A 230,686-nucleotide genomic window follows, 5' to 3' on the forward strand; every position below is an offset into this window, starting at 1 on the left:
GTTTTGAAATCCGCAATTCTATAACTTTCCACTTCAATAATCGTATCATTTTTAAGTTGTGTATACGAGATGTTATTGTTCTTCAAAAGCTCAATAATATTCCAATAACCACGCGGAATGATATAAGCAGACGGAATAACAACGTCTTTTAGTGATTTGAATTCTTTTATATAAGGCACATCTTTTTTATACGGTTTGCTTCGATCATAATACAAACGATCTCCCGTTGTAGCGTCACTTTTTTTGTATCCGGCCTCATAACCTAAAAACGAAAAAGTGGTCGCTTTTGTGCTGTCCAGTTCCCATTTTAAAGTGTATGGTTTTTTAGGTTGATATTGCTCGAGATTTTTTACTCGTAATTCTTTGATTTTTTGATAATTCGCATCGGTAAAATCCATAGTTGATTTCATATATTCATACGTCATTTTTACACGCTCCGCATATTTCTTTAGCATATGTGTTTCAACCACAAATCCAATAGTATTAAACAAAGAAGTGTAACCCGTTGTATATCTCGGACTGTCAACAAACTGCCCAAAACCTTTATCTGGCGTGTCCTTAAAAGAATCGACATAAGGTGTTGTTTCGATTTTCTTTTGCTGTAAATCTTTCACCAAAGCCGGCATCATTACATCATTCATATAATCACCCAAAACAGTTCCTAATTTATTATGTTGTGTCATAATATAAGTCAGTTTGTATTGGTAATCAGAACCATTACTCACATGATTATCGATAAAAACATCAGCATTTATTTTTTGGAAAATCTCCACAAAACTCTTGGTATTTCGGGTATCTGATTTCATTAAATCACGATTCAGATCATAGTTTCTGGCATTTCCTCTAAAACCATAAACTTCCGGGCCGTCCTGATTAGCACGTGTTGTAGAATTTCGGTTTAAAGCACCGCCAATATTATAAACCGGAATACAAACTAAAACCGTGTTTTTGGGCGCTTTCATTTTACCAATAGCTAAATCTCTGTAGAACTGCATAGTCGCATCGATTCCGTCAGGCTCTCCAGCGTGTATGCCATTATTAATGAAAAGTACTGCTTTATTTTTTTGTATTTTATCAAAATCAAATTCTTTATCAGGATTAAAAGTCACCATATGCAACGGTTCTCCCGAATCTGTAAGTCCCATTTCCTTTATTTGTATGGTCGGAAAATCATTCGCTAAAAGTTTAAAGTACTTAATAGTTTCCTCATAGGAGGCCGATTGATTTCCGTTTCCTTTCTCAAAAAAAGTATCGTATTTTTTATTGTTTTGAGCGAAAGCTGTTATTGTGAAAAGTGAAATGAAAATGGTAAAAAGTTTCATGAATTTGGTTTTTTAATAGAAATCAAATATAGGAATTTTGATTTGTTTAAAAGGTTTCAGGTTTCAAGTTTCAGGTTGAAATGAGGATAGATTCACTTTGGCATTTTACCGTAAAGAGCGCAACCCCGATAGCTATCGGGATACGCAAAGTTCACAAAGCTTTGCGAACTTTGTGTTTTTCAATACATTCTAAACACAATCTATTTTAAAACCTTTGTGAACTTTGTGGTAAAAACTATAGACAATGTTTGGAAAACCTGAAACCTGAAACAATAAAAACCTGACACGAGGCTTTTGCCGAATTGGCGTAGCAAACAACTTTTTTTACCTACTTTTGCAAAATGAATAAAAAACACCATTCCAACAACATACTTTCGAATTTAGGAATTGAGAGCCTAAACGAAATGCAAGAAGTTGCTCAAGACGCAATTTTAAACGATAACAATGTTTTACTGCTTTCTCCAACAGGATCAGGAAAAACATTGGCTTTTTTGCTTCCGGTTTTAGAATTATTACAGCCTGAAATTCTTTCAGTTCAATGTTTAATTTTAGTTCCTTCGCGTGAATTAGGTTTACAAATTGAGCAGGTTTGGAAAAAAATGGGAACGCAATACAAAGTAAATATTTGTTACGGAGGACATTCAATAGATACTGAAATTAAGAATTTAAGCAATCCTCCGGCAGTTTTAATTGGAACTCCAGGTAGAATAGCTGATCATATCGACAGAGATACTTTTCGCACAGATAAAATCCAGACTTTAATTTTAGATGAATTTGACAAATCATTGCAATTAGGTTTCCATGAGCAAATGTCCTATATCATTGGAAAATTGGCGAAACTGAACAAACGCGTTTTGGTTTCGGCAACTTCAGATATTGAGATTCCGAGATATACAAGAGTAGTTAATCCGACAGTTTTAGACTTTATTCCCGAAGAAGAAGAAAAAGCAAACCTTTCCATGAAGATGGTGGTTTCGCCAGCAAAAGATAAGTTAGAGAGTTTATTCAATTTGATTTGTTCGTTGAAATCACAATCGGCAATTATATTTTGTAATCACCGTGATGCTGCGGAACGTATTAGTGATACTCTAAACGAAAAGGGAATCTATGCTACCTATTATCACGGTGGAATGGATCAGGATGAACGTGAGCGCGCTTTGATTCAGTTTAGAAACGGAAGTATGAGTTATTTAATCACCACCGATTTAGCGGCACGTGGATTGGATATTCCTGAAATGAAACACGTAATTCATTATCATTTACCTTTAAAAGAAGACGAATTTACACATCGTAATGGTCGTACCGCACGTATGCAGGCTTCAGGAACGGCTTATATTATCATCCACGAAAGTGAAAAAAAATTAGATTATATCGACTACGGAATGGAAGTTTTAAAAGTCGAGAATACTACAACATTACCAAAACCTCCAGAATACCAAACCATCTACATTAGTGGTGGAAAGAAAACAAAACTGAATAAGATTGATATTGTTGGTTTCTTTTCTCAAAAAGGAAAATTGGAAAAAGGCGATTTAGGTTTGATTGAAGTAAAAGATTTCATTTCGTTTGCGGCGGTACGTTACAATAAAGTAAAAGACCTGTTGAAAAACATCAAAGATGAAAAAATGAAAGGCAAGAAATTTAAAATTGAGGTTGCCAGAAAAGTAGTGAAGAAGGAAGAGGAAAGGTAAGGTTTTTTGTTTCTGGTGTCTCGTTTCAGCTTTTTTTGAGGTTAAAGGGATATAAAATTGAAAACCTAGAGATGGATTTTTAGTCATTTTTGTAGTAAAATTTTTTCTTTTTTTAAGCTTTTTGAGGTATGTAAAATCGGGATTTTAAGTTGTTTTTTAGGTCCTTTTAGATGATTATAATCTGATTAATTTATTGATTTTCAATATTTTAATTTATTGTTTTCGCTAACGAAAATCCATTTTAAATAACAATCTTAATCTTTTGTTAATAAATTAACCGCTAACGCTTTATTTTATCATAATTTCTGCGTTTATTGTACTAGTAAATAATAAACCCCAAATTAATTATGAAAAGAATTATTACGATTGCCGTTTTATTGTTAAGTGTTGCCTCTTTCGCACAAATTAAAGTTCTTGAAACTGTTCCGGTTGAGAAGTTAGGAAAAGTAAATAACAACTATATTCAAAAAATCGGAGATGAATACACGGTATACTACACAAGTATTCAGAACGACGATGAAGAAGGTTCGTCTTTGAGAAAGTTCACGTTTAAAAACGTTAATAACGATTACGCAAGTCTTTACAATATTATCATGAATGGTTTTGGAGCAAGCCCATTATATGATATTAAATTAGAATTGCCAAACAATTATATTTGGTTGCATTACACAGGAAGTGTTACTCCTGAGAAAGCTACAGTTCAGTTTATGGTTTCAAGCAAAGAAGCTTCTTCAGCAACAAGTAACGTTTCTGAGCCATTCGTAAAAGATCAAATCAATAAATTATTCCAAAAATAATTTTTTTTAATTTCAGGTTTCAGGTTTTATTTGTTTCAAGTTAAACCTTTGTCATGAAATTTTAAATACAATAAAAAAAAGGCTATTCACATTTGAATAGCCTTTTTTATTTAGTTTCAGGTTTCAGGTTTTTTTAGTTTGCTTCGCCATTTCGACTAAAGTCTCGTGTCAAGTTTTAAACCTTTGAACCTTTGCACCTTTATAGATTATATTTTCTTCACATACTGCGTGATAATCACAATTTGCTGCCCATCAACTTTTCCCTCAATATACTCAGCATTTTCGTGATCTAAGCGAATGTTACGTACAGCCGTTCCTTGTTTGGCAACCATACTAGATCCTTTTACTTTTAAATCTTTGATTAAAACTACAGAATCTCCATGTTCTAAAATAACGCCGTTACTGTCACGGTGAACCAGTTTGTTTTCGTCATCTTCGCCTTCGCCAGTTGCTTGTGCCCAGGCCAAAGTATCTTCGTCTAAATACATCATGTCTAGCAATTCCTGAGGCCATCCTGCAGCGCGCATGCGGCTTAACATTCTCCATGCTACAACTTGTACGGCAAAATTTTCGTTCCACATGCTGTCATTCAAACATCTCCAATGATTTAAATCAACATTATCCGGATTTTCAATTTGGTCAATACAAGTAGTACAAGCTAATATACTTTCGTCAAGTCCGCCTTTTTTAGTTGGCAAAACCTGATATACTTTTAAATTTTCTTCGGCGCCACAAAGTTCACATTTAGATCCGCTTCGTTTGTTCAATTCTCTTTCGATGCTCATTATTTCTGTTTGTTTTAAAGATGCGAAATTACTTATAATTGCTTTCGCTTGCAAGTTTATGTTTTTTAGATTATAATAAAATTACAGTCTATTTAAGGTTTGTTATCCAGTTCACTATATCATTTACAGCCTTATTATCTATTTGATATAATGTATCAAATTCTTTTGTTTTTTTCCAGGCATCAGTATCAGCTTTCAGAAAGTGATTTAATCCGCTTAGAGTTTTGACTTCGATGTTTTTATTGTTTAAAGCATTTACTAGTGCTGCTGTTTTTTCGCAGTGAAAAAAACTATCATTTGTACCTGCGATAAAAAGCATTGGGATCTCTAAATTTTGAAAAAGCGTTTTAGTACTTACCTTAATTTCGGGATTAGTTTTTGAACTATATTGAGGTTGATTAAATTTATGGAATTTTTCTATTGGTGTTGCCATCAAGATTAAAAAATCTATTTTTAGTCCTTCCTGATAAGCATCTATGGTTGCAATTCCACCTAAACTATGACCTAAAACACCAATTTCTTTTTTAGATAAAGTATCATTTTTTTGAATATTATCTAAAGCATAATAAAGATCTTTTATAATTTGATCAACACTAAAATTAACTTCTCCGCTTGATTTCCCAACCCCTCTGTCATCAAAGCGATAAACTGCTATTCCATTTTTTAATAATTCTTCGGCTAAGATATAATGCGAATTGCGCGTATCATTTCCACTGCCGGGTACAATAACGACAATTTTTGAATATTTCGTTTTGGGGAATATTAAAGTTCCACTTAATTTAGTATTATCTTCTAAATCAATAAAGTTTATTTCTTCGAAATTATATTGGTCGGCATTTTGGATTTCTTTCCCAAAGTCATAACTCTTCTGAGCCATTAATCTTTTTACTGGGAGTAACATCAAACTTAAAAGTATAATCTTAGAAATGAAACAAATTTTGTTATCTGCCATTTTACTTTTTAACCCTAACCGCATCCGGTACCAACATTTCATACTCACCGCCATTTCGCAATACATCACGAACGATGCTTGAACTGATGTATGAAGTTCTTGCAGCAGTTAATAAAAATACTGTTTCGATTTTAGAAAGGCGTCTGTTAGTATGTGCAATTGCTTTTTCAAATTCGAAATCGGCTGGATTACGCAAACCTCTTAAAATGAAATGCGCTTTTTCTTTATGCGCTAAATCTATGGTCAATCCTTCATAAGTGATAACGGAGATTTTTGGCTCATCCTTGAAAGTTTCTTCAATAAATTGCTTTCTTTCTTCGAGTGAAAACATGTATTTTTTTTCGGCATTGACACCAATGGCAATTACGATTTCGTCAAAAAGAGAAATTCCTCTTTTGATGATGTCTTCATGACCGAGTGTAATGGGATCAAATGATCCTGGAAATATGGCTTTTCGCATTTTTTCTTTTTTTAAGGTTCAAAGCTGCAAAGGCACAAAGGCGCAAAGGCTTTTTTATTTTATTGGAATTTGGAATTTTTTATTATTGGAATTTACTTTACGTTATTCTAAGTGTTTTGATTGCCGGAACCCATTCGTCTTTGTGGCAAACTTTACATTTTGCTGTTCCTGTTTTTTGTTCTTCGGTATGGCCGCAAAAAGTACAGGCTTGCATTCCTTCTTTTGCAATAATTTTACTTTTTTCATTAAATAAACCTGGTAAAATAGGCAGGCCGTATTTTACCTCTTTATCCTCATAGAAAAACACGCTTATTTCTCCGCTAGTTTCTATAAATGCATGTTTTATTTGGCCTAAATGTTCGATAGATTTGATGCGTAATTCAGAGAAAAATTCATCTTGCGCCAGACTTTCTTTTTTAAAAGTTGTGATTGAAAATTTTCCATCCTGAATAAGGCATTCTGTTTTTCCTTCAATAAATTCTTCGAACTTTTTGCTTTTTCCTGTTAGCCAGGTTACGGAACGATATAGAATGATGATAACTAAAAATACAATTGCTGCTGGTACAATACCGACATCTTCATAAAACATTGGATCTCCGGCTGCAGAACCTAAGGCGATAATGATTACTGTTTCAAAAATCGATAATTGCTTTACACCTCGTTTTCCTGCTAATTTTAAAGTCAGCAATAAAATGATAAACATGACAGTAGAACGAAATACAACTTCTAAGGCAAAATTTGCCGGCAAATCATTGTAAAATAATCTATTCCATTCGAAGATTTCTTTCATTTCTTTTTGAGGTTCAAAGGTTCAGAGTAGCAAAGGTTCAAAGTTTTTTTTGGAAACCAGATAAATTGTTTTTAAATAAAAAAAGGTTCTGAGATCTTAGTAACTTAGAATCTCAGAACCTTAGTATCTTTAAGAGAGCGCTAGCTCGATTGCGTTTGTGAATAAATCTTCAAGAGAAATTCCGGCTGCTTTGGCTTGTTGTGGAATTAAACTTTCAGTTGTTAAACCTGGAATAGTGTTCATTTCAAGCATGTAAGGTTCGTTGTCTACGATGATGAATTCACTTCTTGAGAATCCTTTCATTTTTAAAACTTCGTAGGCACGTTTTGCAGTTTCACCTACTTTCTGTGTTAATTCGTCTGAAATTCTGGCTGGTGTGATTTCCTGTGATTTTCCTTCGTATTTAGCTTCATAATCGAAGAAATCATTGTCTGAAACAATTTCGGTAATTGGCAATACTTTAATTTCTCCTTTGTAATTGATTACGCCGACAGAAACTTCTGTTCCGTCAAGAAAACTTTCGATGATGATTTCATTGTCTTCTTTATAAGCCACTTCAATCGCAATTGGTAATTCAGCTTCTGATTTTACTTTTGAAATTCCGAAACTTGAACCTGCTTTGTTTGGTTTTACGAAACATGGCAGACCCACTTTTTTAACGATTTCTGCAGTATCAATTACATCACCTTTATTTAGATAATAAGAGATAGCGGTTTTGATTCCGTATGGCTTTAAAACCGATAATAAATCACGTTTATTGAAAGTTAATGCCGATTGATAATAATCGCAAGATGATTGTGGAATTCCTAATAATTCGAAATATGCCTGCATTAATCCGTCTTCTCCCGGAGTTCCGTGAATAGCATTGAAAACACAGTCAAAAGTGATTTTTTGATCGTTTACAGTTACAGAAAAATCATTTTTATCAATGGCAAATTCGGCGTTGTTTTCGTCTACATAAACCCATTTTTCTTTGAAAATATGAATGCGGAATCCGTTGTATTTTGTTTTGTCAAGATATTGATGAACGACGTTTCCTGAGATTAGAGAAATTTTATATTCGCTTGAATACCCGCCCATGATAATGGCAATATTTTTCATTATATATTTTTGTTTAAAGTTTTATTTTGTTTCACGTTTCAAGTTTTGCCACGACCCGAGCGATAGCGAACGGACGAAGCAATTGCAATTGCAATAATGTTCACTAATTCCTCCATTCTGTTTGTCATTTCGACGAAGGAGAAATCACACTAGAAGCTCCGTTTGCTGCGTCAATTCAGTGCGTTACTCTCTGGATGTGATTTCTCCTTCGTCGAAATGACAGAAGAGAAATCTTCTTTTGAAAAAGAGTGCCCTAGCCCCGATAGAGGCGGTATCCTTTTTTGAGGCGATTTTTCTTCGCCTTAAAAAAGATATAGCCGAAAGCGGGAAACAGCTCCTAAAAATTATCCTTCGACTTCGCTCAGGATGAGAATCACGCGACTTTCTTCCTTAAAACAAAATTATCATTTTTTTTGAAACGAAATAGCTTTATCTTTGCCACTAATAAAAATAAATTTATGAGTTTACGTCAGTATTTAACAAGCCGGGTTTTTTTCGTGCAAATTTTAATAGCATTAGCTATTATTGCTGTTTTAGGTTATTTGTTTATGCATTGGTTGACTTTTACCACTGATCACGGACATGAAATTGCGGTTCCGAATTTGTCTAAATTGACTGAAGAACAAGTCGAAGAGAAATTGGATGAATTAGACTTGGATTACGTGCTTTTGGATAGTGTTGATTATAGAAGTGAATTCCCAAAATACAGTGTTGTTGAGCAAGATCCATTGCCGGGAACGAAAGTAAAAGTGGGAAGAAAAATATATATTAAAATTAATTCTTCAGGATTTTCATCTGTTAAAATTCCTGATTTAATTGAGAAAACATATCGTGAAGCAGTTCCGACTTTGAAGGCTTTAGGTCTTGAAGCAGGGACGATTACTTATATTCCGAACCTTGGAAAAGATATGGTTTTGGAGATGCGTTATAAAGGAAGAAACTTAAAAGTAGGAGACCGCGTGCTGAAAGCTTCTAAAATCGACTTGGTTTTAGGAGATGGAAAAGCAACGTATGTAGATGATAGTCAGGCAACAGATAGTTTAGCAGTGCCTGAGACAGAAACCCCAAAAGATGAACAATAATATTGAAAATTTAGATCTGGAAGACGAATTATTCGAACATTTCAGATTTGAAGTACCTAAAGGTCAGGCGCTTTTGCGTATTGACAAATATTTAATGAATTTGATTCAGAATGCGACGCGAAATAAAATTCAGAACGCCGCAACTGAAGGAAACATTTTTGTAAATGATATTCCGGTAAAATCAAATTATAAAGTAAAACCATTTGATGTTGTAACGGTTATGTTATCGCATCCGCCATTTGAAAACCATATTCTGCCGGAAGATCTTCCTTTGAATATTGTTTATGAAGACGATGCTTTGTTGTTGATTAACAAAGAGCCGGGAATGGTTGTGCATCCAGGTCACGGAAATTATACCGGAACTTTGGTAAATGCATTGGCACATCATTTTGATAATTTGCCAATGAACAGCAGTGAACGTCCAGGATTGGTACACCGAATTGATAAGGATACTTCAGGACTTTTGGTTGTGGCTAAAACAGAAGCGGCCATGACGCATTTGGCCAAACAATTTGAAGCTAAAACGTCTGAACGTGAATATATTGCCCTGGTTTGGGGAAATGTTGCTGAAGAAGAAGGTACGATTGAAGGAAATCTTGCCAGACACTTAAAAGATCGCATGCAAATGGCTGTTTTTGCTGATCCTGAGATCGGGAAACCAGCGATTACACATTATAAAGTTTTGGAGCGTTTTGGTTATGTAACTTTGATTTCTTGTAAATTAGAAACAGGGAGAACACACCAGATTCGTGCACACATGAAACATATCGGGCATCCGTTATTTAATGACGAACGTTATGGTGGACATTTAATTTTGAAAGGAACTACGTTTACGAAATACAAACAGTTTATTGAGAACTGTTTTAAAGCATTGCCACGTCAGGCTTTACATGCTAAAACACTTGGTTTTGTGCATCCGAATACTGGAGAAATGATGCGTTTCGATACAGAACTGCCTCAGGATTTTCAGGATTGTATTGAGAAATGGCGCAATTATGGAAAGACGCATAGTATTGAAGACGAGGAAAATTAATTTGATAATTTGTCAATTAGAAAATTAGATAATTTCTTAAACACGAATTCCACTAATTTGCACTGATTAATTTCGTGTAAATTATTGGAATTTGTATTTAACTTCTATTTATTCAATCGTTTTAATTGTTAAGTCTATTATTTTGGCTTCGCCGTTGGTTAGGAAACCTAATTTTCCTTGTTGGCTCAGCTTGCTTTTTTCGATGGAACACTCTAAGAAGGTTTCATTATTCACTGAAAAGTACAATTGATTATTGGCAACTCTTATTTTAACCGAATACCATTTGTTGTTTTCTAACTTCAATGGCTTTTTGAATAAAGTTGGGCCGCCGCGTTTACCGTATTCATCGCTGTTTTTACTGTAAACCCCTTGTCCAATCACGATGTTTTGATCGATTTGATAAAGATACGTTCGAATATATTTTTCTTTATCAATGTTTAGCATTATCTCAAATAAAGATTCTTTGGTCATGTTGACCTTAAAATCGATTTCATAATTTTTAGGAAGCTGTTTTTTAGATTCTATAACTCCCCAGTGCATTGGACCTCCATTTCCGATTAAGGTATCTTTATGCAGCAACCATTCTTTTGCGTTAAAAACCCAATCTGATTTGAATCGGGAAACTTTGGTTATTTTGTATTCTTTATTTGCTGTTGAAATTGTTGTAGAACATGAGATTCCCACTAACACAACTGTGATTACAGCTATTGATTTGATTTTCATTTCTGGTTTTTAGTTCAATTCTGAATGGTATTTTATTTTTCCGATAGATCCCGTTGATGCTGGCAATAATTCAAAAACAGAAGTAGGAGCGAGGCCGTTTTCAATTCGATGTGAAACATATAAAATACTCACGTTGGTTTCTTGCTTTATTGTATTGATTAACTGAATAACCATATCTACATTTTCGTCGTCTAAACCTTCTACAGGTTCATCTAAAATTAACAATGGAGGATGTTTTAAAACAGCACGAACAATCAATCCAACTCTTTGCTGGCCTATTGAAAGATCGATGAAACGCTTTTTTCTTAAATGCGTCATTTCGATTACTTCAAGCCATTGCGAAACAATTTGTTTTTGATGCGTGGTTGGCTCGATATAAAGTCCAATGGAATCGAAAAATCCTGAAAGAATCATTTCTTCCAGCGTATGGCCCTTTTGAAATAAATCGGTCATAGAAGTAGTGAAGATTCCGATTTGCTTTTTGATGTCCCAAACGCTTTCTCCGGTTCCTTTTTTTCTTCCGAATAAATATAAATCCTGACCAAATCCTTTTGGATTATCTCCTGTAATCAAAGATAAAATGGTACTTTTTCCTGATCCGTTTGGACCGATTAATTGCCAGAATTCACCTTGTTTTATCGTCCATGAAATGTTGTCCAGAATTTTTCTTTCATCATAACTAACCGAAACATTTTCCATTTTGATTAATACACTTTCGTGGAAGGAATGCGGTTCAATTGCTTTTGGAATTGCGGCTGTATTTAAGGTTTTAAAATGATGATCTTCTGATTTTGAAATTGGATGCAATTCAAAGGAGTTGTCTTTAATCTGTGCCTTATTCGGAACAAAAGGAAGCACATCAACAACACGATTTACGATTTGAATAATAGCAATTATGTTAGCTAGGTCTTTTAAAGATTCGGCTAAAATTACTCTTGAAGCCTGATCTAAATGGTCAAACGGATTATCAAAAATGATAAAATCAGGTTTTTGATTGATGCAGTATTTTAAGAATTCTTTTTTGCGTTCGCCCGATGAAAAAGTTCTAAGTTGTCTGTGTGATTCCGGAGAAGCTTCTACCGAATCATATTGATATTCTTTTTCAATGAATTTTTCAATAGCGATGTCTGAAAACAGAATTCCTTTTTGGTTGTTAAAAACGGCTAATTCTCCTTTGGCTTCGCTGGAAAGCAATATGTCAATAAAGGCTTTTTTATTTACTAAGTTTGATAAAAGTATATCCCAATGCTGCATTTCTATATCTTAAAATAATTATTCTGTTTTCTGTGTAAACATTTCGCGATCGTTTCTCGACCATTCGCTCCAAGAGCCAATATATAATTTTGGAATTTCAATTCCGGCATAATCCATTGCTAATAAAGTATGGCAGGCTGTTACGCCTGAGCCGCAATGTACAATTACATTATCCGGTTTTGTATCGCTTAAAAGGGCGCTGTATTTTTTATTTAATTCTTCTGCGGATTTATAGAAGCCATCTTCATTTAAATTTTCGCTAAACGGAACGTTAATCGCTCCGGGAATATGTCCGGCAATCAAATCCAACGGTTCTGTGAGGCCATCAAAACGATTTTTGTCCCTAACATCAATTACAATATTTTCAGTGTTTTTTCGCGCTTTTTCGACTTCTTCGATATCGGCAACAGCCAATTTCCATTCAGACACTTTGTATTCAGTAGCATCAAAACGTTCGATTTCTGAACTTGTTTTAAAACCTAATTTTATTGCAGCTTGAATTCCTCCATTTAAAACCCGAACTTTTTCATGACCAATCGCTCTCAACATCCACCAAAATCTGGCTGCAGCGTTTGATCCGTTTTTATCATCATAAATAATAACGTGACTTTTTGGAGAAATTCCGATTTTAGAAAGTACTTCTGAAAATTTTTCTAAAGAGGGTAAAGGATGTCTTCCGCCATTTGCAGGGGCTTTTTCAACAGTTGCTAAATCCCGATTCAAATCAACATAACGCGCACCTTTTAAATGCTCGTTTTTATAGTTTTCTTCGGCATTGATTCCGGCTCGGGCATCAATTAAAACAATTTCTGCTGAATCTTTTAATTCGATTAACTCTTCAGGGTTTATTATTGGAGAAAATTTGTGTAACATTTTGAAATCATTTATTTTTTTGAATTTCCGAATAATTGTAAGGCATTCAGAACTATTTTGTTTTGATTCTCATTTTCAAAAGTATTTGAAAGCGTTTTATTCGTTCCGTGTTCGTAATCAATATCATTATGACCCATGTTTACGTAGAGCATTTTATATTTTTTATTCGTCCAAACGACAGGATAGTAGCCGCTATGCCAAATTTCATGCGCTTTTGGTCCTGTTCCGAGCGGAAAACTGCTTTCGTCAATGGCTAATAGAATTTTGATATCCGGATTTTTTGTCAAATCATTGCTCCATCGGTACCATTCATTCGGTTGCGATGAAAAAGTTTCAGGAAGCCCTTTCGTTATTGGGTCCTGATTTTCAACTCTTAAAACTGCCGATGTTGGTCGCCAGGTATTGCTTCCGTATTCGCCGGAACCTAAAAACGTATTATGGTACCAATCCCAGTTCTGCGTGTAAGACGAATCATTTAAGGCAAAGGCGGAAAAATGAAATCCAATAAATGCACCACCGTTTTCCATATATTTCTGAAATGCTTCTCTTTGGCTTGGCGTTTCTGGTCTTGTGTCTAAAAATAAAACAACTTTATATTGCGCTAAAAATTTGACATTCAGATTATCCCAATTGCTGGTTGAATCATATTCAAAATGATTTGCTTCAGCAACTTTTGGAAACCATTTATTGGCTTCGTGAACAAAACTGATATGCGCCTGATCGTTTTTTGCAGTATAAAAGGCAATGACTTTAAATTTTGGATTTGTTTTTTTTGATTGTGAAAATCCTAAAAAGCAAATCGAAAAAAGAGCAATCAGAATATATTTTTTAGACATAAAGATCCATTTTTATCAGACTAGCCTGGAATTTTTTCGATTAGTATTTCGTTACCGGCCAGATCAAAATAAATACAAGTCATTTCAATAATATCAACTCTCCATTTTGCTATTCCGCATTGCCCACATTGATTACAAAAAGTCATATAGTCACTCTGTCCGTCCTGATGTGCTACTAAAAACTCGATAAAGCGTTCTTTATTTACTGTTGACGAAATTGGTATTAAGTCATATTTTTCATCAGAGGCAACGGTATAATTGTTCACGCCATAATATTCAGTGTGTCCGTCATTTACAAACGTATCATAGCCTTTTACACCTAAAATGATTAAGTCTTGTATGTAATTTGGGAAATCTGCTCCGCTTTTTACTTTAGCATGTGCTTCTTTGATTTGTTCTATTGTAAACATATATTTTAGTTTTAGATTGTCAATTATTATTGTTTCAAAAATACAATTAATGGTTTTATAAATTGGTCGAAAGATTCAATGTGAGGTAAATGTCCTGTGTTTGGAACTTCAACTAATTTTGAATTCAGAATCGCTTTTTGTGTTTTTTTGCCTAATTCGGCATAATTTCCCATTGTTTTTCTGACTTCTTCAGAAACCAAATTTTTACCCAAAGCGGTTTTATCTCTTGTTCCAATAATTAAAAGTGTCGGACTTTTGATGTTTTTGAATTCATATACAACTGGCTGCGTAAAAATCATATCATACAAAAGAGCTGAATTCCATGCCACGCGATCATAGTCGGGAGCAGACGTCCAACCGGCACCAAGCTCAGCCCATTTTTGGAAATCGGCATTCCATTTTCCATCATAATAATTAGCCATTTGATACTTTTTGATGGCTTCGTAATTTTGTTTTAATTCTGATTCGTACCACCAATCGACTGGTTTGTAAGGAACGACTAATTTCCAGTCTTCTAAACCAATTGGGTTTTCGAGTACTAATTTTTCTGTAGTTTCCGGATACATTAAAGAGAATCTTGTCGCCAGCATTCCGCCCATCGAATGCCCCAGAATTGTTGTTTTTTCAATTCCCAAATGGTCTAAAAGTTTTTTAGTATTCTCAGCCAATTGCTGAAAGGTATATTGAAAATTATCTGGTTTGGTAGATTTTCCAAAACCAATCTGATCCGGAACAATGACGCGGAAACCTTCTTTAGTTAAAGCTTTAATAGTAGTTTCCCAATAGGCTCCATTGAAGTTTTTTCCGTGAAGCAATACAATGTTTTTGTTGTTGTAATTTTCAGGAATGATATCCATATAGGCCATTTTTAGAAGTTGACGCTGATTGCTCAATTCTATGAATTTTACTGGAAAAGGATATTCGTAATTGGTTAAGTTGATGTCTAATGGCTTAATACTTCCTTCTTGAGAAAAGCAAAAAATAGGAAAAAGCAGCAAAAGCAATTTTATAATTTTCATTTTCTAACAGGTTTAGGGTTAAGAACTATAAAATTAACGTTAACCATTTTGAAATGCAAAAAGTAAAGTCTTAAAGTTATCAGAAAATTAAAATAGAAAAGACTTTTTCTGCATGACATACTTATTTTTTTAAGTTTTAATTGGTTTTAAGTGCTTGATTATAAAAATATTGCATTTTAACGAGTAATGCGGTACTTCAAAGGACTTCTTTTATTAACAGGAAAATAGTCTTTAAATTAGAGTAAGAATATTGTCAGCTAAACTTAGTATTATGAAAAAAACAATACTTTTACTCTTACTCACAGTTCCCACATTTGCTCAGGAAATCAACACATTTGATTTCGCAGTAATAAACTCTACATTAATCTCTGCCAATATCGATCTCGATAAGGGACGGAGCGTTGTCGCGGCCAATGAAGATCAATATTCGGCCTATTTTCAGTATGCATTTAATATGTGTGACGACGATATTATTTTTGGTGCCGGAATAGATAAATCAGAAATTGACCGAACTTATATTGGTTATATCGGGAAAATTTGTGGCAAGTTTAGGGCTACAATTGGTCTGGGTTATCTGGAATCGAGAAGTGGTTATGACGGAACCTTTACCGGTTTTAGTGTATCGTGGCATTTTTCTGAAAACACTTATATTGGAGTAAATCTTGAAAACCTGCATTCAACAAGTGTTGATTACGAAACAGATGAAAGTTTTGATTACTATAAAAAACTGGTTCCCAAAGTTTTTGGAAGTTATGAAGTTATCCGCAACGTTATTGTTTTCGGGCAATTGAGCAGTAGGGTAAATGATATTGCTTTGAAATATCAGGTGCGTCGTTTTTCAGCCGGCGGATTTTATTCCGGACATGGAGTAGAAGGAATTTTTGGAACCGTTAATTTGGGCCGATTTGCAATTTCCTGCAGTACAACTTTTGATAAAGTGAATTTTGGATTGAAATTTCAGTAATGTATTAATCTATAGATTTTGCTATTTTGCAGATTCCTCTGTGTTTGTTTTATCTTTTTTTAATGTGACAACCCTCTGTGGATACGGAATATCTATGTTTGCTTCATCAAAACGTTTTTTAATGCTTTGCAGCAAATCACAGTACATTACAAAACCATCTGTCGAATTTTTTGCCCAGGCCCATGCTTTTAAAGTTACACTTGAATCGGCTAGTGCGACAACGCGCGCGACAACCAAAGGTGCTTTTTGTTTCCTGGTCTCAGCCGTTCTGGTGTCGATAAAAAGGGGATGTTTGGCAATTTCATCTTTAATGATTTCTAATGCTTTTTCGACATCAGAATCATAACCAATTCCAATTTCGATTATTTTACAGCATTTTGTGCCATGCATGTTGGTGTTGACAATAATCTGATTGCTAATGACCGCATTCGGAATAATGATGCGATTGTTTTCGGCATCTTTCAAAACTACTTGTCTTAAATTTATGTCTTCAACAGTACCGACAAAATTGCTGATCGTGATTTTGTCATTGATTCTGAAAGGCTTAAAAATGACCAGGAAAATTCCGCTGACAATATTGCTTAAGGCTTGTTGCGAAGCTAAACCAGCAACTAAAGAAATCATTCCTGCACCTGCTAAAACCGAGTGCCCAATAATTTTAAACTCCGGAATTTGTATTAAAGCAAAAGCAAACCCCAGAATATAAATTACCGTTATGATTAAATGTTTTAAAAACTTGAATCCGGTTGCATCATAATCTTTATTGGCCTGTTTGCGATACAGAAAATAACGAAGCACTTTATCAGTTATCGCACCGAGAATAATTGTTGTAATGGCTATAAAGGCGATAAAGAAACCTATTCTAAAGTCTTTTAAGTAATCAATCATAATTTTTGATTTAAGAAAAAAATCCAAAAAACACATTTAATAAATGTTTTTTGGATTTGATAAAGTTATGAAAAAGGATGTTTCTTTTTATAAACCAACGAAATCATCACTTTTTGGAAAAATGCTTAAAGCTTCAATAGCGATTTCCGGAGTAGGAGAAGCTAATTTACGAAGTTTTGTATCCATCCAGGCGCCATCAACGGTAATGGTAGCACAAAGAGTATCATCTTCTCTTCTAAATTCGTGAATGATTGACCAACGCGAAGCATCGGCTTTCATTTTTGATGTTTTGGTATGAATAAATATTTTGTCTGAAAGTTTTAGTTCTTTTCTAAAAACACATTCTTCTCTAAATAAGACCGGACCAAAGCCCTGCGTTTGCATCACTCTCAGCGTTAAACCCAATTCTTCAAGAATTTCGATACGATGTTGTGCGCCAAAATCGTAGTAAGCACTATGACGAACGTGAAAATTAGGGTCAAGATCTGACCAGCGAAAAGAAATTTCTTTAATAAATGAAGCCATTTTTATTGTATTTTAATTTTTATTACGACCGTTTTGCAAAGATTTGATTCTTTAATAAACAGTCCTTTTTAGAAAATCGAAATTACAAATTAAAAAGGAAATGTATGATATAAATTAAAATTATTATGCATGCATATAAAAAAAACTTACGTTTTTACTTCATTATAAAGTTTTCAAAAAAGAAGAGTTGCTTTTATTTGAATTACAAACTTTCAAGATTATCCCATTCATATTCAATTTTATTTATTTTGATGTAATAAGGAATAAGCAAAAGAATTTCTAACCTAATAGGGATGTGTCCATCGCCGGAAGTAAATGGTAAAACAAACATTGACGCAATACAAATTACAATTCCTACGATGGCATCAATTTTGGCGATTATTATGGCATTTGGCTTCTCAAACCATAATGAATACGCTGCAAAACCTTTGAGTGTCATAACTGCAATAATAAAAATACCAACTCCCGAATATGCTGTATTGCTTGAGAAACCATAAAGAGATAAACTAACATTGTCTGTAAAAGCATTTCCAATTAATGATGCCAGACCGCAGACCGCTAATAACATAAAAATCCAACAGAAAGTTTTAATCCACCATGGCAGGAGTTTTCTTCTAATAATTTCTGGTTTGTCAAATTCATCAAATTTGCTTTCTAGTTCCTGATTCATTTTTTTAAGTTTATGGTTTTGGTTGACGAATATAGATTAAATTTTAATATTATTTTATTGAATTAATGTTTTTGATTATTGTCGCCTTATCTGCTGGAGAAGTAGTTATTTGCAACGCTTTTTCAAAATTTTCTATGGCTTTTTTATTGTCAAAATCAGTATAAAGATTGCCTAATAACGAATAATAAAAAGGATTTTGAGTAAGATTTAATTTTTCGGCTTCAATAATAGCTTCCTTTTTTCCATTTGTTTTGGCTAAGGCAAAAGTTCTGTTAAGAGCTGCAATAGGCGAATATTCTAAAAAGAGTAAATGATTATAAAGCTGCAGGATATTTTGCCATTTTTCAGGAGTATCTTCTTTTTGTGTATGCCAATAGGCAATGCTGGCTTCAAGATGGTATTTTGAAAGTATATTTCCGGTTGATGCCTGTACCAGATAATATTGGCCTTTTTCGATTAATTCCTGATTCCACAATGATTCATCCTGATCCTGATACAAGATTGTTTCACCATTTTCATTTGTTCTGGCATCAAATCTTGAGCTATGAAAACACATTAAGGAAAGTAAAGCGTTTACAGCTGGTAAATTAGTTGTTGGATTTTCGATCAATAAAAAAGTCAATCTCATGGCTTCTGCACAAAGGTCTTTTCTGAGAATCGTGTTTTGCGAAGTCGAATAATAACCTTCAGAAAATAATAAATACAAGGTCGTTAAAACCGTTTCCAGACGATCATTGATTTCAGCAATGGTGGGTTGTTCAATTTTAATTTTGGCTTCTTTGAGTTTTTCTTTGGCGCGATTGATTCTTTTGTAAATGACTTCTTTATTGGTTAAAAAGCCATCTGATATTTCCTGAATTCCGAATCCGCATAATAAATTTAAAGCCAGTGCAATTTGTGCTTTGGCAGAATTTACCGGATTACAAACTGTAAATATCATAGCCAATTGGCTGTCATTGATGTTTTTGTTAGATAAATCAATTTCAATTTCTTCTGACTTATTTGCTGTGTGTTTTATTTCGATAGCAAGTTTTTGTTCGAAAATGGCATCTCGTTTTAAGTAATTTTTGGTTTTGTTTTTTGCCACTGTATAAAGCCAGGCCGTCGGGTTTTCAGGAATTCCTTTTATGCTCCATGTTTCGGTTGCGGTAAGGAAAGTATCGCTTGTAATGTCTTCGGCAATTTCGATATTATCGATTCCAAACAAATAACAGAGTACCGAAACTATTTTTCGATACTCTGTTCTGAATAAATGGGGTAAAAGCTGACTTTCTTCCATAATTTTAAAAATGCAATCAGGAAATAAAATTAATAGGTTCCTGTAACCGCCATGCGTATTTCAACATTGCCGCCTAAATCTAATATTGGGCATCCGTTTGCAATAGCAACAGCTTCGCCATAATCTGCTGCTTTTATCATAATTAATCCGCCAATTGACTCTTTGATTTCGACATAAGGTCCGTTTATTACGCTTTTATTTTTCGTTACAATTTTTCCTGTGCCATCCCAGCGTTGCAAAGGTTTTGCCAGTTTGTCCTGCGCTGCAATTCCGCCCAGCCAGTCTTGCCATAATTTTAATGAATCTTGCAATTCCTGTGGTGAAGGCTGGGTTTCTTTAGTGCTAAAATCTCTGCGAAATATTAATACAAATTCGTTCATACTATTATTTTTTTGATGTTATAAATCAGTTTCTTTTTAGGTTTAATTAACCAAATTGTCCTACTTTGTAAGTTCCAGGTTCATTAGGAAAAGCAAGATTAATACGGTTCCAGGTATTAATGTTTGTGATAGCTAAAGTTAAATCAATTAATTCTTGTTCTGAAAATTCTTTTGCCGTTTCGTTGTAAACTGAATCGGTTACCTCACATTTTGTTAAAGCTTCTGCCCAGGCAAATGCAGCTCTTTCACGGTTAGTGTAATATCTTGCTTCTCTCCATGCACTTAATCCGTATAATCTTTGTTCTGTTTCGCCTTTGTCACGGGCATCTTTGTAATGCATATCAAGACAATAAGCACATTGATTGATTTGAGAAACTCTAAAAAGAACTAATTCGATAAGGGATTGCTCTAGAGGAGATTTTTTCAAATACCCTCCAATTGGATAAAGTGTTTTTAATGCGTTTTGTCCTTTTTCGTGAATGTTAATTCGATTTTCCATTTTGTTTAAATTTTATATTTATAAATGTTGTTATAATGGAATAACAATCGAACTTTCAGAATTGGACAAATTATTTTATTTTTTTTAAAAAATTATTTTTCTTCCTCTTTAATATTTAATTTTTTGACAATCCACGGAAGCGAAAGTCCTTGTCCTACAATGGTTAAGAGTACAACCGCTACAGAAATAAATAATATTGCATTTCGTTCCGGAAACGCGCTTCCGTCCGGAAGATGTTTTGGTAAACCTAAAGCAATGGCAAGCGAAACGATGCCACGCATTCCGGACCAGGCAATAACTAAACTGTTTTTAGAATCAAGTAAGGCATGTTCGCTGACTTTTCGTTTTTTTCGATCATTTTTTTGAAAAGCTTTTTGCAGATTTATTTTCTGAAAAAAGATTCTTATCATTCTGGTTAATAATGCTACGACGGTTATAATGGCGGCGTAAGCAATATAAGGCAGAATCATATCGTTATCAATGTCTTTTAGAATATATCTAAAATTGAGTCCGATTAGGATAAAGATTAATCCGTTTAGAATGAAAATAATGACATCCCAAAGGTTTTTAGAATTGTTTTTTAAACTCTCCGGAAAGATTTTTTTACTGAAACGAGATATCGATAAACCTAAGCAAACAACAGCAATTACTCCTGAAACGTGCAGATGTTCCGCAACCAGATAGGTTACAAAAGGCATTAAAAGCATAAAACTAACGGTAACATTTATGTTTTTACGGACTTTAGTAAGAATGAACGCCAGAATTTTAGCCATTACAAAACCAACTAAAAATCCGCCTGCCAATAAAAGGACAAACTGAAATGTCGCTTTCCAGATGATAAAAGCAGAACCCATTGCGGTCGCCACAGCAAAACGATAAGCAACTAACGCAGATGCGTCATTAATTAAACTTTCACCTTCGAGTATGGTAATGGTTTTTTCAGGTATTCCGAGGCCTTTTGTTACGTTTACAGCAGCAACCGCATCAGTAGCTGATAATATAGCTCCAAGTACAAATGATAACGGCCAAGTCATTCCGGGAATCATATAATGGGAGACTACGGCAATCCAAAACGTTGTTAGAAAAACAAGAGGTATTGCTAAAGTACTTATGGTACTAAGATTTGTTCGGAAATGTTTGGGAGAGATATTAAACGAAGCATCATATAATAAAGGTGGAAGAAATATCAGGAAGATAATCTCCGGATTGATTTCGATTTCTGCCATTGTTGGTATGAAACCAATGGCAACCCCAACAATCACTAAAAGAATTGGATAAGGAATTTTTGATTTGTCAGCAAATGCAGAAAGACCAATAACAATGGCTAGAATAAAAATGATGATGGTGTAATTTTCCATTATGGATTAGTTTCATTCAATTGTTTTTCCAGATTTTCAATTTCAGATGGACCGCTAACACTTTTTTTAATGATATTTCCATTTTCATCAGTCAGGAAATGCCACGGAATACCCATCGATTGATTCCCGTATAGATTTCGTAAATTGGCATCTAATTTTTCATTGGCTCTAATATGATATCCTTCTAAATTGTAAAAATGAATCATATCCTTCCATTGGTTTTCACGGCTCTCTTTGTCTATAGAAATGTAAACCATAGTAATGTTCTTAGATTTTAATAATTGATATAGTTTGGTGTTGTTTTTAAATTCGGCTTTGCAGGGACCACACCAGGTTGCCCATATATCAATATAATATTGTTTTCCATTCAATCCTTTTAAAGCATCTTTAACGGAATTGATGCCTGCAGCATTATCAATAAACTTAGTTTTTTCGTTTAAAGGCTCTACCTGCTTTTTATGAAAGGTAATAATTGGAATTATAAGAGGTTCCAAAAAAGTTGTATAAGCACTTGAAGGATATTCTGTTTTGAACTGTTCAAAAAGTGCAATTAATTCCTTTTCATAATTCTTGTTGATTGCTTCGTAATAAATATAGGCTGCAAAATAGTATTCTAATTGCTGACCGGATAAGTATTTTTTTGCATTGTTAATGTTATGAGTGTGAATTAACCCTTGTTTATGCAACTCTGCGAGTGACGCAGTACTTGTTGCTTCTATGATTAATTCTTTGTAGCGTAAATAATTTTGGATATAATAAAAAAACCAGGGAGAGCTTAAAAGTTCAGGATTCGTTATTGGATTTGATACAAAAATCGAGGACCAGAGTTCAGTATATTGTTCTTTTGTTAATGCATTTTTATTTTGTGCAGTATTTAAATAATTTATAAAAGAAACGCTTCCGTGCATCCCTTTATAGAAGTAGTCTCTGTCAGTTTGTACAAGGGCATAAAAATCTTTAGAAATAATTTTGTTTTTTAATAATTTCTTAAATTCAGCTATTTCAATTTCTCGACGCTGTTCTGTTTTTTGTTTTATATCAGCTATAACAGAATCTTTAAGGTATGCTTGGGATTGAAGTTCAAAATGGCCTTCACCAACAATCATATTTCTATTAGGAATCTTATTATACAACTGCTGGCCTTTTTCATTTTTAGAAGTTACGATAAACTTATTTTCTTGATTTTCAGTGTTTATATAAACCTTGTAATTCATCTTCGGTTCTGTAATTAAGGTTCCGTAAGACTTATAATTGGTTGATAGTTCTATGAAGGAAGTTTTGTTTAAAGGAAGTTTTATTTGAAAATTACCTAATGAGTCTGGCTGAACCGAATTTGTAAATCCGAAATAATCGATTCCGTTTACAGGCAAAGTATATTCGATGGTTTCAGGAATTTTTCCGGTGATTTTTCCTGTGATTGTTGTTTCACTTTTTTTTTGCTGACATATTGCAAAGGCAGGAAGAAGTATTATCAAAAGGAGTTGAGATAGTTTCATGTTTTTGGTTTAAATATGAATCAATAAATCTGGTTTTGATTATTTCAAATATATAGTATTTATATGATAATTTGAAAAATGGGTTTTGAGAATATTGTTTTTAATCAGAATAACTTTCTTTTGAAAACTGATGCCCTAGCCCCGATAGAGGCGGTATCCTTTTTTGAGGCGATTTTTCTTTGCCTTAAAAAAGATATAGCCGAAAGCGGGAAACAGCTCCTTAAAATAGCAACAGAAATGTCTGATAATGACACGTAAAGTACTGATATGCCACGTCTGTCAGGTTTTAAAAATGTCATGTTGTCAGATGATTTTTATTGTGCCGACATGAAAACTGACAATTTACTTTGGTTTTTTATATTGGCACAAAGATTGACTTATGCCACCTGAGTTATAAAATGTATATCAAAATTAAATATATAAAAAATGGGTAAAATAATCGGAATTGACTTAGGTACGACGAACTCTTGTGTTTCTGTAATGGAAGGTAACGAAGCAGTTGTTATTCCTAACGCAGAAGGAAAAAGAACAACGCCATCTATCATCGCTTTTGTTGAAGGTGGAGAAATTAAAGTAGGTGATCCTGCAAAAAGACAAGCGGTAACGAATCCTACAAAAACGATTGCTTCTATTAAACGTTTTATGGGACACACTTTTGCTGAAACTCAGGATGAGGCAAAAAGAGTTCCTTACAGTGTTGTAAAAGGTGACAACAATACTCCACGTGTGGATATTGACGGTCGTTTATACACTGCTCAGGAATTGTCAGCAATGACACTTCAAAAAATGAAAAAAACTGCTGAAGACTATTTAGGTCAAACTGTAACTGAAGCGGTTATTACTGTTCCTGCTTACTTTAACGATGCACAACGTCAAGCTACAAAAGAAGCTGGAGAAATTGCTGGTCTTAAAGTTATGCGTATCATCAACGAGCCAACTGCTGCTGCACTTGCTTACGGATTAGATAAAAAAGGAACTGATCAAAAAATTGCTGTTTACGATTTAGGTGGAGGTACTTTTGATATCTCTGTTCTTGAATTAGGAGACGGTGTATTTGAAGTATTATCTACAAATGGTGATACTCACTTAGGTGGAGATGATTTTGACCAGGTTATTATTGACTGGTTAGCTGACGAATTCAAATCTGAAGAAGGTATTGATTTACGTTTAGATCCAATGTCATTGCAACGTTTGAAAGAAGCTGCTGAGAAAGCTAAGATTGAATTATCATCTTCTGCTGAAACAGAAATCAACTTACCTTACGTAACTGCTACTGCTTCTGGACCAAAACACTTAGTGAAAAAATTAACCAGAGCTAAATTTGAGCAATTATCTGATACTTTAGTAAAACGTTCTATGGAGCCAGTTGCTAAAGCATTAAAAGATGCAGGTTTATCTACATCTGATATCGACGAAGTAATCCTTGTTGGAGGTTCTACTCGTATGCCAAGAATCGCTGACGAAGTTGAAAAATTCTTTGGTAAAAAAGCATCTAAAGGAGTTAATCCTGATGAAGTTGTTGCTATTGGAGCAGCTATTCAAGGTGGAGTTTTATCTGGAGATGTAAAAGATGTATTGTTACTTGACGTTACTCCTTTATCTTTAGGTATCGAAACTATGGGTGGTGTAATGACTATCTTAATTGAGGCTAACACAACTATTCCAACTAAAAAATCTCAAGTATTCTCTACTGCTTCTGATTCTCAACCATCTGTTGAGCTTCACGTATTGCAAGGAGCTAGAGCAATGGCTGTTGATAACAAAACTATCGGTCGTTTCCACTTAGATGGTATTCCACCAGCACCAAGAGGAGTTCCTCAAATCGAAGTTGCTTTTGATATCGATGCTAATGGTATCATCAAAGTAACTGCTACTGACAAAGGAACAGGTAAATCTCACGATATTCGTATCGAAGCTTCTTCTGGATTAACTTCTGAAGAAATCGAAAAAATGAAGCAAGATGCTGAAGCTAATGCTGAATCTGACAAAATCGCAAGAGAAAGAGCTGAAAAATTGAACGAAGCTGACGGAATGATCTTCCAAACTGAGTCTCAATTGAAAGAGTTAGGAAGTAAATTAGCTGACGATCATAAAGTTGCTGTAGAGTACGCTTTAACTGAATTGAGAATGGCTCACCAGTCTCAAGACATTCCAGCTATTCAAACTGCTCTTGACAACATCAATGCAGCTTGGAAAACAGCTACAGAAGCTATGTATGCTCAAGGTGAACAAGGTCAACAAGCTGCTCCACAACAAGAGCAATCGCAAGGTGACAATGTTGAAGACGTTGAATTCGAAGAAGTAAAATAATTCTTCTTTCACAATAATAGAAAACCGGACTAGAAATAGGCCGGTTTTTTTATGCAAAATAATGAGCGTTCATCTATTAAAAAAAGGTTCTATATATTTATTTTTATGAATGAGGTTTCCCGTACGTTTTTTAAAATTTTTAGTGGTTATTTTGAAAAAAAATAAACCAAAACTTAACCTAAAAACTATGAAAAAAATTCTTGGAGGATTACTGTTATTATCTATTTTGTTTACAAGCTGTAGTAGTGATGAAAACGACGATAATAACAGCTCAATTTCGGCAACCATAAACGGAGTAGAATGGAAGCCAACTAAAATCAATAGTGTTACTTTAATTAAAATTTCCGGAAGTGGACAAAGATTTGATATAAATATTCAGGATGATTCGCAAATGCTTATGCTGGCTTGTGAAAGTGATTTTACAAGTAAAGATGCAATGCCCTTGAAAGAATATAACTTTTATGAAGATTTAGAAGATACTGATGGGGATGAATGGATTCCTAGCGATGCCTTGTTTGTAAATACTTATTTAATAGACGGAAACACTTATACGGAGCATATGCCAGTGGTTGGAAAAATGACAATTACTGCAATGGATCCTGAGAAAAAAACAGTATCAGGAACTTTTAGCTTTAAGGCGGAAAAAGGTGGTGCTCTTCAAACTAAAATTGTAACTCCTGATATTTTTGAGGTTAAAAATGGAGTTTTTAATAATTTATCTTATACTGTGCTGTCTCAATAAAACTTTGTAGTGTACATAATTATGAACCGGACTAGAAATAGTCCGGTTTTTTTTATGACTTAGTTTTTAAGATCAAGAAGTTAGCAATAGCAGGTTTTTACTATTTGTATATCTTCACAAAATGACAAATGTCATTTCCCGTTCAAAATCTTTTTTGTAATATTACTATATAAATCATTTTGAATGAGAAAGATAAAATACAAAAAAGGCCGTAAACTGCAACATACTAGTTTAGAGTATACTGGATCTCATAAAGATCATGAAACAGAAATGCAGCTTTTTGTATATAACGATGCTGACGTTATCGAATATGAAAAATTTACCGTTTTTGCCTTAAATACCTGCATAGATTACACTAAAAATAATTGGCTAAATATTCACGGATTAAATAATCTTGAATTAATTAAAACGATTGGTGCGCATTTTAAGCTGGATGATTTTTTATTAGCAGATATATTAAATACTACCAAAAGAACAAAATTAGAAGAGCAGCAAAATGTTTTATTTTTTAATATTAAATCGCTTTTACCTTCAGAATACTCTGATGGCTTGAAAGTAGAACAAATTAGTTTTATTCTTAAAGACGGAATTTTAATTTCATTTCAGGAAAAAAGAAGCGATTTCTTCACTCATATACGCGAACGTTTACGCACGCACGCCGGAATCGTAAGAACGAAAAAAGTAGACTATTTACTGTATTTATTGCTAGATGCCGTTATGGAAAATTTTTATATTACGATTGAAGATGAAGAAGATAGTATCGAAGAATTAATTGACCTGACTAAAAAAGGTGCTGATCCTATTATTCTGGAAAAGATTGAAAATCACCGCGATAATTTTAATTTTTTAAAGCGTTCTATCATACCACTTCGTGACTCTTTATATTATTTGAAGACAATTAAAGACGATGATACCAATGAATTGATTCAGAAAGAAACGTTCAATTTTTTCGTCAGATTGCATCAAAAAAGTTTAGAACTATTGGAACAAATTGATTCCGATATGAGTTCATTAGAAAGTGCTTCTAACTTTTATTTTTCGGAACAAAGCCGAAAAATGAATGAAATAATGAAAACACTGACGATCATTTCTGCCATCTTTATTCCGCTTACTTTTATTGTTGGAGTGTATGGAATGAATTTTGAGTATATGCCGGAGCTTAAAGAAAGAAACGGCTATTTTATGGTGATGGGAGGCATGTTTTTATTGGTAATAGCCCTCATTATCTATTTCAAAAAAAGACGTTGGTTTTAACGTTTATTAATTATTATTTCAAAAAATTAAATTATGAGCAAAGCAGTATATATAGCTACCAGCGACCATAATAGCGGAAAATCTATCATTACCTTAGGCTTGATGAGCATTTTAATTGGTAAAACGGCTAAGGTGGGTTATTTCAGACCTATAATAGAAGATTTTGTTGATGGAGAACAGGACAATCATATTGAAACAGTTTTGTCTTATTTTAATCTTGATATTAAGTTTGAAGAAGCTTATGCTATTACCAAAAGCAAACTGATCAAGAAAAAAAATAAAGGAAAAATAGGGGAGGTTCTTGATTTGATTATTGAGAAATATAAAAAACTGGAAGAACGTTTTGATTTTGTTTTGGTTGAAGGAACCAGTTTTACAGGAGAAGGAACGTCAATAGAATTAGATTTGAATGTTTTAATTGCTAAAAACCTCGGAATTCCAACCATGATTATTGGATCTGGAGTAGGGAAAACTTTAGAAGAATTAGTAGATAGCCTTTATTTGGTTTACGACTCCTTTAAAGTAAAAGAGGTTGAAGTTTTATCCGTTTTTGCCAATAAAGTACAGCCTGAAAATATTGAATTGGTAACCAAAGGCCTTCAAAAAAGTTTGCCGGCCAATGTTTTGATTAATACAATTCCGTTAATTTCAAGTTTGAATAATCCGACAATGCAGGAAATTGTTAATCAGCTTAACGCGAAAGTTTTGTTTGGAAGCGCTTATCTGAATAATGAAATTGGGCATTATAGCGTAGGAGCTATGCAATTGCACAATTATCTGGTTCATTTGCATGATAATGCATTGGTGATTACACCTGGTGACCGTTCTGATATTATTCTTGGTGCTTTGCAGGCTAATGAATCGGTAAATTATCCAACTATTTCAGGAATCATTTTAACGGGAAATATTATTCCGGAAGACAGCATCTTAAAACTTATTGAAGGACTTTCGGCAATTGTCCCAATTATTGCTGTAGATGGTGGTACTTATAATATAACCAATAAAATAGGCTCGATACGATCTGAGATCTATGCTAATAATACGCATAAAATCGAAACTTCAATTACTACTTTTGAAAAATATGTAGCAATTGAAGCTCTATCTGAAAGAGTGATCACTTTTGTGCCCGAAGGAATGACGCCGAAAATGTTTCAGTACAATATGGTCAAAAGAGCCAAACAATATCGTAAACATATTGTTTTGCCTGAAGGAAATGATGACAGAATCATTACTGCTGCGTCAAGATTGTTAGATATGGATGTGGTTGATATTTCGATTATTGGAGATAAAAAACAAATAGAAAATAAGGTCGCTGAACTCGGAATAACATTTGATTTTTCAAAAATAAAAATAATTAATCCAGCTGAGTCTGAGTTTTATGAAGATTATGCCAATACGTATTATGAGCTTCGAAAAGCCAAAAATGTGAGTATTACAATGGCAAGGGATTTAATGGAAGATGTCTCGTATTTCGGAACTATGATGGTGTATAAAGGCCACGCTGACGGAATGGTTTCGGGAGCTGCACATACTACACAGCATACTATTTTACCGGCATTACAATTCATAAAAACGAAACCGAATTCATCCGTAGTTTCTTCTGTGTTTTTTATGTGTTTAGAAGACAGGGTTTCGGTTTTTGGAGATTGTGCTATTAATCCAAATCCAACAGCAGAACAGTTGGCAGAAATCGCTATTTCATCAGCTGATTCAAGTGCGGCGTTCGGAATTGAACCTAAAATTGCTATGCTTTCGTATTCTTCCGGAACTTCAGGAAAAGGAGATGAAGTAGAGAAAGTAAGAACGGCAACGGAAATAGTAAAACAAAAACGACCGGATTTAAAAATAGAAGGACCAATTCAATACGATGCCGCAGTAGATCGCGCCGTAGGGAAAAGCAAAATGCCCGATTCTGAAGTAGCAGGGCAGGCAAGCGTATTAATTTTCCCGGATTTAAATACAGGAAATAATACCTATAAAGCCGTTCAAAGAGAAACAGGAGCATTAGCCATCGGACCAATGTTACAAGGTTTAAACAAGCCTGTAAACGATTTAAGCCGTGGTTGTACTGTAGATGATATTATAAATACGGTAGTAATCACAGCGATTCAGGCGCAGGGACTTTAATCAATTATTAATTATTAGTTATAAATTATTAATGATTGAGTTTTGCGCAGTACGGCAGTACGTAGAAAAAAGCCCTATATAAAATAAATCAAATATTGAAATGCTTTGAGCATTTGAAAAAAAACTCAGAACCTTAGTGTCTTAGTACCTTAGTAACTATAAAAAAAATGAAAATACTAATCATAAACTCAGGAAGTTCATCCATAAAATATCAATTAATGGTTATGCCAACAAACGAAGTAATTTGTTCGGGTATGATTGACAGAATTGGTTTAGAAACTTCAAATATTACTTTTAAATCGGTGTCTAATTCGATAGAAGAAACATTGGCTATTCCCAATCATAAAGTAGGTTTGCAAAAAGTGGCTAATATGCTTTTGGATGCTGAAAAAGGAGTTATTAAATCAACTTCAGAAATTGCAGCGGTTGGTCATCGTGTAGTGCATGGAGGAAGTGATTTTAGCGATACAGTAAAAATTGACGAAAAGGTAAAAGCAAAAATCAAACAGCTTTTTGAGCTGGCTCCTTTACATAATCCGGCTAACTTAGAAGGAATTAATGTTGCAGAAGAGATTTTTAGTTCAGCTGAGCAAATTGCCGTTTTTGATACTGCTTTTCATCAGTCTATGCCAGAAGTGGCTTATAAATATGCAATTCCAAATTACCTTTTAACAGAAAATAAAGTGCGTGTGTATGGTTTTCACGGAACGAGCCACAAATATGTTTCTGAAAAAGCAATTGGCTTTTTAGAGAACAATTCTAGAATCATTACTATTCATTTAGGCAATGGCTGTAGTATGGCTGCGGTTAAAAATGGAAAATGTATTGATACCACAATGGGATTTTCACCATCGAATGGGTTGATTATGGGAACACGTTCCGGTGATATTGATCAGTCGGTTGTTTTTTACATGATTAAAAATCTTGGATATACAGCGGATGAAGTAAATGCCGTTTTATTGAAACAAAGCGGTATGCTGGGACTTACTGGCTACAGTGATTTACGTGATATTGAAGGCGAAGCTGAAAAGGGTAATAAAGAATGTCAGTTGGCTTTGTTAATGAATGCTTATCGTATTAAAAAGTTTATTGGTGCCTATACTGCAGCATTAAATGGTTTAGATGCTATTGTTTTTACGGCTGGAATTGGCGAAAATTCTTCGTATATGCGTAAATTAGTTTGTACGGACATGGAATATTTTGGAATAGACATAGATGAAGAAAAAAATCAAATTCGCTCTAAAGCTGTTAGAGAAATCAACAAAGCAGACTCCAAAGCTAAAGTTTTGGTAGTTCCAACAGATGAGGAATATGAAATTGCAAATCAGGTTTATCATTTGCTACATAATTAGATTATATCCGGTTCAGAATAAAAAAAGCTTCTCATTTGAGAGGCTTTTTTACTTATTAAATATTTGTCAGTATCTTTGACATAAAACTGAATATTTTGAAATCGATACTTCTAAAATCACTTTTCTTCTTTTTCATCGCTTCACAAATTCAAGCACAAGAATTACTTCCTTTCGTTGAAAATTATAATAAATCAAACTATCAGGGCGACAACCAAATTTGGAACGTTGTCCAGGGTAAAGATAATGCCATGTATTTTGCTAATAACCATTATTTACTGCGATATGATGGTGTAAAATGGGAAAAATATTCATTACCTAATAAAACGATTATTCGTTCGATTTTAATTGAAGGAGATCGAATTTATTCTGGTTCTTATAAGGAATTTGGTTATTGGTATCGAAAAGAGGGTAAAATGCAATACATTTCAATTACCAAAAACCTGCGTTTGTTTGATGAGAAAGACAATGAAGAAATCTGGAAAATTTTCAGATTTAATGGCTCGTTATATTTCCAGTCCTTCAATGATGTTTTTATTTATAACGGAAAACACATTCAGAAAATTAAATTTCCGTTTTTAATTTCGTATTGTTTTGTAGTCGATCAAAACCTTTATGTTGCGTCAGTAGCGAAGGGAACTTTTAAAATGAACGGATCTAGAATTGCAAATCCAAAAGGGTGGAATGTTCTTAAAAACTGTGTTGTTCATGCTATCGAAAAATATCAAAACAAGACTTACATTTTTACGCAGAAAAAAGGAATTTTTACTGTAGAAAAAGAAGGTTTAAAGCCTTGGAATAATCCATTAAATGAAATTTTAAAAAGCTCCACAATTAACGTTGGTAAGTTTACTAAAAACAATAAACTTATTGTAGGTACCGGAAACCGAGGTGTTTTTATATATGATTTTAAATCTGGTACCTATAAAAATATTGATAGAAAAAATGTCTTAATGAATAACTCCATTTTGAGTATTGGTTTTGACAAAGAAAATGATTTATGGCTGGGTTTAGATAACGGAATCGCTCATGTTGAGATCAATTCGCCTATTTCAATCTTTTATGATAATTCAGGTATTTTAGGCTCTGTCTACTCAGTAGCTACAACAAACAAAGGTTATTTAATAGCGACAAACCATGGCGTTTTTGAATTTGATTCGGGGAAATTCAAAATGATGCCCAATACTCAGGGACAAGCGTGGAATATTACAGAAATTAATAATAAATATATTATAGGCCACAATGATGGTACATTTTCTTATGCTAATGGTTCGTTATCTAAAATAAATAATATTAGTGGAGGCTGGAATTTATCGAAAAGCAGTATAAATAATACTTATTTTCAATCAACTTATAGCGGTGTTATCGCATATGATGATCTTTCAGATTTAAGTCATAGGAAAGTGATTAAAGATCTTTCGAAACCAATAAAATATGTAGCCCAGAACAAAAAGAATGAAATTTGGGCTGCTGATAATTATCGCGGTCTTTATCGGGTTGTATATGATGATAATTTTAAAACTAAAAAGGTTGAAAATATCACACAACAAAGCAAGATTAAAAACGACTTTGGAGTTAAAATATTTGAGTTTAGAAATGAAATTCTATTTCTGATCAATAATTCGTGGTACACTTATAATTCGATAACGAACAAACTAGAGGAAAACGAATTATTTAATCAGAACTTTAAAAATGTTTCGGATATAATAAGCATAGATGAAGATCATTTTATGGTGCTTCAGGATGGAATTCTTTACCATATTAAAGCGACGGGAAATAAATTTTTATGGAATATTATTCAGGCAAAATATTACAAAGGAAAATTAATCAATGATAATTTAAGGATTTTTAAGCATGCCAATCACTATTTGCTAAATCTTGATGATGGTTTTATATCCTTACAGTTGAAATATGAGAATAAACAAAATTCAGCTGTTAAGATTGAATCTTTTAATGATGAAAATTTAGTTCCAAACGATTCAAAAATCAAATATAATACCGAACTGCAAATAAATGTTATCTCAGGAATTTATGGAGCCAGTAAACCTAATTTGTTTTATAAACTGGATAATAGTAAGGAATTTGTTCCGGTCTTAAACGGACTAATTGTTTTGAATAATTTAAGCAGTGGTGGTCATGTTGTTAAGGTTTATAAACACGATGGTGCGACTTATGATAATGTTGCCAATTTTGATTTTAGTGTAGCAAAACCTTGGTATTTTTCATTTTGGATGATTTTGTTATACTTATTAATAATAGGAGCGGTTCTGTTTTTCTACTATAAATGGAACAAGCTTCGTTATATGCAAAAATTAAGACTGCAGGCGGAAGAATTGAAACATCAGAGGGAAATTCTTGAAATGGAATTAAAAGCCGAGAATGAACTAAATATGCAGGAATATCAAAAGCATATTTTGGAACTTGAATTGCAAACTAAATCTTCTGAAGTTGCAGGGAAATCACTATCAATTGCCAAACAAAGTGAAATGATCGAAAACATTCAGAATATTCTTGATTCTGAAAAAGACTTTAATAAACTCAAGAGCGAAATAAAGAAAGCTATTAAAATTAATGAAGTTAATAAACACGAATGGGAAATTTTTGAAACCAATTTGAATCAGATTCACAACGAATTTATTATAAACCTTTCAAAGAAATATCCAATCCTTACTCCGAAGGATATCAAACTGTGTGTTTATCTTAAAATGAACCTTTCTTCAAAGGAAATTGCGCCTATGATGAATATATCATTTAGAGGAGTAGAATTGCATAGATATCGTCTTAGAAAGAAATTAAATCTCTTGCAGGACGAAAACCTGTCAAAGTTTTTATTAAGTGTGTAAGATTTACATGTAAATTTTACATTTTTTACATTTTTGAATATAATTTTTTATATAATTCCAATACATCATTACTACATCATAACGTTATGTTAATGAAATTAAATTAACATTTATAAGCTTGATAATCACTAGTGTATATTCAGGTTTTAACATAATGATGTAGCTATGTAGTAGTGGTGTTTGATGTACTACAACGTTGTAATTGTTTAATTTGGCTCTACTAACTTAAACGATTACGAACTGTATGAAAAATTTTATTTTTAGCTTTTTAGCGCTCTTATTGCTTCCGGCTTATATGTCTGGACAAGCAATTAAAGGAAAAGTAGTAGACAGTAGTGGAATGGGAATTCCAGGAGCAGTTATTAGCGCTCCCAATTCAAGAACTTCTACTGATGCTGATTTCGACGGAAATTTTACAATTAATGCTAAAGAGGGTGAGATGTTAAAAATCTCTATGCTTGGCTTTGACGCGGTTTCTATACCGGCAACTGTGGCTCCAATGACCATAACTTTAAAGGAAGCTGGTGATACTGCTTTAAAAGAAGTGGTAGTTATTGGATATGGTACTAGGAAAAAAATTGATAATACTACTGCAATTTCTTCTATAAAAGCAGAAGAAATTACAAAAACAAAAGTACTGAATGCCTCTCAGGCTATTCAGGGTAAGGCAGCTGGTGTCCAGGTTATTTCATCTGATTTACCGGGAAGTACTCCTTCTGTGGTGATTAGAGGTTTGGGAACTGCTTTAGGAGGGCGTAACCCGTTGTACATTGTCGACGGTATGCAAACTGAAAATATCAATAATATCAATACTAATGATATCACATCTTATGAAGTTTTAAAAGATGCATCTGCTTTAGCAATTTATGGTACAAGGGCGGCAAATGGAGTTATTATCATTACCACTAAAAAGGGAAAAGGTGATAATAAAGTTTCGGTTGAAATTGAAAGTTTTGCAGGTGTGAGAGAACCTTTGAAAAAAGTAAAAATGGCAGGTAGTAATAAGTTCGCTTATTATACAAACTCGGCTTTGCAAGCTACTACATTTTCTCAGGATCAACCTGTAAACACAGATTGGTTTGATGAAATTACAAGAACTGGTTCTTATACCCAAAATAACATATCTGTTTCTGGTGGTAGTGAAAATATAAAATACTTTTTCAGTTTAGGAAATTATGAAGAAAAAGCAATTTTAAATGGTTTAGACTATGGACGTACTACGTTTAGAAATAATAATGAGTACAAGATTTCTAAAAAGTTAACTTTAAACCAAACATTCAGTTTAACTTCAACAAATTCAAGTCCTAAGCCATTAAGTGCATTTACAAATGCTTACAAACAATCACCAATAGTACCGGTTCGTTTTGCGAATGGGCAGTATGGTGTATCCAGAGTTGGAGAAGATGGTTTTGCAAATACAACAGGAGCATCTTTCAATAACGTTGGAAATCCTGTAGCTCAATTAGATCTATATGATGAGGAGCAAAGAAGCGTTACTTTCCAGGGAGGATTAAAATTAGATTATGAAATTTTACCTTCTTTAAAATTTACTTCCCAATTTAATGGCGAATATTATACTTGGAAACAATATAATTTTGAAGACTCTGAGAATATTTGGTTAGCGGCTAATCCAGATAAAACAGCTGCAGATTATGACCAAAGAGTTGTTACTGAGAAAATTCCATATAACTTATTAACTAAAGGAAGAGAAGAATATTTTAACTGGAATTTATCAAACTATTTGACTTATAATAAAGTATTTGATGAAATTCATGATGTAGAAGTTACGGCTGGTATTGAAACATCTGTAAAGGGTGCCAGAGAAAAATTGACAATTATTAGAAAAAATGTAAATACAGATTCTAATTACTGGTCATTGAAAGATGTTGATTATGTTGCAAATGTGACAAGTTATAAAGATGAAGTTTTTAATCAAACAAAATTAGCCTCCTATTTTGGTCGTTTCCAGTACAAACTAATGGACAGATATTTAGTAACAGGAACTGTTAGACGTGATGGATCTTCAAACTTTGCTAAAGATTATCGTTGGGGAACTTTTCCTGCCTTTGGTTTAGGATGGGTGATCACCAAAGAAAATTTCATGGCTGATGTAAAAGGAATCAATTTATTAAAATTAAGAGGAGGATGGGGTAAACTAGGTAACCAAAATGTACCGCTTAACAGACAAGGGTATGCTTCAGGATTAACTTCTTATTTAGGTGGCTCAATTTTATATGAAGGAACTACAATTAACTCTCAAATTGATCCAAGCCTTTCTTGGGAAGTTACAGAAGAATCTTCTGTGGGATTAGATTTTGAATTGTTAGATAGTAGATTGAAAGGTACTTTTGACGTATACGATAAAAACACTGATAATGTGATTTTAAATGTAAAACCTTATATGGCTTCAGGTATCACGACTGCTTCGCCTGCACATGTCGGTGAGGTTTCAAATAAAGGATATGAAATTTCTTTGCGTTGGGATGATAAAATTAATGATAATTTTTCTTATTGGGTTGGAGGTAATTTTTCAAACAATAAAAACGAGCTTACAGGTTTAAAAGATGTTGTTTTGTCACCAATTGAAGGGGGAAGTTTAGGAAATGGAGAAACTACCAAATTTCTTGATAATTCATCTATTGGACAGCCTTTAGGAAGTTTTTACATGTACGAGTATGCTGGTTTTGATAGCTCAAATGGGAAGATGTTATACTATAAAGCAGATGGAACTACAGCTACTCAGGATGCATTAGGCGATGTAGATAAAAAATATGTAGGCTCTATTTTACCAAAATCTAATTATGGTGTTACTCTGGGATTAAACTATAAAAACTTTGATTTCTCTGTTGATGGTTATGGTACTTCTGGAGCGAAAGTTTATAATGGTAAAAAAGCACAACATTTTGGAGGAGAAAACATTGAAGATGCAACTGCAACGGATTTCTGGACTCCGAACAATACAACAGCTTCAAATCCCGGAGCTTTTAATTCAACTCCAGTAGCTTCTACGTATTTTCTGGAATCTGGAGATTTCTTTAGAATCAATAATATTACTTTAGGATATAAACTTCCTTTGACTGAAAAGAGCTTTATAAACTATTGCAGAATATATGTAAATGCAATCAACCCATTTATCACACAAAAATTCTCAGGTTTTTCACCGGAGTTAAATGGAGACGGGGATCCGTACAAACTTCAAGGTGTTGAGTTGGATGCATATCCAACTTTAAGATCATTTGTTGTTGGTGCTAATTTAAAATTTTAATATTATGAAAAAGATATATATATCAATGCTTGCATTAACTGCCTTGTTTTTTACAGGATGTGCAGATGATTATTTAGATGTTGACCAAACAGAGGCTATTTCTACAGGTGATATCGAATTGTTTAATAATGATGCGGGGGCAACAACCTTCGTTACTGCAATTTATAACAAATTCTTAGATTGGGACACAACATCTTTTGGATGGATAGGTTTAACTAGTATTACGACAGATGATGCAGATAAAGGATCATCTCCTGGTGACGTTGGTACAGATAAAGATGTATTGGATGCTTTAACCTATAATGCATCGAATCCTTCTTCTGAAGGTAATTTTAAAGCCTATTATGCTGGAATTAATCGTTGTAATCAGGCCTTAAATATTATACCTCAATTAGATCAAGCCAATGCTGGTTTACGAGCAAGATTAATAGGAGAAGCTAAATTTATGAGAGCTTTTATGTATTTTACTTTAGTGAAGTGTTATGGAGGTGTACCAATTGTAGATCATTTACCAAACCCATCATCTTTGGAAGATAAAAACATGCTGCTTACTCGTAAACCACTTGCAGACGTTTATGCTTTTATTGAAGCTGACTTAACTGATGCTATTGCAGCCTTACCTTTAAAATCAACTTATTCTGCTGATGAAAAAGCGAGGGTATCAAAAGGATCAGCTTATGCTTTGTTGGCTAAAGTTAACCTGTATCAAAAAAACTGGCAAAAAGTTGTAGACAACTGTAATCTGGTTACTGGGTACAGTCTTGTACCGGAGTATGCTGCAATGTTTAGACTGGCAGGTGAAAATGGACCTGAATCAATTTTTGAAATCAATGGTGTTGGATCCGTTCCAGCTAAAGGAATTAAGCAATATTCTCAAGTTCAGGGAGCTCGTGGTACTGGCGGATGGGGCTGGGGCTTCAATACACCTTCTCAGAGTTTAGTAGACGCTTACGAGCCTGGAGATGTTAGAAAAGCTGCCACAATTATCTTCAGAGGAACAACATTATATGACGGAAGAGTTGTTCCAAATACTGTTGATAATGAGAGATATAACTATAAAGCATATTCATCTAATTATTCTGGAGCTGATGATAGTGATGCGAATGTTATTTTTATCAGATATGCTGAAGTATTATTAATGAAAGCTGAGGCATTAAATGAACTAGGACAAACGAGTGAGGCTATTCCATTGTTAAACCAAATTAGAAACAGAGCGAAACTTGCCAATACGACTTTTACATCTCAGGATGATATTAGAAAAGCGATTTGGAGAGAAAGAAGAGTTGAACTAGCTTTTGAGTTTGACAGATTCTTTGACTTAGTGAGAACAGGTCAGGCAAAAACAGCTTTTGCTGCTGATGGAAAAACGTTTACTGAAGGAAAAAATGAATTGTTCCCAATTCCTGAATCTTTTTTGACAGAAGCAAAAGGTTTATCAAGTCAAAATCCTGGTTATTAATTCTAAAAGACATTAAAAATGAAAAAAAATAAATCCATTTTCTTGCTTTCTTTCGCTTTAACTTCAGCATTGTTTGTTAGCTGCGAGGATAGTATTGATAAAGTAAACACCCCAATTCCTTACGAGTCAATTGGTGGTTATGATAATTCTGATGATGTTGCAGCTACTCATTTAGTATCTAAATTTAGTTTTGATGGTAATATTGCTGATTCAAAAAACAGCATAACGGACGGATCAGGAAATAATATAACATATGGTACCGGTATAAAAGGGGAAGCGTATCAAGGATCTGCAAGTTCTTTTATAGCCTATAATACAGTTGCTAATTCGATAGTAAATTTAAAAAGCATTACTGTTTCCATGTGGATTAAAACAGATCCGCATACAGGTGGCGCACAATCGTTATTTATGCTTCCTAAAAAGACAGATTTTTGGGGTAACATCTTTACACTTATTGAAGGAACAGGGCCAGCAACAACAATGTTGTTAAAAAATCATATTCAGAAAGACGTTATGCCTAGCATTCCTTGGGCTGGGCAATTTATTGAACATGCGCAGGCCAATGTTTTGCCTAATATGTTTGGAGCATGGAAACACATAGTATGGACGTATAATGGTACTAGTTCTACTTATAGTCTTTATATTGATGGACAAAAAATAGTTTTGCCAGAATCTATTTCAAAGAGGTATACAAATGATCCTTTAACAGGAGGTCTTCCTTATGGGGAATTAGCAAGTTCTGAAGTTTCTAAATTTATTATTGGTGGTTACCAGCAACATTTAGGGGCTCCTTGGGGAAATGCAGATGGATGGATGCTTCATTATACTGGTTTAATGGATGAATTTAGAATCTATGACGCATCTCTTACAGATAATGAAGTTACTGCTCTATACAAATTAGAGAAAGACAAACGATAAATTTTCTTCAAAATACACCTGGAGTAAATTCCAGGTGTTTTTTTTAGTTATTAATATTACAAAATTTATAAAAATGAGAATTGGTTTATACATCATACTACTTTTGGGGGCTTTTAGTTCTTGTTCTTCTTCTTCACCAGATGAAGGGAAAAGCGGCGGTACTCCCTTACCAACAAATCCAACAAACCCAACAAAACCTCTAACAGATAATGAGGCAATGGATCAGGTTCAAAAAGATGCAATTAAATATTTTTGGGATTATGCTGATCCTAATTCAAAATTAGCAAGAGAAAGATATCTTACGGAAGATCCAAATTTTGAATCAAACATTATTACTACAGGAGGTTCAGGTTTTGGATTAATGACTATCGTTGTAGGCGTAGAAAGAGGTTTTTTGCCAAGAGCTGAAGCTGTTTCTAGACTTACTACAGCATTAACTTTTCTTGAGAAAGCAGACCGTTTTCACGGCGCATGGCCACACTGGATGGATAATAAAGATGGGAAAGTAATTCCGTTTGGTACAAAAGATAATGGAGGAGATTTAGTAGAAACTTCTTTTGTTTGCCAGGCTCTAATTACTATTAGAGAATATTTTAAAAATGGAAGTACAGCTGAAAAGGCATTGGCTGAAAAAGCTGACGTACTTTGGAAGGGTGTAGAATGGGATTGGTACACTCAGGGACAAGATGCCTTATATTGGCACTGGTCTCCAAATTATGGCTGGGAAATGAATTTTAAATTAGAAGGCTATAATGAATGTTTGATTACATATGTAATGGCAGCTTCTTCACCAACGCATCCTATTTCTGCAGAAGCGTATCATAAAGCATGGGCGAGAAGTGGAGCTATTGTAAATGGAGGTTCTCAATACGGAATTCCGGTTATTTTCAATTATAATGGAGCTACAGGAAATGTAGGGCCAATGTTCTGGTCACACTATTCTTATTTAGGTTTAGATCCAAATAATTTAAAAGATAAATATGCTGATTATTGGGCATTGACACAAAATCATGCTAAAATAATGGTTAAGTACAGTGTTGCTAATCCAAAAGGATTTAAAGATTATTCAGATAAATGCTGGGGACTGACAGCAAGTTACACCCGAAATCCTGACGGAACAACGGGATATACAGCACACCAACCTAATAACGATAATGGTGTTATTTCACCAACCGCTGCATTATCTTCTTTCCCATATACACCAGTAGAATCTATGAAGTTTTTACACTATTTGTATGATGATAATAAAGCAAAATATGTTGGAATCGCAGGGCCTTATGATGCTTTTTCTCCACAATACAATTGGGTAACAGCTCGTTATTTGGCAATTGATCAGGGAACAATTGCTCCCATGATTGAGAACTATAGAAGCGGTTTGTTATGGAAATTGTTTATGAATGCATCAGACACTAAACAAGGTTTAGTAAAACTTGGATTTAAATCTGGGAAGTACGGAATTTAACGCTGCGCTAAATCTGGAATATTAAAACAAATAAGAACAAATAATTATATATAATGAAAAACAAATTAGTCTTACTTTTTTTAGGATGTGCTGTTTTGGGTTATGCCCAAAAAAAGAACACTAAAAACACAGTAACAATTAAACCAAAATCAGAGTTTGTAGCTGAACTATTGTCAAAAATGACTTTAGACGAAAAATTGGGTCAGCTTAATTTACCAACTTCTGGAGATATTACGACAGGGCAAGCAAACAGTTCTGATGTGGCTAAAAAAATTGCTGAAGGTAAAGTAGGTGGTTTATTCAATATTAAATCTGTTCAAAAAATTAAAGAAGTACAAAAAATTGCTATTGAAAAAAGCCGTTTAAAAATTCCATTGATTTTTGGGATGGATGTTATCCACGGCTACGAAACGACATTCCCAATTCCGCTAGGATTATCTTGTACCTGGGATATGAATTTGATCGAAAGAAGTGCACAGATTGCAGCTCAGGAAGCAAGTGCTGATGGTATCAACTGGACATTTTCGCCAATGGTAGATATTTCCCGTGATCCTCGTTGGGGGAGAATTTCTGAAGGTTCAGGAGAAGATCCTTATTTAGGTAGCCAGATTGCAAAAGCAATGGTAAACGGATACCAACAACATGATCTTTCTAAAAATAATTCGATTATGGCGTGTGTAAAACACTTCGCTTTATACGGAGCACCAGAAGCAGGACGTGATTATAATACAGTCGATATGAGTCATATCAGAATGTTCAATGATTATTTTCCTCCTTACAAAGCAGCAGTTGATGCAGGTGTAGGTACCGTAATGGCCTCTTTTAACGAAGTTGACGGAATTCCTGCAACCGGAAACAAATGGTTAATGACCGATGTTTTAAGAAAACAATGGGGTTTTAAAGGTTTCGTCGTAACTGATTTTACAGGAATCAACGAAATGATCGAACACGGAATGGGAGATTTACAAGCTGTTTCAGCTTTATCTCTAAATGCTGGTGTTGAAATGGATATGGTTGGTGAAGGTTTCTTAACGACTTTGAAAAAATCCTTAGATGAGAAAAAAGTAACAATCGAGCAAATCGATAATGCTGTTAAACTTATTTTGGAAGCAAAATACGATTTAGGATTATTCCACGATCCATACAAATATTGTGATGAGAAAAGAGCTAAAACAGAAATTTTCACGTCTGCAAGCAGAAAAGAAGCACGTCAGATTGCAGCACAGTCTTTGGTTTTATTAAAAAATCAAAATCAGGTATTGCCTCTTAAAAAATCAGGTACAATTGCACTTATTGGACCATTGGCAGATGCAAAAGAAAACATGCCGGGAACCTGGAGTGTCGCTACTAAAATGGAAAATGCTATTTCATTATTAGCAGGAATTAAAGAAGTAGCAGGACCATCTACAAAAGTATTGTATGCAAAGGGGAGCAATTTAGATTATAATGAAACTTTCGAAACTAATGCAACAATGTTTGGGAAAACCTTACACCGCGATGGCCGTTCTAAAGAAGAATTATTGGCAGAAGCTTTAAAAGTAGCGAACCAATCTGATGTTATTGTTGCTGCATTGGGAGAATCTGCAGAAATGAGTGGAGAATCTAGCAGCCGTACAAATCTGGAAATTCCACAAGCTCAAAAAGATTTATTAAACGCTTTATTAAAAACAGGAAAACCAGTTGTTTTAGTTTTATTTGACGGACGCCCGTTAGTTTTAAAAGAAGAAAACGAGACTGTTCCTGCGATTTTAAATGCGTGGTTTGCCGGTACTGAAGCAGGTTATGCTATTGCTGATGTTTTATTTGGTGATGTAAATCCTTCTGGAAAATTAACTACAACTTTTCCAAGAAGTGTTGGACAGGTGCCAATTTACTACGCACACAAAAACACCGGAAGACCATTGGCAAATATAGAAGGTAAATTCGAAAAATTCAGATCAAATTATATTGACGAAAGAAATGAGCCGTTATTCCCATTTGGTTTTGGATTAAGCTATACCAACTTTGACTATTCAAACCTGAAAATTTCATCAGATAAGATGAATGAAAGCGGGAAATTGCAAGTAACTGTTGATGTTTCCAATACAGGAAATTATGACGGAAAAGAAACCGTTCAATTGTATATCAGAGATTTAGTAGGTTCAGTAACAAGACCCGTTAGAGAACTGAAAAATTTCCAAAAAATAACACTTAAAAAAGGGGAGAAACAAACTGTGAGCTTTGATATCGCGGTTGAAGATTTAAAATTTTATAATTCTGACTTACAATTTGTAGCAGAACCTGGACAGTTCGATGTTTTCGTTGGAGGAAACTCAGCTGCCGACAAGAAAGTTAGTTTTGAATTAACTAAATAGTTGGTTTGTTAGATTAGTAATTAGCCCTTCGTCTGGTTAGCGAAGGGCTTTTTCATAAAAAGAACTTTTTTAAACAATAATAAATTTTTGAAATAATGAAGATTTCTAATGTATTAAAAGTATTTAGTTTATTAATAATGATAATTATTTTTCATTCTTGCGGAGTGGAAAAAAATGCAATTGTTGCACATCGTGGGGCATGGAAAAAGAATAATCTTCCTGAAAATTCTATCGCCTCTTTGAGACAGGCAATAGATCTAAAACTTCCGGGTTCTGAATTTGACGTTTGGCGAACAGCTGACGATTCGCTCGTAATCAATCACGATGCGCATTGTAACAAATTCCTTATTGAAGAAACAAATTATGAAGATTTGCTAAAGTTTAAACTTTCAAATGGAGAGAAGTTACCAACGCTGTACGAGTATGTGACTGAAGGCAAAAGAAACAACAAACACACTCTTTTGGTCTGCGAAATAAAGCCATCAGAAATAAGTAAGGAAAGAGGAAAAAAGACAGCTTTAAAAACGGTTGAAACGATCAAAAAACTGCATGCTGATAAAATCACTTGTTATATCAGTTTTGATTACGAAATCTTAAAGCAAATTAGAGAAGTAGATCAGAAAACAGTTTTACAATATCTGGAAGGAAATAAATCTCCGAAAGAAGTAAAGGTAGATAAAATTTCAGGTGTTGATTATCATTTTTCTGTTTTTAAAAAACATCCCGAATGGATTAAGGAAGCGAAAGAAAATAATATTATCCTAAATGCCTGGACAGTTAACGAAGCTTCTGATATGGATTGGATTATTGATCATAAATTCGATTACATTACCACAAATGAACCTGAACTATTAAAAGAAAGAGTAAAGGAGAAAAAATAATCTTTTAAACTTTCCAAATAAAATGAAACTATGAAAAAAGCATATCAAATCACATTGCCAATTCTATTGTTTTTGATGATTTTCAACAACAATGTTTTCGCACAAAAAACGAATATTCCCGGAAAAACGGAATGGTTCGATCCGAATAAATCGGCAACGACTTATTGCAACCCAATTAATATTGGTTACAATTATACTACACTAAATCATAATGGAATTCCGGAATCACGCCGTTCAAGCGCGGATCCGGTTATAATTACTTTTCAAGGAGAATATTATTTATTTGCCACAAATCAGGCTGGATTCTTCTGGAGTAAAGACATGTCAGATTGGAAATTTGTTTACGGCAGTTTTCAAAGAAAGCCCGGAGATGATGATCAATGTGCGCCAGCTGCATGGGTTGTAAATGACACTTTGTTTTATGTGGGTTCAACCTGGAAAAGTGATCATCCCATCTGGAAAACAGCCGATCCAAAATCAGGACAATGGTTAAGACACGTCGATAAAGCAATGCTGCCAACCTGGGATCCTGCAATTTTTCAGGATGACGATAAAAAGGTCTATATGTACTACGGTTCAAGCGGAAAGTTACCTTTAGTTGGAGTTGAAGTGGATTATAATACCTGGCTTCCAAAAGGAAATCAGGCAGATTATGAAAGATTATACAAAGCGACAGAAGTAGAGGATATTCAGCGTCCCTACGGTCAGATAAAAGAAGTGGCTATTTTAGATCCGTCAAAGCATGGTTGGGAACGCTTCGGACCAAACAATGATATGGAGCCTGCACCCTGGGGGAATTTTATTGAAGGAGCCTGGATGACCAAACATAATGGTAAATATTATATGCAATATGGTGCGCCGGCAACTGAATTTAAAGGATATGCCAATGGCGTTCATGTGGGAGATAATCCTTTGGGGCCATTTACATATCAAAAACACAATCCGATGTCATACAAACCAGGCGGATTTGTAATTGGAGCCGGACACGGAAACACTTTTGCAGATAATTACGGAAATTACTGGAACACCGGAACCTGTAAAATCTCTATAAAAGACCGTTTTGAGCGTCGTATTGATATGTTTCCTGCGGGATTTGATAAAGATGATGTAATGTATTCCATTACGGCTTACGGTGATTTTCCGATCGTTCTGCCAACTTCTCAAAGAAATCAGGAAAAAGGAGCTACTTCAGGATGGATGCTGCTTTCATATAAAAAACCTGTCACCGTTTCTTCTGCCGAAGAATGTAATGAAGTAGAAACTCATAGAGTGGATAACGGCGGAAAAAAAGTATATGAGAAATTCTGTTATGGTGCTGAAAATTTAACCGATGAAAATATTCAAACCTATTGGTCAGCAAAAACAGATGCACCTGGTGAATGGATGCAGCTAGATTTAGGTAGGTCTATGGAAATCAATGCACTGCAAATTAATTATGCTGATCATAAAGCGACGCAGTACAACAAGGCTATGGATATTTATTATCAATATAAAATCTTCATGTCTGATGATGCCCAAAACTGGACATTAGTGGTTGATAAATCTCAAAATGCTAAAGACGTTCCGCATGATTATGTAGAGTTATCAAAATCAATTAAGGCACGTTACATCAAAATGGTAAACATTCATAATGCTTCAGGATTATTTGCAGTTTCAGACTTTAGAGTTTTCGGAAATGGATTAGCAGCAAAACCAAAAGCAGTTTCTAATTTTAAAGTTAACAGAAATGCAAAAGATTTCCGAAATGCAATGATTAGTTGGAAAAAACAACCAGATGCAGTGGGTTATAATATTTATTACGGAATCTCTTCAGACAAATTATACAACAGTATTATGGTGTATGATGAAGCTTCGTATGACTTTAGAGGTTTGGATAAAGGCACAAAATATTACTTTACTATAGAGGCTTTTAATGAAAACGGAATTGGCGTAAAAAACAAGTTAATAGAGGTAAAATAATTTAAGAAAAGTTGTACTGAATTCTGTGGCAGGTCTAAAGAATTTTGTTCCTTTGTGCAACAACCCAAAAACATAATTAAACCTATGAAAAAAACGATTCTTTTAACTGTTTTAGTTTTAAACGGATTGACATCTTTTGCACAGTCGAACGATGAGAAAAACATCAAATTATTCTATAAAAAGGCTTTAACCGAGTCAAAATGCTATACTTGGCTAGAGTATTTATCTAATGATATTGGAGCTCGTTTATCTGGCTCTGCAACTGCCGAAGAAGCCGTAAAATACACAAAATCACAATTAGAAACTTTAGGACTTGATAAAGTATACCTTCAGGAAGTTATGGTACCTCATTGGGTTCGTGGTGAAAAAGAAACGGCTTTTATTTTAGATAATAAAATTAAAACTGCAGTTCCAATTTGTGCTTTAGGAGGATCAATTGCAACACCAAAAACAGGACTTACTGCTGAAGTTGTTGAAGTACAGGGTATCGACGAATTAAAAGCTTTAGGAGATAAAGTAAAAGGTAAAATTGTGTTTTTTAACAGACCAATGAATCCTGAAAATATCGGAACTTTTGAAGCTTATTCAGGCGCCGGAGATCAAAGACGCAGTGGGGCACATGAAGCCGCTAAACTAGGAGCGGTTGGAACTATTGTGCGTTCTTTGAATTTACGTTTAGATGATTTTCCTCATGCAGGAGGGCAATCATATGGGGATTTGCCAAAAGCACAATATATTCCAGCAGCTGCAATTAGTACAAATGGAGCAGAATTGTTAAGCAAATTATTAAAAAATAATCCAAGTCTAAAATTTTATTTTAAACAATCTTGTGAAACTTTACCAGATGTATTATCTCATAACGTAATTGGAGAATTGACAGGTACTGTAACTCCGGAAAACATTATGGTAGTTGGCGGTCACTTAGATTCCTGGGATTTAGCTGATGGTTCTCACGACGATGGAGCAGGAGTCGTACAAAGTATGGAAGTAGTTCGTATTCTTAAAAATTTAAATTACAAACCAAAAAATACAATCCGTGTAGTATTGTTTATGAATGAAGAAAACGGTGGAAAAGGTGGCGCTAAATATGAAGAAGTTTCAAAACAAAAGAACGAAAATCATATTTTTGCTTTAGAAAGTGATTCTGGTGGATTTACACCAAGAGGATTTTCTATAGAAGCTGATGATGCAAATTTGAAAAAAATTCAAGGATTTGCACCTCTTTTTGAGCCATATTACATTCACAGTTTTATAAAGGGACATGCTGGATCAGATATTGATCATTTAACTTCTAAAACGATCGTGAAGGCAGGTTTACAACCAGATTCACAACGTTATTTTGATTATCACCACGCAGCAAATGATAAATTTGATGCTATTAACAAAAGAGAGTTAGAGCTTGGAGCAGCGACCATGACATCATTAATTTATTTAATAGACCAAACCGGAATTGTTCTTCCAACAACGAATTAATTAAAGGATTTTAATTTATAAAGAAAAAGCGATGATTACTCATCGCTTTTTTTATTTGAAAATATCTGTGTGAATCTGTTTTTATCAGCAAAACCCATGGCTAAAACATTTAGCTGTTTAATAGGTATCAATTACAGTTTTTAGTAAATTAGAATCAACAAGATCAGAAGGAGCAACTACTTTTTCTTCAAGCGGAATATCATTTCCATATCTTTCTTTAAGTATTTTCTGGACTCTTTCATCTGTCAAATTAAAATCTTTTAATTGCTTAGGTTTTGATAATTCTATTCCGGCGCCATTTTTATAAATCTTCCAGATTAATTCAGAGCAATAAATCCTGGTATCCGTCCATTCAAAATAGGCATCGTATTCCTTGCCCAGAAGTTGTTTGCCATACGTTTTCATTTTATCAAGAGTTCCCTCAGTTAAAATAGTTTCTGCATTCTTGAGTCTCTTAACAACATATTTATGATCTTTTCCATGTGAAATCCATTCCTCAAGAGGTGTTATTTTTACAGGCTGTACAGCTTCTAAAACAAATTGTCCGCCATTGACGAAAAAAATAATGCCGCAATGTGAGAATTTTGAATTGGTAGCAATTCTTACTGCTTCACATTGTTTTGATTCTGACGTTTGAAAAATAAGGTCTCCATCATGAATTTTATTCGATACAGCATTTTCCGGCTTTTTTCCAGAAAATGGATTGTTCGGAAAAACCTTCATCGCAACAAACAAAGCACAACCAAAGCTCAGTAAAAATGTAATGATGGGAAATAGATATTTTGATTTTGTCATCGTTTGACTTTTATGAATAAAGTATGTTGTGGCAAATTAAGAGCAAAAAAAATAGTTACCAAAATGATAACTATTTTTAAGTATACTTTGTGAAATATTAGATTCTAAAAATTCCTCCTACAGCAATAATTCTTTGAAAGAAGAAAAAGTCTTGCGAAGCTTTGTCTTCATTGCTAACAGTAGTTCTAATATCCTGCATGTTAATGTAACCTCCTTTTAACTCTCCTTGTAAGTAAAAATACTTGAAGAAAGTAAAATTAATTCCCGCCTTTGCAGATAAACCATATCCGGAAATGTGAAAGTCGTCATGACGTTCTTTTCCTAAAAGAGTTGCATTGGTTTTAGGATATAAAACTCCGGCACCCAAACCTTCAGTTAAGTTAATCTGAACTTTATCTGTATTTGGTAAACCAAACCATTTCGAAATATCGTCATGTCTGGAAACCTCAGTATTAATATAGTTCAAACCATCTGTATGCTCGTACATTAAAAATGCAGGAGGGTTTCCCTGAACAGTACCTTGATCAAAACCACCTTCCTGAGCTCCATATAGAGACATATCTACAGGTGTATTATTATAAACTCCGTTGTAAAAAGATCCAGCCTGATCAGCAGGTAAATTTATAGTACCAGTAACATTTGCTATTTGATTTTGTGTCATCACATATTTCATGTGATCCCAACCAATAGAAACGCTATAATGGTCGTTAAAGAAATATCCCATTCTAAAATTAGTTTGTGGGATAGTCATGTTTGCCGGATTCACATAATCAATATGGTATCCTTTTGGTTTATCATGAGCTTTCATATCAGCAACCGTAAAGTTGTAATCTTTTCCTCTGAAGTTTACATCAGATTCAGTATAACTGTCTCTGTTACCACCCCATGAAACGAAGAATTTCCCTTTATTATGTGATGTGTATCTTTCTACTGCGATTTCTTCCTGAGCAAAAGTGTTTAATGAAAAGCACACCAGGAAGAAAAATAAAATATTTGTTTTCAATGAACGTGTATTAAAAAATTAGAATGAGTTAACTGTTTTTCTAATGGCAACCAATTTGGTCATTAAACCTTCAAAATAGTCTAAATGAAGCATATTAGCACCATCACTTTTTGCGTTAGCAGGGTCAAAATGAGTTTCGATAAAAATACCGTCAACACCTACAGCAATACCCGCTTTGGCAACAGTTTCAATCATATCAGGTCTTCCGCCCGTAACACCGGCAGTTTGGTTAGGTTGTTGCAACGAGTGCGTTACATCAAGAACCGTAGAAGCATATTGCTGCATAGTAGGAATTCCTCTAAAATCAACAATCATGTCCTGATAACCAAACATAGTACCACGATCTGTAACCATAACATTCTCATTATGACAGTCTAATACTTTCTGAACAGCATGTTTCATACTTTCCGGACTCATAAATTGTCCTTTTTTCAAATTCACCACTTTTCCTGTGTTTGCCGCAGCAACAACAAGATCAGTCTGGCGTACTAAGAAAGCCGGAATTTGTAATACATCTACATATTGAGCAGCCATATCAGCGTCTTCATTAGTATGAATATCTGTTACGGTTGGAACATGAAATGTCTCTGACACTTTTCTTAAAATTTTTAATGCTTTTTCGTCACCAATTCCAGAAAAACTGTCGATTCTAGAACGGTTGGCTTTTTTAAATGATCCTTTAAATACATAAGGGATCTGAAGTTTGTCGGTAATACCAACTAATTTTTCAGCAATTCTAAGAGCCATTTCTTCTCCTTCAATAGCGCAAGGTCCCGCCAATAAAAAGAAATTCCCGCTATCAGTATGCTTAATTTGTGGAATATGTTGTATGTTCATAATATGATTTTTTGACAGTGCAAAGGTAGTTATGATTTATGAATAGCGGATGAGGATTTAAGATTATTTTAAGAAGCTAATCCTGCTATCTGTTGCAATCTTTTTCTCCAAAACCTTTTTTTATTGGTCTTTGCAGGAGCTTCCTCCGGTCGCTCTGCAAAAACCATAAAAAATAGGCTTTCTCAAAAAAGGATTTCCACTTCTATCAGGGCTAGAAGTTTGGTGGAATTATGAGTTTTTAAGAAGTTTTGAATTAGTAAGTATTAAGATTTTTCCAGTCTCAAATTAAATTCAGTTTCCAGGATAGTATTCAATTGACTATCCTCAAAAGAAAAAATTTCAGAGACCCCATTTGTCATTACTTTTAAGGAATTTTTAGATAATATTTTTTTGCCCAACGGATTTTGTAAAACCACAATTAATTTTTGTGTAAAAACCGAATCCTGATGCGAGTAATTGTAATAATTGGCAGGTTTAAAATCGATCCATCTTTGTGGTGTCAAATCAAACGAATATAAATTAGACCATTCTTGTCCGATCATAATTTGTAATAAAAATTCATTTTCTTTTGTCTTCACCAAAGTAAAAGTATCAAAATCATGCTGAATCTCAGTTCCAATTTTACTCAGTTTTAAAGGCTTTCTAATACTGTTTCCTCCAAAACCTAAATCAATCAGATAAACTTCATTTTCAATAGTAGCAATAATACCCAAATGCGTCTTAGCATTCTGTCCGGGATTCACCAAAGGACGCGCCGCAACATAATAATGCGGAACTCCAATTTCCTGCAAAACCAATGAAAACAAACCATTAATCTGATAGCAATATCCACCGCGATTTTTAGTTACAATTTGCTCTACAATATCATCGCCATTAAGCGATATTACTTTTTTAGACTGAACATCGATATTCTCAAATGGAACACTGAATAATTGACTGCGCATCAGTTTTGTAATACCTTCAATAGTTAATTCAATTTCCTCTGAAAATTTGATTCTGTCTAAGTATTGTTGCAAATTGAAGCTTGTTGCTTCAATTTTATATTGATTTTTTGATTGTTCCATTTTAATTTTTCTATACAATCAAAATTAAAGTATTTAAACAAGTAGAGGGAAGAGTTTAACTTATTTTTTGAGGATTTAGAAAAGCTTGAATCTTCATAAATTTGCCACTCCAATAATTTAAATATCTTATTTATTCTACTTTTAATTCAATAAAACTTTAATCATTCTCAATTTCTTTTCTTTTTAAAAGAGTTTTAATTACGCTATGTAAAACATTAGTATTCCAATCGTTCAAATAGCTATAACCACGATTTATGTTCACTGCATCATCTTTAGAATAAATAGCAAAATAAGTAGTATAACTTCTGGTTCTAACTTTCTTCCAAGGAATAAATTCATTTTTTGATTTCAAAGAGGCAGTGCTAAGAATAGTTAAGCCATCTTTAGTGAGAGTGACTTCACCAATTTGAATTTCTTCACCTAATTCATGTTTTTGAATATAGGTGCTAGCAATTTCTCCAAAATAAAGGTCCCATAAAGAGTCTAAAATTTCATTGCAAAGTTTATTATATTCATCTTTCTTTCTGCCAAAATAAGTTTTAAAATTGATCTTAATAATTTGATTATCATTACTACGAATCGATATAACATATTCTCTTCCGAAAACGAATTTATATCTCATGAATTTTACTCCAAAATTATATTCAGCTATTTCATCTTTTTGAAAAGTGATAAAGGAATCATTTTTTAAATCTTTACTATCAAATTTTATTTGGTTTTGCTCTAAGATTAGTTTTCGAGGATAGTTGTCTGTAATGCCTCTTCGGATGATAAACTCTTTTGGATTCATTTATTATTTATTTTTTTGCTTTGTCATTGTTATTGAAAGGCTCGTGTTCTCTTATATCTAACATAAAAAATCCAAAATAGAATTTGTCCGATAAAAAATAAAATATCCATAAAAATATGAAAATAGACGACGATATAAATCTGATTAATAAAGTGGTCCGGATCAACGGAATGGAAGTTAAGCAGGTCATAAAGATTTATTTTACCAAATAATACTCCAGGAAAAGTTAACGAAAAATGGATTAAGAATTTCTTATAACTAATCTCTTTAGTTAATTTTGAAAGCTTCCAATAGTGAAATGTTACAATACTTAAAATTATAAATTTGATCAAATTTATAATTATTTGACCTGGAATAATAGTAGTATGCCATCCCGGAATTATCGAATAGAAAAAATCAGAATTTATAGTTAGAATAGCAATGTAATAAGGAAATACTGCCAGTGATAAAAGGGTGAAAATTATAAAAGCTGATTTTGTTTTCATTACAATTTATGTGGGCTTAGCTTATTAGCTTTCGCTGTTTTATAAAATATTGTACGGCAATAGTCACTAATAACACAATAGTCAAAAATAGTAGAAGAAATATAAGACCCGCTATAGGAGTCAGACATCTGGCTTTGTCTGGATGCTCATCAAAATATTTTGAAAAATTATAATAAGCAACGCCAAAAATAGCACTTGAAAAAAGTATTTGCAAAATGAAACTTGTCAAAGACACTTTTCCAAACGTCATCGGCGTAGTTTTTCGAATGGCTTTTGTTCCATATACAAATTGAAACAATAAAGGTAGTATCATTAAGATTAGAGATAGTAGTCCTAACATAAATTAGTTTTTTATTACGGTTTCTAGCAATTTTTTCTCTTTAAGTTCAACTATTTTATCAAATGTCAATTCCTTAATTTTTAATTCCTTTTCACTTCTGAAAACTTCATATTTATTTTCTATCTGATTTATATAAACTAATTCATATAAATCTAAATTGTCATTTTCTTTTGTAATTACATCAGCCCTTTTCCAATTTTTTGTAATGACACCAAACTTTTGAGTTTGCCTGTTTACAATGATATCACCACTTTTTGAATCAAAATAAATCTGTTGCAAATCGCCGTAATGATCTTCAATTTCCATTGAATATAATCCAGAAACGATTACTACTAAAAGAGTCGATACTATTAATACTATACTTACAAGTATTTTTCTTTTCATTTAATCAGAATATGAATTGCATTGAGTTATAATTGGTTGCAAGGATATTTAAAGACTAGATTTCCTCCATTTATACAACATTGCCCTTTTTCGATTATCAATATCATTTATTCTAAAACCAGTAACATCTTCAATTTTATAAACTACCGGTCCCTCATCCTGGCCTAGTTTACCAACACAATTTAAAATAAAGTCGCTTTCTGAAACTTCAATAACAAATCCCGAAAAATAGTCAGAGTTATTAATTTCAATACTTGTAATAATATCCAAATTGCCTTCCATTTGTTTGATAATTTCATAATCCCAATTATCATTATCAGAAATAGCAATATTAATTTTTTCTTCTTTTTCTAACTCTTTCGAATAATCAATAACGACTTGCATAGCCTTTGCATAATCATCATTAAAATCAACATTTTGAATTGCTGAAATCTGAGCTATGATTTGTCCGTCAGGTTTTCCGAAACTTGTATAATGCTGAATTTTGATTAGAGTTTCATTAAAATCAATAACATAACCACACCAGAACTTATCATCGTCGCGATATTTCCAAACTCCTATTAATTCTTTATTTAATTTTGATCTTTCTAATATTTGATTGAAAATGCTCATTTTTATTTTTTGTCTTTTTAGTAATTTCTATTCCTTCTTCAAGCTCAATCCCATCGGAACCATCAAAATTCCTTTTTCATATACATTCAAATAAAGCTTAATAGGTTTCTTTTGTCCTGGCCAGGTCAATTCATATACATTTAAAAAGCCAGCTCCCATATCACTTCTTTTGGTTGGAAAAGGACAACAGGTTTCTAATCTTTTATATGTTATTTTTTCACCATTTGGACCGGCAAGAGCGTTTAGAAAACGAGTTTCGTTCAAAGCTTCATCTCGGGTATTTCGGTAAAAAATATTCACTGGATAATCAGGATCGTAACCATATTTTTTGTCTTTGCTGAAAAGTGTTATCGCAAAAGTATTGTCTTTCTTCAAAATTAAATCAGGAGCATTATCATCAACATTTTTTAAAGTGGATTTTGAACTCACGCAAGAGGTTGCAGTAATGAGTAAAATGATAAAAAAAGCTATTTTTTTCATGGTTTAAGAGTATTGGTCTTACAAATGTAAAGAGTAAAATAGTTTTTGCCATAGATTAAAGGATTAAAAGATTTAAAAAACCAGTGAAAACCTGTTCAATCCGTGTGCCATAATAAGCTATTCTGCCTTTTTGGGATTCAGTTTTAATATTCCAACTACAATCAGATATTGTGCCACAAGATAAGTCAGCATAATAAAAAAGGAACTTCTTTCGATTGGTGCATAGAATTTGTTAATTGCCAAAATACTATCTGAAATTACAAAGACAATTGCTCCCACAAAAATGTATTTATTTCCTGGTTTTTCCCAAACTAAAAATCCGTTAAAAGCGAATAAAAGCATGATGGAGATTACACTAGCGTAAATAATAACAGGTAGTTTTAAATCACCTAAAGAAGGTAATAGAACCAAAAGCATTCCGATCAGATAGAATGCGACAAGAAGACTTCCAATTCCGAAAGCAATTTTATTTTTATGAACTCGGGCTTTTATTTGCTTGTTAAACAGGACGCAATAAATAATATGCGCTGTTAGAAAAGAAACTAGGCCAAGTATAAAATAAATTTCAGCGATATCCGCAAAAAGTAAAATCACATCTCCAATCCATGAAAACAATAAAGCCGCCAGAAGTGCTTTTTTAGTTGGGAAACTGCGATAAAAGTAAGTTCCAAAAGCCAATAACGGAATTAAAATTGGTTTTAAAAAGAGATCTAAAGTTTCATATCCGGCAAGTAAAATAATTAGGTAGAGTACGCTAAAAGCAACGTACGTTTTAAAAATGGTGGAATTTCTCATAATTGGGGGTTATGAATTTATTAATTGGTTTTGAGTAGTTTTAAAATCTTTTGTAATGAAATAAGCGTAAGTCAGAAATGACAGGCTTAAGTAACCTAAAATAATATAATTGGAGAAAGGAAAAATCTGGTTTAAGCCAAACCAATCTCCGTAATACGTGATAATGGCAATAGCTATACTAAAACGCAATCCTTCCCAAAAAATGGCATATTTATTTTTATCCATCAATTCACAATAACTGTAAATAGTTATTAGAATAAAAAAGCCATAAATAAAGATATTAGGCAGTCCAATTTTGGCAATATTATCAAACAAATAAGTAACAAATAAAAGCGTTATTAAGACTTGAGCAACCGACCAGTAAATAAGCTTTTGAGAGTTTTGTGTCCCATATTTTTGAAAATCATAAACATTCTCAATTTTGTGTACAGGGTATTTTTCTTCAAAATTTGCAGGACGCCATCCGGTTGGTTTAAACCAGATAGTAAGCTTATCCTTCCAGTTGTCTGCACGCCACGCATCTTTAATTAATAAAGTGAGATGCTGAAAATTAATCTTAATCGGATTCCAGGTATGTGCTGGTCTCGTGATGCCAAAAACAGGTGGAACATCATCAAGTTCAGCTTGAAAAGTACCAAAAAGTTTATCCCAAAAAATAAAGATTTGCGAATGATTTTTATCCAGATATTCCGGATTTATGGCATGATGAACACGATGGTGAGAAGGAGTGACCAGAATATTTTCAAGAACCCCCATTTTTTTAATGTGCTTTGTATGATACCAAAATTGCAGAAATAAATGCAGTGGTAAAGTAATAGCAATTACAGAAGCGGGAACGCCTAATAATGCTGCCGGAATCAATAAAAAAGTAAATAAGTTTGCTAAACTTGAAATGGGCTGACGTAAGGCGCAGGCTAAATTAAACTCTTCACTGCTATGATGAATGGCATGTTTGTTCCAAAAGAAATTAATTTGATGTGCCCATCTATGGCTCCAATATCCATAAAAATCGATAACGAAAAAAGCAATGCAATAGGAGAGGACATTGGCTTCAAGATGATAAAAAGCAATATTAGAAACCAGCCATTCGTATGAAATAAAAGTAAGGCTTAAGCCTAAAACATCTTTCACCGAGTTGGTAATTCCAGAGCTGATACTCGATACGCTGTCTATCAATGGTGCAGTGTCTTCTTTTTTATAGATGCCGTAAATTTTTTCAATTATAATTAACACCAAGAAAATAGGTGTGGCGATAATTAATATTTTTCCGTATTCTTCCATAAAAAAACATTCTATTTTATTCCAAATATAGAATAAAATAGAATGTTTTTTAAATTATTTACAATTAAACAATTTCGGCGCTAAGTCCAGCTTCCAAAAGTTGTGTACATTGAGGTTTAAGTTTGTCTATTGGCCCTGTTTTTACAGTGCATTTTCCATTGTAATGTACAATTAAGGAACATTGTTCTGCTTGTTCAGCCGTGTGACTGCAAACACGCATTAAAGTGTCAATTACGTGATCAAAAGTGTTTACGTCGTCGTTATAAACAATGATTTCGTTATTGAAACCAACTGCTTCTTTTACCTGAACTCTTTCTCTTACTTTTTCTTTAGTACTCATGTTTTTAGGTTTTTGTACTGTTGTAATTACTAAAACTAATTTACGTATTTTAATGAAACCCAGTTGTTTCTTTGAAATTTTTTAACATATGTCAACCCTTTTTCAGTGCACGAAGCATCAATAAAAGGAATATCTTCTTCATAAAAACCACTAAATAAAATGATCCCATCTTTATTTAAACAGTCTACATAACTTTGCATATCATTCAACAAGATATTTCTGTTGATGTTAGCAATAATAAGATCATATTTTTTACCGGCCAATAAAGCTGCATCGCCTTCATAAACGGTGATGTGTTTGCAGTTATTGCGTTCGGCATTTTCTATAGAATTCAAATAACACCAATTGTCAATGTCAATGGCATCAATTGGCTGAGCGCCTTTCATTTCAGCTAGAATGGCTAAAATTGCAGTTCCGCAACCCATGTCTAAAGTTTTTAAACCTTTAACATCCATTTCTAATAAATGCTGAATCATCATGTGTGTAGTTTCGTGATGACCTGTTCCAAAACTCATTTTTGGTTCGATTACGATATCAAACTCGGCATCTGTTTTTGGATGAAAAGGAGCACGAACATGGCATTTTCCGTCTACATCAATCGCTTCAAAATTCTTTTCCCATTCTTCGTTCCAGTTTACCTGATCGATTTCTTCAACAGTATATTCAATTTTAAATTCTTCAGACTGTAAAATATAAATGTCATCCAGAATGTTTTCATCCCATAGATCTTTCTTCACATAAGCAGAAATTCCGTTCTCCGTTTCTGTAAAAGTTTCAAACGCTTTTTCGCCTAATTCAGCAATTAAAATTTCTGATCCCGGTTCTTTCGGCTCAATCGTAAAATGATATCCTAAATATATATTTGACATAAATAATTTTTTTGCAAAGGTAACAATAGAATGCAGAAGTTGCTTATAAATCTGGTAGAACATTTTTAATTTAAGAATAAATTAAAGCACAAAAAAAGCGTTCGCACAGCGAACGCTTTTTTATATAAGTAAGATTATAAAATCTAAAATCTAAAATCTAAAATTAGATTGCTGTAACAATTGCAAGGAAATCATCTGCTTTTAAAGCAGCTCCTCCAATTAAACCACCGTCTACGTCTGGTTTAGAGAAAATTTCTTTTGCGTTGTCTGGTTTTACAGAACCACCGTATAAAATAGAAACTTCGTCAGCGATATCAGCACCAAATGCTTTACGAACAACTTCTCTAATGAATTCGTGCATTTCCTGAGCTTGTTCTGGTGAAGCAGTTTCTCCAGTTCCAATTGCCCAAACCGGCTCATACGCTAAAACAACATTTGCCCAAGATTCTTTTGCAATGTGGAATAATCCGTCACGCAACTGATTCTCTACAATGTTGAAGTGATTTCCTGATTGACGATCTTTTAATTCTTCTCCAAAGCAGAAAATTACAGTCATATCATGTTTCAAAGCAGTATCCACTTTACTTGCGATTAATGCATCTGTTTCATGGAAAATTGCACGACGCTCAGAGTGACCAAGAATTACAGTGTTCACACCAATACTAGTTAACATATCAGCAGAAATTTCCCCTGTAAAAGCGCCGCCTTCAGCTTGGTGAACGTTTTGAGCAGAAACCCCAATTGTCGTATTTTTAACTTTAGCAACAGCTGCTTGTAAGTTTACAAAAGTTGGAGCTACAATAACCTGAGCAGTAGTTTGTGCTGGTATTTTTGTAATTAACTCACTTAATAATTCTTCAGTTTGTGCGGCATTTTTATGCATTTTCCAGTTTCCTGCAACAATCTTTTTTCTCATTTTGGTAGTTTTTATTATTCTTTTTATTTTTGTTTTTTTGTTGTAATTTGTGCAACTGATTAAGCTTGTTTTAAGCTTTTTAGTGTTTCGTTGATTTTATCAAAATCAGTTTCTATAGCACGGTATAAAACGATTTTTCCTGTTTTGTCGATGATAATATATCTCGGAATCCAGTCTAAGTCAATTGCTTTTCCAAAAACACCTTTCATTCCGTCGTTCATCATAAAATGATCGCCTTTTAATTCGTGTTTTTCAATTCCGATTTTCCATTTTTCAGCTGTTTTATCAGCAGAAAGGAATAAATAAGAAACGTCGGGATTGTTAGCTTGTAATTCTTTTACTTTTGGCATTGCTTTTACGCAATCGCTACACCATGAAGCCCAAACTTCAATAACCAAAGTTTTTCCTTTGTATTTTTTTAAAATGTTTTTGAAAGAAGTCTGACCTCCATCAACTGTTAATAATTTTTCAGATAAAGCTTCTTTAGAAAAACTTGTTTTCTGTGCTTGTGAACATGAAAAAGTAATCAATGCAATAACAACTAGAGCTATTTGTTTCATAATTATAATAATGGTTTAAAATATTATAAATTGTCTTTTCTGAACTGAATCTGCAAATTCAAATCAGAGCAATTTCATAAATTAAGGTTCTCAACAAAGTTAAACAAACAAATTGAATGCCAAATGGAGATTAACAAAATTTGAAGAGTCGTTTATTTTGTAACAAAACTGAAATTTTCGGTTAGAAAAAAGCGATTGAAATCGTAATAGTACGTCTGAAAAATGAAAAAAACGGGGAATCATTTTTTTAGGAACTAAAATTTGGAACTGTTTTTTTGTTTTAGGAAGGATTTAAAGAACTAAAAAACGTCAGATTTTAATAAAAAAATCGGTAAACTAAATTATTTATAGCATACCGATTTTTTATTTTTATTTCGCAGATTTCTACAATTTCAAATCTCCAATATCATTGTAATGAACTTTCTGAATTACCGTTCCGTTGTGTAAAACAACTATACTTGGATTTGCTCTTTCAATTGTTTTTAAAGCTGTTGCATCACAAAAATAAAAATCAACATTTAAGCCGTATTCTTTTTTCGCTTTTGCAATTTCATCAGCTCCTGAAGCTGTCATAGCAACAACTTTGTAACCTTTAGCTTTTGCTTCCTTGTTTAAAGCTTCTAACTTTTTCATTCCAGCCGGTTCCGATAAGGTCAAATCGTACGTAACGAAAAGCAATAATTTAGGCTCTTTTAAAAGTTCTGCTTTATAGTCAGAATCATCTTTTGTCATGGTGAAATCATGAATTGGCGGAACATAACCTTCCGTAATGACTTTGTCTTTTCTATCTACAAAAGTGGCGCCAGCAGGAATATTTGCTAAATCTTTTTCACCAAATTCCTTGTCAACACCATTTACTTTGTAGATGAAAATCATTTCAACTACAGACTTTGGAGCACCTTCCGGAATTTCCATTCCTTTCTCAATATTAGTTCCCACTTTATAAGGACGGAAATCTTTTATCGGATTGTGATTTAAAACCCAAACGGCCATAAAAGCACACAAAACAACGCTGACATACACTGCAAAATTGGTTTGTGGAGTTGAAAATAACGGTTTTATTAATTTTTGATTGAAGAATAAAATCAAGATAAAGAATAATAAAACAATATCTTTAGTGAATGATTGCCAAGGCGTTAAATGCAAAGCATCTCCAAAGCAACCACAATCTTTTACAACATCAAAATAAGCCGAGTAGAAGGTAAGGAAGGTAAAGAAAACAATTAAAAGTAATAAAGCCCATATTGTCGTTTTTGCTTTATAACCCACTAATAACATTACACCTAAAACTACTTCCAGAATTAATAAAAAGATAGCTAATCCTAAAGCGAATGGCTCTAAAAAAGGCATATTAAAAACCGGCTCGCTAAAATATTCAGCCAGTTTGTAAGAGAAACCAACCGGATCATTTAGTTTTATTAATCCTGAAATGATAAATAATACGCCGACGAATATTCGGGAGAATTGAGTAATGATGTTTTTCATAATATAGGTTTAATTTAAATTCCGCCCGATGGGTATCGGGACCAAATTTCAAAGATTAGGATTGGAATTTGTAATTTATTTTTTGGAATTTTATTTGTTTATAGGCTCAAGAATTAGTGCAAAAACAGCATAATTAATCATATCCTGATAATTAGCGTCAATGCCTTCAGAAACTAAAGTTTTACCTTTGTTATCTTCAATTTGTTTCACGCGAAGTATTTTTTGCAGAATCAAATCAGTTAAGGAACTCACACGCATATCACGCCATGCCTCGCCATAATCATGGTTTTTGGCTTCCATTAATTCTTTAGTCAGTTTAATTTTAGCGTCGTATAATTCTGTTGCTTTTTCTACATCAAGATCAGGTTGTTCAGCAACGCCCAATTCTAACTGAATCAAAGCCATGATAGAATAGTTGATGATTCCGATGAATTCTCCTTTTTCATCTTCATCTACTTTACGGATTTCATTTTCCTGTAAACTTCTGATTCTTTGTGCTTTTATGAATATCTGATCGGTTAGCGAAGGCAGTCTTAAAATTCTCCATGCACTGCCATAATCTTTCATTTTGTTGATATATAGTGTGCGGCAAACCGTAATTACATTATCAAATTCAAGGGAAGTATTCTTCATTTATTGCTGTATATTTGCTAAAATTTCTTCAAAAATAAGGAATTTTTCAAGAGATTCAAGTTTCATGTTTTCTTTGTTTCAAGTTTTTTCTAAACAAAGTGTTAATGGGATAATTTGAAACTAAAAAAATGATGTTTCAAGTTTCAGGTTTCAAGTTTCAAGTTCTGAAACTTACGCAATCTTTGAGAACTTGAAACTTGAAACAAATAAAACTTGAAACAAAATGTTAATTAACTGCAAAGGTCAACTTATTAATTTGTCAATTCCTAAAGTAATGGGGATTTTGAATGTGACGCCAAATTCCTTTTTCGATGGAGGAAAGTATAAAAATGAAGAGGAGATAATCTCGCAAGTAGATAAAATGCTTTCCGAAGGTGCAACATTTATAGATATTGGTGCTTATTCAAGCAAACCAAGTGCTGAATTTGTGACCGAAACCGAAGAAATAGAGCGCATTGTTCCCGTAATTGAATTGATTTTAAAACATTTTCCGGAAGCTTTATTATCGATAGATACTTTTAGAGCCGAAGTAGCGAAAGCAAGTATAGAAAGCGGTGCAGCGATTATAAATGACATTGCCGCCGGAGAATTAGATGCTAAAATGTTTGATGTAATTGCAGCATACAATGTTCCGTATATTATGATGCACATGCGTGGAAATCCACAAACCATGCAGACTTTGACGCAATATGACGATATTGTAAAAGAAATGCTTTTCTATTTTTCTGAAAAAGTTAAAAAGGCGCGTAGCCTCGGAATTAATGATTTGATTCTCGATCCAGGTTTCGGTTTTGCCAAAACAACAGATCAGAATTATGAAGTTTTGCAAAAAATGGAGCTTTTTAGTTTGTTGGATTTGCCTGTTTTGGCGGGAGTTTCAAGAAAATCAATGATTTATAAAACGCTTGGTAATTCAGCACAAGAAGCTTTAAATGGAACGACGGTTGTTAATACAATTGCATTGACAAAAGGCGCAAAAATTTTGCGTGTGCATGATGTAAAAGAAGCTGTGGAATGTGTTACTTTGTTTGGGAAAATGAATTTGTAAAAGCCTAGTTTAAAAATAAATAAAATATGAGATACTTGACATTTGTTATCGCTTTCCTTCTTTTTTCATGTGAAGAAAAAAAAGATGTCTTGCTCCCAAAAGCTAATGTTTCAATTGTAAAAGATATTCAGGATCATTCGCCAATTTACATCTTCTTCAAAACCGAAGGCAAAGACACTATTGCAGAAGTAAACAGAAAAAACAGCATTATATCCACCAATTGGATTTTCAATATTGACAAACGTTTGCCTTTAAAATTGGTAATTCCAGAAGTAATGAAACTGCAGGAAAAAAAGCGAGGAGACAGCGCTCATAAAAATGAAAAAGCTGAAAATTATTATTCCTTTGCAGATTCCATCGGAAAGAATTTAGCTTTTTTGCCTTTCACGAAAGTGTATTATAAAATGGAGTCTGTTAGCAAAAATACCAGTCAATTGTATTTCAGGAAAAATGGAATGATAGAATACAGAGGCAGAAAAACGTATGATTTTCCGAAAAATAATCTGGAACCTTTTTTGGATAGCCTGGTTATAAATCCGAAAGCTGAAATTATATTTTCATACGATAAAAAGATGCTTTATGGAGATTATATTCAATGTAAAATCCTGGTAAAAACTATAATTGACAAAAAGATCCCATTTGTTTTTATAAGTGAAGAAGAGGAGTATATCCACTAAAAACTTAAAACCTGAAACAAAAAAAAACTGAGACAAAAGTCTACTGATGATGATAAGGTTCATTTCGTAAAATCGTAAACCCGCGATACAATTGTTCGATAAAAAATAAACGAACCATTTGATGCGAAAACGTCATCAGCGAAAGCGAAATTTTTCCCTGCGCTTTGCTGTAAACCGTTTCTGAAAATCCGTATGGACCACCTATTACAAAGACCAGTGTTTTAATTCCGGAGTTCATCTTCTTTTGTAATTCTTCAGAAAAACCAACGCTAGAGAAATTTTTCCCATTTTCATCCAATAAAATCAATTGATCAGTAGGAGAAAGTTTTGATAAAATCAATTCGCCTTCTTTTTCCTTTTGCTGACTTTCAGATAAATTCTTCACGTTTTTGATATCCGGAATAATCTCCAAATCAAATTTGATATAAAACGACAAACGTTTAGTATAATCGTCGATTAAAGTCTGCAACGATTTATTGTCGGTTTTGCCTATGGCGATAAGTTTGATGTTCATTGTGTTGTTTTTTTGCTACTAATTGCACGAATTTAGACAAATTAAAAATCTGTGTGAATCTTTTCGATCCGTAAAATTTGTGGGCAATTTATCGGCTTCTAGAATCATAGTTTAATGTTGAGCAAACCTAACAGGTTTTTAAAACCTGTTAGGTTTCGTTAGTTTTTAGAAAATTTGTCTTCAAAAGTTTTAAATCTCGCATCCAAATCTTTCAATAATTGTTTTTTTACCGATGTATCCTGAATAAAACTATAATTGATACTGTTGTAAACGTATTGTTTTATAGTTGTGTACGAAACATCAGGATATCTTTTGGCTAGTAAAACATATTGTTCCGTCATATTGGTTCTTAAAATTCCTGCGTCGTCTGTACTGATTACAATTGGCACATTAAATTCTTTGTAAAGCGTAAACGGATGACGACCGCCTTTTACTTTTAAAATGAATTCGTTACTCGCCAAATTAATCTCAATCGGAATATTATTTTTCGCCATATAACGCAATAAATCATATGAGTTTTGTTCGTACGCAATGTCAACTCCGTGACCAATTCTGTTCGCGCCTGCAACGTGAATTGCATCATTAATATGCCATGTCAAATCTTCTGGCTGAACCAAACCTAAAGTCAGTTCGCCCGCATGCAGTGTGTATTTTACATCCGGAAATTTAGCGTGACAATATTTAAACATCAACATATGTAACCAATAATCTTTCATGGAATTTTCGCCATGCTCTGGAGAAACGATGTTTACGCCCGCAACTAATTTACTGTCATTTGCTGAGATAAAAGCAATTGTCAGATTTTTGAATAAATCAACCGGATCCATAAAACGAAGCACAAAGTTTTGATAGCGCATCGTAAATTTATCGTCATCAATTTTTAAGTCTTTGTGTAGTTTTGCTATGAAATTAGTATTGAAATCAGCCGCATATTTTTTAGCATCTTTCTGCTGAATCGCTTTGTACAATTCGTCTAAAAGTTTCATTACCGCTTTTTCATCTTTTTGAACAAAAGCCTGACGTAGTTTTGAATTGAAATCAGTTAAATCTGAAACATTCATATCACACGGAATCGTAGATAATTGTGTTTCGATGTAACTTACATTTTCTGAAAGAGCGCGTTTTTTTAATTCAAGCATTCCTTCTGCAAAATGCCCCTGGATAGTAGGCTCGAATTTTTGAAAAGAGTCAAAAAACAAATCGTCGGAAGGAACCGAAACGCCGTTATAATCCTTAGCCGACCAGGTTTGCATTACTTGTTGTTGATAGAAAGGTAATTTTCCTTCGTTTTTAAGAGAAGAGAAAGTTTGCCAATTGCCGTTTGAAGGTTTTGTTTTAGCGACTGCCATGGTTTCTAAATTCAAATAAAAATCTTCTGCAATAGCTCTTTCCAAAAGAGGTTCTGCATAAATTGATCCCGAAAAATGATGGTGTAAATCGCCTCCTTTAGGCATTTGTTGAAAAAAAGCTGTTAAGAGAGCTTCGTTGTTTCTGATTTTTTCTAAATAGTCGCCAGCCGTTTGAGAAAAGCCGATTTGCGCTATAAAAATACAGAAAAGTGTAATTATCCTCGTCATACTCTAAGTTTAAATTACATGCAAATGTAAGGCTTTTCGAGGAGATTTGAAAATTTTGTTTTTAAAGGTTCAAAGGTTCAGAGGAGCAAAGGGACAAAGTTTTAGAAAAAATCTTTCGATAATTAATTAAAAAAGACGCACAAAAGTACGTCTCTATAAAACCTTTGAACCTTGTTGCTTTGAGCCTCTGTACCTCAAGAAAAAAGTACATCACGAATTTCCTCCGTCTTATCAAAAACACTTTTTGCAAAAGGACAAAGCGGAATAATTTTCAGGTTATTATTTCTGGCATATTCTACGGCTTTCATTACCAGTTTTTTGCCAACACCTTTTCCGTTGAATCCTTCATTTACTTCGGTGTGATCAATAATGAATTTTGAATCTCCTGCCCAGGTATAGGTCATTTTCCCGGCTTCTTTTCCGTCTTCTATAGCTTCAAAATAGCCTTTTCTTATATCGTTGATTTGATTTATTTCCATGATAAGTTATATTAATGTGGTTTTAATTTCTATTGAATGGGTAAGTGTTTTATGAATTGGACAGCTGTTGGCAATGGTTTCTAATCTTTGTCTTTGTGTTTCGTCGACTTCTCCAATTACTTCTATTTTTCTTGTGAAAACGGATACACTTCGCTCAGAATCTCTTTCAAAATCAATTTTGACGTTTATTTCTGATACGTTCCATTGTTTGCGGTTGATATACATTCGCAAAGTAATTACGGTGCAGGAAGCCAATGATGCAGCCAGAAGTTCTGTCGGATTTAGACCTAAATTTTTACCGCCCAATTCTTGGGGTTCATCAGATATTAAAACATTATCACTCGCTGATTTTACTTCTGTTCGATACAAACGTGTATCTATTTTTGCTGAGATTGTATCCATAATGTTATTTGATTCTTGGTTCAGGTAAAGGCACAAATTCGGTTTCGCCCGGAACTTTCGGGAAAGTTTGTTCTGTCCAGTCTTTTTTTGCTTTTTCGAGTAATTCTTTATCCGAAGAAACAAAATTCCAAAAGATAAAATGTTCTTCAGGAAACGGTTGTCCACCAAAAATATAAACAGTACTGTTTTCTGCGATTTCAAACTCACATAAAGTACTGTCGTTGGTAATCAGAATCTGTTTGGGATCGTAAATATGTTCGCCACTTTTAATGCTACCTTCCAAAATATACAATCCACTTTCGCCGAACAAATCTTTTCCGATATTGATTTTCTGCGCCTCCGTACTTTTAATCTCAATAAAATAAAGCGGACTATAAACCGGAACTGGCGATTTTTTACCAAAAGCTTCTCCGGCAATTAGTTTATAAGAAACACCATCTTTTTCCCATTTCGGAATATCATCTGCTTCTACATGAGTAAAATTTGGATCCATTTGCTCCAATTCTTTCGGAAGCGCCACCCAAATTTGTAAACCGTGCAGCATTTTGTCAGAATGTCTTAAATACTCGGGCGTTCTTTCAGAATGTACAATTCCTTTTCCGGCCGTCATCCAGTTTACGGCACCTGGTTTTATTTCTAATTCGGTTCCCAAACTATCACGGTGCATGATGCTTCCTTCAAATAAAAAAGTTAAGGTTGAAAGGCCAATATGCGGATGAGGAGGAACATCCATATTTTCATGATCACTTAAATGAGCAGGCCCCATATGATCGATAAATACAAATGGTCCGACAGCTCGTTTTTCACGGAAAGGCAATAATCTGCCTACCATAAAATTGCCAATATTGGCAGCACGTTCTTCGATAATTAAACTGATATTTGACATGGTTATATTTAATTTGAAAACAAAATTACAGTGGTAACTGCGATCTGTAACTTAATTTAGATTAAGATTTCTTTTGTATTTATAAAAGTAGGGAAAATGGTTGAGTTTGTTTTTATGGTGTTGATTAAATTTTAATTTATCCACGAAAAGTCTCGGAGAGACGAAATGTTTATAGAAAATTTAGATACCAGATTGCAACAGCCCCAGCGGGCCGAAATAATTGTGATAAGATATCGCTCCGCTGGAGCTTTTTTTTTGCACGTTTTCTCTTCGCTATAAACATGATACTCCTATGGAGTAAGTATTACTAGCGCATTGAAATTATTTAACTAATTCAAACTCCAACGCCTCACTTTCTGTTCCATTAATAATAATCGACAATTGATGCATTCCCGTATGAAAAACACGAGTCGTAATCAGTTTAAAAGATTGATTTCTTTCGACTTTAGTCAATTGATGTGGCTGATAGATTTTTTCACTTATTTTAAAGACTTTTTTAGCCAAATGACCTTTTGATTTTTTGTAATGAACTGCGTATTCTAAACGAATGGTTTTAGCTTCGTCATTTTTATTGTTTAAATGAAATTGAAACTGTAAATAATCTCCAATTTTGACTTTTGACGTTTTGATTTCGAAATTTGAAAGTTCAATATTAGTGCTTTCCAAACCATAATGACTCAGAATTTCAGGATGACCTTGTTTTAATAAAGTACGACAGCCGTGTTTTATAATTGCATCTGTTTCCTTGCTGATGCCTTTCCATTTTTGAGCAATTTCAAGTACAATTTCCGGATTATCTTTTACAATATCATTTAAATTATTGGCGACACTTCGACGAACATATTCTGAGGGATCATTTTTTAGATTTTCTAAAATAGGTAAAATTGAAGTAGGATCTTTTTTTAAGAAGGGAATAGCAATTGCCCAGGGTAATCTTGGTCGGCTTCCTTCGCTGGCTAATCTGCGAACATGATGATCTTCATGCAACGACCATTTTGTCATTTCATCAATCATCTTTTCTTTGTATTTTAAAATGAAAGGACGAACAGCAAATTCACAACTAATAAATTGTGTTATAGAAACAAAGGCTTTCGCCGAAGTTTTAAAATCATCCAAACCATATTTTTCTATATAATCGGCAAAGAAAATGAAGGCCAGATTGCCATCTGTAAAACTGTTTTTCTTTAAGTTTTGAATGATTTTGTCAATTAAAAAAACAGCTTCAGTAAAATTCTCGGGCATAAATTGATGTAAGACAACAGTAGTGTGTTTCATACGGTCTTTCCATTCTTTTTGCGCAAAATCGCCTTCGTAAATGGCTTCAATAAATTTTTGTTTGTTGAAAGCTGGATGTACTTCGGCGACAGCCTGACCAAATTTTTCGTAAAAAGAAACCGAGTAAATATCTTTAATTAATCCCATGATTTTATTTGAATGAACTTCAAAGATATTTAATGTTCTTTATTAGTGGCGAACAAAAAATAAAAATATTTGAACATTAAGACATTAACTTTTATTAAAGAGAAAAGGGTAGTTTTTCTTAATATCTTCATGGTAAATAAAAAGAGATAATTAAGATACTAATTGACTTTTCGTGTTAAAGGGGCTTTCAAATCCCCAAAATAAGTCCTACTTTAGCATCTTATAAAATTTAAGAAAAATGATTAGCGAAGCACAATTTCAAACCGAATTACAATTATTGATCAGTAATGCAATTCGAGAAGATGTAGGCCCGGGAGATTATAGTTCATTGGCTTGTATTCCTGATACGGCACACGGACAAGCTAAATTATTGGTAAAAGATCAGGGAATTATTGCCGGTGTCGCATTGGCAAAAATGATTTTTGAATATGTAGATCCAAAATTAAAAATAAAGACTTTTATAGAAGACGGAACGCACGTAGAATATGGCGATGTCGTTTTTGAAGTTTCAGGAAGTTCTCAGTCTATTTTAAAGTCGGAAAGAGTGGTTTTGAATACCATGCAACGTATGTCTGCGATTGCTACCAAAACCAGTCAGTTAATGCAGCTTTTAGAAGGGACGGGCGCTAAAATATTAGATACGCGTAAAACAACTCCAAATTTTAGAGTAGCGGAGAAATGGGCAGTGAAAATAGGAGGAGGAGAAAATCATCGTTACGCTTTATATGATATGATTATGCTGAAAGACAATCATATTGATTTTGCTGGCGGAATTACACTTGCCATAAAGAAAACAAAAGAGTATTTGAAAGCTAATAATCTGGATTTAAAGATCATAGTTGAAGCAAGAAATTTAGATGAAATTCGCGAAATTCTGTTAAGTGATGGTGTTCATAGAATTTTGATCGATAACTTCAATTACGAAGATACTAAAAAAGCAGTGGCTTTAATTGGTAAAAAATGCCAAACAGAATCGTCTGGAAATATCAATGAAAAAACCATTCGTGAATACGGACTTTGTGGTGTAAATTATATTTCTTCTGGCGCATTGACACATTCAATTTATAATATGGATTTGAGCTTGAAAGCTTTTTAAATTAATTAGTAATTGTTAATGGTTAATTGTTTGACATGGCACAGAATGCTTTAATCTAAACAATCCAAAAATCTAAGAAGTCTACCAATCTAAGCAGTCTAAAAATCTAAAAATATATGTCTCAAGAAATTGAAGATCGGATTGAAAAAGTCCCGGTTGTGCGTTCTGTAGCTCGTCTTTTTAAGAGAATAAAATTCCCATGGCTGGAAGGATTCTCATTATACGATTTATTAGAAATGTATATACTTGGAATTCTTGAAGGAGCTTTTTCGTATCATGCGAGCGCGGTTTCTTTTAGTTTTTTTATGGCTTTGTTTCCTTTTGCGTTATTTATTTTGAACTTAATTCCGTTTATTCCAATTGAGGGGTTTCAGGATGATTTTCTTCAATTTGTGCAACAAGGAGTTCCTCCAAATACTTATGATGCTATTAGCAAAATCATCAGCGATATCTTAAATAATAGTCACTCCGGATTACTTTCTTCGGGATTTTTGCTTTCGATTTTTTTGATGGCAAATGGTATTAACGGTATCTTAAGTGGTTTTGAGTCTTCTAAACATGTTTTTGATAAACGCGGATGGTTTAGTCAGTATTTAGTAGCGTTGGCTATTTCGCTCATCATGACAATTATATTGTTTGTTACCGTAGCTACAATTGTCGTTTTTGAGGTATTTATTCAAAAAACAATCATTCAGGATGTGTTGAGTGATCGTATTCCGCTCATTATTTTAGGGAGATATTTGTTCGTTATTTTAATGATTCTTATAACATCTTCAATATTATTACGTTATGGTACAAAACAGTATAACAAAGTGCCTTTTATTAGCATAGGATCTGTTTTTACAACGATCTTAATTGTTATATCTTCGTTCTTTTTTGGGATTTGGGTTATAAAATTCTCAAAATATAACGAACTTTATGGTTCAATTGGGACATTATTAATTCTAATGTTTTACATTTGGATCAACTGTATGATTCTGCTTTTAGGGTTCGAATTGAATGCTTCTATCAGAAAATTAAAACAAAAAAAAAATAAATAATATGAAAAATTGGATGTTAGCAATTGGTGTTTTTTTCTTGACATTAAGTACAATGCAAGGTCAAAGCGTTATTGGAAAGTGGAAAACCATTGATGATGAAACTGGTGAAGCAAAATCAGTAGTAGAAGTTTACGAAAAATCAGGAAAAATATACGGTAAGGTCGTAGAAATACTTCGTGCTGATCACAAAAAAGATGTATGCACTAAATGTGAAGGTGCAGAAAAAAACAAACCAATTTTAGGTATGGTTATCATTAACGGACTTAAAAAAGATGGTTCTGAATACAATGGAGGGTCAATCTTAGATCCAACAAATGGTAAAAAATACAAATGTTATATTGAATTAGAATCTGCTGATAAATTAAAACTTCGTGGTTATGTTGGGATTTCTATCATGGGAAGAACACAATACTGGACGCGAGTGAAATAAAAAGAATATGCGAAAATTAGCTTCGATAATTTTATTCTTAGCGATACTATCCAATAGTTTTGGACAATCTAAGAATTCGCCATTACAAATAAGTCATCTTACAGGTGACTTTTATGTTTATAAGACATTTCATGATTACAAAGGAACTTTGATTTCTGCCAATGCATTATATCTTGTTACAGATAAAGGTGTTGTGTTGTTTGATGCTCCTTGGGATCAAACACAGTTCCAACCTTTATTAGATACAATTAAGGTACGTCATAATAAGGATGTTATTATGTGTTTTGCAACGCACTCTCATGATGATCGTGCAGGAGGTTTGGGCTTTTACAAACAAAAAGGAATTAAAACATATACTATAAAAGCAACGGACAAAATCCTTAAAGAGAAAGATCAAAATGGGGCTGAATTTGTAATACCAAATGATACTACATTTACAGTTGGGCAGCATACTTTTCAGGTTTATTATCCTGGAAAAGGGCATGCGCCAGACAATATTGTGGTTTGGTTTGATAAAGAAAAAGTGCTTTACGGAGGTTGTTTTATCAAAAGTGCTGAAGCAAAAGATTTGGGATATTTAGGAGATGCCGATGTGAAAGAGTGGGAAAAATCGATTGAAAAAGTGCAGTCTAAATTTATGAATCCTAAATTTATTATTACAGGTCACGATGATTGGAAAGACCTAACATCTTTAAAACATACTTTGAAATTGGTTCAGGAATATAATGCTGAAAAAATTTCGAATAAAAAGTAATTCTCTCAAACCAATAAAAAAATCGCATGTTTTTTGTCGAAGTTATTTTACCACTTTCCTTAGCTAAAACCTTTACTTATCGTGTTTCTGAGACTGAATTCCATTTTATTAAAAAAGGAATGCGGGTGGCAGTGCCTTTTGGTAAAAGTAAAATTTATACGGCTTTGGTAATTGATATGCATCAGAATGAACCAAGTTTGTATGATGCCAAAGAAATTCATCAGATATTAGACGAAAGACCAATTGCTACCGAAACTCAGATTAAACACTGGCTTTGGATTGCTAATTATTATATGTGTGGTATTGGAGATGTATATCGTGGTGCTTTTCCGAGTGGGTTGTTACTTGAAAGTGAAACGATTATTTCGCATAAAGTAGATGTTGTCGTGAATCAAAATGAGCTTTCGGATGAAGAATTTTTGGTTTATGAAGCCTTGCAGCAACAAAGTTCTCTAAAGGTTCAGGAGATTATTTCGATTTTAAACAAAAAAAATATTCTTCCAGTTCTTCAAAAATTAATGGAAAAGGATATCATTGTTTTAGAAGAAGAAATAAAAGAAAGTTACAAACCAAAACTGGTTCGATATGTAAAATTGCATTCAAAATACGAATCGGATAATGGGTTAAATGAATTATTAGAATTCCTAAAAAGATCCAATAAACAAAAGGAAATTGTTCTGGCTTATTTTCAAATTACTGCTTCAGAAAAGAAACCTATTACAGTTAAGAAATTGACTGAAGTTTCAAATTCAACTTCCACGATTGTAAAAACATTAATTGAAAAAGAAATTTTTGAAGAATATTATCTGCAACACGATAGGGTTTCTTTTGATGGAAAAGCTTCAGAAAAACAATTACAATTAAGTGATGCACAAGAAACGGCTTTCAATGAAATTAAAAAAAGTTTAGTAGAAAAAGAAGTTTGTCTGCTTCATGGAGTTACATCAAGCGGTAAAACGGAAATATACATTAAGTTAATTGAAGAATATTTAGAAACGGGAAAACAAGTTTTGTATTTATTGCCTGAAATTGCTTTGACAACTCAGTTAGTTTCTCGTCTTAGAAATCATTTTGGAGATAAGGTAGCTGTTTTTCATTCGAAATACAGTAACAATGAAAGAGTAGAAGTTTGGAAACAAACACTTGAAAATTCAGCTAAAGCTCAAATTGTAATAGGAGCAAGGTCGGCTTTATTTTTGCCTTTTAATGATCTGGGATTATTGATAGTTGATGAAGAGCACGAGCAGACTTTTAAACAAACAGATCCGGCGCCGAGATACCATGCCCGCGACTCAGCAATTGTTCTGGCTAATTTTCATAATGCAAAAGTACTTTTAGGATCAGCAACTCCAAGTATTGAAACCTATTTTAATACACAAATTGAAAAATTTGGTTTAGTTACGATTACGGAACGTTATAACAATGTTCGAATGCCTGAAGTTGTTTTGGTTGATTTAAAAGACAAGCATTTCAGAAAAAGGATGACGGGCCATTTTAGCGATCTTTTAATAGAAGAAATTGCAGAAGCTTTGTCTTTGGGCGAACAAGTGATTTTGTTTCAAAACAGAAGAGGTTATTCTCCTATAATAGAATGTATGACTTGCGGTCATGTTCCGCATTGTCAGCAATGTGATGTAAGTTTGACTTTTCATAAACATAAAAATCAATTGAGATGTCATTATTGTGGGTATTCAATTGCTAAACCAACGCATTGCCATAGTTGTTCAAGTATTGATTTAACCACAAAAGGTTTCGGCACAGAGCAAATCGAACAGGAATTAATTTCTCTTTTTCCGAAAGCTAAAACCGGAAGAATGGATCAGGATACAACAAGAGGTAAATTTGGTTTTGAGAAAATTATAGACACCTTTAAAAATAGAGAAATTGATATTTTAGTTGGTACACAGATGCTGGCTAAAGGCTTAGATTTTGATAATGTAAGTCTGGTTGGGATTATGAATGCCGATAATATGTTGCATCATCCTGATTTCAGAGCTTTCGAACGCAGTTTTCAGATGATGACACAGGTGGCAGGAAGAGCCGGAAGGTCAGAAAAGCAGGGTAAAGTTGTGATTCAAACTTACAATCCAAATCATAATACAATTCAGCAGGTTACAACACATAATTATATAGGTATGTATAAGGAGCAATTATATGACCGACAAATTTATAAATACCCGCCTTATTTCAGAATTATAAAGCTGACTTTAAAGCACAAAGATTTTGAAAAATTGAAAGAAGGATCAATGTGGTTGTATCAGGTTTTGAGTCAGAATTTAAATATGCCGGTTTTAGGTCCTGAAGAACCAGCAATTAGTAGAATCAGAAATGAATATATCAGAACGATTTTGATTAAAATTCCGCAAAACCTGAATTTAGGAGGCACAAAAAAAACTATTCAGAAAATGTTGAATAGTTTTGAAGCTGTTGCTCAGTATAGGGCTATAAAAGTAATTGCCAACGTCGATTTTTATTAATTACGACGAAGTTGACAATGCTTTAACTAAATCTTCTTTTTTGTTTCGGCTTAATGGAATTTTTGTGATTCCAATTTCAGCAAATTTACTGTTAAAGCGTTCTACTTTGTCTATATTAATAATATAGGACTTGTGAACACGAATAAATTTGTCTTTTGATAAATCATTTTCAAAAGATTTCATTGTCGAAAGAACTAAGTTGCTGTCGTCTTCTGTGACTACTCTTACGTAATCTCCAAAAGCTTCAATCCACTTAATTTTCGACGTGAAAATTTTAAGCTTTTTAAGATTACTTTTAATAAAGATATGTTCGCCTTCTTCCTCTTTTACTTCTTTTTTAAGCAGATGCATGTCGATTGCTCTTTTTACGGAAGCATTAAAACGGTCAACGGCAATGGGCTTCTGAAGATAATCAGTAGCATCATAGTCGAAAGCTTTTAAGGCATACTCGGCTTTAGAAGTAATAAATATAATCTGAGGCTTAGATTTTAGTCCGTCAAGGAAATCAAAACCATTGATAACAGGCATTTCAATATCTAGAAAAATCAGATCGATATTATTTAAAGAGATACAACTTTTTGCTTCTATTGCATTAGAAAAGTCCCCGATTAAGTGCAAACCTGGGTGATTATTAACTAATTTTGCAATAATTGTCCTCTGTATAGAACTATCATCTACAACAACACAGTTTAGTTTCATAACATTTAAATTTAGAATAAATTCAGGATAGCAGTAGTAAATGTATTATTTTTCTAGGAAAAAAACTAAACTTAGACCTTATTTTTTACATTACAACGAATAAAGTAAAAAAAGTGTTGTATATATAAAAAGAATGGTTACTTTTGCACCCAATTTTAACAAATAAATATTGTATTTATGAATCATTATGAAACTGTTTTCATTTTAAATCCCGTTTTATCTGAGGTTCAGGTGAAGGAAACAGTAACGAAATTTGAAGAATTTCTTACTAGTAGAGGAGCTGAAATGGTATCGAAAGAGGATTGGGGTCTGAAAAAAATGGCTTACGAAATCCAAAACAAAAAAAGTGGTTTTTACCATTTATTCGAATTCAAAGTAGCTGGAGAAGTTCTAATTGCTTTTGAAACTGAATTTAGACGTGACGAAAGAGTTATGCGTTTCTTAACTGTAAGTTTAGACAAGCATGCTATTTCATGGGCGGAGAGAAGAAGAGCTAAATTAAAATCTACTAAAGCGTAATTATTATGTCTACAATCGAACAATCTGCAAAAGGAAAAAAAGACGGAGATATCAGATATTTAACGCCTTTAAACATTGAAACTAACAAAACTAAAAAGTATTGTCGTTTCAAAAAATCAGGAATCAAGTATATTGATTATAAAGATGCTGATTTCTTATTGAAATTCGTTAATGAGCAAGGAAAAATTCTTCCTCGTCGTTTAACTGGAACTTCATTAAAATACCAAAGAAAAGTTTCTGTAGCTGTAAAAAGAGCTCGTCACTTAGCTTTAATGCCATACGTGGCCGATTTATTAAAATAATTAAAAACTCTAGTCGCTGGTTTCTGTTAAAGCAGAACCTAACTTCTAAAATATAAGGACAACAACATGGAACTTATTTTAAAACAAGACGTACAGAACTTAGGATTTAAAGATGATGTAGTATCTGTAAAACCTGGTTACGGTCGTAACTTTTTAATTCCTCAAGGTTTTGCTTCATTAGCAACTCCTTCTGCTAAAAAAGTTTTAGCTGAAAACCTAAAACAAAGAGCACATAAAGAAGCTAAAGTGGTTGCTGATGCTAAAGCATTAGCTGAAACTTTAAAAGCTCTAGAAATTAAACTTACTGCAAAAGCTGGTGGAGAGAAACTTTTTGGTTCTATCACAAACATCGACATTGCTGAAGCATTAGAGAAATCAGGTAACGCTATTGATAGAAAATTCATCACTAGTGGTATCGTAAAACGTACTGGAAAATATTCTGCTAGCATCCGTTTACACAGAGATGTTATCGTTGACTTACCATACGAGATTATCGCTGAAAAATAACATTTTGTTAACTTCTTGTTAATAAAATATAAAAACCACTCTTAGGAGTGGTTTTTTTTTGCCTAATTTTGAGAATAATAACTCACTCAAAATCAGGAAAATGAAAAAAATCTTTGCATTAGTGTTATGTTTGCTGGCCTTAACCGCGGCTACAGGGCAAACAACAACTTCGAGTATTAAGGGAATTGTAAAAAGCTCCACAAATGAACTATTGCCCGGCGCCAGTATTTTAGCAATCCATACTCCTACGGGAGGTAAGTATACTGCCGTTTCCAATGAAGATGGAAGGTTTAGTATTTTAAACATGAGAATTGGAGGTCCTTACAAAATTGTAGTAAGTTTTGTAGGTTTTCAAAATCAGGAATATGATGATATTTATCTTGATTTAGGTAAACCTTTTAATATTGATGTGGTCTTAGCAGATGCGAGTCAGGCATTGGAGGAAGTTAAAATTGTAACTAAGGACAAAGTTTTTAAAAGCGGAAAAACCGGTGCTGAAACTACAATTGGCAGAAGGGAATTAACTGCATTACCTACAATTTCACGATCTGCTGAAGACTTTACAAGATTAGAGCCAACAGCTAGCGGTGGTTCTTTTGGAGGAAGAAATGATCAGTATAATAATTACTCTTTAAATGGGGCTGTTTTTAATAATCCATTTGGATTAGATGCTGCAACTCCCGGTGGGCAAACTGGAGCTCAGCCAATTTCATTAGACGCAATTGAGCAAATTCAGGTAGCGACCGCACCTTACGATGTAACATTATCAGGATTTACCGGAGCTTCTGTTAATGCTGTTACAAAATCGGGATCAAATGAATTTCATGGTACGGCTTATGCATTTTACAGAAATCAGGATTTGACAGGAAGTAAAATTAAAGGTGAAAAAATATTTGTACCAACTTTGGAGCAAACTCAGGCTGGTGCTAGTTTAGGGCTACCTATTATTAAAGATAAATTATTCATTTTTGGAAACTTTGAAATCGACAAACGAAGTGATTTAGGATCAAATTTCGTTGCTAATAATAATGATGGTGTAACCGGTATTAATGAGTCAAGAGTTATGGAATCTGATTTGAAAGCGGTTTCAGAAGCTTTGGGAGCTTTGGGCTATGATACAGGTGCTTATCAGGGTTTTATACACGAATCGAACTCTAATAAAGGAATTATTAAAGTAGATTGGAATATTAATGACAATCATAAACTGGCTGTTATTTATAATTTCCTGGACGCTTCAAAAGATAAACCGGCTCACCCAACAGCCTTAGGTTTTAGGGGACCAAATGCTTCGATATTACAGTTTAGAAACTCAGGATATCAGATTAATAATAATTTAAGTTCGTTTTTAGCGGAGTTAAATTCAAAATTCAGTGAAAAAGTTTCAAATAAACTACAGGCTGGATATTCTCATTTTAATGATTATCGCGTGCCGTTTTCTGTTCCGGCTCCTGTAATTAATATTCAGGATGGCGCAGGTTCTAATTATATCATCGCAGGACATGAACCTTTTTCGATCAACAATACTTTAGATCAGAAGGTGTTTCAAATTACAGATAATCTGACGTATACAGTGGGAAAACATGTCTTTACTTTTGGAACTTCTTTTGAGAAATTTGGATTTAAAAATTCTTTTAATTTAGCTGGATATGACAACTTTGGGAATCCAAATGGTTATGCAGGAACTTTTTTTACTCCTTATTTTACTACTCAGGATTTCTTAAATGATGCCGCTCAGCCTTATGCAACGAGTATCATTGCGCAAAACCTTAAATATGCACAAGACACATTTAATACAAAAAGCCAATTTGAAGTTGGGGCAGATGGTGGTTGGAAACTGGCAGAACTGAACGTAGGACAATTGGCATTTTATGCGCAGGATGATATTAGCTTAAATGATGATTTTAAATTATCTGTTGGTTTAAGAATAGATAAACCATTGTACTTTAACACAGCTGATTTGATTCAGAAATATATAGATACAGATAATGGAGGTGCTGGCAGAGACAATAGTATTGATTATTATGATCCTCAAACTGGTGAGGCGGTTAAGTTAATATCAACAGACTTGCCAAGCGACAGAATTTTATGGTCACCGAGAATTGGTTTCAACTGGGATGTTAAAGGTGATGCTACTTCTCAGTTGCGTGGAGGATCTGGAATTTTTACAGGAAGAATTCCTTTTGTATGGTTAGGAAATCAGGTCAGTGGTGCCGATGACAGCTTTTTACAAATTATGGACCCTGATTATAAATGGCCTCAGGTTTGGAGAACAAGTTTAGGTTTTGATCATCGATTTGAAAGCAATTATATAGTAACCTTAGATTTGTCTTATAATAAAGATATCAATGCTGTACATGTTCAAAACTGGGGATTAAAACCTCCAACAGGAACTTTGGCCGGTGTAGATAACAGAGCAATTTATGTGGCGGCAGATCATGGAGCAAATAATGCTTATGTAATGACCAATTCAGATAAAGGAAGTGCTTTTAATGCAACGGTTAAATTGCAAAAAACATTTGAAAATGGTTTGTATGCAAGCGTTGCGTATAACTACTTAAAATCAAAAGATGTAAACTCTATTGAGGCTGAAATTACAGGAGATGCTTTTGCTTTTAATCCAGCGCTTGGAAATGTAAATAATGATGTATTGTCAAATTCTAAATATGGTGATAATCATCGCTTTATTGGTGTAGCTTCTAAAAAATGGAAGTATGGTCATGACAAATGGGCTACAACCGTTTCAACATTCTTAGAATATGCTCAAGGAGGACGTTTTAATTATACCTATGGAGGTGATATTAATGGAGATGGTTCAGCTGTAAATGATTTACTATATATCCCTACAACCGCAGAAATTGGTCAGATGACTTTTAGCGGAGCTGGTCAGGCTGAAGCCTTCGATAAATTTATAGCTCAGGACAAGTATATGAGAGACAGGAGAGGTCAGTATGCAGATCGTTATGGGGCAGTATCTCCATGGAGAGGAAGATGTGATTTAAAACTATTACAGGACTATAATTTTAAAGTTTCATCTGTTTCTGAAAAAAAGAATACAATTCAATTTAGCATTGATATTTTAAATTTTGGAAATTTGATAAATTCAGATTGGGGAGTGGTTCAGGTTCCAACAAGCGTTCAGCCAATTGGAGTGACCGTGGCAGGAAGCACGCCAACTTATACTTTCAATAATGCTCCAACCAAAACCTTTAGCTATGATGCCAGTTTAACATCAAGATGGCAAATGCAATTTGGTATCAGATACATTTTCTAGTAAAGGAAAAAAAGTTATAAATTTGCCCTCGCATTTGCGGGGGCTTTTTTTTGAATAATTACAGCAAAAAATGGAAGGCTCTTTTTAGAATGTTTAAAGAAAGAAAATAAATGAAATACGCAAGACTTACAAAAGAGCAATTTGATGAATTGCACGCAGAATTTGCCAGCTTTTTGGCTACGCAGGCTATTGATAAAGCAGAATGGGATTCTCTTAAAATAAACAAACCTGAGGTTGCTGAACAGGAATTAGATGTTTTCTCTGATTTGATCTGGGAAGGTGTTTTATCAAGAGCCGAATTTTTGGAGCATTTCTCGAAAAATCATATCTTTTTATTTCAGTGTTTTGAAACACACGTTCAATCAATAGTATTAAAATCACTGGTTCCGGAAACAGACTTTTTAACTAAGGATGGTTTACAATGGTTAAGTGATAATATGTTTACAGAAACGATTGAAATGAAAGTTGGAAAAAAAGTATTTACTGAAGACAGAAATGCGTCTATTTTTGAATTGATTCAGCAAGGTGCTTTTTTAAGTGACGGTCAATTGTTCAAACAAATTAATACTATTTTGGAATCTTAAGATTTTAGTAAGACAAAAATAAGTTGAGGAAAGGCAAACAATGAATGTTAAATTGTTTGCCTTTATTTATTTTTTTAACTTTTGTTTAAACTTTTATGTTTTTTTTGGCCCGTATTTCTACGCGTTTTTTCTTAATAATGAAAGGAATGGCCTTTTTACTTGATATTCAATGTTATATCGGTTAAAATGTATTTGTTTAAGTCAATTTTAATCGATTATCTTATTTTTTTGTAGGTTTAAACCTTCTTTTTTAATGATTTGTTGAAATAGATTTTTTTTTTTGTGATAAATATAACAGTTCTTTTTTGCTTAAAAGTGCCATTTTTCCTGCTGTTTAATACTTTTTTTTAACATATAGTTATTTTTTAAGTTTTAAAAAATAAGAATTTTATACTTGTTTTATATTTTCATTTTAATTAATTTTAGTGAAAGAAAGGTTAAACAAAATGTTTTTTGTAAAGACACTTTATAAGAATAATATTTCCTTTTCATTTTAGATGAAATAAAATATTAGTAAAGATTTTTTTATTGCATTAGAGTTTAAAAGTTTTTTTTAAAATAACTTAATTAATTTGCTTATGGAATTGACAATTACTCTACTTATCAAATTTGCATTAGGTCTTCAAATTATTTTAGCTTTATTTTTTATTCTTGCAGATAGAATTAAGCTTGTGCAAAAAAAAGCAAATTTCAGTTTAATTATAAACGTTTTTCAAAAGAGTCAATATTACGTCAATTTATTATTTGCAAACCCCAGATTGCGGCTTTGTAAATAAAAAAGTATTATCGTAACTTTAATTGATAATCCTTAGTATTAAATAATGTTTTAAATTTTAGAATTTTGTAAATCTTCTAAATAAGGATAGACTGTCTAATCAACATTTTATCGAATTGAAACATACTCTCAATATTTAATAGAATTCCCCAAATTCTGCTAATAGACATAAATTTTCATTTCTGAAAATTACCTACCTAACAAATCACTCTATTTTATTTGGAAATTGATTCATATCAGTATTCCACAAAAGTTCAAGATATTTTTTATTCAAATGAATAAGAAGTGGTCTTTGTATACTTCCGTATACGTGATTTTTTTAATGAAATGTGGTTTAAAATAGTAGACAACTGGTTTTTTAAATTTCATTTTAAGTAGCTGATTATTAACGTTTTTTAAAATTGCCTAAGTATACGTACTTATCGCAACAGGTATTTTATTGTCCATTTTCTAATCTTCCAAATTATGAAAAAAACTTTTACTTTTTATGATCTCATCGTAAAGAAGAGATTATTGTTTTTGGTGTTTTTATTGCTTTTAAGCAGTAAAAACTTTGCACAAACCTTTTGTAGACCAATATCAAATACAAATGATATTTCAGGTATTTGTATTGGTTCCGCTGTAACAAATCCAACAGCAGCCTACGATAATGATGCGGGCTTAACAACATTTACAACTCTGAGTACAGTCGTCGGGTTGTTTTGTTCTGCCCAGGAAACTTTGGTTCTTAATCAAACAGCAAAGGCTGGTGATGAAATTGTTTTATATATTGGTAGTGGTGCTGGTTTGCTTAATCTATCTTTATTATCTAGCGGTACAATTCAGCCGAAACTTAATGGTACAAATTCAGGATCAGCAGTTGCGATAAATAATCCTTTGCTTAATCTGGCATTATTACCTGGAAATACTATTGGAGTTCTACGATACACTTTGACTAGTGACACAAACCAGGTTCAAATACAATTAGGAGGCGCTGTAAGCGTGCTAACTGATTTAAGAATTTATGATGTTCGTTTAGAATTTGTTTCACCAACGGTGACAGGAGGTTTAAATCAAACAATTTGTTCAGGAAGTTCTACCACATTAACTGCAACTCCTGCAGCCGGAACAACTGTAGCTTGGTATAGTTCACCTACTTCAACTACAGCTTTAGCTACTACAACTTCGTATACAACTCCGGTTTTAACTGCAAGTACAACTTATTATATAGGTGTAACAAGAGTGCCCGGTTGTGAGGGAAATGAACGTGTGCCAGTTGTTATTAATGTATCAAATCCTGCAACACCTGTGATTAGTACAGTGGGTACAGCAATTTGTTCTTCAGGACCAACTCAGGCGACTACATTATCAGTTTCAAACCCGGTAGCCGGAACCACCTATTCCTGGTTTAGTGTAGCAGCTGGAGGTGTTGCTCTGGCAAGCGGAAACTCTTATTCTCCAATCGTACCAACCGGTGTTAGTAATTTTTATGTAGAAGCATCAATTGGTACATGTAAAGCAACAAGCCGAACTCCAGTTACTGTTACCTCTACACCAGTTCCGGCACTAGCATCGGTACTAACACAAAGTGTTTCAATCTTATCCGGACAAAATGTAACTTTAAATGCTTCAACAACTGAGGCAAATGTTGTTTTGGACTGGTACGATGTTCCTACTGGAGGAACGAGACTATTAGAAAATTCGAATACTTTTACAACTCCCGCTTTAACCGCAACTAAAACTTATTATGTAGAGTCACGCAATACTGTTGGCGGCTGCGTAAGTGCCACCAGAGTACCTGTTACAGTGACAGTTTTAGCAACTCCATTAGGAACTTGTTTAGAAGCCAATAGCCAGCAAACAACCCAAAACGGATTGTGTTTACTATGTTCTTCAACAACACCAAATAATTCTGTAGACGGGAATATTGCCACGGCAGCCAGACTTACTCTTCCGGTAGGTTTATTAAACGGATGGATTCAGCAAACCTTACAATTCAATAATCCTGGAAAAGCAGGAGATATTGTAGATGTTGAATTGGAATTACCGGGTGGTATTGCCGATGTTTCATTATTAGGAGCTGTTAGTTTGGCAACATATAACGGAGCAACATACAATAATGATAGAGTTTTTACAAATAACCCTTTGGTTACTTTGCAATTACTATCAGGAAATCGCTTTAAAGCTAGCATCGTTGCCGGAGCTAATTTTGATCGTGTTGAAATTAGACTAGGCGGTGTGGTTGCGGCTTTAACTAGTTTAGATATTTATCAGGCCACTTACAGATATAAAGTACCTGTAATTTCAGGTAATAAAACTATTTGTAGTGGAACAACAACTGCTTTGACAGCAACATTGGATGCAGGTGAAACAATCAGATGGTATGATGCTGCAACAGCCGGAACTTTATTATCTAGTACAGCTGCGTATACAACTCCTGTCTTAACAGCCAATACAACCTATTATGTTGAAATTACCCGTAATGGTTGTGTAAATAGTGAAAGAAATCCAGTTGTTATAACTATTACGGATCCTGTATTACCAACTATTAGTACTACTGGTACGACGATTTGTTCTACGGGTCCAACTCAGGCCACTACATTATCGGTTTCAAATCCGGTAGCCGGAACAACTTATTCCTGGTTTAGTACCTCAACAGGAGGGGTAGCATTAGCAAGTGGAACTACTTATACACCAACTGTACCAACGGGTGTTACTAATTTTTATGTAGAGGCATCAATTGGAGCATGTAATTCAGCAACCAGAACTACGGTTACTGTTACCTCTACACCAGTTCCTGCTCTTGCAACGGTACTGACACAAAGTGTGTCGATATTATCTGGACAAAATGCAACTTTAAATGCTTCAACAACTGAGGCAAATGTTGTTTTGGACTGGTACGATGTCCCTACTGGAGGAACAAGATTGTTAGGAAATTCTAATACTTTTACAACTCCCGCTTTAACTGCAACTAAAACTTATTATGTAGAGTCACGCAATACTGCTGGCGGCTGCGTAAGTGCCACCAGAGTACCTGTTACAGTGACAGTTTTAGCAACTCCATTAGGAACTTGTTTAGAAGCTAATAGTCAGCAAACAACTCAAAACGGATTGTGTTTACTTTGTTCTTCAACAACACCAAACAATTCTGTAGATGGGAATATTGCTACGGCAGCCAGACTTACTCTTCCGGTAGGTTTATTAAACGGATGGATTCAGCAAACTTTACAATTTAATAATCCTGGAAAAACAGGAGATATTGTAGATGTTGAATTGGCATTACCAGGAGGTATTGCCGATGTTTCATTATTAGGTGCTGTTAGTTTGGCAACTTATAATGGAGCAACGTACAATAACGATAGAATTTTTACTAATAACCCTTTGGTTACTTTGCAATTACTATCAGGAAATCGCTTTAAAGCCAGTATAGTTGCCGGAGCCAATTTTGATCGTGTCGAAATTAGACTTGGAGGCGTGGTAACGGCTTTAACAAGTTTAGATATTTATCAGGCTACTTACAGATATAAAGCACCTGTAATTTCAGGGAATAAAACTATTTGTACAGGAACTGCTACTACTTTGACCGCAACATTGGATGCAGGTGAAACAATTAGATGGTATGATGCTGCAACAGCAGGAACTTTATTAACCAGTACTGCTGCATATACAACACCTGCTTTAACTACAGACACAACCTACTATGTTGAAATTACTCGTAATGGCTGTGTAAATAGTGAAAGAAATCCTGTTCTTATAACAATTACCGATCCTGTATTACCAACTATTAGTACTACTGGTACGACGATTTGTTCTACGGGTCCAACTCAGACCACTACATTATCGGTTTCAAATCCGGTAGCCGGAACAACTTATTCCTGGTTTAGTACCGCAACAGGAGGGGTAGCATTAGCAAGTGGAACTACTTATACACCAACTGTACCAACGGGTGTTACTAATTTTTATGTAGAGGCATCAATTGGAGCATGTAATTCAGCAACCAGAACTACGGTTACTGTTACCTCTACACCAGTTCCTGCACTAGCAACGGTACTGACACAAAGTGTTTCAATCTTATCCGGACAAAATGCAACTTTAACTGCTTCAACAACTGAGGCAAATGTTGTTTTGGACTGGTACGATGTCCCTACGGGAGGAACAAAATTGTTAGGAGATTCTAATACTTTTACAACTCCTATTTTAACTGCAACTAAAACTTATTATGTAGAGTCACGCAATACTGCTGGCGGCTGCGTAAGTGCCACCAGAGTACCTGTTACAGTGACAGTTTTAGCAACTCCATTAGGAACTTGTTTAGAAGCTAATAGTCAGCAAACAACTCAAAACGGATTGTGTTTACTTTGTTCTTCAACAACACCAAACAATTCTGTAGATGGGAATATTGCTACGGCAGCCAGACTTACTCTTCCGGTAGGTTTATTAAACGGATGGATTCAGCAAACTTTACAATTTAATAATCCTGGAAAAACAGGAGATATTGTAGATGTTGAATTGGCATTACCAGGAGGTATTGCCGATGTTTCATTATTAGGTGCTGTTAGTTTGGCAACTTATAATGGAGCAACGTACAATAACGATAGAATTTTTACTAATAACCCTTTGGTTACTTTGCAATTACTATCAGGAAATCGCTTTAAAGCCAGTATAGTTGCCGGAGCCAATTTTGATCGTGTCGAAATTAGACTTGGAGGCGTGGTAACGGCTTTAACAAGTTTAGATATTTATCAGGCTACTTACAGATATAAAGCACCTGTAATTTCAGGGAATAAAACTATTTGTACAGGAACTGCTACTACTTTGACCGCAACATTGGATGCAGGTGAAACAATTAGATGGTATGATGCTGCAACAGCAGGAACTTTATTAACCAGTACTGCTGCATATACAACACCTGCTTTAACTACAGACACAACCTACTATGTTGAAATTACTCGTAATGGCTGTGTAAATAGTGAAAGAAATCCTGTTCTTATAACAATTACCGATCCTGTATTACCAACTATTAGTACTACTGGTACGACGATTTGTTCTACGGGTCCAACTCAGACCACTACATTATCGGTTTCAAATCCGGTAGCCGGAACAACTTATTCCTGGTTTAGTACCGCAACAGGAGGGGTAGCATTAGCAAGTGGAACTACTTATACACCAACTGTACCAACGGGTGTTACTAATTTTTATGTAGAGGCATCAATTGGAGCATGTAATTCAGCAACCAGAACTACGGTTACTGTTACCTCTACACCAGTTCCTGCACTAGCAACGGTACTGACACAAAGTGTTTCAATCTTATCCGGACAAAATGCAACTTTAACTGCTTCAACAACTGAGGCAAATGTTGTTTTGGACTGGTACGATGTCCCTACGGGAGGAACAAAATTGTTAGGAGATTCTAATACTTTTACAACTCCTATTTTAACTGCAACTAAAACTTATTATGTAGAGTCACGCAATACTGCTGGCGGCTGCGTAAGTGCCACCAGAGTACCTGTTACAGTGACAGTTTTAGCAACTCCATTAGGAACTTGTTTAGAAGCTAATAGTCAGCAAACAACTCAAAACGGATTGTGTTTACTTTGTTCTTCAACAACACCAAACAATTCTGTAGATGGGAATATTGCTACGGCAGCCAGACTTACTCTTCCGGTAGGTTTATTAAACGGATGGATTCAGCAAACTTTACAATTTAATAATCCTGGAAAAACAGGAGACATTGTCGATGTTGAACTGGCATTACCAGGAGGTATTGCCGATGTTTCATTATTAGGTGCTGTTAGTTTGGCAACTTATAATGGAAGTACATATAATGGTGACAGGGTTTTTATCAATAATTCCCTGGTTACTTTACAATTACTATCGGGAAATCGCTTTAAAGCCAGTATAGTTGCGGGAGCTAATTTTGATCGTGTCGAAATTAGACTAGGTGGCACGGTAGTGGCTTTAACTAGTTTAGATATTTATCAGGCTACTTACAGATATAAAACACCTGCAATTTCAGGAAATAAAATTATTTGTAGTGGAACAACCACTTTGACGGCCTCTCTAGATGCAGGTGAAACAATCAGATGGTATAATGCTGCAACAGCAGGAACTTTATTGTCTAGTACAGCTTCATATACAACTCCTGTCTTAACAGCTAACACAACTTATTATGTTGAACTTACTCGTAATGGTTGTGTGAATAGTGAAAGAAATCCGGTTACTATTACAGTAAGTAATCCTGTGGCACCAGCGACAGTTGTTGCTACTCCCTTAAACGTATGCAGTGGAGGAACGACAACAATAGCTGTACAATCGCCAGTTGTTGGTACCACTTATAATTGGTACGATGCTGCCAATGGTGGAAACTTGTTATTTACAGGTACATCTTATACAACACCAAGTCTAACAGCTTCTGCTACTTATTATGTTCAGGCAGCTATTGGAAGTTGCTTAAGCGCGACACGTACTCCTGTAAATGTAAATGTAAATCCAAGACCAGCTCCACCGGTTCCGGTTTCTTCGACTATAGTTATTCAGTCAGGACAGAGTGCCGTACTTTCGGTTCCAAGCAGTCCAGGGTTTTCATATTCATGGTATGATGTAGCTACAGGAGGAACTGCTTTGTCTTCAAACCCATATACTACTCCTTCTTTAACAGCAAATAAAACCTATTATGTTGAAACTACAGATTTATCATCGGGCTGTACAAGTAGTTCAAGGGCCGCTGTTAATGTTGTTGTAATTACTACTATTAATAGTTGTTTAAGACCAATTTCAGATGTAATGACTGTTTCAAGTTTGCCAACAGTATGTGCCTTATGTACTGGTAGTAACGGAAGTAGTTCTTATGATGGAGATATGAATACATTTGCCAGTCTGAACATCCCCGTAGGCGCACTTGGTGCATATGTTCAACAGGAATTAACTTTTACGAATCCTGGTCAGATTGGCGATATTATCGATGTTACATTAGAATTACCTGGAGGACTTGCTGATGTAGCACTTTTAGGATCCGTTACTTTAGGTACATATAACGGAGCACTTGATAACAATGATAGAATTCAGGTTAATAATAGTTTATTGAATTTACAAATATTATCAGGAAATAAATTTAAAGTTAGTTTTCTTGCATCAAAGGCATTTACTAAATTAGAAATTAGATTAGGAGCACTAGTCGGATTATTAACTAGTCTAAATATTTATGAAGTTTCATATAGATTCCCAAATGCCACAATAACGGGAGCTGCGACGCCAATTTGTGTTGGTGGAACCGCTACATTATCAGCATCTTCTACGGGAACAGAAACATTTGCCTGGTATAACGCTCCAACAGGCGGAAGTGTAGTAGCTGTAAGTCCGACTATTCCATTAACAACAACAACGACTTATTATTTACAAGCAACACGTTCAGGATGTGTTAATAGTTTCCGTCAACCTGTTACTATTACAGTACTGCCCGTTCCTGTAGCAGCTGATGTTACAATTGCAAGTCCTCAGACAGCTTCTTGTACCGGTGCTATTACATTGGCTCCAACATCTGCTTTGGCGGGAGCTAAATTTAAATATTATACTACTCAAAGTAAAACACAAGAAATTACTACAGGAACTATAGCCGGAGTAACTTATGCTAAAGATGTTACAACAGGTGCTTTAACGATTAGCGGACTTACTGCTGCAAATGCTCCATATACTTATTATGTTTCAGTAGTTAATGAAGGAAATTGTGAGAATGCAGCTGGAGCTTTAAAAGTAGTAGTAGTAAATTATCCTACTGGTTCAGCTTTAACGGTAACAAATCCTTATGCCGCTTGTGGTAAAGCAAATCTGAAAGATGCTATTTCAAATCTTGATACATCAGGAAACACAACTTACACTTTCTTTAATACAGATGGAACAACGATAATGACAGCGCAAGCTGCGGCAAACATTACTGCAGGTGGAACTTATTTTATTCAGGCTCAAACAAGTGGTTCTACTTGTCCATCTGTTAAATTGCCAGTTGTTGTAACAGTAAATCCGTTACCAACATTAACTGGAGTAACAAATTCAATTGCTGTTGCAAAAGGATCTCCGGTTACTTTAACGGCTTCATCAAACGGAACAGTTACCTGGTACAATCAACAAGGGAATGTTGTACCGGCAAATTTAGGAATTCTTAATACTGTTGGTATTTTTAACTACACGGTAATTGCAACTTTAGGAACTTGTACCACTAGTCAGACAGTAACGATTAGTGTTATTGATCCTGCAGCTTGTAGTTCTTTATTAGAAAGAGTTTATGCCAGTACTCAATTATCAGGATCAATTATCACAGGAGGTGTAACAAATGGACCGTTTGGTGCTGATGGTGATCCGAGTACTTACTCTACAATAACAACAGGCTTAGGCCTTTTGGGTATTGGAACTACCTGGCAAAATCTACAATGGCCAACAACTATTCCTAAAGGAACTCCGGTTACAGTAAAACTAGGTTTAGAAAACAGTGTACTTGCAGTAGGACAAAACATTTCTGTAATAGGTACTAAACGAAATGCATCTAATAATCCAATAGATATTGGAACATTACAATCTGTATCAGGATCATTAGTAAACTTATTACCAGGACAAAATTCATTTGAATATACATTTGTTCCATCTAATGGCTCCGGCCCTCAGGATTATGATGGTATTAGAGTACAACTTGGATCTGTTGTAAGCGTTGCTCAGAATGTAAATGTTTATGACGCTTATTATAAAAAACAAGTAACACAAATTGCTTGTGGACAAGGTGATATAGAAGATGTCTTCTCTGGTGTTAGAGATTTAGGAATTGGCGCATTAACATCTACCGTAGGTGTTTCTAATCCATTTAATGTAGCTGATGGAGACGTTGCTACTTATGCAACAATGTTTAAGGGAGTAGGAGTACTTGCCGCGGCTGAATTAACTGCAACTTTTAGAACACCTTCTATGGTGGGAGATAGTTTAAGAATCACAATTTCCAAACCAGGAACACTTTTAACAGTTGGTTTACTTGAAGGATTCACTATTCAGCTTTATTCAGGAAATATAGCCGTTGGCGCACCAATAGAAAGTGATGATAGTTTGTTAACATTGAAACTACTTTCTGGAAACACAATGGCAATGACAATTGTTGCACCACAAACACAACCTTATGACAAAGTTGTGATTAGTTTTGGAGGCGCTGTTTCTGTATTAGATCAGCTTAGAGTTCATACTATAGATCGTGTAACTAATACTAAAGTTATTGGTAGTGACAATGATAATAATATCACAGCCTGTCCCGGACAAGAGTTGAAGCTTTCAGTTGCACCAAAAGCTTGTGCTGATTATATCTGGTATGATTCTCCAACAGGAGGAAATCAGGTTGCTAGCGGTCAAACGTTTACACTTCCTGCTACATTAGCAGAGGGTACTTATAAATATTATATTCAGCCAATTCGTTACGGTTGTCCTGCTTTAGAAAGAGGAGAGGTTACAGTAGTAGTGAGAGCAACAACTCCATCAACTGCAATTGCAAATGTGACAATTAATGGAGGAAATAATACGATTATTTGTAGCGAAAGCGGTACAGTCACATTGGATGCAATCTTAAATGCAACACCTGTACTAACAAGTCCTGTTTATCATTGGTATAGTTTTGATGGTACAACTCAAACCGCGCTTAGCGAAGCAACAGCAAAATTAGTATTGACTGGATTAGCACCAGGAACTTATACCTATTATGTTGGTGTTAGTTCAACACAATATTGTGAAACTGCACCAGCAGACAGAAAACAGGTAACATTTACTATTTTGCCAACTTCTCTGGAAACTGATATTGTACTAGCTAATGCTTCTATTTGTCACGATACGGTTGCGACACTGACACCAACAAGCAGTTTAGCAAATCCTGTATTCTTCTGGTATTTAGATGCTAATAAAACTCAGCCAATCTCTAATGGAGTAATTGGCGGAGTAACGTATACAATTAGTGTTAGTGGAGTTTTAACAGCTACAGGATTAACCACTGCTATGAGTCCTATGGCCTATTATGTAGCGGTTAAAAGTGATAATACATGTCAAAATAAAAACGGTGAACTTAAAATAGTTACTGTAACTGTTAATGATCCGGAAACACCAACAACTACCGACACAACACAAGCTTTCTGTGTGGAAAGTAAACCAACAGTAGCAAATCTTCAGGTAAATGAAGCAAATGTAGTATGGTATAACGTATCAACAGGAGGAACCGCATTGGTAACAACAACAGCCTTGGCCAATGGTCCTTATTATGCAGGAATTTTAGATCCTGTTACGGGTTGCGAAAGTTCAGTTCGATTATTAGTTACTGTAACTATAACTGATCCGGGTACACCAGTAATAACAAAAACATCTCAGGATTTTTGTTTAGTAGATGCTCCAACTTTTGCAAATATCGATGTTAGCCCAGCGACAAATATTGTTTGGTACGATGCTATAACTGGTGGAAATTTAATTGCATCAACAACAGTATTAACAACAGGAACATATTATGCAGCAACAAAAGATCCGACAACTACTTGCGAAAGTAATGTTAGATTGGCTATTACAATTAATGTAACAGATCCTGGTACACCAGTTATTACAGATACCACTCAGGAATTCTGTTTGGTAAATGCGCCAACATTTGCAAGTATAAATGTTAGCCCGGCAACAAATATAGTTTGGTATACAGCTTTAACAGGTGGAAGTCTAATTCCGGCAACAACAGCATTAACATCAGGAACATATTACGCAGCTATAAAAGATCCAACAACTACTTGCGAGAGTAATGTTAGATTGGCTATTGCAATTAGTGTAACAGATCCTGGTACACCAGTTATTACAGATACCGCTCAGGAATTCTGTTTGGTAAATGCACCAACATTTGCAAGTATAAATGTAAGTCCGGCAGTTGTTGCCAATATTGTTTGGTATACAGCCTTGGTAGGAGGAACAGTAATTCCATCAACAACAGCACTAACCTCAGGAACATATTATGCAGCCATACAAGATCCAACGACAACTTGCGAAAGTAATGTTAGATTAGCTATTGCAATTAGCGTAACAGATCCTGGAACTCCAGTAATTAATAGAACAACTCAGGAATTCTGTTTAGTTAATGCGCCAACATTTGCAAGTATTGATGTTAGCCCGGCAACAAATATTGTTTGGTACACTGCACTTAATGGCGGCAGTTTAATTCCATCGACAACAGTATTGACAAGTGGAACATATTACGCAGCTATAAAAGATCCAACGACAACTTGTGAAAGTAGTGTTAGGTTAGCTATTAATATTAGTGTGACTGATCCAGGAACACCAGTAATTGTAGATACCGCTCAGGAATTCTGTTTATCAAGTGCTCCTACTTTTGCAAGTATAAATGTTAGTCCAGCGACAAATATAGTTTGGTATACTTCATTAACTGGTGGAACACTTATTCCATCAACTAATGCGCTAACAAGCGGAACTTATTTTGCAGCAATAAAAGATCCGATAACGACTTGTGAAAGTAATGTTAGATTGGCTATTACGATTAGTGTAACTGATCCTGGTACACCAACTTTAGTAACAGCAGGTACACAAAACTTCTGTTTGGCCGATGCACCAACGTTTGCAAGTGTTCAATTGAATGAGACCAATATAGTTTGGTATGATTCTTTAAGCGGAGGAACTTTAATTCCGGCAACAACGACATTGACAAGTGGGGTTTATTTTGCAGTAATCAAAGACCCAACAACAGGATGTGAAAGTGCGGTGAGATTATCGGTGACTATTAATGTTACAGATCCAGGTACACCAACTTTAGTAACTGCTGGAACTCAAAACTTCTGTTTGGCAGATACTCCGACATTTGCAAGTATTCAGTTGAATGAGGCAAATATAGTTTGGTATACAGCTTTAACAGGCGGAACAGTTATTCCATCAACTAATACGCTAACAAGCGGAACTTATTTTGCAGTAATCAAGGATCCGACAACTGGATGTGAAAGTGCTGTAAGATTATCAGTAACGATTAGTGTTACAGATCCAGGTACACCAACTTTGGTAACAGCCGGAACACAAAATTTCTGTTCTGTAGATGCTCCAACATTTGCAAGTATTCAGTTGAATGAGGCAAATATAGTTTGGTACACAGCTTTAACAGGCGGAACAGTTATTCCATCTACTAATACGCTAACAAGCGGAACTTATTTTGCGGTAATCAAAGATCCAACAACAGGATGTGAAAGTGCTGCAAGATTATCAGTAACTATTAGTGTTACTGATCCGGGCACACCAACTTTGGTAACTGCCGGAACACAAAATTTCTGTTCTGTAGATGCTCCAACATTTGCAAGTATTCAATTGAACGAAGCCAATATAGTTTGGTACACTGCTTTAACAGGCGGAACAGTTATTCCATCAACTAATACATTAACAAGCGGAACCTATTTTGCAGTAATCAAAGATCCAGTAACTGGATGTGAAAGTGCTGTGAGATTATCAGTGACTATTAATGTTACAGATCCTGGTACACCAACTTTAGTAACTGCTGGAACGCAAAACTTCTGTTCTGTAGATGCTCCAACATTTGCAAGTATTCAGTTGAATGAGGCAAACATCGTTTGGTATACAGCTTTAACAGGTGGAACAGTTATTCCATCAACTAATGCACTTACAAGTGGAACTTATTTTGCAGTGATCAAAGATCCAACAACTGGATGTGAAAGCGCTGCAAGATCATCAGTAACTATTAGTGTTACGGATCCGGGTACACCAACTTTGGTAACAGCTGGAACCCAGAACTTCTGTTTGATAGATGCAGCAACATTTGCAAGTGTTCAATTGAATGAGGCAAATATAGTTTGGTATACAGCTTTAACAGGCGGAATAGTTATTCCATCAACTAATACGCTAACAAGCGGAACTTATTTTGCAGTAATCAAAGATCCAACAACAGGATGTGAAAGCACTGCAAGATTATCAGTAACGATTAATGTTACGGATCCTGGCACACCAACTTTGGTAACCGCCGGAACACAAAACTTCTGTTTGGCAGATGCACCAACTTTCGCAAGTGTTCAGTTGAACGAAGCAAACATCGTTTGGTATACAGCTTTAACAGGTGGAACAGTTATTCCATCAACTAATACACTTACAAGTGGAACTTATTTTGCAGTAATCAAAGATCCAACAACAGGATGTGAAAGTGCTGCAAGATTATCAGTAACTATTAGTGTTACGGATCCTGGCACACCAACTTTGGTAACAGCAGGAACACAAAACTTCTGTTTGGCAGATGCTCCGACATTTGCAAGTGTTCAGTTGAACGAAGCAAACATCGTTTGGTACACAGCTTTAACAGGCGGAACAGTTATTCCATCAACTAATACACTTACAAGTGGAACTTATTTTGCAGTAATCAAAGATCCAACAACAGGATGTGAAAGTGCTGCAAGATTATCAGTAACGATTAGTGTTACTGATCCGGGCACACCAACAACAACAGCTCTTACTCAGGCTTTCTGTTCTGAAAATAATCCAACTGTTGCAGATATTCAGGTAAACGAAAGTAATGTCGTTTGGTACACAGCGTTAACTGGTGGAACAGCAATTGCTTCAACTACAGCTTTAGTAAATGGAGATTATTATGCAGCTATAAAAGACGCAACTACAGGTTGTGAAAGTAGTATAAGACTGAAAGTAACAGTTACTGTTGGAAGTTCAAATACTCCAACAACTGATAATGTAGCTCAAAGTTTTTGCATAAACAGTGCTCCAACGTTTGCTAATATTCAGGTAAACGAAAGTAATGTTGTTTGGTTCAGTAGTGCTATTGGCGGAACACCGATTCCGGCAACAACACCTTTAACATCTGGTATCTATTTTGGAGAAATTACAGATGCAATAACCGGATGTAAAAGTGCAACTCGTTTACAGGTAACCATAACTATTGTAAACCCTGCAGCTACGCCAACTACAAATTCTGCAACTCAAAACTTCTGTACATTAAATTCACCAACAGTTGCTGATATTCAGGTTAATGAAGCAAATGTAATTTGGTATAGTACAGCAACTGGAGGAACTGCGTTGCCAGGAACAACAGCTTTGGTTGACGGAACTTATTACGGAGTTGTATCAAGTACAGTAGGCTGTGAAAATCTAGTAAGATTAGCAGTTGTAGTAGATGTTAGTACCCCTGGTGTCGTAACTACACCAAGAACTACACAAACATTCTGTTTATCTAAATTGCCAACACTTGTTGATATATTAGTAAATGAAACAAATGTAGTTTGGTATTCTTCAGCAACGGGCGGTACACCTTTGGCAGCAAATACACAGCTTACGGCTGGAACATATTATGCTGCTGCTCTTAATAATACAACAAATGGTTGTGCTAGTGCCACAAGACTTGGAATAACAATTAATTTCGAAAATGATGCTTTGGTACAACTAGCGTCTACTGATGATACACCTTGTGTTTTCCAAGATGTTACATATTCAATTGCGAATGGAAAATCCAATTATGTATGGTCAGTAACAAACGGAACAATTACTTCAGGTGGAGGTAACGCTGATGGTTCAGCAACTATTTCATGGTCTGATGTAGGCCCTGGTACTGTAACAGTAACTTATACCAATAACTGTGATGAAACTACAACTAAATCTTTGAATGTTGTTGTAGCTACATGTTCTGATTTAACAATTACGAATACAGTTAATAATCCTAAACCTAATTTTGGCGAGCAGGTGACCTTTACTGTAACAGTGAACAACGTTGGTGAAGGCAATTTTATAAATACTGTTGTAAGCGATTTATTGCCTAGCGGTTATGATTTCGTAAGCGCAAATGCAAGCGCCGGTACCTATGATCAGACAACATGGACAATCCCAACACTAAATGCGGGTCAAAGTGTTACACTTACAATCGTTGCGGAAGTATTGTCAGGAGGTGATTACTTAAATGTTGCAACTATTGAAAATTCGACTCCTTTAGATGTTGATGCAACAAACAATACCGCTTCAGCTTTTGTAGAGCCTGTTTGTTTGACAGTTTATAACGAGTTTACTCCGAATAATGACGGAACAAATGATCTTTTCAGAATTGACTGTATTGAATCGTATCCAAACAATGAGCTAAAAGTTTATAATAGATATGGCGCATTAGTATACAGTAAACAACATTATGAAAATGATTGGAACGGAACTGCCAATGTATCTGGAGTTATAAATAGAGGAGATATGTTGCCTACAGGTACTTATTTTTATGTGATAGACATTGGAGACGGAACGGTTAAAAAAGGATGGTTATCTATAATGAGATAAGCAACTATATTAATCATCTAATTAATTAAACTAAATAAGTATCGTTATGAAACTATATATAAAATCATTAGAAACGTATTTCATCATAATATGTTCTTTTATCTCGGTTTGTGTCAGTGCACAGCAAGATCCGGAGTATACACAATATATGTACAACACTATGGCGGTAAATCCAGCTTATGCTGGATCTACCGGCACTTTAGAAGCAGCTCTTTTATATCGCTCACAATGGATTGGAATTGATGGAGCGCCAGAGACACAATCTTTTACTATTCAATCACCGCTTAGAAATGAGCAAATAGGTTTAGGATTAAGTATTGTTAATGACAAAATTGGCCCATCAAACGAATTATACATTGATGGAAATTTTGCCTATTCTATTCCTCTTGGTTATGAAAAAAGATTAGCATTTGGTCTTAAAGCAGGTATGAGAATGTTAAATGTCGATTGGTCAAAAGGGAGATATTACGATCCCAATGATGTTTTGTTAAATCAGAATATTGACAATCAGGCAAAATTAGCCGTTGGGGCTGGAGTTTATTATTATACTGATAGATGGTACTTAGGACTTTCGGTTCCGAGTTTTATTCAGAGTAATTATTACGATGATATTCAGGAATCGGTAAATTATGATCGTTTACATTATTACTTGATGGGAGGTTATGTTTTTGATTTAAATCCGAATTTAAAATTCAAACCTGCATTTTTGGTAAAGGCAGTAAGTGGAGCTCCGTTAACTGCTGATATTTCGGCGAATTTTATGATTGCTGAAAAATTTGTAATAGGAGGTTCTTATAGAACAGATGATTCGATAAGCATCCTTGCAGGTTTTCAAATATCTAAAAGTTTTTATATCGGATATGCTTTTGATTACACCGTTAGCGATCTGAATAAATACAATGATGGCTCGCATGAAATTATCTTGCGTTATCAGTTTAACAAAAACGAAAGTAAAATTAAATCTCCTCGATTCTTCTAAAAGTAAAACCTATGAAAAAATTATATATCCTAAGTTTAGTTTTGAGTTTTACGTTTAGTTTTGCTCAGACTAATTTAAAAAAGGCAGATGCACTGTTTAGAAACTACTCGTATGTGGATGCTTCAAAAGCTTACGAAGAAATTTTACAGAACATCAAGAATCCGACAGCACAAACATTAAAGAACGCCGCCGACTCGTATTATTTTATTTCGGATGCCAGAAATGCTTTAAAATGGTACAAAAAATTATACGAGGTGCAAGGCAATAATTTAACAGATATCTACTATCTGCGTTATATTCAGTCCTTGAAAGGAGTTATGGATTATGATGAAGCAGATAAAATGACAAAAGAGTATCTTTCTAAAAAAGGAGATCAGAATGAGATAAACAGATACGTTGCTCAAAAAAAGCAGATGGATAGTTTATCAAAAGCGAAATCTCTTTACACAATTAAAAATCTGGATATTAATACAAGTAAATCTGATTTTGGCGCTACTTTTTTTCAGGATCGGGTTGTATTTACTTCAGCCAGAGATACAACGAAGTTTAGCGAAAAATTGTATACCTGGAACAATCAGCCTTTTTTAAATTTGTATACTGCTGAAAGAAATCCTGCAGATGGAAGTTTGTTTAATGAAACAGTATTCCTTCCAAATGTAATGACCAAGTATCATGAAGCAACCGCCTCTTTTGATGCAACCGGAAAAACAATTTATTATTCGACGAACATTGTCAAAAAGAATAAATTGGTTATAGATGAAACCAAAACGAATAATTTTCAAATTATTAAAGGCGAAATTGTAAATAATAAATTAGAGAATCCTCAAAAAGTTTTCTTTGATAGCGATGATTATTCTGTTGGACATCCTTCTTTAAGTGAAGACGGACAATGGCTTTTCTTTGCATCAGATATGCCGGGAGGTATAGGGGAAACCGATTTGTATTACGTGAAAATTGCTGCCGACGGAACAATGAGTTCACCTGTTAACCTTGGATCAAAGATTAACACAATTGGTAATGATCTTTTTCCCTATTTCCGCAACGGAAAACTATATTTTTCTTCTGATGGGCATTACGGTTATGGCGATTTGGATGTTTACGAAAGTTCACTTTTAGCCGACGGTAGCTTTTCAACCCCTGTAAACTTAGGCCCTCCAATTAATAGTAACAAAGATGATTTTGCTTTCATAATTGACAGTCAGGAGAATTATGGCTATGTTTCTTCAAACAGGGCAGAAGGAAAGGGAGATGATGATATCTATTCTTTTACCAAAGGAAAACCTGTTTGCAACCAAAGTATCTCTGGTATGGCAATAGACCGCAAAACAAAATTACCACTTGTTGATGTTTCTATTATGGCTTATAATTCTTACAGTGATGTTCTTGCAGAAACCAAAACAAATTATGAAGGGAAGTATGCTATTGAAGTTCCATGTGGAAAATTAGTTAAGATGATCGCCGCAAAACCAAATTACAGCAGCGATGAGAAAACAGTAGAAACTACCAACGAAAACGGAGGGGAGATTAAGGACGTTAATTTCGAATTGAGCAACTATGATGATTTAGTTGTTAAGAAAAAAGGAGTTGAAAAAGTAGATGTTAACCCAATTTACTTTGATTATGATAAATATGACATCACGCCACTCGCTATTGAAGAGTTAACAAAAGTGGTTTTTATAATGAAAAAATTTCCAAACATCAGAATCAAGATTGAATCACATACTGATTCGCGCGGAAAAGATGCATATAACATGAAACTCTCTGATAACAGGGCTAAGTCGACAAGAGACTATATTGTTTCACAGGATATTGATCCGTCCAGAATTGAAAGCGCAATTGGCTATGGGGAAAGCCGATTGATTAATAAATGTAAAAATGGAGTAAAATGCACAGAAGAGGAACATTTGTTAAATAGACGTTCAGACTTTATCATTATCCAAAAATAGTTTTATATTTGCGCTCTAATTATTTGATAATCAGTGTTAAGATATGAAACGAAGAAACCATTTGGAAGTTGGTTTTGTTTAATTCTTTTTTAAGAATAGTGGACAAGAAGAAAATCAGGCTGCAATATTTTGTTGCCTGATTTTTGATTTTTTAAAACTTTTGTTTTTTGATGTTTTTCAACGAAAATAATTCTAATTTTGATATTCAGTTATTCAACATTACAATCCGCATCATTTTAATATTTTATGAGTATTCAAGAAACAATTCAGGCTTTACGAGAAGAACTTAATCAGCACAACTACAATTATTATGTGCTAGATAATGCCACAATTTCAGATTATGATTTTGATATTAAATTAAAGCAGCTTCAGGATCTGGAAGAAAAAAATCCTGAATTTTTTGATGAGCATTCGCCTACGCAACGTGTAGGTGGAGCAGTTACCAAGAATTTTAAAACTATTGCCCATCAATATCGTATGTATTCTTTGGATAATTCCTATTCAAAAGAAGATTTATTAGACTGGGAAAACCGAATTCAGAGAGTTTTAGGGAATGTTAAATTAGAGTACACCTGCGAATTAAAGTATGATGGTGCTTCTATTAGTATTACATATGAAAACGGAAAGTTAACTCAGGCATTAACCAGAGGAGATGGTTTTCAGGGAGATGAGGTTACAAATAACATTAAAACAATAAAATCGATTCCGTTACAACTAAAAGGAAATTATCCTGATAAATTCGATATCCGTGGTGAAATTATTTTGCCTTTAAAAGGTTTCGAAAAAATGAATCAGGAATTAATTGAAATTGGAGAAACGCCTTATTCAAATCCTAGAAATACAGCTTCAGGAAGTTTAAAATTACAAGACAGTGCTGAGGTTGCAAAACGCCCATTAGAATGTTTATTATATTCTGTAACGAGCAGTAACTTGCCATTTTCTTCTCAAATTGAAGGATTGGAATCTGCAAGAAAATGGGGATTTAAGGTTCCAAACGAAGCCAAGCTTGTTAATAATATGCAGGAAGTTTTTGACTTCATAGATTATTGGGATATTCATCGCCATAAATTGCCGTATGAAACTGATGGAGTGGTTATTAAAGTAAACAGCATTCAGCATCAGCAAGAACTAGGATATACTGCAAAATCACCACGTTGGGCTATTGCCTATAAATTTAAATCAGAACAGGTTTCGACTAAATTAAAATCAATTTCGTATCAGGTAGGACGTACGGGAGCAATTACTCCGGTTGCAAATTTAGAACCAGTACAATTGGCGGGAACGATAGTAAAAAGAGCTTCCTTGCACAATGCAGATCAAATTGAGAAATTAGATATAAGAATAAATGATACTGTTTTTGTTGAAAAAGGAGGAGAGATTATACCAAAAATTATTGCTGTTGATTTAGAACAGCGTCCTGAAAATTCAGTAAAAACAGAATATATAACCCATTGCCCAGAATGCCAGACAGAACTGATTCGTTCAGAAGGTGAAGCAAATCATTATTGTCCGAATTTCTACGGATGCCCTCCTCAGATTATTGGCCGAATTCAACATTATATTTCAAGAAAAGCAATGGATATTGAAGGGCTTGGTGGTGAGACGGTTGCATTATTATTCAATAACGGATTGGTTCATAATTATGCTGATTTATATGAGTTAAAGGTTGAAGATATCTTACCTTTAGAAAGGATGGCGCAAAAATCAGCTGAGAACCTGGTAAATGGAGTTGAGAAATCAAAAGAGATTCCTTTCGAAAGTGTTTTGTTTGCACTGGGAATTCGTTTTGTTGGTGAAACAGTTGCTAAAAAACTAGCGAAACATTATAAAAATATTGATGCACTAAGCAAAGCTTCCTTAATGGAACTAATTTTAGTTGATGAAATTGGAGAACGAATTGCAAAAAGTGTAATTGAGTTTTTTGAAAATGAAGAAAATCAAAAAATAATTGAACGCCTAAAAAGTTATGGAGTTCAGTTTGAAATAGTAGAAAAAATCAATCCCAATGCTACAGAAAAATTCATCGGAAAAACTTTTGTTGTTTCAGGAGTTTTTGCTCAGTTTTCGAGAGATGAATTAAAGAAAACAATCGAAGATAATGGAGGGAAAGTTGGAAGCTCCATTTCTGCAAAAACTGATTTTGTAGTCGCAGGAGATAATATGGGACCTGCTAAATTAGAAAAAGCGAATAAATTAAATATTCCGATATTATCTGAGGAAGATTTTATAACTAAACTGAATGAAAGCGAATAAACCGTCGTTGATTTTATATTTTCTGGCGTTGCTGCTGACGATCATTTTTGATTGGACAGGGCAGGATTTTCTGGCAATCTATGCAAAAGCAGTAGTGTTGCCAGCAATATTCTTTTACTTTTTTATAAGCAATGAGTCTAAAGTAGGAAAAACAGAAGCCGTTATATTTTTATTTTGCTTTGTAGGTCAGGTGTTTGATTTAATGGATGTTGAGGTCTCTGAAATTGGCGGAGTTTTAAGCTTTTTGGTAGTTTATCTACTTCTCTTAAAAATTTTCATAGCAGAGCGCGAGAAAGTCAAGTTAAGTAAGAAGGATATTTTACCTGTATCAATAGTGGTAATCTTTATAGTTTATTTGCTCGTTTCGGTTTTAAGTCTACAGTCAGATAATATGAAAAAGTATAACGCACTCTATACTTTTTATGGTATTGTTCTTAGTGTTATGAGTTATTTTTGTTTTGTACGTTATATTACAAAAGGGACACACATTGCCTTAATAATGTCCTTAATGGCAGTTTGCTATATATTTTCAGATATATTTTATATTTTCAATGAATACTTTTCGCACTCTGTTGTTCTGGTTTTGATTCGTGATGTAACACAAATTTTAGCCTACTATTTTATGGCCGAATATTTTCTCGAAAGAGCAAAAGGGCAAAGAAAAGTATTATACAATGATTGATTTTCCCTGATTGGTGTGAGCTTTATTTTTGTCAAAATAAAAATCGATACGGCCTAAGTTTATTCCATAACAACCAACCTGATTAACCAATACATTTTCGCCGGCTTTATTTTTTACAATAGTTGGTTTGTCCAAAAACGTATGCGTATGCCCACCAATAATTAAATCAATATCTTGTGTTAATTCAGCCAATTTCAAATCACAAATTTTAGTTTGGTCATCTCGATAATTGTAACCTAAGTGAGAAAGACAAACTACAAGATCGCATTTTTCTTCCTTTTTTAATAATTGTGTCATGTCCTGTGCAATTTCAACCGGATTATTATACACGGTTTCCTTGTACATTTTTTTATCAACCAAACCATCAAGTTCAATTCCTAATCCAAAAACACCAACTTTAATTCCGTTTTTATTGAAGATTTTGTAAGGTTTTACAAGGCCATTCATTACGGTATTTTTAAAATCATAATTTGAATTGATAAATTCAAAAGTTGCATGAGGCATTTGTGCATGCAAGCCATCAAGACCATTGTCAAAATCATGATTTCCTATAGTAGATGCATCGTATTTCATCATACTCATCAGCTTAAATTCAAGTTCACCACCGTAATAATTAAAATAGGGAGTTCCCTGAAAAATATCGCCTGCATCTAACAAAAGTACATTTGGATTCTCCTTACGGATAGTTTCAATAAGAGCCGCTCTTCGAGATACACCGCCTTTATTTGCATTACGAGGATCATCAGCCGGAAAAGGATCTATATGGCTGTGAACATCATTGGTATGTAAAATGGTTAAGTGTTTAATATCGTTAGTTTCAAAACTGCTTAATGATAAGCCTAAACTTAGTAGGGCAGTACTTGCGGCAGTTTTCTCGATAAATTCTCTTCTTTTCATTGTATATTTTTTTTGCGTAGGCGCAGTAATTTTAATTTTTATCTCGTAATGTCTTATTCGACTGTAATCCGAACATCGGTTTTAACCGGAATTGTATCAACTTCTTTAAAATAATCAATTAAGACATTTCTGATTTTGTAGTTCAGGTCAAATTTATCAGTAGCTTTTAAGAAGAAACTCATGTTATCACCGCCATTGGCCAGATAATCATTTGTAACCACATAATAGGTTTTACTAACATCAATAGGTTTTCCCTGAATCAGAATGTTTTTAGCTGTATTTTCTTTTGAAATCGTAAAAGTCATTCCGGCTAGAGGTTGAGGTTTTTTCTCCTTAATGATATAACTGGCAATTTCAAGAATTTGATTTCCGCTTAAAGCAACTACAATCAAACTGTTTTCAAAAGGCATAATTTCATAAGCTGTTCTCGTCGTTACATTTCCTTTTGGTAATATAGCACGGATTCCTCCATGATTCAATAAACATAAATCGATGTCTTTCTTCTCACGCGCCTTAAAAACTAAATTCCCCCTTTGCAAACAAACATCGGCCATTAAACTTCCAATGGTAGTTTGCCATTTTCCGGTGCTTTTATCCAAAGTTTCTGGACAATAAGCCAAAATACTGTCTAAATCCTTATTAATATGATCGCGATATGGTTTGATGAAGTTTTCAATTTCAGGAGTTTCATTTGCTTTTTCTGTTACCGGAAGCTGTTTTCCTTCTATCTTCGTTAGATTATAATTTTTCTGACTGCAGGAAAATATAAAAAAAAGTGTTAAGAATATAACAAAAAGTTTTAAAAATCCGTTATACTTTTTTAGTTTTACCATCTTAAATGCGACTTAAATAATTAATTTTGTAATTGGTAAAAATACTATGTTTTTAAATTATATAAAGGAATTTTTTGTAAAAAAATCATTAAAAAATAACCTGCATATTGTAAAAAACGAAGTGTTTTCTAGTAATGTGCAAACGATTGGTTTATTGGTAGATGAAAGTGAATTTCGTCATTCAAAGGAATTAGTAAAAGAGCTGGTTCTACAGGGCATTGCTTCTGAAAACATAAAAATTGTTGCATATAGAGGTAAATTAAAAAAGAAAAAAGCATATTCAAGACCTACTTTTGGTAAAAAACACATCAATTGGCGGGGAGAGTTTACTGAAGAATTTCTAAGTGAATTTACTGATACAGAATTTGACCTTTTGATTAGTTACTATGAAATCGAAAAGCCGATTTTAATGATGACAACAAGTAAATCAAAAGCGAAGTTTAAGGTGGGATTCTCTTCGGTTGATCAAACATTAAATAGATGGATGATTGATACCGAAATGGAAAATTATAAACTATTCGTTTCCGAATTGTTTAAGTATTTAAAAAGTATAAAATAAATTATAAATAGAATATGCAATCATTAATAGGAACTGGTGTTGCGCTTGTAACGCCATTTAAAAAAGACTTTTCAGTTGATATCGAAGCTTTGCAGCGCATTGTTAATTTTTCGATTGATGGAGGAGTTGAATATCTTGTTGTTATGGGAACAACAGCTGAAAACGCGACCTTGACACAAGCCGAAAAAGAATTAGTTATAAAAACAGTAATTGACACTAACAAAGGAAGATTGCCTTTGGTTCTTGGTGTTGGTGGTAATAATACAATGCAGATTGTTGAGGAATTAAAGACCGGAGATTTTTCTGCTTTTGAAGCCATTCTGTCTGTTTCTCCTTATTATAATAAGCCAACGCAGGAGGGAATTTACCAGCATTTTAAAGCTATTGCTGAAGCTTCGCCAATTCCGGTAATTTTATACAATGTTCCGGGAAGAACATCTAGTAATATGTTACCTGCAACGGTAATTCGTCTGGCAAATGATTTTAGTAATGTTGTAGCAATAAAAGAAGCAGCAGGTGATATGGCTCAGGCTTTGCAATTGCTAAAAAATGCACCAAAAGATTTTCTTGTGATTTCTGGTGATGATATGATTGCTTTACCAATTGTTTTAGCTGGTGGAGCTGGGGTAATTTCGGTTATTGGACAGGGATTTCCGAAAGAATTTTCAGAAATGATTCGTTTGGGCCTAAATAAAAAGGTAAATGAAGCTTTCAAAACACAATACTTTTTATCAGATTGTATTGATATGATTTTTGAGCAGGGAAACCCTGCCGGAATCAAACAAGTGTTTCAGGCCCTTGGTATTGCTGATAATACAGTGCGTTTGCCTTTGGTAGCTGTGGATGATTCATTGGCAGAAAGATTAAATAAATTTGTTAAAAGCAGTATTAAATTAGAGTAAGATTGCCGGTATTTTATTATACCAAAAAATATTTTGTAGTAGCTAAATTAATAACTAAATTTGCCACCGGAACTTCGGTGTGATTTTGCTTTGGCATAATTGTCTAAGAAATCATAATAAAAGTAAGAAAATGAAAAAAATAGTATCTCTATTAATTGTTGTTGTCCTTTTTTGTTCTTGTAGTGATTACCAAAAAGCTTTGAAAAATGAAGATGTTGCGGCAAAATTTGAAATGGCAACAAAAATGTATGACGCCGGAAAGTACAATAAAGCAATTCGTCTTTTTGAACAATTGGCACCATCATATAGAGGTAAGCCTCAGGCTGAAAAGCTTTTTTATATGTTTTCTCAATCATATTATAAAACAAAACAGTATTATTTAGCTGGTTATCAGTTTGAAAGTTTTGTTTCAGGTTATCCTCGTAGTGAAAAAGTACAGGAAGCTGCATTTTTAGGAGCTTACAGTTATTCAAAATTAGCGCCAGTTTATAGTTTAGATCAGACTGATACGGTAAAAGCTTTAGAGAAATTACAAGCGTTTATTGATAATTATCCAAATTCAGAATACATTGCTCAGGCTAACGAGGCAGTGAAAATTTTGAATGGTAAATTGGAGAAAAAAGCATACGAAAATGCTAAAGGATATAATACTATTTCAGATTACAAATCTGCATTAATAGCTTTTGATAATTTTATTGCTGATTTTCCAGGAACACCTTTAAAAGAAGATGCGTTGTTCTATAAATACGATTCGGCATATAAATTGGCAATAAATAGTATTCCGTCAAAAATGGAAGAACGTTTAAATGTTGCTAAAGTTGCTTATAATAACTTATTGAAGTTCAAAAGTGACACAAAATATAAAAAAGAGGCAGACGAAATGTATGCCAGAGTTGAAACAGATTTACAAAAATTTACTAAATAAATAAAGTCATGGATTTAAAAAAGACGAATGCTCCTGTAAATACAATAACATATAATAAAACTGTTATTGAAGAGCCAACAGGAAATGTGTATGAAGCAATTACCATTATGGCTAAAAGAGCAAATCAAATTAATTCTGAAATCAAAAAAGAATTAACTGAGAAATTAGAAGAGTTTGCTACTTATAATGACAGTCTTGAAGAAGTTTTTGAAAATAAAGAACAAATCGAAGTTTCTAAATTTTACGAAAAATTACCAAAACCACACGCTTTAGCTGTTCAGGAATGGTTAGACGGTAAAACTTACCACAGAGGTTCAAACAAATAATATAGTATAAATGTCAGTTTTAAACGGGAAGAAAATTTTACTGGGAGTTTCTGGTGGAATTGCAGCCTATAAAACAGCCTCATTAGTACGACTCTTTATAAAAGCAGGTGCGCATGTCCAAGTGATAATGACACCTGCTTCTAAGGATTTTGTAACTCCACTTACGTTATCTACATTATCAAAAAATCCTGTACACTCTACTTTTTTTAATCAGGATGATGAAGATGCAGTTTGGAATAATCATGTTGAATTAGGTCTTTGGGCAGATTTAATGTTAATTGCTCCGGCAACTGCTAATACCTTATCTAAGATGGCTACAGGAAACTGTGACAATCTTCTTATAGCAACTTATTTATCGGCTAAATGTCCTGTCTATTTTGCTCCGGCAATGGATTTAGATATGTACAAGCATCCTTCAACTTTATCTAGTTTCGCTGCCTTAAAACAGTTTGGAAACGTAATGATTCCAGCCGAAAGTGGTGAGCTTGCCAGCGGTTTGTCAGGTGAAGGAAGAATGGCTGAACCGGAAAATATTATTGCTTTTCTTGAAGCTGATTTAGAAAGTAAATTACCGCTTAAAGGAAAAAAAATACTTATTACTGCTGGACCAACATACGAAGCGATAGATCCTGTGCGTTTTATTGGAAACCATTCCTCTGGAAAAATGGGTTTTGATATAGCTAATGAAGCGGCAAAATTAGGTGCACAAGTAATTTTAGTTGCGGGTCCAACCCATTTTAAAGCAAAAAATAATTTAGTTGAAGTTGTAAATGTGGTTTCTGCCCAGGAAATGTACGACGCATGTCATTCTTGTTATAATCAGGTTGATGTTGCTATTGCAGCGGCAGCGGTTGCTGATTACAGACCTAAAGTTGTTGCTTCTCAGAAAATTAAAAAAGCGGCAGACGGATTCTCAATTGAGCTTGAAAAGACAAAAGATATTCTAGCATCGTTGGGAGCAATTAAAAAAGAGCAGTTTCTAATTGGATTTGCTTTGGAAACTGAAAATGAAATTGAAAATGCTAAGCTGAAAATTCAGAAAAAAAACTTAGATTTGATTGTTCTTAATTCATTACAGGATGAAGGGGCAGGTTTTAAAAAAGAAACCAATAAAGTTACTTTTATTGATAAGGATTTTAAAATTGAGCCAATGGAATTAAAATCAAAAGAATCAGTTGCAGTTGATATTTTAAATAAGGTGATTTCGCATTTTGCAAAATCATAATTGTTTTTAAGGTTTCAGAATAAATATCAGTATTTTTATATTTACGCCAAGTCAAATAGTATTTTTCTATGAAAAAAATAGTTACTCTTTTAGTATTTTTAATTTTTGGCTTTACAGAAGCGCAACAGCTAAATTGTACCGTAACTATTAATACTGAAAGGCTGCCAAATCCTAATCAACAGGTTTTTAAAACACTTCAGACATCTTTATCTGAATTTGTTAATAAAACAGATTGGACAGGATCGGTGCTAAAACAAAATGAACGAATCAATTGTTCAATGTATATCACCTTGTCATCAAATAATTCTGACCAGTTTTCCGGAACCATTCAGGTACAATCATCCAGATTAATTTTTAATTCAACTTATTCTTCACCTATATTCAATTTTAACGATAAAGATTTTAGTTTTCGTTACACGGAATACGAGCCATTGTTGTTCAATCCTACCACTTTTGAATCAAATTTAGTATCTGTAGTTTCTTTTTACAGCTATTTAATTTTAGGTATGGATGCAGATTCGTTTCAAATGGGAGCTGGAAATCAATATCTTGAAACGGCTCAAAACATTGCAAATGTTGCGCAGCAAGGAGGTTATAAAGGTTGGAGCCAGGCTGATGGAATTCAAAATCGTTATTATCTAATAACAGATATGATTTCGCCTATGTATAGTGATTTGCGTCAGGTTACTTTTTTGTATCATAGTGGTTTAGATAAAATGAGTGACGATTTAAAAGGTGCTAAAGAAAGAATTAAGTCTTCAATACTACTTATCGGAAAATTTAACTCGGTTAAACCAAATGCCTTTTTAACACGGGTGTTTTTTGATGCAAAATCAGATGAGATTGTTTCTATCTTTTCAGGAGGTCCAAGTATCACAGTGAGTGATTTGTCTGATGTCCTGAATAAAGTATCGCCTCTGAATTCTACCAAATGGTCGCAAATTAAATATTAATTGATTTTCGATTTTACTATTTCATAAACTTCTTTAATTTACATTTTTATCCTATGATTACTTCGCTGTCAATTAAAAACTATGCTCTGATTGAAAAATTATCAATAGATTTTTCAAAAGGCTTTTCTATAATTACAGGTGAAACCGGTGCCGGAAAATCTATTATTTTGGGTGCTTTAGGATTGGTTTTAGGAAAAAGAGCTGATTTAACTTCTTTAAAAAATAAAGAAGAGAAATGCATTATAGAGGCACAATTTGAAATTTCTAAATACAACTTAAAAGAGTTTTTTGAAGCAAATGATCTTGATTATGAAGACGACACTATTATAAGACGTGAAATTTTACCTTCAGGAAAATCTCGTGCTTTTATTAATGATAGTCCGGTAAACCTTCAGGAGTTGCAAGATTTAAGTTTGTTTTTGATTGATATTCACTCGCAACAGCAAACTCAGGAATTATCGGATGAAACGGTTCAATTTAAGATAATCGATGCTATTGCACATAATTTCGATGTGATTACATCCTACCAAAAGTTATTGAAAGGGTATAAATCAGATAAATCAAAATTGAACGCTTTGTTGAAAAAGCAAAGTGATTCAGGAAAAGAGGAGGAATACAATACTTTTTTATTGAACGAATTGATTGCTGCTAAATTAAAATCTGGCGAGCAAGAAGAACTTGAAGCTGAGTTTGAGAAACTAAATAATGTTGAAGTTATAAAAGAAGCAATAGACAAGTCTTTGGTTATTGCAAATGAAGAGCAGTTTGGAGTTTTTCATAACTTAAATGAAATAAAAGCATCACTTCAAAAAATTGCTCCATTTTCTGTAGAATATCAAAATTTATTTGAAAGAGTAACGAGTGTTGCAATCGAATTTGATGATGTTTCAAGAGAGTTGCAAAACGTTTCTGAAAAATTATTAAATGATCCTGAAAAACTAGAATTTACAAATCAGAAATTGCAATTGATTTATAATTTACAGAAGAAGCATCAGGTAATTTCTGTTGACGAATTGCTTCAAATTCAGACGAATTTAGAAAATGCTGTTATTGAATTAGGAAATATAGAAGAAGAGATCGCTTTGTTGACTAATTCAATAGCGCAAAAAGTGGAAGAATTAGATGCTTTTTCAGCTTTAATTCACCAAAATAGAGCGAATGCAATTCCGGTTTTGTCGAATAAATTAATTTCAATTTTAGAAACTTTGGGAATGCCAAATGTTCGTTTCAATATTGCGCTTTTGCCATCAGAAACGTATTTCCAAAACGGAAAAGATGAATTGCAGTTTTTATTCTCAGCAAATAAAGGAACTGATTTTGGATTACTGAAAAAAGTAGCTTCTGGAGGGGAGATGTCACGTATTATGTTGGCTGTGAAAGCAATTTTGGCACAATATTCAAAATTACCAACTTTAATTTTTGACGAAATTGACACAGGAGTTTCCGGAGAAATTGCTATAAGAATGGGTGAAATAATGAAAGAGATGAGTAAGAATATGCAAATTTTTGCCATTACACATCTACCTCAGATTGCAGCAAAAGGTGATTCACACTTCAAGGTATTCAAGTCAACCGTTGATGATGATACCCAATCAGAATTAAAGCTTCTGTCTCAGGACGAAAGAGTTATCGAAATTGCTCAGATGTTATCGGGAGCCGTTGTCTCAGATTCGGCTTTAAATCATGCCAAAGCCTTGTTGAACTAAAGAAATACTTTATATTTGTCATCTTAAAACTAATTCACTAAACGTAAATAAGCTAATCATTTACCTCACTTTAATGAGTAGCAAATGAACGAATAAACAATAAAAATATGATTATAGAACCTAGAATGAGAGGATTTATTTGCTTGACTGCCCACCCAAAGGGAGCTGAGCAAAATGTTAAAAATCAAATCGAATATATTAAATCAAAAGGAGCAATCGCGGGTGCAAAAAAAGTATTGGTAATTGGTGCATCTACTGGTTTTGGTTTAGCTTCAAGAATTACAAGTGCTTTTGGATCTGATGCTGCTACAATTGGAGTATTTTTTGAAAAACCACCAGTTGAAGGTAAAACGGCTTCTCCGGGATGGTATAATTCTGCAGCATTTGAAGCAGAAGCTCATAAAGCAGGTCTCTATGCAAAAAGTATCAATGGAGATGCATTCTCAAACGAAATAAAAAGACAAACTTTAGATTTAATCAAAGCTGATTTAGGTCAGGTAGATTTAGTTATTTACAGTTTGGCTTCACCAGTGCGTACGAACCCTAATACAGGAGTACTACATCGCTCCACTTTAAAGCCAATCGGACAAATTTTTACAAATAAGACCGTAGATTTTCACACAGGAAATGTAACTGAAGTTTCTATAGCTCCTGCAAATGAAGAAGATATTGAAAATACTGTAGCTGTAATGGGTGGTGAAGACTGGGCTATGTGGATGGATGCGTTAAAAGATGAAAATTTATTGGCTGAAGGTGCTACAACAGTTGCTTATTCTTATATCGGGCCGTCATTAACTGAAGCAGTTTACCGTAAAGGTACAATCGGACGTGCGAAAGACCATTTAGAGGCTACTGCTTTCTCTATTACTGATAGTTTGAAATCTATTGGAGGACAGGCTTATGTTTCTGTAAACAAAGCTTTGGTAACTCAGGCTAGTTCTGCAATTCCTGTAATTCCGTTATATATTTCTCTTTTGTATAAAATTATGAAAGAAGAAGGAATTCATGAAGGTTGTATTGAGCAAATTCAACGTTTGTTCCAGGACAGATTGTACACTGGATCACCAGTTCCTGTTGATGACAAAGGCAGAATCAGAATTGATGATTGGGAAATGCGTGATGATGTTCAGGCTAAAGTGGCTAAACTTTGGGAAGAAGCTACAACAGAAACATTGCCGGCTATTGGAGACTTAGCGGGTTATAGAAATGATTTCTTAAACTTATTTGGATTTGAATTTGCTGGAGTTGATTATAAAGCTGAAGCAAATGAAGTTGTAAATATTGAAAGTATAAAATAATAGCTTCTTATTATAAATGAAAACCATCAACCTAAAGTTGGTGGTTTTTTTATGAATATAACATATCTTTGTTAAAATTTTGAAATTAAAAAAATTGCCACTTTAATACCGCACATCCCATTATGATTTTTTCTTTAATTATACCCGTGTATAATCGTCCAGATGAAGTTGATGAGCTTTTAGAAAGTCTCTCAAAATCTGATTATAATGAACCTTTTGAAATTGTTCTTGTTGAAGATGGTTCGTCGATTCCATGTAAAGATGTTGTAATGACCTATCAGGGAAAATTGAATATATCTTATTATTTTAAAGAGAATTCAGGCCCTGGAGATTCGAGAAATTTTGGAATGCAAAAGGCGAGAGGAGATTATTTTATCATCTTTGATTCAGATTGTATTATTCCGCCTAATTATTTAACAGAGGTGCGTAAAGCGTTAAATGATGAATATGTAGATTGTTTTGGTGGACCTGATAAAGCATTAGATAGTTTTTCGGATATACAGAAAGCGATCAATTTTGCAATGACTTCATTTTTGACAACTGGCGGAATACGTGGTGGTTCAGAAAAAATTAATAAGTTTCAACCAAGAAGTTTCAATATGGGAATTTCTAAAAAGGCTTTTGAAGTATCAAAAGGATTTGGTAATATTCACCCGGGCGAAGATCCCGATTTGTCAATTCGTTTATGGAATTTAGGTTTTGAGACAAGATTGTTTTCTGAAGCATATGTTTATCATAAACGTAGAATTGATTGGGAGAAATTCTCTATTCAGGTGCATAAATTTGGAATCGCAAGACCAATATTAAATAGTTGGTATCCAGAACATAATAAGATTACTTTTTTCTTTCCGACCGTTTTTATACTAGGGTTATTATTAGCTTTTTTACTATTAATATTTAATATTGATATTTTATTACAATTATATTTCGTATATTTCGTTATAATTTTTCTTACAGCAAGTATTCAAAATAAAAGTATTAAAATAGGATACTTGTCGGTAATTGCAGTTTGGAAACAATTCTATGGCTACGGAACAGGGTTTTTAAAATCATTTATAAAAATCATTCTTCTAAAGAAAAAACCACAAGAAGCTTTTCCTCGTATGTTTTTTAAAATATAATATGACAAAGGTTATCGGTTTAACAGGAGGGATTGGTAGTGGAAAAACAACCATTGCCAATTATTTTGCAGAAATGGGAGTTCCTGTTTATATAGCTGATGATGGGGCAAGAGCAGTAATGCAATTGGATCATGTTATAAAAAAAGTAAAAAATGTATTTGGAGAAAGTGTTTTTGAAAATGACATTTTAAACAGAGCTAAACTTGCTGAAATTGTATTTAATGATAAAGAAAAGTTAGCTAAATTAAATGCAATAGTGCATCCGGCTGTAAAAAAAGATTTTGAGGTATGGTTATTGCGATATAAAAATTACGAGTACATAATTTATGAAGCCGCTATATTATTTGAAAGTGGGAGATATAAAGAATGTGATTATATTATAACAGTAACCGCACCAGAAAAAATTAGAATTGAAAGAGTCTTAAAACGCGATAATATCACCCCAGCGCAAGTTTTAAGCAGAATGCAAATGCAATGGAAGGATGAAGATCGAATTTCCAGAAGCAATTTTGTTATTAATAACGTAAATCTTAAAATTGCTAAGGAAGAAGTTGTTAAAATTCTTAAAATTTTAGATATTAAACAAAATCAGTCTTAAATGTTAATATTTGGTTAATGTATTATTTAGTATATTGTTAAAATATTAATTTTGTTTCGATGAATAAATTATTTTTTAGAATACTTGTTTTGCTTATGAGTTTGTCTCTTATTGGGATAATTCTGGTTCAGGTATTTTGGTTCAACTCTTCGTTCAAAAATAATGACGAACAATTTAAATACCACGTTACCCAGGTAATTGGTAATGTTGCTGATAAACTAGAGCAGCAGGAAGAATATAGTTTTTATGACAAATATAATCGTATAAAAGACAGTACTGGTAAAATCCCTAAGAAAGAAGATTTACTGGAAGTTCTTTATGTGCAAAGAAATACCAAAACAAATAAAACAATTGTTTATTCCAGTACGTTAACCTCTGAAGATTATGATATAAGTGGTTCACTTTTTAATAAAAAATTCAGTAGTGAAAGGTTTAAAAACTTTAGTTCAAAGCGTGTAACAGAGGTTTATAATAACAACAATGGTATCGATAATAATCCTTTGGGACAAAGTATTATACCGGATTTAAAAATCGAAAAATCAGGAAGCTTAGATATTTTAAATAAAGTACAGCAACAAATTCAATATAAAGATATTGCTTCATTAACGCCAATTGAAGGAAGAATAACAAAAGAAAAGCTTAATAAATTACTAAAAAAAGAACTTGAAGAATATGGTGTAAAAACTAAATTTGAATTCGGTGTTCTTAATAGTGGTTTGCCAACTAAAGTAAAATCGGATGGGTTTCATTTTGATAAAGATGCAAGTTATCATATTCCGATATATACTGATAATGAAGGAAATAGTAAGTATGAATTATATATAACGTTTCCTTATAAAAAGAAATTTTTATTATCAGAGTTATTAAGTATTACAATATTATCCATTGTATTTACGCTTATTATAATAATTGCTTATACAAGTGCATTAAATCAATTGTTGCGTCAAAAACATATCTCTGAAATTAAAACAGATTTTATAAATAATATGACGCATGAGTTTAAGACTCCAATTGCAACTATAAATTTGGCACTGGATGCAATTAGAAACCCTAAAATTATTGAAGATAAAGAGAAGGTATTCCGTTATCTGCAAATGATCAGGGATGAAAATAAAAGAATGCATGCTCAGGTTGAAAACGTTCTGCGTATTTCTAAATTAGAAAAAAGAGAATTAGATATTACAAAAGAACCAACTGCAATTCATGATATTATTGATGATGCAATTGAACATGTAAATTTAATCTTAGAAGATAGACACGGTACAGTTGTAAAGCATCTAAATGCTTCAAGAACTACTTGCTTAGTAAATGAAGTACATTTTACCAACGTTTTGGTAAATATTTTAGAAAATGCTATAAAATATTCTCCGGATGTTCCAGAAATTGAAATTTTTACAGAAAATATCAAAGATATGATTTTGATAAAAGTTAAAGATAATGGTCTCGGGATGAGTAAGATAGCTCAGAAAAGGGTTTTTGAGAAATTTTACAGAGAACATACTGGAGATTTGCATAATGTAAAAGGACATGGTTTAGGTCTGGCTTATGTAAAGCGAATAGTAGAGGATCACAATGGTCAAGTATATGTTGAAAGCGAAAAAGGAAAAGGTAGCACCTTTATAATAAAAATACCATTAATAAATTAAAATATGGAAAATAATAACAAAAGAATACTTTTAGTAGAAGATGACCTTAATTTTGGGGCAGTTCTTAAAGATTATCTAATGTTAAATGACTTTGAAGTTACTTTAGCTAAAAACGGTATGGAAGGTTTCGAAAAATTCAAGAAAGATGTATATGATTTATGCATTCTTGATGTAATGATGCCTTATAAAGATGGTTATACTTTAGCCAAAGAAATTAGAGAAAAGAATAGCGAAGTGCCTATTATCTTCTTAACTGCAAAATCTATGAAAGAGGATGTATTAAAAGGATATAAAGCAGGGGCTGACGATTATTTGAATAAACCTTTTGATTCAGAAGTTTTATTGATGAAAATCAAAGCTATTATTCAGAGAAAATCTGCTGATACAAAAGCAGAACAGGTTCAGTTTGAGTTTAATATTGGTAAATTCCACTTAAATTCTAAACTTAGATTTTTGACTTTCGAAAACGAAGAGCCAATAAAACTATCTCCAAAAGAGAATGAATTACTTAAAATGTTAATTCTTCACGAAAATGATTTAATGCCAAGAGAATTAGCATTGACAAAAATTTGGAGAGATGACAACTACTTTACTTCAAGAAGTATGGATGTTTACATTGCTAAACTTAGAAAATATCTAAAAGCTGACGAAGATGTTGAGATTCTTAACATTCACGGAGAAGGTTTCAGATTAGTTGTTAAAAGCAAAGTAACTGAATAACAAAATTCACCAAACAAAAAAAATAGTAAAGCTCTGAGAAATCAGGGCTTTTTTTTATGCCTTTATTTTTATAATTTAAATTACTCATTGTTAGTTGAATAGGCTCATTTTTGTTCATGAGTTTTGTTAATGAAAATATTTTTACATGAATTTTCTTAAAATAAATTTGGAAAATCAAAAAACAATTATGAATATTTGCAGACGAAAAAAATAATAACCCTAATAAAACGAAGAGAAATGTTTGTACTTACATCAACATCACAAAGCTTCACACCAAACGGATTTGGTGCAGCGCTTCTTCGTGGCTTATTTCAATCTTAGAAATTCATTTTTAGATATATAAAAAGCCCGAAGACATTTAGTTTCGGGCTTTTTTTATTCTAGACACTTCAAATTTTCCCGAATAATATTTTCATTATTTATCCGAAAGGATAAAAGAAGGTACGCTTATGTTTTGTTCGAACTTTTCAGTTTTGACTAGCATCGGTTTGCAAAAAAAAACAATAAGAATAATTAAAAATTTATGGGAAATAAATTATCCGGAAAAGACCTGATTAAATTGGGCTTTCCGAAAAACAATTCGATAAACATCGCCTTAGGGCAAATTAACAGATACAGAAAAAGAGAAAAAAAAGAATCCATTCTAACAGAGGCCAAAGAGGTTTTGCTTCGTCCCGAAAAGTTCGAAGGTCACGGAACCTGGGGGAAAGTCGCCGAAGGTTTGATAAATCCGGTTCAGGTCAGAATGCACCAGCTGAAAACAACTCGTGCTCCCTTTACCATTTTTGGTGAAAATGAAATTGATCAACAAGCTAAATTTCAGTTGTATGATTCTTTAAAATTACCAATTTCAGTGGCAGGAGCTTTAATGCCAGATGCACATTCAGGTTATGGATTGCCAATTGGCGGAGTTTTGGCTACGGACAATGCTGTAATTCCGTATGGCGTTGGAGTAGACATCGGGTGTCGAATGAGTCTTTCGATTTTTGATTTGCCAGCCTCGTATTTCAAGGGAAAAGAACATCAATTAGAAGCAATTTTAAAAGACAATACCAAGTTTGGAATGAATGAAGTTCATGCTTCAAGAGTAGATCATGAAGTGTTTTACAAAAGTGAATTTCAGGATATTCCGTTGTTAAAGAATCTTTTACCAAAAGCGTACAAACAATTAGGAAGTTCCGGCGGAGGAAACCATTTTGTAGAATTTGGAATTGCAAAAATTGATAATCCTGAAAATGAATGGAAGTTAGGTGTAGGAGAATATTTTGCTGTTCTGTCGCATAGCGGATCACGAGGTTTGGGTGCAAATATTGCGAAACATTATACCTATTTGGCAACAAAACAATGTCCCTTACCAAAAAATGTGCAGCATTTGGCATGGCTTGATTTGAACACACATGACGGTCAGGAATATTGGTTAGCAATGAATTTGGCTGGAGAATATGCAAAAGCCTGTCACGATGATATTCACAGGAGAATAGCCAAAGCGATTGGTAAAAGAGTAGTTGTAACGATTGAAAATCATCACAATTTTGCATGGAAAGAAATCGTCAATGGTCAGGAATGCATTGTACACAGAAAAGGAGCAACCCCTGCTGCAGAAGGTCAATTGGGGATTATTCCAGGTTCGATGACCGCTCCAGGTTACATTGTGAAAGGAAAAGGTAATGCTGAAAGTTTAAATTCGGCTTCGCATGGAGCAGGTCGTTTGTTTTCGAGAGCGAAATGTAAAAGCACTTTTACGCAAAGCGAAATCAAAAAGGTTTTGATAGCCAATGATGTAACCTTGATTGGAGGAAATATTGATGAAGCTCCCATGGCTTATAAAGACATTACAAAAGTGATGGGAAATCAAACAGATTTGGTTGAAGTTTTAGGAACTTTTACTCCAAAGATTGTTAGAATGGACCGATAAAAAGAGATTTAAAGTGGAAAAAATAATTCAGATAACAGCAGGTCGCGGACCTGCAGAATGCACTTGGGTTGTTGCCCAAGTACTTAAAAAAGTTCTAGAAGAATCACAGGAATGGCAGTTAGAAACTGTTTTATTGCAAAGAGAAGCGGGGCAGGAAAATGGGACTATTGAAACTGCTTCGCTTGCTGTAAAAGGAAAAAATGCAAGTCAATTTGTAAATTCCTGGATAGGGACGATTCAATGGATTGGACAAAGTCAGTTTAGAAAAATGCACAAACGCAAAAACTGGTTTATTGGAATTTTTGAAATTGAGCCACAGAAAGGTGTATTAGTTTCGGAAAATGATATTCAATACCAGGCAATGCGAAGTTCTGGCGCAGGCGGACAACATGTAAATAAAGTCAGTTCAGCAATAAGAGCAACTCATATTCCAACAGGGATCGCTGTAGTTTCGATGGACAGCCGATCACAGCACCAAAACAAAAAACTGGCAACAGAAAGATTATTAAAAAAATTAGAAGACGAAACTTTGCAACAACTTAAGAATCATGTTGGAAAACAATGGGAGAACCAACTTAATATTGAGCGAGGAAATCCTGTTAGAGTTTTTACCGGAAGCGATTTCAAAAAGAATAAAGAGCAGAAAAGTTACAAGGGAACTCGTCAGAAATTAAAACAAGATTTTAGAAATGAAAACAATTGATAAATACCTTTTTCAGGCCCTGGATAATTATCCGTATTGGCTTGAAGGAACGATTGAATCTTTAGATTATGCTTTTTCTTATAATGATAAAAACACAATGGTTTTGTGTTTATACGGAAGAATTCAGGCGGAGCAATTATGGAATTATGAAGAAGCAAAAAACTATTTTCAGGAAGCCTTAGCTATTAATATTCATGCCCTTGAAGTATATCCGCATTATTTGCAAACTTTAATTTTGAATGAAGATTATGAAGAAGCGCAAAAGCTGATTGATTTTGCTTTGACAATAAAAGGAATCAATAAATCTGATATTTTTGTTAAGAAAGCTATTCTTTATGAAGCACAACATCAATTTAAACACGCACTTGAGGAAATCAAAAATGCTAAACTTTGCAATTTGCAATTTGCTTTTGATTCTGATATTACTGAAGTAGAGAAAAGAATCAAAGGTAAAATGGAGTTGATGAAAAAGAAAAAGAAGCCTAATAAATCAAAAAAGGATTCAAAAAAGAAATCAAAATAATTTTAGTAGAAAAAAACGATGCCAGTCAAATTTGAATGGCATCGTTTTTTCTTTTTTCAACAGAAATTTTAATAACTCTCGAGAGTTAAAAATCAGTGACAATCTGTTTGATCCGTTTAATCAGTGGGCTATATAATTATTTCCAATGCAATTCTAAAGCAAAACACGTTTTTTCGTTTTTGGTTATACTGAATGTTGCAGTAGTAGTATCATCATCTTCACTTTCATGAATTACGACATTATCTTTTAATGAAAGCTCCTTCATGAAATTCATTTCGAAACTTTTAACTTCTTGTTTCATAATTCTTTTTGGATCAACGTGATCAAGACACCATTCTAAATATTTCACATTGTTAACGTGATTTACAATGTCTAAATCAGATAGATAAACTGTTTTTTCGAAAACTGCTTCTTTTTCATGATTGATATTGATTTTAGAAAAACCTTCAGAAGTAGCTCTGTTCTCAGGGAATAATTCAAAATGTTCATAGGGCAAAGCCAAAGCTTCAGGACGTCGTAATTGGGTGTTAAAAACGGCCCAGTATGTTTCGCAGCCAACAATTTTATTTCCGTTTACATACATTTCTAATGCACGTACAGAACGTGAGTTTTCCAGACTATTAATCCATGTTTTCACAGTTATAACATCCTGCCATTTTGGTAATTCTGAAATCTCAACTCTCATTCGGCTTAAAACCCAAGCCTGATGAAATTCCTGCATATCAAAGAAACTGATTCCTCCAACTTCAGAATGTGCAGCTGCGGTTAATTGTAAAATATTACACAAATCAGTGTATTTTAAATAACCGTTTGGCGTGCATTGTGTAAAATTGACTTCCCAGTCTTTGCTTAAAACTGATGTGAAATTGGGAGATATTGGCATTGTTTATTTTAGATTTTTATTTAGAATATAGAAAATAGAATAAAGAAAATAGATTTCTTACTTAACAAGATTTTCTATGTGCTTTATAATTTCATTTCTGTCTTTTGCATAATCAAACCATTTTGTATTTTCATTTCGTTTGAACCATGTTAGTTGTCTTTTAGAAAATCGTCTGGTATTTTTCTTGATTTCTTCGATGGCAAATGGCAATGAAAATTCTCCGTCAAAATAACTAAATAATTCTCTATAACCGACCGTTTGCAGCGCATTTAACGCTTTATTAGGATACAAAGCTTTTGCTTCTTCTAATAGGCCTTCATTCATCATAATATCAACGCGCTGGTTGATACGATCATAAATTACTTTTCTGTCTGCTTCTAAGCCAATTAAAATAGGGGTGAAATTTCGATTGTTTTTCTTTTGATTTAAAAAAGAAGAATATGGTTTTTGAGTTCCGATGCAAACTTCCACAAAACGCATCATCCTTTGTGGATTTTGAAGTGTTTGTGGATTTTCTAAAGTTATTTTTTGAAAATAGTCTGGATCTAAATTCTGTAATTGTTCTTGTAAGTAATTAATTCCAAGTTTTTCATAGTTTGAGTTCACTTCAGAACGAACTTCTGGATTAATTTCGGGGAATTCATCAAAACCTTTTAAAATAGCATCTACATATAATCCTGAACCACCAATTAAAATGGCAAAATCATCCTTCTGAAATAATTCTCCTAATTTTAAAAGTGCTTCTTTTTCGTAATCACCAACGGTGTAATTTTCGAAAATGGACTTGTTTTGAATGAAATGATGCTTAGCCGAATTTAACTCTTCCTGATTTGGAACTGCTGTTCCGATCGTCATTTCTTTAAAAAATTGTCGGCTGTCGCAGGATATTATTTCGCAATTGAAATGTTGTGCCAAAGCAATGCTTAAGGCTGTTTTGCCTATAGCTGTTGGTCCGACAATGGTAATTAAATATTTCATAGTTCTTTTAGCCCAGATGGGAGTGGAAACCCCGGACTTATATTTGTTAGTTTTTTTTGGGATAAAAGAGCGACCAGCGGAAGCTCCTTTTATGCCTTAAAAAAACAACAAAGATAAGGAGGAGTTGTAATGTACAGCTGGAAATAGCTCCTTAAATTAAATATTTGGTAATTCTGTTCCGCATTCGTAGCAATACTTTGCATTATCAAAATGGACTTGTGAATTACAATTTTTGCAAGTTTTCTTTCCGCTTACAGTATTGCTATTTTTCAGACTGTTTTTCGCGAACTCAGCAGTTACAATTCCAGTTGGGACTGCTATAATTCCATAACCCAAAATCATAACGAATGAGGCAACGAATTGGCCTAAAGGAGTTATAGGTGAAATATCTCCATAACCAACAGTTGTTAAGGTAACTATAGTCCAATAAATGCTAACTGGTATACTTGTAAAGCCACTTTCTTTACCTTCAATCATATACATAACAGAACCAATAATTACGGTACTGATCAATACGAAATAGATAAAAACAAGAATTTTTTCTTTACTTGCTTCAATTGCCTCTCGTAATTGTACAGACTGATGTGAAATTTGAGGAATGTGCAATATTTTGAATAATCGGAAAAAGCGTAAGGCTCTAATGACGGATAAAATACTTGCTCCTGGGAAAAATATGGAAAGATACATGGGTAATACAGCAAGTAAATCGATAATACCATAAAAACTAAAAATATATTTTACAGGTTTTTGAATAGAGATAATACGTAAAATATACTCGATTGTAAAAAATACGGTAATAATCCATTCACAGATAATAAGTTGAGAATGGTATTTTTGATTGATTCCCTGAACGGTTTCCATCATGACCAAAAGTACACTCAGTAAAATTAATCCGAGTAAAACTAAATCGAAAAGTCTTCCTAAAACGGTATCTGTTCCGTAAAGAACTACTTTTATTTTTTCTCTAAAGCTTTCGTATTGGGATTTCATTTTTGTCATATTGACTAAGGTAATGAAAATTAGGGTATTTTAAAAATGAAGAATTTTGAGTGACTTGCTTTTGCGCATGTAATTCTGAATTATATTTTTTACATCGCGATTGTTTTGCATCGGAATTAGAATGTTTTTTAGGATTTCGATGTTGGTAATTTGATAATTCAAATCGTAAAAGGCGTAACCTTTATAAACCCCATTTTCAATTAACACAGCGCTTCGTTCGTTTACATTTCGGCCTCTGTCTATAAGAATCATGCTTTTGTTTTCAAAACTGTGCTCGGTGATGAATTGTTGAACTCTTAGGTTATACGTTTCAGGTGATACTTCGCCAATACAGGCACCGTCACATTCTTTTATTTTATATTGAAAACACTCTTTCTTAGTTTGATATAAACCCGTTAATTTCTGGCACAAATGATAGTTAGTGGTGAATTTAAAAAGCATGTTTTTACCTTCCTGTAAAGAAGCAAATGAGGTGATTTCTTTTTTGCGACCATCAGCTTTTTGAAGTTTTAAATTCAAATAACCATTTGAATCTTTTTCTGCATATAAAGCAAATGGAAAAACGGTTTTTTTCTGTGAGCGATTGTGTCTTGGTCGATTAATTTTTACTTCTTCGCTTTCTTTTAAAAGTGCAATTAATTCGCTTCCGGTTTCGTCATAAGTTATGGTGAAAACTTCCGCTTGTATTTTTTTACTTTTTGTAGTGATTCCGGTGAAATGTTGGTTTACCCTTTTTCTGATATTTTGACTTTTTCCTATATAAATTAAGTTTCCGCCTTCGTTATGAATGTAATAAACACCAGTTTTAGTTGGCATTTGCCCGACCAGATCTAATAATTTTGGTGCAATACCTTTTTCAACTTCCAGTTTTATGAAGTCTTTTACAATTGTTTTTTCAAGGTCTTTTTCTAAAAGCATCTTAAACAATTTTGTCGTTGCCATGGCGTCGCCACTGGCACGATGACGATCTGCCATTGGAATTCCAAGTGCGCGAACCAATTTTCCTAAACTGTAAGAAGGCTGTTCCGGAATTAATTTTTTAGCCAATTCTACTGTACAAAGTGTCCTGGCTTCGAAATCATATCCTAAACGTCTGAATTCAGTACGTAAAATTCGGTAATCAAAAGAAGCGTTGTGTGCTACTATAATGCAATCTGATGTGATTTCGATGATTCGTTTTGCAACTTCAAAGAATTTAGGAGCAGAACGCAACATAGCATTATTTATTCCGGTTAATTTCACCACAAAAGGCTGAATCGGAATTTCAGGATTAACAAGACTAATGAATTGGTCAACTACCTCATGGCCGTCAAATTTATAAATGGCGATTTCGGTAATTCCTTCTTCATTAAACTGGCCTCCAGTGGTTTCTATGTCTAGTATTGCGTACAAATCAAGTATTCAGTGTTCAGTTTTTAGTAATCAGTTTAAAATTTACAATCTAAAATCAGATTATCTTCCTCCAAAGATACTACTTCCAATTCTAACCATTGTGCTTCCGCAATCAATGGCAAGCTGAAAGTCTCCTGACATTCCCATTGAAATTGTATTTAATTGTAAATTTTCATTTTCGATGGTTTGAATGGAATCAAAAATTGATTTCAAATGTGTAAATTCTTTTTTAATTTGGTTTTGGTCATCTGTAAAAGTTGCCATTCCCATTAACCCTAAGATACGAATGTTTTTCATCTCTTTGAATTCTGAAGATGATAATAGTTCATTTAGTTCGTTTTCGTCCAAACCAAATTTAGATTCTTCTTCGGCAATATATATTTGAAGCAGACAATCGATTATGCGATTGTTTTTTAAAGCTTGTTTGTTTATTTCCTGCAATAGTTTCAAACTATCAACTCCATGAATCAAACTCACAAATGGGGCCATAAATTTGACTTTATTCGACTGAACGTGACCAATCATATGCCATTGAATGTCTTTTGGCATTTCTTCCCATTTATCCGTCATTTCCTGGATTTTGTTTTCTCCAAAAATACGTTGGCCTGCTTCGTAGGCTTGCATTAAGTCAGAAACAGGTTTGGTTTTAGAAACTGCAACTAAGGTTACATGTTCTGGTAAACTTGCTTTAATACTATTTAAATTCGATTGAATTGACATGGTATTTCTTTTTTATGAAAGGATAAACTGCTTAGAAATTTTCTCTGCTTTTTTACTTTCACTATAATCATAAAAACCTTCTCCGGATTTTACTCCTAATTTTCCGGCTCTCACCATATTAACTAAAAGTGGGCAAGGAGCGTATTTTGGATTTTTAAAACCTTCGTACATTACGTTTAAAATAGCTAAACAAACATCAAGACCAATAAAATCAGCTAATTGAAGTGGTCCCATTGGGTGCCCCATTCCTAGTTTCATTACGGTATCAATTTCGTAAACACCGGCTACTTTATTGTATAACGTTTCGATTGCTTCATTTAGCATTGGCATTAAAATTCTATTTGCTACGAAACCTGGATAATCATTTACTTCAACTGGCGTTTTACCAAGTTTTACAGATAAGTCCATAATGATTTTAGTAACTTCATCGCTTGTATTGTATCCGCGAATGATTTCTACCAATTTCATAATTGGCACCGGATTCATAAAATGCATTCCGATAACACGCTCAGGATGTGCTACAACTGCTCCAATTTGTGTAATTGAAATAGAAGAGGTATTCGTTGCTAAAATGGTATTATGCGAACAAGCTTCGTTTAATTGTTTGAAGATATTCAATTTTAATTCAACATTTTCTGTTGCAGCTTCAACCACTAAATCAACGCCAACAACACCATCTTTAATATCTGTATAGGTAATAATATTGGTAATCGTTTTAGCAACATCTTCCTGAGTGATAGTTCCTTTAGAAAGCATTCTGTCTAAGTTGGCAGCGATCGTTGCCATTCCCTTGTCTAAAGATTTTTCAGAAACATCAATAAGTTTTACGGTAAAACCACTTTGCGCAAAAGTATGAGCAATTCCGTTACCCATTGTTCCAGCACCAATTACAGCTATAGTTTTCATTTAAATTTAGGTATTATATTTATGATTTTAGCCACGAATTCACCAATTAAATTCGGGAATTCGTGGCTAATTTATTTTTGAAATTATATTTTATTTATCGAAACAATCAATAATCTGATATGCCACACGCAAAGCATCTGTAGCTTGTTCTAAGGTTACAACTGGCGTAGTATCAGTGTTAATTGCATTTGCAAAAGATTCTAATTCATCTAAAATGGCATTGTTTTGCTCCACATCAGGATTTGTAAAATAAATTTGTTTTTTTACGCCTTCCGCATTTTGAAGGATCATATCAAAATCTCCAGGAACTTCCGGAGCATCTTTCATACGCACTACTTCACATTTTTTCTCCAGAAAATCCACTGAAATGTAAGCATCTCTTTGAAAAAAACGTGTTTTACGCATGTTTTTCATAGAAATTCTGCTGGCTGTTAAATTCGCTACACAACCATTTTCGAATTCAATTCTGGCATTGGCAATATCAGGAGTTTCACTAATAACAGAAACACCACTAGCATTGATGTTTTTTACTTTTGAATTTACAACGCTCAAAATGGCATCAATATCATGAATCATTAAATCCAAAACCACAGGAACATCGGTACCACGTGGATTGAATTCGGCTAAACGATGTGTTTCAATAAACATCGGATTTTCGATCATGTTTTTTGTTGCAATGAAAGCAGGATTAAAACGCTCTACATGACCAACTTGTCCTTTAACATTGTATTCTTTGGCTAAAGCAATTATTTCTTCAGCTTCTTCTACAGTGTTTGCAATAGGCTTTTCAATAAAGATGTGTTTTCCTGATTTTATGGCTACCTTGGCACATTTATAATGTGAAAGTGTTGGGGTTACAATATCGATTACATCCACAGCGTGGATTAATTTTGCAATAGTGTTGAAGTTTTTGTAGCCAAATTCTTTTGAAATTCTTTCGGCATTTTCCTGATTTTCGTCGTAAAATCCAACTAATTCGTATTTGTCAGATTGTTGTAATAAGCGTAAATGTATCTTACCTAAGTGACCAGCACCTAAAACTCCTACTTTTAACATGAGAATGTATTTTAAACAAAAATATAATTTATTTGTTGAAAGTAAAAGTTAATGCAATAAAGATTTAGCGATTTAATAATTAAAAATCAATATTTGATTTCTTTTTTACTTTCTTATTTTTGCCAAAATAAAACCTACCCATTTTGAAAGACACTGCCAAACATCAAGGACTTCGTAATCAATTAGTAAGCACTTTAGAACAAAAGGGAATTACTGATAAAGCGGTTTTGGATGCGATAAAAAAAATCCCAAGACATCTTTTTCTGAATTCAAGTTTTGAAGATTATGCATATCAGGATAAGGCATTTCCTATAGGAGCGGGACAAACTATTTCTCAGCCTTACACTGTTGCTTTTCAATCACAGTTGTTAGAGGTTAAAAAAGATCACAAAATTTTAGAAATTGGAACAGGTTCGGGTTATCAAACCGCTGTTTTGTTTATGCTTGGTGCTAAAGTCTATAGTATTGAAAGACAGAACGAGTTGTTTAAAGCAACTTCTAATTTATTTCCGAAATTAAACATTCGTCCAAAACATCTTTCTTTTGGAGATGGTTATAAAGGATTGCCAAATCATGCTCCGTTTGATAGTATAATTGTAACGGCGGGAGCCCCTTTTATTCCTCAACCCTTAATGGCTCAGTTAAAAATAGGAGGAAGACTGGTTATTCCGTTAGGTGAAGATGTTCAGATTATGACTTTGTTAATTCGTAAAAATGAAACGCAATTTGAAAAACATGAATTTGGAGAATTTCGATTTGTTCCTTTATTAGAAGATAAAAATTAGAGTAAAAGCCCAATTAATTGGGCTTTTTTATTGGGTAAGAATATTAATATATCTTTCTAGACTTTCTTTTTCTATCTGAGCAATAAATAGTAAAAATTCTTCTTTGTCTTTTTTTGTTTGCGCTTTTTCTAAGGATTGATAATATTGCATTCGGTTTTCGTGATCTCCTTTTATATTAGCAATTAAATAACCTTTTTGCATTAATATTAAATTCATGACTAAACGTGACGTTCTTCCATTTCCATCAATAAATGGATGAATTGTTGTTAGTCTTTCATGCATTTCTGCAGCAAGAATGATAGGATGTAATTTGTTTTTGTTTATTTCGTACCAAATGAAATATTCTTCCATCTCCTGAGCTACCATTGAAGGTTGAGGAGGCATATGGCTGCTTCCCTGAGTCATAACCTGAACTTTTCGATAACGTCCGGCATCTTCTGGAATAATGCCGCGGAGAATTAAATTATGAATTGATAAAAGATCACGTTCATTCAAAGCATTGTTTTTCTGCATTAAATCTTTGATAAAACCAATTGCTTCCTGATGATTTATAGCTTCCAGATGTTCGCGCATACTTTTTCCGGAAATAGTTAAGCCTTCATTAATAACCATATCGGTTTCACGAAGTGTCATCGTATTTCCTTCAATTCGATTGCTTTCAAAAGTATATTCTAATTCAAGAGCCTGCTTAATTTTATAACTATCGAATTTTCTGTAAGTATCTAGTTTATCTTTCAGAATATCAATCTCTTTTAAAATTTTTTCTAAAGAAGTTGATATTTTTAAATTTGATATTGCTTTATTATACTTTATCTCGTCTTCGGCAACTTTTAAAGCTTTCAAAGCAAATTCATCATCACCAATTTCATATAGGATTTTTTCCTTTAACCATGCAATCATTAAAGTTTCGAAGTCAATTTCTAAAAGTTGCGAAAGTTTAGAAATTTGCTCTCTAGTGGGCTTTCTTGAACCTGACTCAAATTTACTTATCAATGCCTGATCAATTCCGAGAAGTTGTGCTACTTCACGGGTTTTTAATCCTTTGTGTTCACGTGCATTTTTAAGTAATGTTTTCATTTTTAGATTAATGATTTAAATTGTCTTGACAAAATTAGTCATTTTTAAAATTATAAAAAAAAAGCAATATTTTGATTATTGCTTTTTGATGATTTTTTATTTTGGTAAAGATCCGTCTTTTTTCATTTCGCCAACAACTGCTTGCATAATGGCGTCAACAGTTTGTCCTAAATCAGTCACATAATCAGACTTCGTAGTTCCTGTCCAGATTAATTTGTTTTGTTTTAATGAAAAAATATTGGTTTCTACCATATAAGATGTAGTTTCCTGATAATAACCCGGATCGTAGAAATTTGGAGAATACATTCCGTACCAGTTTCCAAATCCATAACCATACATTCCGGTGTACATTCCGTCAAAACCTCCGTAGTACATTCCTGTATAAGTTCCTGGAACGTAGTTTGTTTCTTTTTCAGTACTTACTAAACGCATTGTAACAACGCCGTCAAAATTTTCGTCTTGTAGAATTTTTAATTTTTGTTCCTGGGTTAGTTGCTTTGTAGTTTCATTTAAAAATTGGTAAGAAGTTTTGAAAATCTGATTACTGGCTGCAATCCTATTTTCTGTAATTCTTCTGGAAGCTTCATCTTTAACTAAAGCAACAACTAAAACTTTTTTAAAGTGTTCCTGAGCAACTGTTACGTCAGGATCTCTCCAGCTATTTACAATTGATGTATTACTGCCACAACTTGAAAGTGCCAGTACGGCGATTAACAAAACTAAGTACTTTTTCATATTTTACAGTTAAATTGTTTCTATAAAAATAACGATAAAATCTTAATAAATAACTCTTTAGTGAAAAATTATAGCACTTTTAATTGTACGCTTTTTTAATTCGGTCTAAGTCACGTTTTGTGTCTTGCTCTTTCAAAGACTCACGTTTATCGTAGTTTTTCTTTCCTTTACAAAGACCTATTTGCAATTTTGCGAGACCTTTTTCATTAGTGAATAATTTTAACGGGACAATAGTAAGTCCTTTTGCCTGTACACTTTTATGAAGGCTTTTTAATTCTTTCTTATTCAAAAGTAGTTTTCGCTCGCTTCTTGACTTATGATTGAATTGATTTCCAAAAGAATATTCTTCAATATAAGTATTGATAGCAAAAAGTTCAAGATTGCTAAATTCGCAAAAGCTTTCGGTAATATTAGCTTTTCCCAAACGTATAGATTTGATCTCTGTTCCGGTTAAAACAACTCCGGCAGTATAGGTGTCGATTATCTCGTAATCGAAACGAGCTCTCTTATTAAGTATATTGACTGTTTTTAACATAGTTGCAAATGTAAAACAAAATTGAAAAACTTTAATGGAATCTAAGATAATTAAAGATTTTTTTTAATCAATGATTTTGATCATATTTAAAGAAAAAACTTACATATAAGTTTGTTTAATAATTTAAAACAAACTCAAACATGAAAAAAATTTTATCATTAGTTGGTGTTGTGCTAATCGGTTTAACTGCAAAAGCACAGGAGGCAAATCAAGGTTTAAAAGGAGCGTGGTTTGCTACTTCTCAATTTGGTTATCAGCAAACCAAAGCTTCAAATGAAAAATATACAAATTTGACAGTATTGCCGATTGTTGGTACATTTGTGACCCCATCGGTAGCTGTTGGAGCAGGACTTGGTTATATTAATATGAAGTCGGATTTAAATTCAAAAACAATAGCAAAGACAGATTTAATCGTAATTGAACCGTTAGCTAGAAAGTATTGGAATGTAGCTGGTTCCCTTTATTTCTTTGGACAGGCAGCATTGCCGGTTATTACAGGTAAGGAAAAAGAAAAAGATACTAAAATAAATCAGGTTGGTTTGTCTGTATCTGGGGGCTTTGATTATTTTGTAACTAAAAGTTTCTCAGTGGAGTTTTCTTATGATCTGGCAAATTTTACATCTACCACTATAGATCCAAAAGACGGTCCTAAAACTACAGTAAATAATTTTGGATTAGCACATATGGCAAATGTTGATTCAGCTTATTTAGCTGGAAGTTCAAGTTTAACAACGCCACTTTCAGTCGGATTTAAATTTATATTCTAATAGTAGTCGATTTGATTTAAATTTAATTTCAATTCGTTAATTTTGTAAAAAAGGAAAGACCGTACTTTTTTGGAGTACGGTCTTTTTACTATTATTTTAAAAAGATAAAATGCAAAATCAATCAAAAGATCCTTTACACGGAATTACGCTTCAATCCATATTAGAAAAGCTTGTAGCTTATTATGGTTTTGATACCTTATCAGAATTAATCCCGATAAAATGCTTTACTTCAAATCCAAGTATTAAATCCAGTTTGACATTTTTAAGAAAAACGGATTGGGCTCGTAAAAAGGTAGAAGATTTATACATTAAATCACTATCTAAATTCTAATTTAATTTATAAGAAAGCATTACGCCACCACGATAAGGCAGCCATTCGCCACTTTTATTCCAATTTTCTGCTTTTTCGTATCGGCCAGGTGTACCATCATTATAATAACCATGATAAAATCCTTGGTGCCAGCCACCGCCGGCAAAAATATCTAACAAGAATTTGTCATTGATTTTTATATTGTAACCAATTGTAACTCCCATACGATATCCAAATCCATGTTCATATTTGTTACTATTCCAATAATTCCATTTTTGAATTTCATAAATATCAGGTCCAATATGACCACCGACATAGAAACCATTATATTTCTCTTTAAAATGATATCTTACTTCGGGAGTTAAAGTGTAAAATTTCATTGGGTTATGTCCATTAAAAGATTCCCAAAAAGAAGCCATAACATCGATGCTAAATGTCGTTTTTTCTCCAATACTAGTTTCAATTCCAACATTTGGTATTGCTAACAGAGCGGTCGCAGCGTTAAATTTTAAATAAGTTTGACTTTGAGAATGGATTGAAAGTAAGAGAAAAAGGAGAATAACAGTTTTTTTCATAAGTAAGTTTTCGAAAATCAAAATAAGATTTAATTGCTTATTTCGCGTGCAAATATAACGTAATAGCAAACCTACTATTGTGAAAAAAGTATATTTAACGAGATTTATTTTTTTTAGAAATGAATATTGATTTTATTTCCCTAACAATGAGTAAATTACCTTGTCAAGAAAACGTCCTTCGTAAAATTCAGATTCTTTTAAATGCGCTTCTTTTACAAACCCGCATTTTTGCAGTACCTTTTCTGAGGCGAAATTCTCAGGATCAATTACTGCTTCAATCGAATGTAATTTTAAATCATCAAAACCATATCTGATTAATCTGTTTACAGCTTCAGGAATAATTCCTTTTCCATGAAATTCCGGTAACAGGATATAACCAATTTCGGCACGATAGTTTTCAGGCTGCATTCTGTAATACCCAATAATACCAAGTAGTTTTGGATTGTCTTTTAAGGTGATTCCCCAATTGATACCAATGTTTGTTACAATTTTATCTTCAATCATCGCAATATGTTCCAGAGCATCCTCGTTATTTTTTACTAAGGGTCTTGGAATATATTTCATGGTTTCTGGGTTAGAACGCAGTTCAAAAACTTCATTTACATCGTCATTGGTAATTCTTCTTAAAAGCAAACGATCTGTTTCTATAGTTGGAAATGGAGAAAAATTGAATTCTAACATTTTTTTAATTTTATAATATTTGTATACTGAATTTTGAAGTGAATGTCTGATCTGCATCCAAAATTAAAATTCCTTCTTTTTCGAATAAATCGCCAGAATTTTCGGGTGTGTCTGAATAACCAAACCAAGGTTCGATGCATATAAATGGAGCCTGTTCTTTTGTCCAAATACCTAAGCTTGGAAAATCTTCAAAATCAACTTTTAAATATGGTTTTGAATTTTCAAGAATAGTAAGTGAGTTCGACTCTAATGTTTTAAAAACCAAAGCATCGTTTTCGAATAATTTGTAATTCAAAGGAACTAAATTTTCAGTAGTTTTTAAAACTTGCGTTTTATTAGAAACCAAATCATTTTCTAAAAGTGAAAATTGTAAGACTTCTTGTTTTTCAAATTTTAAGCTATAATCTTCAAAATTGCCAGGCAAAGCAATTGCCGGATGTGCACCAATAGAAAAAGGCATTTTAGTTTTATTTTGATTTATTACTTTGTATTCAATGTCTAAAGTGCTTTCCTTAAGTGTATATATAAGTTGTAATTCAAATTTAAACGGATACTTTTTCAATGTTTCAGCATTTGACTGTAAGGAAAAAGTAGCGCTGTTTTCGGTTTTATTAGTCAGTAGAAACTCCATATCTCTTGCAAAACCATGCCTTGGCAATTGATATTCTTTCTCGTCCACAGTATAAATATTGTTTCTTAAAGTACCAACAATTGGAAAAAGAATAGGGGAATGCTTTCCCCAAAAATCAGGATTTCCTTCCCAGATAAATTCTTTATCCTGATTCTTTAACGAGAATAATTCAGCTCCTGCGTTTTTAATAGAAGCTTTAAATGTTGAATTTGAAATAGTTGTATTCAAAATGATATGATTGGAAAATAATTAGTTTTTATCTAGCTGTAAATATATTTTATAAATTTTAGTTTTTGAAAGAAATAGCTTAAATTATTTTTTTGATAAAATTTTGCTAAAGTTCAATTAAAGCTTAAGGTTTTCTCTGTAAATAGCTTTTTTTTTCATTAATTTGCTACATAAACAGCTAAAAAATATGAAAAAACAATCCTCTAAAGCCTTATTAACCATGGCTTTGTTTGTAGGGATTTCTTCTGTTTGGGCGCAACAAACCCCAGCTACAACAGCAGTAAATTCGGTAAACAATTACAATTATCATGATGCTTTTGCGCCACATTTTTACACAAAAAATGGCACATCAACCCGTTCTGCAAGTGGTCAGCCTGGTGTTGAGTATTGGCAAAACAGAGCTGATTATCAAATAACAGCAAAATTAGATGCGGTAAAAAATGAAATTACTGGTACTGATGAAATCACTTATACCAATAATAGTCCGGATAAATTATCATTTGTTTGGTTAAACTTAGATCAAAACTTATTTAAGGAAGATTCAAGAGGAAATGCAGTTGTGCCTTTAACAGGAAGCCGCAACGGAGCTCAGGGGCAGCTTTTTGATGGAGGTAATAAAATTAAATCAGTAAAAGTAATCTCTAACGGAAAAACTAAAGTTGAAACTGATGCAAAATTTATTGTTACAGATACCAGAATGCAAATTTTCCTTCCGGAAGAATTGGCTTCAAAGGGAGGGGCTGTAAAAATAAAAATTGAATTTTCATTCATTGCTCCTTTCGAAGGATCAGACAGAATGGGAGTTTTAGAAACAAAAAATGGAAAAATTTTTACTATTGCACAATGGTACCCACGTATGTGTGTGTATGATGATGTACGCGGCTGGAATACTGCACCTTATTTAGGAGCTTCTGAGTTCTATCTGGAATACGGAAATTTTGACGTGAAACTTACAGTTCCTGCGAATCATTATGTTGTAGGTTCAGGAGAATTGTTGAATGGCGCAGAAGTTTTGCCAGCAGAACAATTTAAACGTTATAAAGCTGCTTCACAAAGCGATAAAACTGTGATGATTCGTACAGCAGAAGAAGTTGCTGCAACTGCAACAGCCAATGCAACGGCACAGAAAACATGGCACTATCAAATAAAAAATGCTCGTGATTTCTCTTGGGCATCTTCTCCTGCTTTTATTTTGGACGGAGCAAAGATTAATTTGCCAAGTGGTAAAAAATCGTTGGCTTTATCAGCTTATCCGGTTGAAAGTGCTGGAAATGATGCTTGGGGGCGTTCTACAGAATATACAAAAGCGTCTATCGAGAATTATTCAAAAAGGTGGTTTGAATATCCTTACCCAGCTGCAACAAACGTTGCAGGAAATGAAGGCGGAATGGAATATCCAGGTATTGTTTTTTGTGGATGGAAATCTAAAGGAGATGATTTATGGGGAGTTACTGACCACGAATTTGGACATATTTGGTTTCCTATGATTGTAGGATCTAATGAACGTTTATTTGCATGGATGGATGAAGGTTTTAACACTTTTATTAATTCTGTAAGTTCTTTTGATTTCAATAATGGAGAGTACAAACAAAAACCTGCAGATCTTCATGAAGATGTAGAGTATTATACAAGTCCAAAATTAGAAACGATTATGAGTTCTCCTGACAATATGAAGGAAGCTAATATTGGCGTTTTATGTTATGCAAAACCAAGTGCAGGATTGACAATTTTGAGAGAGCAGGTTTTAGGACAAGAGCGTTTTGATAAAGCATTACGTACTTATGTTGAACGTTGGGCTTACAAGCATCCGACTCCTGATGATTTCTTTAGAACAATTGAAAACGTTGCCGGAGAAGATTTAAGTTGGTTCTGGAGAAGTTGGTTTGTAAATAACTGGAGATTTGACCAAGGGATTAATTCTATTAAATATGTTAAAAACGACCCATCTAAGGGTGTTGTAATTAATGTAGAGAATTTCGATAAAATGCCAATGCCGATTATTTTGGATGTAAAAACAAAAAGTGGAAAAGTAACGAGAGTGAAATTGCCTGTTGAAATTTGGCAACGTAATAATGACTGGACTTTTAAACACAACTCTACTGAAGAGATTGAAAGCATTACACTAGATCCTGATCACGCTTTCCCAGATTATAATGAAAGTAATAATGTTTGGACAGCAGGAAAAGGTAAAGTGGAGAAAGACATTATTTTAGATGGATATGTAGGGAATTACTCTGCTGCAAATGGTCCTCTAAAAATTGAATTTACAGAGAAAAACAGTGTTCTGAATGCAGAAATTACAAATTATCCTAAGTTTGCTGTTGAGCCTGTAGCAGGTGAAAAAGATACTTTTGAGTCTAAAAGAGCGGGACTAAAATTTAAATTTAATGAAGCTAAAACAGGTTTTGATATGGTTGTTTTAGGGAATGGAAAAGTTATTCCGTTTACTAAGAACTAAAAAATAAAATCTTAAAATATTTAAAACCCGATAGTTAAATACAACTATCGGGTTTTCTTTTTTATTTTATAATTTTTAAGTTGCAGGTTTAAAAAAAACACCTTAGTGCCTTTGAAAAAAAATAACATTACGCTAAAAAAATGTTAGAATTTATTTTTTTTGTTTTCTAAATAAAAAAATAGTGTACTTTTGCACTCGATGAATAAAATAAGTTTACATATAACTTCTTTGTCACGGACAAACTCTCCTGTAACTTCTCCCGAAGTACGGATACTATCTCTATAGTATTCACAGAGTTTTTCGCCGCGTATTTATTTATATTCATTTTTCATTTTGAAATCACACAATTTGTCCATTGGACAAACATATCCTAAAACTATATATTATTTTGTGAATTTTCTAAATCAATCTTTTGATTTTGAGAATGTTACTTCTATTTTGTCTAATTTTATTGGATTGATTTCTAGATTTCAAACTAAACAGTACGTTTTAATTTTTAACTCTAACTTCAACTATTGAAATGAAAATCTCTATTGTTGTAACTCAAGAAGAACACTTCAAATTCGCACAGGAAATTTGCGATACGATAGAATCATCTGCCTTATTAAGAGGTACGGGGATTGCTAAAAGAACTCCTGAGTACATTCAGAAAAAAATGGCGAACGGTGATGCAATGATTGCTCTGGCAGATGGAAAATTTGCAGGTTTTTGTTATATCGAAAGTTGGCAGCACGGAAAATTCGTGGCACATTCTGGTTTAATTGTACATCCGGATTACAGAAGTTTAGGTTTGGCTAAAAAGATCAAATCCAAAGTTTTTGATTATTCACTGCAAAGATATCCTGATGCTAAAATATTTGGAATCACTACTGGTTTAGCGGTAATGAAAATCAACTCTGATTTAGGATACAAACCAGTACCTTTTTCTGAATTAACTACTGATCCAAGTTTTTGGTCAGGCTGTAAAACCTGTACCAACTACGAAATTCTGAAAAGCAAGGAAAACAAAATGTGTCTTTGTACCGGAATGTTGTATGACCCAAAAGAAAAACAAAAAGATCCTCCAAGACATCCTTTTAACGAAGCTGTTTTGAACAGGTTGAAAAAAATAAAACAAGCTTTATTCTTAAATAAAATTATGTCTTTTATTTTTTTGTCATAAGAATACCAATAAAAAAGAAATCTCAAACTTGCTAAATACGAAAGTATTAGCCTAAATTATATAAAATGAAAAAAGTTGTATTAGCTTATAGTGGAGGATTAGATACCTCGTATTGTTTGAAATATTTAAAAAATGAAAAAGGATACGAAGTTCATACCGTACTTGTAGATACAGGAGGATTTGATGCTGAAGAATTATCAGCAATTGAAAAAAGAGCCTACGAATTAGGAAGCGCACAACACGCAAATCTTACAATCGTAGATAAATATTATGATAAAGCTATAAAATATTTGATTTTCGGAAATGTATTAAAAAACAATACTTATCCGTTATCAGTAAGTGCAGAGCGTGTTTTTCAGGCAATTGAGGCTATTAAATATGCTAAAAAAGTAGGAGCAAGTGCTATTGCACACGGAAGTACTGGTGCAGGAAATGATCAGATTCGTTTTGATTTGATTTTCCAGACTATCGCTCCGGAAATTGAAATTATAACGCCAATTAGAGATTTAAAACTTTCAAGACAAGAGGAAGTTGATTATTTAGCTCAAAATGGTGTTCATTATTCTTGGGAAAAAGCGCAATATTCTATCAACAAAGGACTTTGGGGAACAAGTGTTGGAGGAAAAGAAACGTTAACTTCAAGCCAGCCATTGCCAAGTGAAGCTTATCCTTCACAATTGCAAAAAGAAGGAGAAGAAAAAGTGACTTTACATTTTGAACAAGGAGAATTAGTTGGATTAAATGGTAAAAAAGATGCTCCTGAAAAAAATATCGTAAAACTTGAAAAACTGGCAAACGCTTATGCAATTGGTAGAGATATCCATGTTGGAGACACCATTATCGGAATTAAGGGAAGAGTTGGTTTTGAAGCTGCTGCTCCTTTAATCATCATCAAAGCGCACCATTTACTAGAAAAACATACACTTGGTAAATGGCAGCAATACTGGAAAGAACAATTAGGAAACTGGTACGGAATGTTATTTCACGAAGGTCAGTTTTTAGATCCGGTAATGCGTAACATCGAAACCTTTTTGCAAGACACACAAAAAACGGTAAATGGAACTGTAACGGTTTCATTAAAGCCATATCATTTTTCGCTTGACGGAATTGAATCTAAAAACGATTTGATGAATACAGGTTTCGGTCAATACGGAGAAATGAACAACGCCTGGACGTCTGACGATGCAAAAGGATTTATTAAGATTTTAGGAAATGCACAAAACATATTTTCATCTGTAAACCATTTAGATCATGATTAATGTCGGAATAATTGGTGGTTCAGGCTACACGGCCGGAGAACTTATCAGAATATTAATGTATCATCCCAATGTAAATATCGATTTTGTTTACAGTACGACCAATTCGGGTAAACCACTTTCTGTGGCGCACCACGATTTGATGGGAGATATTGAAATGAATTTTACTGACACCATCAATCCAGAGGTGAATGTTGTGTTTTTATGTTTAGGGCATGGAAAGTCAATTTCCTTTTTGAAGGAGAATCAATTTGCAAGTCACACTAAAATCATTGACTTAGGAAATGATTTCAGATTAAATAAAGACGCTCATTTCGAAGGAAAAGATTTCATTTATGGTTTACCAGAACTGAATAAAGCGGATATTAAAAAAGCAAATTATATTGCAAATCCAGGTTGTTTTGCGACAGCGATTCAGTTGGCATTATTGCCTTTGGCTAAAAATAATTTGTTGAATAATGATGTTCATATTAATGCAACTACAGGAAGTACCGGCGCTGGAGTTGGTCTTTCAGATACTTCGCATTTCAGTTGGAGAAACAATAATATGTCGCATTATAAAGCTTTTGAACACCAACATTTAGGAGAAATCTCAGAAAGTTTGGTTCAATTGCAGGATGATTTTGAAAGTGAATTGCTTTTTATTCCGAACAGAGGAGATTTTCCAAGAGGGATTTTTGCAACATTATATACACTATCCGACGATAGTTTAGAACAATTGGTTGCCAAATACGAAGATTTCTATAAAAACGAACCGTTTGTAACCGTTACAACGACGAATATTAATATGAAACAAGTCGTACAAACCAACAAATGTATCATCAGTTTATTGAAAAAAGGAAACCGGGTTTTAATAACTTCAGTTATTGATAACTTAACCAAAGGTGCTTCAGGACAAGCGATTCAAAACATGAATTTAATGTTCGGATTAGAAGAAACCACCGGTTTACATTTGAAACCAAGCGGATTTTAGAGAAAATTTGTTTCAGGTTTAAAGTTTCAAGTTCCACGTTCTTTGCGTTACTTGAAATAGGAATACTGAAAATTAAACTAGTTTTAAGTTCCAAGTTTCACGTTCTACAAATAACTTGAAACCTGAAACCTGAAACAAAATAAACAAAAAGACATGAATTTATTTAACGTATACCCACTTTATGACATAACGCCTGTAAAAGCAGTAGACTGCACTATTACAGACAATAACGGAGTGGAATATTTAGACTTATATAGTGGACATGGTGTAATTTCGATTGGCCATACACAACCTGATTATGTTGAAAAACTAAAAAATCAGTTAAATCACTTAGGATTTTATTCGAATGCTATTCAGAATCCTTTGCAGGTTGAATTGGCTCAGAAATTAGGAAAACTTTCAGGATTAGAAGATTATGAACTGTTTTTATGCAGTTCTGGAGCCGAAGCAAATGAAAATGCTTTGAAACTAGCTTCTTTCCATAATGGAAAATCAAGAGTTATAGCTTTTGATAATTCTTTTCATGGAAGAACTTCTGCAGCAGTTGCGGTTACTGATAATAAAAAAATTGTGGCGCCAATTAATGCACAGCAAGTAGTTACTTTTTTACCATTAAACCAAATTGATTTAGTAGAAGCAGAGCTTGCAAAAGGCGATGTTACTGCCGTAATAATTGAAGGAATTCAAGGAGTTGGAGGTTTAGATCAGGGAACTACTGAGTTTTTTCAGGCTTTAGAAAAAGCATGTAAAAAATACGATGTTGTTTTGATTTTAGATGAAGTACAATCAGGATACGGAAGAAGTGGAAAATTCTTTGCTTTTCAACATCACGGAATTAATGCTGATATTATTTCTGTAGCAAAAGGAATGGGGAACGGTTTTCCTGTTGGAGCGATCTTAATTTCTCCAAAATTTGAAGCGAGTTATGGCTTATTAGGAACTACTTTCGGCGGAAGCCATTTATCTTGTGCAGCAGGAATTGCGGTTCTTGATGTAATAGAAAAGCTAAATTTAATAGATAATGTAAACGAAGTTTCAGCTTATTTTTCAGAGCAAATCAAGCAAGTTCCTGGAATTAAACAAGTAAAAGGAAAAGGATTAATGCTTGGAGTTGAATTTGACTTTGATGTTTCAGCTTTAAGAAAGAAATTAATTATTGAGAAACATATTTTTACGGGAAGTGCGAACAACAAAAATCTGTTAAGAATTTTGCCACCGCTTACTGTGAAAAAATCAGATATTGACACTTTTATTGTAGCTTTAAAAGAGAGTTTGGAAGAGCTTCAAAACTAAAATGCTTATCCTAACAGGTTTCCAAAACCTGTTAGGTATATTATAAGGTTTCGATTAAGAGAAACAACCAAAAAAACAACCAACCAACTATAAATTATGAATCCATTATCAATTGAAAAACGCAATCTCGTTTTGCGCTCCATGGCAAAGCTTGTCGATCAGGAGCGGAATCAAATCATTCTTACCAATCAGGAGGATTTATTGGCTTATGACGGCTCAGATTTAGCGATGGAAGAACGTTTGAAAGTAGATGATAAAAAGGTCGATGAGATGATTTTATCATTGAATCAATTGGCTTCTCAAGAAGATCCTGTTGGAGTAGAACGTTTTCATTTTGTTCATGATAATGGAATTAAAGTTATTAATAAAACGGCTGCATTTGGTACGATTTTAATTATTTACGAATCGCGCCCGGATGTTACGATTGAAGCAGGCGGAATTGCCTTTAAATCCGGTAATAAGATTTTATTAAAAGGTGGAAAAGAAGCTTTACAATCAAATTTGAAAATTGTGGCGCTATGGCATAAGGCTTTGGAAGAGAATGGAGTTTCAAAAGACTGGGTTGAATATTTGAATTACAATCGTACAGAAACTCAGGCTTTCTTAGAAAAACCAACTCAAAAAGTCGATTTAATTGTTCCGAGAGGTGGAGAAAAATTAATTGAGTTTGTCAAACAGCACGCCACTTGTCCGGTAATTGTTAGCGGTCGTGGAAACAATTTTGTTTACGTTCATGAAAATGCCGATACCGATTTAGCTTTAAAAGTAATTTTAAATGCCAAAACTTCTAAAATCTCGGCTTGTAATGCTTTGGATAAAGTTTTAATCGATTCAAGATTACCAAATTTCGAAGGTTTTGCCGCCATGTTAATCGAAGCTTTAACGGAATCTAAAGTGGAAATTATCGTTGATAAATCATTAGAAAATTTCGAAAATACCGAAACACTTCAAAATGAAGATATCTGGTACGAAGAATTTTTGGATTATAAAATTGTCATCGGAACCATTGATTCTGAAGAACATGCAATTGAAAAAATCAACAAATATTGCGGAGGACATTCAGCAGCGATTATTACAAAGGATGAAAAAAAGGCAAAGCAATTCATGGAGTCTATTGACGCCGCTGCAGTGTATCATAATGCGTCAACACGTTTTACAGATGGAGGACAATTTGGTTTAGGCGGAGAATTAGCGATAAGTACAGATAAATTGCACCAAAGAGGACCAATTGGTTTACAGCATTTGGTTACCAATAAGTGGTACGTTTACGGAGAAGGGCAAATACGTTAGAATTTTAGATTTCTGATTTTAGATTTTAGATTGGTGGGGGAAGATTTTTTGATTTCAAATAATTGGAATTGGATTTAAAAATTGGAATTTAAATTAAAGACAAAGCTTTGCGAACTTAGCGTTTGTAAACACAAAAAATATAAAAAACCTTGCGCACTTTGCGGTTAAAAAACTGCGGTTAAAACAACAACAATGGGGAAAAAGCGGATTTTATTAAAAATAGGAAGTAATACTTTAACCAAGGAAACCAATCATATTTCGCGGGGAAAGATTGAAGATATTGGTATGCAGATTGCCGCTTTAAACAAAGATTACGAATTTGTAATTGTAAGTTCAGGAGCAATTGCCGCGGCAAAACAATTTGTAAAACTAGAAAGTAAAGGCAAAGAAATTGCATTAAAACAAGCTTTGGCTTCGATTGGACAACCCCATTTAATGCGGATTTTCCATGAAAATTTCAGTGATTTAGGTTTATTGACATCCCAGTGTTTATTGTCTTATTCTGATTTTGAAAAGCAGCAATCGAAAGTAAATATTGTCAACACGATTAATGTTTTGGTGGAGAATAATTACATTCCGATTATCAATGAAAACGATACTGTCGCCACAGATGAAATCCGGTTTGGAGATAATGATAAATTAGCGGCTTTAACAGCAGTTCTTTTAAATGTTGATATTCTGATAATTGCAACCAATACAAACGGTATTTATACTAAGAATTCTATTCACGATGAAAATCCGGAAACGATAAAATTAGTTAATGATTTAAAGGTTTTAGAAAAAGAAATCGGAGAATCAAAATCATCACACGGGACAGGTGGAATGCAATCTAAAATAGAAGCAGCAGGAATCGCAAAAGCAGCAAATATTGAAACCTGGATTGTGAACGGATTAAATGATAATTTTATTTTAAAAGCATTAAAAGATGAAATTCCTTTTACCAGGATTGTGTAAATAGAACACGGATGAAACGGATTCGCTATCGCGAAAACGCGGATTTAAACGGATTTTTTCTTTGTTATTTAATTTAATGTAGTATATTTCATTCAAAATTATTTTTTATGAAATTATTGCATCAAGAATTAACCGAAGCTATTATTAAAACTTTTTACGAAGTCTATAATGAATTGGGATATGGTTTTTTAGAAAGAGTTTATCAAAATTCATTATACTTAGAATTAAAAAATAAAGGCTTAAAGTTGAAGCTCAAATGAAAATAGAGGTTTATTATAAAGGAATTGAAGTTGGACAATATTATGCCGACTTAATAGTAGAAGATTTAATTATATTAGAACTAAAAGCAGCCGATTGTATAGTGAAAGAGTTTGAAAATCAAATTTTAAATTATTTAAAAGGAACAAATTGCGAAGTCGGTTTACTTTTAAATTTTGGTGTAAAACCAGAATTCAAGCGGAAAATATTTGAGAACAGTAGAAAAGTAAGAATATAAAAATCCGTGTAAATCAGCGTTTTCGCGATAGCGAATCAGTTTAATCAGCGTCTAAACCACGCAACAATAAAAAAAGAAACAATGAACTATATTTCAATTCAAGATATCAACTCATTATCAAAATGGGTAAAAAGCGCATTAAAAATCAAAAAGAATCCGCTTAAAAATCAAAGCTTAGGAAAGAATAAAACATTAGGAATGTTATTCTTTAATCCGAGTTTAAGAACGCGTTTGAGTACTCAAAAAGCGGCTTTAAACTTAGGAATGAATGTTATGGTGATGAACTTTACCAATGAAGGCTGGACATTAGAGTTCGAAGATGGAGCAGTAATGAATTCTGGCGCTTCAGAACATATTAAAGAAGCAGCTGAAGTAGTTTCTCAATATTGTGATATTATTGCTATTCGTGCCTTTGCAGGTCTGGCTGACAAAGAAAAAGATTATGCTGAAACTGTAATTTCAGGATTTTTGAAACACGCAACTGTGCCGATCGTAAATATGGAAAGTGCTGTGCGTCATCCATTACAGTCTTTGGCTGATGCGATTACAATGGAAGAATATAAAACGAAACACAAACCAAAAGTAGTGCTTTCCTGGGCACCGCATCCAAAAGCTTTGCCTCAGGCAGTTGCCAATTCATTCGTAGAAATGATGCAAATGCAAAAAGATATGGATTTTGTAATCACACATCCGGAAGGTTACGAATTGAGTCCGGAAATTACAAAAGATTGCAAAATTGAATACGATCAAAATAAAGCTTTCGAAAATGCCGATTTTGTCTACGTAAAAAACTGGAGCAACTTCAACGATTACGGAAAAGTAACTAACATCGATCCAAGTTGGACCGTTACGGCCGAAAAAATGGCTCTGACAAACAACGGAAAGTTCATGCACTGTCTTCCGGTTCGTCGTAACGTAATTGTAAGCGACGAAGTTATCGACAGTGAGAATTCAATCGTAATTCAGCAAGCGAATAACAGAACGTATTCGGCACAATTAGTTTTACAGAAGATTTTAAAGAAATTGTAATTTGAGGTGCAAAGGCACAAAGTCGCAAAGGTTCAAAGGTTTTAAAGCCTTAAGGAAAACCTTTGAACCTTTGTCCCTCTGAACCTCTGAACCTTAAAATATGAAAGTTACCGTAATAAAAATTGGTGGAAATATAATCGACAATCCAACAGAACTAGAACAATTTTTAACTGATTTTTCGAAAATAGAAGGACATAAAGTTTTGGTTCACGGCGGAGGAAAATCGGCTACAAAGATGGCGCAAAGTATTGGTTTGGTCCCTCAAATGATTGATGGACGCCGAATTACAGATGCTCCAATGCTTGATGTTGTAGTTATGATTTACGCAGGGCAAATCAACAAGCATATTGTGGCACAATTGCAGGCAAAAGACAACAATGCAATGGGATTTTCGGGAGCTGATGGGAATTTAATTCAGTCAACAAAAAGAAATCATCCAACAATTGATTATGGTTTTGTAGGCGATGTAAAACAAGTCAATACAACTTTATTGAAAATATTGCTTGAAAACGGGATTGTTCCTGTTTTTTGTGCAATCACACACGATAAAAACTGTCAATTATTAAATACAAATGCTGATACCATTGCAAGCGAACTGTCAATTGCATTATCTGAAGTTTTTGATGTTACGCTAACGTACTGTTTTGAAAAACAAGGTGTTTTACAAGATTCAGAAGATGATGCTTCTGTAATTACAGAAATCAACGAAGCTTTATACAACAAGTTAAAAGAAGAAAAAGTTATCCACTCCGGAATGATTCCAAAATTAGATAACTGCTTTAACAGTTTGTCAAGAGGTGTACAAAAAATCAAAATTGGGCATCATAAAATGCTCCAAAATCCAGATGTTTTGCATACTACAATTACATTATAAAAAATAGCCACAGATTAAATGATTTATAAATCTGTGAAAATTGTTTTGATCTGTGGCAAAAAAAATAGAATTGCGGAAGGTGTTTAAATATTAATTTAAGAAATTTGCGCAAATTAAAAATGTCACAGATTTAATAAAAACTTTGTGACTTCGTCCCGATAGCTATCGGTATCATGGCAAAGAAACCATTAACTATGAAAAATATTGCAACGCTTACCCAGGAAGCAATTAGTTTATTAAAAAGCCTTATAGAAACACCTTCGTTTTCAAGTGAAGAAGATCAGACAGCGCTATTAATAGAAAATTGGTTCAATCAAAACGAAATTCCTTTTAAAAGAGAAAATAACAATGTGTGGGCTTTCAATAAATATTTTGACGAAAACAAACCAACACTTTTACTGAATTCTCACCACGATACGGTTAAACCAAATCAGGCGTATACAAACGATCCGTTTAAAGCAATTGAAAAAGACGGAAAATTATATGGTTTAGGAAGTAATGATGCCGGAGGTTGTCTGGTTTCACTTTTGGCCACTTTTGTTCACTTTTATGAGAATAAAAACTTGTCGCATAATTTGGTAATGGTGGCTTCCGCTGAAGAAGAAAGCAGCGGAAAAAACGGTTTAAACAGTGTTTTAAAGCATTTACCAGAATTAGATTGCGCCATTGTAGGTGAGCCAACATTAATGCAATTGGCTGTAGCCGAAAAAGGTTTATTAGTTTTAGATGTAAAAGTAAAAGGAACTGCAAGTCACGCTGCACATCAAAATGATGATAATGCATTATACAAATCAATTCCGGTAATGGAATGGTTTAAAAACTATAAATTCGATAAAATTTCTGATGTTTTAGGTCCTGTAAAAATGACTGTAACGCAAATCAGTGCCGGAAAACAACATAATGTTGTTCCATCAGAATGTGATTTGGTTGTTGATATTCGTGTAACCGATCGTTATTCAAATACGGAGATTTTAGAAGTGGTAAAAGCTAATGTAAACGCCGAAGTAACACCAAGATCAATGCATTTAAATGCATCGTCGATTCCAATTGCGCACGGTTTAGTTCAGGCTGGAATCGCTCTTGGAAGAACAACGTACGGCTCGCCAACGCTTTCAGATCAATCTGTTTTAAGCTGTCAATCCTTAAAATTAGGACCAGGAGAAACATTGCGATCACATTCAGCAGACGAATTTATTTTTTTAAATGAAATTGAAGAAGGAGTCGACTTGTATATCAAAATACTAAGCGATTTCTTTAAATTATAAGAAAAGAATAACCGCCACGAATTCACGAATTATTTTAAAATTAATTCGTGAATTCGTGGCGGAAAACTAACCGTAATAGGATCTAAAAATATCACCTATGAAACTTTGGGAAAAAGGAATACCAACAGACAAACAAATTGAACATTTCACAGTTGGAAACGATCGTGAATTAGATTTAGTTTTGGCAAAATACGATGCTTTAGGTTCAATTGCACACGCAAAAATGCTGGGTCAAATTGGTTTATTAACTGAAGAAGAAACAACTTCTTTGGTTGATGCCTTAAACGACATTATTGCAGATATCGTAGTTGGAAATTTCGAAATTGAAGACAGTTTTGAAGATGTACATTCTAAAATCGAATATTTATTAACGGTAAAACTGGGCGATGCCGGAAAGAAAATCCATACCGCGCGTTCTCGTAACGATCAGGTTTTAGTTGATGTTCATTTGTATTTAAAAGATGAATTAAAAGCAATAAAAGAACAGGTAAAAACATTGTTTGATTTGTTAATGGAATCTGCAGAAAAACACCAAAATGTTTTATTACCAGGTTATACGCATTTGCAAATTGCGATGCCATCGTCATTCGGAATGTGGTTTTCTGCTTATGCTGAAAGTTTAATTGACGACATTACAATGTTAAACGCGGCTTCTAAAGTAGTTGATCAAAATCCATTAGGATCTGCAGCAGGTTACGGAAGTTCTTTTCCAATCAACAGAACTTTTACAACACAGGAATTAGGTTTTGAAACGTTGAAATTCAACGCCGTAGCAGCACAAATGAGCCGTGGAAAAGCAGAGAAAACGGTTGCCTTTGCCATGAGCAGTGTAGCAGCCACTTTATCAAAATTTGCGATGGATGTATGTTTGTATATGAGCCAAAATTTTGATTTTATCAGTTTGCCGGCACATCTTACAACAGGCTCAAGTATTATGCCTCACAAGAAAAACCCAGATGTATTTGAACTGATCAGAGGGAAATGCAATAAGATTCAGGCGCTTCCATACGAAATCACTTTAATTACTAATAATTTGCCAAGTGGTTATCACCGAGATCTGCAGCTTTTAAAAGAAGGATTGTTTCCAGCGCTTCAAAACTTAAAAGCGTGTTTGGATATCGCGATCTTCTCTGTAAAAGATATTACGGTAAAAGACAATATTTTAAAAGATAAAAAATACGATTACTTGTTTACAGTAGATACTTTAAACGAAATGGTTGTAGCTGGAATACCGTTTAGAGACGCTTACAAAGCTGTTGCAGAACAATTGGAGGCGGGAACGTATCAATCTCCAAAAGAAACTAGACACACGCACGAAGGCAGCATCAATAATTTATGCTTGGATGCTATTAAAAATAAAATGAAAGCTGCTTTTTAATAAGTTTTTGCTTTTTAAATAAGAAACCGATTTGTAGTTATATACAAATCGGTTTTTTTATGTATTAATTTTTAAAGAAAGATTTTATGTATTAAAAAATAAACTTTAATCAATCAAAAAAAGACTATTTTTGATTTACTATTTATAAAGCCAAAACATGAATAAGTTTGATGACCAGGCGACCCAATCGCTTCTGGATAAGAATCTAATTACCGAAAATCAATATCAGGAAATTAAAGCTTATCGAAATCTGAATATTTTCTCTTTGAATGCAGAATTGAAACTTTTCCTATATTTATCTGTTTTACTTTTTACTTCCGGAATCGGGATTTTAATTTATGAAAACATTGATAGTATTGGACATATTGCCATTCTTTCGATATTGCTTATTGTTATCGTTGTCTGTTTCTATTATTGCTTTAAAAATTCCAAAGGGTTTCAAAAAACAGAAACTGTCTTTGAGAGCCCATTTTTAGAATATCTGGTTTTAGCGGCCAATATCTTGACTTGTATTTTTATTGGTTATCTGCAATTTCAGTACAAACCTTTTGGAACGCATTATGATCTGGCAACTTTAATTCCGACTATAGTAAGTTTCTTTTGTGCCTATTATTTCGATAATAAAAGCGTTTTAACTATCGCAATTACTGGTTTAGCTGCCTATATCGGGCTTTCTGTCACACCTCAGGATTTATTGCATAATGATTTTTATTCGAATGAAACACTTAGCTATTCTGCTATCATACTGGGAGGTTTACTTATTTTATTGACAATATATAGTTCCAGAACAAATTTAAAAATACATTTTAATTTCATTTATCTCACTTTTGCTTTGCATTTAATAAGCATAGCCTCAATTAGTAATTTGACAGATTCTGATTATGATGGGATTTGGCTGCTTTTTGGGTTGATTTTGGCTGCTTCATCTTATTATTTTTATAAAGTCAGTCATGAAACTAAGGCAATGTCCTTATATATTTTTATGATTATTTACGCTTATATTGGTTTAAACATATTCTTCTTTCGAATTTTAGATTTAGTAGATTTCTCTGATATTTGGGAGTTCTTTGTCTTTATGCTGCCAGTCTATTTTATTGGTTCAATAGTAGTATTCATTAAATTGATTAAAAACTTCCATAAAGAAATAACCGAATGATAGCACACGATAAACAATTATTAAACGATTTGGCTTTATTGGAAGAGGCAAATTCTTTGCAAAATGCTGGTTTTATAAGTAAAGAGCAAAAAGATTTAATTAAAAAGCAATTACCGGATTTTAAAACCCAAAAGAATATTCTGGTACGATTAGGATTTTTTCTGTTGGGATCATTCTTATACGGATCAATATGCGGTGCTATTTCCATAGTTGGAATGGTGGGCGATGAATTATATTTCAAAATTTGTTGTTATATTTTTGCCGGAGTAGGTTTTGCAGGAGCAGAACTTTTAGCAAATCAAAAATATTACGGACACGGTTTAGATGATGCTTTTATTTTGGGAACCATTTTAAATATCGGAATAGCAATCGGAATTACAACTGATGGCTATGAACTTATAATTGCTATTTTCATGGCAATTACGGCATTTGTAATGTACAGACGCCATTTGCATTTGACATCGTTGTTGGTTTTTTGTTTAGCAAGTTCAGCAGTTTTATTCTATGGATTATTTGAATTTGGCGAACTAGGAAAAGCAATTTTGCCTTTTGCAGCGATTTTATTTGCTGGCGGATTTTACTTCTCTACTAAAAAATCAATTGCTAGTCTTACGGAAAGTTATTATTATAATGGTTTTTTGTTGGCTAATAGTTTCTGTTTAATTCTATTCTATCTTTCCGGTAATTATTTGGTTGTAAGAGAGCTTTCAGTAATGCTTTTAGGAAATGAAGTTCTCCCGGGAAAAGATATTCCGTTTGCGTATTTCTTTTATGCTTTTACACTGATTGTTCCCATTGTTTATTTGGTGCAAGCCTTAAAAACAAAAGACAGAATAATGCTTTGGATAAGTTTCTTAGCTATTGGTTTTTCAATTTACACTATCCGATTTTATTATTCAGTTTTACCGATAGAAGTGGCATTGACTTTAGGCGGAGTAGTGTTATTCGCAATAGCTTATTTCTCCATAAAGAAATTGAAAGAGAAGGAAAGCGGTTTAACTTTTAAACCAGGCAGAATTAATAATTCAAACGCATTTTTAAATGCAGAAGCCTTAATTGTAGCGTCAGCTTTCGGAATGAAACCAAGTGTCAAACCAGAAGATTCTCCAATGGAATTTGGAGGAGGAGGTTATAGCGGAGGCGGATCTGACGGAAGTTTTTAGAAAAATAATTTGCCACAGATTAGATGATTTTATAGATTTATAATCATTTAATCTGTGGCAAAAAAATATCAAATCTTTGCTTTTAGTGCCTCAGCATTAATTTCACTATGCGAAACATCATAAACAGCTTTACCATTTTTAATCAAAATAAGCTGTGGCGATTCATGGTAAACACCAAATTTACTGGCAATTTCATTTGAAACATCGCGATGCTCAATTAAGTCTAAAAAGAAAGCATCGACAGTTTCATCTAAATCATATTCTCTTTCAAATTGTTTTAGGGCAAAACGGCTAATGCTGCATCTTGTGCTATGCTTAAAAATTACAATAGGCTTAACATTCGACATGTTCTCTATATCATTTAACTGTGCTAAATTTGTAAGAGGAATCCAGTTCACATTACTTTTTTGTGAATCAGAATTGTCTGAATTTCCGAAGATAGAATTTAAAAAACTCATATTTTGACTGTATTTGTGACTTTTTGTCGTTTAAGATTAGCTAAAAAGCTGTTTTTAATGACTTTTTGTCTGTATTTTTAAAATGGAATATAATTTGAAAGTTCATCAACAAAATTACACCATTTAAAATTAAAAAGCGGATTCAATAAATTCAAATTTTAATGGTATCGATTATTAAATGAAAAATCAAACCTAAATAATTATAGACATATGAACATAAATAAATTTACAACTAAATCGCAGGAAGCCATTCAGCTTTCGCAGCAATTGGCGCAACGATACGGACAGCAGCAAATAGAAAACGAACACATTTTTAAAGCCATTTTTGAGGTTGACGAAAATGTAGCACCGTTTATTTTGAAAAAACTGAACGTAAATGTGCCATTGTTTTTACAAATACTAGATTCAACAATTCAGAGCTTTCCAAAAGTTTCGGGAGGCGATATTATGCTTTCCAGAGATGCTAATAAAGCGTTGAATGAAGCTGAAATTATTGCACAAAAAATGAACGATGAATACGTTTCAATCGAACATTTAATTTTAGCGATTTTCGATTCAAAAAGTAAAGTGGCCCAAATTTTAAAAGATCAGGGCGTAACCGGAAAAGCTTTAAAAGCAACTATTGAAGAACTAAGAAAAGGCGAAAGAGTAACTTCAGCTTCAGCGGAAGAGACTTATAATGCCTTAAATAAATACGCTAAAAACTTAAACGAATTAGCGCGTGAAGGAAAACTGGATCCGGTTATTGGTCGTGATGAAGAAATTCGTCGTGTATTGCAAATTTTGACCAGAAGAACCAAAAACAACCCAATGTTAGTTGGGGAGCCTGGAGTTGGTAAAACTGCTATTGCAGAAGGCTTAGCGCACAGAATTGTAGATGGCGACGTGCCTGAAAACTTAAAAGATAAAATCGTTTTCTCTTTAGATATGGGAGCCTTAATTGCCGGTGCAAAATACAAAGGAGAATTTGAAGAAAGATTAAAATCAGTAGTAAAAGAAGTTACAGCTGCCGAAGGTGATATCGTTTTGTTTATTGACGAGATTCATACCCTTGTTGGTGCGGGTGGAGGAGAAGGTGCGATGGATGCGGCTAATATTCTGAAACCAGCTTTGGCTCGAGGTGAATTAAGAGCGATTGGAGCAACAACTTTAGATGAATATCAAAAATATTTTGAGAAGGATAAAGCACTAGAGCGTCGTTTTCAAAAGGTTTTGGTAGATGAACCGGATACGGAAAGTGCAATCTCGATTTTACGTGGTATCAAAGAAAAATACGAAACACATCACAAAGTTCAAATTAAAGATGAGGCGATTATTGCCGCTGTTGAACTTTCACAACGCTATATTACGAATCGTTTTTTACCGGATAAAGCGATCGATTTGATGGACGAAGCTGCTTCTAAATTGAGAATGGAAATCAATTCAAAACCAGAAGAATTAGACGTTTTGGATCGTAAAATAATGCAGTTAGAAATCGAGATTGAAGCCATCAAACGCGAAAAAGAAGAAAGTAAATTGAAGATTTTAGGAATGGATTTGGCGAATCTCAAAGAAGAACGCAATGAAATCTATACTAAATGGAAATCGGAAAAAGATGTTGTTGACGGAATTCAATCCGTAAAACAAGAAATTGAAGACTTTAAATACGAAGCAGAACGTGCAGAACGTGATGGTGATTACGGAAAAGTAGCTGAAATTCGTTACGGAAAAATCAAAGAAGCACAAGAACGTCTGGATGTTCTGTTGAAACAACTACAGGAATACCAATCTGGTAATTCTTTGATTAAAGAAGAAGTTACTCGCGAAGATATTGCAGAAGTGGTAGCCAAATGGACTGGAATTCCGGTAATGAAAATGCTTCAGACTGAAAGAGAAAAACTGCTACATCTTGAAGAAGAATTACACAGAAGAGTAGTAGGGCAGGAAGAAGCGATAGAAGCGGTGAGTGATGCTGTTCGTAGAAGCCGCGCTGGTTTACAGGATATGAAAAAACCTGTTGGAACATTCTTGTTTTTAGGGACAACCGGAGTCGGTAAAACAGAGTTAGCAAAAGCCTTGGCCGAATATCTTTTTGATGATGAAAATGCCATGACGCGTATCGACATGAGCGAATATCAGGAACGTCACAGTGTGAGCCGCCTGGTTGGTGCGCCTCCGGGATATGTGGGTTATGATGAAGGTGGACAATTGACAGAAGCGGTTCGTAGAAAACCATATTCTGTAATTCTGTTAGACGAAATCGAAAAAGCGCATCCGGATACTTTCAATATTTTATTGCAAGTTTTAGATGAAGGTCGATTGACAGATAACAAAGGTCGTTTGGCCGATTTCAAAAACACGATTATCATCATGACTTCCAATATGGGAAGTCAGATTATACAAGAGAAATTTGAGAATTTAAAAGGAAGTATCGATTCTGCAACCGAAGCTGCAAAAGTGGAAGTTTTAGGATTATTGAAACAAACCGTACGTCCTGAATTTATAAATCGTATTGACGAAATCGTAATGTTTACGCCATTAACTGTCGATAACATCTCTAGAATTGTAAGTTTACAATTGAAGAGCGTTAGCAAGATGCTGGCTTTACAAGGCATTACAATGGATGCAACTCCGGAAGGAATCAAATATCTTTCAGATAAAGGTTATGATCCTGAGTTTGGTGCAAGACCAGTGAAGCGTGTGATTCAGAGAGAAGTTTTGAATCAATTGTCTAAAGAAATCCTGGCTGGAAATATTACAACAGACAGTATTATCTTGATTGATGCTTTCGATGGTAAATTGGTTTTCAGAAACCAGACACAAGCAGTTGAATAATCTTAATAAAAAATAATTTTCCAAAACACCAGTTTTTTAGCTGGTGTTTTTTTTTGGAATTAAATTATAACCGTGAATAATGAAACTTTTTTTCAAAGTCTTATAAAGAAATTGATTCGTTAAATTCTGAACTTTATATTATATAAAAAACATTATATTTAATCAAATAAATAACTAAAAACCAATACTATGAACAATATTTTTAGAGGATTAATCGCAGGTTACGGAGCAAAAAAATTAGGCGGAGGCTGTTTTGGAACAATCTTAGTTTTTGTCATTATCTGGGTTCTTTTAGGACAATGCAGTTAATATTTTAGCCGAAAATTGAATGAAAAGTAGTAGATTCGCACAACCAAATTAAGTAGAATTACAAAATAAAAACAATTATAATGGCATCAGGTTTTTTCGTACTATTAGATGATATTGCAGCAATTATGGACGATGTTGCAGTAATGAGTAAAGTTGCAGCAAAAAAAACTGCAGGGATTTTAGGAGACGATTTAGCTGTTAATGCCGAAAAAGCTTCCGGATTTGCTTCTTCAAGAGAACTTCCGGTACTATGGGCAATCAGTAAAGGATCATTACTTAACAAGATAATCATTTTACCAATAGCCTTTTTATTAAGTGCTTTTTTCCCAGTTGCAATTATTGTGGTTTTAGTTTTGGGCGGATTGTTCTTAGCCTACGAAGGAGCTGAAAAAATATACGAGTTTATATTTCCGCATTCGCATGAAGAATCAGAAGGAATAACGGAAGAAACCTTTACCGAGGAACAAATTCTTGAAATGGAAAAAGGAAAAATAAAATCAGCAATCGTAACTGATTTTATTCTCTCTGTTGAAATTGTGATTATCGCTTTGAGTACGGTAGTTGGTAAACCTATTTCACAGCAAATCGTTGTAGTATCGATCATTGCAGTAATCGCTACTATTGGCGTTTATGGGATTGTAGCATTAATTGTCCGTATGGATGAGGCAGGTTATAAACTTATTAAGTTTAGTAAAAAAGAGAAAAGTGTCACAAAATTTATTGGTAATATTTTGGTTAAAGCACTTCCATTAATTATAAAAAGTTTAACCGTTATTGGTACAATTGCTTTGTTATTAGTTGCCGGAGGTATTTTTGTGCATCATATTCCCTTTTTTCATCATTTATCACTTAAAATTAATCTTCCTGATATTATAAAAGAATTTGTAGTAGGTTTAGCCTTAGGACTTGTAGTCTTGGTGATCGTAAATTTGATAAAAAAAATACTTCCTAAAAAAGCTACTGCAGCATAATAATCTACGTGCTATAAAGATATTTAAACACTAGTCGAAAGGCTGGTGTTTTTTTTTTTTTTTTTGAAGCAGAATAATCATTTCCCTAAGAACACCTGTCCCGCTATCCACTTGTATCTTTTTACCCGCTGAAAAAGCGGCTAAAAAGGATACCGCTGCTATCGGGGCTAGGGTTGAAAATTCAATTTTCATAAGAAATAACGGTAGTTGTGTTATTTTTTTTCATCGGGCAAAGTGTTGACATGTAGTTGTTTAATGTGCTCTTAAAAATATTTAACATTTAGCCAAAGCAACCAATGCAACGCATTCGCATCTTCATAGTAATTAACAATTAATTATTATTTTATATGAAAAGTTTTAGATTAAAATCAGTTTTAGTAGTATTATTTTTATCATTAGCAGTTGTTTCATGCAACAATGACGATGACGACGCAGAAACTCCTAGCCCAGTAGCCAAAGCTGCATTTGTAACGGAGGTTAAAGGACCAGCAACCGGAAAAGTAAACGATGAGCTTAGTTATGAAGTGACTTTTGTGGTAGATAACGCTTGTGGAGAATTTGATAAAATTAGCGAAGTAACACTTGGTACAGTAAAAGGATTACAGGTTGAAGCAAAATACCCATCAGCGGTTTGTACGCAACAAGTTCCAGCTCCTAAAAAGACGACTTACAAATTCAAGTCAGCTGCAAAAGGAACTTTTGATATCAAATTCAGAAAATCTGAAACTGAATTTATCACAACAAAAGTGGTTATTGATTAATACAGTTTTTAGGTTATAGATTTAGGTTGAAAGCCATTTTGTAATTATTTAATTCATTCCATATAGAATTAAGTAATTGTAAAATGGTTTTCTTTTTTTGAATAAGTACTTAAAGTCAATAAACATAATCTTAGTGAACTTTACATAAATCTTTCCGCCCTTGCGGTTAATCAACTTTGTCATTCCTCTAAAAATTACTATTTTTGCACTCTAAATTTTATGTCATGCCGAAAAGAAAATATAAAATAGCCGTTATTCAGTTAAACCTGAATGACGTTGCCGAAAATAATCTTAAAAAATGTATCAGTTGGGTTAAAGATGCTGCCAGTAAAGGGGCAGAAGTGATCTTATTACCAGAATTATATAGCAGTCATTATTTTTGCCAAAGTGAAGATGTCGATAATTTTGCTTTAGCAGAACCATTGTATAGTACTTCTTTTATTGCTTTTAGCGCATTGGCAAAAGAATTAGGGGTGGTAATCATTGTTCCTTTCTTCGAAAAAAGAATGGCTGGAATCTATCACAATAGTGCATACATCATCGATACAGACGGAACTGAAGCTGGTTTATACCGCAAAATGCACATTCCGGACGATCCTCATTTCTACGAAAAGTTCTATTTCACACCTGGTGATTTAGGTTTTCAGGCTATAGAAACTAAAAAAGGAAAAGTTGGGACCCTTATTTGTTGGGATCAATGGTATCCGGAAGCAGCTCGTATTACTGCCTTAAAAGGTGCAGAAGTATTGTTTTATCCAACAGCAATTGGATGGCATCCAAAAGAAAAAGAACAGTACGGAGAAAATCAATACGGTGCCTGGATGAACGTAATGAAAGGCCATGCGGTTGCAAATGGTGTTTTCGTTGCCGCTGCTAACCGAATTGGTTTAGAGCAGTATATCGACGGAACTGACGGAATTCAGTTCTGGGGAGCATCGTTTATCGCGGGACCTCAAGGTGAAATTTTAGCGCAGGCGTCTCACGATCAGGAAGAAATCTTAATTGCAGAAGTTGATTTAGATTTACAGGAAAATGTACGTCAAAACTGGCCATTTTTCAGAGACAGAAGAATTGATGCTTTTGGTGATATTACTAAGAGAGCAATCGATTAAATAAGTTAAAACGATAATTGAAGAAGGACAAATTTATATTTGTCCTTTTTTATTGGAAATAAAAAAGGCGGTTTCAAATTTGAAACCGCCTTTTGCATTTATATTTATAGAGATTATTTCACTTGGAAAGTAACTCTTCTCACGATTTGACGTGCTTCTTTAGAATTTTTGTTTACAGAAGTATCTTCTCCGTTAGCAATTACATTCAATCTTGAAGCATCGATTCCTGCATTTGTAGCCACTTTTTTCACAGCTTCAGCTCTTTTTCTTGACAATTCAGTGTTGTAGCTTGAATTTCCAATTTCGTCAGCATAACCTATAATGTCAGCAGATTTTCCTGGATTATTTTTTAAATATTTCACTAAGAAATCAACACCAGATAAAGAAGCATTTGTTGGTTTAGAAGAGTTAAAGTCGAAGTATACATTTACATATCCACCGTTAATTAATTCTTCTACAGTGCTGTTTGTTAGGTTGTTATCGCCTTTTTTAGCGTAAGTTTTGTCTAAGTAGCTTTCTAATTCATCAGGAACACCATTTTGGTTTGTATCAATTGATTGTCCTTTTGTATTTACAGCGACACCAGTAATTGAGTTTGGTTCTAAATCATATAAATCAGCTACACCATCTTTGTCTGTATCCAAAAGACCAGTTTCAATTAAGCCAACTCTTTGTTCAAGTTCGTCGTATCTGTCTTCTTCGCCAACCCAGTCAGCATGTTTTTCGTTTTTACCCAAGTAAAACGTCAAACCGACTGAAGCATTTAATAAAACACCATCAAATGAGCCTGTTGTAGTTCTGCCCATTCCGTCAAAGTTCCAGTTTTGTTTTCCATTTACAATTCCGGTAAGATCTCCGGTTAAGGCAACACTATTGCTTAATTTAATTTGTCCTGTTAATCCAAGAATTCCATGACCCATATAATCTTGACCACCATATCCGGTTTCAGTACTTATTTGAGCAACTCCAAAACCACCATGTGCCAAGACACCAATAGTATTAGTCCAGGTCTCAAAATTTAAAGCTCTACCAATGTTTACAACACCTTGCAAACTTGCTCTAACATAACGGCTTTCAAAATCTGGTGTATCGTCTCTTTCTGTAAATTGGTCATAACCAACATCTAATTTTACCCCAAATTTAGGACTAAACATATATCTTACACCTAAGTCTGCGTGAAACGGATTAAGAGTTGCAGTAGAATAACCAGGAGTCATTGTTCTGGTTGGTTTGTTAACACCACCATTTAATTCGATTGACCACTTGTCATATGGTTCTTTATCTATAGAAGGCTGTGTTGAAGTAGTTGCCATATTTTGTGCATTTGCTGCAAATGCCAGTATTAACAGGGATACGGAGGCTAATTTCTTTTTCATGATATTCAATATTAAGTTGGTTTTTATTTTAAACTCATGACAAAATTATACTTAGACTTTTAAATTCTGTTGTATATACTCTTACATAATTTCCATGTTTTAGGTTTTTATTATGCATATTTGTTAATGAAATCTAAATTATGGGCATAAAAAAAGAGTAAAATGTTTTATTTTACCCTTTTCTTAGATTGATGGTTGAAACTTATTTTAAATCTGGCTGATAGATTTTTACGGTTCCGTCACCTTCGCTGCTGACAACCAAAAGACTTCTTTTTGTAGGGCTTTTAGAAGCAGGAATAAATAATACTCCTTCCGGTGCATCTCCTGTTTTTACTGTTTGCAAATATTGAGGTGATGCTGGATTTGTTACATCATACGTCATGAAAGCATCAGATCTTTCAAGGCCAACAAATAAAATATTCTGGCTCCCCATCTTTACAACTTTTACAGCTTCTGGTTCAGAACCTTTGTCGTCACTACGTTTGTCATCATAAGTTCCCAGTTCTTGTGTTTTTTTGTCCACATCATTTTTACTATCGTAAACAATCTTCCCTGTGCTTCCATTCCATATTGTAAAAGAACGCGCTCCAAAAGCTACCATTTCGTCTAGATCACCATCGCCGTCAGTATCTCCCATGTCAGCGATAAGGTTTAATCTTCCTAAATTTGTTTCTAGTTTTAAAGTTGCTGCATCAGGAAAAACAGTAGCGTCTAACGTTAAGTCTTTCATTCTTTTGATATCAGTGTTAGCAGTATATTCTCTTGCGTCACCTTCATTGGCCGTAACAAAATAAGGAACGTTATTAGCAGAAAAATGGCTTATAGCATCCGGCATAAACATACCTTTAACTTTCCATGGATTAAAAGCAATCTTGTCGTCTTTATCGCTTACATCAATTGCATTTTCAGCTGTATTGTAATTTTTATATCCTAAAGGATAAATAGCCGTAATTGTTTTAGAAGTCAAATCTACTTTTGCAACACCGTTATTTTCTTGCAAAGTAACCCAGGCAGTTTTTGAATCATCTGAAATAGTAACGTATTCTGGTTCAATATCCTGAGCGAAACTTTTGGCAACTTTTGAAATTCTGAATCCGTCTTTTTTCAAAGTTTCAGCCTGAGGAGCGAAAGAAGCAAAATCTAATGTTGTAACAGCATAAGTACTAGTTTCAATAATAGAAATAGTTCCGTTTGGATCCTGAGAATAATCTGTATTTGGTTCACCTTCATTAGCCGTCATAATATATTTTCCATCAGGCGAAAAAGTAATCATATCTGGCAATGCACCTACGGTAACTTGCTTTATTAAACTGTAATCTGTGGTATTAAAAATTACAACTTTTCCGTTTCCTTGTTTGTTTGTGGTTGATTCTAATGCAACAGCTAATTTTCCATCATAAACATCAACACTATTTGAAGCTCCTTCATAAGGAGTTAGGTCAATTTTACCAATTTTAACTGGTTTGGTCGGATCTGAAATATCAATTACATCAATTTGATTTGTGCCGCTATTGTTAACAGTAAAAAGTCTTTTTGTTTTTTCATCATAAGTAGAAATTTCTGCTGCTGCTTCACCCCCAATCGTGATAGAACCAATTTCTTTAAAAGTTCCCGGATTTTCGTTTACAACAGCTTCTTCTGGTTCGTTGTTTGAATTTTCATCATTATTACAACTCGTCATAATTAAAAGAGCAGTTAGTAATGAAATAGTTAATTTTTTCATTTTATTAGTTTTTAGTTTCGTCAAAAGTAATTAGGAGATCTTGGTCGTATATTAAGCCTTCATTATTTAATCTTTAACTTAATTTTTGCAAGATATTTTGGCTTAATTGTGGTGGATTTTTAATAGACTGTTTTATAATCCTTTCGAATGATTATCTTTGTACTCTTTCAAAATTTAGAACCTTTTTATGTCAACAAATAATAGAAGATTTCCAGCAGAATGGGAAAACCAACAAGGAATTGTATTGTGTTTTCCGCATAATGGTAATGACTGGCCAGGAAAATACGAAGCTGTTCAATGGGCTTTTGTAGAATTTATTAAAAAAGTAGCCACTTTTGAAACTGTTTTTTTGGTCGTAGCCGATGAAAAACTAAAAGAAAAAGTAAACGAAATTTTAGAAAGAGCACGAGTAAATCTTGCGAATGTTTCTTTTATCATTCATAAAACCAACAGAAGTTGGATGCGTGATTCCGGGCCAATTATTGTAAAAAATGGTTCAAAAAGAGAAGCTTTGAATTTCAATTTTAATGGTTGGGCAAAATATAAAAACTATCAGTTAGACAAGTTTGTTCCGGGTAAAATTGCAGATTTCATTGATGTTCCTTTAACACAGGTTATGTACAAAGGAAAACCGGTAATTGTTGAAGGTGGTGCGATTGACGTAAACGGAAGAGGAACTTTATTGACTTCTGAAGAATGTTTAATGCATCCAACAATTCAGGTTAGAAATAAAAATTTCACCAAAGAAGATTACGAAGCTGTTTTTAAAGAATATCTTGGAGTTACCAATGTTATTTGGCTTGGGGACGGAATAGAAGGAGATGACACACACGGACATATCGACGATTTATGCCGATTTGTAAATGAAGATACAATCGTAACGATCGTAGAGACGGATAAAAACGATTCAAATTACAAACCATTACAAGATAATCTAAAGCGTTTACAAAATGCCAAATTAGAAGATGGGAAGTCGCCAACCATTGTCGCATTACCAATGCCAAAACGTGTAGATTTTAAAGATTTAAGATTGCCGGCAAGTTACGCTAATTTCTTAATTCTGAATAAATGTGTTTTAGTGCCGACGTTTAACGACAGCAATGATCGTGTGGCTTTAAATATTCTATCCGAATGTTTTCCAGATAGAGAAGTAATCGGAATTAGCTGTATCGATTTCATCTGGGGATTTGGTACATTACATTGTTTAAGCCAACAAATTCCAGCTTAGTTTGCGAGATTAAAACATAAAAAAAACTTGTTAGAACAAACTAACAAGCTTTTTTTATTTATACACATTAAAATTAATGTATTGAATCTTCTCTTCATGCTCTCACAAAAGGAGGTAATAATTGGCTTGAAACTTCTCCAAAACCAATACGAACTTCATTGCTTTCACAGAAACCTCTGATGATTACGGTATCATTATCTTCAATAAATTTACGTTCGCTTCCGTCTTTTAATTTTATTGGATTTTTTCCGCCCCAGGTTAATTCTAACATAGAACCAAAACTGTCAGGAGTTGGGCCAGAAATTGTTCCAGAACCCATCATATCGCCAGAATTTACACGACAACCATTAGAGGTGTGATGTGCTAATTGCTGGGCCATGGACCAGTATAAATATTTAAAGTTTGATTTAGAAACTACAGTTTCTTCCTCTTGATTCTCAGGTTGAATTGAAACTTCTAAATGAATATCAAAAGCTTTTTTTCCTTTGGTTTGTAAATAAGGAAGCGGAGACGGATCTTGTTTAGGTCCTTTAGTTCTAAAAGGTTCCAAAGCATCCATAGTTACAATCCACGGAGAAATTGACGTTGCAAAGTTTTTGGCTAAGAAGGGTCCTAGTGGTACATATTCCCATTTCTGTATATCGCGCGCGCTCCAGTCATTCAATAAAACCATTCCGAAAATATAATCTTCAGCTTCGTATGTTGGGATATTTTCTCCCATAACATTAACATCGGTCGTTATAAAAGCGGTTTCTAATTCAAAATCTACTAAACGAGAAGGCCCAAAAACTGGATATTTTTCCCCAGCTGGTAAAGTTTGTCCCATTGGTCGGTGTACCGGAATTCCGGACGGAACAATAGTAGAACTTCTTCCGTGATAACCAACCGGAATGTGTAACCAGTTTGGTAATAAAGCGTTTTCGGGATCGCGGAACATTTTACCAACGTTTGTAGCGTGTTCTTTACTTGAATAAAAGTCGGTATAATCTCCAATTAAAACCGGTAATTGCATTTCTACATCATCGATTTTAAAAATAACAATATCGCGATCTTTTGTTGAATCTCTTAGTTGTGGATTGGTTTCGTCGAAAATATCGGCGATACGATTTCGAACCAAACGCCATGTTTTTTTTCCGTCAGAAATAAAATCATTAAGCGTATCCTGCATGAACATATCATCAGTTAAATCTATTCCTTCAAAATAGTTTAATTGTTGTAAAGCCCCTAAATCTATAGCGTAATCGCCAATTCTTGTTCCTACTGTAACGACATTTTCTTTGGTAAGAAATACACCGAAAGGAATATTCTGTATAGGGAAGTCACTATTTTCTGGTACTTCTAACCATGATTTTCTTTTGGTATCGTTGGCGGTTATTGGCATGTGTATGTTAATTATTTGTTGAAAAATTCTATGTCAAATATATCATAATCTAACAGTATCACAAACGTTTTTTTGTATTTTTGCATCAAATTAACGAAAAACGAAAAAATGCAACGCGACGAACAAATTTTTGACCTTATACTAGAGGAACAAGACAGACAAATTCACGGATTAGAACTTATCGCTTCAGAGAACTTTGTAAGCGACGAGGTAATGGAAGCAGCTGGTTCTGTTTTAACTAACAAATATGCTGAAGGATATCCTGGCAAAAGATACTACGGCGGTTGCGAAGTAGTTGACGTTATTGAGCAAATTGCAATTGACAGAGCCAAAGAATTATTTGGTGCTGAATACGCAAACGTACAACCTCACTCAGGTTCTCAGGCAAATACATCAGTTTACCATGCATGTTTAAATCCTGGTGATACTATTTTAGGTTTCGATTTATCTCACGGTGGTCACCTGACTCACGGTTCTCCTGTAAACTTTTCAGGTCGTTTGTACCGTCCTGTTTTTTACGGTGTTGATGCTGAAACTGGTCGCTTAGACTATGATAAAATTCAGGAAATTGCTACTAAAGAAAAACCAAAATTAATTATCGCTGGAGCTTCTGCTTATTCTCGTGATATGGACTTTGCACGTTTCAGAGAAATTGCTGATAGTGTAGGTGCAATCTTATTTGCTGATATTTCTCACCCTGCAGGTTTAATTGCTAAAGGATTGATGAATGACCCAATTCCACATTGTCATATCGTTTCTACAACAACACACAAAACTTTACGTGGACCACGTGGAGGTTTGATTTTGATGGGGAAAGATTTTCCAAATCCACAAGGATTAACAACTCCAAAAGGAGAAATCAGAATGATGTCATCTTTATTAGATCTGGCTGTTTTCCCTGGAAATCAAGGTGGACCTTTAATGCACATTATCGCTGCTAAAGCAGTTGCTTTTGGTGAAGCATTAAAAGATGAATTCTTTACTTACGCTATGCAATTGCAAAAAAATGCAAATGCTATGGCTGATGCTTTCGTAAAAAGAGGTTACAAAATCATCTCTGGCGGAACTGATAACCACATGATGCTTATTGACTTAAGAAATAAAAATATTTCCGGTAAAGAAGCGGAGAATGCATTAGTAAAAGCTGAAATTACAGTAAATAAAAATATGGTTCCATTTGATGATAAATCACCATTTGTAACTTCTGGAATACGCGTTGGAACAGCTGCAATCACAACTCGTGGTTTAGTTGAAGAAGATATGGAAACTATCGTAGCGTTAATCGATAAAGTATTAGCTGATCACACAAATGAAGCTGTTATTGAAGAAGTAGCTAACGAAGTAAACGAAATGATGAGCGAAAGACCGATTTTCGTATATTAATAAACTTGAAACTTAATTGTTTCAAGTTTCAGGTTTCAAGTTTAAAGTTTTGTGACACGTAATAAAAACGTAAAGCAAAACTTTAAACTTTTTTTCGTTCCTAAAAGAACCTGAAACAAAGAAAACTTGAAACAAAACAAACAAAAGATTATGGGCGTACTAAGATTGCAACTGCCAACAGACCCAAGATGGGTAAATATTGTAGAGAAAAATATTGAAGAAATTTTGACTGATCACGCTTGGTGCGAGCAAAAAGCAGCAACCAATGCGATTACGATTATTACCAATAACTCAGAACATCAGGATTTGGTGCAAGATTTATTGGCTTTAGCCAAAGAAGAAATCGATCATTTTGAGCAAGTTCACAATATAATCATCAAAAGAGGATTGAAGTTAGGCCGCGAACGCAAAGACGATTATGTAAATGAATTGTATTTATATATGAAGAAAAGTGGTGACGGAAGCCGTGTTTCTGGTCTTGTTGAAAGATTATTATTCTCAGCCATGATTGAAGCCAGAAGCTGTGAGCGTTTTAAAGTTTTATCAGAAAACATTCAGGACGAAGAATTAGCTGTTTTTTACAGAGAATTAATGGAAAGTGAAGCGGGACATTACGTAACATTCATCACATACGCAAGAAAATACGGAGTTGGAATCGATGTTGAGAAACGCTGGAGAGAATGGCTTGCTTATGAAGAATCGATTATTTCGAATTACGGAAAAGGAGAAACGATTCACGGGTAGTTTTTAGTTTCAAGTTTCAAGTTTCAGGTTTCAGGTTTTTATACTTTGTGAATCTCTGTGAAACTTTCGTGAATCTCTGTGGAATTATTTCCAGCAATCTAAAATCTAAAATGGAACAATTGTTAATAACTGAATAATTAGTTTTCTCTTGATTTTAAAGACGTCATTTTCAAAATTAATATCTTTGAGAGTAACAGAAAATTTAAAGCCATGAGAATAGAAACTGATTTGAAATTAGGGTTTAAAGATGTAATGATTCGACCAAAAAGATCAACGCTTAAAAGCCGATCTGAAGTCTCTCTCGAACGAAATTTTAAATTTTTGCACAGCACCACAATCTGGACAGGTATACCGATTATGGCGGCGAATATGGATACGGTTGGTACTTTTGAAATGGCTAAAGTTTTGGCTAAAGAAAAATTGTTTACCGCTATTCACAAACACTATTCACCTCAGGAATGGAACGATTTTTTAAAGGATCAACCAGAAGATTTCTACAATTATATTGCGATAAGCACAGGAACCGGTAAAGAGGATTTTGCTAAAATAGGACAAGTTATAACGGCAAATCCGCTTTTGAAATTCATTTGCATAGATGTTGCCAACGGTTACTCCGAGCATTTTGTTCAGTTTTTAAAGCAAACCAGAAAACAATACCCTGATAAAGTCATTATTGCAGGAAACGTTGTTACCGGTGAAATGGTCGAAGAATTGCTTTTGGCTGGTGCCGATATTGTAAAAGTCGGAATTGGACCCGGATCTGTTTGTACAACCCGTGTAAAAACAGGTGTTGGATATCCGCAGCTTTCGGCGATTATAGAATGTGCTGATGCAGCTCATGGTTTGGGCGGACATATTATCAGTGACGGTGGTTGTTCTACGCCCGGAGATGTAGCAAAAGCGTTTGGCGCAGGATCTGATTTTGTAATGTTGGGCGGAATGTTAGCCGGACATACGGAGAGTGGAGGAGAACTAATCGAAGTCAACGGTGAAAAATTCAAACAATTTTACGGAATGAGCTCTACAACTGCGATGGACAAACATGTTGGCGGAGTAGCTGAATACAGAGCAAGTGAAGGGAAAACAGTTCAGGTTCCTTTTAAAGGAAAAGTCATCAATACAGTTTTAGATATTTTGGGAGGTTTACGAAGCGCTTGTACTTATGTTGGCGCTTCGCGTTTAAAAGAACTTACTAAACGCACAACTTTCATCCGAGTAAGCGAGCAAGAAAATCAGGTTTTTACTAAATAATAAAAGGATTTTAATAAAATATGATTACAATTTCAGAAGCAAAAATTAGTGATATTAAGCTAATTCAAAATATAGTACATATAACCTGGCCCATTACTTACGGCGAGATTCTATCAAAAGAACAATTAGATTATATGTTGGATCTTTTTTATTCGGATGAAGCATTAACAGATCAATACAATAAAAAAGAACAATTATTTTATATGATTTATGAAGGTGAAACTAATTTAGGTTTTATCGGAATAGAACATAATTACAATGGAGAAACATTAACAAAAATTCACAAAATATACCTTCTGCCTGAAACACAAGGAAAAGGAATTGGTAAAAAGGTTATTGATGAAATTGGAAAATTAGCTTCAGATAACAATTCAACAGCATTAATTTTAAATGTAAACCGATTTAATTCGGCTTTAGGTTTTTATAAAAAAATAGGTTTTGAAGTGGTTGATGAAGTCAATATTGACATTGGAAAAGGTTATTTGATGGAAGATTATGTGATGGAGAAAAAAATAATTCATTAGAAATAAAAGCAAATAAAAATGACCTAAACACTTGAATTGCGTGTTTAGGTCATTTTTATTTTAATTGATTTGTCTAAATGAAAATATTTAATTTTTTAAATCATATTCTTTATCAATCTGTTTTATAATGGTTTCTCCAGATTTGATTAGATTATTATATCGTTCGTAAATCTGATTCCAGGGAATTAGGTTTTTAGTTAATTTTCTTCCTTTCGGTGTTGTCAAGACATTCCAATTGTCTTCGATACTTTCAGGATTATTTAAATTTTCATCTAAATAAGTCTGTAGTTTTTTCTGATTTGACATCCATCCTGATTCTGATGCTTCAACTTCTGAAAGTGTTTGTTGATAATATTTTAAAATATTTAATGAAAGAGAATCGTTTTCAATATTTCCTATTCTCCCGGAAGATACAAAACCATTAAATCTATAAATATTCGGCCTTAAATATATATTGACGTATAAGTAAGGCAATTGCTTTTGAAGATTGTGCTGATCGTAAGGTTTGCTTCTTTCTAAATTGCTAAGAGAGCCATAGATTTTTCCGAATTCCTGATATTGTTTAATGATGTCTTTACTGTCATTAACATCACTTTGGATATCAGATCTCAATCCAATCAAAAACTTTTTAACCTGTTCCTGTTCGTGTTTGTGTTCACTCCATCCGTGTAGCCAAATAGACAAGGAAACTGCGAATACAATAATGAAAATTTCTAACCCAATTTCTTTTATTTTTTCGAGAAGGGTGTGCTTTTTATTAGTTGCGATTTCATGCATTTTTTTAGTGTGCTTAATTACTTCTAATTCTGCCATTTTTTTTTGAAATTTGATTTAACGATGACAAAAATATATTAAATGAAGTTAAAAACTTAAGATATACTGAATAATTTTAATAAAAATTTTATTGCCAAAATAAAGCATTAATTCAATAGAAAAAAGCTTAATTAATTGACAATCACATCATGTTTAAACAACAATCCTTTCACTTCTTTCAAAGCAAAAACAGCTTTCTTTAGTTTAGTTTTTGACGGATCTATCGTATAATTATAACTCGTTTTAAAGTCGGCTTTGTTGGCAATTGCTTTGTCAAATTCAGATCGGTATAAATCGCAATTATCAAAAAGTACGCTGGTAAGATCTGTGGCCATAAAATCTACGGCAATCAGACTGCAGTTGGTAAATGTTGTTCCTTTTATTTTTAAGGTATAAAATTTAGAAAAATCCAGTATACAATCATAGAAGTGAACTTCAAAAATCAGTTTATCGCACATCGCAAAATTTACTTCTTTGATTTCACAACGATTAAAAGTGGCAGTTCTAAAAGCAACATAATTAATTTTAGCTTCACTAAAAATACAGTCATTAAAAACACAATCAATAAATGTAACGGCTAAAAAGGTACAGGCAGAAAAGTTACAATTATTGAAGACACAGCATTCAAAATCCTTGAAATTGGCTTCGTCTCTACCATAACTGATAGAATTGTATTCTTTATCAAGAAAATATTCAGACTCTTTTTTCAATGTTGTTTTTTGATGATTATTTGCGAGTGAAAAGATACTGATTACCGTAATAATTGACGAATTTTCAATCCTAAATTTTTAAAATGTTATATAATTTATTCTTGTAATTTAAAAGAATATTCGTGTAAAATGTTGAAAATAAGGCTTATATTTACAATAAGATTGAATCGTTATTTCCAAAAATAAACTTTCAGATGGTAAAATTTTTAAAAAATAATTGCTTTCAGAAGAAATATAAAATCTTAGTGTTATTGTTTTTTATACATTTTACTTCAATCGCTCAAAACGACTCCATTAATCCCAATATTTGTCCTCCCAAAACAATAATAGAAATTTTCAAAAAGAAAGATTCTGTCTATGTTGTTAAGCCTATAAAAAACAGTTTTTTCTTAATCATTCCGGCCATTGGTTCTCAACCAGCAACAGGATTCTTTTATGGAGCAGTAGCACAATATACTTTCAAAGGAAAAGAAAAAGCAGATAAATATTCGATAGCCAATGTTGGAATAACCTACACCACAAAAAAGCAATGGCTGATAAATATTAAGAATAATATTTTATTAAAAAATAACAGGATATTCTTAAGCGGTGACTATAGAATGTACATATTTTCACAGCCCAACTACGGGTTAGGTACCAATATTATTCCTGCTGCAAGAGACAAACCACAAGGTTTTAGTATTGATTCTATTGCACAGCCAATGGATTATAATTATTTTAAATTTCACCAGGCAGCTTCTTTTGAAGTAAAAAATAATTTTTATGTTGGTGGTGGAATCAATATTGATTGGTACGCCAATATAGTTGACAAAGAACTTGATTTGGAGAACGGAAAAACGACTTACCATTATGAATATAGCCAAAAATATGGATTTGATAATTCGGAGTATTTCCTGACAGGCGTGAGTCTTAATTTGGTACACGATTCCAGAGATAATCAGGTAAATGCGACACGCGGATGGTTTGCGAACATAAATTATCGATTTAATCCTGTATTGTTTAAAAATCAGGATAATAGCAATATTCTCTATGCAGAGTATCGCCATTTTATTCCGGTTTCTAAAAAAAACGAACGTTATATTTTGGCGCTTTGGACCTATGGACAGTTTGTAACAAGGGGAAAAGTACCTTATTTAAATTTACCCGCCATTGGCTGGGATCAACGCAGTCGAAGCGGAGAAGGGTACACACAAGGATTATTCAGAGGAACAAACTTAGTTTATCTGGCTTCCGAATTCAGGTTTCCAATTACTTGCAATCAAATGTTTAGCGGAGTTGTATTTACAAATTTTGTAACTACAAGCAATCCGGATACTGATACAAAACTTTTTCATTCCATTCAACCCGCTGCTGGTTTAGGTTTACGGATTTTAATAGATAAAGCAACCCGCACCAATTTAATTGTTGATCAGGCGTGGGGGAATAGTTCTAAAGGATTCTATTTAAACGCCGGCGAAACTTTCTAAAACAATTTCAATGGATATTATTTGAATTAGGTAGAAAAATTCTAAACCTAATTTAAGATAGCCGGTTCTAAATCTACATTCTGAAATCTAAAATCTGAAATAGCGTTCGTTCAACTGTTCATAATTAAATCATAATTTATAACAATTGAGATTTAGATTTTTAAAGGCAATCCTTATTTTTGTTACTAATACAATTATTCTAATGAAATTACTCATAGTCGAAGACGAACCAAATTTATTATCCATTTTACGTAAAGGATTCGCTGAAAATAACAATGATGTCAGCGTTGCTCTTGATGGTAAAACGGCTTTAGAAATGATTCAGAATTATACTTTTGATGTAGTAATTTTAGATGTAATGCTGCCGGATATCAACGGTATCGAAATTTGTAGAAGATTGCGAGCCGACAAAAATTTTGTTCCGGTCCTACTTTTGACAGCGCTGGGAACCTCGGAAAATATTGTTACCGGATTAAATGCCGGTGCAGATGATTATGTAGTGAAGCCTTTTAAATTTGGTGAACTCGATGCAAGGGTAAATGCACTTAATCGAAGAGCCAATCAGGAAACTGAAAAAGTAGATTCTATTATAATCAGTGATTTAGAAATTAATAGTAAATCTAAAACAGTTAAAAGAAACGGAGAATCAATTGTTTTGACTGCCAAGGAGTTTAAGTTACTCTATTATTTAGCAAAAAATACAGGCAGAATTGTATCCCGTGATCAGATTTTAGATAATGTATGGGACATTAATTTTGATATGAATACCAATGTTGTTGATGTTTATATCAATTACCTAAGAAAAAAAATAGACAAACCTTACACAACCAAACTAATTCATACCATGAAAGGTTTAGGTTATGTTATACAGCCATAAAATGGATATAAGAAAAAAAATTACTTTTACTTATGTTGCCCTTTCTACCTTTAGTACACTGCTATTGTGTGTTTTAGTTTTTGTATTGTTTCGTGAAAATAATCGATATCATTTCCTGAAAAGATTAGAAGACAGAGCTAAAATTGTGGCTTCAATTCATTTTCAAAATGATCCTGAAAAGAAAAAATACTATAGCAATCTTAAAAAAAATGGATTGGAAGAACTTATTGAAGAAGAGGAATATGTTCTTAAAATAAACAGTGCCAATAGTTTCGATTATAATACTAAATTAAATTTACCCAATGAGTTTTACTCCAATATTCTTGAAACAGGAAAAGATTATTTTGAGGTTAATAGTAAATATTATTTAGGTCAGGTTTTTACAGAAAATAATCAAAGATATATTGTAATAGTTGGTGCGCGCGACAAAAGAGGGAAAACCACGACCGTTTATATTGTGAAAATATTGCTTTTTGGCGGACTCGGTTTTGTGATTCTGGCTTTCTTTTTGGGGCGTTTTCTGGCTAAACGCGTTATTAATCCTGTGGCGAGAATTACCAAGGAAGTAAACAGAATTAGTGCTTCTAATCTTCATAACAGATTACCGGAGGTTAAAAATTCTGATGAAATCTCAGATCTTACACATACTTTTAATGATATGCTCGACCGACTTGAAACTTCTTTTGAAATTCAGGCGAACTTCATTAATAATGCTTCCCATGAATTAAAAACACCCATAACAACTATAATTGCCGAGTCTGAAATTATGCTTTTGAAAGAAAGAGCAGTTCCGGAATATATTCAGTCATTGGAGAATATTTACAGCCAGGCTTCAAGATTAGGAAATTTAACTGAAAGTTTGTTGAAGTTAACACAAACTGGTTACGACGGAAAAAAACAAGTTTTGGATATTGCCAGAATTGATGAGTTATTAATGGATGTAAAATCGGATTTGGATAAAATATATCCGGACAACCGTGTTAGCATCAAACTTAATTTTGCTCCTAAAGATTCTAATTTACTTTTAATTCCGTGCAACAAGCCTCTTTTAGAATTGGCGATCAATAACATTATTACCAACGGAGTTAAATATTCTGATAATAATGAAGTGTTTGTGACGCTTTCTGCCAATAAAGACTGGATTAAAATCAGTATTAATGATATCGGAATCGGAATTCCGCCAGAAGATATTCCACATTTATATGAACCTTTCTTTAGAGGAAAAATTGCAGCCAAATATATTGGTTACGGTTTAGGGCTTCCTTTGGCTTCTAAGATTATCCGCATGCACGATGGTGAGATACAAGTACAATCGGAACAAAACAAAGGAACGATTGTAACAATCATTTTTAAGAAAGACAATACCAAAAAAGCCAACATTAGAAATTCTAATGTTGAATCTTAGGAAATTCTAATTTTAACTTAAGAACCTTCTAATATACGAGTAGTTATTTTGTATGTATAAACTAAACGATTATACATATGAAAAATTTCCTTATACCAACGACTTTAGAAGAAGATACTATCAGCGCTGTAAAATCAGCTGTTAATCAGGCAAAAAATACTAATTGCGAGATTATTCTAATGATGGTTTCAGATACGCCTGATACTTTTTCATCATCACAGTTTTTGCGCGAAATGAGAGTTAGTCTTACTGCAAGTCAGGAACTAGTTCTTGAAACCTGCAGATATATTATCGAACATACTGCAAACTGCAAAATAAAAATTCACAATCAATACGGGCTTTCTGCTCCAATTTTTAAAGGCATCATCGAAGCCTTTGATGTAAAATTGATTGTTCTTACACAATCTTATAAGCAAGAAACAAAGCGAATTCATCAATATGCTATGCAATTGGCAGGAAATCAAAAATGCCCGATTTTGCATTTAGGCAACGAACAGTTTAAAGAAGATTTTAATAAAGCACTTTATATTGAAAACGGTAAAGCTAATATGCATGTTAAAGATGTTCAGCAGTACTTAAGTGCCAATTTCTCTTTTGAAATTGTTAGCCAAACCTCAAAATTTGATGATAATTACGAAGAATTTGCTCCTTATTTATCCGAAGCCATTTCAAAATATGATATCGATTTGTTAGTTGAAACACGTAAAGGCGAAAAAATCAAATTCACAAAAAATAAAAAAGAAAATATCAACGATAGATTAGGACTTCCTGTTTTGTCGCTATATGAAGAATTGGCGTAAATCCAGCTTCAAAAAAGAATACGTTTCATTTAAAAACGAAAAAATATGTTGTTAAAGAAAAGAATTCCAATGAAATATGTTCTTGGAAAAATAAAAGTAGAATTGGCACTCGTATTGGCTTACACGATATTGTTTGAAGTTTTTCATCACTATTTTATTAATGTTTCTGTGGATGTTCCAATTGCGATTCCAACTATGATTGGTACCATTATATCTTTATTATTAGCTTTTAAATCGAATCAGGCTTATGATAGATGGTGGGAAGCCAGAATTGTATGGGGAGCAATCGTTAATGAATCAAGAACATTAGTGAGACAAATGCTAACTTTTTATAAAGACCCTGATTTTTCTGTTGAAGCCAATGAGTTCAAAGAAAACTTCACCAAAAGACAAATCGCATGGTGTTATAGTTTAGGGCAGGCTTTAAGAAATAAAGATGCCATAAAACCAATCAAAGATTTGATTAGTGAAGAAGAAGTAAATTTTGTAAAAAATCATCAAAATGTACCAAATGCAATCTTATTGTTGCATGGTAGAGATTTGAGAATTGCAAGAAAAGATAAACGTCTTAACCCTTATCAACAAGTAGAAATTGATAACACCATAACAAGATTATGTGACGCAATGGGAAAATGTGAGCGTATTAAAAACACGATTTTTCCAACGACTTATAGCATGTATATCAGAATGACGTTGTGTTTATTTATTCTGTTATTACCTTTTGGATTGGTTAACTTGTTGAGTTGGTTTGCAATCCCGTTGATTACGACTATCGGAGGAATGTTTTTCCTGATCGAGAAAATGGCAATTCATTTACAGGATCCTTTCGAAAACAGACCAACTGATACACCAGTGACAGCTATTTCGAATACAATTGAAAAGAATTTAATGCAAATGCTTAATGAATATCAAAGTGAATTCGATATCATTAAGGAGTTTGATCTTAAACCGGAAACCAAAAAAGCGACAGCAGATGCTTATTTTGTTTTGTAATTAATGTTGGATTTTGATTTGTAAAAACCAGACAGCGTAATTGTTGTCTGGTTTTTTATTTTAATAATGCAGTAGTCTTCCTAATGTTTTAATTGATTCTCGTAATTCATTTGTCCATGGCAAACCAAAACTCAGGCGCATACAATTGGAGAATTGATCCTGAAAAGAGAAAATTCTTCCCGGTGCAATACTGATATTGTGTTTCATTGCTAAATGATAAAAAGCAGCTGTATCAATATTTTTATCCAGTTCTATCCAAAGGAAAAAACCACCTTGCGGCTGACTTACTTTTGTTCCCGTTGGGAAAGATTCTAAAACGGTATTGATATAATTATTGCAATTGTGATTTAGAATCTGGCGAATTTTTCGGAGATGATTTTCATACCTTCCATTTTTCAGGAAATCGCCCACAACTTCATGTGTAATAGTAGGTGAGGAGAGCGTGTGATAAATTTTATTGCGGAGTATTTGTTTTTTAAATTTCCCAGGTGAAACCCAGCCCACGCGATAGCCCGGAGCCAATGTTTTAGATACAGAACTGCAGCAAAGTACAATGCCGCTTTCGTCATACGTTTTGCAATTGGTTGGTCGGCTCGAGCCAAAATACAAATCGCCATGAATATCATCTTCAATTAACGGAACATCGTAAAACTCCATCAACTTAACGACTTCAATTTTATGTTCAACAGGCATCATACTCCCGGACGGATTACTGAAATTACTCATCAACAAACAAAGCTTTATCTTTTTTGTCGCAAGTGCTTTTTTTAGAGCCTCCAGTTCAATTCCTGTCGTCATATTAGTTGGCAATTCCATAATGTATAAACCCAGTGATTTTGCTAATTGTAAAATTCCAAAATACGCCGGGCTTTCAGTAATAATAGTATCTCCCGGTTTGGTCAGTGTCATAAGACAATGTGATATTGCACTCGTACAACCTGGAGTTGTAATAATATCATTTTCGGTTAATGAACCTCCCCATGTAAAAGACCAACGTGCAATTTCCTTTCTCAAATTAAGATTTCCCTGAACTTGTTCATAACTCGTTCCGCTATTGGGAAGCTGACGCGTTGCCTGAATAATTCCCTTATTTAATTTTGCAATAGGAAGAAGCTCATTCGAAGGAAACCCCAATGAAAGCATCGTAATACTGTTATCTGTCATATTACCATAAACCTGATCAATCAAATCTTCACGATCAATATTCAGGCATTTTAAAACAGGACTACTTGGCGAAGGTTCTGCAATAATTCTGGCAGAGGTATTACTCACATAATAACCGGATTGAGGCCTTGATTCAATCAAAGATCTGCTTTCGACTTCATAATAAGCTTTGCTTACGGTACTCATGCTGTAGCCAGTCTCGGCACAAACTTCGCGTATTGAAGGAAGCTTATCACCAACATTCAAAACGCCTGATTTTATTTGCTTTTCGATGCGATCGGCAAACTGAAGATATAAGTAATTGGAATTTTTCATAAAAAAAAAACTGTTATGGTGCAATTTACAAAAACTGTATCTGTATTGCTGTTTTATTTTTAAGAAATTTGCTTTAATAGAAAATTAATCAAAATAACCATCGTGAAAACAACCAAATATTACATAGCAGCCATTACTTGTTTTGCAATCTGGGGATTTTTTAGTCTGGCTCTGAAGCCAATCCATGAATATCCTTCTTTAGATATTTTATTTTACCGCGTCTTTAGTTGTAGTATTTTGATGTTGCTAATTGTTTTTGCTTTTAAGAGAAAAAAATTAGTAGAAACAGTTTCAATTTTTAAAGCGCTGTCAGCTTCAGAGAAGCGAAAAGCGATTTTATTAAATATTGGCGGAAGTGCTTTTTTGATGTTAAACTGGTTCACCTTTATTTATGTGATGAATCATATTAGCGTGAAAGCGACATCACTGGCGTATTTGGTTTGTCCGATTTTAACAACTTTATTGGCTTATTTCATTTTAAAAGAAAAATTAAGTAAAACACAATGGATTTCTGTTGGATTGAGTGTTTCCGGTTGTTTATTATTGTCGTACACAGCAATTATGGATATGTTTTTCAGTATTATTATTGGTCTGACATATGCTTCTTATTTGGTAAGTCAACGTGTCAATAAAGGTTTTGATAAATTTATTACACTAACGTTTCATATTACATTGGCGGCCTTGTTTTTATTGCCATTTTATCCGGCATACAGCGGGCCTGTTCCAACCGAATTTAAGTTTTATTTCTGTATCGAAACCATTGCGATTTTGTTTACCATATTTCCTTTATTTCTGAATCTTTATGCGCTTTCTGGCATCAATTCATCAACGGTAGGAATGCTTTTAAATATCAATCCAATGATAGCTTTTTGTTTGGCAAGTTTTGTTTTTCATGAACACATTAGCGCTTTGCAAATTGCAGCTTACAGCATCATTTTTATAGCGGTTATCGTTTTTAATTCACACCATATTTTTGCATTAAAACAGAAATATACCCTGTCGTCTAAAGATTCTCTTTAAATGTAATTTGCATACTTTTTATTGGTTTAAAAATAAATTACCAGAATCTTAACAGGATGTTAAAGCAGGAATGAGTATTTTCATTCCTGCTTTTTTATTGAGCAAAATTTATAATGCTGTTCCTAAACCGATTCTATATTTTTATGAAAAATACCAAACTTCAAGCCTTTATACCTTTATTTTATTTAGTGTGGTCTGATGATTTGTTGACTCAAAAAGAGTTTGCAACTATTCAGCAGTTTATTAATGATTTGGTGTGGCTTTCGCCCGAAGAAAAACAAAAGCTTCTTTCTAAAGTCGATATTTCAAATCCGCCTTCACGAAATGAACTCGCACAATGGAAATTGGATATTGAAAAAAGTATACAAGATAAATCTTCTATAAAATCTATTTTTGATATTGCAGAGGCACTTTCTGAAAAAGATGTAGACATTTCAACAATAAAACCTGAGTTTACAAAACTTGAAAATGATCTAGGAATTTTAGGCGAAGAAGTTATTCAGAACTTCAAAACCAAAGCAAGTTCTTTTACAGCCAATTCTCAAACGAATTCTAATTTTGATATTCAGAAAATAACGGAGCTTTTAGACGGAAAAGAAGCTGCCATTATCAAAAGAGTAAAATCAGTAATTTCAAGGCCCGAGTTTGCTTATGAAACTTCGACAGACATTAATGTTTACCGCCAAACCGTTTACAATTGGTGTAAAATTTTAGCCGAAGAAAACTTAGGAAGTATGGCGTATCCGAAGGAATATGGCGGTGGAGGAAACGTAGAAGATTATTTTGCGATCATGGAGACTTTGAGTTATCATGACCTGAGTTTAGTGATAAAATTTGGTGTTCAGTTTGGACTTTGGGGAATGAGTGTTCAATCGCTCGGAACCGAGAAACATTATGCTAAATATTTAAAAGATATTGGTTCGTTGAAAATTCCGGGTTGTTTTGCAATGACCGAAACGCATCATGGTTCGAATGTAAAAGGATTGGAAACGACAGCAACTTACAATCATAACGATCAGACTTTTACGATTCATACGCCTTATAAAAATGCCCAAAAAGAGTATATCGGCAACGCCGCAGTTCACGGACAAATGGCAACCGTTTTTGCCAAATTAATTATTGACGATCACGATTACGGCGTAAATGCTTTCATAGTGCCGTTGCGCGACACCAACGGAAATACGTTAAGTGGTATTACGATTGGCGACTGCGGGCATAAAATGGGTTTAAATGGCGTTGACAACGGAACAATTTCGTTTGATAATGTAATAATTCCGAAGGAAAACATGCTGGATCGTTTTGCTTTTGTAAATGATAAAGGAGAATTTGAAAGCCCAATTCCGAGTGATAACAGAAGATTTTTTACGATGCTTGGAACTTTGGTTGGAGGCCGAATCGGGATTCCACGTTCTGCATTAGCAGCAGCGAAATCAGGCTTAACAATTGCAATTCGTTACAGCGATCAGAGAAGACAATTTGGACCGGAAGGAGGTTCAGAAGTTCCGATCTTAAATTACAGAATGCATCAGCGAAGACTGCTTCCGCCATTGGCAAAAACATATGCCGTTCATTTTGCTTTGCAATATCTGACTAAAAGATTTTTGAATAAAACGGAAGATGAAATACAGGAAATCGAGGCCTTGGCTGCCGGAATGAAATCGTATTCTACCTGGAGCACCAGAGATATTTTGCAGGAATGCCGCGAGGCCTGTGGAGGAAAAGGATATTTATCTGAAAACCGAATTGATGATTTAAAAAACGACACCGAAATTTATACCACTTTTGAAGGTGATAATACTGTTTTGATGCAGTTAGTCGCCAAAAATCGTTTGTCAGAATTCAGAAAAGCATTTGGCGAAATGGGGTCTTTAGGTATTATTAATTATGTTTATGAAAATGCTAAAGTTGCTATTACCGAAAAAAATCCAATAGCAACCCGCAGAACAGATGATGAACATTTGCTGGATGATCAATTTCATTTACAGGCATTTATCCATAGAGAAAAAACAATTTTGGCCTCCGCAGCGCAACGTATTAAGAAATTGGTTGATGGAGGTTTAGAGCCGTACGATGCTTTTAATGTGGTTCAGCACCAAATGATAGATGTTGCTCAGGCATATCTGGAACGAGTAGTTTTAGAACAATTTCAAGCAGCGATTAAAACAGTTCAGGATGAAAAATCAAAAGAAATATTGACAAAATTAAACCAATTATACGCGCTTTCGCAGTTAGAAAAAAACAAAGGATGGTATCTTGAAGATGGTTATATGGAAGCAGTGAAAACCAAAGCAGTTCGTAAAATGGTCAACCAGCTTTGTTGGGATATTCGTCCCGATGCTGTCGCGTTGGTAAATGCTTTTGATATTCCTGAGAGTTGTTTGGCGGCACCAATTGCTGTTAATTGAGAATATAGAGTAAAGAGTAAAGAGTAAAGAAAATAGATTTCGGCTTTGTCAAAGTTTTAAACTTTGACAAAGCTTTTTTATTTGCATTTTTGTCATCCTGAGGGAGGAAGGATCACACTAGAAACTCGACAAAGAGTGGCGATGTACTTTACGGAGCTACAAGTGTGGTCCTTCCTTCGTCAGGATGACAATATTGGGGTCATTAGGCTTTAAATTTTATAACAAACATATAATGATATAAATTTTATTATATCACGTCAACCTTAAATCATCGTTTTATTAAAATAACTCGCCTTCTCAAAATCTTTGATATTAATTGAAATCACTGGGACTTCAGAGAGTATTTCATTCAATTTTGTCACAATTGCTTTTGATAATTTTGCTTTTTGATCTGTATTTCGGCCTTCCATAATATAACCAAATACGTGAATGAAATCATCCAATGTATTTCCATTATTATAATAGGAAAATGGATTGATACGGACTTTAATTTCAGAAGAAATAAAGAGATCAGTTGATAAAGCGGCGTTAAAAACTTCCTGCATAATTTCGTCGGCAGATTTTAATCGGATTACGTTTTCGGAACAATCAATAACAAAATGTGGCATGTTGATTTAGTTTTTATTAAGGAAAAGTTGTTCTAACAAAATTAGAAAAAACATTGCGCAGATTTCTTTAAAAGGGGGTTTTTATAAGACGCTTTTTATATTTCTTTTGTTATGAAATTTGGCATTTGGAAAAAGCAGACCTTAATAAATAATTCAGATTAATGGCATCACTTTACTATATTTGTAGGTATCATTTATTTTTATTCAGTTTGAAAAATTGTTTGTTATTTCTTTTATTGGTTCTTTTAGGAAACCCGGTTCATGCATCTGATAGTACAGATACTATTTTGGATAAGCTAAACGACGCCTTAAAAAACAAACAGCGCTATGTTCAGTTGAAAGAAGAACGTATTTTAAATTTCAAAAAAATTAAATCAGACGATTTAACGAAAGAGCAGGAGTACAGTTATAATAAAACCTTATACACAGAATATCAAAAATTCAATTCAGATTCGGCTATCTTCTACGTCAAAAAGAATCTGAAAATTGCCGAAGAACTTCAAAATAAAGACTTGCTGAATTTGGCCAAAATACAATTGGTCACGCTTTATTCTTCTTCAGGAAAATATCGGGAATCTGAAGCATTGATAAAAAGCATAGACAAGAAAACATTGTCAAAAATATTGCTTCCTAATTATTATGTAGCATATCGTGAGTTTTTTGAGCATTATGCCGCCAATAGTTATAGTGTTCAATACATGCATCAAATTCAAAAATACCGCGATTCTCTTTTAATTGTTTTAGATCCTGGCACATTAAATTATAAAATCAACAAAATTCAGCAAGGTATGTATCTTAAAAAGAGTACAGCTGAGAAACAATTAAAAGCTTTATTGGAAAATACTAAAGAAGATAATCCGCAATACGCAATGATTACCTACCTTTTAGGGAGTATTTATGAAAGATCACATCAATTAGAATTACGAAAAAAATACTACGCACTTTCTGCCACTGCTGATTTAAAAAATGCCAATAAAGACAACGCTTCTCTTCAGGAACTGGCGTTGGTTTTTTATGAAGTTGGAGATGTCGATATGGCCTATAAATTGACGCAATCGGCAATTGAAGATGCACTTTATTGCAATGTACAGTTTCGTACGCTTTTAATGTCCGAAGTTTATTCGATTATAAATACTGTTTATTCAGAAAGAGAAGCAAAACGAAAAACAGAGCTTCAGCTTTATCTTTTATGCATTAGTTTGTTATCGGCATTTTTGATTGTAGCGGTAATTTACGTTTACAAACAAATGAAAAAGGTATCCAGAATTCGTGGAGAGCTTTATGAAACCAGTCAAAAACTAGCCGAATTAAACAAAGACATTACTGAAACCAACAATCAGTTGCAGGAACGTAACGCACAGTTATCAGAATCAAATCACATTAAAGAAGAATATATTGCTCATTTCTTCAGTCTGTGTTCGACTTACATTAATAAATTAGAAAATTATCGCATTATCCTTAATAAGAAGGCGACTGCAAAACAGTTTGATGAAATTTATAAAATGCTAAAATCAACAACTTTGGTTGATAATGAACTGGAAGAATTGTACAAGAATTTCGATATTATCTTTCTGAATTTATATCCAACGTTTGTAAAAGACTTTAATGATTTGCTTATTAGAGAAGAACAGATTGTTTTAAAACAAGGCGAATTATTGAACACAGAACTTCGAATTTTTGCACTTATCCGACTTGGGATTACAGACAGTGTAAAAATTGCAGCCTTTCTTCGTTACTCTTTAAGCACCATTTATAATTATCGCACAAGAGCAAGAAATAAAGCTGCAGTTTCCCGAAATGATTTTGAAGAAATGGTCATGAAAATCGGTTTAATTTCACTGAAAGTCTAACGATTTATTTTAAAACTACTACTTTTTTTGCCAGTTTTAATAAGTTAATTAATTGATATTAAGTCCTTTGGTTTTTTATTTCACTACTTTTTTTAGTTTAAAATTCTAACACGAACTATAACGTTTTAGCTTTACAATATTATTATCAAGGTACTTTTGACTAAAAGTGGCTGCTTGTAAATTAAATGCTTTAATAAATTAATAGTTATGTTTAAAAACGTTAAAACTCTTCTTGTTCTGTTTATGTTGAGTTCGTTTGGGATGAATGCCCAAAACAAAGTTCCGGTTTATCTGGATGACAAAAAGCCAATTAACGAACGTGTAGAAGATGCGCTTTCGAAAATGACAACTGCTGAGAAAATCGCTATGATTCATGCGCAATCTAAATTCAGTTCTCCGGGTGTAAAGCGTCTGGGAATTCCGGAAAACTGGATGACCGACGGACCACACGGAATTCGTACCGAAGTGAAATGGGACGAATGGGATCAGGCAGGCTGGACAAACGACTCTTGTATAGCATTTCCGGCTTTAACAGCACTTGCAGCAACATGGAACAAAGAGTTGTCTGCTTTATACGGAAAATCAATTGGTGAAGAAGCACGTTACCGTAATAAAAATGTACTCTTAGGACCTGGCGTAAACATCTATAGAACACCATTAAACGGACGTAACTTCGAATATATGGGAGAGGATCCATTCTTAAGTTCAAAAATGGTGGTTCCTTACATTAAGGGAGTACAATCTAATGGAGTTGCTGCCTGCGTTAAACATTTCGCTTTAAACAATCAGGAAACGAATCGTAACTCAGTAAACGTAATTGTTGATGATCGTGCCTTATACGAAATCTATCTTCCGGCTTTTAAAGCGGCTGTACAAGAAGGTGATGCATGGGCCATTATGGGATCTTACAATAAATACAAAGGACAGCAATGTTGTCATAATGAATTTTTGTTGAATGATATTCTTCGTGGAGAATGGGGTTTCAAAGGAGTTGTAGTTTCAGATTGGGGAGGTGTTAACGATACAAAACAAGCAATTCACAATGGCTTGGATATGGAATTTGGTTCCTGGACTAACGGACTTTCTTGGGGAACAAGTAATGCTTATGACAACTATTATTTAGCAAAACCTTATTCTGAAATGATTAGAAAAGGAGAGATTGGAACTAAAGAATTAGACGAAAAAGTACGTCGTATTTTACGTTTGTCTTTCTTAACTACAATGAATAGAAACAGACCGTTTGGATCTTTCGGAACAGAAGAACACGCTCAGGCAGGTTTAAAAATTGCTGAAGAAGGAATCGTATTACTTCAAAATAATAATAACATTTTACCTATCAATCTTTCTAAAACTAAAAAGATCGCTGTTATTGGTGAAAATGCAATCAAAATGATGACTGTTGGTGGAGGAAGTTCTTCATTGAAAGCAAGATATGAAATCACGCCTCTTGAAGGATTAAAGAAAAGAATTGGCAACCAGGCTGAAATCGTTTATGCACGCGGTTATGTTGGAGATCCAACAAGTAATTATAATGGAGTTATTGCAAAAGTAAGTTTAGAAGAAAAACGTTCTCCGGCAGAATTGACTGCGGAAGCTTTGAAAGTAGCTAAAGATGCTGATATTGTGATTTTTATTGGAGGTTTGAATAAAAGTGAAAATCAGGACGATGAAGGACACGATCGTAAAGGATTGGAACTTTCTTATGGTCAGGATAAATTAATTTCTGAATTAGCGAAAGTAAATAAAAACATCGTTTATGTAAATATTTCAGGAAATGCTATAGCAATGCCGTGGGTAAAAGAGGTTCCGGGAATTGTACAAGGTTGGTTTTTAGGTACAGAAGCAGGAAATGCTTTGGCGGCAGTTTTGGTTGGAGATGTAAATCCTTCTGGAAAATTAACTTTCACTTTCCCTGTAAAATTGTCTGATAACGGAGCACACGCTTTAGGAGAATTTCCAGGTGGAGAAGATGTAACGTATAAAGAAAGCATTTTTGTGGGTTACCGTTGGGCGGACAAACAAAAAATAAAACCATTATTCTCTTTCGGACATGGATTAAGTTATACAACTTTTGAATACGGAAAAGTAACAGCAGACAAAAAACAAATGTCGGCTGGAGATCAGATTACATTTTCTGTGAAAGTGAAAAATACAGGAAGCAGAGAAGGTTCTGAAGTAGTTCAGCTTTATATCAGCGATTTAAAATCTTCTTTGGTTCGTCCAATTAAAGAATTAAAAGGTTTTGAGAAAGTTTCACTTAAAGCAGGAGAAGAGAAAACGATAACTTTTACTGTTGACAAAACGGCTTTGAGTCTCTTCGACGATAAAAAACACGACTGGGTTGCTGAACCGGGAGCTTTTGAAGCAATCATTGGTGCATCATCTACAAACATAAAATCTAAAGTGAGTTTTTCACTTCAATAATTTCATTAATTTTCTAAATTGGTTGGTTGTAAAGCTGCAAGTGTAAAAAGTTGCAGCTTTGCTTTTTTCAATTAGTTAGATGTAAAATGTTAGATGTTAAAAGTTTAAATGTCTTAGTACTTAAATAAAAAAGTAAATAAAATGAAAAATATTCTATTTGGCGCCATGGTTTTATTCCTGGGACAAAACCTTTCGGCGCAAAGCCTGAATAAAATGCAATGGTTTAATGAACCTGAAAAATGGGAAATTAAAAACAATGCATTAATTATGAATGTAACCGGAAGCAGTGATTATTGGCGTATTTCACATTACGGATTTACCGTTGATGACGCACCGTTTTATTACGCAACTTATGGCGGAGAATTTGAAGCCAAAGTAAAAATAACAGGTAATTACATTGCACGATTTGATCAAATGGGATTAATGATTCGTATTGATGAAAAAAACTATATCAAAACCGGAGTTGAATTTGTAGACGGAAAATTTAATATTAGCACAGTAGTAACACACGACAAAAGCGATTGGAGTGTAACAACTTTGGACAAAGCGCCACCTTTTGTCTGGATAAAAGTAGTAAGAAGATTAGACGCTGTTGAAGTATTTTTCTCTTATGATGACAAAAATTATATCATGACCAGAAATGCGCCTTTACAAGATAATACACCAGTAATGGTTGGCTTAATGGCTGCATCGCCAGATGGAAAAGGTTTTGAGGCTAAATTTGAAAATTTTAAAGTAACACATTTACCGGATCAAAGAAGACTGGAGTGGCTTAAGAATCATCAGGAATAAAAGAATTAGATAATTGAGATAATTAGAAAATTAGATAATTATGTAGTTTTACTTAAGGCTTTACGAATTTCTATGTTGTAAAGTTAATTTAACCGCAAAGTGCGCAAAGTATTTTTATAGTTTGCTTGCAATTGGCTTTACGCAAAGTTCGCAAAGCTTTGCGAACTTTGCGTAAAGCCTTTGTGCACTTTGCGGTTAAATAAGTTTAATATTAATTAACCATTAACCATTAACAACTAACCATTAACCATTTTTTTATGAGTTCAGTTTCTACCGATTTTAAACCAAAAAAACATTACGAAATTCTTGACGGTCTGCGTGGAGTAGCCGCTATTTTAGTCGTTGCTTTTCATATTTTCGAAGCGCATAACGGAGGAAGCCGATTTAAACAAATAATCAATCACGGTTATTTAGCCGTTGATTTCTTTTTTCTTTTGTCCGGATTTGTTGTGGCTTATGCTTACGACGATCGCTGGGCAAAAATGACACAATGGGAGTTTTATAAACGACGTTTGATTCGTTTACAGCCCATGGGAATTATGGGAATGATCATTGGTGCTATATTCTATTATTTTCAGGCTTCTGATATTTTATTTCCCATGATCGCCGGAATGGAAGTGTGGAAGGTAATTTTAACCATGGTGATCGGATTTACATTATTGCCAATTCCGCCTTCTCTGGAAATCAGGGGTTGGGGGGAAATGCATCCGCTTGACGGGCCGGCCTGGTCGCTTTTCTTCGAATATATTGCCAATATTTTATACGCTGTTTTGTTTCGTAAATTCTCGATTAAAGTAATGACCGTATTTGTATTGATATTCGCCGGAATGCTGATCAATTATACTGTTTTCGGGCCAAAAGGAGATGTTATTGGTGGATGGTCTTTGAATCTGGAACAAATGAATGTTGGATTTACCCGTTTATTATATCCCTTTTTTGCAGGTGTTTTACTTTGCCGTTTAGGAAAACTAATTCACATCAAAGGCGCTTTCTGGATTTGTAGTTTAATGATTTCAGCAGTGCTTATCATACCAAGAATCGGAGATGAAAACAGCTTATGGATGAACGGTTTATATGAATCTTTCTGTATTATTTTAGTATTTCCTTTAATTGTTGCGATTGGTGCGGGAGGTGAAATTAAAAGTGCTTTCTCAGCTAAAATATGTAAGCTTTTAGGTGATATATCTTATCCAATTTACATTACGCATTATCCGCTAATTTACTGGTATACTGCATGGGTTGTTGATAATAAAGTGGATATAAAAGATGGTTATGGTATAGGAATAGGCGTTTTAATCGCCAGTATTGTGATCGCATTTTTATGCTTAAAATTATACGATGAGCCTGTTAGAAATTGGCTTCAGAATAAATTTCAAAGAAGAAAAGTTTCTTTGTAAAAGGACAAAGGCTCAAAGATGCAAAGGTTAAAAACTTTGCCCCTTTGTACCTCTGCAACTCTGTACCTAATTTAAAAATATTGAATTCCTAATTTTGTTAGTTATTAGAAATTCAAAAAAAGGGATGAAACATAATTTGTTTCATCCCTTTTATATTTTTTGAAAAATGGGACAAAGATTCAAAGGTTCAGAGGTTAAAACCTTTGTCCCTTCGCACCTTTGCCACTCTGAACCTTAATTTATTCTAAAACCAATTGCCCCAAAGCTTCTTTACTGAAACCTTTCAATTGATCCATTTTTCCGGCTTTGATTTTCGCAACCCAATTAGGATCAGATAGAAGTGGTCTTCCAACAGCAACCAAATCAAAATCGCCTCTGTCAAAACGTCTGTTTAGTTCTTCTAAAGAAGTTGGCTCAGAGCTTTCTCCGGCAAATGCTCCGAAGAAATCACTTGAAAGTCCAACAGAACCTACCGTAATAGTTGGTGTTCCTGTAACTTTTTTAGCCCATCCTGCAAAATTCAAATCAGAATCTTCAAATTCAGGTTCCCAGAAACGACGTTGAGAACAGTGTAAAATATCTACTCCGGCGTCAACAAGAGGTGTAAGCCAAGCTTCTAATTCTTGTGGATTTTTAGCCAGTTTGTAATTATAATCGGAAGGTTTAAACTGAGAAAAACGCATGATTACAGCGAAATCGTCACCTACTTGTTTTCTAATTTCTTTTACTACTTCAATAGCAAAACGATTACGTTCCGGTAATGTTTTTCCACCATAAATATCAGTACGTAAATTTGTTTCAGCTCTAAAGAACTGGTCAATTAAATAACCGTGCGCACCGTGAATTTCGATCGTATCAAAACCTAATCTTTTAGCATCAGCAGCTGCCTGTCCGAAAGCAAGAATAGTATCTTCAATATCTTTTTCAGACATTGCCACACCATTTCTAAAATCAGGTCGGTTTAATCCTGACGGACCTTCAAAAGGAACAGGTGGCACCCATCCTGAATGGTGGTTGTCCATAATTCCCATATGCCATATTTGTGGTCCCATTGAACCTCCGGCAGCATGAACTTCATCAATCACTTTTTTCCATCCTTTTAAAGCTGTATCGCCATGAAAGTGAGGTACGTTTGCATCGTTTGATGATGAAGGTCTGTTGATTACTGTACCTTCAGATAATATTAAACCAACTTCACCTTCAGCTCTTTTTTGGTAGTAAGAAGCTACTTCATCAGTTGGAATTCCGTTTGGCGAAAAGGAGCGCGTCATTGGCGCCATTACGATTCTATTTTTAAGATTTAACGTTTTTAAGTTAAATGGCGAAAACAGGTTGTTTGTACTCATAGTAATTTACAAATTAGTTTGAATTAATTTACTGAGTGCTTCAAAGGCACCTTCGTTGCGTTTGTAGTAAGTCCATTGTCCAATGCGTTTGGCTTCGATAAAGCCGGCACGTTGTAAAATCGACAAGTATTCAGAAACGGTCGATTGCGTCAGGCCTGCCTTGGCTTGTATTTGCCCCACACAAACGCCGTGTTCAAATCCTGCATGCTGAAGTTGATCCGGGAAATGTATTTCGGGTTCTTTTAGCCATTCCAGCATTTGCAATCTGGATTTGTTTGACAGTGCCTTAAAGATTTCTATTTGTTCCATGGCGCAAAGATATCGACTTTTCCCGATATATCAATTTAAGAAAAAATATTTAGGAAAATTTTATGACGGAGGGAAGAATTATAAAGAAGTATTTATATTTGCTAATGTATAAATCTCGCAAAGTCGCAGAGTCGCAAAGTTTTTAAACTTGAAACCTGAAACAAAGAAAACTTGAAACTTTGCAAAAGCCCCAATAAAACTTAACCAATTATGAAAAAAACTTTACTTATTTTAGGATTCTTATGTTGCGTCATAACCAGTTCAAAAGCTCAGGTTGTAGGCCTTGAAGTAGGAGATATAGCACCAGAAATTGATCTTCCGGATACAAAAGGAAATAATGTAGCCTTAACATCTTTAAGAGGAGATTTAGTCCTAATTGACTTTTGGGCATCGTGGTGCGGACCGTGTACAAAGGAACATCCGGAATTGATAAAATTATACAATACTTATTCTGGTAAATTATCTATTTACAGCGTTTCAATGGATACTAAAAAACCACTTTGGTTAGGAGCTATTGCCAAACAAAAACTTCCATGGATACAGGTAAGTGATCTTAAATATTGGAAATCTCCGGCAGCTGTAGATTATATGCTTCAATCTGTACCATTAAATTTTTTAATAGACAAAAACGGAATTATTCTGGCCAAAAATATTCATGGAAATGCTTTGAATGAAATGGTTAAGAGTATATTGACGCAACAATAAAAAGAAATATAACTCAAATAAGCTATTATAAATTGTCAAATCTTAAAAAAAAATAGAACAATTTCATGGAAGAAAAATTTGTGATTTACGAAAAGTCAATTGATAAAAAGCATAGTTTTAGTTGGTCTCCAAAGTATAAAGAAGAATTTCGAACTTCTTTAAACAAAACAGTTTTTATTCCTATTGTCGAAAAAACAATTTTAAAGTTAGGCTGGGATATTATCTTTAAAAATGAAAATTCAATCGAAGCAAAAAGAAAAGATGTATCAATAGGTTTTGAAAAATGGACTGAAGCAATTACAATTACTTTTAATCATGGAAATGTAGAAGTAAAAAGTGAATCTTTAGGGAATGAAATGTGGGATAATGGAAGAAATTCGAAAAGAGTTAAATTGTTTATCTATGCCTTTAAGGAAACTGAAAAGGAATATGATAGAGAAGCTTTAAATGAACTTGAAAAAGAAACTGAAAGAAAAAATAATTGGGACGATTATATAATTCCGGAAAATTTACCACAACCTAGTGAATCTAAAAGAAAAAACTTTTCAATTTTAGTAATAGGAGGTTTACTGATATCCTTAATTCTTGGATTTATTATTGCAGAAGTTTCTATACATGGAATTTATTTTATCGGCGTATTTGAAGTTTTGACAGGTTTAGCAATAGCTTACTCATTAAAATATTTAATAAAAATTTCAAATTTTACAGATATATCAAAAATTCAATATTTGTTGATGGGAATTGTTTTTCTGATTTATTTTTCTAACCTATATTTTCAATACGAAATCATTTTAAATGAAAACAATTACGAAAGAATTGGTTTTTTAGAATTTATAAAAATCAGGTTTTCAGAAGGATTAACTATTAAAAAGTTAAACACAGGATGGATAGGTCTAATAATAAGCTGGATTATTCAATTAGTGTTAACTTATTATGTTGCTTATTTAAGAATATTATCCATAATCATAACCTATCAATTAGAAAAAATTCCAATTGAAGTTTTGGATTTCTGCAATTATCATCTTATAAAAGGAAAATCAGAAAATGAGATAAGAAAAGAACTTTCTAAAAAAGGATGGACAACAAATGAAAATCAAGAAGAAGTTTTTGAAGCTATTGGAGCGATTTATGGTTCTATGGAATTGAGTAGATTGAAGTAGTTACTTTTAATTAATTATAGAAAAAGAGTTTCTAATAAAAAGTAAAAATGGAATCAAGACTCAGCTTGCTAGATTTTCGTGAAAGATTAAAAAACAATACTGAAATTGGTTTACCAAAAGCAGCATTGGGGCAGGTTAGAATATTTCCTATATCCGGTGCAATAAAGCCTTTTTATGGATTTTTTGATGATAAAAGTTTTAGTTTAACGGTAAATTCTCCAAAGTCATCAACAAATTTTATCATAAGAGGAAAATATGAGAACATTAATAATAGACTTAAAGTTGATTGTATTGTTGAACCAGTTAATAAGTATAAGCAATTTTGGGTATACTATTCTCCAATAATTCTTATACTGGCAATCAATATATTTTTTCTGTTTTTTGCGAAAGGACTCAGACGAGCGTCTACAATCGTTAACTTGTTTTTACTTTTTATGGCTTTTTATTCGAGGTGGAATGAAGAAAGAAAGAGGAAAAAATTAGAACAAAAGTTTATTAGTATTTTTGAAATTAGATAACGAATTAATTTTGCCGCAAAGCACGCAAAGTATTTTTTTAATGTGTTTGTAGTGGACTTTAAAGTTCGCAAAGCTGTATGTGATTGACTTGGTCTATGCGTTTGTGAACTTTGTGGAATTCCTTTGTGAACTTTGTGGTAAAAATTTACCGCAAAGTACGCAAAGTATTTTTTGTGGTGTGTTTGCAGTTGGCTGTGTAAGTTCGCAAAGCTGTATGTAAACCTTGCGAACCTTGCGTAATACTTTGCTCCCGATAGCTATCGGGATTGCGGTTAAACTGCACAATCCAAACCTGAAACCTGAAACAAAGAAAACCTGAAACAAAATTCTAAATGTTAATAGCTCCTTGTCCCGAAGCAATCATATAAGCTTCTTTTAAAGTTTCAGAATAAGTTGGATGGGCATATGAAATTCGGAACATATCTTCATCAGTAACTTCATATTCCATTCCAATTACCCCTTGTGCAATTAAATCGGCAGCACGCGGACCGATGATGTGCATGCCTAGCAGTTCACCGTATTTTGGATCGGAAAGAATTTTAGAAAAACCCTCTTTTTCCATAGCGGCTCTCGCTCTTGCGCTGGCAGAGAAAGGAAATTTGCCGACACGATATTCTATATTCTTCTCTTTCAGTTCTTCTTCCGTATAACCAACAGAAGCCACTTCAGGCCAGGTATACACAACACCTGGAATCAATTTGTAATTGATATGGGGTTTTTGTCCGTTAATGGTTTCTGCTACAAAAATACCTTCTTCTTCTGCTTTGTGCGCCAGCATTGCTCCGGCAACAACATCACCAATAGCATAAATATTTTGGACCTTGGTTTGGAGTTTTTCATTGGTTACAATTCTGCCTTTTGAATCTAATTCTACACCCGTGTTTTCCAGTCCCAAGCCTTCAGTGTAAGGTTTTCTTCCAACGGCAACCAAACAATAATCGGCCGTAATTTCCTGTGGAGCATTTGCTGCGTCAAGAAAACTGACTGTTGTGTTTTTGCCGTTATTTTTGGCTGATTGTACTTTATGGCTCAATAAAATTTTAATATTCTGTTTGGTAAATATCTTTTTAAGTTCTTTTCCTAAATCCTTATCCATTGTCGGAATCAGGCTGTCAAAATATTCAATTATAGTAATTTCGACTCCTATTCGGGCATATATTGAAGCCATTTCGACACCAATAACACCTCCGCCAATAATTACCATGCTTTTTGGTTTCTCAGGAAGCGAAAGTGCTTCCGTAGAAGTAATTATTCTTTTTTTATCAATTTCAACACCAGGAATTGTAGCGGGCTTAGAGCCTGTGGCAATAATATAATAGGTTGAGGAAATTGTTGTTGATGAACCGTCAGTTCCTTTAACGCTTATTTCTTTGTCGTTTAAAAATGAAGCAATTCCTTCAAAAACTTCAATTTTATTTTTCTTCATTAAAAAATTAAGACCATTAATATTTTGTTCTACAACTTCGCTTTTCCTTTTAATTAATTGGGTAAAATCTAAACTAAGCTTACCCGTATTGATACCATGAGTGGCAAATTTGGTTTCGGCAGTATGATAATGTTCTGTACTATCGAGTAATGCTTTTGTAGGTATGCAGCCAACGTTGGTACAAGTACCTCCTAAAGCTTTGTATTTTTCGACAATTGCAGTTTTATAACCCAATTGCGAACATCTAATTGCCGAGGCATAGCCGCCCGGACCTGAACCAATAACAATGATATCAAATTTTGTTTCCATAGGTAAAATTTATTTTTGTTTTTAAAGAAACGATTAAAGGCACGACATGAATACTTTTTGAGAGTAAGCAATGAATGTGCCTTTGATTAAGTTGCTGAAATATAAGAATTTATGTTTTAATACGGAAAATAATTTGTGCTATTTCGTTACTTAATTTATTGGATTAGTGGTATTTAAGAAAAATAATATTTGGTTTTAAAAAGCAATTCCAAATTGAAAACCAACCGTAAATGTTGCAGGATGATCGTTACCAAATCTAACTGGAAGCGGAACCGCAACAAAATAACTGCAATTTTCACTTTTTATAACGGTTTTATTAATTACAGGTGTAAAACCATATCGTCCGCTGCTTTCAAAGGCTGCTCTTCCGGCAAAAGTATAACCCTTTCCTAAGGCAACGAGAACGCCGGGATGGAATAATAAATTGGTTACTTTATCACTAGCGCCCTGTACTTTTATATTCGGAACAACTTCAAAAGAAAAACCTATTTTCGAGTTTTTCCAAATGTTGATTCCGGTTGGAAAACCAACGGCATAATAATCCCTGAAATTTAAATTGGTTTGTTCATTACTTATGGTGACTATTGGATGCATAACGCCGAAATAACCCGTAATTTTAGGATAAGTTGTTTGAGAAAAGGAATTAAAGCTGGTGAAAAATAAAGAAATAATTGCAATGTGTCTGAATGAAATCATAATAGTATTTGTTGGTAATACAAAACTATATAGACTTAGTAGATATAAATAGAACCTTATTTACCTTTTGTATCTGGTTTACTTTTTTGTGAATTTTTTCTATAAGAAGAAGGATTTTTCCCTGTATGCAGTTTAAAAATTCGTGTAAAATGACTTTGGTCTGAAAAACCTGTCATATAAGCGATCTCAGTCAATGAATAAGTGGAATTTTGAATAAGATTGATGGCTTTTTCGATACGAAGTTTTCTAACATATTCACCAAAATTCAAATCTTCAAAATACTTAGAAAATTCTCTGGATAGATAAGATGGATTGAGTTCTAAATCACTTGAGATTTTTTTAAGATCAAAAGCAAACTGAGTATCAATCTGATCCTGAATGATTTCTTTTAAATCCTTAACCCAAGAAGGTGTTTTCTGATTTGATTTTTTTTCTGCCAGGAATTTGTTGTAAACCTCATGGAGCAGATTCTCAAACGGACTATTTTGTAAATGATTTTGTTTGTACAAATGCGTTGCCCAACTATAAAGCGCGTCATAAATAACCATTCCACTTTTTAATAATTCGGCATCGTTGATGATATTATGAGAAAGTCCGGCAGAAATGGCCCAGAGCCCTGCCGATTCTTTTGCAAGATCATGTTGATCTGTATCGGCACCACGCACAATTTTGGCCATTATTAAAATAGCAGGATCCTTAATTTCATGCTTTTTTACAATGTAGTCAAAAGTACATTCTTCGTTGTAATGGGTATATTCTACATTCGGAATGTCAAACGGAATCGCATTTAAAACTTCGGCTTTAGCCAGAACATCATCAAAAGGAACATAAATAAATTCGGCATCGCGGTCGACAAATTTTTTGATTAGCCATGGGCACGCAATTCTGTCAATTTTAGGTCTTTCTCTGGTGATCCATTTCATTGGCGATAGTTAATTCATTCCTTCGGTAATATCTCTCACGCCTCCAAAACTGGTTTTTAGCAACTCCCTAACCTGAAATTGTGTTTTATTTCGGGTAATAGCATTCCATTCTTTAAAATCATATACATGAATTTGTTTCGCATACGGATTGGTTACGAAAGAAAGACGGGAAATGGAATATTTAAAATATTTTAATTCGTGTGAAATATGTCTGTTTGGAACTACGATCAATATAGTTTCAAAATCCAGAAAATTCTTGGGAACATCCTCTCTTTTGGTCAGGCCAAGGTGCTCAAAAAAAGCAATTATTTTTTGATCGTTCAATTTATCTATTTTGTCATCAATACGCTTAATGGTGCTAAGAAGCGTATTTTCGTCTTTTATAACACTCATGATCCAATTTGGTTTTGTTAATTTTCAATATAAAATTACATCAAAAGAACAAGATTTGTTCCAGAACCTCTGATAGAATGATTCTAAATTTTTAACGTCTAATTTTCAGGTATTATTGTTTGAGATAAAGATCAGATTTTGATAAAATACTATTATTTTAATCGGTTTAAAAGCGATATTTTTATCGCTATTTGTTAAGAATTTATTCAATCCTCTTGTTTATGAAAGCTATTTTTTCGAAAAGCACACTATCCTGTCTTATTTTTTTGATTTCGTTTTGTACTTCGGCACAAAATAAATCAGAAAGGGAATTGAATTTAATTGATAAAGATTGGTGTTTTTCGTTCGGACATTTATATGACACACAAAAAGATTTTGGCCACGCTGAAGGCTATTTCTCTTATTTAACAAAAACCGGATTTGGAGATGGACCAGCAGCGTCAGGCTTTGATGACCGTGCCTGGAGAAAATTAGATTTACCTCACGACTGGGCTGTAGAGCAATCTTTCAGCGAAAAAGCAAGCTATAGTCACGGCTTTAAAACGGCGGGAAAAGGTTTTCCTGAAAAAAGCATTGGCTGGTATAGAAAGAAAATCAGTATTCCGGAAAGTGATAAAGGCCGAATTATATCCTTGAAATTTGACGGCGTTTTCAGAAATTCTAAAGTGTTTTTTAACGGCTATTTCCTCGGAACAGAAGAAAGTGGTTACAATGGTTTTGAATACGATGTTTCGGCTTATGTGAATTATGGTGGAGAAAATACAATCGTGGTTCGGGTTGATGCTTCGATGGAAGAAGGCTGGTTTTATGAAGGTGCCGGAATTTATCGACATGTGTATTTAAAGAAAACAAATCCGATTCATGTTGTGACAAATGGAACTTTTATAACCACTGAGGTAAAACAGAATAATGCCGAAATTACTGCTGAAGTTACAATTGAAAACAAAGGAAAGTATAAAGGTTCAATTGAAATTACTCAGACTATTTTTGATGCGAAAGGGAAACAAATTACTTCTGTTTCTGAAAATGCTCAAGCTCCGGATTTTTATAAAACTACCAGTTTTACTTCAAAATTAAATATAAAAAATCCATTGTTATGGGATATTGAAAATCCTAATTTATATCGTTTGGAAACTCAAATTAAGCAAAATGGAAAAATAATTGATCATTACGAAACGCCTTTTGGAATTAGGACTATGAAGTTTGATCCTGAAAAAGGTTTTTTCCTGAATGGAAAATCGGTTAAACTAAAAGGAACCAATAATCATCAGGATCATGCCGGAATTGGAACGGCATTGCCAGATGAATTGCAATATTACCGAATAAAAAAACTCAAAGAAATGGGTTCGAACGCTTATCGCTGCTCGCATCATCCACCAACTCCGGAATTGCTCAAAGCCTGTGATGAATTGGGAATGTTGGTAATAGATGAAACCCGTTTAATGGGAATTAACGATTATCATTTGAGTGAATTGAAGCGAATGATAGAACGAGACCGCAATCATCCGAGTATTTTTTGCTGGTCCGTTGGGAATGAAGAATGGAATATTGAAGGAAATATTGTGGGCGAACGCGTTACAAATGTGATGCAGGGATTTGCGAAAAGTATTGATTCAACAAGGACTGTAACTGTTGGAATTAGCAGTGGTTTTAAAAGCGGAATATCTTCTGTTGTTGAAATTATGGGTTATAATTATTTAGGAAACGGTGATATCGATGCACACCGAAATGAGTTCAAAAACCAACCCGGAATGGGAACGGAGGAAGGTTCAACCTTTGCAACACGAGGGATTTATTTTACAGATGATGCGAAACATTATCAAAGTGCTTACGATAAAAAACCACGCCCAACTTTTTATAGTATAGAAGAAGGCTGGAAATTTTATGCTGAAAGACCGTATTTGGCAGGAGTATTTTTTTGGACAGGTTTTGATTATCGCGGTGAACCAACACCTTATGGCTGGCCATCGGTGACATCTTATTTTGGAATGATGGATGTTTGTGGTTTTCCAAAAGACAATGTGTTTTATTTGAAATCGTGGTGGGGAAATGAACCTGTTTTACATATTCTGCCACATTGGAATTGGAGCGGAATGGAAGGAAAGGAAATCGACGTTTGGGCGTATTCAAATTGTGATGAAGTGGAACTTTTCCTCAACAAAAAAAGTCTTGGCAAGAAGAAAATGGAGCGAAACGGTCATTTAGAATGGAAGGTAAAATATGAAACCGGAACTTTGGAGGCAATTGGTTTTAAAAATGGAAAAAAGGTTTTGAGCGAAGTTCAAAAAACAACAGGAAACCCAGAAAAAGTAAAACTTTCTATAGATAAAGAAAATCTTCCAAACTCTAACGTTGTGGTTCTAACGGCCGAATTGACTGATAAAAACGCTCTGCATATTCCAACAGCAAACGACGAAATTACGTTTTCAATTAAAGGCGGAAAAATTATGGGAGTAGGAAATGGAGACCCAACTTCATTAGAGAGTGATAAATTTATTGATAACATTGAGTTAGTTGCTATAAATAATTTTAAGGAGAAGAAGTTGGTTTCAGCAGATCTTCCAGATAAAATTCAGGATGATGTTGATACTGAATGGAGTACTGCTTTTAAAGACAGGGATTATAAAAAACAAGCTCCGGCATATCTTTACAAAGGAGATTTTGAGTTAAAAAACAAGTCAGGTTCTAATATCATAACGTTTTTCTATAAGAAAATAGGAAAAGAAACCGTAGTTTTTGTAAACGGAAATAAAGTCGAATCAAGGAAGGAAGATGCCCAAGAATACATTTTAAATAAAGCAATTTTAAAAGAAGGAAAAAACACAATTTATATTGCTACGACGCCATTGCAAAAAGCAAAAGACTGGGACGTAATGAACACCGATCCCGGAATTATTCAAGTAGTAACTCCAGCAGAACCCTGGAAGAGAAAACTCTTTAATGGATATGCACAAATCATCATCCAAAAAGATGAAAATGCTAAAGAAGTAGTTTTATCTGCTAGAGCGAGAGGATTAAAATCTGGAGTTTTAATAGTTAAGTGATTTAACCGCAAAGTTCGCAAAGATTTACGCAATGCACGTAAAGAAAAAAAACTTAGCGGCTTCGCGACTTTGCGAGATTATTTCGCCCCAGCTAAAAAAACTTAGCGACCTTAGCGTAAACCCTTAGCTCCCGATAGCTATCGGGATTGCGGTTAAGCCCGCCCAAAACCTGAAACTTGAAACAAAAGAAACCTGAAAACAAAAAAAAACTTATTTGATTTTCATAACTTTGCAAAATGAAAGAGCAAATAGAATGTCAGGCAACAGAACTTGGAATAAACGATTTAAAGCTGAAAGGTTTTAAAGTATACGAAGTAAATGGTGATGTTAGTAAAATCCCAACCTATAACCGTAGGGATTTTTACAAGATTTGTATCAATACCAGCAAAAGTCTCATACATTACGCGGATCGCGGAATAGAAGTCGACGGTACTATTTTGTTTTTCGGAAATCCACATATTCCTTATTCCTGGGATACCCTTTCGCCTTCTTATGAAGGTTTTGCCTGTGTTTTTACTGAAGATTTTTTGAAGGTAAATGATCGATCAGCAAGTCTTCATGAATCGCCTTTGTTTAAAATAGGAGGAACACCAATTTTTTCGTTATTACCTGAACAAAAGTTGTTTATAGATTCGTTATTCCAAAAAATGATCGAAGAACAAGAAACAGATTATGTTTTTAAAGATGATTTAATCCGCAATTATATCAATTTGATTCTGCATGAGTCGATGAAAATGCAGCCTTCTGAAAACTTTTTTAAACATAAGAATGCTTCTTCAAGAATCACTTCATTGTTTCTGGAACTTTTAGAAAGACAATTTCCGGTAGAAACAAAAGATCAGCCTTTACTTTTAAAAACGCCGCAAGATTACGCACAAAGCCTTGCTGTTCATGTAAATCACCTCAATCGTTCGGTAAAAGAAGTTACCGGAAAACCTACTACAGCACATATTACAGAACGAATTATCGGCGAAGCCAAAGCTTTATTGCAACATACCGACTGGAGCATTGCAGATATCGGTTACTCACTCGGATTTGAATATCCAAGCTATTTTAATAATTACTTTAAAAGACTCACGGGAACCATTCCGAAATCGTTGAGAATGTAAATTGTTTCATATTCTTAATTTTTTGTTTGATTATCATTATCTGAGGTCGGTTTTACTAAAGTAAATTTGCATCGAAATAATTAGTATTAATCCTTTATCGGTTTCTATAAACTAAATCTAACTTCTTAAAGCGCATTCTTGCTTTTCGGATTTGGTTGTTCCGATAGTAAAAACAAATAATTATGAAAACTTCAGAAAATCAATTAAACGAAATTTTTCCTAAAGGCGATTTGGCTTCGGCTGATTACTTTACAGGAAAAGCCTGGGTTAAAATGCTAGTTCCAAATGACCCGGTTCTAAATACTGCAGTTGGTAATGTCGTTTTCGAACCTGGTGCAAGAAACAACTGGCACACTCATCCAGGTGGACAAATTCTGATCGTAACACAGGGAACAGGATTTTATCAGGAAGTTGGTAAACCTATTCAGTTACTGCAAGTAGGTGATGTTGTCAATATTCCGCCTGACCTTAAACACTGGCATGGCGCGTCGCCAGATAGCGAATTCACTCACATTGCCATAAGCACTAATACCCAAACCGGAATTGTAGATTGGTTAGAACCCGTAACCGACGACCAGTACAATAGCTTTAAATAAATACTAACTCTAAAAAATAAATAAGTTATGTCAACAAATTATACAGCAGTTATTGAAGAAGGAAAAGTCCCAAATACGTATATGACGGGCGAAGTATCTTATAAAAAACAAACTAGTAATATTCATCCCGAAAATACAATGATTAAGGAAGTTACTTTTGAGCCTTGTGCAAGAAGTAACTGGCATGTTAATTCAAGCCTGCATATGCTTATTGCAAAAGAAGGTGTAGGTTATTATCAGGAAAAAGGAAGCGCAGTTCGCTTAATTCATAAAGACGAAGTGATCACCATTTTACCGGGAATTGAACATTGGTACGGAGCGACCCCGTTTAGAAAATTTTCTTATTTAGCTATTATTACAGAGATAGACAAAGGTCATGGGGAATGGCTTGACAGCGTTACAGATAAAGAATATCACAGTTTTGGGAGTTAGAGGAATTTGATAATTTGATAATTTGATAATTTGTCAATTAGATAATTAGATAATTAGATAATTCTGAGCTTACCTGACCATAATCGTGTCATCCCAAGGGATAACACTAGATACTTCTTTGCTATAAGTTGTCAATCTTTGCGACTTAGTGCCTTTGTGGCAAATGCTAAGCAACCTGAAACCTGAAACCTGAAACAAAAAAACTTAAAACATGGAAACAAAAAACGTAAAAGCCTTTGGTACAGAAGCTGCTGAGGCACCATTACAGACATTAGACATTAAACGAAGAGCGGTACAGGCGCATGACGTGGAAATAGAAATTTTATATTGCGGAATTTGTCACTCCGATTTACATTCGGCCAGAAACGAGTGGCATGGTACTGTTTATCCAATTGTTCCCGGACATGAAATTGTAGGGAGAGTGGTAAAAGTAGGAGAGCATGTAAAGAATTTCACAGTAGGTCAATTAGCTGGAGTAGGCTGTATGGTTGACTCTTGCAGAGAATGTGAGCATTGCAAAAATGATTTAGAGCAATTCTGTGACGAAGGAAATATATTAACGTTCAATTCACCTGACAAACATTTAGGCGGACAAACTTTTGGAGGCTATTCACAAAGTATTGTAGTTGATGAGAATTATGTATTGCATATTTCAGACAAATTAGATCTTGCCGGAGTTGCACCGTTGTTATGTGCAGGAATCACAACGTATTCTCCGTTAAGACACTGGAAAGTTGGTCCTGGTCAAAAAGTGGGAATTGTTGGAATTGGCGGCTTAGGTCATATGGGAATCAAATTGGCGAAAGCAATGGGCGCTCATGTAGTAGTTTTCACGACTTCATTATCTAAAACCGAAGATGCAAAACGTTTAGGTGCTGATGAAGTAGTTTTATCTACAGATCCGGAACAAATGGCGAAACACGCTAAAACATTACACTTCATTTTAGATTGCGTATCGGCTGAACATAATATCGATTCCTATTTAAACTTACTTAAAGTAGATGGAAATCTGGTACTAGTTGGCGCTCCTATGGATCCGCTTCCGGTAACCTCATTCAGTTTGATTTTAGGAAGAAGAAGTTTTGCAGGATCTGCCATTGGTGGAATCAAAGAAACTCAGGAAATGCTTGATTTCTGTGCAGAACATAATATCACCGCAGATATTGAAGTTATTGGCGTAAACGAAGTAAATGATGCTTACGAAAGATTATTAAAAGGAGATATCAAATATCGTTTTGTGATTGATATGGCTTCTTTGAAGTAGGTTCAAAGGCTCAAAGTAGCAGAGGTTCAAAGTTTTTTTTAAATGTGTTTATTTTTGGGATGCTACGAATTACCACAGAGACTAAACCTTTGAACCTTTGCACCTCTGTAACTTCGCACCTTTAAAAAAAAGAAACCCCTTAAGCAATTCAACTCTTAAGGGGTTTTTAAAATAAATAATAACCAATTAAATTTATTTTACTTTTTGTCTAAATTTTGTTTTAGCAATTTTGCGTGCTCTAAATGCGCGGTCAATCCGGCAATATTATTAGAAGCCCACGTTTTAACATCTTGATCTTTTGCATCTTTAGAAGCTTCTTCAAGTTTTTTGATCGCTTTTTCGTGACCATCGATCATCATATCAGCGAATTTTTTATCAAAATCCACTCCTGATTTTTCGTTTAATTTTTTATATTCTTCCTGTCCGTCTTCAGTAAGAGAAGTGGGTAATGTAAAGTTTTTTGCTTTAGCCAAAGCACTAACTTCAGAAGCCGATTTAGTATGTTCATCTACTAACATTTTTCCGAATTTTTTCACTTCGGGATTAGTACTTTTAGTTTGTGCCAATTTTCCAATTTCGATTTCAGCTAAATTAATTTCAGCCTGATCTACTAAAAACTCAGAATCATCTTCTTTACTATCAATTGAGTCAAATTTTGCCTCATTTGCATCTTCTGCTACTTCTTTTGGATCTTCTTGTTTAGGTTCATTTTTACAAGAATTCAAAAATATAATGATTAATCCTGCTCCTAAAATTACTTTTCCGGCTAATAGTATCTTTTTCATGATTTTATAGTTTAAATGTTATGATGTAAAATTATTCAGATGATACAAAGAATGTCTTACAGCATTATTAAATAATGTTACAGGATTTCAAGATGATGGAAAATTTTTATCAATTGCGGTTTTCCGTAAGGAAGTATACTATTTAAATCATAATCTTTGAAAGACAGAATTTTAATTTAAATAAAAATCAAAAATGATTAATGTTATTTTATGGTTGATATCAACTATAGTTATTATATTGGGGAATCTTTAGAATACAGTTTGCTCTAATGATATATTAATTAGTTGTTTAAAGTACATTTATGAAAATATTAAAAATAATTGCAGGCTACCTTTTATTGTTTTTAGCAGGGTTTATAACTTTAGCTACAATAAATACATTTTTTACTTCTTTAATGAGTGCCTCAGTTGAATTTCACAAATCAAAGTCATCGGGTGTCGCACATTTTTTGGGAGGAATGATTGTAATTGTTCTGGCAGTTTTATTAATTAGATTTCTATGGAGAACGGGAAATAAATTAATTGGAAAGCAAAAGAATGTTACTCTTGATTCCATAGATGAAATTGGAAAAGCTGAATCATAATTTAAGTCTGACTAAAACAAATGATATTATGTCAATAATCAACCAAAAAACAATTAAAATATTCTTACGGCTCGCCATTTCAATCGGATTTATCTCTGCAGTTGCAGATCGATTTGGATTATGGAATGCCGCAGTTTCAGCATGGGGAAATTGGAGTAATTTCCTTGCATATACTAAAGTTTTAAATCCGCTAATTCCGGAAAGTTTAATCGAGCCAGTTGCAATAATTGCCACAGCGGCTGAAATCATTTTTCCAATTTTCTTGCTAATCGGTTTAAAAACTGAATTGTTTGCAAAACTTAGCGGTTGTCTATTATTGCTTTTCGGTTTGTCAATGATTTTTTCTGTTGGAATTAAAGCGCCACTTGATTATTCTGTTTTCACCTCAGCAGCAGCCGCTTTTGCTTTGAGTTTGATGAAAGAAAAATATCTCGAAATTGATTTATATCTTCAAAATAAATAACTACCATTTTAACGACAACCCTAAAAATCCCAATTCCAAAAGAGTTGGGATTTTTTTATGCTTTCTATCTAAAGTTAATTATGAAAGTTATTACAAGAATTATATAACGGTCTGAAACTGTTTTATTTTGAAATTTGATATACCAAACATTCAATTTTAAACCTAAAATTCTTAATCATGTATGCAACAGGTAAAAGTGACTATCATGGCCTTTTAAAGGAAGGATATAGCAAAACTAAATCAGCTCCGGTTACGACCAAAAAAGATCCTGATTTAAAAGCAGAAAAAACAAAGCCTTATGAAGAATGGACAAAGGAAGACTTGTATCAGGAGGCTATAAAAGCAAATATTCCAGGACGGTCTTATATGAATAAAAAAAGCCTCATTCGCTCTTTGAAGAAAAATTAAAAAATAAATGCCACAGACTATGAAAATGAGAATAATAGTTGAAAATCTTTTAAATCTGTGGCTAAAACATCCGCTTGACGGGAAACAAAAATCGAATACACATGAATGCAACAAAAGTAGCCAAAGCTGAAAAATTAGTGAACCAGTTCATTAAAACACCGCATTTGGTATTGGAAAAACTGGATTTAGTTTACGTAAGCAATCAGCAATTGACTATTGAAAGATGCAAATGTGAAGAAGGTTTTATTTATAAAAAAAAGGGTCGTTGTATTAAGCAAAAAAGCGAATTAAAACGCATAAACAGTTTGGTTTTACCGCCAGCCTGGCAAAACGTACAAATTTCAGATTTGCCAAATGCGCATTTACAAGCAGTTGGTTTAGACGATAGAAACAGAAAGCAATATAGATATCATCCGAAGTGGAATTTGATCAGAAATCAGACTAAGTTTTACAAAATAGCTGAATTCGGATCCAAGTTGCCAGCAATTAGAAAACAGGTTGATAAGGATTTAGAACAAAAAGAATGGGGAAGAGAGAAAGTTGTGGCTTTGGTGATTCGATTGATGGAAGAAACGCATATTAGAATTGGAAATGAAAAGTACGCCAAGGATAATAAATCATATGGACTTTCGACTTTAAGAAAACGCCACATTAACATTGATAAAAATTCACTCCGATTTGAGTTTGTCGGAAAAAAAGGAATTCAGCATACGATTACAACCAAGAATAAAAAACTTATAAAATTAGTAAGTCGATGTGAAGAAATTCCGGGTTGGGAAGTTTTTAAATATTACGATCGAAATGGCGAAAAAAAGGTTTTAGACAGTCATATGGTGAATGAATATTTACATAGTATTTCTGGTGAATATTTTAGTGCAAAAGACTTTAGAACCTGGGCTGCGTCGATTATATTTTTTGAAACTCTGATGGAAATCGGAACAACATCAGACGAAAAAGAAATAAAAAAGAATATTTTGGAAGCCTATGATATTACAGCAGAGGCGCTAGGAAATACCAGAAACGTTTGCAAGAATTATTACGTTCATCCTTTATTGGTTTCGACTTATGAAGACGGCTCGATTCAGCACTATTTTGACAGGGCTAAAAAAAGCCGAAGCAATCAGAAATACTTTTCGAGAACCGAAATTGCTTTTTCTGAGTTAATACAAAATTATCAGCTCAATTTATTGTAAATCAGTACTTATAGAGCTATTAATATAATGTTTAGAGTTAATGTTTATCTTTTAAAAACATGAAATTTGAGTAACAAACAAAAATCATATTAATTTAAAAATCAAGCTTATGTTACGTTGGACAGTCATTTTTATTATTCTAGCCATAGTGGCAGGAATATTCGGTTTCGGTGGAATCGCCGCCGGAGCAGCAAGTATAGCTAAAGTATTATTCTTTATATTCATTGTATTATTTCTTCTTTCGCTTATTGGCGGCCGTAGAAGTATTTAGTCTATATAGCTCAGTAAATTAAATAACGAACTTGAAACGACACATATACTTCGGTAAATGTGTCGTTTATATTTTTTAAAATAAAAGAAATACTATGGGAACACAAAGCGGTGCTTATCAGGATGTTTACATCAAAAGAGAAGACGAAATGGTAAGTTTAAAAAATGATGTAACAGATTTTTGTGAGAAGTATATAAAACCTGTTCATCCTGAGAATTGGGATTGGTCGGTTCGTGATTTTGAAAATCCGGAAAATGACCCAACCATCGATGAAGCGAGAGCAATAGGGAATGTGGTTTATAATGATTTGAAAAAGAAGGGAACTGATGTTGATCTCTCGACAATGAATAACGTAAAAGCAATTGAAGCGTATTTGAATCCGAAAAGCAAACATGAAGCGTTTAATATGGAAGAATTCGCTTTCGCCTTAAAAGTAGAACTCGAACACGGAAGAATTAAAGACGTTAATGTAACCAACAATCATCCGTTTTTAACCGCTATGATTGCATTGGCACATATGACCGAGAGTCTGACGTATTACAAAAGATTAAAAGTAATGGAAGCTGAGGGTGAAATTTATGAAATCATGCGTAAAATTCAGGCTTCGGACGTTGGAAAAGAGGAATGGTATAAAGAATTAGGCAAAGCCGAACTGGAATTAAACGAAGCAAAAGCCGGACTCGCAGAACGCCTGGAGAAAATGGATGATATTCCGACTTTGGAGAAAATTGGGGATTGAAATTAATAATTTCAAAGTTAATCATATAGTTTTATCATAGAAATAGAAATGACAGTATACCTCAGTAACTTAATTAAAACATAAAAAAAAACCGTTAAGTAATTAACGGTTTTCTTGTTTTTAGCCTTTCTGAGTTTAAAATTTTCTAGGATCATTTGCAGGATAATCCTCTTCAGAATCTTCTTCTTCGATTTCTTCCTCTTCAAAGTCATCTTCGTCTTCGTCTTCCTCATCCGGATCAATGTCTTCCAGATCATCAACTTCATTAAAGTCTCCATCTTCGCGCTCACGAACGTCTGAAGGATTATCTAATTCATCTACAGCAGGATCAAGATCTTCATCTACAGCATCATCATATAAATCATCGCTCGTATGTATTAGATCTTTTTCTGAGTGAAAATCATCGTCCAAATCCTCAATATCCTTCTTGTCATAAACCATTTCGTCCGGATTTATACCATCAGGATTGTGTCCATTTCTAACAGTGTAGCCGCGTTCTGCGATTACTGCGTTATCGTCATCAATTTCTTTCATGTCGTCGATATCATACAATTCTTCATTCATAAGTCTGTTTTTATCGGCAGTATTTAGATTTTGGTTTCTCGGATCTCTATTACTGGTTGTACTGTTTTTTTGTTCTGTAGTATTCATGATATAAAGTTTTATAGTATTAGTATTATACAAATCTAATGACGAAGGCGACCGATTTCTTTATAGGATTGTAAAATGTAATTGTATAATTAACAGGTGTTTAGAATGGAACGAAATCAAACAATGATATAACTAAACCGAAACTGCGATACCTAATTTTATCTCATATTAATCCATATAAATTTATTATTATGAAAACCGCAACGAATAAAAAGGAAACAACTACAAAGTCTAAAGCAACTGCAAAAGCAACTACAAAGACAGGAGTTACAAAACCAAAGTCTGATGCCGCATCAGGTTTGACAGAATTATTTGAAGATGGCCTTAAAGATATTTACTGGGCAGAAAAAGCTTTAACGAAAGCACTTCCTAAAATGGCTAAAAATGCTACATCGCCAGAACTTATTGATGCACTAAACAGTCATCTAACTGAGACAGAAGGACAAATTAGCCGTTTAGAGCAGGTTTTTGAACTTGCAGGTCAGAAAGCTGTCGCAAAAAAATGCGATGCAATGGCGGGCTTAATTGAAGAAGGGAACGGAATTCTGGAAGAAACTGAAATTGGTGTTGTTCGTGATGCCGGAATCATTGCCGCTTGCCAGAAAATCGAACATTATGAAATCGCTACTTACGGTACACTAAGACAGTTTGCGGAAACTTTAGGTATGGAAGAAGCGGCCTCTTTATTAGAGCAAACGCTTGAAGAAGAAAAAGCTGCCGATAAAGCGCTGACAATTGTGGCTGTAAATGCCGTAAACTTTGAAGCTGCAGAAGCAGATTAGATTTTATTTTGATTGAAGAAAAGAAAAGTGCAGTCTAATAAAGCTGCACTTTTTAGTTTATAATTTAAAAGTCATATTATGCCCGAAGGTCCGTCTATAGTCATATTAAAAGAAGAAGTACAACAATTTACAGGAAAAAAGATAATTGACGTTTCCGGAAATAGTTCTATTGATATTCAGCGTCTAAAAGATAAAACCATACAGAAGTTTAAAACCTGGGGAAAACACTTTTTAATTTGTTTTGAAGGATTTACGGTAAAGATTCATATGCTGATGTTTGGAACTTATCGTGTCAATGAACGAAAGGAAACCCAACCGAGGTTAAGTCTGGGATTTTCTGATGGAGAAATTAATTTTTATACCTGTTCGATAAAAATTCTGGAAGGAGATATTAATGCTATCTATGACTGGAGCGAAGATGTAATGAACGATAATTGGGATCCGAAAAAAGCAAAACAAAGTCTGGAAAAAAATCCGAATGAAATGATTTGTGATGCGATTTTAGATCAGAATATATTTGCCGGAGTAGGGAACATTATTAAAAATGAAGTTTTGTACCGATGCCATATTCATCCCGAATCATTGGTTGGTAAAATTCCATTTCATCATCTGAATGAAATTATTTCTGAATGCTCTATTTATAGTTTTGAGTTCCTGTATTGGAAGAAAAAGAATGAATTGAAAAAGCATTGGGAAGCGTATACGAAAACAGTCTGCCTGCGTTGCAATTTACCTATGATTAGAAAACACACTGGCCACAGAAATAGAAGAAGTTTTTTCTGTACCAAATGTCAACAATTACACATATGAAAAATGAAATTCAAATAGGATGCTCCAGCTTTAATAACCGATTTTGGAAGGGCATTTTCTATCCCGAAAATCTGCCCACTGCTAAATTGTTTGATTATTATTGCCAGCATTTTAACACCTACGAGTTTAATGGAAGCTTTTATAGATTTCCAACTGTAAAAGTATTCGAAAACTGGTATAATAAAGCACCGGAAAACTTTACATTTTCAGTCAAGGCGCACAAAGAAATTACGCATATCAAAAAGTTTGTTAATTGCGAAGACCTTATTGCCGATTTCTATCAGATTTGCAAATCGGGTTTTAAGGAAAAACTTGGAGCTGTTTTATTTCAGTTTCCGCCGAGTTATAAATACAGTCCTGAAAATCTTGAGTTAATTATTCAAAACCTTAATACAGAGTTCAAAAATGTAATTGAGTTTCGTCATGAAAGCTGGTGGATTCCAGAAGTTTGGGAGGCCTTTTTAGCAAATAATATAACATTTTGCAGCGTTAGTTATCCTAAATTACCTCAAACTATTTTTATTAATTTCCCTTTGGTTTATCTAAGATTTCATGGTATCCCGAAACTGTTTTATTCTAGTTATGACACAGAGGAATTACTTCGGATAAAGGCTGAAATCAATTCAAAACCAGGTTTTGTGTATTTTAATAATACTGCAAGTGAGGCCGGAATTTTGAATGCTTTGGAGTTTAAGGGGTAGTCTAACCGCAAAGCTCGCAAAGGGTTTACGCCAGGTTCGCAATGATTAATTACTATCCTTGTGTCCTTTGCGTAAACCCTTTGCGAACTTTGCGGTTAAATATAAACTTATTCCAAAGTTAAAGTCCCTTCAATCCCATCATCCATTGTTTTTCCGGTTACAAGTGCTGCTGCCATTTTTGCAATAGCCACCATTGAACCGTTTTTGTTATTCCAATAATAACCATCTTCAGGAATAACTTTAATTACGCTTAAGTTTGGATCATCTACACCACCTGGCATCCATACTTTTACAATTGGATTATACAATTCTTTAATCGTTTCACGATCGTACGAAATAGATGCAGTTCCATGTAAAGTAAGAAACTTATCATGCGGTTCAGAAAAGAAAATTTCAACTTGTGGATTCTGGCTGATTTCTGCGTTCTGACTGCTGTTTCTGTCTGATAAAAACCAAAGCTGGCCTAAGTCATCAATTTTCTGAACAGACATCGGGCGTGATTGTAATCTGTATTCATTGTACGTACAAAACATACAGGTTTTTATGTTTTCTGCAAGATCTTTTATTTTATCTACAGCAAATTCGTTTGTAAGGTCTTTATGATCTCCCATGACTTTTATATTTAGTTATTTAATGCTAAAACAATTTACTAAAACTCTTATTTAATGGGAGTTATAGCACGACGTTTCAGGTTTAATTTTATATAAGTAAAATTGCTTTTTATATATTATTTTGGGTTACATAATTTGTATTATTACTTATGAGATTACAACTACTAATTTTTTCATTTCATGGCTTGTAGAGAAGCTAATAAATCGATAAATTTGAAGTATCTTTGAAAAAAATAAATCGTTTCACTAAATACCATGACAGATTTGACGATATTTTACACAGACGATGATGAGGACGATTTGAGCATTTTTGCAGATGCCATTGAGTCATTGCCAAAAAAAATACAACTTAAAACCTATAACGGAGGAGATAAATTACTATCTGCAATTTATAATCCGCCACCAACGCCGCATGTCATTTTTTTAGATTTGAATATGCCTGGAAAAAACGGTTTTGATGTTTTGACAGAAATAAGGAACTCAGATAAAAAAGACATTCCGGTTGTCATTTTTTCGACTTCAAATGAACCTGGTATTATAGAAAAATGCCGCACGTTAGGTGCTAATTTATTTATAACTAAGCCAGTTTTAATGAAGGATATCGTAAAATCCATAGAACACGCATTACAAATCAACTGGGAAGAATTTGTTCCGGACATTAAAAGTTTCGTTTACAAATCGTAAGGAATAAAATGATTTAAACCTCGATATAAAAACACATAAGTACTTTTGGCTTATGTGTTTTTTTTATTTTACAATTCAGGTAAATAGATTTCGAATGTTGCACCTTTTCCTTTTTCACTATGCGCAGTGATAATACCTTTATGGTTTTCGACAATCTTTTTGACAATTGCTAAACCAATTCCGGTACCCGAAAACTCACTTTCAGTATTTAGTCTCTGAAAAACTTCAAAGATTCGTTCTTTATATTCAGCATCAAAACCAATTCCGTTATCCGATATTGTCAAATGATAATACATTTTTTCAGGATAAATAACCGGCATTTCGATTTCTTTTCCTTTAAGTCTATTGGCTCTGACTTCAATATGCGGCGCTTCGCCTTTTTTAGAAAACTTCAAAGAATTTCCGATGAGGTTATGAAGTAATTGTCTAAACTGAAACGGAATAACAGTTGCTTCTCCTAAAGGATCAAACTCTATTACTGCATTCGTTTCTTCAATTCGTTCAGAGAAATCACTTTGTATTTCCTCGGCAATTTCGTCCAGATTTGTCTTTACAAAAACCCTGTCGGCAGAATTGGTTCTGGAGTAGGCAAGAAGATCTTGTATCAGGGTTTGCATTCTTTTGGCGGAAACCTCAATTCGGTTTAAATAAGTTTTGGCTTTCGCCGAAATGTTTTCATCATCCAAATCCGCTAAACGACTGGCAAAAGTTTGAATTTTCCGAAGTGGTTCCTGCAAATCATGACTAGAGATATAGGCAAAAGACTGCAGCTCGATATTCATATTGATTAAATCCCTGTTTTTCAGTTCGAGTTGAGCCGTCCTTTCAGAAACTTCTTTTTCGAGTTTGTCGGTAAAGTTTTTCTGATCGTGAATATCCGTGCTTGTTCCCACCCACATTTGTGTATTTCCTTCTTCGTCTTTTTGAGCAATAGCACGGCTTAACTGCCATCTGTATTCACCATCATAACGACGAAAACGATGCTCTAACAAAAAGTCGTTTCCGGTTTTTATCGCTTCCATCCATTTGTTTATGTTTACCTCGCGATCATCAGGATGTACAATTTGCAACCAGCCGTCCTTGTCAATTTCTTTTTCAGATAAACCAGAAAACGTATAAACTGATTTGTTGAAATAATTCAGATTTCCCATTTCGTCACCAGTCCAGATAAACTGCGGCATAGAATCGGCAAGAAGCCTGAATTTCTCTTCGCTTTTCATTAGAATTTGCTGGCTGTTCTTTTCATCTGTAATATCAATGATAGTACCAATCATTTGGGTAGGGTCGCTGCTATCATCAAAGAATATTTTTCCGTGCGCTTTAATCCACGCAATAGAATGATCAGGTTTTATAATTCGAGCTTCGTATTTATAAATACTGGTTTTAAGCGCGACTTTATAGGCTTTTTCTAAAATAGAAAGATCATCGGGATGAATTTGATGTAGGATATCCGGTCTTGTTAATTTCTTGTTTTTTTTATGACCAAAAAGTGCGGGTAAATTTTCAGAATAAATTAATTCCTGAGTCGGAACATTTAGATCCCAGGTTACAATTTCGGCAATTTCAGCCGCTAAACGGGCTCTTTGTTCAACATCTTCCAGTTTCTTACGGGCATCGACTTTTTGGGTTACGTCATTTACGGTAACCATTATACCAGATGCTTTTCCGTCTTGCTCAAACAAAGGCGTGTATTGATAATCGAGATAAAACTTTTTAAGTTCTCCTTTTATATCGACATAAGCGATAGCTTCATATTCACGAATAATTTCGCCGTTTTTTATCACATTGTCTAGTAATTCAGGATACTTTTGTTCTAGTAATTCAGGAAAAATCTCAAGAATTGGCTTTCCAATAGTTTCACTTTCTTCTTTTTGCCAAATGGCTTTCATCATGGCATTATTAGCCATTTCTACAACATGATTTTTACCTCTAAAGATGGCCATTGCAATTGGGGACTCAATAACAATCTGACGAAATGCTTTTTCACTTTCTGCCAAAAGATGTCTTGCCTTTACAGCTTCTGTAACTTCGTAAGAAACGATTATTATTCCGGAAACAATATTGTTTTCATCTCGTAATGGATGAAAAACCGAATTAAAATAACATAATTCTTCTTTGCCATAGCGATTTAAGGTTACCGAAAGTTCATCAGTATGATAGGGAATTCCGGTTTCATAAACAGGTAAAAGCAAAGGATAAACAGTGTCTTTGGCCTCCGGCACCATTTTGAAAATAGGGTGTCCTAAAATTTCATTTTCTTGTTTATCTACAATTTGTAAATAAGTAGGATTGGCCATTTCAACAATTAGATCCTTGCCTTTTAGAATCGCAATTCCGAGTGGTGCTTGTTTTACGATGTTTCTAAATCTTTTTTCGCTTTCTGCGACAGTATTTCGTGCGATTACTTGTGCCGTAACATCATTCGCTACTGCTACAATGCCTGAAATGGTTCCGTCAGCTTCTTTTAAAGCTTCATACACAAAATTAACATATACATCTTCAATTTCGCTTTCACGGGGTAATTTTACAAGTCGTTCGTGCGCTTCAAATTTTTCTCCCGTTTGGTATACAGTATCAAGAATGGTTTCCAAGCCTTGTCCTTTTACTTCAGGTAAGGCTTCAAAAATAGGTTTGTTTTGTACTTGACTATTTTTCTTTCCCCATAATTCCAGCATAAGATCATTGGCAATTTCTACTATAAATTCAGGCCCTCTAAAAACGCACATGGCGCTTGGAGTTTGCAAAATGTTATTAAGATAGCGGGTATTGCTTTCTTCTAATTTATTCAACATTTTTACCTTGTCTGTCGTTTCATTGCAAATCACTAAGACGCCGTCAATTTTCCCCGAATCATTATTTACAGGACTATAACTAAAAGTCCAGTAAACATCTTCCATTTTTCCGTTGCGATAGATGGGCAGAAATTGATCTTCGTGCCAGGTTGCTTCACCTTCAGTCAGAACCTGATCGATTAAGGGTTTGATAAAATCCCAGATTTCGGGCCAGAAATCGGCTCCTTTTTCACCTAAGATAAAAGGATGTTTTCCTTCCATTCCCAGACTTGGGCGATAAGCATCATTATAAAAGCAAATATGTTCCGGTCCCCAAAATAAGAACATGGGGAATTTAGAGTTTAAAAGAATTCCTAACGTAGTGCGTAAACTTTGTGGCCACGATTCGACTGGACCGACTGCCGTTTTACTCCAGTCTTTGGCACGTGTCAGTGCGCCCATTTCACCGCCCTTAGCAAGAAAATCCTGATTTATATTGGTCATTAAAATTTTGGTTTTATTGTAAAGAATAGTACGTTTTAATTATAGTAATCCCTAAATAATTTAAGGGATTGTTAAAATTAGAAAATAATATTGATTTTGATTTCGCTTTTTTTAATTGAGGTAAGATTTAAATCTATTGAGTTAATTTTATTTGTGATCTATGATGAAATTTGATAAAACAAAGATTTACAAAACAATCTCGCTTAAAAAATTAAGTCATGAAAAAAGAACAAAAACACGAAACCGATTATATCAGAAAATATCAGGAAGAAGGTTACACGGCAAATTTTTTGTTTGAAAACGGCTGTTTATTAGACTCGGAAACAAAATACGCTTATAAACCAGAAGAAATTTTTATAGTTGCCCATCATCGTTACGAAGGTATGAGCGACCCTGATGATATGTCTATTTTATATGTAATAGAAACGGGTGATCAAAAAAAAGGAACTCATTTAATGGGATACGGCCCAACCGCCGATTTAGAAGAAGCTGAATTCTTTAAAGATATTCCAGAGGATAATTATTCTGTAAATGCAGACGTCCAAAAACTTACGTAAGATAATTTAAGTAGGTATTTTTATTTTGCTGAGAAGCAGCTGTTTTCGGATTTTTCTGAAGGCAGCTGTTTTTTTTTGAGGTTCAAAGGTTCATAGGGGCAAAGGTTCAAAGGCTTTCAATATTGGGAGGAGCCTTTGCGCCTTTGTTCCTCTGCGCCTTTGTCCCTTTTTGATGTGTTATCTCTGTTTTATTTTGGTTTTCGTTGCAAAACAAATAACCTTTATTACGTAAGTTTTAACCTTTGTCGCTTTGAGCCTATGAACCTTTGAACCTCTCTTCTAGTAATTATGAAAGTTCTCTCCAAAATTGTGTAATAAATTGATTTGCAATATGTACGAACTTTGAAATATCAAAATAACAAAGTAAAACCATAAAAAAGTTTTGTACGTAAATATGTACTAACCACTTTATTCAAACCAAGATGAAAAAACTATACTTAAATACTGGAGGATTCAATACTATTTTTAATGATCTTAAAGATAGTTTTGATGGTGAATTAGTTGTAAACAATAATGAATACACATTAAATATAAAATCAAAATGGGCGAGAGGTACTATCAAGGCTGTTCGCTTTGAAAAAGAAATGTCTTATGTGAATTTTGATCTTGTTTTTAATCACGATGTCACTTTAAGTATTGAATCGCTTCAAACTGCACCTGTATTTTTTGCTTATTGCGAAAAAGGTATCTTAACACACAGTTTTGGTGCGAATGGAACGCAAAGAAAAATTAAAAGCAATCAGACAGCTGTTTTGAATAATACATCGGTTATAAATAGCGTATTATCTTTTGAAAGCCACAAACCGATTCAGTTTTCATTAGTCGGAATGCCAACAGTGGTTTCTGTTGCAGAAGAAAATACTGAAATGGTTTCTCAACTTAAAAAAAGATTCACTACAGATTCAGGGCAATATTTATATATCGGAACAAAAAATCAAAAAATTGCGGAGAAATTACAAGAACTAACTAAGATGCCTCAAAAAGGAATTGTTAGAAGTTTACTTCAAAAAAGTATCCTAAACAGTATTCTGGAGATGGAGATAGCTCAACATAGTTATAACTATATGACAACTTTTGATCCAATATTACATTTGGCAACAAGACAAATCAACGAAATCAAAAGAATTTCGAATATTAATATCGCAGAAGTATGGCATGCCGCAGGATTAGCAAGCCGAAACTATCTGCCACGTATTTTCAAAGAGAAATACCATTTGTCATTTAAGCCATACAATCAAAAATTAGCTAGCTGATAAGCATTACATATTGTCGATACATTCGATCTTACGAAAAAAAAAACAGCTTTTATTGAGCTGTTTTTTTTATTTAAAGGAACTAAGGTTCTAAGATTTTTATATCACATACGTGTAGTACCTCAGCAACTCAGAACCTCAGAACCTTTTTTCTAAGATTCTTTCTCATAATAAATAATAAAATAAACCATAACGAGATTCAGACAAAGTGAAACACTATTGGTTATTATTATCGGCAAATCATTTTTCAGAATGCCATAGACAATCCATACCATAATTCCGAAAGTAAGAATACTGAAAGTTTTGAGCGAAATCGCCTTAACTTTTTTGGTTTTCCAAACCTTCAGAATCTGAGGAATCACCGATATAGTGACACAAGTCCCTGCAAATAATCCGATAATGTCTATGTAGTTCATTTTTTTATTTTTAAAGGAGCTAAGGTTCTGAGGTACTATGGTTCTAAGGTATTAATGTAATTGCAAAGTAGGCAACCTGAAACCTGAAACCTGAAACTTGAAACCTGAAACCTGAAACAAAATTTAGCCCCCCACTAGTTCTCCACCGTTAATATGAATAAATTGTCCTGTAATATAACTGCTGTCTTCGCAGGCCAGAAACACATAGGCAGGCGCAACTTCTGAGGGCTGGCCGGCTCTTTCCATTGGATTGTCTTTTCCGAAATCGGCTAATTTATCGAAACTGGCTACAATTAATGGTGTCCAGATTGGCCCGGGCGCAACGCCGTTTACGCGTATTTTCTTTTTAGCCAGCATTGTCGATAATGACCTTGTAAAACTAACTATTGCACCTTTTGTACTGGCGTAATCTGCTAAGTGTTCGCTGCCACGATAGGCAGTAACCGAACTAGTATTTACGATAGTGTCACCTTCTTTTAAAAAAGGCAGGGCCGCTTTTGTTATATAGAAATAGGGATAAATATTAGTTTCGAAAGTTTTGTGAAGCTGCGAAGCGGTTATTTTCTCCAGTTCGTTTTGAGGAAATTGTGTTGCAGCATTATTTACTACAATATTTAATTTTTTGAAATGAGTATGGCACTTTTTCACAGCGTTTTTGCAGAATTTCTCGTCCTTCAGATCACCGCTGATTAGCAAACATTCCTGTCCTTCTTTTTCAATTAATGCTTTTGTTTCCTGTGCATCTTTATCTTCTTTAAGATACACAATCGCGATATTGGCGCCTTCTCTGGCAAAATGAACGGCTACGCTTCGGCCAATACCACTGTCACCACCGGTTATAAGAGCAACTTTTCCTAATAATTTTCCGCTTCCAACGTAGTTTTCTCTAATAATTTCTGGTTCCGGATGCATCAAATGTTCGTTTCCTGGAAGATTTTGTTTTTGCTCCGGAAATGTTTTTGTCTTTTTCATAGCTAGAAATTTACTCCATAAATAAGACTCTAAAATAGAAATACATCCAATAAAAGGTTGACTGAATTGAATTTAAGATTGTCTCAATAAAAAGTATTTTTAAGAATCGACATGGATATTTTATAAACTCCACATGGGAATTATGTAACATATTGGCAGCTTCGATAAAACCCTTCGGATGTTTTTTTTTATAAATTTGGGAGTTTCGCTGAAACGAGCTAATCACCGTTTTAGTATTTCAAAAAACAAAAATTTTATCTGAATCGAATTTTAACTTAACAATTTTAATTCATAACGCTTTACCCCAACAGCATGGTATTAATTGTAGATGATATAAGAGCAAATATAATTGCCTTAAAAAAGACATTAGAATTGCACGATATCGATGTTGACACTGCTGAATCTGGAGAAGAAGCCCTGAAGAAGATCCTAAAGACAAACTACTGTCTTATCATCATGGATGTTCAGATGCCCGGACTTGACGGTTTCGAGGTAGTCAAAATTCTTTCCGGAAATAAGCGTACCAAAGACATTCCGGTTATTTTTCTTTCGGCACTAAATATCGAAAAAAAATACATTTTCAAAGGCTACGAAACCGGTGCTGTAGAATACATTACCAAACCTGTAGATTCTGATTTACTTATTCTTAAAGTAAAAACATTCATAAAAATTTACGAGCAGCAAAATGAATTGAAAGGAATGAAAGACCTTCTTTCCAAAGAAATAAAAATCAGAAAAGAAGCTCAGGATAACCTTGAAATCAAAATTGCAGAAAGAACCAGAGAATTGGTTTTAAAAAATGAAGAACTGGAACTTAGAAATCATGAACTTCAGCAGTTTTCATGGGTTGTTTCTCATGATTTAAATGAGCCTATCCGAAAGATTCAAATCTTTATCAAAATCATCAAAGAACTTTATTTAACTACTGATGAAAAAGCAATTGATTATGTTGACCGTACGATAAAATCGGCTGAAAGAATGCAGACTTTAATTACCGATTTACTGGCGTATTCAAGGTTGTCATCGCAGGTAAAACCTGAAACTACAGATTTAAATGTGGTGCTTCAGGAAGTAATTTCCGATTTTGATTATATGATTGAACGAAAAAATGCAACTATCAAAACCAGCGAACTTCCAACAATAGATAGTATTCCGAGTCAGTTGCGACAGGTCTTTCAGAATTTAATTGGAAATGCTCTTAAATTCTCAGGAAATACTGACCATCCGGTAATTGAAGTTACTTCTGAAATTATTGCCGAAAAGTCTTTTGAAAGCCCAGTTGCCCCAGATGGAAAGTTTTGCAGAATCGTTGTAAAGGACAACGGAATTGGGTTCGATGAAATTTATCTGGATCGTATCTTCATTATTTTCCAGAGCTTAAACGATCGTCAGACCTATGAAGGCACTGGAATTGGTCTTGCAATTGCCAAAAAAATCATCGAAAAACACAACGGGTTAATCACAGCAAAAAGTCAGGTAGGAGAGGGCGCCAGCTTTATTATTATCCTTCCTTTAAAATACGAATAATTATAATTTAAAACATGAAGAACAACTTTAAACGTAATTTATTAATCAGTTCATTAGTTTCATTAGTGGTATTAATGATCTCCTCTACGGCCTCTTATTTTAGTATAAAGAGTTTATTGGATAGTAATTATTGGGTAAATCACACTCAGGAAGTTATTTACAATTTAAATGAAGGATCAGCCATTATAACCGAAGCGCAAACCAGCATGCGAGGTTATCTCATTACGGGAGATGAACAGTTTATTGAAAGATACCGTGATTCTGAGACAAAATCTAATGATTATTTTGAAAAAGTACAGGAACTGACTGTTGATAATCCAAATCAGCAAAAACAGTTAATAGAATTAAAAGTGCTTAGAGATAGTTTTTTTAAGTATCTGAACAATCAAATTGTTAAAAAACGCTTAGCCAAAGACGCTGTTACTTTTGATCTTAATGCTGGTCGGGTAATGATGAACGATTTAAGAGCAAAAATTAAAAGTATTGAAAATATTGAACAAACGCTTCTAAAAGAACGAGGCGAGAATTCAGAACGTTATGGAACCTATAGTTTAGTTCTCATTGTTGTGGCCTTTATTATTGCTTTTGTGATTTCAATTGTCTTTTTGTTCCGAATTTTAAAAGATTATAATGAACGTTTAGTACTTCAGAATGAATTAGTAAAGAAGGATCAGGAAACTGCTGAAAGAATTGTAGCAATTAGTACAATTGCAAGTAATATTTCAAACGGAAACTATGATATACGCGTAGATGATATGCAATCTGATGCGTTGGGAAGCGTCGGAGAATCGTTGAATAACATGGGAGTTTCCTTGAAATCTTCTTTTGAGTTATTATCACAAAAAGAATGGATGCAAACAGGAGTTGCAAGCCTTAATAACGTAATGCTTGGTGATAAAACACTTCAAAAATTATCAAAAGATGTTATTGAGTTTTTATGTAATTATACCAACAGCAGCGCAGGAGTTTTGTATGTATTAGAAGGAGATGAGCTTCATTTTTCTGGCGGATACAGCTATATTCCAGGTAAAAATCGTGAGCACATACTAAAAGGAGAAGGCCTGATTGGACAGGCAGTTATTTCTAAACAATTGCTTGAATTGAAAGTGCTGTCACCAGATGACATTCAGATTAATTATGCTTTAGGCCAAATAAAACCAACACATATTATAGCGTTTCCTTTGTTGGATACCAAAATTGAAGGCGCAGTTGAATTAGCAAGCATTTATGGATTTTCTGATCTTCAAATTGAGTTTTTAAAGACGATTTCTAACAACATCGGAATTGCCATCAAATCGACTCAAAATAGAAGGAGAGTGATGGAGTTATTGGAAGAAACCAAATCTCAATCTGAGGAATTACAAGCGCAACATACAGAATTAGAGGCAATAAATGCGGAGCTTGAAGCACAAACAGAAAAACTTCAGGCATCTGAGGAAGAATTGCGTGTACAACAGGAAGAACTGGAACAAACCAACGAAGAATTATCTGAAAGAAGTGTTTTATTAGAAGAAAAAAATAATGAAATTCAGAAGAAATCAGAAGCATTAGAATTGACAACTCGCTACAAGTCAGAGTTTTTAGCTAATATGTCGCATGAATTGAGAACGCCTCTGAATTCAATTTTACTTTTAAGCCGTTTGTTATCTGAAAACAATAACAAAAGCATGGTTCCTGAAGAAATTGAATTTGCAAAAGTGATTCAGAGTTCAGGAAATAGTCTGTTAGGTTTAATTGATGAAATTCTGGATCTATCTAAAATTGAAGCCGGAAAAATGGATCTTGAATTTTTAGATGTTTCGACCAAAGAAATTACAGATAATTTATGGAATCTGTTTAGCCATGTAGCAAAAGAGAAAAATATTAAATTTGAAATCATTTCTAAAGAAGCGCCAATTGTCATCAAAACAGACAAAATGCGTTTGGAACAAATTCTTAAAAACCTGATTTCAAATGCAATTAAATTTACAGATAAAGGATCAGTAAGTTTAGAAATTAAAGTAAATACAGATGATGATAAAATTATTTGCTTTATCGTAAAAGATACCGGAATCGGAATCCCGTTAGGGAAACAACCTTTAATTTTCGAGGCGTTCCAACAAGCAGATGGTTCAACAAAACGTAAATATGGAGGAACTGGTTTAGGATTATCAATCAGTCGTGAACTGGCAAAATTACTACGAGGAGAAATAATTTTGCATAGTAAAGAAAATGAAGGAAGTACATTTACTTTATGTGTTCCTGTTTTTGGATCTAGTATCAAAAAGGTTGAAGTAGAAAAAGCACCACCTTTAGAAATTGTACCGACGGAAGAGGAAATGGAGGAAAAACCTAAAAACAAGTATTTAAGTGCTGTAATTCCGGATGAAATTGAAGACGACAGAAATGCAATTTTTGAAGGAGATAAAGTAATTTTGATCGTTGAGGATGATATCAATTTTGCTAAATCACTTTTAAATTTCACCCGTAAAAAAGGCTATAAAGGAATTGTTGCAGTAAGGGGAGACTATGCCTTAAATTTTGCTTTGGTTTATAAGCCTGTTGGCGTTTTATTGGATATTGAACTTCCGATAAAAAGTGGTTGGGAAGTTTTGGAGGAATTAAAAAACAATTCTCAAACCAAACATATTCCAGTTCACATTATGTCTTCTCATAAATTGAAACAGGAAAGTTTACTGAAAGGAGCGGTAGATTTCTTAGATAAACCGGTGGCATTTGATAAAATTCCGGAAGTTTTCCTTCGAATAGAAAGTATTATTAATAAAGAAGCGCAAAAAGTACTGATTATCGAAGACAATCCGAAACATGCTAAAGCATTGTCGTTTTTCTTAGAGAGCTATAATATTAATTCGGAAATAAAAAGTGAAGTTTCAGAAGGGTTGGATGCACTGAATAAAAAAGAAATTGATTGTGTCATTCTGGATATGGGAATTCCGGATAAACAAGCGTATGAGATTCTGGAAGGCGTAAAGAAAAATCCAGGCTTAGAAAACTTACCGGTAATTGTCTTTACAGGAAAAAGTTTGTCTATTAAAGAAGAAGTCAAGATTAAAAAATATGCCGATTCAATCATCGTAAAAACAGCGCATTCGTACCAAAGAATGCTCGATGAAGTTTCGCTTTTCCTTCATTTAGTTGAAGATAAAAAAGATCCAAAAGACAAAAAAGACAGTCATAAAAAGCTAAATTTACTTAACAATATCCTGTTTGAGAAAAAGGTATTAATTGTAGATGATGATGTACGTAATATTTATTCATTGACAAAAGCCTTAGAAGTTTTTAAAATGAATGTGATTACCGCTTTTGATGGAAAAGAAGCCATTAAAATTTTAGGAGAACATACGGACACAGACATTGTTTTGTTAGATATGATGATGCCAAATATGGACGGTTATGAAACAGCCGAAAAAATTCGCAGTATGCCTAAATTCCTGAATTTGCCACTTATTGCCGTAACAGCAAAAGCAATGACAGGCGACAGGGAAAAATGTATTAAAGCAGGAGCTTCAGACTACATAACAAAACCAGTAGATATTGATCAACTGTTGTCGTTATTACGTGTTTGGCTATATGATAAAATATAATTAAAAAAGTTTTGCCATAGATTAAAAGATTTAAAGGGTTTCTTTCTAAAATTAAACATTGTGAATCCGTGAATCCCGATAGCTATCGGGAGTGGCAAAAAATAAAAAACAAACTAAAAGCAGGAGAATATGAATAAAAAAAGACTCTTAATTATTGATGATGATTCTAGAAATATTTTTGCTTTAGAAAATACTTTACGTGCCAAATCATTCGATTGTTTGTCTTGTTTAAGTGCAGAAGAAGCTTTGAAATTATTAGAATCAGACGAGCACATTGATGCCATTTTAATCGATATGATGATGCCGGAAATGGATGGCTATGAGGCAATTCCGCTAATAAAAGCGATTCCGTCAAGAAAATTGACTTTTGTAGTTGCGGTTACGGCACAGGCTATGACAGGCGATAAAGAAAAATGTTTGGAGGCTGGGGCAGATGCCTACGTTTCAAAACCAGTTGATGTAGATAAATTACTTCAGGTGCTGAAGGAAATATGAGATGAATTATGATTGAAGATATCGAGTTAGAAACACTTATTAATGATGTTTACGAATATTATGGTTTTGATTTTGGAAGTTATTCGAGAGCTTCATTGAAAAGACGTGTGAACAGACTTTTTCATTTAGATGGATTTACCCATTTTCATGAATTTCTTTCCAGAGTTCGATATGACCCTGAATATTACAAAAGAATGGTAGACGAAATCACGGTAAATGTAACTGAGATGTTTCGCGATCCCACTTTTTATAACGTTTTACGAAAAGAAATTTTACCATTACTCGGAACCAAACCTTTCATTAGATTATGGCACGCAGGCTGCTCTACAGGCGAAGAAGTCTATTCCATGGCCATTATGCTTAAAGAAGCCGGTTTACTCCATAAATCGCTTATTTATGCTACGGACATTAATGCGTCGGTTTTGGAAACAGCCAAAAAAGGAATTTTTCCGTTAAGAATGATGAAAGAATATTCAGAAAACTATCGTGATGCTGGTGGATTGGAAGATTTTTCGAGTTATTATACTGCCAATTACGGTATTGCAAAATTTAATGAAGAACTCGCTGAAAAGATGGTTTACTCACAGCATAATTTGGTGTCAGATACTTCTTTTAATGAGTTTGATATGATTTTATGCCGTAATGTTTTAATTTATTTTGACAACGATCTTCAAAAGAGAGTCATTAATCTATTTGATGAAAGTCTGGCTGTTTTGGGATTTCTTGCTTTAGGAACGAAAGAAACCATAAAGTACTCGATTGCTCCAACGAAATACAAACAGTTTGAAAAGGAAAAGATATGGAGAAAAGTGAAATAATATCAGGCTGTAAAGTGGTGATAATAGGCGGATCTGCAGGAAGTTTAAATGCATTGATGCAAATCTTGCCTGAAATACCTAAAATAAATGGTTTTGCAATGGTTATCGTCTTGCATCGAAAAAGTACTGACGATCAGACACTGGAAGATTTAATTAATTTAAAATCGAATGTACCCTTAAAACCTGTTGAAGATAAAACGCCATTGGTGCCGGGTTTTGTTTATGTGGCACCTTCAAATTATCATTTATTATTTGAAAAAAATGACTTATTAGCGTTAGATACTTCTGAGAAAGTAAATTTTAGCAGGCCAAGTATTGATGTTTCTTTTGAATCTGCTGCAGAAATTTATGGTGAATCTTTAGTGGGTATTTTATTATCTGGATCCAATACTGATGGCACGTTTGGATTACAGACTATTCAGGCTCATGGAGGAACTGTTGTAGTTCAAAATCCGTTGGCTGCCGAAATGCCTTTTATGCCTAACAATGCTATTTTGTATACAGAACCTCATTTTGTTTTGCACAATCATGAAATCTTAAAATTGATTATTTCTATCAACAACCCAAATGATTAATTTCCAGGTTTTGGAGCTTCTTCTTCAGGCAGAATAACACGGTTTAATTCGGCTTCTTTTTCTGCTTTTTTTCTGGCTGCTTTTCCACGGCCTATTGGCAAACCTGCTGTTACATACAAAGATCTGTTGTATTGTACAGGTCCATCTCCCTTCATTACAGGAACCAATCCGTAATAATATTGAACCGTCATATTTAACCCGTTTCCGATATTCATATGATAACCGGCCCCAAGTGCAATTCCCGCATCGATAACATGTATTTGATCTCTAATGTTGTGTTTATATTCCACATCATCACCATTATAATCTTTATGAAATTTATCAAAAGCTTTGGCCAGTAATCCAAGCTGTGGCCCCGTTTTTAGATAAATATTATTTTTAAATTGATATTTAATTAAAATCGGAACATTAAAATAACGTATCTCACGATCCACTTTTCCACCGGCAAAAGTATTATCTAAATTGGCATCACCTAAAGAATAAACGGGTAGACCATGCGCTCCCATAGGAGATTTTACGATTACACCGGTATTGATCATCCAGGCAGGATTTTTTTTAGATCGAATATCAAAGTAAAATCCAAGATTAAAACCCACTTCAGTGCCTGAGGTTTCCATATTCGAAATCGTCGAAAAATTGACACCACCATCCAAACCAAATTCTAGAAAAGGAGAGTTCAGTTTGTCTCCAAAAAGCAAGGAAATTAAAACTTGCGATTGTGCTGATGTTATACAAAAGAAAGCGATAAGTAATAATAAACCTTTTTTCATAGGATTAATGGATTAAAGTCCAAAACGATACTGAAGACTGCCTAATGCTTGTGTACGGCTACCTAAGAAACCAACTTCAGCACGAAACATTACATGTTTACTGAATTGGTATTGAGAACCAATAATGAAATTCCACATGTCTTTAGGTCTTTTTTGCAGCGAATATTGCACAGATGAAGACTCAGCGGTGCTCAAAGCGCCATCTAAAGAAGTCAAAATATCGCTGGCTTTACTAAGCGCTCTGTCTGCAGTATTATGTTTGGCAATATTTACAGGATTCGCTTGTTGTGCTGGAGATAATCCATCCCACCAAGTATCAACTTTTGTTTGGTTTTCTTCTATTTTGGCGAAACCGGTATCTACTTTTTCCTCAAGACCAGTTAAATCAAACATATCAGATAATGGAATATTTCCGTCAGTATCACCGTTGATGTGTACTCTAAAAGCACCAACCCAAACAGCAACATTGGTTTCTGGTTTAGGTAATTTAAAAGTTTTTCCTAGTCTTGGACCAAAAACATAAGAGAAGGCAGGTTTATCAAGAGAACTAATATCGGTCCAGGCCATGTTCATATCCAATGCCAGCCAGCCTCCGCCAATACCAATTGTTGGTGTCATACCCAAACCAAAAGTTGTCGCATCAAAATTAGCCTTAGTACTAAAACTTGCAATTTGAGACCAGTTATTATCGGCATCCGGAACATAAATTCCGGCATTAATTTTAGTAGCTGTTTTGGCTTTTCCAAAAATTCCATAAATATTTAAGAAAGGAAGCAGCCAAATATCAGGTCTGATGGTTAGTGCACCAGCTTCTACGGTAGATTTATCGAATCGTACTATTTCATCTAAATTATATTGAGGACCATTATTAAAACCTACTTCCAGGTTGCTAATTACAATTTCAGATTCCTGCCAAAAATAATTCACAGAAACTCCGGCAGAATAAGGTAATTTATATCCTTTTTGAGCAACTTTTTCTCCCCAGATAGGTAAGGCATATGGGTATTTTTCGACTTTAAGACTGTCTTTGAGCTGTTCATTTTTTTTACCAACTATTTTGTCAGTATAAACCTGACCAAAAATTTGCATGCTAAAGAATAATAGTGAGGCTGATATTAGTGTATTACATTTCATCGATTGTAGTGTTATAAAAATTATTAATAGAACTGCGAAAAATAAATAGGTAACTAATGTATTCTTTAAAAAAATGTATGTTATAGTCTGTATTGTAATTGAATAGGCTTTTGTATTTTAAAATTTGATTTGGTTCAATATGTTAATTATTGTTAAAGTTAAATAAATTTTCTTACCATTTGCAATCTTTTTTAAGAAAGTAAAATTTTTAAATAAAAATTTATTACCTGTATGTGATTAAAAAAAATGGTTAGGAAAGATATCAATTTCAATTATTTAGATTTTAATATAAAAAATAAATAGTATTTTTACCATCATGAAATGGATAGCAATACTATTATCAATTTATTTGATGGCACTTTCAAATATGCCTTGTGCAGATATGGAAGTGAATAGTGCTATGCATAAAACAGCTCAGTTTTCATCTGAAGCTAATCATTCACACGATAAGGACAATGATTTGTGTTCTCCATTTTGCGCTTGCAATTGCTGCGGAGCGCAGATTTTGAGCTATCAGCTTTCTGAAAGTTTTGAGTTTCCTGTGGCTTTTACTATTATTTCAAAAGCTTTACCTAATTATAATTCTGTTTTTGCCTCCAATTTCTACGGAAGCATTTGGCAGCCTCCTCAAATAGCATAATGATGCCCGGCTAGTTCGGGTTAGAGAGTTGTGGACTTTTCACAAAATGAATAGACAAACTTTGTCTAATTTCTCACGTCATTATATATTCAAATGTTAGATAAAATTATACAGTTCAGTATAAAGAATAAGTTCTTTATACTGTTATTTACCCTTGTATTGATTGCATGGGGAAGCTATTCGCTTAAAAATTTGCCGTTGGATGCTCTTCCTGATGTCACCAATAATCAGGTGCAGATCATTACAACAGCTCCAACTTTAGCCAGTCAGGAAGTGGAACAATTGATCACTTATCCGCTGGAACAGGCTGTAAAAACAGTTCCCAATATTATTGAACTGCGTAGTATTTCCCGCTTCGGATTGTCTGTCGTAACTGTCGTCTTTGAAGACGATGTCGATATTTATTGGGCCAGAGAGCAAATATTTCAACGCTTAAAACAAGCCGAAGAAAACATTCCTGCTTATGCAGGTTCGCCTGAATTAGCTCCTATTACAACTGGTTTAGGCGAAATTTACCAATATGATGTTTATGCCAAAAAAGGCTATGAAAACAAATACGATGCGATACAATTAAGAACTATTCAGGATTGGATTATTATTCCGCAACTACAAGGAATTAAAGGTGTTGCCGACATTAGTACCTGGGGAGGAAAGCTAAAACAATATGAAATTGCGGTAAACCCAAATACATTAAACAGTCTTGGTGTTACGATTACCGAAATTTTTGATGCTTTAGAAAAAAACAATCAAAATACTGGGGGAGCTTATATCGAAAAAGATCAATATGCCTATTTTATTCGAGGTGTCGGAATGGCGAAAGGAATAAATGATTTGGGGAATGTTGTAGTTAAAAACCGCAATGGTTCGCCTGTTTTAGTCCGTGATGTAGCCGAAGTCCGTGAAGGAATTGCGTTGCGCTATGGTGCGTCAACCAAAGATGGAAAAGGAGAAATTGTTTCGGGTTTGGTTTTGATGTTAAAAGGAGAAAATTCCAGCGCCGTAGTCAACCGAATTCATGAAAGAATGATTCAGATTAACAAAAGTCTGCCGGAAGGAGTGGTTGCAGAGGCTTTTATTGACAGAGGGAAATTAGTCGATAATGCCATCGGAACAGTTACAAAAAACCTTTTAGAAGGAGCATTAATCGTCATTTTTGTGCTGATTTTATTTCTAGGGAACTTACGTGCAGGGTTGATTGTTGCTTCTGTTATTCCCCTAGCCATGCTTTTTGCCGTGATCTTGATGAATGCCTTTGGCGTAAGCGGAAATTTAATGAGTCTTGGGGCAATTGATTTCGGAATTATAGTCGATGGAGCTGTTATTATTGTAGAAGCAACGATGCATCATCTGCAAAAACTCAAAAGAAAAAAAGAGCTTTCGCAAGAAGAAATGGACATTGAAGTCTACAATTCGGCTTCAAAAATCAGGAATAGTGCCGCTTTTGGAGAAATCATTATTCTTATAGTATATCTTCCAATTCTGGCTTTAATTGGTACCGAAGGCAAAATGTTCAAGCCAATGGCAATGACGGTTGGATTTGCTGTAATTGGTGCCTTTGTGCTTTCATTGACCTATGTACCAATGATGAGTGCGTTATTCCTTTCAAAAAATACAGAACACAAAACCAATTTCAGTGACCGAATGATGGTTTGGCTGGAGAATTTATACAGACCATTTTTAGAGAAAGCACTACAGTTTAAAAAGATAGTTCTGGGAATCTCAGTGGGTTTATTTGCCATTGCATGGTTAGTTTTTAATAGTATGGGCGGTGAATTTATTCCGACTATTGAAGAAGGCGATTTGGCAATAAATGCCACCATTATGACAGGAAGTTCGCTTACGCAGATGGTAGAAACGACTACTAAATATGAGAAGTTACTGAAAGCTAAATTCCCTGAAATCAAAACGATTGTGACCAAAATTGGAAGTGGAGAAATTCCAACCGATCCAATGCCCATTGAAAGCGGCGATTTGATTATTGTGCTAAAAGACAAAAAGGAATGGAAAGGCAAATACGATAATTGGGAAGACTTGGCCAATGCCATGAAAGAAGAAATGGAAATCATTCCCGGTGCCAATATTGAGATTTCACAGCCGATTCAGATGCGTTTTAACGAATTAATGACGGGAAGCCGAAGTGATATTGCCATCAAAATTTTTGGAGATGATTTAGAGATTCTGGATGCAAAAGCAAAAGAACTAATCTCAAGAATTAAAGATATTGAAGGAATCGGTGACTTAAAAGCCGATAAAGTAACCGGTTTACCACAGATTACAATCAAATACGATTACAATAAAATCGCTTTATACGGATTGAATATTTCAGATATCAACCAAATTATTCGTTCGTCATTTGCAGGAGAAAGTGCCGGAAAAATCTACGAAGAAAGCAAAAGGTTTGATGTGGTCGTGAGAATGAATCAGGACAATCGTGCTGATATTAGCGATGTCAGCAATTTGTTTATTCCGCTACCGAACGGACAGCAGGTTCCGCTTTCTCAGGTTGCTTCAGTTGATTACGAGCAAGGCCCGGTTCAGGTTACGCGTGAAGATGGGAAACGCCGAATTACTGTTGGATTAAATGTCCGCGGACGCGATATTAAAAGTGTTGTTGAGGAAATTCAGGAGCGATTAGTACGAGATTTTAATCTTCCTTCTGGATATTATGTAACCTACGGCGGTCAATTTGAGAATTTGGTCAAAGCTACCAATCGATTAATGGTTGCATTACCTATTGCATTGGGATTAATATTGATTTTATTATATCTGACTTTCAACAGCTTCAAACAAGCAGCATTAATTTTTACCGCCATTCCATTATCGGCCATTGGAGGTGTTTTTGCCCTTTGGATGCGAGGCATGCCGTTTAGTATTTCAGCCGGAATTGGTTTTATTGCCTTATTCGGAATTGCCGTTTTAAACGGAATTGTACTGATTTCGTATTTCAATCAATTAAAAGCAGAAGGAATACTCGATCCGTTACAAAGAGTTTTAATCGGAACCAAAACGAGATTACGTCCGGTTTTAATGACTGCGGCTGTGGCTTCGTTAGGATTTTTGCCAATGGCATTGTCCACAAGCGGTGGAGCAGAAGTGCAGAAACCTTTGGCAACTGTGGTTATTGGAGGTTTAGTTTCAGCGACATTATTGACACTAATCGTTTTGCCAATTCTGTATTTATTATTGGAACGTGGACTTAACCGCAAAGAGCGCAAAGATTTACGCAATGAACGCTAAGTAAAAATTAAAGAAAATGAAAAACTCAATATATATATTCAGCCCAAACCCCTTCGCGAACTTCGCGCAAAAAACCTTGCGCACTTTGCGGTTAGGAACGTTCCTATTAGTCGGTACGTTTGCACAAGCCCAACAAGCAATCAGCTTAGAAAAAGCAATAGAACTTGCAAAATCAAACAACATCGATTTAAAAATTGCCGATAAAGAAATCGAAAAACAAACCGTTCTAAAAAAGACTGCATTTCAGGCAGATCCGCTCCAGGTACAATACCAGGGCGGGCAATTCAATAGTGCCGATTTTGACCATAACGTCTCAGTTCAGCAATACTTCCCAATAGGAAATATTACAAAAGCGAATCGACAATTGCAGGAAGAATTGGTAAAACTGGCCGAAAAACGAAAAGCGTTATCTTCTTATGAAATTGAAAAGGCGGTAACATTGGCGTATTATCAATATTTGTACGGCGTTTCAATTCAAAGATTAAATTCGGAATTAAATGAAATTTACATCAAATTTCTAAAGAATGCCGAATTGCGTTTTAAAACCGGAGAAAGCGGAAATATTGAAGTCATCAGTGCCAAAGCGAAAGTAAAAGAAATTGAGACGCAGAAAGCACAATTAGAATACGATTTGGCGATCTACCAAAAACAATTGCAGTTTTTTGTTCAAACAAATGAAAACATTATTCCGGATGAAAAAATAGCTTTACAATATGCTATTATGAAAGAAGAAGGAAATTCGAAAGCAGAAGGTTTATTGACCGATTATTATCAACAACAGATTTCGGTTTATCAGAAGGAAAGCAACACCTACAAAGCGATGAGAACGCCAAAATTAGGTTTAGGTTATTTTGCTCAAAGCATCAACACTGATTGGTTGTATCAGGGTTTTACGGCAGGTTTACAGATTCCGTTGTTTGGCGGAGTAAACTCGGCAAAAGCCAAAGCTTCTGAGATCAGTATTTCACAGTCGCAATTGGCTTTGGATAAAAACAAATTAACATTGAATCTGCAACAGCAGGAATTGCAAAACAACTTTGCAAAACAACAAAAAGCACTCGATTACTATCAGAATGAAGGTTTGCAATATGCTGATCAGATTATCAGTACGGCACAAAAAAGTTATGCCAATGGCGATATGAGTTATTGGTCGTACATCAGTTTTTTAAATCAGGCTATTGATATTAAAAAACAATATGCTGAGGCGACTCATAATTACAATCAAAGTGCCATCGAACTTCAATTTCCAACCATCAAAAATAATTAAAAATGAAAAATATATTAAATAGCTTAACCGCAAAGAACGCTAGGGAGTTTACGCAAAGGTCGCAACGTGTAATTTCCTTGCGTGCTTTGCGCTTTTTCCTCTTTGCGTTCCTTGCGGTTACGTTCACCAGCTGCAATGAAAAGAAAGAGGAAGAAACACACGAAGAAGAAAAATCACAGACAGAAGTTGCTTTAACCGCTTCTCAATACAAAACTATTGGCATTGAAACCGGTTTTATTGAAAACAGAAACCTCAATAAAGTCATCAAAGCCAACGGATACACGACTGTTCCGCCACAAAACTCCGCTGAAGTTTCGACTTTAATTGGTGGAACCGTGAAAGATATTTTTGTTTTGGAAGGCACTTTTGTCAATAAAGGAAAAGTGTTGGCTACGATTCAAAATTTGGAAGTAATCGAAATGCAGGAAGAATATCATTCGGCTACGGCCAATATCGAATATTTGCAATTGGAATACAATCGCCAGAAAACATTGAGCGACGAAAATGTAAATCCGAGGAAAACGTTTCAGGAAGTAAAGGCGAGATTAGCGGCAGAGAGGGCAAGATTACAAGCAGCGAAGAACAAATTAGATGCTTTACATGTAAGCACAAAAGGAAGCACGTCACTAGTACCAATCGTGGCGCCAATAAACGGTTACGTCGGTAAAATAAGTATTGCAAAAGGTGCTTATGCTCAAACAGGAGTTTCGTTGTTTGAAGTGGTTGATAACAGCCAAATGCATTTGGATCTGAATGTTTACGAGAAAGATTTAGGATCAATTTCAGTGGGACAGGTAATTGATTTTGTGTTGACGAATCAATCCAATAAATCAATTAAAGGAAAGATATTCGGAATCAATAAATCCTTTTCAAATGAAAGCAAAACGGTTGCCGTTCACGCCAAGATCGAATCAGCAGATGCCAAAGGACTGATTCCGGGAATGTATGTTTCTGCCAATATCAACATCACCAATGCGACTGTTCCTGCCTTGCCAAAAGACGCTGTAGTTCGAAATGCCGATAAATATTTTGTTTTTGTAGAGGAAGCAGAACATCAGGAAAAACAAACCGGCAAAGAAGAAAATCACGAGAAAGAAATTCATTTTAAAGCCATAGAAGTTATTCCGGGAACGACTGATTTAGGTTTTACAGAATTGAAGTTTGTAGATGAAATTGCTCCGAATGCTAAAGTCGTTACAGAAGGTGCTTTTTATTTGTTGTCTGCGATGAAAGGCGGGGGCGAGCATGAACATTAAAATAGTTTTCTTTGTTTAAGGTTTCAAGTTTCAAGTTGAGAAACTTTGCGACTTAGCGCCTTTGCGCGATTAAATAAAAAAATATTAGATAAAAACAATTGTCGTAAAATATGTAACTTTAGAAAGTGTTTCATTTAGAACGTGGATGACGCGGATTTTAGATCCAATCCAGGCATCAACATAAAACTTGAAACTTGAAACAAAAAAACTTGAAACTTCCCTATGGAACATACAGATGAAAAAATAATTAAAAAGAAAAAGAACCAATCCGGTTGCTGTTCAGCTCATGAAGAGCACCATCATGTCGAAAATGACGGACACGATCACGATCATGATCACGAACATAATGCTGATGGCAGTTTGTTTCAAATGTTTTTGCCTGCGATAATTTCATTTGTTTTATTATTAATCGGAATTGGGCTTGACAATTACTTTCCGCAAAACTGGTTTTCGGGTTATGTTAGAATTGGCTGGTATATCATTGCTTATTTGCCGGTTGGACTTCCGGTTTTGAAAGAAGCTTACGAAAGTATTATGAAAGGGGATGTCTTTTCAGAATTTTTCCTGATGTGCATTGCTACAATCGGTGCTTTTGCCATTGGAGAATATCCTGAAGGTGTTGCAGTTATGCTGTTTTATACTATTGGAGAAAACTTTCAGGGACTGGCAGTCGCACGAGCTAAATCGAATATTAAAAGTTTACTAGATCAGCGTCCGGATGAAGTCACTATTTTAGAAAATAATGTAGCGACAAAGGCCAAAGCGTCTGATGCTAAAATTGGATCAATTATTCAGCTAAAAGCTGGAGAAAAATTAGGTTTAGATGGAGAATTATTGTCTGATAACGCTTCGTTTAATACTGCAGCTCTTACCGGTGAAAGTAAACCTGCGACCAAAGTAAAAGGAGAAACTGTTTTGGCCGGAATGATTAACGGAAATACAATCGCGCAGGTAAAAGTTACAACCGATTATAAAGACAGTAAATTGTCCAGAATCCTTGAAATGGTTCAGAATGCGACAACTAAAAAAGCACCGGCTGAATTGTTTATTCGGAAATTTGCCAAAATCTATACACCAATTGTAGTGTATTTGGCCATTGCCATTTGTTTGTTGCCAATGCTTTTTGTTAATAATTATGTTTTTAGTGATTGGCTTTACAGAGCTTTGGTATTTCTTGTAATTTCCTGTCCTTGTGCCTTAGTTATCAGTATTCCGCTTGGTTATTTTGGGGGAATTGGAGCAGCAAGTAAAAATGGAATCCTTTTTAAAGGAAGTAATTTTCTGGACAGTATTTCGACAATTCAAAATGTTGTAATGGATAAAACCGGTACCATGACAGAAGGCGTTTTTAAGGTTCAGGAAGTAATTATATATCACGATGTCGATAAAGGAGAAATACTTAAAATGGTTAATGCTTTAGAAAGTCAAAGTACACATCCAGTGGCGACGGCAATTCACAATTACGTAGGTGAAATTGATGCTGCAATTGAATTGAAAAATGTAGAAGAAATTTCAGGTCATGGTTTAAAAGCCGAAATCAACGGAAAAGAATTGCACGTTGGAAATTTCAAATTAATGGATAAATTCGGTATTAAATATGATTTAGATCCGAATGAAGTAGTTTACACGACAATTGCGATTGCTTATAACAAGAAATTTGCTGGTTACTTAACCATTGCAGATGAAATTAAAGAAGATGCTCAGGAAGCGGTCAATAAATTAAAAGCATTAGGCGTCAAAGTAACGATGTTAAGTGGTGATAAAACAAATGTAGTACAGTTTGTAGCCCGAAAACTTGGAATCACAAATGCTTTTGGAGATTTGCTTCCGGAAGATAAAGTCAATAAACTCAACGAAATTAAAGCTAAAAATCAAACTGTAGCTTTTGTTGGCGATGGCGTAAATGATGCTCCTGTAATTGCTCTAAGTACGGTCGGAATTGCGATGGGCGGTTTAGGAAGCGATGCCACCATTGAAACCGCAGATATTGTTATTCAGGATGATAAACCAAGTAAAATTCCGATGGCAATCAACATCGGAAAACAAACCAAAAAGATTGTCTGGCAAAATATTACTTTGGCTTTTGTAGTAAAAGCCTTTGTGCTGATATTAGGTGCCGGCGGTCTCGCAACCATGTGGGAAGCTGTTTTTGCTGATGTTGGCGTGGCGCTGTTGGCGATTTTAAATGCGGGGAGAATTCAGAAGAT

Annotated in this window: 198 protein-coding genes and 1 pseudogene (2 of these 199 cut by a window edge); 118 read left to right on the forward strand and 81 right to left on the reverse strand. The window is 33.9% G+C overall.

The features are described 5' to 3' along the window. Positions 1–1,322 carry the 5' portion of a M14 family metallopeptidase gene (locus IRZ99_RS01725; RefSeq protein WP_194655624.1) on the reverse strand. 406 nt of this gene lie to the left of the window's left edge, so 1,322 of the gene's 1,728 nt are visible here — the first part of the coding sequence; it begins with the start codon at positions 1,320–1,322; its stop codon lies off the left edge, out of view. 341 nt (positions 1,323–1,663) lie between these two features. On the opposite strand from IRZ99_RS01725, the gene IRZ99_RS01730 reads away from it, so the two are divergent. Together IRZ99_RS01730 and IRZ99_RS01735 are read left to right on the forward strand one after the other, a co-directional pair. Next, entirely contained in the window at positions 1,664–3,013 is a 1,350-nt protein-coding gene (locus IRZ99_RS01730) for a DEAD/DEAH box helicase (RefSeq protein WP_194655625.1), read from the forward strand. A 347-nt stretch (positions 3,014–3,360) separates the two neighbouring features. Beyond that, positions 3,361–3,810: a hypothetical protein gene (locus tag IRZ99_RS01735; protein WP_194655626.1), complete on the forward strand. Its 450-nt coding sequence runs from the start codon at positions 3,361–3,363 to the stop codon at positions 3,808–3,810. Positions 3,811–4,016: 206 nt separating this feature from the next. Here the strand turns inward: IRZ99_RS01735 and IRZ99_RS01740 are convergent, their stop codons facing one another. The 5 genes from IRZ99_RS01740 to IRZ99_RS01760 form a co-directional block, all read right to left on the reverse strand. Further along, a complete protein-coding gene (locus IRZ99_RS01740; protein WP_194655627.1) occupies positions 4,017–4,595 on the reverse strand; it encodes an alkylphosphonate utilization protein in 579 nt (192 codons plus the stop codon). Positions 4,596–4,683: 88 nt separating this feature from the next. Next, a complete protein-coding gene (locus IRZ99_RS01745; protein ID WP_194655628.1) occupies positions 4,684–5,547 on the reverse strand; it encodes an alpha/beta hydrolase in 864 nt (287 codons plus the stop codon). 1 nt (position 5,548) lies between these two features. Continuing rightward, on the reverse strand, positions 5,549–6,007 hold the full coding sequence (gene coaD, locus IRZ99_RS01750) for a pantetheine-phosphate adenylyltransferase (RefSeq protein ID WP_026982220.1): 459 nt from the start codon (positions 6,005–6,007) through the stop codon (positions 5,549–5,551). A 97-nt stretch (positions 6,008–6,104) separates the two neighbouring features. Beyond that, positions 6,105–6,797 (reverse strand): DUF421 domain-containing protein, encoded by a 693-nt coding sequence (locus IRZ99_RS01755; RefSeq protein ID WP_194655629.1) that lies wholly within the window; start codon positions 6,795–6,797, stop codon positions 6,105–6,107. Between the two features lie 129 nt (positions 6,798–6,926). Then, complete coding sequence (locus IRZ99_RS01760) at positions 6,927–7,898, reverse strand: D-alanine--D-alanine ligase (protein ID WP_026982222.1); 972 nt, start codon at positions 7,896–7,898, stop codon at positions 6,927–6,929. A gap of 458 nt (positions 7,899–8,356) precedes the next feature. Here IRZ99_RS01760 and IRZ99_RS01765 point away from each other — a divergent pair, with 458 nt between their 5' ends. Continuing rightward, positions 8,357–8,980 (forward strand): PASTA domain-containing protein, encoded by a 624-nt coding sequence (locus tag IRZ99_RS01765; RefSeq protein WP_194655630.1) that lies wholly within the window; start codon positions 8,357–8,359, stop codon positions 8,978–8,980. Further along, positions 8,970–10,013, forward strand: a complete 1,044-nt coding sequence (locus IRZ99_RS01770) for an RluA family pseudouridine synthase (RefSeq protein WP_194655631.1) — start codon at positions 8,970–8,972, stop codon at positions 10,011–10,013. The genes IRZ99_RS01765 and IRZ99_RS01770 overlap by 11 nt, the downstream gene beginning before the upstream one ends. 108 nt (positions 10,014–10,121) lie before the next feature. Here IRZ99_RS01770 and IRZ99_RS01775 read toward each other — a convergent pair whose 3' ends face one another. The 6 genes from IRZ99_RS01775 to IRZ99_RS01800 are packed head-to-tail and all read right to left on the reverse strand — an operon-like array spanning position 10,122 to position 15,128. After that, positions 10,122–10,736 (reverse strand): hypothetical protein, encoded by a 615-nt coding sequence (locus tag IRZ99_RS01775; RefSeq protein ID WP_194655632.1) that lies wholly within the window; start codon positions 10,734–10,736, stop codon positions 10,122–10,124. Between the two features lie 9 nt (positions 10,737–10,745). Further along, positions 10,746–11,990: an ATP-binding cassette domain-containing protein gene (locus IRZ99_RS01780; RefSeq protein WP_194655633.1), complete on the reverse strand. Its 1,245-nt coding sequence runs from the start codon at positions 11,988–11,990 to the stop codon at positions 10,746–10,748. 18 nt (positions 11,991–12,008) lie between these two features. Continuing rightward, a complete protein-coding gene (locus tag IRZ99_RS01785) occupies positions 12,009–12,863 on the reverse strand; it encodes a sulfurtransferase (protein WP_194655634.1) in 855 nt (284 codons plus the stop codon). Between the two features lie 11 nt (positions 12,864–12,874). Further along, positions 12,875–13,699 carry a ThuA domain-containing protein gene (locus tag IRZ99_RS01790; RefSeq protein ID WP_194655635.1) on the reverse strand — a complete coding sequence of 275 codons (825 nt, stop codon included), beginning with the start codon at positions 13,697–13,699 and terminating at the stop codon, positions 12,875–12,877. Positions 13,700–13,719: 20 nt separating this feature from the next. Continuing rightward, positions 13,720–14,109 carry a DUF1398 domain-containing protein gene (locus IRZ99_RS01795; protein ID WP_194655636.1) on the reverse strand — a complete coding sequence of 130 codons (390 nt, stop codon included), beginning with the start codon at positions 14,107–14,109 and terminating at the stop codon, positions 13,720–13,722. Between the two features lie 26 nt (positions 14,110–14,135). After that, complete coding sequence (locus IRZ99_RS01800) at positions 14,136–15,128, reverse strand: alpha/beta fold hydrolase (RefSeq protein WP_194655637.1); 993 nt, start codon at positions 15,126–15,128, stop codon at positions 14,136–14,138. A gap of 271 nt (positions 15,129–15,399) precedes the next feature. Between IRZ99_RS01800 and IRZ99_RS01805 the strand changes: the two genes are divergently transcribed. Continuing rightward, positions 15,400–16,092 carry a hypothetical protein gene (locus tag IRZ99_RS01805; protein WP_194655638.1) on the forward strand — a complete coding sequence of 231 codons (693 nt, stop codon included), beginning with the start codon at positions 15,400–15,402 and terminating at the stop codon, positions 16,090–16,092. Between the two features lie 21 nt (positions 16,093–16,113). On the opposite strand, the gene IRZ99_RS01810 is transcribed toward IRZ99_RS01805, so the two are convergent. The 8 genes from IRZ99_RS01810 to IRZ99_RS01845 all read right to left on the reverse strand — a co-directional run bounded on the left by IRZ99_RS01810 (position 16,114) and on the right by IRZ99_RS01845 (position 23,187). Next, the gene (locus IRZ99_RS01810) at positions 16,114–16,980 is read right to left on the reverse strand and encodes a mechanosensitive ion channel family protein (RefSeq protein ID WP_194655639.1); all 867 of its coding nucleotides are present in this window, start codon (positions 16,978–16,980) and stop codon (positions 16,114–16,116) included. A gap of 87 nt (positions 16,981–17,067) precedes the next feature. After that, positions 17,068–17,505, reverse strand: coding sequence for a thioesterase family protein (locus IRZ99_RS01815; protein WP_026982233.1), 438 nt, complete (start codon positions 17,503–17,505; stop codon positions 17,068–17,070). A 202-nt stretch (positions 17,506–17,707) separates the two neighbouring features. Next, the gene (locus IRZ99_RS01820; protein WP_194655640.1) at positions 17,708–18,175 is read right to left on the reverse strand and encodes a hypothetical protein; all 468 of its coding nucleotides are present in this window, start codon (positions 18,173–18,175) and stop codon (positions 17,708–17,710) included. 49 nt (positions 18,176–18,224) lie between these two features. Next, positions 18,225–19,454: an RNA polymerase sigma factor gene (locus IRZ99_RS01825; protein ID WP_194655641.1), complete on the reverse strand. Its 1,230-nt coding sequence runs from the start codon at positions 19,452–19,454 to the stop codon at positions 18,225–18,227. 29 nt (positions 19,455–19,483) lie between these two features. Further along, positions 19,484–19,834, reverse strand: coding sequence for a YciI family protein (locus tag IRZ99_RS01830; RefSeq protein WP_194655642.1), 351 nt, complete (start codon positions 19,832–19,834; stop codon positions 19,484–19,486). Between the two features lie 46 nt (positions 19,835–19,880). Further along, positions 19,881–20,333, reverse strand: a complete 453-nt coding sequence (locus IRZ99_RS01835) for a carboxymuconolactone decarboxylase family protein (protein ID WP_194655643.1) — start codon at positions 20,331–20,333, stop codon at positions 19,881–19,883. A 92-nt stretch (positions 20,334–20,425) separates the two neighbouring features. Further along, the gene (locus tag IRZ99_RS01840; protein WP_194655644.1) at positions 20,426–21,691 is read right to left on the reverse strand and encodes a Na+/H+ antiporter; all 1,266 of its coding nucleotides are present in this window, start codon (positions 21,689–21,691) and stop codon (positions 20,426–20,428) included. Then, positions 21,691–23,187, reverse strand: coding sequence for a TlpA disulfide reductase family protein (locus IRZ99_RS01845; protein ID WP_194655645.1), 1,497 nt, complete (start codon positions 23,185–23,187; stop codon positions 21,691–21,693). The genes IRZ99_RS01840 and IRZ99_RS01845 overlap by 1 nt, the downstream gene beginning before the upstream one ends. Positions 23,188–23,613: 426 nt before the next feature. Between IRZ99_RS01845 and dnaK the strand changes: the two genes are divergently transcribed. The 14 genes from dnaK to IRZ99_RS01915 all read left to right on the forward strand — a co-directional run bounded on the left by dnaK (position 23,614) and on the right by IRZ99_RS01915 (position 47,583). Next, entirely contained in the window at positions 23,614–25,497 is a 1,884-nt protein-coding gene (dnaK, locus tag IRZ99_RS01850) for a molecular chaperone DnaK (RefSeq protein ID WP_194655646.1), read from the forward strand. A gap of 187 nt (positions 25,498–25,684) precedes the next feature. Next, positions 25,685–26,239 (forward strand): DUF6252 family protein, encoded by a 555-nt coding sequence (locus tag IRZ99_RS01855; protein WP_194655647.1) that lies wholly within the window; start codon positions 25,685–25,687, stop codon positions 26,237–26,239. A 183-nt stretch (positions 26,240–26,422) separates the two neighbouring features. Next, entirely contained in the window at positions 26,423–27,493 is a 1,071-nt protein-coding gene (gene corA, locus IRZ99_RS01860) for a magnesium/cobalt transporter CorA (RefSeq protein WP_194655648.1), read from the forward strand. 33 nt (positions 27,494–27,526) lie between these two features. Further along, a complete protein-coding gene (pta, locus tag IRZ99_RS01865; protein WP_194655649.1) occupies positions 27,527–29,620 on the forward strand; it encodes a phosphate acetyltransferase in 2,094 nt (697 codons plus the stop codon). Positions 29,621–29,787: 167 nt separating this feature from the next. Continuing rightward, positions 29,788–30,972 (forward strand): acetate/propionate family kinase, encoded by a 1,185-nt coding sequence (locus IRZ99_RS01870; protein WP_194655650.1) that lies wholly within the window; start codon positions 29,788–29,790, stop codon positions 30,970–30,972. A 95-nt stretch (positions 30,973–31,067) separates the two neighbouring features. After that, positions 31,068–33,812: a histidine kinase gene (locus IRZ99_RS01875; RefSeq protein ID WP_194655651.1), complete on the forward strand. Its 2,745-nt coding sequence runs from the start codon at positions 31,068–31,070 to the stop codon at positions 33,810–33,812. A gap of 244 nt (positions 33,813–34,056) precedes the next feature. Then, positions 34,057–37,077: a SusC/RagA family TonB-linked outer membrane protein gene (locus IRZ99_RS01880; RefSeq protein WP_194655652.1), complete on the forward strand. Its 3,021-nt coding sequence runs from the start codon at positions 34,057–34,059 to the stop codon at positions 37,075–37,077. 4 nt (positions 37,078–37,081) lie between these two features. Continuing rightward, positions 37,082–38,536, forward strand: a complete 1,455-nt coding sequence (locus tag IRZ99_RS01885; RefSeq protein ID WP_194655653.1) for a RagB/SusD family nutrient uptake outer membrane protein — start codon at positions 37,082–37,084, stop codon at positions 38,534–38,536. 18 nt (positions 38,537–38,554) lie between these two features. Continuing rightward, positions 38,555–39,454 (forward strand): LamG domain-containing protein, encoded by a 900-nt coding sequence (locus IRZ99_RS01890; protein WP_194655654.1) that lies wholly within the window; start codon positions 38,555–38,557, stop codon positions 39,452–39,454. A gap of 73 nt (positions 39,455–39,527) precedes the next feature. Further along, complete coding sequence (locus tag IRZ99_RS01895; protein WP_194655655.1) at positions 39,528–40,916, forward strand: glucoamylase family protein; 1,389 nt, start codon at positions 39,528–39,530, stop codon at positions 40,914–40,916. Positions 40,917–40,969: 53 nt separating this feature from the next. Next, positions 40,970–43,270, forward strand: a complete 2,301-nt coding sequence (bglX, locus tag IRZ99_RS01900) for a beta-glucosidase BglX (RefSeq protein ID WP_194655656.1) — start codon at positions 40,970–40,972, stop codon at positions 43,268–43,270. A gap of 137 nt (positions 43,271–43,407) precedes the next feature. Continuing rightward, entirely contained in the window at positions 43,408–44,151 is a 744-nt protein-coding gene (locus tag IRZ99_RS01905) for a glycerophosphodiester phosphodiesterase family protein (protein WP_228518990.1), read from the forward strand. Between the two features lie 30 nt (positions 44,152–44,181). Beyond that, positions 44,182–46,110 carry a discoidin domain-containing protein gene (locus IRZ99_RS01910; protein WP_194655658.1) on the forward strand — a complete coding sequence of 643 codons (1,929 nt, stop codon included), beginning with the start codon at positions 44,182–44,184 and terminating at the stop codon, positions 46,108–46,110. Between the two features lie 84 nt (positions 46,111–46,194). Next, positions 46,195–47,583 carry a M20/M25/M40 family metallo-hydrolase gene (locus tag IRZ99_RS01915; protein WP_194655659.1) on the forward strand — a complete coding sequence of 463 codons (1,389 nt, stop codon included), beginning with the start codon at positions 46,195–46,197 and terminating at the stop codon, positions 47,581–47,583. Between the two features lie 117 nt (positions 47,584–47,700). Here IRZ99_RS01915 and IRZ99_RS01920 read toward each other — a convergent pair whose 3' ends face one another. The 17 genes from IRZ99_RS01920 to IRZ99_RS02000 all read right to left on the reverse strand — a co-directional run bounded on the left by IRZ99_RS01920 (position 47,701) and on the right by IRZ99_RS02000 (position 61,252). Next, positions 47,701–48,378, reverse strand: a complete 678-nt coding sequence (locus tag IRZ99_RS01920) for a YiiX family permuted papain-like enzyme (RefSeq protein WP_194655660.1) — start codon at positions 48,376–48,378, stop codon at positions 47,701–47,703. A gap of 97 nt (positions 48,379–48,475) precedes the next feature. Then, positions 48,476–49,381 carry a hypothetical protein gene (locus IRZ99_RS01925; protein WP_194655661.1) on the reverse strand — a complete coding sequence of 302 codons (906 nt, stop codon included), beginning with the start codon at positions 49,379–49,381 and terminating at the stop codon, positions 48,476–48,478. Positions 49,382–49,399: 18 nt separating this feature from the next. Then, positions 49,400–50,218 carry a 3-deoxy-8-phosphooctulonate synthase gene (gene kdsA, locus IRZ99_RS01930; RefSeq protein ID WP_072971167.1) on the reverse strand — a complete coding sequence of 273 codons (819 nt, stop codon included), beginning with the start codon at positions 50,216–50,218 and terminating at the stop codon, positions 49,400–49,402. 263 nt (positions 50,219–50,481) lie between these two features. Continuing rightward, complete coding sequence (locus IRZ99_RS01935; protein WP_194655662.1) at positions 50,482–51,282, reverse strand: arylamine N-acetyltransferase; 801 nt, start codon at positions 51,280–51,282, stop codon at positions 50,482–50,484. Between the two features lie 157 nt (positions 51,283–51,439). Further along, complete coding sequence (locus IRZ99_RS01940) at positions 51,440–52,072, reverse strand: hypothetical protein (protein ID WP_194655663.1); 633 nt, start codon at positions 52,070–52,072, stop codon at positions 51,440–51,442. A gap of 501 nt (positions 52,073–52,573) precedes the next feature. After that, positions 52,574–52,897 (reverse strand): hypothetical protein, encoded by a 324-nt coding sequence (locus IRZ99_RS01945; RefSeq protein ID WP_194655664.1) that lies wholly within the window; start codon positions 52,895–52,897, stop codon positions 52,574–52,576. 3 nt (positions 52,898–52,900) lie between these two features. Then, positions 52,901–53,281: a hypothetical protein gene (locus IRZ99_RS01950; RefSeq protein WP_194655665.1), complete on the reverse strand. Its 381-nt coding sequence runs from the start codon at positions 53,279–53,281 to the stop codon at positions 52,901–52,903. A gap of 48 nt (positions 53,282–53,329) precedes the next feature. After that, positions 53,330–53,893, reverse strand: coding sequence for a hypothetical protein (locus tag IRZ99_RS01955; protein WP_194655666.1), 564 nt, complete (start codon positions 53,891–53,893; stop codon positions 53,330–53,332). A 27-nt stretch (positions 53,894–53,920) separates the two neighbouring features. Then, entirely contained in the window at positions 53,921–54,373 is a 453-nt protein-coding gene (locus IRZ99_RS01960) for a 2-dehydro-3-deoxyphosphooctonate aldolase (protein ID WP_194655667.1), read from the reverse strand. A 117-nt stretch (positions 54,374–54,490) separates the two neighbouring features. After that, on the reverse strand, positions 54,491–55,168 hold the full coding sequence (locus tag IRZ99_RS01965; protein ID WP_194655668.1) for a lysoplasmalogenase: 678 nt from the start codon (positions 55,166–55,168) through the stop codon (positions 54,491–54,493). A gap of 9 nt (positions 55,169–55,177) precedes the next feature. Next, positions 55,178–56,449: a sterol desaturase family protein gene (locus IRZ99_RS01970; RefSeq protein WP_194655669.1), complete on the reverse strand. Its 1,272-nt coding sequence runs from the start codon at positions 56,447–56,449 to the stop codon at positions 55,178–55,180. A gap of 64 nt (positions 56,450–56,513) precedes the next feature. Beyond that, complete coding sequence (locus tag IRZ99_RS01975) at positions 56,514–56,789, reverse strand: ATP-dependent Clp protease adaptor ClpS (protein ID WP_194655670.1); 276 nt, start codon at positions 56,787–56,789, stop codon at positions 56,514–56,516. Positions 56,790–56,824: 35 nt separating this feature from the next. Beyond that, complete coding sequence (gene prmA, locus IRZ99_RS01980; RefSeq protein WP_194655671.1) at positions 56,825–57,658, reverse strand: 50S ribosomal protein L11 methyltransferase; 834 nt, start codon at positions 57,656–57,658, stop codon at positions 56,825–56,827. A 163-nt stretch (positions 57,659–57,821) separates the two neighbouring features. Beyond that, entirely contained in the window at positions 57,822–58,574 is a 753-nt protein-coding gene (gene tpiA, locus IRZ99_RS01985; RefSeq protein ID WP_194655672.1) for a triose-phosphate isomerase, read from the reverse strand. A 59-nt stretch (positions 58,575–58,633) separates the two neighbouring features. Then, complete coding sequence (locus IRZ99_RS01990; RefSeq protein ID WP_194655673.1) at positions 58,634–59,134, reverse strand: TlpA disulfide reductase family protein; 501 nt, start codon at positions 59,132–59,134, stop codon at positions 58,634–58,636. Positions 59,135–59,518: 384 nt separating this feature from the next. Continuing rightward, a complete protein-coding gene (locus IRZ99_RS01995; protein ID WP_194655674.1) occupies positions 59,519–60,619 on the reverse strand; it encodes a BT_3928 family protein in 1,101 nt (366 codons plus the stop codon). Positions 60,620–60,709: 90 nt separating this feature from the next. Next, a complete protein-coding gene (locus IRZ99_RS02000) occupies positions 60,710–61,252 on the reverse strand; it encodes a DUF1599 domain-containing protein (protein WP_072971155.1) in 543 nt (180 codons plus the stop codon). 223 nt (positions 61,253–61,475) lie between these two features. Between IRZ99_RS02000 and folP the strand changes: the two genes are divergently transcribed. Continuing rightward, on the forward strand, positions 61,476–62,300 hold the full coding sequence (gene folP, locus IRZ99_RS02005) for a dihydropteroate synthase (protein ID WP_194655675.1): 825 nt from the start codon (positions 61,476–61,478) through the stop codon (positions 62,298–62,300). A gap of 26 nt (positions 62,301–62,326) precedes the next feature. Continuing rightward, complete coding sequence (locus IRZ99_RS02010) at positions 62,327–62,977, forward strand: hypothetical protein (RefSeq protein WP_194655676.1); 651 nt, start codon at positions 62,327–62,329, stop codon at positions 62,975–62,977. A 40-nt stretch (positions 62,978–63,017) separates the two neighbouring features. On the opposite strand, the gene rlmH is transcribed toward IRZ99_RS02010, so the two are convergent. The 6 genes from rlmH to IRZ99_RS02040 all read right to left on the reverse strand — a co-directional run bounded on the left by rlmH (position 63,018) and on the right by IRZ99_RS02040 (position 68,257). After that, complete coding sequence (gene rlmH / locus IRZ99_RS02015; protein ID WP_194655677.1) at positions 63,018–63,491, reverse strand: 23S rRNA (pseudouridine(1915)-N(3))-methyltransferase RlmH; 474 nt, start codon at positions 63,489–63,491, stop codon at positions 63,018–63,020. 158 nt (positions 63,492–63,649) lie between these two features. Next, complete coding sequence (locus IRZ99_RS02020; protein ID WP_194655678.1) at positions 63,650–65,068, reverse strand: adenosine deaminase; 1,419 nt, start codon at positions 65,066–65,068, stop codon at positions 63,650–63,652. Positions 65,069–65,262: 194 nt separating this feature from the next. Continuing rightward, positions 65,263–65,547 (reverse strand): GNAT family N-acetyltransferase, encoded by a 285-nt coding sequence (locus IRZ99_RS02025; RefSeq protein ID WP_026982297.1) that lies wholly within the window; start codon positions 65,545–65,547, stop codon positions 65,263–65,265. A 6-nt stretch (positions 65,548–65,553) separates the two neighbouring features. Continuing rightward, positions 65,554–65,949, reverse strand: a complete 396-nt coding sequence (locus tag IRZ99_RS02030; RefSeq protein ID WP_072971149.1) for an OsmC family protein — start codon at positions 65,947–65,949, stop codon at positions 65,554–65,556. A 4-nt stretch (positions 65,950–65,953) separates the two neighbouring features. Continuing rightward, positions 65,954–66,835 carry a pirin family protein gene (locus tag IRZ99_RS02035; protein WP_194655679.1) on the reverse strand — a complete coding sequence of 294 codons (882 nt, stop codon included), beginning with the start codon at positions 66,833–66,835 and terminating at the stop codon, positions 65,954–65,956. Positions 66,836–67,156: 321 nt separating this feature from the next. Continuing rightward, complete coding sequence (locus IRZ99_RS02040; RefSeq protein ID WP_194655680.1) at positions 67,157–68,257, reverse strand: DNA alkylation repair protein; 1,101 nt, start codon at positions 68,255–68,257, stop codon at positions 67,157–67,159. A gap of 238 nt (positions 68,258–68,495) precedes the next feature. Between IRZ99_RS02040 and nadC the strand changes: the two genes are divergently transcribed. From nadC to priA, 5 genes are all read left to right on the forward strand, one after another. Then, entirely contained in the window at positions 68,496–69,353 is an 858-nt protein-coding gene (gene nadC, locus IRZ99_RS02045; protein WP_194655681.1) for a carboxylating nicotinate-nucleotide diphosphorylase, read from the forward strand. A 116-nt stretch (positions 69,354–69,469) separates the two neighbouring features. Continuing rightward, positions 69,470–70,393 (forward strand): YihY/virulence factor BrkB family protein, encoded by a 924-nt coding sequence (locus IRZ99_RS02050; protein WP_194655682.1) that lies wholly within the window; start codon positions 69,470–69,472, stop codon positions 70,391–70,393. A gap of 1 nt (position 70,394) precedes the next feature. After that, positions 70,395–70,823: a DUF2147 domain-containing protein gene (locus tag IRZ99_RS02055; RefSeq protein WP_194655683.1), complete on the forward strand. Its 429-nt coding sequence runs from the start codon at positions 70,395–70,397 to the stop codon at positions 70,821–70,823. A 7-nt stretch (positions 70,824–70,830) separates the two neighbouring features. After that, positions 70,831–71,577, forward strand: coding sequence for a subclass B1 metallo-beta-lactamase (bla-B1-FLAV, locus tag IRZ99_RS02060; protein WP_194655684.1), 747 nt, complete (start codon positions 70,831–70,833; stop codon positions 71,575–71,577). 26 nt (positions 71,578–71,603) lie between these two features. Next, complete coding sequence (gene priA / locus IRZ99_RS02065; protein WP_194655685.1) at positions 71,604–74,054, forward strand: primosomal protein N'; 2,451 nt, start codon at positions 71,604–71,606, stop codon at positions 74,052–74,054. On the opposite strand, the gene IRZ99_RS02070 is transcribed toward priA, so the two are convergent. Then, positions 74,055–74,753: a LytTR family DNA-binding domain-containing protein gene (locus IRZ99_RS02070; protein ID WP_072971141.1), complete on the reverse strand. Its 699-nt coding sequence runs from the start codon at positions 74,751–74,753 to the stop codon at positions 74,055–74,057. It abuts the gene before it with no gap. A 177-nt stretch (positions 74,754–74,930) separates the two neighbouring features. Here IRZ99_RS02070 and rpsF point away from each other — a divergent pair, with 177 nt between their 5' ends. From rpsF to IRZ99_RS02120, 10 genes are all read left to right on the forward strand, one after another. After that, a complete protein-coding gene (gene rpsF, locus IRZ99_RS02075) occupies positions 74,931–75,272 on the forward strand; it encodes a 30S ribosomal protein S6 (RefSeq protein ID WP_007810575.1) in 342 nt (113 codons plus the stop codon). A 5-nt stretch (positions 75,273–75,277) separates the two neighbouring features. Next, positions 75,278–75,574: a 30S ribosomal protein S18 gene (rpsR, locus tag IRZ99_RS02080; RefSeq protein ID WP_002987043.1), complete on the forward strand. Its 297-nt coding sequence runs from the start codon at positions 75,278–75,280 to the stop codon at positions 75,572–75,574. Between the two features lie 66 nt (positions 75,575–75,640). Continuing rightward, entirely contained in the window at positions 75,641–76,081 is a 441-nt protein-coding gene (gene rplI / locus IRZ99_RS02085) for a 50S ribosomal protein L9 (RefSeq protein ID WP_072971140.1), read from the forward strand. A 100-nt stretch (positions 76,082–76,181) separates the two neighbouring features. Further along, positions 76,182–79,352, forward strand: coding sequence for a TonB-dependent receptor (locus IRZ99_RS02090; protein WP_194655686.1), 3,171 nt, complete (start codon positions 76,182–76,184; stop codon positions 79,350–79,352). A gap of 110 nt (positions 79,353–79,462) precedes the next feature. Further along, entirely contained in the window at positions 79,463–79,936 is a 474-nt protein-coding gene (locus IRZ99_RS02095) for a DUF6495 family protein (protein ID WP_194655687.1), read from the forward strand. 1,240 nt (positions 79,937–81,176) lie between these two features. Continuing rightward, a complete protein-coding gene (locus tag IRZ99_RS02100; RefSeq protein WP_228518991.1) occupies positions 81,177–96,002 on the forward strand; it encodes a gliding motility-associated C-terminal domain-containing protein in 14,826 nt (4,941 codons plus the stop codon). Between the two features lie 46 nt (positions 96,003–96,048). Continuing rightward, a complete protein-coding gene (locus tag IRZ99_RS02105) occupies positions 96,049–96,981 on the forward strand; it encodes a type IX secretion system membrane protein PorP/SprF (protein WP_194655688.1) in 933 nt (310 codons plus the stop codon). 11 nt (positions 96,982–96,992) lie between these two features. Then, positions 96,993–98,927, forward strand: coding sequence for an OmpA family protein (locus IRZ99_RS02110; protein ID WP_194655689.1), 1,935 nt, complete (start codon positions 96,993–96,995; stop codon positions 98,925–98,927). 246 nt (positions 98,928–99,173) lie between these two features. Next, positions 99,174–101,180, forward strand: a complete 2,007-nt coding sequence (ligA, locus tag IRZ99_RS02115; RefSeq protein WP_194655690.1) for an NAD-dependent DNA ligase LigA — start codon at positions 99,174–99,176, stop codon at positions 101,178–101,180. After that, positions 101,167–101,862: a lysoplasmalogenase family protein gene (locus IRZ99_RS02120; RefSeq protein WP_194655691.1), complete on the forward strand. Its 696-nt coding sequence runs from the start codon at positions 101,167–101,169 to the stop codon at positions 101,860–101,862. Before ligA ends, IRZ99_RS02120 begins: the two co-directional genes overlap by 14 nt. Here IRZ99_RS02120 and IRZ99_RS02125 read toward each other — a convergent pair. Further along, a complete protein-coding gene (locus IRZ99_RS02125) occupies positions 101,848–102,759 on the reverse strand; it encodes a bifunctional UDP-sugar hydrolase/5'-nucleotidase (RefSeq protein WP_194655692.1) in 912 nt (303 codons plus the stop codon). The genes IRZ99_RS02120 and IRZ99_RS02125 overlap by 15 nt on opposite strands. 53 nt (positions 102,760–102,812) lie before the next feature. Continuing rightward, the gene (locus tag IRZ99_RS02130; RefSeq protein ID WP_194655693.1) at positions 102,813–103,592 is read right to left on the reverse strand and encodes a 5'-nucleotidase C-terminal domain-containing protein; all 780 of its coding nucleotides are present in this window, start codon (positions 103,590–103,592) and stop codon (positions 102,813–102,815) included. 46 nt (positions 103,593–103,638) lie between these two features. Between IRZ99_RS02130 and IRZ99_RS02135 the strand changes: the two genes are divergently transcribed. From IRZ99_RS02135 to IRZ99_RS02205, 15 genes are all read left to right on the forward strand, one after another. Then, positions 103,639–104,151: a hypothetical protein gene (locus IRZ99_RS02135; protein ID WP_194655694.1), complete on the forward strand. Its 513-nt coding sequence runs from the start codon at positions 103,639–103,641 to the stop codon at positions 104,149–104,151. Between the two features lie 14 nt (positions 104,152–104,165). After that, positions 104,166–105,053: a 4-hydroxy-tetrahydrodipicolinate synthase gene (gene dapA / locus IRZ99_RS02140; RefSeq protein ID WP_194655695.1), complete on the forward strand. Its 888-nt coding sequence runs from the start codon at positions 104,166–104,168 to the stop codon at positions 105,051–105,053. Between the two features lie 130 nt (positions 105,054–105,183). Next, positions 105,184–105,978, forward strand: a complete 795-nt coding sequence (locus IRZ99_RS02145) for an outer membrane protein assembly factor BamD (RefSeq protein ID WP_194655696.1) — start codon at positions 105,184–105,186, stop codon at positions 105,976–105,978. Between the two features lie 8 nt (positions 105,979–105,986). Continuing rightward, positions 105,987–106,304 carry a DNA-directed RNA polymerase subunit omega gene (locus IRZ99_RS02150; protein WP_007807938.1) on the forward strand — a complete coding sequence of 106 codons (318 nt, stop codon included), beginning with the start codon at positions 105,987–105,989 and terminating at the stop codon, positions 106,302–106,304. A gap of 10 nt (positions 106,305–106,314) precedes the next feature. Then, positions 106,315–107,529 carry a bifunctional phosphopantothenoylcysteine decarboxylase/phosphopantothenate--cysteine ligase CoaBC gene (coaBC, locus tag IRZ99_RS02155; RefSeq protein ID WP_194655697.1) on the forward strand — a complete coding sequence of 405 codons (1,215 nt, stop codon included), beginning with the start codon at positions 106,315–106,317 and terminating at the stop codon, positions 107,527–107,529. 68 nt (positions 107,530–107,597) lie between these two features. After that, the gene (locus IRZ99_RS02160) at positions 107,598–108,482 is read left to right on the forward strand and encodes a DUF4835 family protein (RefSeq protein ID WP_194655698.1); all 885 of its coding nucleotides are present in this window, start codon (positions 107,598–107,600) and stop codon (positions 108,480–108,482) included. A 53-nt stretch (positions 108,483–108,535) separates the two neighbouring features. Next, on the forward strand, positions 108,536–110,188 hold the full coding sequence (gene recN / locus IRZ99_RS02165) for a DNA repair protein RecN (protein ID WP_194655699.1): 1,653 nt from the start codon (positions 108,536–108,538) through the stop codon (positions 110,186–110,188). A 107-nt stretch (positions 110,189–110,295) separates the two neighbouring features. Beyond that, positions 110,296–111,486 carry an enoyl-ACP reductase FabV gene (gene fabV, locus IRZ99_RS02170; protein ID WP_194655700.1) on the forward strand — a complete coding sequence of 397 codons (1,191 nt, stop codon included), beginning with the start codon at positions 110,296–110,298 and terminating at the stop codon, positions 111,484–111,486. 122 nt (positions 111,487–111,608) lie between these two features. Further along, positions 111,609–112,607: a glycosyltransferase family 2 protein gene (locus tag IRZ99_RS02175; RefSeq protein ID WP_194655701.1), complete on the forward strand. Its 999-nt coding sequence runs from the start codon at positions 111,609–111,611 to the stop codon at positions 112,605–112,607. 1 nt (position 112,608) lies between these two features. Then, positions 112,609–113,205, forward strand: a complete 597-nt coding sequence (gene coaE / locus IRZ99_RS02180) for a dephospho-CoA kinase (RefSeq protein ID WP_194655702.1) — start codon at positions 112,609–112,611, stop codon at positions 113,203–113,205. A 59-nt stretch (positions 113,206–113,264) separates the two neighbouring features. After that, positions 113,265–114,851, forward strand: a complete 1,587-nt coding sequence (locus IRZ99_RS02185) for a sensor histidine kinase KdpD (RefSeq protein ID WP_194655703.1) — start codon at positions 113,265–113,267, stop codon at positions 114,849–114,851. Between the two features lie 3 nt (positions 114,852–114,854). Then, positions 114,855–115,571, forward strand: a complete 717-nt coding sequence (locus IRZ99_RS02190; RefSeq protein ID WP_099711827.1) for a response regulator transcription factor — start codon at positions 114,855–114,857, stop codon at positions 115,569–115,571. A gap of 523 nt (positions 115,572–116,094) precedes the next feature. After that, entirely contained in the window at positions 116,095–117,486 is a 1,392-nt protein-coding gene (locus IRZ99_RS02195; RefSeq protein WP_194655704.1) for an RtcB family protein, read from the forward strand. A 13-nt stretch (positions 117,487–117,499) separates the two neighbouring features. After that, complete coding sequence (gene prfH / locus IRZ99_RS02200) at positions 117,500–118,189, forward strand: peptide chain release factor H (RefSeq protein WP_194655705.1); 690 nt, start codon at positions 117,500–117,502, stop codon at positions 118,187–118,189. After that, positions 118,176–118,712 (forward strand): hypothetical protein, encoded by a 537-nt coding sequence (locus IRZ99_RS02205; RefSeq protein WP_194655706.1) that lies wholly within the window; start codon positions 118,176–118,178, stop codon positions 118,710–118,712. Before prfH ends, IRZ99_RS02205 begins: the two co-directional genes overlap by 14 nt. Positions 118,713–118,848: 136 nt before the next feature. On the opposite strand, the gene IRZ99_RS02210 is transcribed toward IRZ99_RS02205, so the two are convergent. The 7 genes from IRZ99_RS02210 to IRZ99_RS02240 all read right to left on the reverse strand — a co-directional run bounded on the left by IRZ99_RS02210 (position 118,849) and on the right by IRZ99_RS02240 (position 125,646). Next, entirely contained in the window at positions 118,849–119,595 is a 747-nt protein-coding gene (locus IRZ99_RS02210) for an acyl-[acyl-carrier-protein] thioesterase (RefSeq protein ID WP_194655707.1), read from the reverse strand. Positions 119,596–119,652: 57 nt separating this feature from the next. Then, positions 119,653–120,573, reverse strand: coding sequence for a tRNA (adenosine(37)-N6)-dimethylallyltransferase MiaA (gene miaA / locus IRZ99_RS02215; RefSeq protein WP_194655708.1), 921 nt, complete (start codon positions 120,571–120,573; stop codon positions 119,653–119,655). 156 nt (positions 120,574–120,729) lie between these two features. Next, positions 120,730–121,572, reverse strand: a complete 843-nt coding sequence (locus IRZ99_RS02220; protein WP_194655709.1) for an ion transporter — start codon at positions 121,570–121,572, stop codon at positions 120,730–120,732. A 30-nt stretch (positions 121,573–121,602) separates the two neighbouring features. Continuing rightward, positions 121,603–122,964, reverse strand: coding sequence for an exonuclease domain-containing protein (locus IRZ99_RS02225; protein ID WP_194655710.1), 1,362 nt, complete (start codon positions 122,962–122,964; stop codon positions 121,603–121,605). Positions 122,965–123,024: 60 nt separating this feature from the next. Beyond that, positions 123,025–123,684 carry a YggS family pyridoxal phosphate-dependent enzyme gene (locus IRZ99_RS02230; RefSeq protein WP_194655711.1) on the reverse strand — a complete coding sequence of 220 codons (660 nt, stop codon included), beginning with the start codon at positions 123,682–123,684 and terminating at the stop codon, positions 123,025–123,027. Between the two features lie 12 nt (positions 123,685–123,696). Beyond that, a complete protein-coding gene (locus tag IRZ99_RS02235; protein ID WP_115845245.1) occupies positions 123,697–124,590 on the reverse strand; it encodes a 3-hydroxyacyl-CoA dehydrogenase family protein in 894 nt (297 codons plus the stop codon). Between the two features lie 90 nt (positions 124,591–124,680). Further along, positions 124,681–125,646 (reverse strand): Gfo/Idh/MocA family protein, encoded by a 966-nt coding sequence (locus IRZ99_RS02240; RefSeq protein WP_194655712.1) that lies wholly within the window; start codon positions 125,644–125,646, stop codon positions 124,681–124,683. Positions 125,647–125,789: 143 nt separating this feature from the next. Here IRZ99_RS02240 and IRZ99_RS02245 point away from each other — a divergent pair, with 143 nt between their 5' ends. Next, entirely contained in the window at positions 125,790–126,431 is a 642-nt protein-coding gene (locus IRZ99_RS02245; protein ID WP_026985488.1) for a protein-L-isoaspartate(D-aspartate) O-methyltransferase, read from the forward strand. A 27-nt stretch (positions 126,432–126,458) separates the two neighbouring features. Here the strand turns inward: IRZ99_RS02245 and IRZ99_RS02250 are convergent, their stop codons facing one another. The 3 genes from IRZ99_RS02250 to smpB form a co-directional block, all read right to left on the reverse strand. After that, positions 126,459–127,508: a Fic family protein gene (locus IRZ99_RS02250; RefSeq protein WP_194655713.1), complete on the reverse strand. Its 1,050-nt coding sequence runs from the start codon at positions 127,506–127,508 to the stop codon at positions 126,459–126,461. A gap of 96 nt (positions 127,509–127,604) precedes the next feature. Continuing rightward, the gene (locus IRZ99_RS02255; protein ID WP_194655714.1) at positions 127,605–128,243 is read right to left on the reverse strand and encodes a hypothetical protein; all 639 of its coding nucleotides are present in this window, start codon (positions 128,241–128,243) and stop codon (positions 127,605–127,607) included. A gap of 79 nt (positions 128,244–128,322) precedes the next feature. After that, positions 128,323–128,778, reverse strand: a complete 456-nt coding sequence (gene smpB / locus IRZ99_RS02260; protein ID WP_026985485.1) for an SsrA-binding protein SmpB — start codon at positions 128,776–128,778, stop codon at positions 128,323–128,325. A gap of 140 nt (positions 128,779–128,918) precedes the next feature. Between smpB and IRZ99_RS02265 the strand changes: the two genes are divergently transcribed. Both IRZ99_RS02265 and IRZ99_RS02270 read left to right on the forward strand, forming a co-directional pair. After that, complete coding sequence (locus tag IRZ99_RS02265) at positions 128,919–129,545, forward strand: outer membrane beta-barrel protein (RefSeq protein WP_194655715.1); 627 nt, start codon at positions 128,919–128,921, stop codon at positions 129,543–129,545. Positions 129,546–129,654: 109 nt separating this feature from the next. After that, positions 129,655–129,876, forward strand: a complete 222-nt coding sequence (locus IRZ99_RS02270; RefSeq protein ID WP_072971103.1) for a VF530 family DNA-binding protein — start codon at positions 129,655–129,657, stop codon at positions 129,874–129,876. Here IRZ99_RS02270 and IRZ99_RS02275 read toward each other — a convergent pair. From IRZ99_RS02275 to IRZ99_RS02285, 3 genes are all read right to left on the reverse strand, one after another. Further along, on the reverse strand, positions 129,873–130,430 hold the full coding sequence (locus IRZ99_RS02275; RefSeq protein ID WP_194655716.1) for a DUF3575 domain-containing protein: 558 nt from the start codon (positions 130,428–130,430) through the stop codon (positions 129,873–129,875). The genes IRZ99_RS02270 and IRZ99_RS02275 overlap by 4 nt on opposite strands. Before the next feature lie 132 nt (positions 130,431–130,562). Further along, positions 130,563–131,111, reverse strand: a complete 549-nt coding sequence (locus tag IRZ99_RS02280; protein WP_194655717.1) for a GNAT family N-acetyltransferase — start codon at positions 131,109–131,111, stop codon at positions 130,563–130,565. A 10-nt stretch (positions 131,112–131,121) separates the two neighbouring features. Beyond that, a complete protein-coding gene (locus tag IRZ99_RS02285) occupies positions 131,122–131,970 on the reverse strand; it encodes an aldose 1-epimerase family protein (protein WP_194655718.1) in 849 nt (282 codons plus the stop codon). A gap of 187 nt (positions 131,971–132,157) precedes the next feature. Here IRZ99_RS02285 and IRZ99_RS02290 point away from each other — a divergent pair, with 187 nt between their 5' ends. The 14 genes and pseudogenes from IRZ99_RS02290 (at position 132,158) to IRZ99_RS02355 (ending at position 148,717) form a co-directional block, all read left to right on the forward strand. Then, complete coding sequence (locus IRZ99_RS02290; protein ID WP_194655719.1) at positions 132,158–134,428, forward strand: M1 family metallopeptidase; 2,271 nt, start codon at positions 132,158–132,160, stop codon at positions 134,426–134,428. A gap of 520 nt (positions 134,429–134,948) precedes the next feature. Next, positions 134,949–135,590, forward strand: a complete 642-nt coding sequence (locus IRZ99_RS02295) for a GNAT family N-acetyltransferase (RefSeq protein ID WP_194655720.1) — start codon at positions 134,949–134,951, stop codon at positions 135,588–135,590. A 65-nt stretch (positions 135,591–135,655) separates the two neighbouring features. Further along, positions 135,656–136,849: an argininosuccinate synthase gene (locus tag IRZ99_RS02300; protein WP_194655721.1), complete on the forward strand. Its 1,194-nt coding sequence runs from the start codon at positions 135,656–135,658 to the stop codon at positions 136,847–136,849. After that, complete coding sequence (gene argC / locus IRZ99_RS02305; protein ID WP_194655722.1) at positions 136,842–137,819, forward strand: N-acetyl-gamma-glutamyl-phosphate reductase; 978 nt, start codon at positions 136,842–136,844, stop codon at positions 137,817–137,819. The genes IRZ99_RS02300 and argC overlap by 8 nt, the downstream gene beginning before the upstream one ends. Positions 137,820–137,972: 153 nt before the next feature. Continuing rightward, positions 137,973–139,112 (forward strand): aspartate aminotransferase family protein, encoded by a 1,140-nt coding sequence (locus IRZ99_RS02310; RefSeq protein WP_194655723.1) that lies wholly within the window; start codon positions 137,973–137,975, stop codon positions 139,110–139,112. Between the two features lie 96 nt (positions 139,113–139,208). Next, positions 139,209–140,402, forward strand: coding sequence for a glutamate-5-semialdehyde dehydrogenase (locus tag IRZ99_RS02315; RefSeq protein ID WP_194655724.1), 1,194 nt, complete (start codon positions 139,209–139,211; stop codon positions 140,400–140,402). A gap of 192 nt (positions 140,403–140,594) precedes the next feature. Next, the gene (gene proB, locus IRZ99_RS02320; RefSeq protein ID WP_194655725.1) at positions 140,595–141,356 is read left to right on the forward strand and encodes a glutamate 5-kinase; all 762 of its coding nucleotides are present in this window, start codon (positions 140,595–140,597) and stop codon (positions 141,354–141,356) included. Between the two features lie 107 nt (positions 141,357–141,463). Then, positions 141,464–141,852: pseudogene (locus IRZ99_RS02325) on the forward strand (GxxExxY protein). Between the two features lie 81 nt (positions 141,853–141,933). After that, positions 141,934–142,881 (forward strand): N-acetylornithine carbamoyltransferase, encoded by a 948-nt coding sequence (locus IRZ99_RS02330; protein WP_056185276.1) that lies wholly within the window; start codon positions 141,934–141,936, stop codon positions 142,879–142,881. A 100-nt stretch (positions 142,882–142,981) separates the two neighbouring features. Next, the gene (argB, locus tag IRZ99_RS02335) at positions 142,982–143,755 is read left to right on the forward strand and encodes an acetylglutamate kinase (protein ID WP_194655726.1); all 774 of its coding nucleotides are present in this window, start codon (positions 142,982–142,984) and stop codon (positions 143,753–143,755) included. A gap of 194 nt (positions 143,756–143,949) precedes the next feature. Next, entirely contained in the window at positions 143,950–145,020 is a 1,071-nt protein-coding gene (locus tag IRZ99_RS02340) for a M20 family metallo-hydrolase (protein ID WP_194655727.1), read from the forward strand. A 97-nt stretch (positions 145,021–145,117) separates the two neighbouring features. Then, on the forward strand, positions 145,118–146,398 hold the full coding sequence (argH, locus tag IRZ99_RS02345; RefSeq protein ID WP_194655728.1) for an argininosuccinate lyase: 1,281 nt from the start codon (positions 145,118–145,120) through the stop codon (positions 146,396–146,398). Between the two features lie 157 nt (positions 146,399–146,555). After that, positions 146,556–147,554, forward strand: coding sequence for a DUF2157 domain-containing protein (locus IRZ99_RS02350; RefSeq protein ID WP_194655729.1), 999 nt, complete (start codon positions 146,556–146,558; stop codon positions 147,552–147,554). Next, the gene (locus IRZ99_RS02355) at positions 147,551–148,717 is read left to right on the forward strand and encodes a hypothetical protein (protein WP_194655730.1); all 1,167 of its coding nucleotides are present in this window, start codon (positions 147,551–147,553) and stop codon (positions 148,715–148,717) included. The genes IRZ99_RS02350 and IRZ99_RS02355 overlap by 4 nt, the downstream gene beginning before the upstream one ends. 68 nt (positions 148,718–148,785) lie before the next feature. On the opposite strand, the gene ytxJ is transcribed toward IRZ99_RS02355, so the two are convergent. Next, positions 148,786–149,175, reverse strand: coding sequence for a bacillithiol system redox-active protein YtxJ (gene ytxJ / locus IRZ99_RS02360; RefSeq protein ID WP_194655731.1), 390 nt, complete (start codon positions 149,173–149,175; stop codon positions 148,786–148,788). Positions 149,176–149,385: 210 nt separating this feature from the next. Here ytxJ and clpB point away from each other — a divergent pair, with 210 nt between their 5' ends. From clpB to IRZ99_RS02380, 4 genes are all read left to right on the forward strand, one after another. Beyond that, a complete protein-coding gene (gene clpB / locus IRZ99_RS02365) occupies positions 149,386–151,989 on the forward strand; it encodes an ATP-dependent chaperone ClpB (protein WP_194655732.1) in 2,604 nt (867 codons plus the stop codon). A 389-nt stretch (positions 151,990–152,378) separates the two neighbouring features. Continuing rightward, complete coding sequence (locus tag IRZ99_RS02370; protein ID WP_194655733.1) at positions 152,379–153,269, forward strand: DUF808 domain-containing protein; 891 nt, start codon at positions 152,379–152,381, stop codon at positions 153,267–153,269. Between the two features lie 347 nt (positions 153,270–153,616). Then, on the forward strand, positions 153,617–154,030 hold the full coding sequence (locus IRZ99_RS02375) for a hypothetical protein (protein WP_194655734.1): 414 nt from the start codon (positions 153,617–153,619) through the stop codon (positions 154,028–154,030). Positions 154,031–154,254: 224 nt separating this feature from the next. After that, on the forward strand, positions 154,255–155,142 hold the full coding sequence (locus IRZ99_RS02380) for a carbon-nitrogen hydrolase (RefSeq protein ID WP_194655735.1): 888 nt from the start codon (positions 154,255–154,257) through the stop codon (positions 155,140–155,142). Positions 155,143–155,255: 113 nt separating this feature from the next. On the opposite strand, the gene IRZ99_RS02385 is transcribed toward IRZ99_RS02380, so the two are convergent. Both IRZ99_RS02385 and IRZ99_RS02390 read right to left on the reverse strand, forming a co-directional pair. Next, a complete protein-coding gene (locus IRZ99_RS02385) occupies positions 155,256–156,518 on the reverse strand; it encodes an OmpA family protein (protein WP_194655736.1) in 1,263 nt (420 codons plus the stop codon). 202 nt (positions 156,519–156,720) lie between these two features. After that, positions 156,721–158,241 carry a choice-of-anchor I family protein gene (locus tag IRZ99_RS02390; RefSeq protein ID WP_194655737.1) on the reverse strand — a complete coding sequence of 507 codons (1,521 nt, stop codon included), beginning with the start codon at positions 158,239–158,241 and terminating at the stop codon, positions 156,721–156,723. A gap of 187 nt (positions 158,242–158,428) precedes the next feature. On the opposite strand from IRZ99_RS02390, the gene IRZ99_RS02395 reads away from it, so the two are divergent. After that, entirely contained in the window at positions 158,429–159,469 is a 1,041-nt protein-coding gene (locus IRZ99_RS02395; protein WP_194655738.1) for an agmatine/peptidylarginine deiminase, read from the forward strand. Positions 159,470–159,563: 94 nt separating this feature from the next. On the opposite strand, the gene fahA is transcribed toward IRZ99_RS02395, so the two are convergent. Continuing rightward, positions 159,564–160,850, reverse strand: a complete 1,287-nt coding sequence (gene fahA / locus IRZ99_RS02400) for a fumarylacetoacetase (RefSeq protein ID WP_194655739.1) — start codon at positions 160,848–160,850, stop codon at positions 159,564–159,566. 108 nt (positions 160,851–160,958) lie between these two features. Between fahA and glyA the strand changes: the two genes are divergently transcribed. From glyA to IRZ99_RS02420, 4 genes are all read left to right on the forward strand, one after another. Continuing rightward, positions 160,959–162,233, forward strand: coding sequence for a serine hydroxymethyltransferase (gene glyA, locus IRZ99_RS02405; protein ID WP_194655740.1), 1,275 nt, complete (start codon positions 160,959–160,961; stop codon positions 162,231–162,233). 150 nt (positions 162,234–162,383) lie between these two features. After that, entirely contained in the window at positions 162,384–162,977 is a 594-nt protein-coding gene (locus IRZ99_RS02410; RefSeq protein ID WP_194656127.1) for a tRNA-(ms[2]io[6]A)-hydroxylase, read from the forward strand. 210 nt (positions 162,978–163,187) lie between these two features. Beyond that, complete coding sequence (locus IRZ99_RS02415) at positions 163,188–164,228, forward strand: GMP reductase (RefSeq protein ID WP_194655741.1); 1,041 nt, start codon at positions 163,188–163,190, stop codon at positions 164,226–164,228. 20 nt (positions 164,229–164,248) lie between these two features. After that, positions 164,249–164,752, forward strand: a complete 504-nt coding sequence (locus tag IRZ99_RS02420; protein ID WP_194655742.1) for a GNAT family N-acetyltransferase — start codon at positions 164,249–164,251, stop codon at positions 164,750–164,752. Between the two features lie 87 nt (positions 164,753–164,839). Here the strand turns inward: IRZ99_RS02420 and IRZ99_RS02425 are convergent, their stop codons facing one another. Together IRZ99_RS02425 and IRZ99_RS02430 are read right to left on the reverse strand one after the other, a co-directional pair. Next, on the reverse strand, positions 164,840–165,565 hold the full coding sequence (locus tag IRZ99_RS02425) for a hypothetical protein (RefSeq protein ID WP_194655743.1): 726 nt from the start codon (positions 165,563–165,565) through the stop codon (positions 164,840–164,842). Positions 165,566–165,696: 131 nt separating this feature from the next. Further along, the gene (locus IRZ99_RS02430; RefSeq protein WP_194655744.1) at positions 165,697–166,275 is read right to left on the reverse strand and encodes a pentapeptide repeat-containing protein; all 579 of its coding nucleotides are present in this window, start codon (positions 166,273–166,275) and stop codon (positions 165,697–165,699) included. Between the two features lie 194 nt (positions 166,276–166,469). Between IRZ99_RS02430 and IRZ99_RS02435 the strand changes: the two genes are divergently transcribed. The 5 genes from IRZ99_RS02435 to IRZ99_RS02455 all read left to right on the forward strand — a co-directional run bounded on the left by IRZ99_RS02435 (position 166,470) and on the right by IRZ99_RS02455 (position 171,816). After that, positions 166,470–167,741 carry a BamA/TamA family outer membrane protein gene (locus tag IRZ99_RS02435; RefSeq protein WP_194655745.1) on the forward strand — a complete coding sequence of 424 codons (1,272 nt, stop codon included), beginning with the start codon at positions 166,470–166,472 and terminating at the stop codon, positions 167,739–167,741. A 202-nt stretch (positions 167,742–167,943) separates the two neighbouring features. Next, a complete protein-coding gene (locus tag IRZ99_RS02440) occupies positions 167,944–168,618 on the forward strand; it encodes a response regulator transcription factor (RefSeq protein ID WP_026985447.1) in 675 nt (224 codons plus the stop codon). A gap of 1 nt (position 168,619) precedes the next feature. Next, positions 168,620–170,023, forward strand: coding sequence for a HAMP domain-containing sensor histidine kinase (locus IRZ99_RS02445; RefSeq protein WP_194655746.1), 1,404 nt, complete (start codon positions 168,620–168,622; stop codon positions 170,021–170,023). A gap of 77 nt (positions 170,024–170,100) precedes the next feature. Next, positions 170,101–170,823, forward strand: coding sequence for a universal stress protein (locus IRZ99_RS02450; RefSeq protein ID WP_194655747.1), 723 nt, complete (start codon positions 170,101–170,103; stop codon positions 170,821–170,823). Between the two features lie 45 nt (positions 170,824–170,868). After that, the gene (locus IRZ99_RS02455) at positions 170,869–171,816 is read left to right on the forward strand and encodes a bestrophin family ion channel (protein WP_194655748.1); all 948 of its coding nucleotides are present in this window, start codon (positions 170,869–170,871) and stop codon (positions 171,814–171,816) included. A 60-nt stretch (positions 171,817–171,876) separates the two neighbouring features. Here the strand turns inward: IRZ99_RS02455 and IRZ99_RS02460 are convergent, their stop codons facing one another. Then, entirely contained in the window at positions 171,877–173,295 is a 1,419-nt protein-coding gene (locus IRZ99_RS02460; RefSeq protein WP_194655749.1) for a PLP-dependent aminotransferase family protein, read from the reverse strand. Positions 173,296–173,397: 102 nt separating this feature from the next. Between IRZ99_RS02460 and IRZ99_RS02465 the strand changes: the two genes are divergently transcribed. Continuing rightward, positions 173,398–174,315 (forward strand): EamA family transporter, encoded by a 918-nt coding sequence (locus tag IRZ99_RS02465; RefSeq protein ID WP_194655750.1) that lies wholly within the window; start codon positions 173,398–173,400, stop codon positions 174,313–174,315. Positions 174,316–174,458: 143 nt separating this feature from the next. Further along, positions 174,459–176,720 carry an acyl-CoA dehydrogenase gene (locus IRZ99_RS02470; RefSeq protein WP_194655751.1) on the forward strand — a complete coding sequence of 754 codons (2,262 nt, stop codon included), beginning with the start codon at positions 174,459–174,461 and terminating at the stop codon, positions 176,718–176,720. A 263-nt stretch (positions 176,721–176,983) separates the two neighbouring features. On the opposite strand, the gene IRZ99_RS02475 is transcribed toward IRZ99_RS02470, so the two are convergent. Further along, on the reverse strand, positions 176,984–177,328 hold the full coding sequence (locus tag IRZ99_RS02475) for a 5-carboxymethyl-2-hydroxymuconate Delta-isomerase (protein WP_194655752.1): 345 nt from the start codon (positions 177,326–177,328) through the stop codon (positions 176,984–176,986). A gap of 161 nt (positions 177,329–177,489) precedes the next feature. On the opposite strand from IRZ99_RS02475, the gene IRZ99_RS02480 reads away from it, so the two are divergent. From IRZ99_RS02480 to IRZ99_RS02495, 4 genes are all read left to right on the forward strand, one after another. Then, the gene (locus IRZ99_RS02480; protein WP_194655753.1) at positions 177,490–179,178 is read left to right on the forward strand and encodes a DUF6377 domain-containing protein; all 1,689 of its coding nucleotides are present in this window, start codon (positions 177,490–177,492) and stop codon (positions 179,176–179,178) included. Between the two features lie 207 nt (positions 179,179–179,385). Continuing rightward, on the forward strand, positions 179,386–181,602 hold the full coding sequence (locus IRZ99_RS02485; protein ID WP_194655754.1) for a glycoside hydrolase family 3 C-terminal domain-containing protein: 2,217 nt from the start codon (positions 179,386–179,388) through the stop codon (positions 181,600–181,602). 141 nt (positions 181,603–181,743) lie between these two features. Continuing rightward, the gene (locus IRZ99_RS02490) at positions 181,744–182,394 is read left to right on the forward strand and encodes a DUF1349 domain-containing protein (protein WP_194655755.1); all 651 of its coding nucleotides are present in this window, start codon (positions 181,744–181,746) and stop codon (positions 182,392–182,394) included. 257 nt (positions 182,395–182,651) lie between these two features. Beyond that, positions 182,652–183,791 (forward strand): acyltransferase, encoded by a 1,140-nt coding sequence (locus IRZ99_RS02495; RefSeq protein WP_194655756.1) that lies wholly within the window; start codon positions 182,652–182,654, stop codon positions 183,789–183,791. A 239-nt stretch (positions 183,792–184,030) separates the two neighbouring features. On the opposite strand, the gene IRZ99_RS02500 is transcribed toward IRZ99_RS02495, so the two are convergent. Continuing rightward, on the reverse strand, positions 184,031–185,137 hold the full coding sequence (locus IRZ99_RS02500) for an NADH:flavin oxidoreductase (protein WP_194655757.1): 1,107 nt from the start codon (positions 185,135–185,137) through the stop codon (positions 184,031–184,033). 6 nt (positions 185,138–185,143) lie between these two features. Then, on the reverse strand, positions 185,144–185,446 hold the full coding sequence (locus IRZ99_RS02505; protein ID WP_194655758.1) for a helix-turn-helix transcriptional regulator: 303 nt from the start codon (positions 185,444–185,446) through the stop codon (positions 185,144–185,146). A gap of 210 nt (positions 185,447–185,656) precedes the next feature. Here IRZ99_RS02505 and IRZ99_RS02510 point away from each other — a divergent pair, with 210 nt between their 5' ends. From IRZ99_RS02510 to IRZ99_RS02520, 3 genes are all read left to right on the forward strand, one after another. Next, the gene (locus IRZ99_RS02510; protein ID WP_194655759.1) at positions 185,657–186,151 is read left to right on the forward strand and encodes a TlpA disulfide reductase family protein; all 495 of its coding nucleotides are present in this window, start codon (positions 185,657–185,659) and stop codon (positions 186,149–186,151) included. 65 nt (positions 186,152–186,216) lie between these two features. Further along, positions 186,217–187,311 (forward strand): hypothetical protein, encoded by a 1,095-nt coding sequence (locus IRZ99_RS02515; protein WP_194655760.1) that lies wholly within the window; start codon positions 186,217–186,219, stop codon positions 187,309–187,311. 47 nt (positions 187,312–187,358) lie between these two features. Next, positions 187,359–187,829 carry a hypothetical protein gene (locus tag IRZ99_RS02520; RefSeq protein ID WP_194655761.1) on the forward strand — a complete coding sequence of 157 codons (471 nt, stop codon included), beginning with the start codon at positions 187,359–187,361 and terminating at the stop codon, positions 187,827–187,829. Between the two features lie 328 nt (positions 187,830–188,157). On the opposite strand, the gene lpdA is transcribed toward IRZ99_RS02520, so the two are convergent. The 4 genes from lpdA to IRZ99_RS02540 form a co-directional block, all read right to left on the reverse strand. Then, entirely contained in the window at positions 188,158–189,564 is a 1,407-nt protein-coding gene (lpdA, locus tag IRZ99_RS02525; RefSeq protein WP_194655762.1) for a dihydrolipoyl dehydrogenase, read from the reverse strand. Between the two features lie 195 nt (positions 189,565–189,759). Further along, positions 189,760–190,260: a hypothetical protein gene (locus IRZ99_RS02530; protein ID WP_194655763.1), complete on the reverse strand. Its 501-nt coding sequence runs from the start codon at positions 190,258–190,260 to the stop codon at positions 189,760–189,762. Positions 190,261–190,316: 56 nt separating this feature from the next. Next, positions 190,317–191,183, reverse strand: coding sequence for a chromate resistance protein ChrB domain-containing protein (locus IRZ99_RS02535; RefSeq protein WP_194655764.1), 867 nt, complete (start codon positions 191,181–191,183; stop codon positions 190,317–190,319). A gap of 9 nt (positions 191,184–191,192) precedes the next feature. Continuing rightward, the gene (locus IRZ99_RS02540; RefSeq protein WP_194655765.1) at positions 191,193–191,576 is read right to left on the reverse strand and encodes a hypothetical protein; all 384 of its coding nucleotides are present in this window, start codon (positions 191,574–191,576) and stop codon (positions 191,193–191,195) included. Positions 191,577–191,797: 221 nt separating this feature from the next. Between IRZ99_RS02540 and galA the strand changes: the two genes are divergently transcribed. The 5 genes from galA (at position 191,798) to IRZ99_RS02565 (ending at position 198,021) form a co-directional block, all read left to right on the forward strand. Continuing rightward, on the forward strand, positions 191,798–194,620 hold the full coding sequence (galA, locus tag IRZ99_RS02545; RefSeq protein ID WP_194655766.1) for a beta-galactosidase GalA: 2,823 nt from the start codon (positions 191,798–191,800) through the stop codon (positions 194,618–194,620). Positions 194,621–194,856: 236 nt separating this feature from the next. After that, a complete protein-coding gene (locus IRZ99_RS02550; protein WP_194655767.1) occupies positions 194,857–195,729 on the forward strand; it encodes an AraC family transcriptional regulator in 873 nt (290 codons plus the stop codon). Positions 195,730–195,911: 182 nt separating this feature from the next. Further along, positions 195,912–196,325 carry a cupin domain-containing protein gene (locus IRZ99_RS02555; protein ID WP_194655768.1) on the forward strand — a complete coding sequence of 138 codons (414 nt, stop codon included), beginning with the start codon at positions 195,912–195,914 and terminating at the stop codon, positions 196,323–196,325. A 27-nt stretch (positions 196,326–196,352) separates the two neighbouring features. Then, positions 196,353–196,757 carry a cupin domain-containing protein gene (locus IRZ99_RS02560; protein WP_194655769.1) on the forward strand — a complete coding sequence of 135 codons (405 nt, stop codon included), beginning with the start codon at positions 196,353–196,355 and terminating at the stop codon, positions 196,755–196,757. 211 nt (positions 196,758–196,968) lie between these two features. Next, positions 196,969–198,021 (forward strand): NAD(P)-dependent alcohol dehydrogenase, encoded by a 1,053-nt coding sequence (locus IRZ99_RS02565; protein ID WP_194655770.1) that lies wholly within the window; start codon positions 196,969–196,971, stop codon positions 198,019–198,021. Between the two features lie 197 nt (positions 198,022–198,218). Here IRZ99_RS02565 and IRZ99_RS02570 read toward each other — a convergent pair whose 3' ends face one another. Next, positions 198,219–198,806 (reverse strand): DUF4142 domain-containing protein, encoded by a 588-nt coding sequence (locus IRZ99_RS02570; RefSeq protein ID WP_194655771.1) that lies wholly within the window; start codon positions 198,804–198,806, stop codon positions 198,219–198,221. A 302-nt stretch (positions 198,807–199,108) separates the two neighbouring features. Between IRZ99_RS02570 and IRZ99_RS02575 the strand changes: the two genes are divergently transcribed. From IRZ99_RS02575 to IRZ99_RS02600, 6 genes are all read left to right on the forward strand, one after another. Further along, on the forward strand, positions 199,109–199,390 hold the full coding sequence (locus tag IRZ99_RS02575) for a hypothetical protein (protein WP_194655772.1): 282 nt from the start codon (positions 199,109–199,111) through the stop codon (positions 199,388–199,390). 28 nt (positions 199,391–199,418) lie between these two features. Beyond that, positions 199,419–199,853 carry a DoxX family protein gene (locus tag IRZ99_RS02580; RefSeq protein WP_194655773.1) on the forward strand — a complete coding sequence of 145 codons (435 nt, stop codon included), beginning with the start codon at positions 199,419–199,421 and terminating at the stop codon, positions 199,851–199,853. A gap of 177 nt (positions 199,854–200,030) precedes the next feature. After that, positions 200,031–200,261 (forward strand): Rho termination factor, encoded by a 231-nt coding sequence (locus IRZ99_RS02585; RefSeq protein ID WP_194655774.1) that lies wholly within the window; start codon positions 200,031–200,033, stop codon positions 200,259–200,261. Positions 200,262–200,362: 101 nt separating this feature from the next. Next, entirely contained in the window at positions 200,363–201,454 is a 1,092-nt protein-coding gene (locus IRZ99_RS02590) for a DNA topoisomerase IB (protein ID WP_194655775.1), read from the forward strand. Between the two features lie 109 nt (positions 201,455–201,563). Further along, on the forward strand, positions 201,564–201,725 hold the full coding sequence (locus IRZ99_RS02595) for a DUF1328 domain-containing protein (RefSeq protein WP_194655776.1): 162 nt from the start codon (positions 201,564–201,566) through the stop codon (positions 201,723–201,725). Positions 201,726–201,819: 94 nt separating this feature from the next. After that, positions 201,820–202,464 carry a DUF5661 family protein gene (locus tag IRZ99_RS02600; RefSeq protein ID WP_194655777.1) on the forward strand — a complete coding sequence of 215 codons (645 nt, stop codon included), beginning with the start codon at positions 201,820–201,822 and terminating at the stop codon, positions 202,462–202,464. Positions 202,465–202,599: 135 nt separating this feature from the next. On the opposite strand, the gene IRZ99_RS02605 is transcribed toward IRZ99_RS02600, so the two are convergent. After that, on the reverse strand, positions 202,600–203,115 hold the full coding sequence (locus tag IRZ99_RS02605; RefSeq protein ID WP_194655778.1) for a hypothetical protein: 516 nt from the start codon (positions 203,113–203,115) through the stop codon (positions 202,600–202,602). 191 nt (positions 203,116–203,306) lie between these two features. Between IRZ99_RS02605 and IRZ99_RS02610 the strand changes: the two genes are divergently transcribed. The 3 genes from IRZ99_RS02610 to IRZ99_RS02620 all read left to right on the forward strand — a co-directional run bounded on the left by IRZ99_RS02610 (position 203,307) and on the right by IRZ99_RS02620 (position 205,408). Further along, the gene (locus IRZ99_RS02610; protein ID WP_194655779.1) at positions 203,307–203,897 is read left to right on the forward strand and encodes a ferritin-like domain-containing protein; all 591 of its coding nucleotides are present in this window, start codon (positions 203,307–203,309) and stop codon (positions 203,895–203,897) included. A 78-nt stretch (positions 203,898–203,975) separates the two neighbouring features. Then, on the forward strand, positions 203,976–204,707 hold the full coding sequence (locus tag IRZ99_RS02615; protein WP_194655780.1) for a DNA-formamidopyrimidine glycosylase family protein: 732 nt from the start codon (positions 203,976–203,978) through the stop codon (positions 204,705–204,707). After that, positions 204,704–205,408 carry a DUF72 domain-containing protein gene (locus IRZ99_RS02620; RefSeq protein WP_194655781.1) on the forward strand — a complete coding sequence of 235 codons (705 nt, stop codon included), beginning with the start codon at positions 204,704–204,706 and terminating at the stop codon, positions 205,406–205,408. Before IRZ99_RS02615 ends, IRZ99_RS02620 begins: the two co-directional genes overlap by 4 nt. 107 nt (positions 205,409–205,515) lie before the next feature. Here IRZ99_RS02620 and IRZ99_RS02625 read toward each other — a convergent pair whose 3' ends face one another. Next, a complete protein-coding gene (locus tag IRZ99_RS02625) occupies positions 205,516–206,019 on the reverse strand; it encodes a pyridoxamine 5'-phosphate oxidase family protein (protein ID WP_194655782.1) in 504 nt (167 codons plus the stop codon). Between the two features lie 255 nt (positions 206,020–206,274). Here IRZ99_RS02625 and IRZ99_RS02630 point away from each other — a divergent pair, with 255 nt between their 5' ends. Next, positions 206,275–206,703 carry a response regulator gene (locus tag IRZ99_RS02630; RefSeq protein WP_194655783.1) on the forward strand — a complete coding sequence of 143 codons (429 nt, stop codon included), beginning with the start codon at positions 206,275–206,277 and terminating at the stop codon, positions 206,701–206,703. Between the two features lie 68 nt (positions 206,704–206,771). Here the strand turns inward: IRZ99_RS02630 and IRZ99_RS02635 are convergent, their stop codons facing one another. Further along, positions 206,772–209,978 carry a PAS domain S-box protein gene (locus IRZ99_RS02635; RefSeq protein ID WP_194655784.1) on the reverse strand — a complete coding sequence of 1,069 codons (3,207 nt, stop codon included), beginning with the start codon at positions 209,976–209,978 and terminating at the stop codon, positions 206,772–206,774. Positions 209,979–210,196: 218 nt separating this feature from the next. Here IRZ99_RS02635 and IRZ99_RS02640 point away from each other — a divergent pair, with 218 nt between their 5' ends. Continuing rightward, on the forward strand, positions 210,197–210,535 hold the full coding sequence (locus tag IRZ99_RS02640) for a hypothetical protein (protein ID WP_194655785.1): 339 nt from the start codon (positions 210,197–210,199) through the stop codon (positions 210,533–210,535). A 422-nt stretch (positions 210,536–210,957) separates the two neighbouring features. Next, entirely contained in the window at positions 210,958–211,788 is an 831-nt protein-coding gene (locus IRZ99_RS02645) for a hypothetical protein (RefSeq protein ID WP_194655786.1), read from the forward strand. A gap of 152 nt (positions 211,789–211,940) precedes the next feature. On the opposite strand, the gene IRZ99_RS02650 is transcribed toward IRZ99_RS02645, so the two are convergent. Both IRZ99_RS02650 and IRZ99_RS02655 read right to left on the reverse strand, forming a co-directional pair. Next, positions 211,941–212,204, reverse strand: a complete 264-nt coding sequence (locus IRZ99_RS02650) for a SemiSWEET family sugar transporter (RefSeq protein WP_194655787.1) — start codon at positions 212,202–212,204, stop codon at positions 211,941–211,943. Positions 212,205–212,327: 123 nt separating this feature from the next. Beyond that, positions 212,328–213,176 carry an SDR family oxidoreductase gene (locus IRZ99_RS02655; RefSeq protein WP_194655788.1) on the reverse strand — a complete coding sequence of 283 codons (849 nt, stop codon included), beginning with the start codon at positions 213,174–213,176 and terminating at the stop codon, positions 212,328–212,330. Positions 213,177–213,488: 312 nt separating this feature from the next. Here IRZ99_RS02655 and IRZ99_RS02660 point away from each other — a divergent pair, with 312 nt between their 5' ends. The 5 genes from IRZ99_RS02660 to IRZ99_RS02680 all read left to right on the forward strand — a co-directional run bounded on the left by IRZ99_RS02660 (position 213,489) and on the right by IRZ99_RS02680 (position 220,175). Further along, positions 213,489–214,703 (forward strand): response regulator, encoded by a 1,215-nt coding sequence (locus IRZ99_RS02660; RefSeq protein ID WP_194655789.1) that lies wholly within the window; start codon positions 213,489–213,491, stop codon positions 214,701–214,703. Between the two features lie 14 nt (positions 214,704–214,717). Beyond that, complete coding sequence (locus IRZ99_RS02665; RefSeq protein WP_194655790.1) at positions 214,718–218,287, forward strand: response regulator; 3,570 nt, start codon at positions 214,718–214,720, stop codon at positions 218,285–218,287. A gap of 129 nt (positions 218,288–218,416) precedes the next feature. Continuing rightward, a complete protein-coding gene (locus IRZ99_RS02670; RefSeq protein WP_194655791.1) occupies positions 218,417–218,782 on the forward strand; it encodes a response regulator in 366 nt (121 codons plus the stop codon). A gap of 8 nt (positions 218,783–218,790) precedes the next feature. Further along, a complete protein-coding gene (locus tag IRZ99_RS02675) occupies positions 218,791–219,600 on the forward strand; it encodes a protein-glutamate O-methyltransferase CheR (RefSeq protein ID WP_194655792.1) in 810 nt (269 codons plus the stop codon). Continuing rightward, positions 219,582–220,175 (forward strand): chemotaxis protein CheB, encoded by a 594-nt coding sequence (locus IRZ99_RS02680; protein WP_194655793.1) that lies wholly within the window; start codon positions 219,582–219,584, stop codon positions 220,173–220,175. Before IRZ99_RS02675 ends, IRZ99_RS02680 begins: the two co-directional genes overlap by 19 nt. On the opposite strand, the gene IRZ99_RS02685 is transcribed toward IRZ99_RS02680, so the two are convergent. Together IRZ99_RS02685 and IRZ99_RS02690 are read right to left on the reverse strand one after the other, a co-directional pair. Beyond that, positions 220,172–220,945, reverse strand: a complete 774-nt coding sequence (locus tag IRZ99_RS02685) for a porin family protein (RefSeq protein ID WP_194655794.1) — start codon at positions 220,943–220,945, stop codon at positions 220,172–220,174. The two genes, IRZ99_RS02680 and IRZ99_RS02685, sit on opposite strands and share 4 nt — an antisense overlap. A 12-nt stretch (positions 220,946–220,957) precedes the next feature. Beyond that, positions 220,958–222,079 (reverse strand): hypothetical protein, encoded by a 1,122-nt coding sequence (locus tag IRZ99_RS02690; RefSeq protein WP_194655795.1) that lies wholly within the window; start codon positions 222,077–222,079, stop codon positions 220,958–220,960. Positions 222,080–222,395: 316 nt separating this feature from the next. Here IRZ99_RS02690 and IRZ99_RS02695 point away from each other — a divergent pair, with 316 nt between their 5' ends. The 5 genes from IRZ99_RS02695 to IRZ99_RS02715 form a co-directional block, all read left to right on the forward strand. Next, positions 222,396–222,719 (forward strand): DUF6660 family protein, encoded by a 324-nt coding sequence (locus IRZ99_RS02695; protein ID WP_228518994.1) that lies wholly within the window; start codon positions 222,396–222,398, stop codon positions 222,717–222,719. Positions 222,720–222,812: 93 nt separating this feature from the next. Then, entirely contained in the window at positions 222,813–225,956 is a 3,144-nt protein-coding gene (locus IRZ99_RS02700) for an efflux RND transporter permease subunit (RefSeq protein WP_194655796.1), read from the forward strand. Between the two features lie 16 nt (positions 225,957–225,972). Next, positions 225,973–227,223, forward strand: coding sequence for a TolC family protein (locus tag IRZ99_RS02705; protein WP_194655797.1), 1,251 nt, complete (start codon positions 225,973–225,975; stop codon positions 227,221–227,223). Positions 227,224–227,225: 2 nt separating this feature from the next. Next, positions 227,226–228,479, forward strand: a complete 1,254-nt coding sequence (locus IRZ99_RS02710) for an efflux RND transporter periplasmic adaptor subunit (protein WP_194655798.1) — start codon at positions 227,226–227,228, stop codon at positions 228,477–228,479. A 222-nt stretch (positions 228,480–228,701) separates the two neighbouring features. Next, positions 228,702–230,686 carry the 5' portion of a heavy metal translocating P-type ATPase gene (locus IRZ99_RS02715; RefSeq protein WP_194655799.1) on the forward strand. It continues 10 nt past the right edge of the window, so the window shows 1,985 of its 1,995 coding nt (coding positions 1–1,985); its start codon is at positions 228,702–228,704; the stop codon falls past the right edge of the window.

The organism is Flavobacterium sp. LC2016-12 (assembly GCF_015351595.1).
Lineage (GTDB): Bacteria > Bacteroidota > Bacteroidia > Flavobacteriales > Flavobacteriaceae > Flavobacterium.

Coding starts and splice junctions, on each gene's coding strand:
- IRZ99_RS02340 (WP_194655727.1), top strand. CDS start 143,950: ATGAAAAATATTGCAACGCTTACCCAGGAAGCAATTAGTTTATTAAAA.
- IRZ99_RS02190 (WP_099711827.1), top strand. CDS start 114,855: ATGGAAAATAATAACAAAAGAATACTTTTAGTAGAAGATGACCTTAAT.
- IRZ99_RS01765 (WP_194655630.1), top strand. CDS start 8,357: ATGAGTTTACGTCAGTATTTAACAAGCCGGGTTTTTTTCGTGCAAATT.
- IRZ99_RS02195 (WP_194655704.1), top strand. CDS start 116,095: ATGGGAAATAAATTATCCGGAAAAGACCTGATTAAATTGGGCTTTCCG.
- IRZ99_RS02385 (WP_194655736.1), bottom strand. CDS start 156,518: ATGAAAAAGAAATTAGCCTCCGTATCCCTGTTAATACTGGCATTTGCA.
- IRZ99_RS02255 (WP_194655714.1), bottom strand. CDS start 128,243: ATGAAAAAGTACTTAGTTTTGTTAATCGCCGTACTGGCACTTTCAAGT.
- IRZ99_RS02560 (WP_194655769.1), top strand. CDS start 196,353: ATGTCAACAAATTATACAGCAGTTATTGAAGAAGGAAAAGTCCCAAAT.
- IRZ99_RS02665 (WP_194655790.1), top strand. CDS start 214,718: ATGAAGAACAACTTTAAACGTAATTTATTAATCAGTTCATTAGTTTCA.
- IRZ99_RS02705 (WP_194655797.1), top strand. CDS start 225,973: ATGAAAAACTCAATATATATATTCAGCCCAAACCCCTTCGCGAACTTC.
- IRZ99_RS02185 (WP_194655703.1), top strand. CDS start 113,265: ATGAATAAATTATTTTTTAGAATACTTGTTTTGCTTATGAGTTTGTCT.
- IRZ99_RS02035 (WP_194655679.1), bottom strand. CDS start 66,835: ATGTCAAATATCAGTTTAATTATCGAAGAACGTGCTGCCAATATTGGC.
- IRZ99_RS02135 (WP_194655694.1), top strand. CDS start 103,639: ATGTTTTTAAATTATATAAAGGAATTTTTTGTAAAAAAATCATTAAAA.
- IRZ99_RS02030 (WP_072971149.1), bottom strand. CDS start 65,949: ATGGATACAATCTCAGCAAAAATAGATACACGTTTGTATCGAACAGAA.
- rlmH (WP_194655677.1), bottom strand. CDS start 63,491: ATGAACATCAAACTTATCGCCATAGGCAAAACCGACAATAAATCGTTG.
- ligA (WP_194655690.1), top strand. CDS start 99,174: ATGAGTATTCAAGAAACAATTCAGGCTTTACGAGAAGAACTTAATCAG.
- IRZ99_RS02095 (WP_194655687.1), top strand. CDS start 79,463: ATGAAATACGCAAGACTTACAAAAGAGCAATTTGATGAATTGCACGCA.
- IRZ99_RS02460 (WP_194655749.1), bottom strand. CDS start 173,295: ATGAAAAATTCCAATTACTTATATCTTCAGTTTGCCGATCGCATCGAA.
- IRZ99_RS02120 (WP_194655691.1), top strand. CDS start 101,167: ATGAAAGCGAATAAACCGTCGTTGATTTTATATTTTCTGGCGTTGCTG.
- IRZ99_RS02485 (WP_194655754.1), top strand. CDS start 179,386: ATGTTTAAAAACGTTAAAACTCTTCTTGTTCTGTTTATGTTGAGTTCG.
- IRZ99_RS02515 (WP_194655760.1), top strand. CDS start 186,217: ATGGAAGAAAAATTTGTGATTTACGAAAAGTCAATTGATAAAAAGCAT.
- IRZ99_RS02050 (WP_194655682.1), top strand. CDS start 69,470: ATGTCTCAAGAAATTGAAGATCGGATTGAAAAAGTCCCGGTTGTGCGT.
- IRZ99_RS02010 (WP_194655676.1), top strand. CDS start 62,327: ATGAGATACTTGACATTTGTTATCGCTTTCCTTCTTTTTTCATGTGAA.
- IRZ99_RS02145 (WP_194655696.1), top strand. CDS start 105,184: ATGAAAAAAATAGTATCTCTATTAATTGTTGTTGTCCTTTTTTGTTCT.
- rplI (WP_072971140.1), top strand. CDS start 75,641: ATGGAACTTATTTTAAAACAAGACGTACAGAACTTAGGATTTAAAGAT.
- IRZ99_RS01740 (WP_194655627.1), bottom strand. CDS start 4,595: ATGAGCATCGAAAGAGAATTGAACAAACGAAGCGGATCTAAATGTGAA.
- IRZ99_RS02700 (WP_194655796.1), top strand. CDS start 222,813: ATGTTAGATAAAATTATACAGTTCAGTATAAAGAATAAGTTCTTTATA.
- IRZ99_RS02415 (WP_194655741.1), top strand. CDS start 163,188: ATGAGAATAGAAACTGATTTGAAATTAGGGTTTAAAGATGTAATGATT.
- recN (WP_194655699.1), top strand. CDS start 108,536: ATGATTACTTCGCTGTCAATTAAAAACTATGCTCTGATTGAAAAATTA.
- IRZ99_RS01895 (WP_194655655.1), top strand. CDS start 39,528: ATGAGAATTGGTTTATACATCATACTACTTTTGGGGGCTTTTAGTTCT.
- IRZ99_RS02615 (WP_194655780.1), top strand. CDS start 203,976: ATGCCCGAAGGTCCGTCTATAGTCATATTAAAAGAAGAAGTACAACAA.
- IRZ99_RS02000 (WP_072971155.1), bottom strand. CDS start 61,252: ATGAAGAATACTTCCCTTGAATTTGATAATGTAATTACGGTTTGCCGC.
- IRZ99_RS02250 (WP_194655713.1), bottom strand. CDS start 127,508: ATGAAAACATTACTTAAAAATGCACGTGAACACAAAGGATTAAAAACC.
- IRZ99_RS02160 (WP_194655698.1), top strand. CDS start 107,598: ATGAAAAAAATAGTTACTCTTTTAGTATTTTTAATTTTTGGCTTTACA.
- corA (WP_194655648.1), top strand. CDS start 26,423: ATGAGAAAGATAAAATACAAAAAAGGCCGTAAACTGCAACATACTAGT.
- IRZ99_RS01820 (WP_194655640.1), bottom strand. CDS start 18,175: ATGAATCAGGAACTAGAAAGCAAATTTGATGAATTTGACAAACCAGAA.
- IRZ99_RS02350 (WP_194655729.1), top strand. CDS start 146,556: ATGAATAAGTTTGATGACCAGGCGACCCAATCGCTTCTGGATAAGAAT.
- IRZ99_RS02500 (WP_194655757.1), bottom strand. CDS start 185,137: ATGAGTACAAACAACCTGTTTTCGCCATTTAACTTAAAAACGTTAAAT.
- IRZ99_RS02470 (WP_194655751.1), top strand. CDS start 174,459: ATGAAAAATACCAAACTTCAAGCCTTTATACCTTTATTTTATTTAGTG.
- IRZ99_RS02625 (WP_194655782.1), bottom strand. CDS start 206,019: ATGGGAGATCATAAAGACCTTACAAACGAATTTGCTGTAGATAAAATA.
- folP (WP_194655675.1), top strand. CDS start 61,476: ATGTTAATTAACTGCAAAGGTCAACTTATTAATTTGTCAATTCCTAAA.
- miaA (WP_194655708.1), bottom strand. CDS start 120,573: ATGAAATATTTAATTACCATTGTCGGACCAACAGCTATAGGCAAAACA.
- IRZ99_RS02440 (WP_026985447.1), top strand. CDS start 167,944: ATGAAATTACTCATAGTCGAAGACGAACCAAATTTATTATCCATTTTA.
- coaE (WP_194655702.1), top strand. CDS start 112,609: ATGACAAAGGTTATCGGTTTAACAGGAGGGATTGGTAGTGGAAAAACA.
- IRZ99_RS02020 (WP_194655678.1), bottom strand. CDS start 65,068: ATGACGAGGATAATTACACTTTTCTGTATTTTTATAGCGCAAATCGGC.
- IRZ99_RS01755 (WP_194655629.1), bottom strand. CDS start 6,797: ATGAAAGAAATCTTCGAATGGAATAGATTATTTTACAATGATTTGCCG.
- IRZ99_RS01990 (WP_194655673.1), bottom strand. CDS start 59,134: ATGAAACAAATAGCTCTAGTTGTTATTGCATTGATTACTTTTTCATGT.
- argC (WP_194655722.1), top strand. CDS start 136,842: ATGATTAATGTCGGAATAATTGGTGGTTCAGGCTACACGGCCGGAGAA.
- IRZ99_RS02105 (WP_194655688.1), top strand. CDS start 96,049: ATGAAACTATATATAAAATCATTAGAAACGTATTTCATCATAATATGT.
- IRZ99_RS01790 (WP_194655635.1), bottom strand. CDS start 13,699: ATGTCTAAAAAATATATTCTGATTGCTCTTTTTTCGATTTGCTTTTTA.
- IRZ99_RS01915 (WP_194655659.1), top strand. CDS start 46,195: ATGAAAAAAACGATTCTTTTAACTGTTTTAGTTTTAAACGGATTGACA.
- IRZ99_RS02240 (WP_194655712.1), bottom strand. CDS start 125,646: ATGTTAAAAGTAGGAGTTTTAGGTGCTGGTCACTTAGGTAAGATACAT.
- IRZ99_RS02605 (WP_194655778.1), bottom strand. CDS start 203,115: ATGAATACTACAGAACAAAAAAACAGTACAACCAGTAATAGAGATCCG.
- IRZ99_RS02685 (WP_194655794.1), bottom strand. CDS start 220,945: ATGAAAAAAGGTTTATTATTACTTATCGCTTTCTTTTGTATAACATCA.
- IRZ99_RS02410 (WP_194656127.1), top strand. CDS start 162,384: ATGGGCGTACTAAGATTGCAACTGCCAACAGACCCAAGATGGGTAAAT.
- IRZ99_RS02710 (WP_194655798.1), top strand. CDS start 227,226: ATGAAAAATATATTAAATAGCTTAACCGCAAAGAACGCTAGGGAGTTT.
- IRZ99_RS02660 (WP_194655789.1), top strand. CDS start 213,489: ATGGTATTAATTGTAGATGATATAAGAGCAAATATAATTGCCTTAAAA.
- IRZ99_RS02590 (WP_194655775.1), top strand. CDS start 200,363: ATGAATGCAACAAAAGTAGCCAAAGCTGAAAAATTAGTGAACCAGTTC.
- glyA (WP_194655740.1), top strand. CDS start 160,959: ATGCAACGCGACGAACAAATTTTTGACCTTATACTAGAGGAACAAGAC.
- IRZ99_RS02375 (WP_194655734.1), top strand. CDS start 153,617: ATGAAAAGTTTTAGATTAAAATCAGTTTTAGTAGTATTATTTTTATCA.
- IRZ99_RS02040 (WP_194655680.1), bottom strand. CDS start 68,257: ATGGGATTAATTAAAGATATTTACTCGGTTTCTTTTTACGAAAAATTT.
- IRZ99_RS02555 (WP_194655768.1), top strand. CDS start 195,912: ATGAAAACTTCAGAAAATCAATTAAACGAAATTTTTCCTAAAGGCGAT.
- IRZ99_RS02265 (WP_194655715.1), top strand. CDS start 128,919: ATGAAAAAAATTTTATCATTAGTTGGTGTTGTGCTAATCGGTTTAACT.
- galA (WP_194655766.1), top strand. CDS start 191,798: ATGAAAGCTATTTTTTCGAAAAGCACACTATCCTGTCTTATTTTTTTG.
- IRZ99_RS02100 (WP_228518991.1), top strand. CDS start 81,177: ATGAAAAAAACTTTTACTTTTTATGATCTCATCGTAAAGAAGAGATTA.
- IRZ99_RS01910 (WP_194655658.1), top strand. CDS start 44,182: ATGAAAAAAGCATATCAAATCACATTGCCAATTCTATTGTTTTTGATG.
- IRZ99_RS02680 (WP_194655793.1), top strand. CDS start 219,582: ATGGAGAAAAGTGAAATAATATCAGGCTGTAAAGTGGTGATAATAGGC.
- bglX (WP_194655656.1), top strand. CDS start 40,970: ATGAAAAACAAATTAGTCTTACTTTTTTTAGGATGTGCTGTTTTGGGT.
- IRZ99_RS02330 (WP_056185276.1), top strand. CDS start 141,934: ATGAACTATATTTCAATTCAAGATATCAACTCATTATCAAAATGGGTA.
- IRZ99_RS01840 (WP_194655644.1), bottom strand. CDS start 21,691: ATGGAAAATTACACCATCATCATTTTTATTCTAGCCATTGTTATTGGT.
- IRZ99_RS02600 (WP_194655777.1), top strand. CDS start 201,820: ATGGGAACACAAAGCGGTGCTTATCAGGATGTTTACATCAAAAGAGAA.
- IRZ99_RS02580 (WP_194655773.1), top strand. CDS start 199,419: ATGTCAATAATCAACCAAAAAACAATTAAAATATTCTTACGGCTCGCC.
- IRZ99_RS02210 (WP_194655707.1), bottom strand. CDS start 119,595: ATGCCAATATCTCCCAATTTCACATCAGTTTTAAGCAAAGACTGGGAA.
- argB (WP_194655726.1), top strand. CDS start 142,982: ATGAAAGTTACCGTAATAAAAATTGGTGGAAATATAATCGACAATCCA.
- IRZ99_RS02220 (WP_194655709.1), bottom strand. CDS start 121,572: ATGACAAAAATGAAATCCCAATACGAAAGCTTTAGAGAAAAAATAAAA.
- IRZ99_RS02390 (WP_194655737.1), bottom strand. CDS start 158,241: ATGAAAAAATTAACTATTTCATTACTAACTGCTCTTTTAATTATGACG.
- IRZ99_RS01775 (WP_194655632.1), bottom strand. CDS start 10,736: ATGAAAATCAAATCAATAGCTGTAATCACAGTTGTGTTAGTGGGAATC.
- IRZ99_RS01835 (WP_194655643.1), bottom strand. CDS start 20,333: ATGGAAAATCGAATTAACATTCACGAAAAAGGACAAAACGCATTAAAA.
- dapA (WP_194655695.1), top strand. CDS start 104,166: ATGCAATCATTAATAGGAACTGGTGTTGCGCTTGTAACGCCATTTAAA.
- IRZ99_RS02475 (WP_194655752.1), bottom strand. CDS start 177,328: ATGCCACATTTTGTTATTGATTGTTCCGAAAACGTAATCCGATTAAAA.
- IRZ99_RS01970 (WP_194655669.1), bottom strand. CDS start 56,449: ATGGAAGAATACGGAAAAATATTAATTATCGCCACACCTATTTTCTTG.
- IRZ99_RS01760 (WP_026982222.1), bottom strand. CDS start 7,898: ATGAAAAATATTGCCATTATCATGGGCGGGTATTCAAGCGAATATAAA.
- IRZ99_RS01965 (WP_194655668.1), bottom strand. CDS start 55,168: ATGAGAAATTCCACCATTTTTAAAACGTACGTTGCTTTTAGCGTACTC.
- IRZ99_RS02535 (WP_194655764.1), bottom strand. CDS start 191,183: ATGAAATGGATCACCAGAGAAAGACCTAAAATTGACAGAATTGCGTGC.
- IRZ99_RS02550 (WP_194655767.1), top strand. CDS start 194,857: ATGAAAGAGCAAATAGAATGTCAGGCAACAGAACTTGGAATAAACGAT.
- IRZ99_RS02310 (WP_194655723.1), top strand. CDS start 137,973: ATGAATTTATTTAACGTATACCCACTTTATGACATAACGCCTGTAAAA.
- dnaK (WP_194655646.1), top strand. CDS start 23,614: ATGGGTAAAATAATCGGAATTGACTTAGGTACGACGAACTCTTGTGTT.
- IRZ99_RS02090 (WP_194655686.1), top strand. CDS start 76,182: ATGAAAAAAATCTTTGCATTAGTGTTATGTTTGCTGGCCTTAACCGCG.
- IRZ99_RS01950 (WP_194655665.1), bottom strand. CDS start 53,281: ATGAAAAGAAAAATACTTGTAAGTATAGTATTAATAGTATCGACTCTT.
- IRZ99_RS02530 (WP_194655763.1), bottom strand. CDS start 190,260: ATGATTTCATTCAGACACATTGCAATTATTTCTTTATTTTTCACCAGC.
- bla-B1-FLAV (WP_194655684.1), top strand. CDS start 70,831: ATGCGAAAATTAGCTTCGATAATTTTATTCTTAGCGATACTATCCAAT.
- IRZ99_RS02315 (WP_194655724.1), top strand. CDS start 139,209: ATGAATCCATTATCAATTGAAAAACGCAATCTCGTTTTGCGCTCCATG.
- IRZ99_RS01905 (WP_228518990.1), top strand. CDS start 43,408: ATGATAATTATTTTTCATTCTTGCGGAGTGGAAAAAAATGCAATTGTT.
- IRZ99_RS02445 (WP_194655746.1), top strand. CDS start 168,620: ATGGATATAAGAAAAAAAATTACTTTTACTTATGTTGCCCTTTCTACC.
- priA (WP_194655685.1), top strand. CDS start 71,604: ATGTTTTTTGTCGAAGTTATTTTACCACTTTCCTTAGCTAAAACCTTT.
- IRZ99_RS02070 (WP_072971141.1), bottom strand. CDS start 74,753: ATGAAACTAAACTGTGTTGTTGTAGATGATAGTTCTATACAGAGGACA.
- proB (WP_194655725.1), top strand. CDS start 140,595: ATGGGGAAAAAGCGGATTTTATTAAAAATAGGAAGTAATACTTTAACC.
- IRZ99_RS02025 (WP_026982297.1), bottom strand. CDS start 65,547: ATGGAAATAAATCAAATCAACGATATAAGAAAAGGCTATTTTGAAGCT.
- IRZ99_RS01885 (WP_194655653.1), top strand. CDS start 37,082: ATGAAAAAGATATATATATCAATGCTTGCATTAACTGCCTTGTTTTTT.
- smpB (WP_026985485.1), bottom strand. CDS start 128,778: ATGTTAAAAACAGTCAATATACTTAATAAGAGAGCTCGTTTCGATTAC.
- tpiA (WP_194655672.1), bottom strand. CDS start 58,574: ATGAGAAAAAAGATTGTTGCAGGAAACTGGAAAATGCATAAAAATGCC.
- IRZ99_RS02435 (WP_194655745.1), top strand. CDS start 166,470: ATGGTAAAATTTTTAAAAAATAATTGCTTTCAGAAGAAATATAAAATC.
- IRZ99_RS02395 (WP_194655738.1), top strand. CDS start 158,429: ATGTCAACAAATAATAGAAGATTTCCAGCAGAATGGGAAAACCAACAA.
- IRZ99_RS02230 (WP_194655711.1), bottom strand. CDS start 123,684: ATGTCAATTCAATCGAATTTAAATAGTATTAAAGCAAGTTTACCAGAA.
- IRZ99_RS02295 (WP_194655720.1), top strand. CDS start 134,949: ATGAAAATCTCTATTGTTGTAACTCAAGAAGAACACTTCAAATTCGCA.
- IRZ99_RS01745 (WP_194655628.1), bottom strand. CDS start 5,547: ATGGCAGATAACAAAATTTGTTTCATTTCTAAGATTATACTTTTAAGT.
- IRZ99_RS01975 (WP_194655670.1), bottom strand. CDS start 56,789: ATGAGTACTAAAGAAAAAGTAAGAGAAAGAGTTCAGGTAAAAGAAGCA.
- IRZ99_RS01995 (WP_194655674.1), bottom strand. CDS start 60,619: ATGAAAAACATCATTACTCAATTCTCCCGAATATTCGTCGGCGTATTA.
- IRZ99_RS01845 (WP_194655645.1), bottom strand. CDS start 23,187: ATGAAACTATCTCAACTCCTTTTGATAATACTTCTTCCTGCCTTTGCA.
- IRZ99_RS02480 (WP_194655753.1), top strand. CDS start 177,490: ATGGCATCACTTTACTATATTTGTAGGTATCATTTATTTTTATTCAGT.
- IRZ99_RS02645 (WP_194655786.1), top strand. CDS start 210,958: ATGAAAAAACTATACTTAAATACTGGAGGATTCAATACTATTTTTAAT.
- clpB (WP_194655732.1), top strand. CDS start 149,386: ATGAACATAAATAAATTTACAACTAAATCGCAGGAAGCCATTCAGCTT.
- IRZ99_RS02620 (WP_194655781.1), top strand. CDS start 204,704: ATGAAAAATGAAATTCAAATAGGATGCTCCAGCTTTAATAACCGATTT.
- IRZ99_RS01805 (WP_194655638.1), top strand. CDS start 15,400: ATGAAAAAAACAATACTTTTACTCTTACTCACAGTTCCCACATTTGCT.
- IRZ99_RS02275 (WP_194655716.1), bottom strand. CDS start 130,430: ATGAAAAAAACTGTTATTCTCCTTTTTCTCTTACTTTCAATCCATTCT.
- IRZ99_RS02650 (WP_194655787.1), bottom strand. CDS start 212,204: ATGAACTACATAGACATTATCGGATTATTTGCAGGGACTTGTGTCACT.
- IRZ99_RS02455 (WP_194655748.1), top strand. CDS start 170,869: ATGTTGTTAAAGAAAAGAATTCCAATGAAATATGTTCTTGGAAAAATA.
- IRZ99_RS02630 (WP_194655783.1), top strand. CDS start 206,275: ATGACAGATTTGACGATATTTTACACAGACGATGATGAGGACGATTTG.
- IRZ99_RS01935 (WP_194655662.1), bottom strand. CDS start 51,282: ATGGAACAATCAAAAAATCAATATAAAATTGAAGCAACAAGCTTCAAT.
- IRZ99_RS01890 (WP_194655654.1), top strand. CDS start 38,555: ATGAAAAAAAATAAATCCATTTTCTTGCTTTCTTTCGCTTTAACTTCA.
- IRZ99_RS02270 (WP_072971103.1), top strand. CDS start 129,655: ATGCAAAATCAATCAAAAGATCCTTTACACGGAATTACGCTTCAATCC.
- rpsF (WP_007810575.1), top strand. CDS start 74,931: ATGAATCATTATGAAACTGTTTTCATTTTAAATCCCGTTTTATCTGAG.
- IRZ99_RS01855 (WP_194655647.1), top strand. CDS start 25,685: ATGAAAAAAATTCTTGGAGGATTACTGTTATTATCTATTTTGTTTACA.
- IRZ99_RS02520 (WP_194655761.1), top strand. CDS start 187,359: ATGGAATCAAGACTCAGCTTGCTAGATTTTCGTGAAAGATTAAAAAAC.
- argH (WP_194655728.1), top strand. CDS start 145,118: ATGAAACTTTGGGAAAAAGGAATACCAACAGACAAACAAATTGAACAT.
- rpsR (WP_002987043.1), top strand. CDS start 75,278: ATGTCTACAATCGAACAATCTGCAAAAGGAAAAAAAGACGGAGATATC.
- IRZ99_RS01870 (WP_194655650.1), top strand. CDS start 29,788: ATGAAAATACTAATCATAAACTCAGGAAGTTCATCCATAAAATATCAA.
- IRZ99_RS02505 (WP_194655758.1), bottom strand. CDS start 185,446: ATGGAACAAATAGAAATCTTTAAGGCACTGTCAAACAAATCCAGATTG.
- IRZ99_RS01730 (WP_194655625.1), top strand. CDS start 1,664: ATGAATAAAAAACACCATTCCAACAACATACTTTCGAATTTAGGAATT.
- fabV (WP_194655700.1), top strand. CDS start 110,296: ATGATTATAGAACCTAGAATGAGAGGATTTATTTGCTTGACTGCCCAC.
- nadC (WP_194655681.1), top strand. CDS start 68,496: ATGATTAGCGAAGCACAATTTCAAACCGAATTACAATTATTGATCAGT.
- IRZ99_RS02235 (WP_115845245.1), bottom strand. CDS start 124,590: ATGAAAACTATAGCTGTAATTGGTGCTGGAACAATGGGTAACGGAATT.
- IRZ99_RS02655 (WP_194655788.1), bottom strand. CDS start 213,176: ATGAAAAAGACAAAAACATTTCCGGAGCAAAAACAAAATCTTCCAGGA.
- IRZ99_RS01830 (WP_194655642.1), bottom strand. CDS start 19,834: ATGAACGAATTTGTATTAATATTTCGCAGAGATTTTAGCACTAAAGAA.
- IRZ99_RS02690 (WP_194655795.1), bottom strand. CDS start 222,079: ATGAAATGTAATACACTAATATCAGCCTCACTATTATTCTTTAGCATG.
- IRZ99_RS02055 (WP_194655683.1), top strand. CDS start 70,395: ATGAAAAATTGGATGTTAGCAATTGGTGTTTTTTTCTTGACATTAAGT.
- coaBC (WP_194655697.1), top strand. CDS start 106,315: ATGTCAGTTTTAAACGGGAAGAAAATTTTACTGGGAGTTTCTGGTGGA.
- IRZ99_RS02125 (WP_194655692.1), bottom strand. CDS start 102,759: ATGAAAAGAAGAGAATTTATCGAGAAAACTGCCGCAAGTACTGCCCTA.
- IRZ99_RS02280 (WP_194655717.1), bottom strand. CDS start 131,111: ATGTTAGAATTCAATTTTTCTCCATTTCCAACTATAGAAACAGATCGT.
- ytxJ (WP_194655731.1), bottom strand. CDS start 149,175: ATGAGTTTTTTAAATTCTATCTTCGGAAATTCAGACAATTCTGATTCA.
- IRZ99_RS02640 (WP_194655785.1), top strand. CDS start 210,197: ATGAAAAAAGAACAAAAACACGAAACCGATTATATCAGAAAATATCAG.
- IRZ99_RS01940 (WP_194655663.1), bottom strand. CDS start 52,072: ATGAATCCAAAAGAGTTTATCATCCGAAGAGGCATTACAGACAACTAT.
- IRZ99_RS02450 (WP_194655747.1), top strand. CDS start 170,101: ATGAAAAATTTCCTTATACCAACGACTTTAGAAGAAGATACTATCAGC.
- IRZ99_RS02490 (WP_194655755.1), top strand. CDS start 181,744: ATGAAAAATATTCTATTTGGCGCCATGGTTTTATTCCTGGGACAAAAC.
- prmA (WP_194655671.1), bottom strand. CDS start 57,658: ATGTCAAATATATATTTAGGATATCATTTTACGATTGAGCCGAAAGAA.
- IRZ99_RS02110 (WP_194655689.1), top strand. CDS start 96,993: ATGAAAAAATTATATATCCTAAGTTTAGTTTTGAGTTTTACGTTTAGT.
- IRZ99_RS02510 (WP_194655759.1), top strand. CDS start 185,657: ATGAAAAAAACTTTACTTATTTTAGGATTCTTATGTTGCGTCATAACC.
- IRZ99_RS01945 (WP_194655664.1), bottom strand. CDS start 52,897: ATGTTAGGACTACTATCTCTAATCTTAATGATACTACCTTTATTGTTT.
- IRZ99_RS02585 (WP_194655774.1), top strand. CDS start 200,031: ATGTATGCAACAGGTAAAAGTGACTATCATGGCCTTTTAAAGGAAGGA.
- IRZ99_RS02635 (WP_194655784.1), bottom strand. CDS start 209,978: ATGACCAATATAAATCAGGATTTTCTTGCTAAGGGCGGTGAAATGGGC.
- IRZ99_RS01770 (WP_194655631.1), top strand. CDS start 8,970: ATGAACAATAATATTGAAAATTTAGATCTGGAAGACGAATTATTCGAA.
- IRZ99_RS01955 (WP_194655666.1), bottom strand. CDS start 53,893: ATGAGCATTTTCAATCAAATATTAGAAAGATCAAAATTAAATAAAGAA.
- IRZ99_RS02670 (WP_194655791.1), top strand. CDS start 218,417: ATGAATAAAAAAAGACTCTTAATTATTGATGATGATTCTAGAAATATT.
- IRZ99_RS02610 (WP_194655779.1), top strand. CDS start 203,307: ATGAAAACCGCAACGAATAAAAAGGAAACAACTACAAAGTCTAAAGCA.
- kdsA (WP_072971167.1), bottom strand. CDS start 50,218: ATGAACATACAACATATTCCACAAATTAAGCATACTGATAGCGGGAAT.
- IRZ99_RS01810 (WP_194655639.1), bottom strand. CDS start 16,980: ATGATTGATTACTTAAAAGACTTTAGAATAGGTTTCTTTATCGCCTTT.
- IRZ99_RS01735 (WP_194655626.1), top strand. CDS start 3,361: ATGAAAAGAATTATTACGATTGCCGTTTTATTGTTAAGTGTTGCCTCT.
- IRZ99_RS01880 (WP_194655652.1), top strand. CDS start 34,057: ATGAAAAATTTTATTTTTAGCTTTTTAGCGCTCTTATTGCTTCCGGCT.
- IRZ99_RS01780 (WP_194655633.1), bottom strand. CDS start 11,990: ATGCAGCATTGGGATATACTTTTATCAAACTTAGTAAATAAAAAAGCC.
- fahA (WP_194655739.1), bottom strand. CDS start 160,850: ATGCCAATAACCGCCAACGATACCAAAAGAAAATCATGGTTAGAAGTA.
- IRZ99_RS02130 (WP_194655693.1), bottom strand. CDS start 103,592: ATGGTAAAACTAAAAAAGTATAACGGATTTTTAAAACTTTTTGTTATA.
- IRZ99_RS01785 (WP_194655634.1), bottom strand. CDS start 12,863: ATGTTACACAAATTTTCTCCAATAATAAACCCTGAAGAGTTAATCGAA.
- IRZ99_RS02425 (WP_194655743.1), bottom strand. CDS start 165,565: ATGGCAGAATTAGAAGTAATTAAGCACACTAAAAAAATGCATGAAATC.
- IRZ99_RS01960 (WP_194655667.1), bottom strand. CDS start 54,373: ATGAAAAAAATAGCTTTTTTTATCATTTTACTCATTACTGCAACCTCT.
- IRZ99_RS02420 (WP_194655742.1), top strand. CDS start 164,249: ATGATTACAATTTCAGAAGCAAAAATTAGTGATATTAAGCTAATTCAA.
- IRZ99_RS02150 (WP_007807938.1), top strand. CDS start 105,987: ATGGATTTAAAAAAGACGAATGCTCCTGTAAATACAATAACATATAAT.
- IRZ99_RS02355 (WP_194655730.1), top strand. CDS start 147,551: ATGATAGCACACGATAAACAATTATTAAACGATTTGGCTTTATTGGAA.
- IRZ99_RS02695 (WP_228518994.1), top strand. CDS start 222,396: ATGAAATGGATAGCAATACTATTATCAATTTATTTGATGGCACTTTCA.
- coaD (WP_026982220.1), bottom strand. CDS start 6,007: ATGCGAAAAGCCATATTTCCAGGATCATTTGATCCCATTACACTCGGT.
- IRZ99_RS02175 (WP_194655701.1), top strand. CDS start 111,609: ATGATTTTTTCTTTAATTATACCCGTGTATAATCGTCCAGATGAAGTT.
- IRZ99_RS02540 (WP_194655765.1), bottom strand. CDS start 191,576: ATGAGTGTTATAAAAGACGAAAATACGCTTCTTAGCACCATTAAGCGT.
- pta (WP_194655649.1), top strand. CDS start 27,527: ATGAGCAAAGCAGTATATATAGCTACCAGCGACCATAATAGCGGAAAA.
- IRZ99_RS02370 (WP_194655733.1), top strand. CDS start 152,379: ATGGCATCAGGTTTTTTCGTACTATTAGATGATATTGCAGCAATTATG.
- IRZ99_RS02300 (WP_194655721.1), top strand. CDS start 135,656: ATGAAAAAAGTTGTATTAGCTTATAGTGGAGGATTAGATACCTCGTAT.
- IRZ99_RS02565 (WP_194655770.1), top strand. CDS start 196,969: ATGGAAACAAAAAACGTAAAAGCCTTTGGTACAGAAGCTGCTGAGGCA.
- IRZ99_RS01795 (WP_194655636.1), bottom strand. CDS start 14,109: ATGTTTACAATAGAACAAATCAAAGAAGCACATGCTAAAGTAAAAAGC.
- IRZ99_RS02570 (WP_194655771.1), bottom strand. CDS start 198,806: ATGAAAAAGATACTATTAGCCGGAAAAGTAATTTTAGGAGCAGGATTA.
- IRZ99_RS01825 (WP_194655641.1), bottom strand. CDS start 19,454: ATGGAAGAAAGTCAGCTTTTACCCCATTTATTCAGAACAGAGTATCGA.
- IRZ99_RS01800 (WP_194655637.1), bottom strand. CDS start 15,128: ATGAAAATTATAAAATTGCTTTTGCTGCTTTTTCCTATTTTTTGCTTT.
- IRZ99_RS01815 (WP_026982233.1), bottom strand. CDS start 17,505: ATGGCTTCATTTATTAAAGAAATTTCTTTTCGCTGGTCAGATCTTGAC.
- IRZ99_RS01920 (WP_194655660.1), bottom strand. CDS start 48,378: ATGACAAAATCAAAATATCTATTTCCCATCATTACATTTTTACTGAGC.
- IRZ99_RS02675 (WP_194655792.1), top strand. CDS start 218,791: ATGATTGAAGATATCGAGTTAGAAACACTTATTAATGATGTTTACGAA.
- IRZ99_RS02575 (WP_194655772.1), top strand. CDS start 199,109: ATGAAAATATTAAAAATAATTGCAGGCTACCTTTTATTGTTTTTAGCA.
- IRZ99_RS02595 (WP_194655776.1), top strand. CDS start 201,564: ATGTTACGTTGGACAGTCATTTTTATTATTCTAGCCATAGTGGCAGGA.
- IRZ99_RS02380 (WP_194655735.1), top strand. CDS start 154,255: ATGCCGAAAAGAAAATATAAAATAGCCGTTATTCAGTTAAACCTGAAT.
- lpdA (WP_194655762.1), bottom strand. CDS start 189,564: ATGGAAACAAAATTTGATATCATTGTTATTGGTTCAGGTCCGGGCGGC.
- IRZ99_RS02495 (WP_194655756.1), top strand. CDS start 182,652: ATGAGTTCAGTTTCTACCGATTTTAAACCAAAAAAACATTACGAAATT.
- IRZ99_RS02205 (WP_194655706.1), top strand. CDS start 118,176: ATGAAAACAATTGATAAATACCTTTTTCAGGCCCTGGATAATTATCCG.
- IRZ99_RS02290 (WP_194655719.1), top strand. CDS start 132,158: ATGAAAAAACAATCCTCTAAAGCCTTATTAACCATGGCTTTGTTTGTA.